This is a genomic window from Abyssisolibacter sp. ZYX002, assembly GCF_056892235.1.
Window position 1 is genome coordinate 1 of record NZ_JARMXH010000004.1, and the last position, 230,686, is coordinate 230,686.

The 230,686-nt window shown below is 30.5% G+C and carries 215 protein-coding genes, 1 tRNA gene, 1 pseudogene and 4 other annotated features (1 of these 221 cut by a window edge); of the genes and pseudogenes, 176 read left to right on the plus strand and 41 right to left on the minus strand.

The genetic code is table 11. From position 1 onward, the window contains the following. Positions 1–572 precede the first annotated feature (572 nt). Positions 573–1,106, plus strand: coding sequence for a GNAT family N-acetyltransferase (locus tag P3X86_RS12520; RefSeq protein ID WP_483293040.1), 534 nt, complete (start codon positions 573–575; stop codon positions 1,104–1,106). A gap of 60 nt (positions 1,107–1,166) precedes the next feature. Here the strand turns inward: P3X86_RS12520 and P3X86_RS12525 are convergent, their stop codons facing one another. Further along, positions 1,167–2,543 (minus strand): HAMP domain-containing sensor histidine kinase, encoded by a 1,377-nt coding sequence (locus tag P3X86_RS12525; protein ID WP_483293041.1) that lies wholly within the window; start codon positions 2,541–2,543, stop codon positions 1,167–1,169. Beyond that, positions 2,540–3,232 (minus strand): response regulator transcription factor, encoded by a 693-nt coding sequence (locus P3X86_RS12530; RefSeq protein WP_483293042.1) that lies wholly within the window; start codon positions 3,230–3,232, stop codon positions 2,540–2,542. Before P3X86_RS12530 ends, P3X86_RS12525 begins: the two co-directional genes overlap by 4 nt. Positions 3,233–3,382: 150 nt before the next feature. Here P3X86_RS12530 and P3X86_RS12535 point away from each other — a divergent pair, with 150 nt between their 5' ends. The 17 genes from P3X86_RS12535 to P3X86_RS12615 all read left to right on the plus strand — a co-directional run bounded on the left by P3X86_RS12535 (position 3,383) and on the right by P3X86_RS12615 (position 22,915). Beyond that, positions 3,383–3,547 (plus strand): CD1871A family CXXC motif-containing protein, encoded by a 165-nt coding sequence (locus P3X86_RS12535; protein WP_483293043.1) that lies wholly within the window; start codon positions 3,383–3,385, stop codon positions 3,545–3,547. After that, positions 3,531–4,415, plus strand: coding sequence for a 4Fe-4S binding protein (locus tag P3X86_RS12540; RefSeq protein ID WP_483293044.1), 885 nt, complete (start codon positions 3,531–3,533; stop codon positions 4,413–4,415). The genes P3X86_RS12535 and P3X86_RS12540 overlap by 17 nt, the downstream gene beginning before the upstream one ends. A gap of 3 nt (positions 4,416–4,418) precedes the next feature. After that, positions 4,419–5,303, plus strand: a complete 885-nt coding sequence (locus tag P3X86_RS12545; protein WP_483293045.1) for a CPBP family intramembrane glutamic endopeptidase — start codon at positions 4,419–4,421, stop codon at positions 5,301–5,303. Between the two features lie 21 nt (positions 5,304–5,324). Beyond that, positions 5,325–5,927, plus strand: a complete 603-nt coding sequence (locus P3X86_RS12550) for a TlpA family protein disulfide reductase (RefSeq protein ID WP_483293046.1) — start codon at positions 5,325–5,327, stop codon at positions 5,925–5,927. Between the two features lie 52 nt (positions 5,928–5,979). Next, the gene (locus tag P3X86_RS12555; RefSeq protein WP_483293047.1) at positions 5,980–7,380 is read left to right on the plus strand and encodes a hypothetical protein; all 1,401 of its coding nucleotides are present in this window, start codon (positions 5,980–5,982) and stop codon (positions 7,378–7,380) included. A gap of 344 nt (positions 7,381–7,724) precedes the next feature. Further along, positions 7,725–9,032 (plus strand): aerolysin family beta-barrel pore-forming toxin, encoded by a 1,308-nt coding sequence (locus P3X86_RS12560; RefSeq protein ID WP_483293048.1) that lies wholly within the window; start codon positions 7,725–7,727, stop codon positions 9,030–9,032. A gap of 527 nt (positions 9,033–9,559) precedes the next feature. Next, positions 9,560–10,918 carry an aerolysin family beta-barrel pore-forming toxin gene (locus tag P3X86_RS12565; RefSeq protein ID WP_483293049.1) on the plus strand — a complete coding sequence of 453 codons (1,359 nt, stop codon included), beginning with the start codon at positions 9,560–9,562 and terminating at the stop codon, positions 10,916–10,918. 134 nt (positions 10,919–11,052) lie between these two features. After that, complete coding sequence (locus P3X86_RS12570) at positions 11,053–12,567, plus strand: thiol-activated cytolysin family protein (protein ID WP_483293050.1); 1,515 nt, start codon at positions 11,053–11,055, stop codon at positions 12,565–12,567. A gap of 269 nt (positions 12,568–12,836) precedes the next feature. Beyond that, positions 12,837–13,655, plus strand: coding sequence for a hypothetical protein (locus P3X86_RS12575; protein WP_483293051.1), 819 nt, complete (start codon positions 12,837–12,839; stop codon positions 13,653–13,655). Between the two features lie 64 nt (positions 13,656–13,719). After that, positions 13,720–14,523 carry a hypothetical protein gene (locus P3X86_RS12580; protein ID WP_483293052.1) on the plus strand — a complete coding sequence of 268 codons (804 nt, stop codon included), beginning with the start codon at positions 13,720–13,722 and terminating at the stop codon, positions 14,521–14,523. A gap of 196 nt (positions 14,524–14,719) precedes the next feature. Continuing rightward, positions 14,720–15,643 (plus strand): glycosylasparaginase, encoded by a 924-nt coding sequence (locus P3X86_RS12585; protein WP_483293053.1) that lies wholly within the window; start codon positions 14,720–14,722, stop codon positions 15,641–15,643. Positions 15,644–15,899: 256 nt separating this feature from the next. Further along, a complete protein-coding gene (locus P3X86_RS12590) occupies positions 15,900–16,574 on the plus strand; it encodes a copper homeostasis protein CutC (protein WP_483293054.1) in 675 nt (224 codons plus the stop codon). Between the two features lie 165 nt (positions 16,575–16,739). After that, positions 16,740–17,255 (plus strand): thioredoxin family protein, encoded by a 516-nt coding sequence (locus P3X86_RS12595; RefSeq protein WP_483293055.1) that lies wholly within the window; start codon positions 16,740–16,742, stop codon positions 17,253–17,255. Positions 17,256–17,277: 22 nt separating this feature from the next. Beyond that, a complete protein-coding gene (locus P3X86_RS12600; RefSeq protein ID WP_483293056.1) occupies positions 17,278–18,468 on the plus strand; it encodes a putative glycoside hydrolase in 1,191 nt (396 codons plus the stop codon). Positions 18,469–18,700: 232 nt separating this feature from the next. Beyond that, positions 18,701–21,052 (plus strand): ribonucleoside-triphosphate reductase, adenosylcobalamin-dependent, encoded by a 2,352-nt coding sequence (nrdJ, locus tag P3X86_RS12605; protein WP_483293057.1) that lies wholly within the window; start codon positions 18,701–18,703, stop codon positions 21,050–21,052. 19 nt (positions 21,053–21,071) lie between these two features. Next, positions 21,072–21,530 (plus strand): dUTP diphosphatase, encoded by a 459-nt coding sequence (dut, locus tag P3X86_RS12610; RefSeq protein ID WP_483293058.1) that lies wholly within the window; start codon positions 21,072–21,074, stop codon positions 21,528–21,530. 288 nt (positions 21,531–21,818) lie between these two features. Beyond that, positions 21,819–22,033 (plus strand) — a binding site (T-box leader). Positions 22,034–22,120: 87 nt separating this feature from the next. Then, complete coding sequence (locus P3X86_RS12615) at positions 22,121–22,915, plus strand: transporter substrate-binding domain-containing protein (protein WP_483293059.1); 795 nt, start codon at positions 22,121–22,123, stop codon at positions 22,913–22,915. A 75-nt stretch (positions 22,916–22,990) separates the two neighbouring features. Here the strand turns inward: P3X86_RS12615 and hisC are convergent, their stop codons facing one another. After that, positions 22,991–24,094: a histidinol-phosphate transaminase gene (hisC, locus tag P3X86_RS12620; RefSeq protein ID WP_483293060.1), complete on the minus strand. Its 1,104-nt coding sequence runs from the start codon at positions 24,092–24,094 to the stop codon at positions 22,991–22,993. A gap of 571 nt (positions 24,095–24,665) precedes the next feature. Here hisC and fusA (P3X86_RS12625) point away from each other — a divergent pair. The 70 genes from fusA (P3X86_RS12625) (at position 24,666) to truA (ending at position 85,431) form a co-directional block, all read left to right on the plus strand. Next, positions 24,666–26,735, plus strand: a complete 2,070-nt coding sequence (gene fusA / locus P3X86_RS12625) for an elongation factor G (protein WP_483293061.1) — start codon at positions 24,666–24,668, stop codon at positions 26,733–26,735. 188 nt (positions 26,736–26,923) lie between these two features. Continuing rightward, positions 26,924–27,439, plus strand: coding sequence for a UvrB/UvrC motif-containing protein (locus P3X86_RS12630; protein WP_483293062.1), 516 nt, complete (start codon positions 26,924–26,926; stop codon positions 27,437–27,439). A gap of 15 nt (positions 27,440–27,454) precedes the next feature. Beyond that, positions 27,455–28,480: a protein arginine kinase gene (locus P3X86_RS12635; protein WP_483293063.1), complete on the plus strand. Its 1,026-nt coding sequence runs from the start codon at positions 27,455–27,457 to the stop codon at positions 28,478–28,480. A gap of 33 nt (positions 28,481–28,513) precedes the next feature. Next, entirely contained in the window at positions 28,514–30,940 is a 2,427-nt protein-coding gene (locus tag P3X86_RS12640; protein WP_483293421.1) for an ATP-dependent Clp protease ATP-binding subunit, read from the plus strand. A 25-nt stretch (positions 30,941–30,965) separates the two neighbouring features. Beyond that, positions 30,966–32,333, plus strand: a complete 1,368-nt coding sequence (gene radA, locus P3X86_RS12645; RefSeq protein WP_483293064.1) for a DNA repair protein RadA — start codon at positions 30,966–30,968, stop codon at positions 32,331–32,333. A 4-nt stretch (positions 32,334–32,337) separates the two neighbouring features. Continuing rightward, complete coding sequence (gene disA, locus P3X86_RS12650) at positions 32,338–33,414, plus strand: DNA integrity scanning diadenylate cyclase DisA (RefSeq protein ID WP_483293065.1); 1,077 nt, start codon at positions 32,338–32,340, stop codon at positions 33,412–33,414. 192 nt (positions 33,415–33,606) lie between these two features. After that, the gene (locus tag P3X86_RS12655; protein ID WP_483293066.1) at positions 33,607–34,083 is read left to right on the plus strand and encodes a CarD family transcriptional regulator; all 477 of its coding nucleotides are present in this window, start codon (positions 33,607–33,609) and stop codon (positions 34,081–34,083) included. Positions 34,084–34,329: 246 nt separating this feature from the next. Beyond that, the gene (locus P3X86_RS12660) at positions 34,330–35,418 is read left to right on the plus strand and encodes a PIN/TRAM domain-containing protein (protein WP_483293067.1); all 1,089 of its coding nucleotides are present in this window, start codon (positions 34,330–34,332) and stop codon (positions 35,416–35,418) included. 525 nt (positions 35,419–35,943) lie between these two features. Further along, on the plus strand, positions 35,944–37,371 hold the full coding sequence (murC, locus tag P3X86_RS12665; protein ID WP_483293422.1) for a UDP-N-acetylmuramate--L-alanine ligase: 1,428 nt from the start codon (positions 35,944–35,946) through the stop codon (positions 37,369–37,371). Positions 37,372–37,805: 434 nt separating this feature from the next. Then, positions 37,806–39,008 carry a 2-C-methyl-D-erythritol 4-phosphate cytidylyltransferase gene (gene ispD / locus P3X86_RS12670; RefSeq protein ID WP_483293068.1) on the plus strand — a complete coding sequence of 401 codons (1,203 nt, stop codon included), beginning with the start codon at positions 37,806–37,808 and terminating at the stop codon, positions 39,006–39,008. Positions 39,009–39,113: 105 nt separating this feature from the next. After that, a complete protein-coding gene (locus tag P3X86_RS12675) occupies positions 39,114–40,442 on the plus strand; it encodes an MATE family efflux transporter (RefSeq protein WP_483293069.1) in 1,329 nt (442 codons plus the stop codon). Positions 40,443–40,506: 64 nt separating this feature from the next. Then, positions 40,507–40,705 (plus strand) — a binding site (T-box leader). Positions 40,706–40,787: 82 nt separating this feature from the next. Continuing rightward, complete coding sequence (locus tag P3X86_RS12680) at positions 40,788–42,497, plus strand: proline--tRNA ligase (RefSeq protein WP_483293070.1); 1,710 nt, start codon at positions 40,788–40,790, stop codon at positions 42,495–42,497. A gap of 79 nt (positions 42,498–42,576) precedes the next feature. Beyond that, a complete protein-coding gene (gltX, locus tag P3X86_RS12685) occupies positions 42,577–44,058 on the plus strand; it encodes a glutamate--tRNA ligase (protein WP_483293071.1) in 1,482 nt (493 codons plus the stop codon). Between the two features lie 44 nt (positions 44,059–44,102). Then, positions 44,103–44,318 (plus strand) — a binding site (T-box leader). Positions 44,319–44,369: 51 nt separating this feature from the next. Then, positions 44,370–45,767 carry a cysteine--tRNA ligase gene (cysS, locus tag P3X86_RS12690; RefSeq protein ID WP_483293423.1) on the plus strand — a complete coding sequence of 466 codons (1,398 nt, stop codon included), beginning with the start codon at positions 44,370–44,372 and terminating at the stop codon, positions 45,765–45,767. Continuing rightward, the gene (locus P3X86_RS12695) at positions 45,752–46,201 is read left to right on the plus strand and encodes a Mini-ribonuclease 3 (RefSeq protein ID WP_483293072.1); all 450 of its coding nucleotides are present in this window, start codon (positions 45,752–45,754) and stop codon (positions 46,199–46,201) included. Before cysS ends, P3X86_RS12695 begins: the two co-directional genes overlap by 16 nt. A 25-nt stretch (positions 46,202–46,226) precedes the next feature. Continuing rightward, positions 46,227–46,997, plus strand: coding sequence for an FAD-dependent thymidylate synthase (gene thyX, locus P3X86_RS12700; RefSeq protein ID WP_483293073.1), 771 nt, complete (start codon positions 46,227–46,229; stop codon positions 46,995–46,997). 97 nt (positions 46,998–47,094) lie between these two features. After that, positions 47,095–47,841, plus strand: coding sequence for a 23S rRNA (guanosine(2251)-2'-O)-methyltransferase RlmB (gene rlmB / locus P3X86_RS12705; RefSeq protein WP_483293074.1), 747 nt, complete (start codon positions 47,095–47,097; stop codon positions 47,839–47,841). Positions 47,842–47,846: 5 nt separating this feature from the next. Then, positions 47,847–48,395: an NYN domain-containing protein gene (locus tag P3X86_RS12710; protein WP_483293075.1), complete on the plus strand. Its 549-nt coding sequence runs from the start codon at positions 47,847–47,849 to the stop codon at positions 48,393–48,395. Between the two features lie 106 nt (positions 48,396–48,501). Beyond that, a complete protein-coding gene (sigH, locus tag P3X86_RS12715) occupies positions 48,502–49,149 on the plus strand; it encodes an RNA polymerase sporulation sigma factor SigH (RefSeq protein WP_483293424.1) in 648 nt (215 codons plus the stop codon). Positions 49,150–49,158: 9 nt separating this feature from the next. Then, positions 49,159–49,234 (plus strand) — tRNA-Thr (locus tag P3X86_RS12720). Positions 49,235–49,274: 40 nt separating this feature from the next. Beyond that, positions 49,275–50,468: an elongation factor Tu gene (gene tuf, locus P3X86_RS12725; protein WP_483293076.1), complete on the plus strand. Its 1,194-nt coding sequence runs from the start codon at positions 49,275–49,277 to the stop codon at positions 50,466–50,468. A 361-nt stretch (positions 50,469–50,829) separates the two neighbouring features. Beyond that, a complete protein-coding gene (gene rpmG, locus P3X86_RS12730; RefSeq protein ID WP_483293077.1) occupies positions 50,830–50,979 on the plus strand; it encodes a 50S ribosomal protein L33 in 150 nt (49 codons plus the stop codon). Between the two features lie 32 nt (positions 50,980–51,011). Further along, positions 51,012–51,209, plus strand: a complete 198-nt coding sequence (gene secE / locus P3X86_RS12735; RefSeq protein ID WP_483293078.1) for a preprotein translocase subunit SecE — start codon at positions 51,012–51,014, stop codon at positions 51,207–51,209. 50 nt (positions 51,210–51,259) lie between these two features. Beyond that, complete coding sequence (gene nusG, locus P3X86_RS12740; RefSeq protein WP_483293079.1) at positions 51,260–51,784, plus strand: transcription termination/antitermination protein NusG; 525 nt, start codon at positions 51,260–51,262, stop codon at positions 51,782–51,784. Positions 51,785–51,818: 34 nt separating this feature from the next. Continuing rightward, positions 51,819–52,244 carry a 50S ribosomal protein L11 gene (rplK, locus tag P3X86_RS12745; protein ID WP_483293080.1) on the plus strand — a complete coding sequence of 142 codons (426 nt, stop codon included), beginning with the start codon at positions 51,819–51,821 and terminating at the stop codon, positions 52,242–52,244. Between the two features lie 56 nt (positions 52,245–52,300). Beyond that, complete coding sequence (gene rplA, locus P3X86_RS12750; RefSeq protein WP_483293081.1) at positions 52,301–52,999, plus strand: 50S ribosomal protein L1; 699 nt, start codon at positions 52,301–52,303, stop codon at positions 52,997–52,999. Positions 53,000–53,058: 59 nt separating this feature from the next. Then, positions 53,059–53,191: a sequence feature (ribosomal protein L10 leader region), on the plus strand. Positions 53,192–53,281: 90 nt separating this feature from the next. After that, positions 53,282–53,809 carry a 50S ribosomal protein L10 gene (gene rplJ / locus P3X86_RS12755; RefSeq protein ID WP_483293082.1) on the plus strand — a complete coding sequence of 176 codons (528 nt, stop codon included), beginning with the start codon at positions 53,282–53,284 and terminating at the stop codon, positions 53,807–53,809. A 39-nt stretch (positions 53,810–53,848) separates the two neighbouring features. Further along, positions 53,849–54,232, plus strand: coding sequence for a 50S ribosomal protein L7/L12 (rplL, locus tag P3X86_RS12760; RefSeq protein ID WP_483293083.1), 384 nt, complete (start codon positions 53,849–53,851; stop codon positions 54,230–54,232). 291 nt (positions 54,233–54,523) lie between these two features. Continuing rightward, a complete protein-coding gene (rpoB, locus tag P3X86_RS12765; RefSeq protein WP_483293084.1) occupies positions 54,524–58,225 on the plus strand; it encodes a DNA-directed RNA polymerase subunit beta in 3,702 nt (1,233 codons plus the stop codon). 50 nt (positions 58,226–58,275) lie between these two features. After that, entirely contained in the window at positions 58,276–61,767 is a 3,492-nt protein-coding gene (rpoC, locus tag P3X86_RS12770; RefSeq protein ID WP_483293085.1) for a DNA-directed RNA polymerase subunit beta', read from the plus strand. A gap of 123 nt (positions 61,768–61,890) precedes the next feature. Then, on the plus strand, positions 61,891–62,133 hold the full coding sequence (locus P3X86_RS12775; RefSeq protein ID WP_483293086.1) for a ribosomal L7Ae/L30e/S12e/Gadd45 family protein: 243 nt from the start codon (positions 61,891–61,893) through the stop codon (positions 62,131–62,133). A gap of 32 nt (positions 62,134–62,165) precedes the next feature. Next, positions 62,166–62,582, plus strand: a complete 417-nt coding sequence (gene rpsL / locus P3X86_RS12780; protein WP_483293087.1) for a 30S ribosomal protein S12 — start codon at positions 62,166–62,168, stop codon at positions 62,580–62,582. A 163-nt stretch (positions 62,583–62,745) separates the two neighbouring features. Continuing rightward, the gene (rpsG, locus tag P3X86_RS12785; RefSeq protein ID WP_483293088.1) at positions 62,746–63,216 is read left to right on the plus strand and encodes a 30S ribosomal protein S7; all 471 of its coding nucleotides are present in this window, start codon (positions 62,746–62,748) and stop codon (positions 63,214–63,216) included. Positions 63,217–63,313: 97 nt separating this feature from the next. Next, positions 63,314–65,380 (plus strand): elongation factor G, encoded by a 2,067-nt coding sequence (fusA, locus tag P3X86_RS12790; RefSeq protein WP_483293089.1) that lies wholly within the window; start codon positions 63,314–63,316, stop codon positions 65,378–65,380. A gap of 97 nt (positions 65,381–65,477) precedes the next feature. Continuing rightward, positions 65,478–66,671 (plus strand): elongation factor Tu, encoded by a 1,194-nt coding sequence (gene tuf, locus P3X86_RS12795; protein ID WP_483293076.1) that lies wholly within the window; start codon positions 65,478–65,480, stop codon positions 66,669–66,671. A gap of 314 nt (positions 66,672–66,985) precedes the next feature. Next, positions 66,986–67,309 carry a 30S ribosomal protein S10 gene (rpsJ, locus tag P3X86_RS12800; RefSeq protein WP_483293090.1) on the plus strand — a complete coding sequence of 108 codons (324 nt, stop codon included), beginning with the start codon at positions 66,986–66,988 and terminating at the stop codon, positions 67,307–67,309. A gap of 72 nt (positions 67,310–67,381) precedes the next feature. Beyond that, positions 67,382–68,014: a 50S ribosomal protein L3 gene (gene rplC, locus P3X86_RS12805; RefSeq protein ID WP_483293091.1), complete on the plus strand. Its 633-nt coding sequence runs from the start codon at positions 67,382–67,384 to the stop codon at positions 68,012–68,014. 24 nt (positions 68,015–68,038) lie between these two features. Further along, positions 68,039–68,662 (plus strand): 50S ribosomal protein L4, encoded by a 624-nt coding sequence (gene rplD, locus P3X86_RS12810; RefSeq protein ID WP_483293092.1) that lies wholly within the window; start codon positions 68,039–68,041, stop codon positions 68,660–68,662. Then, positions 68,662–68,952, plus strand: a complete 291-nt coding sequence (gene rplW / locus P3X86_RS12815; protein WP_483293093.1) for a 50S ribosomal protein L23 — start codon at positions 68,662–68,664, stop codon at positions 68,950–68,952. Before rplD ends, rplW begins: the two co-directional genes overlap by 1 nt. 39 nt (positions 68,953–68,991) lie before the next feature. Then, positions 68,992–69,825 (plus strand): 50S ribosomal protein L2, encoded by an 834-nt coding sequence (gene rplB, locus P3X86_RS12820; RefSeq protein WP_483293094.1) that lies wholly within the window; start codon positions 68,992–68,994, stop codon positions 69,823–69,825. A 51-nt stretch (positions 69,826–69,876) separates the two neighbouring features. Beyond that, on the plus strand, positions 69,877–70,161 hold the full coding sequence (gene rpsS / locus P3X86_RS12825) for a 30S ribosomal protein S19 (protein WP_483293095.1): 285 nt from the start codon (positions 69,877–69,879) through the stop codon (positions 70,159–70,161). A gap of 36 nt (positions 70,162–70,197) precedes the next feature. Continuing rightward, positions 70,198–70,533 carry a 50S ribosomal protein L22 gene (gene rplV, locus P3X86_RS12830; protein ID WP_483293096.1) on the plus strand — a complete coding sequence of 112 codons (336 nt, stop codon included), beginning with the start codon at positions 70,198–70,200 and terminating at the stop codon, positions 70,531–70,533. A 17-nt stretch (positions 70,534–70,550) separates the two neighbouring features. Then, on the plus strand, positions 70,551–71,219 hold the full coding sequence (rpsC, locus tag P3X86_RS12835; RefSeq protein WP_483293097.1) for a 30S ribosomal protein S3: 669 nt from the start codon (positions 70,551–70,553) through the stop codon (positions 71,217–71,219). 26 nt (positions 71,220–71,245) lie between these two features. Next, on the plus strand, positions 71,246–71,689 hold the full coding sequence (rplP, locus tag P3X86_RS12840) for a 50S ribosomal protein L16 (RefSeq protein ID WP_483293098.1): 444 nt from the start codon (positions 71,246–71,248) through the stop codon (positions 71,687–71,689). Further along, a complete protein-coding gene (gene rpmC / locus P3X86_RS12845; RefSeq protein WP_483293099.1) occupies positions 71,679–71,882 on the plus strand; it encodes a 50S ribosomal protein L29 in 204 nt (67 codons plus the stop codon). The genes rplP and rpmC overlap by 11 nt, the downstream gene beginning before the upstream one ends. Before the next feature lie 35 nt (positions 71,883–71,917). Further along, positions 71,918–72,175, plus strand: coding sequence for a 30S ribosomal protein S17 (rpsQ, locus tag P3X86_RS12850; protein WP_483293100.1), 258 nt, complete (start codon positions 71,918–71,920; stop codon positions 72,173–72,175). A gap of 31 nt (positions 72,176–72,206) precedes the next feature. Further along, the gene (gene rplN, locus P3X86_RS12855) at positions 72,207–72,575 is read left to right on the plus strand and encodes a 50S ribosomal protein L14 (protein ID WP_483293101.1); all 369 of its coding nucleotides are present in this window, start codon (positions 72,207–72,209) and stop codon (positions 72,573–72,575) included. 14 nt (positions 72,576–72,589) lie between these two features. After that, positions 72,590–72,901, plus strand: a complete 312-nt coding sequence (gene rplX / locus P3X86_RS12860; RefSeq protein ID WP_483293102.1) for a 50S ribosomal protein L24 — start codon at positions 72,590–72,592, stop codon at positions 72,899–72,901. A gap of 28 nt (positions 72,902–72,929) precedes the next feature. Further along, positions 72,930–73,472, plus strand: coding sequence for a 50S ribosomal protein L5 (gene rplE, locus P3X86_RS12865; protein ID WP_483293103.1), 543 nt, complete (start codon positions 72,930–72,932; stop codon positions 73,470–73,472). Between the two features lie 14 nt (positions 73,473–73,486). Continuing rightward, positions 73,487–73,672, plus strand: a complete 186-nt coding sequence (locus tag P3X86_RS12870; RefSeq protein ID WP_483293104.1) for a type Z 30S ribosomal protein S14 — start codon at positions 73,487–73,489, stop codon at positions 73,670–73,672. A gap of 30 nt (positions 73,673–73,702) precedes the next feature. Next, on the plus strand, positions 73,703–74,101 hold the full coding sequence (gene rpsH / locus P3X86_RS12875; protein WP_483293105.1) for a 30S ribosomal protein S8: 399 nt from the start codon (positions 73,703–73,705) through the stop codon (positions 74,099–74,101). Between the two features lie 37 nt (positions 74,102–74,138). Next, positions 74,139–74,678, plus strand: a complete 540-nt coding sequence (gene rplF, locus P3X86_RS12880; RefSeq protein ID WP_483293106.1) for a 50S ribosomal protein L6 — start codon at positions 74,139–74,141, stop codon at positions 74,676–74,678. A gap of 16 nt (positions 74,679–74,694) precedes the next feature. Continuing rightward, on the plus strand, positions 74,695–75,057 hold the full coding sequence (rplR, locus tag P3X86_RS12885) for a 50S ribosomal protein L18 (protein ID WP_483293107.1): 363 nt from the start codon (positions 74,695–74,697) through the stop codon (positions 75,055–75,057). Positions 75,058–75,072: 15 nt separating this feature from the next. Then, positions 75,073–75,579: a 30S ribosomal protein S5 gene (gene rpsE, locus P3X86_RS12890; protein ID WP_483293108.1), complete on the plus strand. Its 507-nt coding sequence runs from the start codon at positions 75,073–75,075 to the stop codon at positions 75,577–75,579. Between the two features lie 12 nt (positions 75,580–75,591). Continuing rightward, positions 75,592–75,768, plus strand: coding sequence for a 50S ribosomal protein L30 (gene rpmD / locus P3X86_RS12895; protein WP_483293109.1), 177 nt, complete (start codon positions 75,592–75,594; stop codon positions 75,766–75,768). Between the two features lie 31 nt (positions 75,769–75,799). Then, positions 75,800–76,240, plus strand: coding sequence for a 50S ribosomal protein L15 (rplO, locus tag P3X86_RS12900; RefSeq protein ID WP_483293110.1), 441 nt, complete (start codon positions 75,800–75,802; stop codon positions 76,238–76,240). Between the two features lie 3 nt (positions 76,241–76,243). Then, positions 76,244–77,521: a preprotein translocase subunit SecY gene (gene secY, locus P3X86_RS12905; RefSeq protein ID WP_483293111.1), complete on the plus strand. Its 1,278-nt coding sequence runs from the start codon at positions 76,244–76,246 to the stop codon at positions 77,519–77,521. 32 nt (positions 77,522–77,553) lie between these two features. Next, positions 77,554–78,201, plus strand: coding sequence for an adenylate kinase (locus tag P3X86_RS12910; protein ID WP_483293112.1), 648 nt, complete (start codon positions 77,554–77,556; stop codon positions 78,199–78,201). Positions 78,202–78,203: 2 nt separating this feature from the next. Beyond that, positions 78,204–78,974 (plus strand): type I methionyl aminopeptidase, encoded by a 771-nt coding sequence (map, locus tag P3X86_RS12915; RefSeq protein WP_483293113.1) that lies wholly within the window; start codon positions 78,204–78,206, stop codon positions 78,972–78,974. Beyond that, on the plus strand, positions 78,961–79,242 hold the full coding sequence (locus P3X86_RS12920) for an RNA-binding protein (protein WP_483293114.1): 282 nt from the start codon (positions 78,961–78,963) through the stop codon (positions 79,240–79,242). The genes map and P3X86_RS12920 overlap by 14 nt, the downstream gene beginning before the upstream one ends. 25 nt (positions 79,243–79,267) lie before the next feature. Further along, a complete protein-coding gene (gene infA, locus P3X86_RS12925; protein ID WP_483293115.1) occupies positions 79,268–79,486 on the plus strand; it encodes a translation initiation factor IF-1 in 219 nt (72 codons plus the stop codon). Positions 79,487–79,501: 15 nt separating this feature from the next. Next, positions 79,502–79,615, plus strand: a complete 114-nt coding sequence (gene rpmJ / locus P3X86_RS12930) for a 50S ribosomal protein L36 (RefSeq protein ID WP_066502387.1) — start codon at positions 79,502–79,504, stop codon at positions 79,613–79,615. A 48-nt stretch (positions 79,616–79,663) separates the two neighbouring features. Beyond that, a complete protein-coding gene (rpsM, locus tag P3X86_RS12935) occupies positions 79,664–80,032 on the plus strand; it encodes a 30S ribosomal protein S13 (RefSeq protein WP_483293116.1) in 369 nt (122 codons plus the stop codon). 24 nt (positions 80,033–80,056) lie between these two features. After that, positions 80,057–80,455: a 30S ribosomal protein S11 gene (rpsK, locus tag P3X86_RS12940; protein WP_483293117.1), complete on the plus strand. Its 399-nt coding sequence runs from the start codon at positions 80,057–80,059 to the stop codon at positions 80,453–80,455. Between the two features lie 71 nt (positions 80,456–80,526). Next, positions 80,527–81,474, plus strand: a complete 948-nt coding sequence (locus P3X86_RS12945) for a DNA-directed RNA polymerase subunit alpha (protein WP_483293118.1) — start codon at positions 80,527–80,529, stop codon at positions 81,472–81,474. A 52-nt stretch (positions 81,475–81,526) separates the two neighbouring features. After that, the gene (gene rplQ / locus P3X86_RS12950; RefSeq protein WP_483293119.1) at positions 81,527–81,868 is read left to right on the plus strand and encodes a 50S ribosomal protein L17; all 342 of its coding nucleotides are present in this window, start codon (positions 81,527–81,529) and stop codon (positions 81,866–81,868) included. Between the two features lie 311 nt (positions 81,869–82,179). Next, complete coding sequence (locus P3X86_RS12955; RefSeq protein WP_483293120.1) at positions 82,180–83,016, plus strand: energy-coupling factor transporter ATPase; 837 nt, start codon at positions 82,180–82,182, stop codon at positions 83,014–83,016. Then, positions 83,010–83,876, plus strand: coding sequence for an energy-coupling factor transporter ATPase (locus tag P3X86_RS12960; RefSeq protein ID WP_483293121.1), 867 nt, complete (start codon positions 83,010–83,012; stop codon positions 83,874–83,876). The genes P3X86_RS12955 and P3X86_RS12960 overlap by 7 nt, the downstream gene beginning before the upstream one ends. After that, positions 83,869–84,669 (plus strand): energy-coupling factor transporter transmembrane component T family protein, encoded by an 801-nt coding sequence (locus P3X86_RS12965; protein WP_483293122.1) that lies wholly within the window; start codon positions 83,869–83,871, stop codon positions 84,667–84,669. Before P3X86_RS12960 ends, P3X86_RS12965 begins: the two co-directional genes overlap by 8 nt. A 15-nt stretch (positions 84,670–84,684) precedes the next feature. After that, positions 84,685–85,431: a tRNA pseudouridine(38-40) synthase TruA gene (gene truA, locus P3X86_RS12970; protein ID WP_483293123.1), complete on the plus strand. Its 747-nt coding sequence runs from the start codon at positions 84,685–84,687 to the stop codon at positions 85,429–85,431. A gap of 178 nt (positions 85,432–85,609) precedes the next feature. On the opposite strand, the gene P3X86_RS12975 is transcribed toward truA, so the two are convergent. After that, on the minus strand, positions 85,610–85,744 hold the full coding sequence (locus P3X86_RS12975) for a hypothetical protein (protein ID WP_483293124.1): 135 nt from the start codon (positions 85,742–85,744) through the stop codon (positions 85,610–85,612). 435 nt (positions 85,745–86,179) lie between these two features. On the opposite strand from P3X86_RS12975, the gene P3X86_RS12980 reads away from it, so the two are divergent. The 8 genes from P3X86_RS12980 (at position 86,180) to P3X86_RS13015 (ending at position 95,912) form a co-directional block, all read left to right on the plus strand. Then, a complete protein-coding gene (locus P3X86_RS12980) occupies positions 86,180–88,114 on the plus strand; it encodes a BglG family transcription antiterminator (protein ID WP_483293125.1) in 1,935 nt (644 codons plus the stop codon). Positions 88,115–88,181: 67 nt separating this feature from the next. Then, entirely contained in the window at positions 88,182–88,628 is a 447-nt protein-coding gene (locus tag P3X86_RS12985) for a PTS sugar transporter subunit IIA (protein ID WP_483293126.1), read from the plus strand. Between the two features lie 24 nt (positions 88,629–88,652). Then, positions 88,653–88,958: a PTS fructose transporter subunit IIB gene (locus tag P3X86_RS12990; protein ID WP_483293127.1), complete on the plus strand. Its 306-nt coding sequence runs from the start codon at positions 88,653–88,655 to the stop codon at positions 88,956–88,958. 11 nt (positions 88,959–88,969) lie between these two features. Continuing rightward, positions 88,970–90,043, plus strand: a complete 1,074-nt coding sequence (locus P3X86_RS12995) for a PTS fructose transporter subunit IIC (protein ID WP_483293128.1) — start codon at positions 88,970–88,972, stop codon at positions 90,041–90,043. A gap of 14 nt (positions 90,044–90,057) precedes the next feature. After that, positions 90,058–92,727 (plus strand): glycoside hydrolase family 38 N-terminal domain-containing protein, encoded by a 2,670-nt coding sequence (locus P3X86_RS13000; RefSeq protein WP_483293129.1) that lies wholly within the window; start codon positions 90,058–90,060, stop codon positions 92,725–92,727. A gap of 5 nt (positions 92,728–92,732) precedes the next feature. Beyond that, entirely contained in the window at positions 92,733–93,707 is a 975-nt protein-coding gene (locus P3X86_RS13005; RefSeq protein ID WP_483293130.1) for a type I phosphomannose isomerase catalytic subunit, read from the plus strand. A 295-nt stretch (positions 93,708–94,002) separates the two neighbouring features. Then, the gene (locus P3X86_RS13010; protein ID WP_483293131.1) at positions 94,003–95,154 is read left to right on the plus strand and encodes a double-cubane-cluster-containing anaerobic reductase; all 1,152 of its coding nucleotides are present in this window, start codon (positions 94,003–94,005) and stop codon (positions 95,152–95,154) included. Further along, entirely contained in the window at positions 95,154–95,912 is a 759-nt protein-coding gene (locus tag P3X86_RS13015; RefSeq protein WP_483293425.1) for an acyl-CoA dehydratase activase, read from the plus strand. The genes P3X86_RS13010 and P3X86_RS13015 overlap by 1 nt, the downstream gene beginning before the upstream one ends. A 120-nt stretch (positions 95,913–96,032) precedes the next feature. Here the strand turns inward: P3X86_RS13015 and P3X86_RS13020 are convergent, their stop codons facing one another. Both P3X86_RS13020 and P3X86_RS13025 read right to left on the minus strand, forming a co-directional pair. Next, the gene (locus P3X86_RS13020; RefSeq protein ID WP_483293132.1) at positions 96,033–96,446 is read right to left on the minus strand and encodes a hypothetical protein; all 414 of its coding nucleotides are present in this window, start codon (positions 96,444–96,446) and stop codon (positions 96,033–96,035) included. Between the two features lie 160 nt (positions 96,447–96,606). Continuing rightward, positions 96,607–97,095, minus strand: coding sequence for a hypothetical protein (locus tag P3X86_RS13025; protein WP_483293133.1), 489 nt, complete (start codon positions 97,093–97,095; stop codon positions 96,607–96,609). A gap of 251 nt (positions 97,096–97,346) precedes the next feature. Between P3X86_RS13025 and P3X86_RS13030 the strand changes: the two genes are divergently transcribed. The 13 genes and pseudogenes from P3X86_RS13030 to P3X86_RS13090 all read left to right on the plus strand — a co-directional run bounded on the left by P3X86_RS13030 (position 97,347) and on the right by P3X86_RS13090 (position 109,418). Next, positions 97,347–98,222 carry a LysR family transcriptional regulator gene (locus tag P3X86_RS13030; RefSeq protein WP_483293134.1) on the plus strand — a complete coding sequence of 292 codons (876 nt, stop codon included), beginning with the start codon at positions 97,347–97,349 and terminating at the stop codon, positions 98,220–98,222. 127 nt (positions 98,223–98,349) lie between these two features. Then, on the plus strand, positions 98,350–99,336 hold the full coding sequence (locus P3X86_RS13035) for a YeiH family protein (protein ID WP_483293135.1): 987 nt from the start codon (positions 98,350–98,352) through the stop codon (positions 99,334–99,336). Between the two features lie 164 nt (positions 99,337–99,500). Next, positions 99,501–99,929 (plus strand): 50S ribosomal protein L13, encoded by a 429-nt coding sequence (gene rplM, locus P3X86_RS13040; RefSeq protein WP_483293136.1) that lies wholly within the window; start codon positions 99,501–99,503, stop codon positions 99,927–99,929. A 20-nt stretch (positions 99,930–99,949) separates the two neighbouring features. Then, complete coding sequence (gene rpsI, locus P3X86_RS13045) at positions 99,950–100,342, plus strand: 30S ribosomal protein S9 (RefSeq protein ID WP_483293137.1); 393 nt, start codon at positions 99,950–99,952, stop codon at positions 100,340–100,342. A 656-nt stretch (positions 100,343–100,998) separates the two neighbouring features. Then, positions 100,999–101,607 carry a hypothetical protein gene (locus P3X86_RS13050; protein ID WP_483293138.1) on the plus strand — a complete coding sequence of 203 codons (609 nt, stop codon included), beginning with the start codon at positions 100,999–101,001 and terminating at the stop codon, positions 101,605–101,607. A gap of 168 nt (positions 101,608–101,775) precedes the next feature. Continuing rightward, positions 101,776–102,879, plus strand: a complete 1,104-nt coding sequence (locus P3X86_RS13055; protein WP_483293139.1) for a hypothetical protein — start codon at positions 101,776–101,778, stop codon at positions 102,877–102,879. A gap of 55 nt (positions 102,880–102,934) precedes the next feature. Next, positions 102,935–103,408, plus strand: coding sequence for a hypothetical protein (locus P3X86_RS13060; RefSeq protein ID WP_483293140.1), 474 nt, complete (start codon positions 102,935–102,937; stop codon positions 103,406–103,408). A 49-nt stretch (positions 103,409–103,457) separates the two neighbouring features. Next, positions 103,458–103,811 carry a hypothetical protein gene (locus P3X86_RS13065; RefSeq protein ID WP_483293141.1) on the plus strand — a complete coding sequence of 118 codons (354 nt, stop codon included), beginning with the start codon at positions 103,458–103,460 and terminating at the stop codon, positions 103,809–103,811. A 221-nt stretch (positions 103,812–104,032) separates the two neighbouring features. Continuing rightward, complete coding sequence (locus tag P3X86_RS13070; protein WP_483293142.1) at positions 104,033–105,202, plus strand: protein kinase family protein; 1,170 nt, start codon at positions 104,033–104,035, stop codon at positions 105,200–105,202. 933 nt (positions 105,203–106,135) lie between these two features. Next, positions 106,136–107,077, plus strand: coding sequence for a hypothetical protein (locus P3X86_RS13075; protein ID WP_483293143.1), 942 nt, complete (start codon positions 106,136–106,138; stop codon positions 107,075–107,077). 65 nt (positions 107,078–107,142) lie between these two features. Then, complete coding sequence (locus P3X86_RS13080) at positions 107,143–107,757, plus strand: hypothetical protein (RefSeq protein WP_483293144.1); 615 nt, start codon at positions 107,143–107,145, stop codon at positions 107,755–107,757. Positions 107,758–107,862: 105 nt separating this feature from the next. Next, positions 107,863–108,765, plus strand: coding sequence for a hypothetical protein (locus tag P3X86_RS13085; protein ID WP_483293145.1), 903 nt, complete (start codon positions 107,863–107,865; stop codon positions 108,763–108,765). Between the two features lie 299 nt (positions 108,766–109,064). Then, positions 109,065–109,418, plus strand: a pseudogene (locus P3X86_RS13090) (DUF8195 domain-containing protein). A 1,024-nt stretch (positions 109,419–110,442) separates the two neighbouring features. Here P3X86_RS13090 and P3X86_RS13095 read toward each other — a convergent pair. Continuing rightward, positions 110,443–113,205 (minus strand): M56 family metallopeptidase, encoded by a 2,763-nt coding sequence (locus P3X86_RS13095; protein ID WP_483293146.1) that lies wholly within the window; start codon positions 113,203–113,205, stop codon positions 110,443–110,445. Between the two features lie 13 nt (positions 113,206–113,218). Further along, positions 113,219–113,599, minus strand: coding sequence for a BlaI/MecI/CopY family transcriptional regulator (locus P3X86_RS13100; RefSeq protein WP_483293147.1), 381 nt, complete (start codon positions 113,597–113,599; stop codon positions 113,219–113,221). Positions 113,600–114,720: 1,121 nt separating this feature from the next. Between P3X86_RS13100 and P3X86_RS13105 the strand changes: the two genes are divergently transcribed. From P3X86_RS13105 to P3X86_RS13125, 5 genes are all read left to right on the plus strand, one after another. Continuing rightward, complete coding sequence (locus P3X86_RS13105; RefSeq protein WP_483293148.1) at positions 114,721–115,527, plus strand: DUF4253 domain-containing protein; 807 nt, start codon at positions 114,721–114,723, stop codon at positions 115,525–115,527. Between the two features lie 261 nt (positions 115,528–115,788). Then, the gene (locus P3X86_RS13110) at positions 115,789–117,375 is read left to right on the plus strand and encodes an ATP-binding cassette domain-containing protein (RefSeq protein WP_483293149.1); all 1,587 of its coding nucleotides are present in this window, start codon (positions 115,789–115,791) and stop codon (positions 117,373–117,375) included. A gap of 49 nt (positions 117,376–117,424) precedes the next feature. Further along, positions 117,425–119,092 (plus strand): ATP-binding cassette domain-containing protein, encoded by a 1,668-nt coding sequence (locus tag P3X86_RS13115; RefSeq protein WP_483293150.1) that lies wholly within the window; start codon positions 117,425–117,427, stop codon positions 119,090–119,092. A gap of 196 nt (positions 119,093–119,288) precedes the next feature. Beyond that, positions 119,289–120,458, plus strand: coding sequence for a hypothetical protein (locus P3X86_RS13120; protein WP_483293151.1), 1,170 nt, complete (start codon positions 119,289–119,291; stop codon positions 120,456–120,458). A 262-nt stretch (positions 120,459–120,720) separates the two neighbouring features. Continuing rightward, the gene (locus tag P3X86_RS13125) at positions 120,721–121,212 is read left to right on the plus strand and encodes a putative signal transducing protein (RefSeq protein ID WP_483293152.1); all 492 of its coding nucleotides are present in this window, start codon (positions 120,721–120,723) and stop codon (positions 121,210–121,212) included. 136 nt (positions 121,213–121,348) lie between these two features. Here P3X86_RS13125 and P3X86_RS13130 read toward each other — a convergent pair whose 3' ends face one another. Continuing rightward, positions 121,349–121,540, minus strand: a complete 192-nt coding sequence (locus P3X86_RS13130; RefSeq protein ID WP_483293153.1) for a hypothetical protein — start codon at positions 121,538–121,540, stop codon at positions 121,349–121,351. 181 nt (positions 121,541–121,721) lie between these two features. On the opposite strand from P3X86_RS13130, the gene P3X86_RS13135 reads away from it, so the two are divergent. Continuing rightward, positions 121,722–122,201 carry a GNAT family N-acetyltransferase gene (locus P3X86_RS13135; protein WP_483293154.1) on the plus strand — a complete coding sequence of 160 codons (480 nt, stop codon included), beginning with the start codon at positions 121,722–121,724 and terminating at the stop codon, positions 122,199–122,201. Between the two features lie 104 nt (positions 122,202–122,305). On the opposite strand, the gene P3X86_RS13140 is transcribed toward P3X86_RS13135, so the two are convergent. Next, the gene (locus P3X86_RS13140) at positions 122,306–123,376 is read right to left on the minus strand and encodes a hypothetical protein (RefSeq protein ID WP_483293155.1); all 1,071 of its coding nucleotides are present in this window, start codon (positions 123,374–123,376) and stop codon (positions 122,306–122,308) included. Between the two features lie 301 nt (positions 123,377–123,677). Here P3X86_RS13140 and P3X86_RS13145 point away from each other — a divergent pair, with 301 nt between their 5' ends. The 15 genes from P3X86_RS13145 to P3X86_RS13215 all read left to right on the plus strand — a co-directional run bounded on the left by P3X86_RS13145 (position 123,678) and on the right by P3X86_RS13215 (position 144,007). Continuing rightward, entirely contained in the window at positions 123,678–124,661 is a 984-nt protein-coding gene (locus tag P3X86_RS13145) for an alpha/beta hydrolase family protein (RefSeq protein WP_483293156.1), read from the plus strand. A gap of 174 nt (positions 124,662–124,835) precedes the next feature. Then, a complete protein-coding gene (locus tag P3X86_RS13150; protein ID WP_483293157.1) occupies positions 124,836–125,423 on the plus strand; it encodes a DUF1062 domain-containing protein in 588 nt (195 codons plus the stop codon). A 76-nt stretch (positions 125,424–125,499) separates the two neighbouring features. Next, on the plus strand, positions 125,500–125,916 hold the full coding sequence (locus tag P3X86_RS13155) for an NUDIX domain-containing protein (RefSeq protein ID WP_483293158.1): 417 nt from the start codon (positions 125,500–125,502) through the stop codon (positions 125,914–125,916). 647 nt (positions 125,917–126,563) lie between these two features. Beyond that, positions 126,564–126,701 carry a hypothetical protein gene (locus P3X86_RS13160; RefSeq protein WP_483293159.1) on the plus strand — a complete coding sequence of 46 codons (138 nt, stop codon included), beginning with the start codon at positions 126,564–126,566 and terminating at the stop codon, positions 126,699–126,701. Positions 126,702–127,110: 409 nt separating this feature from the next. Then, positions 127,111–127,440: a hypothetical protein gene (locus P3X86_RS13165; RefSeq protein ID WP_483293160.1), complete on the plus strand. Its 330-nt coding sequence runs from the start codon at positions 127,111–127,113 to the stop codon at positions 127,438–127,440. Positions 127,441–128,013: 573 nt separating this feature from the next. Beyond that, the gene (gene treP, locus P3X86_RS13170; RefSeq protein ID WP_483293161.1) at positions 128,014–129,432 is read left to right on the plus strand and encodes a PTS system trehalose-specific EIIBC component; all 1,419 of its coding nucleotides are present in this window, start codon (positions 128,014–128,016) and stop codon (positions 129,430–129,432) included. Positions 129,433–129,550: 118 nt separating this feature from the next. Then, on the plus strand, positions 129,551–131,215 hold the full coding sequence (gene treC, locus P3X86_RS13175) for an alpha,alpha-phosphotrehalase (protein WP_483293162.1): 1,665 nt from the start codon (positions 129,551–129,553) through the stop codon (positions 131,213–131,215). A 30-nt stretch (positions 131,216–131,245) separates the two neighbouring features. After that, positions 131,246–131,968 carry a trehalose operon repressor gene (gene treR, locus P3X86_RS13180; RefSeq protein WP_483293163.1) on the plus strand — a complete coding sequence of 241 codons (723 nt, stop codon included), beginning with the start codon at positions 131,246–131,248 and terminating at the stop codon, positions 131,966–131,968. Positions 131,969–132,328: 360 nt separating this feature from the next. Then, positions 132,329–134,269 carry a WG repeat-containing protein gene (locus P3X86_RS13185; RefSeq protein WP_483293164.1) on the plus strand — a complete coding sequence of 647 codons (1,941 nt, stop codon included), beginning with the start codon at positions 132,329–132,331 and terminating at the stop codon, positions 134,267–134,269. A gap of 67 nt (positions 134,270–134,336) precedes the next feature. Beyond that, positions 134,337–135,029 (plus strand): RluA family pseudouridine synthase, encoded by a 693-nt coding sequence (locus tag P3X86_RS13190; RefSeq protein ID WP_483293165.1) that lies wholly within the window; start codon positions 134,337–134,339, stop codon positions 135,027–135,029. A gap of 121 nt (positions 135,030–135,150) precedes the next feature. Then, positions 135,151–137,232: a WG repeat-containing protein gene (locus P3X86_RS13195; protein WP_483293166.1), complete on the plus strand. Its 2,082-nt coding sequence runs from the start codon at positions 135,151–135,153 to the stop codon at positions 137,230–137,232. Positions 137,233–137,335: 103 nt separating this feature from the next. Continuing rightward, positions 137,336–138,511, plus strand: a complete 1,176-nt coding sequence (locus P3X86_RS13200; protein ID WP_483293167.1) for a MalY/PatB family protein — start codon at positions 137,336–137,338, stop codon at positions 138,509–138,511. A gap of 307 nt (positions 138,512–138,818) precedes the next feature. Beyond that, positions 138,819–140,873, plus strand: coding sequence for a 5'-nucleotidase C-terminal domain-containing protein (locus P3X86_RS13205; protein WP_483293168.1), 2,055 nt, complete (start codon positions 138,819–138,821; stop codon positions 140,871–140,873). 413 nt (positions 140,874–141,286) lie between these two features. Beyond that, positions 141,287–142,024, plus strand: a complete 738-nt coding sequence (locus tag P3X86_RS13210) for an ABC transporter ATP-binding protein (protein WP_483293169.1) — start codon at positions 141,287–141,289, stop codon at positions 142,022–142,024. Positions 142,025–142,096: 72 nt separating this feature from the next. Beyond that, positions 142,097–144,007 (plus strand): FtsX-like permease family protein, encoded by a 1,911-nt coding sequence (locus P3X86_RS13215; RefSeq protein ID WP_483293170.1) that lies wholly within the window; start codon positions 142,097–142,099, stop codon positions 144,005–144,007. Positions 144,008–144,038: 31 nt separating this feature from the next. On the opposite strand, the gene P3X86_RS13220 is transcribed toward P3X86_RS13215, so the two are convergent. Together P3X86_RS13220 and P3X86_RS13225 are read right to left on the minus strand one after the other, a co-directional pair. Then, positions 144,039–145,166, minus strand: coding sequence for a YibE/F family protein (locus P3X86_RS13220; RefSeq protein ID WP_483293171.1), 1,128 nt, complete (start codon positions 145,164–145,166; stop codon positions 144,039–144,041). A 1,025-nt stretch (positions 145,167–146,191) separates the two neighbouring features. Further along, positions 146,192–146,542, minus strand: coding sequence for a RidA family protein (locus tag P3X86_RS13225; protein WP_483293172.1), 351 nt, complete (start codon positions 146,540–146,542; stop codon positions 146,192–146,194). Between the two features lie 303 nt (positions 146,543–146,845). Here P3X86_RS13225 and cwlD point away from each other — a divergent pair, with 303 nt between their 5' ends. Further along, positions 146,846–147,574 (plus strand): N-acetylmuramoyl-L-alanine amidase CwlD, encoded by a 729-nt coding sequence (gene cwlD, locus P3X86_RS13230; protein WP_483293173.1) that lies wholly within the window; start codon positions 146,846–146,848, stop codon positions 147,572–147,574. A 22-nt stretch (positions 147,575–147,596) separates the two neighbouring features. Next, positions 147,597–148,679 (plus strand): amidase domain-containing protein, encoded by a 1,083-nt coding sequence (locus tag P3X86_RS13235; RefSeq protein WP_483293174.1) that lies wholly within the window; start codon positions 147,597–147,599, stop codon positions 148,677–148,679. Between the two features lie 124 nt (positions 148,680–148,803). Here P3X86_RS13235 and P3X86_RS13240 read toward each other — a convergent pair whose 3' ends face one another. Next, positions 148,804–150,183 carry an alanine/glycine:cation symporter family protein gene (locus P3X86_RS13240; protein WP_483293175.1) on the minus strand — a complete coding sequence of 460 codons (1,380 nt, stop codon included), beginning with the start codon at positions 150,181–150,183 and terminating at the stop codon, positions 148,804–148,806. 317 nt (positions 150,184–150,500) lie between these two features. Between P3X86_RS13240 and P3X86_RS13245 the strand changes: the two genes are divergently transcribed. Next, complete coding sequence (locus tag P3X86_RS13245) at positions 150,501–151,409, plus strand: hypothetical protein (RefSeq protein WP_483293176.1); 909 nt, start codon at positions 150,501–150,503, stop codon at positions 151,407–151,409. Between the two features lie 123 nt (positions 151,410–151,532). Then, complete coding sequence (locus P3X86_RS13250) at positions 151,533–153,080, plus strand: FGGY-family carbohydrate kinase (RefSeq protein ID WP_483293177.1); 1,548 nt, start codon at positions 151,533–151,535, stop codon at positions 153,078–153,080. A 209-nt stretch (positions 153,081–153,289) separates the two neighbouring features. Here the strand turns inward: P3X86_RS13250 and P3X86_RS13255 are convergent, their stop codons facing one another. After that, positions 153,290–153,619 carry an AzlD domain-containing protein gene (locus P3X86_RS13255; protein WP_483293178.1) on the minus strand — a complete coding sequence of 110 codons (330 nt, stop codon included), beginning with the start codon at positions 153,617–153,619 and terminating at the stop codon, positions 153,290–153,292. After that, entirely contained in the window at positions 153,609–154,358 is a 750-nt protein-coding gene (locus tag P3X86_RS13260; RefSeq protein ID WP_483293179.1) for an AzlC family ABC transporter permease, read from the minus strand. Before P3X86_RS13260 ends, P3X86_RS13255 begins: the two co-directional genes overlap by 11 nt. A gap of 62 nt (positions 154,359–154,420) precedes the next feature. On the opposite strand from P3X86_RS13260, the gene pdxR reads away from it, so the two are divergent. The 7 genes from pdxR to P3X86_RS13295 all read left to right on the plus strand — a co-directional run bounded on the left by pdxR (position 154,421) and on the right by P3X86_RS13295 (position 161,321). Continuing rightward, the gene (gene pdxR, locus P3X86_RS13265) at positions 154,421–155,929 is read left to right on the plus strand and encodes a MocR-like pyridoxine biosynthesis transcription factor PdxR (RefSeq protein WP_483293180.1); all 1,509 of its coding nucleotides are present in this window, start codon (positions 154,421–154,423) and stop codon (positions 155,927–155,929) included. Positions 155,930–156,026: 97 nt separating this feature from the next. Then, the gene (locus P3X86_RS13270) at positions 156,027–156,860 is read left to right on the plus strand and encodes an aminotransferase class IV (RefSeq protein ID WP_483293181.1); all 834 of its coding nucleotides are present in this window, start codon (positions 156,027–156,029) and stop codon (positions 156,858–156,860) included. Between the two features lie 53 nt (positions 156,861–156,913). Then, positions 156,914–157,552, plus strand: a complete 639-nt coding sequence (locus P3X86_RS13275; RefSeq protein ID WP_483293182.1) for a site-2 protease family protein — start codon at positions 156,914–156,916, stop codon at positions 157,550–157,552. A 79-nt stretch (positions 157,553–157,631) separates the two neighbouring features. Next, positions 157,632–158,663, plus strand: a complete 1,032-nt coding sequence (locus P3X86_RS13280) for an ArsR/SmtB family transcription factor (RefSeq protein ID WP_483293183.1) — start codon at positions 157,632–157,634, stop codon at positions 158,661–158,663. Positions 158,664–158,785: 122 nt separating this feature from the next. Beyond that, a complete protein-coding gene (locus P3X86_RS13285; RefSeq protein WP_483293184.1) occupies positions 158,786–159,760 on the plus strand; it encodes an ABC transporter ATP-binding protein in 975 nt (324 codons plus the stop codon). Further along, positions 159,757–160,542 (plus strand): ABC transporter permease, encoded by a 786-nt coding sequence (locus tag P3X86_RS13290; protein ID WP_483293185.1) that lies wholly within the window; start codon positions 159,757–159,759, stop codon positions 160,540–160,542. Before P3X86_RS13285 ends, P3X86_RS13290 begins: the two co-directional genes overlap by 4 nt. After that, positions 160,542–161,321, plus strand: coding sequence for an ABC transporter permease (locus tag P3X86_RS13295; protein ID WP_483293186.1), 780 nt, complete (start codon positions 160,542–160,544; stop codon positions 161,319–161,321). Before P3X86_RS13290 ends, P3X86_RS13295 begins: the two co-directional genes overlap by 1 nt. A gap of 113 nt (positions 161,322–161,434) precedes the next feature. Here P3X86_RS13295 and P3X86_RS13300 read toward each other — a convergent pair whose 3' ends face one another. Further along, positions 161,435–163,213, minus strand: a complete 1,779-nt coding sequence (locus tag P3X86_RS13300; protein ID WP_483293187.1) for a M3 family oligoendopeptidase — start codon at positions 163,211–163,213, stop codon at positions 161,435–161,437. A gap of 215 nt (positions 163,214–163,428) precedes the next feature. Beyond that, positions 163,429–163,557 carry a hypothetical protein gene (locus tag P3X86_RS13305; RefSeq protein ID WP_483293188.1) on the minus strand — a complete coding sequence of 43 codons (129 nt, stop codon included), beginning with the start codon at positions 163,555–163,557 and terminating at the stop codon, positions 163,429–163,431. Positions 163,558–163,672: 115 nt separating this feature from the next. Between P3X86_RS13305 and P3X86_RS13310 the strand changes: the two genes are divergently transcribed. Then, positions 163,673–163,873, plus strand: coding sequence for a hypothetical protein (locus P3X86_RS13310; RefSeq protein WP_483293189.1), 201 nt, complete (start codon positions 163,673–163,675; stop codon positions 163,871–163,873). 218 nt (positions 163,874–164,091) lie between these two features. On the opposite strand, the gene P3X86_RS13315 is transcribed toward P3X86_RS13310, so the two are convergent. Then, positions 164,092–165,873, minus strand: coding sequence for a M3 family oligoendopeptidase (locus P3X86_RS13315; protein ID WP_483293190.1), 1,782 nt, complete (start codon positions 165,871–165,873; stop codon positions 164,092–164,094). Between the two features lie 301 nt (positions 165,874–166,174). On the opposite strand from P3X86_RS13315, the gene P3X86_RS13320 reads away from it, so the two are divergent. Beyond that, positions 166,175–167,806, plus strand: coding sequence for a M20/M25/M40 family metallo-hydrolase (locus tag P3X86_RS13320; RefSeq protein ID WP_483293191.1), 1,632 nt, complete (start codon positions 166,175–166,177; stop codon positions 167,804–167,806). Positions 167,807–168,001: 195 nt separating this feature from the next. On the opposite strand, the gene pepT is transcribed toward P3X86_RS13320, so the two are convergent. Beyond that, complete coding sequence (gene pepT / locus P3X86_RS13325; protein ID WP_483293192.1) at positions 168,002–169,228, minus strand: peptidase T; 1,227 nt, start codon at positions 169,226–169,228, stop codon at positions 168,002–168,004. Between the two features lie 305 nt (positions 169,229–169,533). On the opposite strand from pepT, the gene P3X86_RS13330 reads away from it, so the two are divergent. The 5 genes from P3X86_RS13330 to P3X86_RS13350 all read left to right on the plus strand — a co-directional run bounded on the left by P3X86_RS13330 (position 169,534) and on the right by P3X86_RS13350 (position 174,435). Then, positions 169,534–169,800 carry a TIGR03905 family TSCPD domain-containing protein gene (locus P3X86_RS13330; protein ID WP_483293193.1) on the plus strand — a complete coding sequence of 89 codons (267 nt, stop codon included), beginning with the start codon at positions 169,534–169,536 and terminating at the stop codon, positions 169,798–169,800. A gap of 155 nt (positions 169,801–169,955) precedes the next feature. Continuing rightward, positions 169,956–171,212: a DNA polymerase Y family protein gene (locus P3X86_RS13335; RefSeq protein WP_483293194.1), complete on the plus strand. Its 1,257-nt coding sequence runs from the start codon at positions 169,956–169,958 to the stop codon at positions 171,210–171,212. A 178-nt stretch (positions 171,213–171,390) separates the two neighbouring features. Then, positions 171,391–171,633 (plus strand): hypothetical protein, encoded by a 243-nt coding sequence (locus P3X86_RS13340; RefSeq protein WP_483293195.1) that lies wholly within the window; start codon positions 171,391–171,393, stop codon positions 171,631–171,633. A gap of 419 nt (positions 171,634–172,052) precedes the next feature. Next, positions 172,053–172,418 carry a VOC family protein gene (locus tag P3X86_RS13345; RefSeq protein ID WP_483293196.1) on the plus strand — a complete coding sequence of 122 codons (366 nt, stop codon included), beginning with the start codon at positions 172,053–172,055 and terminating at the stop codon, positions 172,416–172,418. Between the two features lie 22 nt (positions 172,419–172,440). After that, positions 172,441–174,435, plus strand: coding sequence for a glycosyl hydrolase family 18 protein (locus P3X86_RS13350; protein ID WP_483293197.1), 1,995 nt, complete (start codon positions 172,441–172,443; stop codon positions 174,433–174,435). A gap of 230 nt (positions 174,436–174,665) precedes the next feature. Here P3X86_RS13350 and P3X86_RS13355 read toward each other — a convergent pair whose 3' ends face one another. The 3 genes from P3X86_RS13355 to P3X86_RS13365 all read right to left on the minus strand — a co-directional run bounded on the left by P3X86_RS13355 (position 174,666) and on the right by P3X86_RS13365 (position 177,928). After that, entirely contained in the window at positions 174,666–176,360 is a 1,695-nt protein-coding gene (locus tag P3X86_RS13355) for an ATP-binding cassette domain-containing protein (protein WP_483293198.1), read from the minus strand. A gap of 35 nt (positions 176,361–176,395) precedes the next feature. Next, positions 176,396–177,703: a radical SAM protein gene (locus P3X86_RS13360; RefSeq protein WP_483293199.1), complete on the minus strand. Its 1,308-nt coding sequence runs from the start codon at positions 177,701–177,703 to the stop codon at positions 176,396–176,398. Between the two features lie 102 nt (positions 177,704–177,805). Further along, entirely contained in the window at positions 177,806–177,928 is a 123-nt protein-coding gene (locus P3X86_RS13365) for a hypothetical protein (protein WP_483293200.1), read from the minus strand. 628 nt (positions 177,929–178,556) lie between these two features. Here P3X86_RS13365 and P3X86_RS13370 point away from each other — a divergent pair. Then, complete coding sequence (locus tag P3X86_RS13370) at positions 178,557–179,333, plus strand: class I SAM-dependent DNA methyltransferase (protein ID WP_483293201.1); 777 nt, start codon at positions 178,557–178,559, stop codon at positions 179,331–179,333. Between the two features lie 186 nt (positions 179,334–179,519). On the opposite strand, the gene P3X86_RS13375 is transcribed toward P3X86_RS13370, so the two are convergent. After that, a complete protein-coding gene (locus P3X86_RS13375) occupies positions 179,520–180,176 on the minus strand; it encodes a hypothetical protein (RefSeq protein ID WP_483293202.1) in 657 nt (218 codons plus the stop codon). Between the two features lie 364 nt (positions 180,177–180,540). On the opposite strand from P3X86_RS13375, the gene pyrB reads away from it, so the two are divergent. The 8 genes from pyrB to speD all read left to right on the plus strand — a co-directional run bounded on the left by pyrB (position 180,541) and on the right by speD (position 192,029). After that, complete coding sequence (gene pyrB / locus P3X86_RS13380) at positions 180,541–181,485, plus strand: aspartate carbamoyltransferase (protein ID WP_483293203.1); 945 nt, start codon at positions 180,541–180,543, stop codon at positions 181,483–181,485. Further along, positions 181,469–181,897: an aspartate carbamoyltransferase regulatory subunit gene (locus tag P3X86_RS13385; protein WP_483293426.1), complete on the plus strand. Its 429-nt coding sequence runs from the start codon at positions 181,469–181,471 to the stop codon at positions 181,895–181,897. The genes pyrB and P3X86_RS13385 overlap by 17 nt, the downstream gene beginning before the upstream one ends. 573 nt (positions 181,898–182,470) lie before the next feature. Continuing rightward, entirely contained in the window at positions 182,471–182,764 is a 294-nt protein-coding gene (locus P3X86_RS13390) for a hypothetical protein (protein WP_483293204.1), read from the plus strand. Positions 182,765–183,040: 276 nt separating this feature from the next. Next, on the plus strand, positions 183,041–183,400 hold the full coding sequence (locus P3X86_RS13395; RefSeq protein ID WP_483293205.1) for a hypothetical protein: 360 nt from the start codon (positions 183,041–183,043) through the stop codon (positions 183,398–183,400). 202 nt (positions 183,401–183,602) lie between these two features. Beyond that, entirely contained in the window at positions 183,603–187,856 is a 4,254-nt protein-coding gene (locus P3X86_RS13400) for an acyl-CoA dehydratase activase-related protein (protein WP_483293206.1), read from the plus strand. A 164-nt stretch (positions 187,857–188,020) separates the two neighbouring features. Further along, on the plus strand, positions 188,021–189,715 hold the full coding sequence (locus P3X86_RS13405) for a M3 family oligoendopeptidase (RefSeq protein WP_483293427.1): 1,695 nt from the start codon (positions 188,021–188,023) through the stop codon (positions 189,713–189,715). A 572-nt stretch (positions 189,716–190,287) separates the two neighbouring features. Continuing rightward, positions 190,288–191,250: a bis-aminopropyl spermidine synthase family protein gene (locus P3X86_RS13410; protein ID WP_483293207.1), complete on the plus strand. Its 963-nt coding sequence runs from the start codon at positions 190,288–190,290 to the stop codon at positions 191,248–191,250. After that, positions 191,247–192,029 (plus strand): adenosylmethionine decarboxylase, encoded by a 783-nt coding sequence (speD, locus tag P3X86_RS13415; protein WP_483293208.1) that lies wholly within the window; start codon positions 191,247–191,249, stop codon positions 192,027–192,029. Before P3X86_RS13410 ends, speD begins: the two co-directional genes overlap by 4 nt. Positions 192,030–192,340: 311 nt before the next feature. Here speD and P3X86_RS13420 read toward each other — a convergent pair whose 3' ends face one another. Beyond that, the gene (locus P3X86_RS13420) at positions 192,341–193,204 is read right to left on the minus strand and encodes a DegV family protein (RefSeq protein ID WP_483293209.1); all 864 of its coding nucleotides are present in this window, start codon (positions 193,202–193,204) and stop codon (positions 192,341–192,343) included. Positions 193,205–193,407: 203 nt separating this feature from the next. On the opposite strand from P3X86_RS13420, the gene P3X86_RS13425 reads away from it, so the two are divergent. The 3 genes from P3X86_RS13425 (at position 193,408) to murI (ending at position 197,185) form a co-directional block, all read left to right on the plus strand. After that, positions 193,408–195,102, plus strand: coding sequence for a [Fe-Fe] hydrogenase large subunit C-terminal domain-containing protein (locus P3X86_RS13425; protein ID WP_483293210.1), 1,695 nt, complete (start codon positions 193,408–193,410; stop codon positions 195,100–195,102). A 26-nt stretch (positions 195,103–195,128) separates the two neighbouring features. Next, positions 195,129–196,295, plus strand: a complete 1,167-nt coding sequence (locus P3X86_RS13430) for a SpoIIE family protein phosphatase (RefSeq protein WP_483293211.1) — start codon at positions 195,129–195,131, stop codon at positions 196,293–196,295. 116 nt (positions 196,296–196,411) lie between these two features. After that, on the plus strand, positions 196,412–197,185 hold the full coding sequence (gene murI, locus P3X86_RS13435; protein ID WP_483293212.1) for a glutamate racemase: 774 nt from the start codon (positions 196,412–196,414) through the stop codon (positions 197,183–197,185). 50 nt (positions 197,186–197,235) lie between these two features. Here the strand turns inward: murI and P3X86_RS13440 are convergent, their stop codons facing one another. Then, positions 197,236–197,667, minus strand: a complete 432-nt coding sequence (locus P3X86_RS13440) for an Lrp/AsnC family transcriptional regulator (protein ID WP_483293213.1) — start codon at positions 197,665–197,667, stop codon at positions 197,236–197,238. A gap of 220 nt (positions 197,668–197,887) precedes the next feature. Between P3X86_RS13440 and P3X86_RS13445 the strand changes: the two genes are divergently transcribed. From P3X86_RS13445 to P3X86_RS13465, 5 genes are all read left to right on the plus strand, one after another. Continuing rightward, positions 197,888–199,285, plus strand: coding sequence for an oxaloacetate decarboxylase subunit alpha (locus P3X86_RS13445; protein ID WP_483293214.1), 1,398 nt, complete (start codon positions 197,888–197,890; stop codon positions 199,283–199,285). A gap of 121 nt (positions 199,286–199,406) precedes the next feature. After that, positions 199,407–199,799, plus strand: coding sequence for a hypothetical protein (locus P3X86_RS13450; RefSeq protein ID WP_483293215.1), 393 nt, complete (start codon positions 199,407–199,409; stop codon positions 199,797–199,799). Between the two features lie 90 nt (positions 199,800–199,889). After that, positions 199,890–200,243 (plus strand): hypothetical protein, encoded by a 354-nt coding sequence (locus tag P3X86_RS13455; RefSeq protein ID WP_483293216.1) that lies wholly within the window; start codon positions 199,890–199,892, stop codon positions 200,241–200,243. A gap of 198 nt (positions 200,244–200,441) precedes the next feature. After that, positions 200,442–201,311 carry a metal ABC transporter solute-binding protein, Zn/Mn family gene (locus P3X86_RS13460; RefSeq protein WP_483293217.1) on the plus strand — a complete coding sequence of 290 codons (870 nt, stop codon included), beginning with the start codon at positions 200,442–200,444 and terminating at the stop codon, positions 201,309–201,311. Positions 201,312–201,409: 98 nt separating this feature from the next. Beyond that, a complete protein-coding gene (locus P3X86_RS13465; RefSeq protein ID WP_483293218.1) occupies positions 201,410–201,781 on the plus strand; it encodes a hypothetical protein in 372 nt (123 codons plus the stop codon). A 990-nt stretch (positions 201,782–202,771) separates the two neighbouring features. On the opposite strand, the gene P3X86_RS13470 is transcribed toward P3X86_RS13465, so the two are convergent. Further along, the gene (locus P3X86_RS13470; RefSeq protein WP_483293219.1) at positions 202,772–203,950 is read right to left on the minus strand and encodes a cation:proton antiporter; all 1,179 of its coding nucleotides are present in this window, start codon (positions 203,948–203,950) and stop codon (positions 202,772–202,774) included. Positions 203,951–204,191: 241 nt separating this feature from the next. Between P3X86_RS13470 and P3X86_RS13475 the strand changes: the two genes are divergently transcribed. The 8 genes from P3X86_RS13475 (at position 204,192) to P3X86_RS13510 (ending at position 213,556) form a co-directional block, all read left to right on the plus strand. Continuing rightward, positions 204,192–204,635 carry an Hsp20/alpha crystallin family protein gene (locus P3X86_RS13475; protein WP_483293220.1) on the plus strand — a complete coding sequence of 148 codons (444 nt, stop codon included), beginning with the start codon at positions 204,192–204,194 and terminating at the stop codon, positions 204,633–204,635. A 250-nt stretch (positions 204,636–204,885) separates the two neighbouring features. Then, positions 204,886–206,883: a fructose-1,6-bisphosphatase gene (locus P3X86_RS13480; RefSeq protein WP_483293221.1), complete on the plus strand. Its 1,998-nt coding sequence runs from the start codon at positions 204,886–204,888 to the stop codon at positions 206,881–206,883. Between the two features lie 65 nt (positions 206,884–206,948). Continuing rightward, positions 206,949–207,332, plus strand: a complete 384-nt coding sequence (locus P3X86_RS13485) for a hypothetical protein (RefSeq protein WP_483293222.1) — start codon at positions 206,949–206,951, stop codon at positions 207,330–207,332. Positions 207,333–207,604: 272 nt separating this feature from the next. After that, positions 207,605–207,730 (plus strand): hypothetical protein, encoded by a 126-nt coding sequence (locus tag P3X86_RS13490; RefSeq protein WP_483293223.1) that lies wholly within the window; start codon positions 207,605–207,607, stop codon positions 207,728–207,730. A gap of 301 nt (positions 207,731–208,031) precedes the next feature. Further along, entirely contained in the window at positions 208,032–209,828 is a 1,797-nt protein-coding gene (locus P3X86_RS13495; protein ID WP_483293224.1) for an ABC transporter ATP-binding protein, read from the plus strand. Between the two features lie 14 nt (positions 209,829–209,842). Continuing rightward, the gene (locus tag P3X86_RS13500) at positions 209,843–211,669 is read left to right on the plus strand and encodes an ABC transporter ATP-binding protein (protein ID WP_483293225.1); all 1,827 of its coding nucleotides are present in this window, start codon (positions 209,843–209,845) and stop codon (positions 211,667–211,669) included. 251 nt (positions 211,670–211,920) lie between these two features. Then, complete coding sequence (locus tag P3X86_RS13505; protein ID WP_483293226.1) at positions 211,921–212,781, plus strand: helix-turn-helix domain-containing protein; 861 nt, start codon at positions 211,921–211,923, stop codon at positions 212,779–212,781. Positions 212,782–212,839: 58 nt separating this feature from the next. After that, complete coding sequence (locus tag P3X86_RS13510) at positions 212,840–213,556, plus strand: flavodoxin family protein (protein ID WP_483293227.1); 717 nt, start codon at positions 212,840–212,842, stop codon at positions 213,554–213,556. Positions 213,557–213,813: 257 nt separating this feature from the next. Here P3X86_RS13510 and P3X86_RS13515 read toward each other — a convergent pair whose 3' ends face one another. The 6 genes from P3X86_RS13515 to P3X86_RS13540 all read right to left on the minus strand — a co-directional run bounded on the left by P3X86_RS13515 (position 213,814) and on the right by P3X86_RS13540 (position 217,949). Continuing rightward, on the minus strand, positions 213,814–214,335 hold the full coding sequence (locus P3X86_RS13515) for a peptidylprolyl isomerase (protein WP_483293228.1): 522 nt from the start codon (positions 214,333–214,335) through the stop codon (positions 213,814–213,816). 25 nt (positions 214,336–214,360) lie between these two features. After that, positions 214,361–215,737 carry an RsmF rRNA methyltransferase first C-terminal domain-containing protein gene (locus tag P3X86_RS13520; RefSeq protein WP_483293229.1) on the minus strand — a complete coding sequence of 459 codons (1,377 nt, stop codon included), beginning with the start codon at positions 215,735–215,737 and terminating at the stop codon, positions 214,361–214,363. Positions 215,738–215,852: 115 nt separating this feature from the next. After that, positions 215,853–216,941 (minus strand): NAD(P)/FAD-dependent oxidoreductase, encoded by a 1,089-nt coding sequence (locus tag P3X86_RS13525; RefSeq protein ID WP_483293230.1) that lies wholly within the window; start codon positions 216,939–216,941, stop codon positions 215,853–215,855. A 100-nt stretch (positions 216,942–217,041) separates the two neighbouring features. Next, entirely contained in the window at positions 217,042–217,503 is a 462-nt protein-coding gene (locus P3X86_RS13530; protein ID WP_483293231.1) for a hypothetical protein, read from the minus strand. Positions 217,504–217,519: 16 nt separating this feature from the next. Beyond that, the gene (locus tag P3X86_RS13535; RefSeq protein WP_483293232.1) at positions 217,520–217,738 is read right to left on the minus strand and encodes a hypothetical protein; all 219 of its coding nucleotides are present in this window, start codon (positions 217,736–217,738) and stop codon (positions 217,520–217,522) included. A gap of 10 nt (positions 217,739–217,748) precedes the next feature. Next, positions 217,749–217,949: a hypothetical protein gene (locus P3X86_RS13540; protein WP_483293233.1), complete on the minus strand. Its 201-nt coding sequence runs from the start codon at positions 217,947–217,949 to the stop codon at positions 217,749–217,751. A 151-nt stretch (positions 217,950–218,100) separates the two neighbouring features. On the opposite strand from P3X86_RS13540, the gene P3X86_RS13545 reads away from it, so the two are divergent. After that, on the plus strand, positions 218,101–219,024 hold the full coding sequence (locus tag P3X86_RS13545; RefSeq protein WP_483293234.1) for an NAD(P)-binding protein: 924 nt from the start codon (positions 218,101–218,103) through the stop codon (positions 219,022–219,024). Here P3X86_RS13545 and P3X86_RS13550 read toward each other — a convergent pair. The 9 genes from P3X86_RS13550 to P3X86_RS13590 all read right to left on the minus strand — a co-directional run bounded on the left by P3X86_RS13550 (position 219,014) and on the right by P3X86_RS13590 (position 229,494). After that, the gene (locus P3X86_RS13550; protein ID WP_483293235.1) at positions 219,014–220,108 is read right to left on the minus strand and encodes a GerAB/ArcD/ProY family transporter; all 1,095 of its coding nucleotides are present in this window, start codon (positions 220,106–220,108) and stop codon (positions 219,014–219,016) included. The genes P3X86_RS13545 and P3X86_RS13550 overlap by 11 nt on opposite strands. 192 nt (positions 220,109–220,300) lie before the next feature. Next, positions 220,301–221,395 carry a GerAB/ArcD/ProY family transporter gene (locus P3X86_RS13555; protein WP_483293236.1) on the minus strand — a complete coding sequence of 365 codons (1,095 nt, stop codon included), beginning with the start codon at positions 221,393–221,395 and terminating at the stop codon, positions 220,301–220,303. A gap of 11 nt (positions 221,396–221,406) precedes the next feature. Then, the gene (locus P3X86_RS13560) at positions 221,407–222,507 is read right to left on the minus strand and encodes a GerAB/ArcD/ProY family transporter (RefSeq protein WP_483293237.1); all 1,101 of its coding nucleotides are present in this window, start codon (positions 222,505–222,507) and stop codon (positions 221,407–221,409) included. A gap of 11 nt (positions 222,508–222,518) precedes the next feature. Beyond that, positions 222,519–223,619, minus strand: a complete 1,101-nt coding sequence (locus P3X86_RS13565) for a GerAB/ArcD/ProY family transporter (RefSeq protein ID WP_483293238.1) — start codon at positions 223,617–223,619, stop codon at positions 222,519–222,521. Positions 223,620–223,891: 272 nt separating this feature from the next. Further along, the gene (locus tag P3X86_RS13570; protein ID WP_483293239.1) at positions 223,892–224,992 is read right to left on the minus strand and encodes a GerAB/ArcD/ProY family transporter; all 1,101 of its coding nucleotides are present in this window, start codon (positions 224,990–224,992) and stop codon (positions 223,892–223,894) included. Between the two features lie 376 nt (positions 224,993–225,368). Beyond that, positions 225,369–226,526: a Ger(x)C family spore germination protein gene (locus P3X86_RS13575; RefSeq protein WP_483293240.1), complete on the minus strand. Its 1,158-nt coding sequence runs from the start codon at positions 226,524–226,526 to the stop codon at positions 225,369–225,371. Between the two features lie 49 nt (positions 226,527–226,575). Then, positions 226,576–226,788 carry a hypothetical protein gene (locus tag P3X86_RS13580; RefSeq protein ID WP_483293241.1) on the minus strand — a complete coding sequence of 71 codons (213 nt, stop codon included), beginning with the start codon at positions 226,786–226,788 and terminating at the stop codon, positions 226,576–226,578. After that, the gene (locus P3X86_RS13585) at positions 226,788–227,942 is read right to left on the minus strand and encodes a Ger(x)C family spore germination protein (RefSeq protein ID WP_483293242.1); all 1,155 of its coding nucleotides are present in this window, start codon (positions 227,940–227,942) and stop codon (positions 226,788–226,790) included. The genes P3X86_RS13580 and P3X86_RS13585 overlap by 1 nt, the downstream gene beginning before the upstream one ends. A 4-nt stretch (positions 227,943–227,946) precedes the next feature. Further along, positions 227,947–229,494 (minus strand): spore germination protein, encoded by a 1,548-nt coding sequence (locus P3X86_RS13590; RefSeq protein ID WP_483293243.1) that lies wholly within the window; start codon positions 229,492–229,494, stop codon positions 227,947–227,949. Between the two features lie 233 nt (positions 229,495–229,727). Here P3X86_RS13590 and P3X86_RS13595 point away from each other — a divergent pair, with 233 nt between their 5' ends. Continuing rightward, a complete protein-coding gene (locus P3X86_RS13595; protein ID WP_483293244.1) occupies positions 229,728–230,318 on the plus strand; it encodes a FeoB small GTPase domain-containing protein in 591 nt (196 codons plus the stop codon). Next, on the plus strand, positions 230,308–230,686 hold the start of the coding sequence (locus P3X86_RS13600) for a nucleoside recognition domain-containing protein (protein WP_483293245.1). Its footprint extends 1,073 nt past the window's final position; only the first 379 of its 1,452 coding nucleotides appear in the window; the start codon lies at positions 230,308–230,310; the stop codon falls past the right edge of the window. Before P3X86_RS13595 ends, P3X86_RS13600 begins: the two co-directional genes overlap by 11 nt.

Genomic DNA, 230,686 nt, shown 5'->3' on the forward strand with positions numbered 1-230,686 from the left:
CGTCGTATGATGGCAAATTGCGGCGTCATATAAAAATTTCAGTTCAATCACGTATCTTAAAATACGCTCATTCACTGAAATTTTTTTATTCCTTGCACTTTACTCATCATCCAACATCTAGATAATTTTTGGTTTCTTATTTTTTGTAAATCAAAATTTTTAAGCCATACATCCTAAGTATGCTCATTCCTTTTATAAACCCTTGATACTTTTCGGTAGTAATTAGTTCACTTACGTACTCTAGTACGCTCATTCACTAGAATTTTTATGTTCCTTGCACTTCACTCGACATACAACGCCTATTAGTTTTTTGGTTACTAATTTTTACTTATTTTTTGTAAATCAAAGATTAAAGTTATTCACGTACTAAAAGTAACGTTCTTTCACTAAAACATTTTGATGCCTTGTATTTCACTCGTTTTCCAGCGTCTAGCAATTTTAAAGCTAATAATATCAAGCAAAGCTAAAAATAGTGTTCACAGTATCATTAAAGCTGTGGATTAAAATAATAAAACATCATAAATTATCCACAGTTTTAATGATATAATGAACATATTAGAGGAGATGGTTATATGAACGTTATAGTAAAAGAGCTTAAAATAGATGAAATACATCAAGAATTGCTCAAGAATTTCAATAGATACCAAGAAGTAAAAAAAGTATGGCGAGTTGAAAACGGTGAGAAAATTATAAAAGATACAGATTTCACAGAGTATTGGGATAATGATAAAAAACAAGCTATTATTGAAGAATTAAAACAAACATTAAGAGATGGTGGGGCTGTTTTTTGTGTGGTAATAGAAGATAAAGTAGTGGGTTTCGCGTCATTAGGTGGCACGGGAATAGGTCAGAATAAAGAGTACCTACAGCTTATAGAGTTACAAGTTTCTAGTGATTTAAGAAGAAAAGGCATAGGCAAACTGCTGTTTAAAAATTGTGTTGATAAAGCAAGGATATTGCGTGCTAATAAACTATACATATCAGGCCATTCGTCAGTTGAAACACAATCATTTTATAAACAGATGGGATGTGTTGAGGCTAAATGGTTATCTAAGAAGCAGGTTGAATTAGAGCCTTATGATTGTCAATTAGAATATGTTTTTTAATATTAAATATATAAATATGATAAAGCTCCCTTATATAGTATCTAAGGGAGCTTTCGTTGATTATTTAGATAGATGCAATGGTAATAATATAGTGATTTTACACCCGTTGTTTAAATTAGTATCTAAAGCTATAGAACCTCCATGCATTTCAACTAATTTTTTAGAAATAGTAAGACCTATTCCACTACCTTCTATGTTTGAATTTCTAGATTTATCACCTCTAATAAAAGGCTCGAAAGCATTATTAGCAAGTGTTTTGCTCATACCTTTGCCTGTATCTTTTATGACAATAATAACATGTGATTCATTAGTATTCATTTTTATAAACAAAGTGGTGTTTATTCCGCTGTATTTTATGCTATTATTTATAATATTACTTAAAGCTCTATAGATCTTTTGTTTATCTACATTACAGTATATAGGATTATCAGGTATATTTACATCATAAGACATAGAGATGCTTTCTATTATCGGAATAAACTCTATAACTAGTTCCCTAAGCATTTCTGAAATATCAATAATATCCATAGTAAGAGCATCTCCATTTGAGTATGAAACCTCATGTAGATTTTTAATTAGTGTATTGATTCTATCGCTATTTGCTATTATTACATCTAGATATTTTTTGTGAGTAACATAATCTAATTCTTCATTTTTAAGAATTTCACAATAACCAGTTATATTAGTAAGTGGTGTTTTTATATCATGAGTAATATCTAATATTAGTTGTTTTTTATTGTTTTCAGCTTTTTTTCGCATAAGTAATTCGTTATGCAGATTTGCAGACATATTGTTTAAGGAGTCTTTCAGATCATCTAGTTCATTATTATATTTATAATCTATGATATATCCATAATTATGGTTTTGAAATTGATTAAGTCCGTATAAAAGTTTATTTATTGGGTTAATAAACTTTCGGGCGTTTAATTTTGAAAGAACAATAAATGTCAAAAATAAACATAATAAAAAAGTAATCAAAATAACAGCGTTATGAACCTTGGTTATTTTTAATAATATATTTTCCCAATCAGATGTTATTATATAATATCCACTATTGATTTTATTTCCAGATAGATCAGTATCAGTATAAGATACTACACTTGTATTAGTTTTTGGTGCTAATAATTTTATTGGTTTATACTTATATCCAATATTATGGGTACTATTAATACTATCCAATACTTGAAAATTATCATCTAAAAGCTCAACAATAACATTTGGGGGTAAATATATATTGTGAAGAGAGTAAAATCTATTTTCGTATATTTTATCTAATATAACATCAGGATTTTGTAAATTAGAGTTTTTATATTGATCTACAAAGTAGTTACCTAAAAATAATATAAGTACTATAATTATTGCTTCTAAAACAAAAATTATTACATAATTTAAGAAAAGTTGTTTTTGTATTTTATTTTTACTTCCTTTCTCTATCATAAATTCACCATCCTGTAGCCTATACCTTTTATAGTTTGAATATATTTTGGTTTTTTAGGATTGTCTTCTATTTTATCTCTAAGCATACTAATGTGAACCATTATAGTATTATCATCACCAAAATAGTTATCATTCCATACTTTTTCATATAATTGTTTTTTTGTAAAAACTCTATTTAGATTCTTAATAAATACCTCTAGTAATTTAAGCTCCTTTGGATTAAGGGAAAGCACAGTACCTTTTTTAGTAACAATGTATTGAGTTGTATCAAGGATTAGTTCTCCATTTTTATAAAGTTCATTTATATTGTTATTGTATTTAAAATGCCGTCTTAGTTGAACATTTATTCTAGATATAACTTCACGATAACTAAATGGTTTACATATGTAGTCATCAGAACCTAGACTTAATCCTAAAATTTTATTGTCTTCTTCGATTCTAGCAGTAATGATTATTATAGGTAAGTAATTAGATTCATTTCGCAATTTTTTAACCACATCAAAGCCATTACACTTAGGCATCATTATATCTAATAATAACAAATGAATTTTTTGATTTTTAATAATATCAAGTGCACTAGTTCCATTATCAGTTTCTATTACATTGTAACCTGCATTCTCAATGTGTATTTTAAGTAATTCTCTTATATCATTATCATCTTCAGCTATTAGTATATTAATCTCATACATTTATTTCACCCTCTCTATTCATAAATATATCATATTTTACTTATCTAGATAATAAACAATTATATTTTTAAGATTTATTTAAGATTGGTTTAAGTATAGTTTAAATGACTATGAATATAATTAACTCATACTAGATGGGAGGGCGAGTTTTTGAAAATTTATAGTAAGGACAAGAAGTCTTTGATACTTTCAATTAAAATTGGTTTATTAATTTTATCGTTAGTACTTGTGACAATTGGCATGTATAAAGAAGAGACACACTTAGTGCTAAATAAAGGAATAAGAATATGTTTGGAGTGTGTTGGAATTGGATAAATTTAAGTCATTAATAAATAGAAGGATTATTCAGATACTTACTTTAATAGGAACGAATTCTTATTTTAGAGGATTTATAGATAAAACAATATGTAAAAGTAATACAAAAATGGTCTGTGTTCCTTTTATGAATTGTTATTCGTGTCCAGGAGCTAGGTTTTCATGTCCTATAGGGTCATTACAAGCAGTATTGGGTAAGAGAAAAAAGTACTTTTCATTTTATATCTTCGGTACATTAATAATGCTTGGAATACTTTTTGGAAGATTGATATGTGGTTTCTTGTGTCCATTTGGATTTTTACAAGATATGATATATAAAATACCTAGCAAAAAATATAAATTACATAAAATATTTAAGTATGTAAAGTATCCTATACTGTTAGTTACAGTTATAATTTTGCCAATGTTTTTTACTAATGATGTTGGGACAGGAGCGCCTTATTTTTGTAAGTATATTTGCCCAGTAGGGACTTTAGAAGGAGGAATATTTTTAGTATTAATAAATAAATCGCTACAGAGTATAATAGGTTTTTTATATTTTTATAAGTTGTCTATATTAATTGTCATATTAGTTTTATCTGTATTCATATATAGGCCATTTTGTAAAATCTTTTGCCCATTAGCAGTAATCTATGGCATTTTTAACAAAGTTTCGTTTTATCAAATAACTATTGATAATGATAAATGTATCTCTTGTAATGAATGTAGCAGAGTTTGTAAAATGGATATTAATCCAAAAGAAAATCAAAATAGTGCTGAATGCATAAGGTGCGGCGAATGTATAACTTACTGCCCTACAGATGCATTGAAAAGTAGCTTTAGTTTAAAGAACAATAAAGATAAATTAATAAAAAAGGAGGTAAATTAAATAATGTATTATGAGAGATTTAAAAGCAATATGTTTTATTTAATAATAGCAATTTTACTGCCACTAGGTAATATGGTTATAACTAAGTTAGGTGTAAGTCAGAATTTTATAGAAGTATCTTATATGTATTTATTCATATTAGTTCCATCAGTTATATACATTCTTGTTAGTAATAAAAGTTTTAAAAAAGTTTTAAGGTTAAATAGCGTCAATATAAAACAATTAGCTATATCAGCATTTATACTTTTAGCATTACAGCCTATAACAGCAGTAGCTGCTAATATTATGAGCACCTTAATAGGAAATGGATATAATTCCATGGCAACTATGAGTGGAGGAGGCAATGAAGTTTCACTATTTATGTCAATATTCATGATAGCTATAACTCCTGCGATTTGCGAGGAAGTAGTGATGAGAGGGATAGTATTAAATGGTTATAGGGGTATACCGTTATGGAAAGTAGCAATAATGAATGGAGTATTATTTGGGTTATTTCATAATGACTTTATTCAGTTATCATATACCATGGTTGTAGGTATAGTTTTAACGTATGTCGTTGTAATAACGGATTCAATATTACCGGCTATGCTTATGCACTTTATGATGAATGGACTTAGTGTCTTTATAGAAAGATATCCAAGTAATATAATCTCTAAATTTATTTATTGGTATGAATCCAATGCTTTGATATTGGTGATATTAGCAGCAATTTCTATAGTAGTAATCATTTTGTTAATAAAATGGCTTAAAATCATATCTATAAATAACTCTACACAGGCTATTGATGATAAGTTAGTAGAGCAAGATAACAAACATGATGTGACATTTGTAGAATGGCCACTTATGATGGCTTGTATTATATCAATTGTTTATTCCGTTTACAAATAAAAAAAAGAGAGGAAGAATATTATGAATAAAAAATTAATGGTTTCGTTTTCGGTAGTAGTTGTTGTACTTGGTATTTTTACATGTTTAATTGTTTTTAACCCTGGACTATTTGGAGGTAATGAAATGGCTAGCCAACAAGCACATGAAGCAACTAATAGTAATAGCGATTCATTTGAGTCTACATCGGAGGCTAATCCAATAGCAGGTAAAATTTTAAAATTTAGCACAAAAGATACTAAAGGAAATAGCATAAACAGCGAAATATTTAAGGAACATGATATAACATTGATAAATTTGTGGTCAGTTGGTTGTAATCCATGTATAGAGGAGATGCCCGAGTTAGAAAAAATATCAAAAAAATTTGAAGGTAAGGTTAGAGTGCTTGGGTTGGTTAGTGAGCAAGAAAAAGATGAAGCAAAAGACATTTTAAAGCAAAAGAATATTAGTTACACTAACCTGTTAGAAAATAAAGAACTTACCACCCAGATAACTAAATACTTTGACTATATTCCAGTTACATTAGTTGTAAACAAAGAGGGTAAGATATTAGATGAATTTGTTCCAGGTGGTGCTGATTATGAGCATTTCAAAAAGATAATAACAAAAGCATTAAAAAATAAATAAGGTAGTTCTATAACGGAACAAAACAATACTAACTATTGAAGGAGGACATAAAATGAATAGAAAAGGACGATTAGCGATAGCAGTTGCTTTAACAATAGCCATGATTGCAACTGGTTGTACACAAGGAAAGAAAGTATCAAGCCAAGAATCAAATGCTAAACAAAAGCTTATAAGTAAAGGTGAAAATGGAAAGAAGAAAAGTGCAGATGTACCTAAGGATTATGTAAATATAATTAGAATGCTTGATAATATTAGGGATTTTAGATTACCATATTGGGGTGGTTATGATATAAAAGATAAGCAAGTAGTATTTTTTTCAGATAAAAACGAAAAAGCTGTAATATGGAATATTGATGGTAATGGTAAAAAAGAAATTGTTAATAAAACAGAATTACCAAATGATAAAATATTGTCTTATTATTCAAAAGGAAAAATCAAAGGAAAAGACACAATATTTGTGAAGTATGAAGGTGATGACAATCTGGCTTTTAACTTTGCTGTGCATGAAGGCTATCATTTCTATGGACAAAAATGGATAGATAAAATTGGAGTAGAGAAAAGCTTACCTAGAGGTACAATATACCCTGAGAATGTTATGGCACGCTACTATATGAATGAAGCAGATACTAGATTAAGAGAAAAAATAGACGGCAAGAATGAAAAAGGCGATAGCGAAGCTCTTTATTATTTCAATAAACTAAAGAAAGAGTATAATGGTGATTTAGAAGGAAATTTAAATATTTCAATAAGCGAGGGGACTGCTACATTTTTAGAAAACATGTATTTAGCAGTCGCGCTAAAACCAGAGTTAAAAGGAAACTTAGAATCTATAGCAAAGTATGCTTATGAGCTAAACAAAAAAAGTATAAAAGGAACAATAAGAAACAAGACTGAAGAATTTTACCATACAGCATCTTTGCCACTATTTTATTTAGCGATGAAAGGGAAGCATGATTTAATAGATACTATAGCTAAAGGAAAACATCCTTTAGAGTTATTAACTAATATAACTAAAGAAACAAAAGCAATAGATAATAAGAAACTTAAACAAGAAATAGATAAATATTATGAGGAAACTCAAAAAGAGGCATCAAAGAAGATAGAAAAACTTTATAAAATTATGAAATTAAGTGATTATACAAAAGTAGTAATTAATCAGAATATATTTCCAGGTTCTATGGAATACGGTGAATTCATTAATTTTAAAGTGAGTAATGAATATAAGACATTAAATACCAATACTACTGGTACAGCAAATCGTGGAGATAAAAGTAAAATTGAACTTAGGGGGCAAGACACTATAAATTCTGACGATGGAATGTATTATATAATATATATTAAAAAAAGTAATATAAAAGAAAATGGTGGAAAATTGAACATTAAAACAGAGCATTTAACAATACAAGATGTGGATTATACTAAAAAAGACAGTTCTTATGTCATAGAAAAATAGTTTATAGAGAATTTGTATAATACCTTATAGTGAATATTATTGAATTTACTAAATTCTATGTTAAAAATTGTATATAAGTAAAATATCAGCCCCTTGGAGGTGTCTTTTTAAGACACTTCTTTTTCTCATGTATAACATAATAAATCAACACATATGTAAACTAATCATTATTTATTGGACATTCTTCAATATATTATACAAATAGTCAATGAAACTGTTGATTTTGGGCGTGAAACAACATTGATACAATAGATTTTCGTGGTATAATAATAGTATAAACATCGTTTACATAATCAGGAAATATTAATATTATGTAAACAATATTGATGTAGGAGGTTATATTTATGAAAATCAAAAGTAAATTTATTAAAACAGTTTTATATTTATTTGTAGCAGCGTGTTTGACCTTGAATTTAGTACCTAGTAATGTTGCATATGCAGCTGATACTTCGATTACTAAATATCCTCCAAAACTTTTTCCATTTATAAATGAAGAAGATCTGAAGGCTAAAATAATAAGTTCACCAGAATTTATTAAAAATCATGCAAATCTAGCACATTATATGGGTTTTGGCTGGTGTGGTGGTACAGCCAGTCAATATGTTGGAGATGATTTTGAATTTAGAAAAGATGGAGATGGATACATTTTACAAGCAAGATATAACCCTAACGATCCACATGCAAGTGGCTTTTGGGCAGACAAGAGGCTTAAAATGAGAGTATCAAATGTTAGGTTTTATATAGATACAGAATCAATTGTAAAAGGTAAAGAAAAAGTTACGAGCTTAGATCCAGTAGTAGCGCAAACATTTGATGCAGTTAATAATACTAACAGTGAAGATACTGCGAATGCTAGTTTCACTTATACAAAAGGGAAAACAGTAACTCATTCAACAAACTATTCTTTCGAAGAAACTATAGGAGTAAAACATACAGCTTCTATAAGCGTGTTGTTTTTAAGTGGATCAATGACATATGGATGGGAATTTAAAGCTGGACAATCATGGTCTGATTCAACTGCAAATGCAGAAAGTAGTACAGTTACATCAAACTATCAAACTACAGTTCCTGCAAAAAGCAAGAAGATTATCAAACTGATGAGTTATAAAACAAAATCAGAAGTGCCATATACAGCTAACATATATATGGACTACGATATAACATTCTCTGGCTTTTTAAGATGGGGTGGAAATGCAAGAACAGATCATCCAAAAGATAGACCATTTGTAAGTGTAACATTTGGTAAAGGAGATCTAACAGCACAAGAAGAAATTCAAAGAATGTATGATAATAAGAATATACCAGGATACTCTCAATGGGATTGGGGTTGGATGGAACAACAATTTGGAGCAAATGCAGTAAAATATTATGTATCACAAATTTGTAAACCTATGGGAGCAAATATAGATGGTAAGTTTACCTGCATAGATGGAACACATGTACAAGTTGAATGTGATGATCCAGTTCCATTGACTGGTAACGAAGCATCAAACAGTATGACATCTAAAAGTTTACCAAATACTTTTAAAGCAGCGTTAACAAAAACTAATGGTATTAAGATAGACAATGTCAAATTTAATGATACACCTGAAGTACGAGTAGTTAAAAGCAGTGTTGATACAGGTGCTGGAGCATTAAATTTACGTAGCTAGCTATTTGTAAAAAATATTCTAAATAAGGATATCTGAAGAAGTAATTTTTCAGATATCCTTATTTCATTTTAAATCATAAAACGACAGAATTATTGTTTTACTGACAACATAAACACCCTTAAAATATAAATTATAAATTATAATATGGAAAAAAATGAATAGTAAAATAAAAAAATATGCCAAATTAAAAAAAAATATAGAAAAATGGAAAAAAATATTGCGCACTGGAAATAAATATGATATAGTTGACTAAATTAAACTTTATAATGATAAAGTTTAACACAATACAGAGATATAATATTAAACTAGAAAATAAAAAATGAATATTTATTTTCTAGTCATTGGTGCGCACCTAGATTATATCAAGTATTAGCTAGTATTTTTAGTTATATTTATAACAACTAATAAAGCTTAAATAAAGGAATGATTTAGACATAAAAACATAAAAATATATGATTTCATATTTAAATTTAATTTCATAAATATAGAGTTTAATTAATAAAAGAAAAGAGAGGAGTTACTACTATATGAATTTAAAAAATAATTTTGTGAAATTATGTCTATCGTTATTTATTGTAATTTGCTTATTATTAAATGTACTGCCTAATATCAATATTGCTTATGCAACTAATAACTCACTTTATGCGTTTCCTCCAAAAATCTTTTCATTTATAAACGAGGAAGATCTTAAAGCGAAAATTATAAATTCTCCAGATTTTATCAAACAACATGCATATTTAGCACACTATATGGGCTTAGGATGGTGTGGTGGCACAAGAAGTAGATATGTTGGAGAAGATTTTAACTTTAGAAAAGAAGGAAACAAGTATGTTTTACAGGCAAGATATAATCCTAATGACCCACATTCGGGGGGATTTTGGGCAGATAAAAGACTAAAAATGACTGTGTCTAATGTTAGATTCTATATAGATACTAATACAATCGTAAAAGGCACAGAAAAAGTTACAAACTTAGACCCAATAGTAGCTCAAATCTATGAAGCTGTTAATAGAGGTAATACTGAAGATACAGCAGTTGCAAGCTTTATATATACAAAGAGTAAAACTGTATCTAAATCTACTAATATTTCATTTGAAGAAAGTTTTGCAGTTAAATCAACAGGAAGTGTAAGTGTTTTATTTGCTAGCGCTTCGTTTGAGCATGGCTGGAGTTTCAAAGCAGGACAATCTTGGACTGACACAACCTCAGATGTAGATAGTGTTACAGTATCAACAGATTATCAAACAACTGTACCTGCGAAGAGTAAAAAGACTATAAAATTAATAAGCTATAAGAAAAAATCAGAAATACCATACACAGTTAATATATACATGGACTATGATATTACTTTTTCAGGTTTTTTAAGATGGGGAGGTAATGCTAGAGTTGACCATCCGAAACATAGACCATTTGTAAATGTTACATTTGGACAAGGAGACTTAACAGCACAAGAAGAAATAAAAAGGATGTATCAGAACCGCCACATACCAGGATACTCTGAATGGGATTGGTACTGGATGGAAAATCAGTTTACACCTAATGGTGTTAAATACTGGGTATCTAGAATATGCAGACCTATGGGTGCAAAAATAGATGGAAAATTTGCTTGTGTAGCTGGAACGCATGTTCAAGTAGAAGCAAGTAAAGCTATACCACTGACTCAAGAAGAACTAGGAGATAGTGCTGGTAATAATACTAATCTAAACACTTTAAAAGGGTCCTTAGTAGATGAAAGTAGTAAGAGTATGAATATAGACAGCTTAAGGCAAAACTTACCTAAAGCTAGTGGCATTACAATAAAGAATGTAAGGTTTAATGATACACGTGAAGTTCGTGTTATTAGGAGTACAGTTACAACAGGCACAGGGACTGTAATACTACGATAGCTATAATTGGCATAATGCCTAGTAAAATTATAGTAAATATTATAATATCCAATAAATCGCAATAATTATCATATAAGAATTAATACAATTGAATCATCAAACCATTCGTAAAAAACAAAGGGGAGGAAACAAAATTGAATTCAAAATTTTCAAAATATTTAAAAAAAATTATCGTTCTAGGTATTTCGGTAAGTATGATGGCACAGCCTGTTTCCAGTTTTGCAGCAGAATCAAACACACAACCTAATGGAGACAGCATCAATACAGGTATATTAGGACTAAACTATAATAAATATGAGGTACTAGCAAATCAAGGAGATGTTGTTGAAAATCTTGTACCAAGAGAAGGAATTCATAAGAATGGAAAGTTTATTGTGTTACAGCATAAAAAAAGATCACTAGGCACGTCACCAGTTGATATATGCGTTATTGACTCAATAAAAGATCGTACGTATCCGGGGTCATTACTATTGGCTAATAGAGATTTTGTAAATAATAGACCAACAGCTTTAGTTGCAGATAGGGCACCTATCAATATCAGTATTGATTTACCTGGATTAGGTACAAATAATACAATAAAAGTACAAAATCCAAGCTACGGGACTGTTACAGGCGCTATAGATGAGCTTGTTAATAGATGGAGTGCACAGAATTCAGGTACACATACATTGCCAGCAAGAACTCAATATAAAGAAGAGATGGTTTACAGTAAAAACCAACTCAAAATGGGATTAAATGTTGATGTTGAAGTAGCAGACCAAATGTTTGGAATAGATTTTGAAGCAATAAGTAATGGAGAACAAAAATATATGGTTGCTTCGTATAAACAAATATTTTATACTGTAAGCGCTCAGTTACCAAGTAGACCTTCAGACTTGTTTGATTCGAGTGTAAAGTTTGGTGATCTTACAAACAGAGGAGTTAGCAATGCTTCACCTCCGCTTATGGTTTCAAATGTTGCATATGGAAGAACTATATACGTTATACTAAAGACAGAATCTAAAAGCAATAAAGTAAAAGCTGCATTTAAAGCACTAATCAAAGGACAAAAAATTGGAGCAAATACAGAATTTGAAAACATAATTAAGAATAGTAGCTTTACAGCAGTAGTTATAGGTGGAGATTCTCAACAGCATAACAAAATAATAACAACAGACTTTGAAGAAATTAGAAAAGTTATTAAAGATAATGCTACATTCAGTTTAACTAATCCGGGATATCCAATTGCTTACACTAGTACTTTTGTTAAAGACAATTCATTAGCAGCTGTTCACAATTCAACAGATTATGTAGAAACAACAGCAACTGAGTATAGTAGTGGGCGACTAATACTTGATCACAGTGGAGCGTATATTGCACAGTTTCATGTAGAATGGGATGAAGTTTCATATGATGATAAAGGGAATGAAGTTTTAACTCATAAAACATGGAATAGAAATGATAGAGACCTTACAGCACATTTTGCAACAACTATATATTTACCACCTAATACCAGAAATCTAAGAGTTTTAGCAAGAGAATGTACAGGCCTTTTCTGGGAATGGTGGAGAACGGTTGTTGACGAGCATAATATGCCATTGGCAGGACAAATCAAAGTTGCAATATGGGGGACTACACTCCACCCAAGATATATTATAGAATATAGATAATATATAAGTTAGTAATAATTAATAATACAGCAATAAAAATGACCCTAATTCGAAAGAGTTAGGGTCATTTTTGTGATAGTGCTATTTAGGATTGGCAGTAATTTTTAACTATACAGTTATTACTGAAGGCTCATTATGAGTAGCAAGATTACAAAGTTGTACATACAATGTATTGACAACATACTGTAATTAATTTATTGTTAAATATTTTATGCTTATAAGGCCATTGCATAATATATACAAAAATACAATAAAGGAGAGTTTATACAATGTATATTCATAATAGAGGTGTGTGTTATCAACATTTTATGATAGACAATTCTATTGATCCATTTCCACCAATAAATCCAGACTGGTTTGCAGGAGGGCTCCCAGACAGTATACAAGCTGAAAGTAGTGGTTTAAGTGGAGATACTATAGATTTTGTTCCTATTGATATTATAGCTAAAGTGTCGAAAGATAATGTATCTTATGGTGTTTTAATACCTGAGGCATACAAATACGATGGATATGTAGACGTAAATAATGTGTATCATGATGTTGCATCAGGTGAAATATTTAAAGGGAGTATTTATCCAGGACTCCGCATAGCTACAATTTTTGTTAAAAAAGGAATGGACCCTCTTATAGATGGGTGTAAAGTTCATGGTAGAGGAAAATGGGTTTTATTAAGTGATTTTGGAGGTATAGATCCAGGATCTACTGCTAGCAAAACTATTTCGTATACTCATGGAGTAAATCAAACCGACACTCAGTCACTTGCTTTTACTGTTGGGGCAAAAGTAGGAGGTTCGTATTCAGGTATGACAGGTGAATTATCAGCTTCTTTGACCGCTACGTTTGGCACAAGTATTAGTATATCTGAAGAATTTACAGTATCAGATACTGTTAATTTCCAAGCGCAAGATAAAGAACAGCGAATAGGGGCATATCAATTCTACAGAAATTTCTATGTAGAACCAGGGCCAGCGTTAAGAGATAAAATAGCAAAAGACCAAACTAGCTCTTTTGCATTTGCTTATGCTGTAAATAAAACTTTTGATTATAAAACAAATCACTTCCAAAAAGTATTTGTTTTAGAACCATAAAGAAATTTATTATGATGAGCATGAATGATTCAATAAGTAATAGTGTTTGGTAAAGGAGGTTAACATGAATTATTATTTTAATGCGAGTAGTGTCCTTTCGATGGACCCGTTTCCTAAAATCAACAAAGGTTGGTATAAGAGTGGATTTCCAGTAAGTATCGATTCACAAAAAAGTTTAATGGGAGAAATAATAAATTTTATACCTGTTGATATAATAGCAAAGGGTAAAATAAAAAATAGCACTTTCAAAATAAAATCAGATGAAATAGGCAATTATGCTGGTTATATTGATAGTAATGGAAAATATCACAATAAGGTAAGCAATAGCATAGCTTTAACTAATATTGAATCAGGAGCTAGAGCTCTAACCTTGTTTTTTAAAAAAGGAAGCTATGCTTATTTGAAAGATTGCAAAATTCATTCAAGAGGAAACTGGAAATTGATAAAAGACTTTGACAAATTAAATGCAGGTAATTCTGCAAATAGAAATATTTCATATAAACAAGGTGTAAATAAAACAGACGCCAAGAAACTATCATATACGGTAGGAGCAAAAGTAAATGTATATGGAACTGTAGATTCAATAGTTTATCAACTATCAAATTCTTTGAGTAGAGCTTTTAATACAACTATTAAGATAATAAAAAAAGCAGATATTAAAGATACAGTTAGCTTTGGGGCTCAAAAGAGTAACCAACGTATAGCAGTATATCAATTTTGCAGGTATTATTTTATAAAACCAGGAAAAGCTTTTTTAGATGCTAGTAATGAACAACGAAATAATTCTAGACAACTATTTTACGATGAAATCAATATGAGATTTAATTATAAGACTAATTATATTCAAAAAGTATTTGTATTGGCTTAATATTATGATAAATAGTTGTGCCAGTGTATATGTAAGCTTCTAAGGGGTGTTTTAAAATATCCCTAATTTTTTGTTTTTATTCATAATTGATTTACTAACTAGTTAGTGGTAATATGATGATTATGATGGATAAAATTAAAATATGAAAAATTAGGAGGAGATTAAAATAAACTGGGGGATTATAGCAACTTGGAGAATGGCATTAGAAGGAGTTCAGTTAGGGAGTGAATTACTAGCTAGGGGAGATAGTGCATCAGAGGCCATAGTAGATATTATAAAAGCTGTAGAAAATTATCCTTACTATAAATCAGTAGGATATGGAGGATTGCCAAACGAACATGGGGAAGTAGAACTTGATGCTGGATATATGGACGGTGATACATTTGATATAGGAGCAGTAGCTAGCATAAAAGGCATAAAAAATCCTATTGCTATAGCTAAAGAATTGAGCAAAGAAAAATTCAACAATATTCTTGTAGGGAAAGGTGCACAGGAGTATGCTTTAGAGCATGGATTTACTAAAAAAAACCTGCTTACAAATCAAGCTAAAGAATTCTGGATGGATAAATTGGAAGAAATTAAAGCAACAAATAATCTAGTAGCGTATGACGGGCACGATACAGTTGGAGTAGTTACATTAGATATGAATAGTAAAATTTGTGTAGGAACATCAACTAGTGGCTTATTTATGAAAAAGAGAGGAAGGGTAGGTGATTCACCGTTAGTTGGATCAGGGTTTTATGCTGATAGTGATATAGGAGGAGCAACGTCTACAGGTTTAGGTGAAGATATAATGAAATGCTGTATGTCATATCAAGTAGTATCATTAATGGAACTAGGAATGTCACCACAAGAAGCTGTAGATAAAGTAATACATGATTATGATAGAAAAATGATAAAAAAGAGAGGACAAGCTAGAGCAGCTTCTATTGTTTGTATGAATAAGAATGGAGAATGGGGAGTAGGAACTAACGTAGAGTTTTCGTTTGTAGCTGCAACTAGAGATCAAAAGCCTTCAGTTTATGTAGCAAACAATGTAGATGGTAAAACAATCTATAAAAAAGCAACAAAAGAATGGCTAGAGGACTATGCAAGACGTGTAAAAACAGAGATATTATAATGCTTTTAAAATAGAGTAGGGAAGTGTTTAAACCAAATATAGTAAATATACAGTTTATGTGAGTGCAATAAATATGTATAAAAGCTGACTATAATTAAAAGTCAGCTTTTATGTATGATAAAATAAAGTAAAAAACATATTTTTATTTATGCATTACTTTATAGAATATTGGGAACTTTAAAATTATTTAAAGTTATGGTATTAAAACTATGAAAGTGCAATTAATAAAGATAAATTTAATAAATGGAGTGATATTATGATAGAAGTGATAGCTCTAACAGTAGAAGATGCAAAGATTATAGAGGAATATGGTGGAGATCGTATAGAGCTTGTGAGCGCATTAAGTGAAGGAGGATTAACACCGAGTTATGGTTTAATAGAAGCTGTAGTTAAAGCTGTTGATATTCCTGTTAATGTGATGATAAGACCACACAGCAATAGCTTTAATTATACATTTAAAGAAATAACCTTAATGAAGAGAGATATAGAAATAGCAAGAGAGCTTGGAGCTAATGGAGTTGTATTAGGTGTTCTCAATGATTTAAATATGATAAATACAGATTATTTGGAGAAACTATTAAGCAATTGTGATGGTTTAGATGTAACATTTCATAAAGCAATAGAACATACTAAAGATATAATAAAATCTGCGAAACTATTAAATAAATTTCCTCAAATAACGACTATATTAACTTCAGGTGGAATAAAAAAAGTGCATGAAAATTTAAAAACAATAAATAAAATAATAAAAGAAGCAGAAAATATAGATATATTAGTAGGTGGTGGACTAAATTTTGAAAATATTGAGCAAATAAAATATAATGTAAATACATCAAGTTTCCATTTTGGTACAGCTCTTAGGTATGACAAATCAATGAATAAAGCTGTCAGTCCAAAGCTAATGAAGAAAATAGTGCAATCTTTACATTAATTGTATACATAGGAGAGTTTAACTAGTCTAAAACAAGTTAAATACAGGTTGTATCTTGATATTATATATATTATAATTTAATTATCAACAATTTATTATAATATAACTATTATAATAAAATAAATAGCAATTAGCATAATTTTGAATTATAAATGGGGGTATATTATGGATATATATAACTTGTATAATAGTGGTATGTCATTTGACGATTTTGTTAACCAAGATACATATGTATATAAAGATAAAACATTGCAAATATTTGATAATATAAGTTTTGAACAGCATTTAGTGGAACAAATCAAAAATTTGAATTCAAAGATAAAAATACTAATATGCGCTGAAATTTGGTGTCTAGATTGTATGATTAATGTCCCTGTTATAGAAAAAATGAGAGAGATTAACCCGAATGTTCAGTTATCTATAGTTGGAAGAGAAGGCAATGAAGAATTTTTTATTGGCGACAGTATAAAAGTAAGAATACCAACGTTTATCGTATACGATGAAGATTTTAATGAATTAGGAAGGTTGATAGAGCATCCTAAAGTTATAGACGATGTTATTATGAGTGGAAATCAACCAAATATAATTGTTACAAAAAGAAAGTATAGAAAAGGAGAATACACTCAGGATACACTTGTGGATATCTTGGATATAATAACTACAAAATCACTTACAAAATAACATGACAAGAGGTGGCAAATTGATGAGAAAAAAAACAACGGCTTTAGCAAGATTCATAATACTGTTTAGTTTAATAATTTGTAGTTTATGTGTTAATAGCTATGCGAAGCAAAATGATAACTATAATGATAAAATTATAGGAGATATAAAGTGTGATTACTTAGTTCAACCCCAAGTTAATTGGGAATCTTATAAACAAAAAATTAAAGTAAAAGGTATTTATGCTACAGCAAATAGTATTGCTAATATAAAGAGTTTTAATAGATTGCTTGGAATAGTTAAGAGTACTGAGATAAACACATTAGTAATAGATATAAAAGACGATTATGGATTATTATCATATAGACCAGATGTACAAATTGTTAGAGATAATGGTCTAGATAAGAGAATAAAAATAAAAGATTTCTATGACCGAATAGAAACTTTAAAACAAAATAATGTTTATTTGATTGCTAGGATAGTTACATTTAAGGATACAAATATGGGGAGCAAAAGACCTGATCTAGCTATAAAATCTAAAAGCGGGAGAGTATGGAAAGATAATAAAGGAAATATATGGCTTAATCCATTTAATAAAGAATCATGGGATTATCCGATAAGCATTGCTAAAGATGCTGCATTAAACGGCTTTGACGAAATTCAGTTTGATTATGTTAGATTCCCGACTGGAAGTGGTAAAGCTAATATAAACTATGGAGAAGCTGAAAAAACAACAACTAAAGCTGATGCTATATCAGGATTTTTGACTAAGGCAAAAGCAGAAATAGAATCACTAGGAGCATATGTTTCTGCAGATATATTTGGAGATATAATCAATAATAATAGAGATTCTGGAATAGGTCAAAATCTAGAAAGATTATCAGCGTCAACACATATTCTTTGCCCTATGATATATCCATCTCATTATGCTAAAGGATCATATGGAGTTAAATATCCAGATACAAATCCATATCCTATAATTTATAATGCAATGACAAGAGCAAAGGGCAGAATTAATAAATTAAATATATCAGATAGGGCTATATTAAGACCTTGGCTTCAAGACTTTTCTGCAACTTGGTTAAAAAGAGACTATGGTGCTAACTGGATACCATATAAAAAACCACAGATAATAGCTCAAATAAAAGCTACTAAAGATGCAGGAATAGATGAATGGATTTTTTGGAACCCAAGTAATAAATATACTATAGATGCATTTCAACCTGTGCAGTAAAACAAAAAATATAATGTTGATAAAGCAGAGTAGGGTCATGCTTATTCTGCTTTATTTATGCTTAAAATAAAATTGCACTTTGACATTGTAGTGATATGATGGTACAATATATTGAGTATCATTAAGTCATACATACTATATATAGTGAATATAAATACTATATATAGTGTTTATGCAATAGAGAGTATTTAAGTGCAATTATAATTAGATGTTATGATATGGAGGGTTAAGAATGGTAAAAGTTGTAAAAAGAAATGGTGACTTAGTTGATTTTTATGATTTTAAAATAGTTAATGCAATAGAAAAAGCTATGACAGAGACAAAGCAGGGAATTGATAATGAGTTAAGCAACAATATAACTAATACTATAAAAAAGAAAATAAATAGAAAAGATGTTATAAGCGTTGAAGAAATACAAGACATAGTAGAGGAATTACTAATGGAAAGCGCAAGAAAAGATGTAGCTAAAAGATACATAATTTATAGAGAAGAACAGAATAAACTCAGAAACAATGTCAAAAAGCAAGAAGATAGGCTTTTGACAGACGAATTTATTAGTAAATATAAGCATAGCCCTTCACCTATGAAGCAATTAGGAAGTTTTGTATACTATAGAACATATTCTAGATGGTTACCAGACAAAAAAAGAAGAGAATATTGGTGGGAAACAGTAAGAAGAGCAGTAGAATATAATTGTAGCTTAGTTCCTACTACTAAAAAAGAGGCAGAGAAATTATACGATAACATATATAATATGAGGCAATTTTTATCAGGTAGGACTTTTTGGGTTGGAAATACAAAAGTTGCTAAGAATTACCCTATGGCAAATTATAATTGTGCTTTTCAAGTAATAGAAGAGTTTGAATCTTTTAGAGATTTATTTTATTTATTAATGGTAGGCGCAGGCGTAGGAGTAAGAGTGCTAAACAGCGACATAGAAAAATTGCCAAAGGTTAGAAATGATTATGAGTTAATTCATATGGATTACTCTCCTATAAATAAGAATGCAAGGGAGGATAGCACAAGCTTGCAGTTCTATTTTAATAATTCAGTAAAGATTACAATAGGAGATAGTAAAGAAGGATGGGTACAGTCGTTAGACTTCTTCTTTAAGATGCTTTATAGCAACGAGTATAGAAACATAAAAACAGTTATCATTAACTACAATCATGTAAGACCAAAGGGAGAGAGATTAAAAACTTTTGGAGGTACAGCAAGTGGACACTCTAGCTTAAAAAATATGTTCACAAAGATAGATAAAGTAATAAAGAAAAGAGGCTTAATTAGCGACGGTGTTAGAGTCAAATTAAAGCCAATAGATTGTTTAGATATAGCAAATATAATAGGAGAAAATGTTGTAGTTGGTGGAGTAAGAAGAACTGCAGAAATAGCTCTAATAGATGCAGAAGATAAAGAATGTATTGATGCAAAATCTAACCTTTACAAACAAATAGACGGTCAGTGGTCTATAGATCATGAGATAGCCCATAGGCAGATGAGCAATAACTCAATATACTATAAAGAAAAACCAACTAGAGAAAAGCTACATTGGATGCTTGAAAAGATGAGATATTCAGGAGAACCAGGTTTTGTAAATGAAGTAGCAGGATCTAAAAGAAGAGAAAATATGAATGGAGTTAATCCTTGCGGAGAGATATTACTTGATTCTAAAGGTGTTTGTAATTTAACCACAATTAATGTATTTTCATTTGTAAAAGAAGATAATACACTAGATTTAGACGGATTATTAGAAGCACAAAAGCTTTCGGTAAGAGCTGGTTATAGGATGACATGTGTAGAATTAGAAATCCCAAAATGGAATAGCGTGCAGCAAAGAGATAAGTTATTAGGGTGTTCATTAACTGGATGGCAAGATATGGTGAATGCTACTAATATGACTATAGAGAAACAAGCAGAAGTATTAAAGCTATTAAGAGATATTGCTAATGGGCAAGCAAAACTATACGCTGATGAGATTGGAGGCAATGAACCACTATTAGTCACTACAGTAAAGCCAGAGGGAACATTAAGTCAACTTCCAACAGTATCAAGTGGTGTTCATTATTCACATGCACCTTATTATATAAGAAGAGTAAGAATTAATAGCTCAGATCCTTTAGTTAAAGTGTGCGAGGAGTTAAATTGGCCAGTTCATCCTGAGGTTGGTCAGACACTAGAAAATTGCACAACAAAGGTAGTAGAGTTTCCTGTAAAAGCACCAATTGGAAAGACCAAGTACGATGTTTCAGCTATACAACAATTAGAAAACTACAAGTTGTTTATGAATAACTATGTTGATCATAACTGTTCGATAACTATTCATGTAAGAGATAATGAGTGGGATGGAGTAGAAGAATGGTTATGGCAAAATTGGGACGACGTAGTAGCGGTGTCATTCCTACCTCTAGATGATAGCTTTTACAAATTATTACCGTATGAATCAATAACAGAAAAAGAATACCAAAAAAGAGTTAGTGAAATGAAACAGTTTATACCATCATTGATTAGAAAGTATGAAAAATATGAGATGGAATTCGATATAGGAAACGATGGTTGTGAAAGTGGAATATGTCCTATAAGATAAAAGTAAAAGGAGATTAACTATGAGAAATAGAGGTTTTGAAATAGTAGAAAAAGAACACAGAAAACATATAAATAAAGAAGTTGCTTTACCTAAAAGAGGTAGTAAAACTTCGGCTGGATATGACTTTTATAGTACAGAGACTTTTACATTAAAGCCAAATGAAAAAAAAGTAGTATGGACTGATATAAAAGCATATATGAAAGAAGGCGAAGTATTAAAAATATATGTGCGAAGTTCAATTGGAATAAAAAAAGGGTTAGTATTAGCTAATGGAACAGGCATCATAGATCAAGATTACTATAGCAATATAGGTAACGACGGTAATATAGGTATATGTCTGATAAACATATCTAATAATGAAGTTACAATAGAAGAAGATGAAAGAATAGCACAAGGAATATTTATTCAGTTTTTGCCAGCTGACAATGGTAACTCAGACGAAGAAAGAAAAGGCGGCATGGGTAGTACGGGAGAGTAATTCTTATGTGAATGAGTTGTTATAAATATTCATATACGTTTGTAAAAAATACAAAAATAAAGCGATTATATTGACTACTAGAGAATAGATTATTATAATAAATAATAATCTTAGGTAGATGACGAAGTCATCTATCTGCAGACTGTAGTAAAAGCACAAATTCAAGGCGTGCTAAAATTGAGTGGCTGAGCTTATTTAGAGATAAGTGAGCAACGGAAATTTGAGCAATAACGAAGAAGTTGGGTTTTGTCTGCTGTCTGAAATTATTATTATAATAATTTAATATTCAAAAATCTAGTGATTAGAAGAGTAGTTATATTGATTGTTGTAGCGAGCTAGAGCATGGTGTAAGTCTAGTATCATAATTATAGCGAAGAGAGTCTATGAAGATATTTCCTCAAAGCTCAGGTGAGTAGGGAAATACGGTTGATATCGTTAAAAAAATGAGTGAAAGTCAGTATGACTTTAACAAGAGTGGTAACGCGTGTAAAAGCGTCTCTTATGATAGAGGCGCTTTTTTTATACAACAAAACTGAAAGGAGGTAAAATTAATAATCTGTAAAATAGAAAACAAATAGGAGTGAATACTTATGAAAAAGTTAACAATTTTACTTATAATAATAATGATTGCAATTGGTGCTATTGGATGTAATAAAAAAGAAATATCGAAAATTGATGAAATAAAAGAAAAAGGGAAGCTAGTATTAGGAACAAGTGCTTCGTTTCCACCTTATGAATTCCATAAAGAAATAAATGGTAAAGATGAGATAATAGGATTTGATATTGAGATAGCTAAAGCAATAGCAGATGAATTAGGAGTCAAACTTGAAATAAAGGATATGGATTTCGGAGGGTTACTAGGAGCTATGAAAGCAGATAAAATAGATATCATAGTTGCTGGAATGACGCCAACAGATGAGAGAAAGAAAAATGTAGATTTTTCTAAAATATACTATACGTCTAAACAATGTTTGATAATAAATAATAAAGATATAGATAATATTAAGACAATAGAAGATGTAAAAAACAGAACTATATGCGTTCAGAAAGGAAGCATTCAAGAAGAAATAGCATTTAAAATTACAGATAAGGAAAATATAAAATCTTTAGGGAAGCTATCTAATGTAGTTATGGAATTATTAAATGGTAAAGTAGATGCAGTAATAGTTGGAGAACCGGTAGCAAAATCATATGTAAAAAAGAATCCTAATTTATGTATAGCAGAGGTTGAAGTAAAAACAGATAATAATGGGTCGGCCATAGCTATAAATAAAGGGAATAAAGAGTTATTAAAAGTGATAAACGATACATTAGAGAAGCTAAAAGAGGATGATAAGATAAATGAATTTGTAGTGAAGTATACTAAAATAGCTGATGAAAAGTAAATAATTTCATATAAAAAACAACCTATAATATTATTGCAACGAAATAGGTTGTTTTTTAATCAAATATATATAATCCTATTTATTTTCACAACCGCCTAAGGGAGCTAAAACTTCTTTCAGCTTCTCAATAAACGTCTCATTTTGTGGCATAGTTCCAATAGAAACTCTTATCCATGTAGACATCATAGGTCTGATTATAACACCACGCTTTTGTAGCTCTAGGAAAACTTCGCCAGAGTTTTTTTCTACATTAGCCATGATATGATTAGTCTCAGATGGTATGTATTCATAGCCTAGCTTTTCGAATTCGCTATATAAATACTCCTTACCACGCTTATTAAGATCATAACATTTCTTAACAAAATCTTGATCTTCTAAAGCAGCAATAGCAGCAGCTTGTGCAAATCTATTTACATCAAATGGGCATCTTACCTTATTTATATTAGATATAATTTCTTCGCTAGCTATAGTATATCCCACCCTTAAAGATGCAAGACCATACATTTTTGAAAAAGTCTTAAGTATAAGTACATTAGGATAGTCTTTTAATAATTGAACACTATCTTTAGGGTAATCATCCCTAGTAACAAATTCATTGTATGCTTCGTCATATATTACTAAAATATTCTCAGGAACTTGCTTTAAAAAATCTAATAAAGCTTTCTCACTAAACATAGTACCAGTAGGGTTGTTAGGATTGCAAAGCCAAATTATCTTTGTCTTATCAGTTATTTTAGCTAACATACCTTCAAGGTCATATGTCCAGTTTTTTAAAGGAACGAGTACAGGAGTACCACCCATTATTCTAGCAGTATCCATGTATCTTGGGAAAGTTATATCTGCCATTATTATTTCATCACCATGATTAATAAAAGTTTTAGCTATCATATCAACCATTTCATCTGACCCTGCACTAGGTAAAACTTCGGAAGGCTTAACATTATATTTTTTACTAATAGCTTCTTTTAGTTCAGTACAGTTACCATCAGGATATAAAGAAAATTCCTCCATTACTTTTAACATAGCTTCCTTTACTTTAGGAGAAGCACCTAGAGGGTTTTCGTTAGAAGCTAATTTGATTACATCAGATAATCCATACTCTCTTTTTACATCCTCTATAGGTTTTCCTGGTTTATAAGCAACCAAATCTTTTATTTCTTTTCTGAAAGATACAGGCATTTTAAGAACCTCCTTTAATATATTAAATGTAACAAACCATATAAAATAAAACTCAACTACTAATATTGTAACATAAAATCATTAGATTGATAGTAAAAATTAACATGAAGAAAATTTAATAATTAGCAAAATATAAAGTTTTCAGTTCCCCAAAAAATAACATAGAAATTTGTGGCTTTTTATTAAAAATAAACAAAAAATAGATAATATGGAATATAAAAAGAATAAAAAGAGACGAATAAAAAAAGGAATTTGCTTATTATTATAGAATTATATTAGTAATCAAATAAAAAAATCAACATATTTTAGTTTAGGAAATTAAGCTTATAATTTGGGGATAAGTTTTAATTTCCATATCTAAATTCAATATTAATTTTTGTTCTAAAGCGTTAAAACATGAAAAGGATGTACCAACTTATAATCCCGGATTATTCATAGAAACAAGATACTATAGAGTGTTTTTGGATTAGGAAAATATACAAATTACAAAAAGTTTCTGATTGACAATTATACAATATATTATTGGAGATATGGATTATCGGGGATAATGCATATTGAGGGGGAATTATTAATGAAGAATTATGGTGCTGACAAAATAAGAAATGTTGCTTTATTAGGACACGGAGGAAGCGGAAAAACAACACTAACAGAAGCATTGTTATTTTCCATAGGTAAGCTTAAGCGAATGGGAAAAGTAGAGGAAGGAACCACTATTTCTGATTATACTAAACAAGAAAAAAATAGACAGGTTTCAATTAGTACATCCTTGATACCTATAGAATGGGAAGACCACAAATTCAATGTTTTGGATACACCAGGATATTTTGATTTTGTGGGAGAAGTTTATAGTGCCTTAAAAGTAGTGATGGGTGCTGTTATAGTAGTTGATGCTTCAGCAGGTATTGAAGTAGGTACAGAAAAATCATGGAAATACACAAGAGATAGAAACTTACCAACTATACTATTCATCAATAAGATGGATAAGGACAACGTAAACATTGACAAACTTATCAATGAGCTAAGAGATAAATTCGGCAAATCAGTAGTACCATTCCAAATGCCAGTGGGCTCAGCAAATGACTTCAAAGGATTAGTTAATATAGCAGATATGAAAGCAAAAATATTTAATGGCAAAACATCAACTTTAGAAGATGTGCCTGAGAATATGATGGATCAAATAGGCCCTTTTAGAGAGATGCTAATAGAATCAGTGGCTGAAAGCAATGATGAGCTTCTAGAGAAATATTTTGAAGGAGAGGAATTCACATTAGAGGAGATACATAAAGGCCTCAGAGAAGGAGTTCTAGGTGGAAAGCTAGTTCCGATATTATGTGGATCATGTGATAAAGGAATAGGTATGAATGAGCTTTTAAATCTTATATTTGAATATATGCCATCACCGCTTGACGAAGGAAAATGTATTGGAGTTAATCCTGATACAGAAGAAGAGGAAGAAAGAAATATAGATCCAAAACAACCTTTTTCAGCATTTGTATTTAAAACAATAGCAGACCCATATGTAGGTCAAATTTCATTGTTTAAAGTTAAATCAGGAGAAGTTAAAAAAGACGATGAAGTATTAAATTCAAATAAAGATGAAAAAGAAAAAATGGGAACCGTATTTGCAATGAGAGGTAAAGAACAGCTAGAGATGGCAAAAATATCAGCTGGGGACATAGGAGCTGTAGCAAAACTTAACAACACAAGTACAGGAGATACACTTTGCGCGAAAGATGCACCTATAAGATATGATAGTATAAAATTCCCTAAGCCTACACTCTTTATGGCTGCTTATCCTGTAAGCAAGGTAGATGAGGATAAGATGGGACCTGCACTTCATAAGTTACAAGATGAAGATTCGACATTTACAGCAAACAGAGATAAAGAGACTAAAGAATTATTATTGGGCGGTCAAGGGAACAAGCATATAGATGTAATAAAAGCTAAATTAAAAGATATCTTTGGAGTATCAATTACACTACAAGATCCTAAGATTGCATATAGAGAAACAATCAAGGGTAAGTCAGATGTTCAAGGTAAACATAAAAAACAATCTGGTGGTGCTGGACAATATGGTGATGTTTACATAAAATTCGAACCATCAAAAGAGGAATTTGAGTTTGTAGAAAAAATATTTGGGGGCTCAGTTCCAAAGAACTATATTCCTGCAGTAGAAAAGGGACTGAAAGATTGTATTAAAAAAGGTGCATTAGCTGGATATCCAGTAGTGAATATAAAAGCTACTTTATACGATGGTTCTTATCATCCAGTAGACTCTAACGAAATGGCATTTAGAATGGCAGCTAGTATAGCGTTCAAAAAAGGTATGGAAAAAGCAAAGCCTATACTACTAGAACCAATAATGAAGGTGAGTATAACCATTCCAGATGACTATATGGGCGACATAATGGGTGATATGAATAAGAGAAGAGGTAGAATACTAGGAATGGAACAATTAAGTAATGGTAGACAGTTAGTATCAGCTGAAGCTCCAATGTCAGAGATGTTTAAATATACAATTGATTTAAAATCTATGACACAAGCAAGAGGAAGCTTTACAATGGAGTTTGAAAGATATGATGAAGTTCCAGCGATGTTAAGTGACAAGATAATTGAAGAAGCTAAAGCTGAAAAAGAATAAACAACAAAGGGGTAACTCGAAGATAAGAGTGCCCCTTTTTAATTGGAGAAAGTATAAGGCTTCTCCTTTGTTATTTATATAATTAAAATTACATAAGAGTGGGTATAATATATAAGATATTGAAATCTGAAATATTTTGTTGATTTGCTATAAATAATTAAGGCTAATAATAGAGAGTGGGTGTAAAAATGTTGTGTAACGAGTGTAAAGAAAAAGTAGCGACTATACATCTTACCAATATTATAAATGGGCGAAAAATAGAGCTACATCTGTGTGAAGAATGTGCAAAGAAAAATAAATACTTAGAAGCACATTTTAGTGACGATCCATTTATGTTTAATCAGTTTTTGACGAATTTAGTAGACAATACAATAGAAGATAAGTTAAAAAAAAATAATGCTATATTATTGTGTAATAATTGTGGAACGAGTTATGAACAATTTAGAGAAATTGGTAGATTTGGGTGTCCAGATTGCTATAATGTTTTTAGTGAAAAACTACATTCACTATACAAAAGATTACATGGACACGATAAACATATAGGGAAATTACCCACTAAATCTAGTGATAAAATAAAGATAGAGAAAAAAATTAAGAAATTAAAAGAAGAACTTCAAGAGGCAATTGAAAAAGAAGCCTTTGAAGAAGCAGTTATACTTAGAGACAGAATAAAAGAATTAGCTAATAAGCTACAAGAGAAATAAGAAAGAGGTGTTTCAATGAGTAAATGGCTAAAAGGGAGTGGTAGTGACAAAGATGTAGTAATAAGTAGTAGGATTAGGCTTGCTAGAAATCTAAAAGATTACAATTTTCCGCATAGGCTTAAAGGTGATACTTCAACTGAAATAATAAACAAAATAAAGGATATCATAGGTGGAGAAAAAGGATTACTAAATGGATATGGTTTTCACGTGCTCAAGAGTATGTCAGACATACAAAAAAATGCATATGTAGAAGAGCACTTGATTAGTAAAGGATTAGTTGATAATAGTGCTAGGAGTGCATTTGCAATATCAAGAGATGAAAAGAAAGTGGTTATGATAAACGAAGAGGATCACATTAGATTACAGGTTATATTACCGGGGTTTAATCTTTTAGAGGCATGGAAAATATGTAATGAAATAGATGACATATTTGAAAGAAAGCTTGATTATGCATACGATGAAAATTTGGGATATTTAACATCATGTCCAACAAATGTAGGAACAGGAATTAGAGTGTCAGCAATGGTGCATTTGCCGTGTTTAGTGCTGACAAAACAAATAAACAAGATATTACAGGCTGTTTCTCAAATAGGAGTGACAATAAGAGGGTTATATGGAGAAGGTACAGATATATTAGGAAATATATTTCAAATATCAAACCAAATTACATTAGGAGAGACAGAAGAAGAAATCATTAGAATGATTAAAAACACTGTATTGCAAATATTGTCAAAGGAAAGAATATCTAGAGAAATGATACTAAGTAAAGGAAGGATAGCAGTAGAAGATAAGGTATTTAGAGCACTAGGAATATTAAAAAATGCAAGGATAGTAGGAATTAATGACGCAATGAAGTTGCTCTCAGATATAAGGATGGGATGTGCTATGGGTTTAATAAAAGACCTAGATTATTATACAATAAACAAGCTTATGATATGGGTTCAACCATCCATGATACAAAAAAACAATTACTCAAATTTAAACCAGCATGAAATAAGCATAAAAAGAGCAGAGTTGCTGAGAAGAGAGCTTAATACATAAATATGTTTTAGAATAGGAGGAAAGAACGTGGGATTGTTTGGTAGATTTACAGAAAGAGCTCAAAAAGCTATAATTTTATCTCAGGATGAAGCAAAAGAAATGAGACATAATTATGTGGGTACAGAACATTTACTATTAGGATTACTTAGAGAAAATGAAGGATTAGCGGCAAAAGTTCTGGATAATCTAGGAGTTGACATAGAAAAAATAAGACAAGAAGTAAAAGAGAGGATTGGTTTTGGAGAAGCACCTAGTGACATTTTGGGATTTACTCCTAGAGTAAAAAAAGTTTTTGAAATGAGCTTTATAGAGGCTAAAACACTAGGCCATAATTATGTTGGCACAGAGCATTTACTACTAGGACTGATAAGAGAAGGAGAAGGAGTAGCGGGTGCATTATTAAAATCACTTGAAATAGATCTAAATAAAGTTAGACAAGAAATAATGCAAATGCTAAATAATCCTTATAGTAATATAAATAAAAATTCTAACCCAAAACAGAAAACACCAACCCTAGATAAATACGGTAGCGACTTAAATGAATTGGCAAAAGATGGAAAACTTGACCCTGTTATAGGAAGAGCAAAAGAAATTGAGAGAATAATACAAGTTTTAAGTAGAAGGACTAAGAACAACCCTTGCTTAATAGGAGAACCAGGAGTAGGAAAAACAGCAATAGCAGAAGGGTTGGCACAAGAGATAGTAGACGGAATAGTTCCAGAAATACTATTAAACAAAAGAGTAATTACATTAGACTTACCTTCAATTATTGCCGGAACTAAATACAGAGGAGAGTTTGAAGAAAGACTAAAAAAAGCTATGCAGGAAATCAAAGAAGCTAAGGATGTGATATTGTTTATAGACGAAATACATATGATTATAGGAGCAGGAGGAGGAGAAGGCTCAATAGATGCTTCAAACATATTAAAGCCTGCATTAGCAAGAGGAGAGCTTCAGGCAATAGGGGCTACCACGTTAGATGAATATAGAAAGTATATAGAAAAGGATTCGGCGTTAGAAAGAAGACTACAGCCTATAATGGTCAATGAACCAAGCGTTGAAGACACAATAAAGATATTAGAAGGTCTACGGGATAAATATGAGGCACATCATACAGTGAAAATAAGTGATGAAGCGATAAAAGCAGCTGCTGAGTTATCGCATAGATATATAGCAGATAGATTTTTACCAGATAAGGCAATAGACCTAATAGATGAAGCTGCATCAAGAATAAAAATAAAATCAATAACAACACCGCCAAAATTAAAAGAATTAGAAGAGAAACTTAATGAATTGCTCTCAGAAAAAGAAGCAGCAGTTAGGTGCCAAAACTTTGAAAAAGCAGCGGAGCTAAGAGATAAAGAAAAAAGTATGAAAGGTGAAATTGATTTACAGAAATCTAAATGGAAGAGTAATAAACAGTCAAAAGCATTAATAGTTGAATATGATGATATAGCACATGTAGTGTCTAGCTGGACTGGTATACCAGTTGTCAAATTGACTGAGGAAGAATCAGAGAGATTATTAAACCTAGAAGAGACATTACATCTAAGGGTTATAGGTCAAAGTCAAGCTGTTGAAGAAGTAGCTAGGGCAGTAAGAAGAGCAAGAGTTGGTTTAAAAGATCCAACAAAACCAATAGGGTCATTTATATTTTTAGGACCTACAGGTGTTGGAAAAACAGAGCTAACAAAAGCACTAGCAGAGAGCTTGTTTGGTGATGATGATGCAATGATAAGAATAGATATGTCAGAGTATATGGAAAAGCATTCGGTTTCTAAATTAGTAGGCTCGCCACCAGGTTATGTTGGTTATGATGAAGCAGGGCAATTGACTGAAAAAGTTAGAAGAAAACCGTATAGTGTTATACTATTTGATGAAATAGAGAAAGCTCATCCAGACGTATTTAATATTTTATTGCAGATATTGGATGATGGTAGATTAACAGATTCAAAAGGAAGAATAGTAGATTTTAAAAATACAGTTATAATAATGACTTCAAACGTTGGAGCTAGTACTATCAAAAAACAAAAAACACTTGGATTCATAGGAGATGATGAAAAGGAAGCGCAGAAGAACGAATACGAAAAAATGAAGGAAAATGTAATGGAAGAATTGCGTAGAACATTTAGGCCTGAGTTTATAAACCGTTTAGATGAAGTCATAGTGTTTCATTCATTGAACGAAGATCATATAAGTGAAATAGTCGAATTAATGATAAAAGATTTGCAAAAAAGACTTCATGATCTAGGTCTAAAAATTGAGGTAACTCCTTCAGCAATGAAACATATAGCTAAAGAAGGATTTAATCCGATATACGGGGCAAGACCATTAAAAAGATCAGTCAGAAAGCTAATAGAAGATGAATTATCAGAAAAAATATTAAGGGGAGATATTGAAAAGAATGATGATATAATGATAGACTATGAAGGTGGAAAGTTAAAATTTATAGCCAAATAACATAAAAAATCTAGGAGAGATTAAAGTGGGGAAAATAAAAAGGAAATTTGTATGTCAAGAATGTGGCTATGTAACAGCAAAGTGGATGGGACGATGTCCTTCCTGTAATGAATGGAATACAATAGTAGAAGAACTAGTAGAAAAAAATAGAGGATACGAAACAGGAGTAAAAGATGGAAATAGAAAGCCACAGCAATTGGTTGACATTGATACAAAAGATGAAGATAGACTCTCAAGCAATATTGATGAATTAGATAGAGTGTTAGGCGGAGGAATAGTATCAGGGTCACTAATCTTAGTTGGTGGTGATCCTGGTATTGGAAAATCAACATTGTTATTACAAATGGCAAATAATATAGCCTCAAATAATAAGAGTGTTTTATACGTAACAGGAGAAGAATCCGATAAACAAATTAAAATAAGAGCTGATAGATTAAATATTAATACCCAGAACCTATATATTCTTGCCGAAAATAATATTACAATAGTAGATAACATAATAAATAAATTAAAACCCAATATAATAATAATAGATTCAATCCAAACAGTATATAGTCCAGATATATCATCTGCTCCTGGAAGTGTAAGTCAAGTTAGAGAAGTTACAGCCCAGTTAATGAAAATATCAAAACATGGAGATATAGCAACTTTTATTGTTGGACATGTTACAAAGTCAGGTGCAATAGCAGGTCCACGTGTATTAGAACATATGGTTGATACGGTACTTTATTTTGAAGGAGATAGACATAATACATATAGAATGTTAAGAGCGGTCAAAAATAGATTTGGCTCAACAAATGAACTAGGAATGTTTGAAATGGTAGGTACGGGCTTATCAGAGATAAAAAATCCTTCAGAGATATTACTTCAAGGTAGAGCAGTAGATGCAGCAGGTACAATAGTAGTGCCTTGTATAGAAGGTACAAGGCCTGTATTACTTGAATTACAGGCGTTAGTTAGTCAGACGGTATTTGGTATGCCTAGAAGAGTTGCTACTGGCATAGACTATAATAGAGTGGTCTTGCTAATGGCTGTATTAGAAAAAAAAGTAGGAATGCAGATGCAAAATATGGATATATATGTTAATATAACAGGTGGGATACAAATAAAAGAAACGGCGACAGATTTAGGCGTAATATGTGCTGTTATATCTAGCTTTAGAGATAAACCTATTAAGACAGATACAGTGGTAATAGGTGAAGTAGGTTTAACAGGAGAAATAAGAGCGGTAAGTATGATAGAAAAAAGATTGTCGGAAGCAAGTAAGCTAGGATTCAAAAGAGCCGTTGTTCCGGGAGCAAATACCAAAGGATTAGAATCTATAAAAGATATTGAGGTAATAGGAGTATCAACTATTAGACAGGCAGTTGAAATAGTTTTTGGAGGGTATTAGATATATGACTTTTAACGAAGAAAAATACGGTGAAATATATGATTGTATAAAAATGCTATCACCGGGAACTATGCTCAGAGAAGGATTAGAGAATATTTTAAAAGCAAAAACAGGAGCATTAATTGTAGTAAGTGATAAGAAAGAGATAATAGAAGTAGTGAAGGGTGGGTTTAATATTAATTGTGAAATGACACCCGCACAGCTTTACGAGCTAGCAAAGATGGATGGAGCAATAGTTTTAAGTAGTGATGCAAAGAAAATCATATATGCCAATGCGCAGTTAACACCACTTCCTGAAATAAGTTCAGTCGAAACAGGAATAAGACACAGGATTGCAGAAAAAGTTGCAAAGCAAACAGGGGAACTAGTTATATCTATATCCCAGAGAAGGAGTATAATCACACTATACAAAGATAATTCAAAGTTTGTGCTTAATGATGTTAGTAAGGTGTTAATAAAAGCAAACCAAGCAATACAAACACTAGAGAAGTATAAAGCGACACTAAACCAGTCTATGAACAATCTAAGTGCATTGGAGTTTGAAGATCTAGTTACAGTTTATGATGTTACAAAAGTTCTTCAAAGAACAGAAATGGTAATGAGAATAGTTTTTGAGATAGAAAAATACATTTTCGAGTTAGGCAATGAAGGTAGACTATTGAATATGCAGATGGAAGAACTTACAAATGGAGTTTTGGAAGATGGTATGAATGTAATTAAAGACTATTACAAAGAGGAGGACATAAGTGCTAATAATATAAAAGATAAAATTAGAAAGTTGACATCGGAAGAATTACTAGATTTATCAAATATAGCCAAAATATTAGGATACACAGATGGACTCAGATCATTAGATGAAACTACATCACCAAAAGGGTATAGAATATTAAGCAAAATACCAAGATTGCCAAGTAGTGTATTGACAAATGTAATAAACGAATTCAAATCATTGCAAAAAATATTGACATCATCAATATCAGAATTAGATGAAGTTGATGGAATAGGAGAAGTAAGAGCTAAGATGATAAAGGATGGCTTGAGAAGATTTCAGGAGCAGTCAATATTTGATCGTCATATGTAGAATAGTAAAATTAGCTAGTGACAATGGAATAATACAAAAAGTCAAAGGAGCAAAATAAAAATAAAATCCAATGAAACAAAAAAACAATTTGACAAATAAATGCGATATATGGTAAAATACTAATTTGACAATTTAATTACCATGCTGTATAATATATGAAATGAGTGTTTTCATTTGAATGGAGGTTATGCCATGTTTAATATTGGTGATAAGATAGTTTACCCTATGCATGGGGCTGGAATTATTGTAGGCATAGAAGAAAAGGAAATACTAGGCAAAAAGAGGAAATATTACATTATGAAAATGCCTATGGGAGATATGAAAGTAATGGTACCCATAGATAGTGTTGAAGATATTGGAATAAGAGAGATAATTAATAATGAGGAAGTAGAACAAGTATTAGCAGTTTTATCAGATAATGAATCAAAGATGACACAAAATTGGAACAGAAGATATAGAGCAAACATGGATAAGATCAAAAGTGGAGACATTTATGAAATAGCAAGTGTTGTCAGAAATCTAATTATAAGAGATAGAGAAAAAGGGTTATCAACTGGAGAAAGAAAGATGCTTAATAATGCAAAGCAAATGTTAATAAGCGAAATTGTTTTAGCAAAAAACATAGATGAATTTGAAACAGAAGAAATGATTGAAAAAATGATACAATAGCGTCTATAAGGCGCTAATTTTGTAGTGTTTTTTATATTATTCATAATCTTTATGTAGAGGTGAAATAATTAGCTAAGAACTTTGTGGATAGCATCAAAACTTTCTATAATTCCCAAAAAATATTAAGATTTGATTACAAGAAAATTGAAATAGTTGACAATTAGTTAAAAAAAGTAGATTATATGTTATAAGATTATAATACTTTGGGAATAAATAAAATATAAAATATAGGAGGTGATTGAAGTAATGGTCAATAAAGTAATAAGAACAGTATTGACGTTACTAGGTGTAACATTAGGGTTAGCAGTTGTAACACTACTAAAGAGTGTATTTGAAATTAATTTTATGCAGAATAATAATTATCTTATATATATTGGAGCAGGATTATTAGGAGGACTTATATTATTTTTATCATCATCAATAATTATGAAATTGTTTAATAATATTGTTAATAAAGCTGAAGGTGAACTGCAAAAAGTACCAGCTTCAGATATAATATTGGGATCAATAGGATTAATAGTCGGACTAGTAATAGCATATTTACTAAGCACACCAGTAATAAATATACCTTATGTAGGAGAAGCATTGTCAATAATACTATATATCTTACTTGGATATTTAGGCATGAGTGTACCAACTAAAAAAAGAGATGATTTTAAAAATTTAGCAAATTATTTCAAGAGAAGTCAGGGTAAAACTAAGAATAATACTGAAAGTATAGTAGTTAAGCCTAAGGTTTTAGATACAAGCGTAATAATAGATGGTAGAATTTCTGATATATGTGAAACAGGTTTTATAGAAGGACCGCTAGTTATTCCAGAGTTTGTGCTAGAAGAACTAAGACATATAGCAGATTCCTCAGATTCATTGAAAAGAATAAGGGGAAGAAGAGGGTTAGATATACTAAACAAAATACAAAAAGAAATAGATATAGAGGTTATAATAGATTCTAAGGACTTTGAAGATATAGCAGAAGTAGATAGTAAACTATTAAAACTAGCACAAGTACTAAATGGTAAAGTAGTAACAAATGATTTTAATCTAAACAAAGTTGCAGAATTCCATGGAGTAGATGTTTTAAATATAAATGAACTCGCAAATGCAGTTAAACCAGTAGTATTACCAGGAGAAGAGATGGTGGTAATGGTTGTCAAAGACGGAAAAGAATCAGGACAAGGAGTTGCTTATCTTGATGATGGAACAATGATAGTCGTTGACAGTGGAAGAAAGCATATTGGAGAGACAATAGGCGTTATGGTAACAAGTGTGCTTCAAACAGCAGCAGGAAGAATGATATTTGCTAAGCCCAAATACATGGTAGACAAAGCTGTTTGATTGTCCCAAAATGGCAAATAACTACGTCATTAAATAAAACCAAGACTAGTCACGTACGTTAGTACGCTCCTATCCTTGGTTTTTTTTAATTCCTTGTTATCTACTCATTTTGAAACAATCAAAATAAAAGTACCAAAATGGCGAAACACCGCGTTATTAAAATTTTCACGACTAGTCATGAGTAGAGAACAGAAATCTATGATTTCTTGTGAATCACTTACTCATGGGAACGAAAGTGAGCAGGAGCGATTTAAAGAAACAGCTCTTATCCTCAAGATTTTTTATTCCTTGGAAATTACTCATTTTATAACAATTTGAGGTTGTGCTTAAAATAGCAAATAACTACGTTACTAAAATTTTCACGACTAGTCATGAAATATTAAGGAGATAATTTAAATAGACACTATTTCAATTTTTACTTTCGAGACAATTGTAGTATGATATATATGTGTTACACATTTATAGATTTAAAGAAAATAAAGAGCAGATTTGATTAATAAGATAATAATTTTTTATAAAATAGGAGTGGAAATATTGAAAAAAACCAAAGTGCATTTTATGGGCATATGCGGTAGCGGGGCTGCACCAGTAGCAATTATAGCAAAGAATATGGGTTTTGATGTATCAGGATGTGACTTTAAAGTATCAGGTTATTATAGTGATATGCTTATAGAAAACAATATAGAGGTTTTAGAAGATCACGACGCAAATCATATAGACGATGTTGAAATTTTAGCTGTATCACCTGCTGTTTTAGAAGTTTCGCCCAATCATCCAGAGATAATAAAAGCAAAAGAAAAAGAAATTTTAATGACATGGCAAGAGTTTTTAGCTACATATATCCAAGATGGAAGATTCGTTATCTCTATTGCTGGTACACATGGAAAATCAACGACTACAATTTTGATGGGTCTAGTATTAGAAAATGCAGGGTTAGATCCAATTGTTGAAGCGGGAACAACTTTTAAGAAATGGGGAGGAGGATATAGAATAGGCAGGTCAGATTATTTTGTTTGTGAAGCAGATGAATACAATAACAACTTTCTAAATTATACTTCTTCTATAGCAATAATCAACAATGTTGAAATGGATCACCCAGAGTTTTTTAAAGACCTTAATGAAATTAAGGATTCCTTTAAAAAATTCATAAAAAAACTTAGAGGGCCTAAAATACTAATAGTCAATGAAGAAAGTATTGCTCTTAAAGAAATATTATTTGAACTAGAAGATTGGATAAAAGATAGAGGGGTAAAAGTAATAGGATATTATATAAATAATAAAGTTGAGTTTCCTTTTGCTAACGAATATAAAGTCGTATTAGGCCTAGCTAATCCTGAAAGTACAACTTATAAAATAATAAATAAAGATAAGGAGTACGAAATAGAGTTAGGATTAATAGGCAAGCATAATATCGAAAACTCTTTAGGAGTATTTATTGCTTCTCTAGAGCTTGGTGTTAATATAGATGTGATAAAGGAATCATTTAAAGATTTTAAAGGAATAGGCAGAAGATTAGACTTAATAGATAGTATTAATGATATTAAAGTTTACGATGATTTTGCCCATCATCCTACAGCTGTTGCATTAACAATAGATACAATGAAAAATAGTTATCCAGGCAAAAAAGTTTTTGCAATATTTGAGCCTCATCAAATTTCAAGAATCAAGTTGTTTTTTGACGAGTTTATAGCAGCACTATCAAAAGCAGATAGAGTCATTATTTCTAAACCTTTTTTAGGAAGAGAAGTGAATAAAAGTTTTGATCCTATTAATTTAGAACAGATGGCAGACCAAATCAATACAGAGAGAGCAGAATATATACAAGATTATGACGAAATATGCAATAAAATAGTCAAAGAAGTTAAAAATGGAGATATAATTATTGTTTTTGGTGCTGGCGAATCATATAAAATATCTCGTAAAATCGTTAATAAGTTAAAAAAAAGAATATAATAATGGATAAAACTAGATTGCTATATAGAGGCAAGTATAATAGGTACCATAGCACTATATGGGTTACATTGTACTATTTAACTTGTTTTTGTATTATTATTATAGTTAAGAAATATGTTGTCAAGAATAAACATTAAAATAATAATAAAAATAATGTATAATATAAGTATGGCCATAGTAAGCGATAAACAAAAGATAAATATTTACTTGAATTTTCTTTTTAAAAACTCCTTATGTAAAATATAAAAGCTACCGCTTTCTATGGTCTATTAGTTAGATGTTATTATATTGTATTATTTATTTTTCAGAGTTATACATAATCATGAAACTGTCATCGGGAGTATCTTATGGATACTCCCTTTATTCTAATTAGTTTAAATGTATTTAATAGAATAAAATCTAGAATTGAATTTTAATGAGAAAGAGGTGATTTTGTGTCATATGAAAATAAAAGTATATCAACAATAATTGTTGCAGCTGGTAGTGGTAAACGAATGAAAAGCAATACGAGTAAACAATTCATGATGGTTGAGAAAAAACCTATGCTTGCGTATACAATAGAAAAGTTCCAAAAATGCAAGTATATAGACGAGATAATATTAGTGCTAAAGCAAGAAGATATAGAAGTAACAAAAGAAAATATAATAAAAAAATATAATCTACAAAAAGTAAAAAAAATAGTAATTGGTGGTAAAGAAAGATATAATTCTGTACATGAAGGCTTGAAAAATGTCAATAAAAATTGTGATATAGTGTTAATACATGATGGAGCTAGACCAAATGTGTCCCAGGAAATAATTTTAAGAGGCATTATGGGAGTAATTAAATATAAAGCGTGTGTTATAGGAGTTCCTGTAATAGACACTATAAAAACAGTTGATGAAAACGACAAAATACTTCAAACTCCACCAAGAAAACAATTATGGAAAGCGCAAACGCCACAGTGCTTCGACTATAATCTAATAATGAATGCTTATAATAAGGCGTTAAAAGAAGATATAGAATTCACAGACGATAGTCTTTTGCTTGAAAAATTAGGGTATAAAGTAAAGATGGTTATAGGTGATTATAATAATATAAAAGTCACAGTACCAAGAGATTTAAATATATTGAAGGTGCTAAATAATGAAGATGATTATGAGAAAAAGGAAGAATGCCAGATGAGAGTAGGAATGGGTTATGATGTGCATAAGTTAGTAGAAGGTAGAAAGCTTATACTTGGTGGAGTCGAAATAGAACATACTAAAGGACTTTTAGGTCACTCGGATGCAGATGTATTAGTTCATGCATTGATGGATAGTATACTTGGTGCATTAGCTCTTGGAGACATAGGTAAGCATTTCCCAGATACAGAGGGGGAATATAAAGACATATCAAGTATGAAACTCTTAAGTAGAGTATATGATTTGATGACAGGGTCAGTCTATGAAGTAGTAAATATAGATTGCACTATATCAGCCCAAAAACCAAAGCTAGCAGGGTACATAGATGCGATGAGAGAGAATATAGCAAAAGTATTAAACATAAATATTGATAAAATAAATATTAAGGCTACAACAACAGAAAAACTAGGATTTGAAGGTAGAGAAGAAGGAATTTCTGTTCAATCAATTTGTATGTTAAGAAAAGTATTGTAAAAAAGTTATATACAAATATATATTTAGTCAAAGGAGTTGATCCGGTATGCATCTGGATGGTAAAACCCTTCTTTTTTAGATAGTTGAAGAAGAGGGGAGACATAGATGAAAGTTAACATTATAAAAGATAAAGAATACAACAAAATAAACAGGATTGCTATTCCGTTGTTATTGAATAATATTGCTGCAATATTGATAGGCATTATTGATCAAGCAATGATAGGAAGAACGTCAATAGAAGCATTTGGCGCTGTTGGCATGGTCGGGACAACAATAAATAGTATTACAGGTGTAGTAGGAATGACAGCTGTTGCAGTTAATATACTAGGAGCGAGAAGTAAGGGAGAAAGAGACGTTGATGGTATTAATAACTATGTTATCACCAATATTTTACTTAGTGCTCTTGTTGGAATAGTTGCAGTTGTAATTTCCAATATTTACGGTAGAGAAATTTTAGAGGGCTTATATGGGCTAAAAGGAAAAGTGTTAAAACAAGGTCTAATTTATATGAAAATTTTTTCATTTACGATAGGACTAAATATGATTTTATTTTCCTTTTCAGCTTATTTTAAGATTATAAATAAAACTAGTATCTTGTTTTACGGAAATATTACAGCATCAATATTAAATGTGGTTCTTAATTATATTTTAATCTTTGGTAAATTTGGAGGTCCACAGCTAGGAGTTAAAGGAGCAGCTATAAGTAGTGTAGTATCTTTAACGGTAAATTTGTTTATTTATTACAAAGCTTTTATAAAAACTAGTAGTAAAATAAATATAAAGTTCAAATGGCTAAAGAATATAAAGAAAATAGTTAAGATATCAATGCCATTAATAGGACAAGAACTTTTAGAAGATACAATATTGGTTATAGTTATAAATGGGATACTCTATAGAATTGGATTGCTAGATGTAGCTATATATAATCTTGTTTTTTCGATTATATCGTTAGCACTAATGCCGATGTATTCATACTCACAAGTAGCATTAACACTTATTAGTGAAAAAGTAGGGCAAAAGAAGATTGATAAAATTAATAGTATATCAATAAAATCTACCATAATGATTTTTATATTTTATTTTATAATATCTACATTAATCATTATATTTAAAGAAGTAGCACCTAAATTGATAACAAATGAAGAAGAGTTGATAAAAGCTTCTGTCAAATATCTACCTCTGGCTTTATCAATCAATTTGTTCAATATTCTACAAAATGTATATAAGCAAAGCTTGCAAGGTTTTGGCGAAGCTAGATGGGTATTTAGAGTGTCTGTTTTAATTAATTTTATAGGAATCACAGGACTTTATATATTTAGTATAATATTAATCGGTGATCTTAAAGGTGTATATATTGGAAAGTTGATTAATTATATAATGCTATTTATGTGTTTTTATGTCCGATTCAAAGCTAAGATACCGAAAAAAGAATAATCTAGTCGGTCAAAAATTATTTGACAAATGTTATTTTTTCTTGTAATATTGATATAAATTATATCTAAAAACTATGATAAGGAATAGTAAGTATTTAAGGATTGTAGAGAGAAAGTTCTAGGCTGTGAGACTTTTATCCCTCTAAATACAGAACCTGCCTTAGAGTTTTCAAGCTAAGCTTGGACGGATCGTTCCGTTATAAAATGAGAGGACTTGATGTTAGTCAAGTAGGGTGGTACCGCGGATATAACTCCGTCCCTATAGGGATGGAGTTTTTTTGTGTCTAAAAATAGCTAAGAATGATTAGCTTTATTAAAGGAATAATAAATGAATGGAGGAATAATTATGAGAATGTCAAAGCTGTATATGCCAACTTTAAGAGAAGTTCCATCGGAGGCTGAATTACCAAGTCATAAGCTCTTGCTAAGAGCTGGTATGATTAGAAAACTAGTTTCAGGAGTATATTCATATTTACCATTAGGTTATAGAGTTATTAGAAAAATAGAGCAAATAGTAAGAGAAGAAATGGACGCTATAGATTCACAAGAGATGTTACTCTCAGCAATACAACCATCTGAGCTATGGAAAGAAACAGGTAGATGGGACGATTTTGGACCAGAGATGTTTAGATTGTATGATAGAAACAACAGAGAGTTTTGTCTGGGACCAACTCATGAGGAAATCTTTACAGACATAATTAGAAATGAGGTTAAATCATATAAACAATTACCACTTAGCCTGTATCAGATACAAACAAAATACAGAGATGAAAAAAGACCAAGATTTGGGCTCATGAGATGCAGAGAGTTTATAATGAAAGATGCTTACTCATTTGATAAAGATGTAGAAGGTATGGAGAAAGCATATTACATCATGTGGAAAGCATATGAAAAAGTATTTGATAGATGTGAGTTAAAATACAAAGTTGTAGAAGGAGATTCGGGAGCAATGGGAGGTAGTGACTCTCACGAATTCATAGCCTTCTCAGAAATGGGCGAGAGTGACATATGCTACTGTGATGCTTGTGATTATGCTGCGACATTTGAAAAAGCTGACTGTAAATATGAAGTTAAAAACTCCCAGGGGGATGTATTAAATAAAGAAAAAGTTCATACTCCTGATGTAAAGACGATAGAGCATTTAGTAGAGTTCTTTAATACAAAGGCACATAGCTTTGTTAAAACACTACTATACAAAGCAAAAGATGAAGTAATTGCAGTTATGATTCCGGGAGATAGAGAGTTAAATGAAACTAAGCTTTGTCATGCAGGTGGTGTTAACGAACATGAGCTAGAAATGGCAACTGAAGATATAGTAAAAGAAGTAACAGGTGCAAATGTAGGATTTGCAGGGCCGATAGGATTAAAGAAAGATATTAAAATATTTGTTGATTCAAGGATTGAAAAAATGAAAAATATCATAGTAGGTGCAAATGAAACAGACTATCACTACAAAAATGTAAACTATGGAGTTGATTTTAGTGGGGAGATAGTAGATGATTTACTAATGGTAAGAAAGGGAGATAAGTGTCCTAAATGTGATAGTAAGTTAAACCAAGAAAGAGGAAATGAAGTAGGTAATATATTTCAACTTGGTACTAAATATAGTGATGGATTGAATGCTACTTTTTTAGACGAAAACGGAAAAGAAAGAAAAATCTACATGGGTTCTCACGGTATAGGTGTATCGAGAACTTTAGCGGCTATAATAGAGCAATATCATGATGAAAATGGAATAATTTGGCCACTATCAGTAGCTCCATACCATGTATTAGTTACAGTGGTTAATACTAAAAATGAAAAGCAAGTTGAGCTAGGAGAGAAGTTATATAAAGAGCTACTTGATAAAGGGATAGAAGTTATGATAGATGATAGAATGGAAAGAGCAGGAGTTAAATTCAAAGATGCTGAATTAATTGGTATACCATACAGAATAACAGTTGGTAAAAAGGCAGATGATAATATAGTAGAATTTGTAGAGAGAAAGACTTTAGAGAAAAAAGAAATTAATGCTGATGATGTACTAAAGACTTTAAGTAACGTGTTAATTAAATAAAAAATTGACTTATACACTACTATAAACTATAATTAATTAAGATTAAAATGGAAATAATAAGATACGGAGGGAATTTGGTATGTCAGATGTTAGAGTAAGGTTTGCACCTTCGCCTACAGGATACGTTCACATAGGAAGTTTAAGGACTGCATTATATGATTATGTTTTTGCAAAGCAAAAAGGTGGAAAATATATCTTAAGAATTGAAGACACAGATAGAACAAGATATGTGGATGATGCAATAGAGAACTTAGTCAATGCGTTATTGTGGGCTGGGATAGAGCATGATGAAGGTGTCTTCCTAGAAGATGGAAAGATAGTAGAAAAGGGTGAGTATGGACCATATATACAATCAGAGAGATTAGATATATATCAAGAATACATTAAGATTTTACTAGATAAAGGACTTGCGTATTATTGTTTTTGTTCAAAGGAAAGACTAGATGAGATAAGAGAAAAGCAAAGAGCTGAAGGCATCATGAAAGGTTACGATGGTCACTGTAGAGAGTTATCAAAAGACGAGATAAAAGCAAGATTAAAAAAAGGTGAAAGTTATACAATAAGATTAAAAATGCCTAGTGATAAAGAGATAACTTTTGATGATTTAGTAAGAGGCAAAATAACTATTAATAGCAACGAAGTAGATGATCAAGTATTGATAAAATCAGACGGGTTTCCAACGTATCATTTTGCAGTAGTAGTTGATGATTACTTAATGAAGATAACACATGTAATAAGAGGTGAAGAGTGGATCACATCTACACCAAAGCATGTTTACATGTTTGAGGCTTTTGGATGGGAAGCACCAAAATACGTACATTTACCTACAGTGCTTAACAGTGAAAAGAAAAAGCTCAGCAAAAGACATGGAGATGTTTCGGTGTCAGATTTCAAAGATAAAGGGTATTTACCTGAAGCTTTGGTGAATTATTTAGCATTAGTTGGATGGTCACCAGAGAGCAACAAGGAATTCTTTACAATGGATGAATTGATAGAAGAGTTTTCATTTGATAGAGTATCAAAAACAGGTGGAGTATTTGATAGAGATAAATTAAAATGGGTTAATGCTAATTATATTAGAAATACTGATGTAGAGAGAATAACAGAGTTAGCATTACCACATCTGATAGAAGCGGGTTTCATCAAAAAAGAAGAGGTTAGTGAAAAGTACGATTGGATAGTAGCGTTAGTAGCGTCAATAAAAGATAGATTGTCGTATGTAGGAGAAATAGGTGAGAAGGTTAAATTCCTATTTGATAATGAGATAAAACCAGAAAATGATGAGACATTAGAGATGTTAAAAGGTGAGCAAGTACCAGCGCTTTTAGATGCTATGATAGAGGAAGTTGAATCAGTAGATGAAATTGATGCTGATTTTGCAAAAGGGATGATGAAATCAATAGGAAAGAAAACTAAAATCAAAGGAAAGCAATTGTTCATGCCTGCTAGAGCAGCGCTTAGTGGTCAGTTGCATGGACCAGATTTTGATAAGATTATATTCGTGCTAGGTAAACAAAACATATTAGAGCGCATAAAATATGTAAAAGACAATTATTTATAGGTTGATAAAATAGCAAAAATTTAGTAGAATATAAAAAACAATATTTAAAAGTTATGACGAGGGAAAGTATATATATTAAACAAACAGAGAAGAATCTTTAATAGCTGAGAGAGATTTAGATGTCAATGATATATAGAAAATGCACCTTTGAACTGCTAGCTTGAAAATAAGTAGGGCTATTCGTTAGCTGCGTTAAGGCTTAAAGTGGGATATATTATATATCCAATTAGAGTGGAACCACGGTTTTTATCGTCTCTGAATTTATTTCAGAGACGTTTTTGTATTTAAGAGGAAGGAGTAATGATATGAAATTGAAACTATATAACACGTTAACAAGAACTAAAGAAGAATTTAAACCAATAAATAAAGATAAGGTGACGATGTATGTATGTGGACCAACTGTTTACAACTTTATTCATGTGGGAAATGCTAGACCGGTAGTAGTGTTTGATGTGCTGAGAAGATATCTGCAATATAACGGATTAAAAGTTGATTACTTAGTTAACTTTACAGACATAGATGATAAGTTAATTATCAAATCAAACGAAGAAAATAGGCCAGTAAAGGAGATTGCAGAGGAGTTTATAAATGAATATTTGACAGATACTAAGAATCTAAACGTAAAAGAGGAAGAAACTATTCATCCAAAAGCAACAGAAAATATAGCAGAAATAATAGATTTTATTAGTAAACTAGAGGAGAAAGATATAGCGTATAGTGTAAATGGAAATGTTTATTTTGATGTATCTAAAGCTAAAGACTATGGTAAACTATCTAATAAAAAATTAGATGAATTAATGGTTGGTGCAAGGATAAAAGAGAACACAGAAAAAAGAAATCCTATGGATTTTGCTTTATGGAAGAGTGCAAAATCGGGAGAACCTTCGTGGGATTGCCCTTGGGGGAAAGGTAGACCGGGATGGCATATAGAATGTTCTGTAATGGCAAAGAAATTTTTAGGTGATACTATAGATATACACGCTGGTGGGCAAGACTTAGAGTTTCCACATCATGAAAATGAGATTGCACAGACAGAGAGTTTAACAGGCAAGACATTCTCGAATTATTGGATGCATAATGCTATGATAAACGTAGACAATCAGAAAATGTCAAAATCTCTTGATAACTTCTTTACAGTAAGAGTGGTTAGCAAAGAATTTGATTTAGAAGTTCTTAGATATTTTATACTGTCAAGTCATTATAGAAGCCAAATAAACTTCAGCAAAGAAATCATGGTACAATCTAAAACTGCACTAGATAGATTGTATAATGGCAAGGAAAATTTAGAGTATTTAATGGATATAACAGAGCAAGAAAAAATGTTAGATGAAGAATCTAGAGTAAAAGAAGATATTAATAACTTTAAACAAAAATTCATAAACAGTATGGATGATGACTTGAATACAGCAGATGCTATATCAGTGTTGTTTGAGATAATAAGATATACAAATACAAATCTATCAGCTAAATCTAGCAAGGAAATAGTTAAGGTTTCATATGATGTACTCATGGAGTTAGCCGGTATACTAGGATTGCTTTATAGAAAAGATGAAATATTAGAAGATGAAATTTTAAAACTTATAGAGGATAGAAATGAAGCTAGAAGAAATAAAGACTATGGATTGGCAGATAAAATAAGAGATGAATTAAAAGAAAGAGGAATTACACTAAAAGACACACCAGAGGGAGTAAAATGGAAGAGAATATAACAAATCAAGATTCTAAATTAAAGAAAAAAATATATAGCCATATTGAAATAAATATGGCTTCTCCTTTACAATTAGCGTATATTGGAGATGCAGTATATGAAGTTTTAGTTAGGTCATATATATTAGAGACAGTCAAAAAGTCAGTTAATGATCTTCATAACATTGCAATAAAATTTGTTAAAGCTAAATCGCAAGCAGATATTGTTCATTTTTTAAAGGATGACTTAACAGAAGATGAACATAGAATAATAAAAAGAGGAAGAAATACAAAGTCAGCAACTATTCCTAAAAATGCAAATATAACAGATTATAGATACGCAACAGGGTTTGAAGCTTTGATTGGATATTTATATTTAACTGATAATATAAAGCGTATAAACGAAATATTTGATATAATAATAAGAAAATATAAAGAACAGAACATTATTGAGTAAACAATAGGCAAAAGGGAGTGGTTATATGAAAGCAAACTTAAAAGTTTCATTAATTAGGCATACACCAGATGTAGAAAAGTTGATAGCTTCAGCAGCAAAACTTTGTTATTCGCAAGTAGGAATTGATAGTATAGAGGAAGGATTAACTAATGAATCTACAGATAAATTTTTGGACAAGCTAATGAGCATGGGACATGAATCACCTATAGAACACGCAACATTTACATTTGCTGTAGAAGGGGTGAGCAGAGTATTAACACACCAATTAGTAAGGCATAGAATAGCATCTTATTCCCAGCAGTCACAAAGATATGTTAAACTTGAGCAATTTGAGTATATCATACCTCCAGCGATTGAAGAAGATGAAGAAGCAAAGAAGGTATTTATAAATGCTATGGAGCAAGATCAAAAAAGCTACAACAAAATAATAGATATATTACTAGAAAAGAAACAAAGAAAATATTTAGAAAAGGGATATACAGAGAAACAAACTAAAATGATGGCAGAAAAGACAGTCATAGAAGATGCAAGATACGTATTTCCTAATGCATGTGAAACTAAAATAGTAGTTTCAATGAATGCTAGAACATTATTTAACTTTTTTAAGCACAGATGCTGTAATAGAGCACAGTGGGAGATTAGAGAATTAGCAACAGAGATGCTAAGGCAAGCCAAAAAAGTGGCGCCAACTCTTTTTAAATATTGTGGACCTAATTGTTTGAATGAGCCATGTCCAGAAGGAAAGATGACATGTGGACAGATAAAAGAAGTAAGAGAAGAATTCAAAAATTTATAATCATAGAACTCTGAAATATATGCTAATAAACGAGTTAATACTGAAAATATAAGCATAATAATAATGAGTTTTATTTATCGCCATAGTATTTAAAGGAGTGAAAAAATTGAAACAACAAGCATTTATAGCTGGTAGAAATCCAGTATTAGAAGCAATAAAATCAAAAAGAGCAATAGACAAGATAGTAATATTAAAAGGTATACATAATAGTACTATTGATGATATAAAAGAACACGCAAACCAAAGAGGTTTAGTTGTGCAATATGTTCCTAAAAATAAACTAGATTCAATTGCACAAAATTGTAACCATCAGGGAGTAATAGCCTTCGTAGCTATGCATAACTATTATAGTGTAGACGATATACTTGATTATGCTAAAGCAAAAGAAGAAGATCCATTTATAGTGGTATTAGATGAAATAGCAGACCCACATAACCTAGGAGCTATAATGAGAACTGCTGAATGTGTGGGTGCACATGGAATCATAATCCCTAAAAGAAGATCAGTAGGACTTACAGCTACAGTTGCTAAAACAGCAAGTGGCGCTATGGAATATGTAAAAGTATCTAAAGTCACAAATATAGCTGATACAATAAAATATTTAAAAGAAAAAGGGATTTGGGTTTATGGAGCGGATATGGACGGAGAAGATTACTATTACAATACTAATATGAAAGGTCCGATAGCTTTAGTTATAGGTAGCGAAGGAAAAGGAATGAAGAGATTAGTTAAAGAAAGCTGTGACTTAATAGTGAAGATACCTATGAAGGGAAAAGTGACTTCTTTAAATGCTTCCGTAGCAGCAGGAATATTGTTGTATGAAATAAGAAAGCAACGTGGATAAATATCATGTCAAAAAAGAATAAAAAGCGAAAAAAGCATAAAGAATTTATTTTTATTGATGGTTACAATATTATAAATGCTTGGATGGAGCTAAAAGAATTAAGTAAATTAGGATTAGGAGTAGCAAGAAATAAGCTTATAGAGTTAATGGCAGAGTACCAATCGTTTACTGGAATTAAAGTAATTATAGTATTTGATGCACATTTAGTAAAAGGAAATACAGGTAAAAAAGATAGTCAGCTAAATGTGGATATTGTTTATACAAAAGAAGATGAAACTGCAGATAGTTATATAGAAAGATCAATATCCAAATTAGTAAAAAACCAAAAACTAGTTAGGGTGGCTACATCAGACTGGGCAGAACAACAGATTATATTAGGTAGAGGAGCAACAAGAATTTCAGCTAGAGAGCTTGAAATAGAGCTAAGTAGAGTAAAAAATAAAATAACAAAAAAGAAAGAAACTCTAGAGGTGAATAATACAAGAGAGACAATAGAAGACATAATTGACATGGATGTTGTAAAAAAACTCCAAAATCTTAGCAGAGATATGTAAATCATTTGACTTACACAGTTTGCTACTATATAATAAATTTATGAACCTTGTGAACATTGGTTAAAACTTGGGGGCGATGTTAGTGCAGCTTACTGTAACAAATGAAATTACTAATCTAGATAAATCTTCTGAAATCTATATTAACAATTATAGTGAAATGACCGACGAAGAAATTGTAGAATATGCTAAAGACGATATAAGAGCACAAGAATTCTTAATTAAGAAATACAAGAATTTTGTAAAGTCTAAGGCTAGGTCATATTTTTTAATTGGTGCGGATAAAGAAGATATAATACAAGAAGGCATGATAGGACTTTATAAGGCAATAAGAGACTTTAAGCAGGATAAGCTTTCGTCATTTAAGGCCTTTGCGGAGCTATGCATTACTAGACAAATAATAACAGCAATAAAAACAGCAACAAGACAAAAACATATACCGCTTAATTCCTACGTATCGCTTAATAAGCCAATTTATGATGAAGAATCTGATAGGACTTTAATGGATGTTATTTCAGGAGTAAAGATAACAGATCCAGAAGAGCTTATTATCAGCAGAGAAGAATTAAATAATATTGAGAGTAAAATAGGTGAAATACTTAGCGGATTAGAATGGGAAGTATTAACTTCGTATTTACAAGGAAAATCATATCAAGAGATTGCAGTAGAATTGGACAGGCATGTAAAATCTATTGACAATGCATTGCAAAGAGTAAAGCGGAAGCTAGAAAGATATCTAGAAATAAAAGATATATAAAGATGAAATGCCCATGTAGCTCAGTAGGTAGAGCACTTGCATGGTAAGCAAGAGGTGATCGGTTCAATCCCGGTCATGGGCTCCATATTATAGTAATTTAAAGTGAAATTAAGGAGGAGAAAACAATGGCAAAAGCAAAATTTGAAAGAAATAAGCCACACGTAAACATAGGAACAATAGGACACGTAGACCACGGTAAAACAACATTAACAGCAGCAATCACAAAAGTGTTACATGAGAGATTAGGAACTGGAGAAGCAGTAGCATTTGATAATATAGATAAAGCTCCAGAAGAAAGAGAAAGAGGAATCACAATATCAACAGCACACGTTGAGTATGAGACAGAAGCAAGACACTACGCGCACGTAGACTGCCCAGGACATGCTGACTACGTAAAGAACATGATAACAGGAGCAGCACAAATGGATGGAGCGATTCTAGTATGTTCAGCAGCAGATGGTCCAATGCCACAAACTAGAGAGCATATACTATTATCAGGCCAAGTAGGAGTACCACAAATCGTAGTATTCTTAAACAAAGCAGATATGGTAGATGATGAAGAGTTAATCGAGTTAGTAGAAATGGAAATCAGAGAATTACTAAGCGAATATGAGTTTGATGGAGATAATGCAGAAGTAGTAGTAGGATCAGCATTAAAAGCATTAGAAGATCCACAAAGTGAGTGGGGAACAAAGATATTAGAGCTTATGGAAGCAGTAGATAGAGCAGTACCAGAGCCAGCAAGAGATACAGACCAACCATTCCTAATGCCAGTAGAGGACGTATTCTCAATCACAGGTAGAGGAACAGTTGCAACAGGAAGAATAGAAAGAGGAGTACTAAAAGTACAAGATACAATAGAGATCGTAGGATTAACAGAAGAGAAGAGATCAGTAGTATGTACAGGAGTAGAGATGTTCAGAAAGCTTCTAGATGAAGGAAGAGCAGGAGATAACATCGGAGCATTACTAAGAGGAGTACAAAGAACAGATATTGAAAGAGGTCAAGTATTAGCAAAGCCTGGTTCAATAACACCACATACGAAGTTCAAAGCAGAGGTATATGTATTAACAGAAAAAGAGGGTGGAAGACATAAGCCATTCTTTAGTGGATACAGACCACAATTATACTTTAGAACAACAGACGTAACAGGAGCAATAGAATTAGCAGAAGGCGTAGAAATGTGTATGCCTGGAGATAACGCAGCGTTATCAGTAGAATTAATTACACCAATAGCAATGGAAAAAGGACTTAAGTTCGCTATCCGTGAGGGTGGAAGAACAGTTGGTGCTGGTGTTGTTAGTGAGATTATAGAATAATCTAAAAGATAATAAAGACATAAAGAGCCCAAAGTGGATGCATAAAATATTATCTGCTTTGGGCTATAATCAACGTATCGCGAAACTCATAAAGTATTAAAAGAAGAATCATGGATATAATATTATTGGATACATTTACTAATATATGCAAATTAGATTATAGGTACTATAAAATCAAGTTAACTGCATAAAGGAAGCAAAAAAGTATATTAGGCTTAATATAGACTTTAATATTAATTCTTGACATAATTTTTGATTTATGATAGTTTATATAAAGTAGTGTAGTTATTAATGGATATCTATGTCTAAAAATAGAGATATACATGTACTCACCTATGTTTTTCGTCTAGGAGGTGTTTTAATGAGAGATAAAATTATTTTAGCATGTACTGTATGTAAGCAAAGAAATTATAACACAACAAAAAATAAGAGACTACATCCAGATAGAGTGGAAGTTAAAAAATACTGCAAGTTCTGCAAAAGCCATACAGTTCATAAAGAAACAAAGTAATTCCATTATAATAGAGTGAGGATGTGAGTAATATGGTTGCTCAAAATAAAAATGGTAAAAAGAGCTTTTTTAAGGGAATTAAAGCTGAAATGAAAAAAATCAGTTGGCCTACAAAAAAAGAACTTATAAATCACACAACTGTGGTTTTGGTTGCTTGTGCCATAATGAGTGGTATTTTCTTTGTATTTGACAAAGGTTGTGAAAGTTTAATTCAACTCATTATCAAGTAAATAACCTATAAAGGAGGTAAGGGCTAAAGATTTTATAGCCCCTGAGTAATATGACTGATGTGTCACAGGCTAAATGGTATGTAGCACATACTTATTCTGGCCATGAAAATAAAGTTAAGGCGAATATCGAAAAGTTGGTTGAAAATAGAGGCATGCAAGATGTAATATTTGAAGTTACTGTACCTACAGAAGAACATGTCGAAATTAAAAATGGCAAAAAGAAAATAAAAGAAAGAAAAAAATTCCCGGGGTATGTTATGGTCAAGATGTTAATGACAGATGAATCGTGGTATCTTGTGCGAAATACACGTGGAGTTACAGGTTTTGTAGGTCCTGGCTCAAAACCAGTCCCATTAACCGATGAAGAAGTAAGGAATATGGGAGTACAAGAGATATTGCCTTCAATAGACATTAATTCAGGAGATACTGTTAAAGTAATATCTGGACCTTTTGAAAACTTTATGGGTACTGTTAAAAACATCAACAATGAAAGAAGAAAACTAAAAGTATTTATATCTATGTTTGGGAGAGAAACACTCGTAGAACTAGATTTTGAACAAGTAGAGAGATTATAAGCTTTTTACTAACGATTTTAAGGAGGTGTAAGACATGGCAAAAAAAGTAACAGCTGTAGTTAAGTTGCAAATACCAGCTGGTAAAGCGACTCCAGCACCACCAGTAGGTACAGCATTAGGACCACATGGTGTTAACATTATGGGATTTTGTAAAGAGTTTAATGCTAAAACTATGAACCAGCCAGGAATGATTATTCCAGTAGTTTTAACAGTATATCAAGATAGATCCTTTACATTTATAACAAAGACTCCACCAGTAGCAGTCTTAATTAAAAAAGCTATAGGAATTGAGTCAGGTTCAGGAGAGCCAAACAAAAAGAAAGTTGCAACAATCTCGAGAGATAAAGTAAAAGAGATAGCAGAAACAAAAATGCCGGACTTAAACGCAAATGATATAGAAGCTGCTATGAGAATGGTATCAGGAACTGCAAGAAGTATGGGAGTAGTTGTAGAAGACTAGTTTTTAAATAAGTGGGAGGTAAAAAAACCGCTAATACCACAGAGGAGGTAATGTCAATGCCAAAAAGAGGCAAGAACTATAATGATAGTTTAAAACTTTACGATAAGCAAAAATTATATGATGTAAAAGAAGCGATTGAGTTAGTTGAAAAGACTAGCAAAGCTAAATTTGATGAAACAATAGAAGTATCAGCAAAGCTTGGAGTAGATTCAAGACATGCAGATCAACAAGTAAGAGGTACAGTAGTACTTCCACATGGAACAGGTAAAACAAAAAGAGTATTAGTTATAGCAAAAGCAGATAAGCAAAAAGAAGCTCAAGAAGCGGGAGCAGATTTCGTAGGAGCAGAAGAATATATAACTAAAATTCAAAGTGAAAACTGGTTTGACTTTGATGTTATAATTGCTACACCTGATATGATGGGTCTAGTAGGTAGATTAGGTAGAGTATTAGGACCAAAAGGTTTAATGCCAAACCCTAAATCTGGAACAGTTACATTTGATGTAGCTAAAGCAGTTAACGAAATTAAAGCCGGTAAGGTTGAATATAGAGTTGACAAAACTAATATAGTACATGTTGCTATAGGAAAGAAATCCTTTGGAACTGAAAAACTTATGGATAACTTTAATACACTTATGGAAGCTGTAATAAAGGCTAAACCATCAGCAGCTAAAGGTAAATATCTTAAGAGCGTAGTTATTTCTAGTACAATGGGACCAGGAATAAAATTAAACGCAGACAAGATTATGGAATAAAAATAGTAACTTTAAGCTTGACAACAAACATTGATTAATGTTAATATAGATATTGTTTGAAAATTGAATAATACTAACCGTAGACAGTAGGTACCGCAGGGTTTAAATTCCCTACCGAGGTTGTGAATGAATATAATTGTGATTTCACAAAGGGTCTTGTCTATGTAGAGAAGACCCTTTTATTTTATATACTGAGAAGGTTTGGTATTTGACTAGCAATCTGTCAAACTTAAAGAAATAATAAATATTGGGATGATTCCTGTTACAAGGAGGTGGAACCAAATGAGCAAGGCAATAATAGAACAAAAGAAAATATTAGTTTCTGAGATTCAGGAAAAAATAGAAAAAGCTCAAGCTATGGTACTTGTAGATTACAGAGGTTTAAACGTTGAAGAGGTTACAAACCTAAGAAAGAAGTTTAGTGAAGCTGATGTTGAATACAAAGTATACAAAAACTCTATGATGAGATTTGCTTTCAAAAATGCAGGATTAGAGGATTTCAATCAATTCTTAACAGGTCCAAATGCAGTAGCTTTTTGTGAAACAGATGCTGTAGCTCCAGCTAAGATAGCAGAGGAATTTGCTAAAGATCATAAGAACTTAGAGATAAAAGCTGGTGTTGTAGATGGAAAAATTATAGACATCAATGGAGTTAAAGACTTAGCTGCATTACCTCCAAGAGAGGTATTAATTGCACAAGTACTTGGTGGATTAAACGGTCCTATATCAGGATTTGCAAATGTATTACAAGGTACAATGAGAAATCTTGTATATGCATTAGATCAAATTAAGGAACAAAAAGAAGCGTAAAAAAATTATTATAATAGAAAGTATGGAGGGATTTACAAAATGGCAAGTGAAAAAGTTATGAATTTAATTGAAGAGGTTAAAGGTCTTACTGTTTTAGAATTATCAGAGTTAGTTAAAGCATTAGAAGAAGAATTCGGTGTTAGTGCACAAGCACCTGTAGCTATGGCTGCTATGCCTGTAGCTGGTGGAGCTGCTCCAGCAGCAGAAGAAAAAACTGAGTTTGACGTAGTATTAACAAGTGCTGGAAGCTCAAAGATTAAAGTAATCAAAGTAGTTAGAGAGTTAACAGGATTAGGATTAAAAGATGCTAAAGAATTAGTTGATGGAGCTCCTGGAACACTTAAAGAAGCTATCGCTAAAGAAGCAGCAGAAGAAATGAAGGCTAAATTAGAAGAAGTTGGAGCTACAGTAGAAGTTAAGTAGTAACAACAATCAACTAAACAGTCAAAGAAGGCACTCAGGGAGAACTTGAGTGCCTTAATTTTGCGTTTTAGTATATTTACAAAAATAAACAAGCAAAAATACAAAAAAATTATAAAATAGCTTGACAACTGGATTATGGTGTGATACCATTATAAAATGCCAAATAGTGAATAATTGGCATAGTTTTTGAATAAAAATTCCTGAAATGGGCATAATGTAATATATTTGTTTGTTATTTCATGGTAATTAAAACAATAAATTTTAGGATTGCTAAATGAGAGGTGAATATTGATGGTGCATCCAGTTTCACTTGGTAAAAGAGTTAGAATGACATATTCTAATATCGAAGAAGTTTTGGAAATACCTGATTTAATTGAGGTACAAAAGGATTCGTACAATTGGTTTGTAAAAGAAGGATTAAAAGAAGTATTTGAAGACATATCACCTATAGAAGATTACACAGGTAATCTTATATTAGAGTTTGTTGATTATTATATATCAGGAGACCCTAAATATGATGTAGGTGAAAGTAAAGAAAGAGACGCTAACTATGCGGCACCTTTAAAAGTAAAGGTTAGGCTAATTAACAAAGAGACAGGCGAAGTAAAAGAACAGGAAGTTTTTATGGGTGAATTCCCACTTATGACAGAAAAAGGTACATTTATAATCAATGGAGCAGAGAGAGTTATAGTTAGTCAATTAGTTAGATCACCAGGTGTTTATTATGTTCAAAACATTGATAAGTCAGGTAAAAAGCTAATTTCATCAACAGTAATACCAAACAGAGGAGCTTGGCTTGAATACGAAAGTGATTCAAATGACATTGTATATGTAAGAGTAGATAGAACGAGAAAATTACCTGCAACGGTGTTACTTAGAGCGCTTGGATACAGTTCGAACACAGAAATATTACAGTTACTTGGAGAAAACGAGTATATACTAAACACTCTAGAAAAAGATAATACTAGAAACGTAGACGAGGGACTATTAGAGATATATAAAAGGTTAAGACCAGGAGAACCGCCAACAGTTGATAGCGCAAAGTCGTTAATTAACACGTTATTTTTTGATCCTAAAAGATATGATTTAGCTAAAGTAGGAAGATATAAATTCAACAAAAAATTAGCTTTACATAATAGGATTATTGGAAAAATTTCAGCTGATGAGATTATTGACCCTAATACTGGTGAAATAATAATAGGCAAAGATGAAGAAATTACCAATGAGATAGCATTTAAGATTGAAGCTATGGGAATAAACACTATAGATGTAGTAAATGAAGAAGGAAAAATAGTTAGAATAGTAGGTAATCACTTTGTAGACGCGGGCACATTTGACTTACCTTTCTCTTTAAAAGAATTAGGACTTAAAGAGAGGGTTTATTATCCTGTAATGAAAGAGATAATAGATGAGTGTAAAGATGATTACGAACTAATGAAAGAAAAAATAGAAGAAAGAATAAGAGAATTATCACCTAAGCATATAACTATATCTGATATAGTTGCTTCAATGAGCTATGAATTTAATCTATTTCACAATATAGGAAAAGTAGATGATATTGATCATTTAGGAAATAGAAGAGTACGTTCAGTAGGTGAATTATTACAAAATCAATTCAGAATTGGTTTATCAAGAATGGAAAGAGTAGTTAGAGAAAGAATGACTATTCAAGATATAGATATAGCAACACCACAAGCCCTAATAAATATTAGACCAGTAGCTGCTGCGATAAAAGAGTTCTTTGGAAGCAGTCAGTTGTCACAGTTTATGGATCAGACCAATCCATTAGCAGAGTTAACACATAAGAGGAGAATGTCAGCATTAGGTCCAGGAGGACTTAGTAGAGATAGAGCTGGATTTGAGGTTAGAGACGTACATCATTCACATTACGGTAGAATGTGTCCTATAGAAACACCAGAGGGACCAAATATAGGTCTTATAAACTCACTAGCAACTTATGCGAGAATTAATGAATATGGATTTGTAGAAGCACCGTTTAGAAAAGCAGATAAAGAAAAAGGAATAATAACAGAAGACATACAATATTTAACAGCCGACGTAGAAGACTTTTTTGTAGTAGCCCAAGCTAACGAACCACTTGATAGCGAAGGTCGATTCGTAAATAAAAGAGTTGTTGCTAGAGCTAAAAATGGAGTAACTGAATTTGTACCTAGAAAAGAAGTAGATTTCATGGATGTTTCTCCAAAACAGATAGTATCAGTTGCAACAGCAATGATACCTTTCCTTGAAAATGATGATGCCAATAGAGCACTGATGGGTGCGAACATGCAGAGACAGGCAGTGCCTTTGTTAAAAACACAGGCACCTATAGTTGGAACAGGTATGGAATATAAGGCTGCAAAAGATTCAGGTATAACAATAATATCTAAATCAGATGGTATTGTTCACAAAGTATCTTCGGATGAAATTGCAGTAAAAAAAGATGAAGACGGTAAAATAGAAAGATATAAAACACTCAAATTCCAAAGATCAAATCAAGGAACATGTATTAATCAAAGACCAATAGTAAAAAAGAATGAAAAGATTACAAAAGGTCAAGTAATGGCAGATGGTCCTTCTACTGAGCAAGGTGAGATAGCTCTTGGAAAGAACTTACTGATAGGATTTATGACATGGGAAGGATATAACTACGAGGATGCTATACTGTTAAACGAGAATTTAGTTAAAAACGACGTATTAACGTCACTTCACATAGAAGAATACGAATCAGATGCAAGAGATACAAAGCTTGGACCTGAGGAGATAACAAGAGATATCCCTAATGTTGGTGAAGATGCACTTAAGGATTTAGACGAAAGAGGTATCATAAGAATAGGTGCAGAGGTTAAAACTGGTGATATCCTAGTTGGTAAAGTAACTCCTAAAGGAGAGACAGAGCTTACAGCAGAAGAAAGGCTTCTAAGAGCTATATTTGGTGAAAAGGCTAGAGAAGTTAGAGATACATCGTTAAGAGTACCTCACGGAGAAGAAGGTATAATACTAGATGTAAAAGTGTTTAAAAGAGAAAATGGCGATGAACTGCCAGCAGGTGTTAACGAATTAGTGAGAGTGTATATTATCACAAAACGTAAAATAAACGTTGGAGATAAGATGTGTGGTAGACATGGTAATAAGGGTGTTATTTCCAGAATATTACCAGAAGAAGACATGCCTTACTTACCAGATGGTACGCCTCTACAAGTCGTTTTAAACCCTCTAGGGGTTCCTTCTCGTATGAACCTTGGTCAGGTATTAGAAGTGCACTTAGGAATGGCAGCAAAGGCGTTAGGATGGCATATAGCTACGCCAGTATTTGATGGCGCAAACGAAAAAGATATAGAAGAGGCTCTAGAAAAAGCAGGGTTACCAAACACAGGCAAGATAGCTATAAGAGATGGTAGAACAGGTGAAGAGTTTGACAACCCAGTAACAGTTGGATATATGTACATGCTTAAACTGCATCACCTTGTAGATGATAAGATACATGCAAGATCTACAGGACCTTACTCATTAGTAACACAACAGCCACTAGGTGGAAAGGCACAGTTTGGTGGTCAAAGATTTGGTGAGATGGAGGTTTGGGCACTAGAGGCATATGGTGCAGCTCACACACTTCAAGAGATTCTTACAGTTAAATCTGACGATGTTGTTGGAAGAGTTAAAACATATGAATCAATAGTAAAAGGAGAGAATATACCTGAACCAGGTATACCAGAATCTTTCAAAGTATTAATAAAAGAACTTCAAAGCTTGTCGCTAGATATTAAAGTGCTAAATAGCTATGAAGATGAAATAGATATAAAAGAAATAGAAGATGATAGTGAAAGTAATTTAACTATTAACTATTTAGAACAAGAGAATGAAGAAGTACAACCTGAAGAGACAGTAGTAGAAGATGAACAAGAGAATGAAGAAGAGTTAAATGAGGTTGAACTTGATTTCATAGATTTTGAGAGCTTAGATGATGATTTTAATGATGATTATGAAGACTAGTACATTAGTCAGTATAGAAAAATAATCAAGAGGAAGGGAGAGAGTGCTCCTTGTTTGAACTTAACAATTTTGATTCAATAAAAATTGGTTTAGCTTCACCAGAAAAAATCAGGCAATGGTCAAGAGGAGAAGTAAAAAAACCCGAAACTATAAACTATAGAACATTGAAACCAGAAAAAGAAGGACTATTTTGTGAGAAGATATTCGGACCAACAAAAGACTGGGAATGTCATTGTGGTAAATACAAAAGAGTTCGTTACAAGGGAGTAGTTTGTGACAGATGTGGAGTGGAAGTAACAAAAGCTAAAGTAAGAAGAGAGAGAATGGGTCATATAGAGTTAGCGGCACCAGTATCCCATATTTGGTATTTCAAAGGAATACCAAGTAGGATGGGATTGTTACTGGATATGTCTCCAAGATCACTAGAAAAAATACTCTACTTTGCTTCATATGTTGTAATTGACCCAGGCGATACTTCTCTATCAAAAAAACAGCTTCTTAGCGAGAAGGAATACAGAGAAGCATTAGATAAATTTGGTAGAAAATTCAAGGCAGGTATGGGTGCAGAATCAGTTAAGAAATTACTTGCAGATATAGATTTAGAGAAAGAGTCCAAAGAGCTGAAAATCCAATTAAAAGAAAGCTCAGGACAAAAGAAAATTAGAATAATAAGAAGATTAGAAGTAGTAGAAGCATTTAGAAGGTCAGACAATGATCCTCAATGGATGATCCTAGATGTAGTTCCAGTAATACCACCTGATTTAAGACCGATGGTGCAATTAGATGGAGGAAGATTTGCTACGTCTGACTTAAATGACTTGTATAGAAGAGTTATAAACAGAAATAATAGATTAAAAAGATTATTAGACCTTGGAGCACCAGATATAATCGTAAGAAACGAGAAAAGAATGCTTCAAGAAGCAGTAGATGCATTGATAGATAATGGTAGAAGAGGTAGACCAGTTACAGGTCCAGGAAATAGACCACTTAAGTCATTATCAGATATGCTAAAAGGTAAACAAGGTAGATTTAGACAAAACCTACTAGGTAAGAGGGTTGACTATTCAGGACGTTCAGTTATCGTAGTAGGACCAGAGCTTAAATTCTATCAATGTGGACTACCTAAGAAAATGGCATTAGAGCTATTTAAACCATTTGTAATGAGAAGACTAGTAGAAGAAGGTCATGCACACAATATAAAAAGTGCCAAGAGAATGACAGAGAAAGTAAAAGCTGTTGTTTGGGATGTTTTAGAATCAGTTATTAAAGAGCACACTGTATTGTTAAACCGTGCCCCTACTCTTCATAGACTAGGTATTCAAGCATTTGAACCAATACTAGTAGAAGGAAAGGCTATAAAGCTTCATCCACTAGTTTGTACAGCATATAATGCTGACTTTGATGGTGACCAAATGGCTGTACACGTACCATTATCAGTGGAAGCTCAAGCAGAGGCTAGATTCTTGATGTTATCAATAAACAACATACTAGCACCTCAAGCAGGTAGACCTATATCTACTCCTACTCAGGATATGGTATTAGGAAGTTACTATCTAACAATAGACTGTGAGGGTGAGCCAGGAGAAGGAATGATTTTCAAAGACTTTAACGAGATGTTACTTGCTTACGATACTAAAAAAGTAGGGCTACATGCAAAAGTTAAAGTAAGAGTGAGATTAAATGAAGATGATAAAGGTCAGCTTGTAGAGAGTACAGTAGGTAGATTTATATTCAATGAGCATATACCACAAGATTTAGGTTTTGTTGATAGAACAAAAGATAAATATGCATTAGAGATAGATACGTTAGTAGACAAGAAAATGCTAGGTAAGATAATAGAAGCATGCTTTAGAACACATGGTAATACAATAACAGCAGTTGTATTAGATCATATAAAAGAGACAGGATTCCATTTCTCAACTATTGGAGCTGTAACAGTTAGTATAGGTGATATCATAATACCTGGAGAGAAAGAAAAACTTGTTTCAAAAGCAGAAGAAAGTGTAGACAAATATGAGAAAGCATATAGAAGAGGTCTGATATCTGATGAAGAGAGATATGAGAGAGTAATAGATATATGGACTAAGACTACTGAAAGTGTAACGGAAGCTTTGATGGGCAATCTTGATAGATTAAATAATATATTTATCATGGCTCATTCTGGAGCAAGAGGTAGTAGGAATCAGATTAGACAGCTTGCAGGTATGCGTGGTCTTATGGCCAATGCTACTGGTAAAACAGTAGAGATACCAGTTAAATCAAACTTTAGAGAAGGATTATCAGTACTTGAATTCTTTATATCTACACATGGTGCCAGAAAAGGACTTGCAGATACAGCTATCAGAACAGCCGACTCTGGATATCTTACAAGAAGACTAGTTGATGTTAGTCAAGATGTTATAGTAAGAGATTTAGACTGTGGCACGTCACAAGGAATAGAAGTAAAAGCCTTTAAAGATGGTAAAGAAGTAATAGAGGAATTACACGAAAGAATAAGTGGAAGAGTCTGTGTAGAAGACATAATCCATCCAAAAACTGGAGAAATAATAGTAAAAGAAGGCGACTATATAACAGAAGATCAATCAAAAGAAATTGAAGATTCAGGTATAGAAAAAATAAAAGTAAGATCAGTTCTTACATGTAATACTAAGCATGGAGTATGTGCTAAGTGTTATGGTAAAAACCTTGCAACAGGCGGAGATGTTAATATTGGAGAGGCAGTTGGTATAATAGCTGCTCAATCAATAGGTGAGCCGGGTACACAGCTTACGATGAGAACATTCCATACAGGAGGAGTTGCGGGTGGAGATATTACACAAGGTCTTCCAAGGGTTGAGGAGTTATTTGAGGCTAGAAAACCAAAAGGTCTTGCTGTAATAACAGAGATTGCTGGTGTAGTTGATGTAAAATCAGATAGAAAGAAAAAAGAAGTAATAGTGACATCTACAGACGGAGAAGCAAAGACATATGCTATACCTTACGGAGCAAGATTAAAAGTAAGAGATGGAGATATAATAGAAGCTGGAGATGTAGTAACTGAAGGTTCAGTAAATCCTCATGACATATTGAAGATAAAAGGAGTTTCAGGAGTTTATCAGTATATAGTAAAAGAGGTACAAAGAGTTTACAAGATGCAGGGTGTTGACATCAATGATAGACATATAGAGGTTATAGTTAAGCAGATGTTAAACAAAGTTAAGGTAGAAGATTCTGGAGATACAGATTTATTACCTGGAAGCCTTGTAAATATATTTGAGTTTGAATCAGAAAACAGAAAGATAGAAGAAGGCGGGGGAACTCCAGCAGTAGGTAGAAGAGTTCTACTTGGAATAACAAAATCATCACTAGCTACAGATTCGTTCTTATCAGCAGCATCTTTCCAAGAAACAACAAGAGTATTAACAGAAGCTGCTATTAAGGGTAAAGAAGATAAGCTGATAGGTCTAAAAGAAAATGTAATAATTGGTAAGCTTATTCCTGCAGGAACAGGTATGCATAGATACAGGAATGTAGCTATAAATGCACAGGAAACTCAAAGCTAAATAATATATTGACAGTTAGAACAAGTGATGTTAAAATATATAAGTGTGTAAATCAAGGTGATAAGAAGATTATATGGCGTAAGCTGTATAATCTTCTAGGTATGCATAAAGGAGGGTACTAACATGTTATCTCTGCTAAAAGAAGAGAAAAAGGTTGTTGGTACAAAACAGGCTGAAAGAGCATTGTTATCTGATCAAGTTAAATTAGTCTATATAGCTAGAGATGCAGATAGTCATGTAGTAAACAAACTAGTGGACATATGTAAGAGTAAGAATATAGAAGTTATATACGTCAACACTATGGAAGAACTTGGTAAAGCCTGTGAAATCGACGTTAATGCAGCATCAGTTGCATTATTAAAATAAATCAAACTAAAAGCTAAAAAGGAGGTGCCTAGATGCCAACTATCAACCAATTAGTAAGAAAGAGTAGAAAGAGCCTAAAAGGAAAATCAACTTCCCGTCACTTAAATGAGAGCTATAACTCATTAAGAAAGAAAATGGTTAAATCTTATTCTCCACAAAAAAGAGGAGTATGTACATCAGTAAAAACAACTACTCCTAAAAAGCCGAACTCAGCTTTAAGAAAAATAGCAAGGGTTAGACTTACAAATGGTCATGAGGTTACAGCTTATATCCCAGGTATAGGTCATAACTTACAAGAGCATAGTGTTGTTTTAATAAGAGGTGGAAGAGTAAAAGACTTACCAGGAGTTAGATATCACATTGTAAGAGGTACTCTTGATACATCTGGAGTTGAGAACAGGATGCAAGCTAGGTCAAAATATGGTACAAAGAGACCTAAGAAAAAATAATATCTAATTGTGCAAGATGTAACATTTCTTAACTCCTTAGATTATAAGGAGTTTAGTATGTGTTTATATATACATTAAGCGCACATCGGTGGTATTTTAAATGGGTTAATCGTACTATCGAGTACCTGTGAATTAATCAATGTTTATTAAGGAGGGAAGAACAGTGCCAAGAAAAGGTCATATTCAAAAAAGAGTAGTAATGGAAGATCCTATCTACAAAGATAAGGTAGTTACTAAATTAATCAATTCTATCATGCTAGATGGAAAAAAAGGAGTAGCTCAAAAGATAGTTTATGGTGCATTTGATATCATAAATGAAAAAACTGGAGAAGATCCATGCGAAGTATTTAACAAAGCTATGGAAAACATCATGCCTGTGCTAGAAGTTAAGGCAAGACGTGTTGGTGGAGCTACCTACCAAGTACCAATTGAAGTTAGAGCTGAAAGAAGACAAACTCTTGGATTGAGATGGTTAACAACTTACTCAAGAAAAAGAGGAGAAAAGACAATGAGAGAAAAACTAGCGAAAGAGTTAATGGATGCAGCTAACAATACTGGAGCTAGTGTTAAAAAGAGAGAAGATACGCACAAAATGGCAGAAGCCAATAAGGCATTTGCACATTTTAGATGGTAATAAATATTCTACTATAAATAGAAAAAGATAGAATATAGAATTTTCAATAAGGTTATAATAAACTTATTATAACTTAGCAGCAGGAAGGAGGAGTATTGTGCCAAGAGAGTTTTCGTTAAAAAATACTAGAAATATTGGCATTATGGCTCACATAGATGCAGGTAAAACTACAGCGACTGAAAGAATATTATACTATACTGGTAGGATTTACAAGATAGGTGAAACACATGAAGGTGCTTCACAAATGGACTGGATGGAGCAAGAGCAGGAGAGAGGTATAACAATTACATCTGCTGCCACTACAACTCAGTGGAAAGGTCATAGAATTAATATCATAGATACACCAGGGCATGTGGATTTTACTGTTGAAGTTGAGAGATCTCTTCGTGTATTAGATGGAGCAGTTGCGATATTTGATGCAAAGAACGGAGTAGAGCCTCAATCTGAGACTGTTTGGCGTCAAGCAGATAAATATAACGTTCCAAGAATCTGTTTTGTAAACAAGATGGATAAAATGGGTGCAGACTTTATACTTTCATTGCAGTCAATGAAAGATAGATTAAAAGCTAATGCAATAGCAATGCAATTACCAATTGGGGCAGAAAATGAATTCAGAGGAATAATCGACTTAGTAACTATGAAAGCCGTAATGTATAAAAATGATTTAGGAACAGATATGGAGACAGTTGAAATCCCAGAAGATTTAATGGATTTAGTTAATGAACACAGAGAAATATTAGTAGAAGCAGCAGCTGAGCAAGATGAAGAGTTAATGATGAAATACTTGGAAGGTGAAGAACTTACTGAGGAAGAAATCATGTTAGCTATCAGAAAAGGAACACTTGCTGTTGAAATAACTCCAGTATACTGTGGTTCAGCATACAAGAATAAAGGAGTACAGTTGTTACTAGATGCTATAGTAGCGCTTTTACCATCTCCATTAGATGTTCCAGCTATTACAGGATTACATCCTGATACAGACGAAGAGATTGAGAGAGCCTCTTCAGATGAAGCGCCATTTTCAGCATTAGCATTCAAGATAATGGCAGACCCATATGTAGGTAAACTATCTTTTTTCAGAGTTTACTCAGGACAGATGGCGAAAGGTTCTTACGTATTTAATTCAACAAAAGGTAAAAAAGAGAGGATTGGACGTATCTTACAGATGCATGCCAATACTAGAGAAGATATAGAGCAAGTATATGCTGGAGATATCGCAGCAGCAGTAGGATTAAAAATAACTACTACTGGAGATACACTATGTGATGAGAAAAATCCAATAGTACTTGAGTCTATGGAATTCCCAGAGCCAGTTATAGAAGTAGCGATAGAGCCTAAAACTAAAGCTGGTCAAGAAAAAATGGGTATAGCATTAGTAAAATTAGCTGAAGAAGATCCAACTTTCAGAACATATACTAATGAAGAAACAGGTCAAACAATAATAGCAGGTATGGGAGAACTACACCTAGATATCATTGTTGACAGACTTCTAAGAGAGTTTAAAGTAGAAGCAAATGTTGGTAATCCACAAGTTGCTTATAGAGAGACAATCACTATTAAAGCTGATGTTGATAGCAAATATGCTAAACAATCTGGTGGTAAGGGACAATATGGTCATTGTAAAATTATCATGGAGCCACTTGAGCCAGGTTCAGGTTATCAGTTTGTTGATCAAATCAAAGGTGGAGCTATACCAAAAGAATATATACCGCACGTTGATGCAGGTATAAGAGAAGCATCACAAAACGGTATCTTAGCTGGATACCCAGTAGTTGACTTTAAAGTAACATGTTATGATGGATCTTACCATGATGTTGACTCAAGTGAGATGGCATTTAAGATAGCTGGATCTATGGCATTTAAAGATGCTATGAAGAAAGCTAAACCAGTAATACTTGAGCCATACATGAAAGTAGAAGTACTAGTACCAGAAGAGTATTTAGGAGATGTAATGGGCGATGTTAGCTCAAGAAGAGGTAGAATAGAAAGCTTTACAGATAGAAATGGAATAAAAGTAGTTAATGCATTTGTTCCATTATCAGAGATGTTTGGTTACGCTACAGATTTACGTTCTAAAACTCAAGGTAGAGGAAACTACTCAATGGAATTAGATCACTTTGAAGCTGTACCTAAGAATATAGCTGAGAAGATAATGGAAAGATAAGGGACTGTCTATAAAGATACCCTATAAAATAATAGACAAATATTGAATTTGTCTGACATATTAAACTTTTTAAAGTGAAATTAAGGAGGAGAAAACAATGGCAAAAGCAAAATTTGAAAGAAATAAGCCACACGTAAACATAGGAACAATAGGACACGTAGACCACGGTAAAACAACATTAACAGCAGCAATCACAAAAGTGTTACATGAGAGATTAGGAACTGGAGAAGCAGTAGCATTTGATAATATAGATAAAGCTCCAGAAGAAAGAGAAAGAGGAATCACAATATCAACAGCACACGTTGAGTATGAGACAGAAGCAAGACACTACGCGCACGTAGACTGCCCAGGACATGCTGACTACGTAAAGAACATGATAACAGGAGCAGCACAAATGGATGGAGCGATTCTAGTATGTTCAGCAGCAGATGGTCCAATGCCACAAACTAGAGAGCATATACTATTATCAGGCCAAGTAGGAGTACCACAAATCGTAGTATTCTTAAACAAAGCAGATATGGTAGATGATGAAGAGTTAATCGAGTTAGTAGAAATGGAAATCAGAGAATTACTAAGCGAATATGAGTTTGATGGAGATAATGCAGAAGTAGTAGTAGGATCAGCATTAAAAGCATTAGAAGATCCACAAAGTGAGTGGGGAACAAAGATATTAGAGCTTATGGAAGCAGTAGATAGAGCAGTACCAGAGCCAGCAAGAGATACAGACCAACCATTCCTAATGCCAGTAGAGGACGTATTCTCAATCACAGGTAGAGGAACAGTTGCAACAGGAAGAATAGAAAGAGGAGTACTAAAAGTACAAGATACAATAGAGATCGTAGGATTAACAGAAGAGAAGAGATCAGTAGTATGTACAGGAGTAGAGATGTTCAGAAAGCTTCTAGATGAAGGAAGAGCAGGAGATAACATCGGAGCATTACTAAGAGGAGTACAAAGAACAGATATTGAAAGAGGTCAAGTATTAGCAAAGCCTGGTTCAATAACACCACATACGAAGTTCAAAGCAGAGGTATATGTATTAACAGAAAAAGAGGGTGGAAGACATAAGCCATTCTTTAGTGGATACAGACCACAATTATACTTTAGAACAACAGACGTAACAGGAGCAATAGAATTAGCAGAAGGCGTAGAAATGTGTATGCCTGGAGATAACGCAGCGTTATCAGTAGAATTAATTACACCAATAGCAATGGAAAAAGGACTTAAGTTCGCTATCCGTGAGGGTGGAAGAACAGTTGGTGCTGGTGTTGTTAGTGAGATTATAGAATAATCTAAAAGATAATAAATAAGAAGGGGTTAGTAGCCTCTTCTTTTTTTGAAGAAATAAATAAAAAAAAATAAAAAAAACCCTTGTATTTTGTGGTGTTATATTGTAAAATAATAAGGTGTGCTACAGACATGCGATGAGGCAAAAGGTTGCTGCTTGTGTAAAAACAGGGAATTTTTGCTGAGAAGGTCCGATTATAAATCGGGCGGTTGGATTAGCTGATTTAATTATCAATATACAAAACACACGGAAGAGTGTATCGGCAATCCCATGTCGTATGGTAGAACTAAACATGCGATAGAAGGAGGGAATTACTAATGGCAAATGGAGTTAATGTGAAGCAGAAAATAAGAATTAGACTTAAGGCATACGACCACAAGATTCTTGATCTTTCAGCACAAAAGATTGTAGAAACTGCAAAGAGAACAGGAGCAAAGGTGTCAGGACCTGTGCCGTTACCAACTGAAAAACAAGTTATAACAATTCTAAGAGCAGTTCACAAGTACAAAGATTCAAGAGAGCAGTTCGAACAAAGAACTCATAAAAGATTGATTGACATATTAAGTCCAACTTCAAAAACTGTTGAATCATTAATGAGATTAAACTTACCTGCTGGAGTTGATATTGAAATCAAGCTATAAGCTAAGCTTTTGCACTTTGCTTAGTATGATTGCAAATATGCAATCCGCTGTAAGATAATAGGAGGTGTAAAGATGAAAGGAATAATAGGTAAAAAGGTAGGGATGACTCAAATATTTGGAGAGCATGGAGTTGTTATTCCAGTGACAGTAGTTGAGGCAGGACCTATGACTGTGTATCAAAAGAAAACAGAGGAAGTAGATGGATATACAGCTATACAAGTTGGATTTGCTGACATCAAAGAGAAAAAGGTTAACAAACCATTAAAAGGACACTTTGATAAAGTAAGCAAAGAGTATAAAAAATATTTAAGAGAATTCAGAGTAAATAACATAGATGACTACGAAGTTGGTCAAGTTTTAAAAGCTGATATATTTGCTGCTGGAGACAAAATCGATGTTGTTGGAACTTCAAAAGGTAAAGGAACTCAAGGTCCAATAAAGAGACATAATCAATCAAGAGGACCAGAAACTCACGGTTCTAAATACCATAGAGCGCCAGGTTCACTAGGAGCATCTGCGCATCCAGCTAGAGTATTTAAAGGAATGAAAAATGCAGGCCGCATGGGTCATGAGAGAGTTACAGTTCAGAACCTAGAAGTTGTTAAAGTAGATGTAGAAAACAATCTATTAATGATTAAAGGAGCTGTACCAGGACCTAAAGGTGGATTAGTAGTAGTGAAAGAAACTGTTAAAGGTACAAAATAAGCTTCGTAGAAAGGAGGATTTAGAATGCCAAAAGTAGCTTTATATAATATTTCAGGCCAACAAATTGGTGATATTGAATTAAGTGATAACGTGTTTGGTATCGAAGTAAACCAACATGTTCTATATGAAGCTGTCAAAAACCAGCTTGCGAACAAGAGACAAGGAACACAGTCAGCTAAGACTAGAGCCGAAGTGCGTGGTGGAGGAAGAAAGCCATGGAGACAAAAAGGAACTGGTAGAGCTCGTGCTGGTAGTATAAGACAGCCTAACTGGGTAGGAGGAGGAGTAGTATTTGCTCCAAAGCCAAGAGACTATTCTTATAGCATACCAAAAAAGGTTAAGAGATTGGCAATGAAGTCTGCTTTAAGTTCGAAAGTTCTAGATAATGAAATAGTAGTATTAGAAGAATTGAAGATGGAGCAGCCAAAGACAAAAGATATGGTAAATATCTTAAAGAATTTTGATGTAAAGAAAAAAGCACTTATAGTAATGGATGAGAAAGATGAAAATGTAATCAAATCAGTAAACAATATTCCTGGTGTTGAATCTACACTAGTTAATACATTAAATGTTTATGACATATTAAAGTATGATATGTTTATTATTACTAAAGATGCTGCAAAAAAAGTTGAGGAGGTGTATGCATAATGAGAAGCCCTTATGACATTATAAGAAAGCCTATAATATCTGAACAAAGTATGGATGCAATGGCAGATAGAAAGTACACCTTTGCTGTAGACAAGAATGCAAATAAATCAGAAATAAAAAAAGCAATAGAGAGAATTTTTGACGTTAAAGTTGAAAAAGTAAATACTATGAATATGAAAGGTAAACTTAAGAGAATGGGTAGAAATATCGGAAAAAGACCTGATTGGAAAAAGGCCATTGTTAAGTTAACTGATGATAGTAAAACTATTGAGTTCTTTGAAGGAATGTAGTAATTATATTCACTCAAGTTAAGAGAAGGAGGGAAAACTGTGGGTATTAAAAAGTTCAAGCCTACTTCGCCAGCTATTAGACATATGACTGTTTCTACTTTTGAAGAAATAACTAAAACAGAGCCAGAAAAGTCATTGCTTACCACACTAAAGAAACACGCTGGAAGAAATGCACGTGGTAAGATTACAGTTCGTCATAAAGGCGGCGGAGCTAAGAGAAAATATAGAATCATAGACTTTAAGAGAAATAAAGATGATATCCCTGGTAAAGTTGCTGCGATTGAGTATGATCCAAATAGATCAGCAAATATAGCACTTATAAATTATGCAGATGGTGAGAAGAGATATATATTAGCACCTAACGGATTAAAAGTTGGTACTGTTATAATGTCTGGGCCAAATGCAGATATAAAAGTAGGTAATGCATTACCACTTAAGAACATACCAGTAGGTATCATGATCCACAATATAGAAATGAAAGCTGGTAAAGGTGGTCAGTTAGTAAGATCAGCTGGTAACCAAGCACAGCTTATGGCTAAAGAAGGTGATTACGCTCAAGTAAGACTTCCATCTGGAGAAGTTAGATTAGTAAGAATAGAGTGTAGAGCAACAATAGGTCAAGTAGGAAATACAGATCATGAAAATATCACAATAGGTAAAGCTGGAAGAAAGAGACACATGGGAATTAGACCTACTGTAAGAGGTAGTGTTATGAACCCTAACGACCATCCACATGGTGGAGGAGAAGGTAGATCACCAATAGGTAGACCAAGTCCTGTAACTCCGTGGGGTAAACCAGCATTAGGATACAAAACTCGTAAGAAGAACAAAAAATCTAATAAATTTATTGTTAAGAGTAGAAAGAAAAAATAACTTTTCGTAATCTAATTAATAGCAAATAAGGTTCGAAAGGAGGAGCTTTGAATGGGTAGATCAGTAAAGAAAGGTCCATTTTGTGACGATCATTTACTAAAAAAGGTAGAGAAACTTAACGAGGCAAATGAAAAGAAAGTTATCAAGACATGGTCACGTAGATCAACAATTTTTCCACAAATGATAGGCCACACATTAGCTGTTCATGATGGAAGAAAACACGTACCTGTTTATGTAACAGAAGACATGGTAGGTCATAAGTTAGGTGAATTTGCACCAACTAGAACTTATAGAGGCCATGCAGGAAAAAATGAAAAATCAAGTTCTGTAAGATAGATATTTTATAAGAATAGTCAATAAGGAGGGATATGAGTGGAAGCTAAAGCTATTGCAAAACATGTCCGTATTTCACCTAGAAAAGTGCAATTAGCTGCTGATTTAGTAAGAGGCAAAAGCGTTATGGAAGCTGTTGCTATACTAAAGTACATGCCAACTAAAGGCGCCGAGGTACTAGGTAAAGTAGTCAAATCAGCACTTGCAAATGCAGAGAACAACTTTGATTTAGATAGAGATAATCTTTATGTTGCACAGGCATATGCAAACCAAGGACCAACCCTAAAAAGATATAGACCAAGAGCACAAGGTAGAGCTTTTCATATCAGAAAGAGAACTAGTCACGTTGGTGTTGTGCTTAAAGAACGAGAGTAGGAAAAGGAGGGGAAAAGATGGGTCAAAAAGTTAACCCGCATGGTTTAAGAGTCGGAGTTATTAAAGACTGGGATTCAAGATGGTACGCAAAGAAAAAAGACTTTGCTGACTTCTTAGTAGAAGACCATAAAATAAGAACTTATGTTAAAAAGAAATTGTTCTTATCGGGAATATCAAAAACTGAAATAGAAAGATCTGCAAAGAGAATTAAGTTAAACATATATACAGCTAAACCAGGAATGGTTATAGGTAAAGGCGGATCAGGAGTAGAACAATTAAGAAAAGATATAGAAAAAATGACTGGCAAAAAAGTTTCTTTAAATGTTGAAGAAATCAAAAGACCAGAGACAGATGCTCAATTAGTAGCTGAGAATATAGCTTCTCAATTAGAGAGAAGAGTATCTTTTAGAAGAGCTATGAAGCAATCAATCCAAAGATCAATGAGAGCTGGAGCAAAAGGTATTAAGACAGCAGTATCAGGAAGACTTGGTGGAGCAGATATGGCTAGAACTGAAGGATACAGCGAAGGAAATATACCTTTACAAACATTAAGAGCAGATATAGGATATGGATTTGCTGAAGCAGATACAACTTATGGAAAACTTGGTGTAAAAGTATGGATATATAAAGGTGAAGTTTTACCTACAAAAGGTAACGCACAACCTAGAAAAAATGATAAAAAGTAACGAACCTGCAGGAAGGAGGAATATCTATGTTAATGCCTAAAAGAACAAAACATCGTAAAGTTCATAGAGGAAGAATGACAGGTAAGGCAACTCGTGGTAACAAAGTTACTTATGGAGAGTATGGTATACAGGCATTAGAGCCTGCTTGGATAACATCTAATCAAATAGAGGCTGCCAGAAGAGCTATGACAAGGCATGTAAAAAGAGGAGGAAAGATATGGATTAAAGTCTTTCCAGATAAGCCAGTAACTAGAAAACCTGCCGAGACTCGTATGGGTAAAGGTAAGGGTTCACCAGAATATTGGGTAGCAGTAGTAAAGCCAGGAAGAGTATTATTTGAAATTGCTGGTATAGAAGAAGGTTTAGCTAGAGAAGCAATGAGGCTTGCTATAAATAAGTTACCAATAAAATGTAAGGTAATTGCAAGAGAAGACCTAACTGAAAAGGGTGGTGAAGCTAATGAGAGCTAGTGAATTAAGAGAGATGACTACTCAAGAGTTAGATTTAAAATTAAACGAATTCAAGACAGAACTTTTTAATTTAAGATTTCAACTAGCTACAGGACAGCTTGATAATCCAATGAGAATAAAAGCTGTAAGAAAAGATATAGCGAGATTAAAAACAGTTGTTAGAGAGCGCGAATTGAATTTAAGTAACAAATAGGATGTTATAGCTTCAGAAAGGAGGGCTATCTGAGAATGGAAGATAGAGGTAATAGAAAAGTAAGAATAGGCCGTGTAGTAAGCGACAAGATGGATAAGACTGTAGTTGTTGCTGTAGAAACTTTTGTTGCTCACCCTTTATATGGAAAACAAGTTAAGAGGACTACAAAATTCAAAGCTCATGATGAAAATAATGTTTGTGGAATAGGCGATAAAGTTAAAATAATGGAAACAAGACCATTGAGTAAGCAAAAGAGATGGCGTTTGGTTGAAATTGTTGAGAAAGCAAAATAATTAACACAGTTATTCGAAGGGAGGGTAACACATGATTCAAGCAGAAACTCGTCTTAAGGTAGCTGATAATTCAGGCGCTAAAGAGTTATTATGTATAAAAGTACTTGGTGGCTCAAGAAGAAAGTATGCTACCGTTGGTGATATAATTGTTTGTAGCGTTAAAAATGCAACGCCAGGAGGTGTTGTTAAAAAGGGAGAAGTAGTTAAGGCAGTTATAGTGAGAACTGTAAATCCTATCAAAAGAAATGACGGAAGTTATATTAATTTTGATGAAAATGCTGCAGTAATCATAAAAGAAGACAAAACACCAGTTGGAACGCGTATATTTGGTCCTGTATGTAGAGAACTAAGACAACGCAGTTTCATGAAAATAATATCATTGGCACCTGAAGTGTTATAGAAGGAGGTGTAATAATGCACATTAAGAAAGGCGATACAGTTGTAAAGATAACAGGTAAAGATGCTGGAAAAGTTGGTAAAGTACTAGAAGCTATGCCAAAACAAAACAGAGTTATTGTTGAAGGAGTAAATATGCTAACGAAGCATAAAAAAGCTTCCCAAAAGGTACAACAAGGTGGAATAATTCATCAAGAAGGACCAGTAGATGCATCAAATGTTATGTATTATTGCAATAAAGATAAAAAAGGCGTAAGAATTAAGCATAAGATACTGGAAAATGGTCAAAAAGTTAGAATTTGTGCTAAATGTGGTGAAGTTCTAGACTAGGCTACTGTCGGAAAGGAGGTAAGTGCAAGTGGCATCAAGACTTAAAGATAGATATAAAAGTGAATTAGTTCCAGCAATGATGGACAAATTCAAATATGAAAATGTAATGCAAGTACCAAAGGTTGAGAAGATAATCGTAAATATGGGACTTGGAGAGGCGAAAGATAATCCTAAGATATTAGAAGCAGCAGTTGGCGAAATGAGTACTATAACTGGACAAAAGCCTGTTATAACAAAGGCTAAGAAATCTGTTTCTAACTTTAAAATAAGAACTGGTATGCCAATAGGTTGTAAGACAACTCTAAGAGGAGAAAAAATGTATGACTTCTTAGATAAATTAATATCAATTGCATTACCGAGGGTTAGAGACTTCAGAGGTATTTCTTCAACAGCGTTCGATGGAAGAGGAAACTATGCCTTAGGAGTAAAAGAGCAACTAATATTCCCAGAAATTGAGTACGATAAAATAGACAAGATTAAGGGAATGGATATAATCATAGTAACTACGGCTAATACAGACGAAGAAGCTAGAGAATTATTGAAACTTATGGGAATGCCCTTTAAAAAGTAGAAGGAGGTATACTTGTGGCTAAAAAATCAATGAAGGTTAAGCAACAAAGAAAACCTAAATTTAGTACAAGAAGCTATTCAAGATGTAGAATATGCGGAAGACCACATGCTTATCTGAGAAAATTTGGCATTTGCCGTATTTGCTTTAGGGAACTAGCATATAAGGGTGAGATACCAGGAGTAAGAAAAGCAAGTTGGTAATATTTAGGTAAATGGAAGGAGGTAGCTCTGATGGTTATGACTGATCCAATTGCTGATATGTTAACTAGAATAAGAAATGCTAATAGTGCTAGACATCAAAATGTTGATGTTCCTGCTTCTAACATTAAGAAAAGTATTGTTAACATATTACTAGAAGAAGGATATATAAAAGGCTGTGACTTCATAGAAGATGACAAGCAAGGAATAATTAGAATAAAGCTAAAGTACACTAGCGAGAAAGAAAAAGTAATATCTGGAATTAAGAGAATATCAAAGCCTGGTTTAAGGGTATATGCTAAGAGAAACGAAATACCTAAGGTATTAGGCGGACTTGGGATAGCAATATTGTCTACATCAAAAGGAATTATGACAGATAAAAACGCTAGAAAGAACAATGCTGGTGGAGAAGTAATCTGCTACGTATGGTAATAGATTTATGTTATACTAGGAAACAGGAGGTGCAATCATGTCAAGAATAGGCTTAAAGCCAATAGATATACCTGCTGGAGTTGAAATAAAATTAGATGAAAAAAACTATATGATAGTTAAAGGACCAAAAGGACAATTAGAACAAAAACTTGATAGAGACATGAAAATAGAAATAGAAGACAATGTTATAAATGTTGTTAGACCAAGCGAAAATAAAAAGCACAAGTCTCTACATGGATTAACTAGAACTCTTATTGCTAACATGGTAGAAGGAGTTACAAAAGGCTATGAAAAGACTCTTGAAATCGTAGGTGTTGGATACAGAGCGTCTAAGCAAGGTAAGAAATTGGTTCTTAACTTAGGTTTTTCACATCCAGTTGAAATGGAAGATCCACAAGGTATTGAAGTTGAAGTGCCATCTAACACTAAAATAGTTGTTAAAGGTATAGATAAGCAGAGAGTAGGAAACTATGCTGCTGTTATAAGAGATTGGAGAAAACCTGAGCCTTATAAAGGAAAAGGAATTAGATACGAAGGTGAATATGTAAGACGTAAGGAAGGAAAGACTGCTAAGTAGAAAGGAGTGAAAGAGGATGCTTAAGAAGGTTAATAAAAACGAGAGAAGAAAAAAAAGGCATTTAAGAAGCAATGTATCAGGAACTCCTGAGAGACCTAGACTTAACGTATTTAGAAGCTTAAAAAATATCTATGCACAAGTTATAGATGACGTTAACGGCAAGACTATAGTTTCCGCTTCTACTTTGGACAAAGAAGTTGCAGAGGCTGTAAAGGCTACAGGAAATAAAGAAGCTGCAAAACTTGTTGGTAAATTAGTTGGAGAAAGAGCAAAGAAAAATGGAATAGAAGCTGTAGTATTTGACAGAGGCGGATATTTATATCATGGAAGAGTTAAGGAACTTGCAGAAGGTGCAAGAGAAGCAGGACTTCGATTCTAAAAAGGAGGGAAACAAATGCGCCGTGAATTAATAGATGCAAGCCAATTAGACTTGAAAGAGCAGGTTGTTAATATAAATCGTGTTACTAAAGTTGTAAAAGGTGGTAGAAACTTTAGATTTAGTGCATTGGTAGTTGTTGGCGATAAAGAAGGGCATATAGGAGTTGGAATGGCGAAAGCTATAGAGATTCCAGATGCTATCAGAAAAGCTATCCAAGATGCTAAAAAACACGTTATAAAGGTACCTATTGTAGGAACTACAATTCCACATCAAATAATTGGAAACTTTGGTTCAGGTAGTGTATTATTAAAACCAGCTCCAGAAGGTACAGGAGTTATTGCTGGAGGTCCAGTACGTGCTATACTTGAGCTTGCAGGAGTTAAAGATATCAGAACAAAATCATTAGGATCTAACAATCCTAGAAACATGTTAAATGCTGTTATGAATGGTTTATCAGAACTTAAGACAGTAGAAGAAGTTGCAAAAATTAGAGGAAAATCTGTAGAAGAGATTTTGAGTTAGGGGGGAAATACCTTGGCTACTATTAAAATAAAATTAGTAAGAAGCAAGATAGGAAGAATAGAAAAGCAAAAGAGAACTATCGAAGCATTGGGACTAAAGAAAATAGGTCAGATAGTTGAGCATCAAGACAATGCACAAATAAGAGGAATGATCAACAAAGTAAGTCACATGGTTGAAATAGTTAAGTAAAATCGATAAAGATAAAGGAGGTGCAGCTGATATGAAACTACATCAACTTAAACCTAATCCAGGAACTACAAAAAATCGTAAAAGATTAGGTAGAGGTACCGCAACTGGTCAAGGTAAAACAGCTGGTAGAGGGCAAGATGGTCAAAAATCAAGATCAGGTGGCGGAGTTAGACCTGGATTTGAAGGTGGTCAAATGCCTTTAGCAAGAAGACTTCCGAAAAAAGGATTTAAAAACATTTTTGCTAAAAAATATGTTATTGTTAACGTAGAAGATTTAAATAGATACGAAGATAATACAGAAGTAACTCCAGAGTTATTACTTGAAAGCGGTGTGCTAAGAAAACTTGAAGATGGAGTAAAAATATTAGGAAATGGCGAGTTAAATAAAAAATTAACAGTAAAAGCCCAAAAGTTTAGTAAGAGTGCACTAGAAAAAATAGAAGCTACTGGGGGAAAGGTAGAGGTGATCTAATATATGCTATCGACTCTAAGAAATGCGTGGAAAATACCAGATTTAAGAAAAAGAATGCTATTTACACTAGCGATGCTATTTATCTTTAGATTAGGGGCTAATATCCCTGCTCCATTCATTGATAAAGAATTTATCAAAAACCTGTTTAATTCCGGAGACGGCGGAGTGTTAGAGTTATTTAACTTAATGTCAGGTGGAGCATTCAAAAAGTTTACGATATTTGCATTAGGAGTTTATCCATATATTACATCATCAATTATTTTCCAACTTCTAACAATAGCTATTCCTAGTTTAGAGAGATTGGCTAAAGAAGGAGAAGCAGGAAGAAAGAAGATTGCACAGTATACTAGATATGGAACAATTGTATTTGCAGTAATCCAAGCACTTGGTTATACACTAGGATTATTTAGAGGTGCACTTACAAACAACACATTCCTAGGTAAATTTACTGTAATATTAGCATTAACAGCAGGAACTGCATTCTTAATGTGGTTAGGTGAACAAATAACAGATAAAGGTATAGGTAACGGTATATCTCTAATAATCTTTGCAGGTATAGTTACTAAAATACCATCAGATATATATACAGTAGGTAGTCTTTACCTTGGAGGAACAATCAGCTTAATAGCAGCTATATTATTCGTAATATTAATGGTTGCAATCATTACAGGAGTTGTTGCTATCCAAGAAGGACAACGAAGGATACCAGTACAGTATGCAAAAAGAGTAGTTGGAAGAAAAATGTATGGTGGACAGAGTACTCATATACCACTAAAGGTATTAATGGCAGGAGTTATTCCTGTAATATTCTCTAGTTCAATATTACAGTTCTTACCAACATTAACAATGTTCTGGCCAAATTCAGGATTCGCGAATGTCGTTAAAGAATACTTTACGATACAAGGTAGCGTTGGAGTTTGGGTATATTGTACATTGAATTTCTTATTAATTCTTGGGTTTACTTATTTCTACACTATGATACAGTTTAACCCGATAGAATATTCAAATAACCTTAAACAGTATGGAGGATTTATTCCAGGGATAAGACCAGGAAAGCCAACATCAGAGTTTTTAAGTAAAGTGTTAAACAGAATAACATTTATAGGTGCTATTGCACTTGCTTTAATAGCAACTATACCACTACTAATAAACACTAAGTCAGGTATAACTATCAGCTTTAGTGGTACATCACTACTAATCGTAGTAGGTGTTGCACTAGAAACTGTTAAGCAAATTGAAGCACAGATGCAAATGAGACACTATAAAGGATTTTTAAAATAGAAGTTTGAAAACTCCATAGGGAGATGATAGTTTTGAGGTTAATATTACTTGGACCGCCTGGAGCTGGGAAAGGAACCCAAGCTTCAGGGATTGTAAAAAAATATAATATTCCACATATCTCAACCGGAGATATATTCAGAAAGAATATAAAAGAAGGTACAGAGCTTGGAACAAAAGCTAAAGAGTTCATAGATAAAGGACTATTAGTACCAGATGAGATAGTGGTAGCAATCGTTAAAGATAGATTAACAGAGGACGATTGCAAAAAAGGATTTCTACTTGATGGATTTCCAAGGACTGTTGCTCAAGCAGATGCATTAGACATCGAACTAAAGAAATTGAGTTACAATCTTGATAAAGTTATAAATATCGAAGTTTCTAAGGATGAATTAGTAAAAAGAGCAGTTGGAAGACGCATATGTAAAGAGTGCGGAGCAACTTATCACGTTTTATTCAATCCGCCTAAAAAAGAAGGTATTTGTGACATATGCGGTGGTGAGTTATATCAAAGAGCAGATGATAACGAGCAAACTGTATCTAAGAGAATAGAGGAATATCAAAACAAGACACAACCATTGATAAACTACTATGAAAAACAAGATAAGATTGTAAATATTGATGGTAAACAAGATATAGACAAAGTATATAGTGATATAGTAAATGCCCTAGGGGGCGAATAAATATGATAATTTTAAAGAGCGATAGAGAAATAGATAAGCTTAGAAAAGCAGCAGCCATAGTAGCAGAGACTCATGAACATCTCAAAAGCTTTATAAAACCTGGAGTTACAACGAAAAAATTAGATGAAGTTGCAGAGAAGTTTATTAGAAAGTTTGGAGCTAAGCCGGCGTTTAAAGGTTACAACGGTTTTCCAGCAACAATATGCGCTTCAGTAAATAATGAAGTAGTTCATGGAATACCAGGGTTAAGAAAGCTAAAAGATGGCGATATTATAAGTATAGACATTGGTTCATTAATAGATGGATACTATGGAGATGCAGCAAGAACTCATGTAGTAGGCAATGCTAGCGATGAGGCAGTAAAGCTTATAGAGGTCACAAAGAGAAGTTTTTTTGAGGGAATAAAATATGCTAAAGTCGGTTATAGGTTATCTGATATATCTCACGCAATACAAGAATACGTTGAAGCGAATGGTTTTTCAGTCGTTAGAGATTACGTAGGACATGGAATAGGTCAAGAGTTGCATGAAGATCCTCAGATACCACACTATGGTCCACCAGGAAGAGGACCTAGGTTAAAAAAGGGCATGGTTTTAGCTATAGAGCCTATGGTCAATGCTGGTAGTTTCCATGTGAAAGTACTAGAAGATAACTGGACAGTAATTACAGTAGATGGAAAATTATCTGCTCATTACGAAAATACTATAGTGATAACTGATGGTGAGCCAGAATTACTAACACTATCGCGAGGTGAAATTAGTGGAAACAACTGATGATATATCTATTGGTCAAGTCGTGATATCCAAAAGAGGAAGAGACAGTGGAAGAAACTTTATAGTTCTAAATAAGCTGGATAGTGAATATGTCCTAATTTGTGATGGTGACTTGAGAAAACTTGATAAACCGAAAAAGAAAAAAATTAAGCATCTAAGAGTAACTAACACGGTATTAGAAGAACTTAAGAATAAGATAATTAAGAGTGAAAAAATTAATAATTCGTATATAAGAAAACAATTGGCTACGGTAACTAATATCATATAGCCAGGAACGGAGGTTAGATAACCTAATGTCCAAAAAAGATGTTATTGAGGTTGAAGGTACAGTTGTAGAAGTTTTACCTAATGCTATGTTTAAAGTTAAACTAGAAAACGGACATATAGTATTAGCTCATATATCAGGAAAGCTGAGAATGAATTTTATTAGAATTCTTGCTGGAGATAAAGTTATGTTGGAACTTTCTCCATATGACTTGTCAAGAGGAAGAATAACTTGGCGTAATAAGTAGCAAGGAGGGTTTACAATGAAAGTAAGACCATCTGTTAAAAAAATATGTGAAAAATGCAAAATTATAAGAAGAAAAGGCAGAGTAATGGTTATATGTCAAAATCCTAGACATAAACAAAAACAAGGATAAAAGTAAAAAGATACAATTGACATGCACAGTTTAGGAGGTGTAAAGTTAATGGCCAGAATAGCTGGGATAGACTTGCCAAGAGAAAAAAGAGTCGAGATTGGTTTGACGTATATTTATGGTATTGGAAAGTCAAGATCGCAAGAAATAATCAGTAAGGTTGGTATTAATCCAGATACACGTATAAAGGATTTAACAGAAGAAGAAGTTTCTAAATTAAGAAGCGAAATCGATGAGTACGTTGTTGAGGGAGATCTAAGAAGAGAAATAGCAATGGATATAAAGAGACTTAGAGAGATTGGATGCTACAGAGGATTAAGACATAAAAGAGGTCTACCTGTAAGAGGACAATCAACTAAGAACAACGCTAGAACAAGAAAGGGTCCTAAAAAACTTTCTAGCAAAAAGAAAAAGAAATAGGAATTGAAAAGGAGGGACTTCTAAGTGGCAGCTAAGAAAAGAAGGAATACCCGTGTAAGAAGAAGAGAGCGTAAGAACATTGAAAAAGGTCAAGCGCATATACAATCTACATTTAACAACACACTTATTACCTTAACAGACTTAAGAGGTAATACTATATCATGGGCTAGTGCAGGACAGCTTGGATTCAAAGGTTCCAAGAAATCAACTCCGTTTGCTGCACAAGTAGCTGCTGAGTCAGCTGCTAAAAAAGCAATGGAGCATGGATTAAAAGCTGTTGAAGTATACGTAAAAGGTCCGGGATCTGGTAGAGAAGCAGCAATAAGATCATTACAAGCAACAGGTCTTGAGGTTAGCTTGATTAAAGATGTAACGCCTATTCCTCATAACGGTTGTAGACCGCCAAAACGCAGAAGAGTATAATTAATTATTTCTAGGTGATACTAGAATCAGTCGCCCTCAAGTATAATATAGAAAAAAAGGGAGGGTTATAAATGATAGAAATAGAAAAGCCCAAAATTCAAATGGTTGAAATAAACGAAGATAATACGTATGGAAAAATTATTGTAGAACCTTTAGAGAGAGGTTATGGTACTACACTTGGAAATAGTTTAAGAAGAGTACTATTATCGTCATTACCAGGAGCTGCGGTATCATTAATAAGAATTCAAGGAGTATTACATGAATTCTCGACAGTTCCAGGTGTTGCCGAAGATGTGACTGAATTAATATTAAACATAAAATCTATAGCAGCTAAAATGCACACAGAAGAGAGAACTACTTTAGTAATAGATGAAGTAGGACCATGTGAGGTAAGAGCTGGAGACATTAAAACAGGTCCAGACGTAGAAATAGTTAATAAAGATCTATACATTGCGACTATAGAAGAAGGCGGAAAATTATATATGGAGTTGGAAATGGTCAAAGGAAGAGGCTATATTCCATCAGTTAACAACAAAAAAGAGAACCATACGATAGGAGATATACCAGTTGATTCAATATTTACTCCTGTAAAAAGAGTAAATTTCAAGGTAGAAGATACTAGAGTTGGTCAAGAAGCTAACTTTGATAAGCTTATATTAGAAATCTGGACAGATGGAACAACAAAACCAGACGAAGCTGCTTCATTAGGAGCTAAAATAATAAATGAGCACTTAAATCTATTTATAGATTTAACAAGTCATGTTAGTGACGTCGAAATCATGGTTGAAAAAGAAGAAGATAAGAAAGAAAAAGTTCTAGAAATGACCATAGAAGAACTTGACTTATCAGTAAGATCATATAACTGTTTGAAACGTGCTGGTATAAATACAGTAGAAGAACTTACTCAAAAGACTGAAGAAGATATGATGAAAGTAAGAAACTTGGGTAAGAAATCCTTAGTAGAAGTTCAAAGAAAACTATCAGAACTAAACTTAGGTTTAGCAAAAAAAGAAGATTAGAGCTTTGATATGAGATATATACTCATATAAGACTGAAGGGAGTGATACGAGAATGGCTAAGTTAAGAAAACTTGGGCGCCCTACTGACCATAGAAATGCGATGTTAAGAAACTTAACAACAAGTTTATTGCATCATGGAAAAATAGAGACAACAGTAACTAGAGCAAAAGAAACAAAAAGAATGGCTGAAAAGATGATTACTCTTGGTAAGAGAGGCGATCTTCATGCAAGACGTCAAGCTTTATCATACTTATATGATAAAGACGTTGTTAAGGCTCTTTTTGAAGAAATTGCACCAAAGTATGCTGAAAGAAATGGTGGTTATACTAGAATATTAAAGCTGGGTCCACGTAGAGGAGACGGCTCGGAAATGGTAATTTTAGAATTATTGTAAGCTTACAATAGGGCTATTTCAGAGTGATATTTACTGTTTTTTGAACATACTTATTTATTGAAATGACCCAAAGGGATGTTTACGAGTGGGTACATTTAACTCATTCTAAAACATCCCTAGGGGGTGTCTTATAAGACACCCCTTTTGATATATTGAGAATATTTTTGAAGTGATTCAGCAATATTCTCAATATATTAAAAAAATGAACATAAAATAATATTAATAAGCTTGAATAGAATACTTAAATTTGCTAAAATTAGAAACGGAATAGTATATAAATATATATCACACTTTGACGAGGTGAAACTAAGATGGAAAAAGACATAATGATTAAAATAGATAGTGTTTCATATCAATATAAAAATAATGAGGATGAAGAGGTTTATGCATTGGATAAAGTAAGCCTTCAAGTAGAAAGAGGAGAATTCCTTGCAATACTTGGACATAATGGTTCAGGCAAATCAACGCTTGCAAAGCATATGAATGCAATACTCGAGCCATCAAAAGGTAAAGTTTATGTAAAAAATTTAGATACGAGCAACTACGAAAATGTTTGGAATATAAGGCAAACAGCAGGAATGGTATTTCAAAATCCAGACAATCAAATAGTAGCAACAATAGTTGAAGAGGATGTAGCATTTGGGCCAGAGAACCAAGGTATACAGCCAAAAGAAATAAGAAGAAGAGTAGATGAAGCTTTAGATATAGTAGAGATGTCAGAATACAAAAAGCACGCACCACATATGCTGTCGGGAGGGCAAAAGCAGAGAATAGCAATAGCAGGAGTGCTTGCAATGAATCCAGAGTGTATAATATTTGATGAACCAACAGCTATGCTTGATCCTTCAGGAAGAAAAGAAGTAATGAGTACAATAAACAAACTTAACCAAGAGCAGAAAAAGACAATAGTACTTATCACGCATTATATGGATGAAGCAGTACAAGCGGATAGAGTAATAGTAATGGAAAATGGTAAAACAGTATTAGAAGGAACACCAAGAGAAGTTTTTAGTCAAGTAGAAAAGATAAAAAAACTGGGATTAGATGTGCCACAAGTAACAGAGCTTGCATATAAGCTTAGAAAACAGGGTATCAAGGTTCCAGAAAATGTGTTGACAGTAAAAGAGATGGTGGATAGCATATGTTAAGTATAAAAATAGAAAAATTAACTCATATATATAATCCAGGAAGTCCTTTTGAAAGAAAAGCACTTGATAATGTAAACCTAGAGATAGAAGAAGGAAGGTTCATAGGGCTAATAGGACATACAGGTTCAGGGAAATCTACACTAATACAACACTTAAATGGTTTGCTAAAGCCGAGTGAAGGAAAGATAATAGTAGATGGTGTAGATATAACAGACTCCAAAGTTAAGCTTAAAGAAATAAGAAAAAAAGTAGGCTTAGTGTTTCAATATCCAGAACATCAGCTGTTTGAAGAAACAGTATATAAGGATGTAGCATTTGGACCTAAGAATATGGAGCTATCAGAAGAAGAAATAGATAAAAGAGTAAAAGAAGCTATAGAGCTAGTAGGTTTAGATTATGAAACGGTAAAGGAAAGATCACCATTTGAGCTAAGTGGTGGGCAAAGACGTAGAGTGGCAATAGCAGGAGTTCTAGCTATGAAGCCAAAGGTCTTAATACTTGATGAACCTACAGCAGGACTAGATCCCAAAGGAAGAGATGAAATCTTATCACAAGTGAAAACACTTCATCAGAAACAAGGTATAACTATAATATTAGTATCTCATAGCATGGAAGATGTAGCGATGTTAGCTGATAGATTAATAGTTATGCATAAGGGTAAAATAGCCATGTCAGGAGAACCTAAAGAAGTATTTAAAAACGATGTAGAGCTAGAGAACATCGGACTAGGAGTACCACAGATAACATATTTTATGAGAAAATTAAAAGAGAAAATTAAAGATATAAATGATGATGTGTTAACAGTCGATGAAGCCAAAGAAGAAATTATCAAATATCTAAGGAGTAAAGAAGATGCTTAAAGATATAACAATTGGACAATACTTTCCGGGAGAAACAGTAATACATAAATTAGATCCAAGAGTAAAGATAGCAATTACATTTATATTTTTAATAGCTATCTTTCTAATCAATAAATTTATACCGTATATATTTGTAGTAGCGTTCTTAGGTAGTGCTATAGCACTGTCAAAAGTACCTCCTAAGTTTATATTTAAAGGATTAAAACCATTATTTGTAATTATAATAATCACCTTTTTACTAAATGTATTTATGACAAAAGGAGAAGTTATATTTAAAATATGGTTTTTGAGTGTAACAAAGGAAGGTTTGATACAAGCAACCTTTATGGCACTTAGGTTGATATTCCTTGTAGTAGGAACGTCACTGCTTACGCTCACTACATCTCCTATATCACTTACAGATGGTATAGAAAAGCTACTAAATCCATTAAAAAAAATAGGAGTGCCAGCACATGAATTAGCTATGATGATGACAATAGCACTTAGATTTATACCAACACTATTAGAAGAAACAGATAAAATAATGAAGGCGCAAATGGCAAGAGGGGCAGACTTTGAGAGTGGAAATTTCCTATCGAGGGCAAAGAGCTTAGTACCATTATTAGTACCACTGTTTATAAGCGCATTTAGAAGAGCAGATGAGTTAGCAATGGCAATGGAAGCAAGATGTTATAGAGGTGGAGAGAACAGAACGCGAATGAAACAATTGAGTATGCACACAAGAGACTTTGGTGCACTAGCTCTTACATTTTGTTTAGTTGCAATTATAGTAACAAGCAGATATGTGCTATAATGAAAGGAATTCACTATGAGAAATATAAAACTCACAATAGAATATGATGGTACTAGGTATAATGGTTGGCAGAAGCAACCTGATCACAAGACAGTAGAAGGGGAAGTCATGAAGGCCATATACAAAATAACAAGAGAGAATGTCAAGATATATGGTTCAGGAAGGACAGACAAAGGAGTACATGCATATGGTCAAGTATGTAACTTTTATACAAACAGCAATATACCTACCTATAAGATGAGAATAGCATTTAATAGCCAGTTACCTATGGACATATCTATAAGAGAGGTAGAAGAAAAAGATAGTGAGTTTCATTCAAGATATCATTCAATAGGTAAACAGTATAGATATAGGTTTTACTCAGATAAAGTCAGAAGACCATTATTAGAAAACAGAGCATTTCATGTGTATAAAGATATAGACTATGATAGAATGAAACAGGCTATGAAATACTTTATAGGTACGCATGATTTTACATCATTCAAATCTACAGGAAGCTCAGCAAAAACAACAATAAGGACAGTTCATTCACTGGAAATGGTAGATAGAGAAGAGTTTATGGAAGTTCATATCAGTGGTAATGGTTTTTTATATAACATGGTCAGAATAGTGGTAGGCACGCTTATAGACGTTGCAGCAGGCAAGATAGATCCAGAGCATATACCAGATATAATAAAAGCTAAAGATAGAACAAAAGCGGGCAAGCTCGCTCCTGCATGTGGGCTTTATTTGTATAAGGTGTATTATGATAGTAAAAATTAAGTTACTAAATATTATAGTTTAATGCTTTATGTTATATTGCACGAAGTTATAAATAATAAGCACCTGTAAAGAAGACAGGTGAGGTAAAGTTCAAAAAATAACCACTTATTTAAACAAATAAATGGTTATTTTATTATATTACGAGTAAATTATTTAAGCAACATACACAAATTTCAAATTACCATTCAATCCAAAGCAAAGTACTTACATCGTTTTCTTTGAAATCTTTGTTTGCTGTTATACAACGGCATGGGCAAAATGGAGCACATAATTGTATTGAATTCACGTTTAATATTTTGCTCAATTTTTTCACTTTATTCCCTCCTTTATATTAAAAATCACCAATATATTAACAACTTATATAAATATTAAACATCACCTTTTTTATTATATAATTTTACAATAAATTCAAATTGTATTATTACAATTTTAAACATATATAAATATACTTACTATTTAAATCATGCCTGAACTTTAACTTTGCAGTCATAGAAAAAAATGTAATAAATTCAAAAAACTTTTTTTGAAAAGAGCAATAAAACCGCGCTTTATTTCTTAAACTATTTCTATATATTGATATAATATAAACTAAGATAACGAAAAAAGTAAAATATTGTCGGAAATTATCAAAGCTAAAAAACAGCTTATAACTGGATTATAACGATTTCAGCATATACATGGAAAAATAATAAATTTTGTTTTTGTAGTTTGTATTTTATAATGAAGATAGTAAATGAGGTGAATAGATTTGAGTTACGATGCGCGCAAAGGACAAATAATAACTGAGTTTATTAAATCTAATGGAATAGTTACAGCACAATATTTATCAAAGATAATAGGTGTATCTTCGAGGACTATACGTAATGATATAAAGCTTTTAAACAAAGAGCTAGAATCAAAAGAAATTTGTATAAAATCAAAGCCCAAAATAGGATATATTATTGAGCCTTTTAATGCTTCTACTAGCAAATTTTTAGAAAGACATATAACAGAGGCTAAAAGCATAATGGCAATATTACCAAAAGATAGAGTTCACTATATCCTAAAAAAACTATTAGATAATAACCAAAAATTCATCACATTAGAATCTTTAGCTAATGAACTATTTGTTAGCAAATCGACTATAGATAATGATACAGAAAAAGTAGAAGAGTTATTAAATAATTATAATTTAGAGTTACTGAAAAAAACAAACTATGGAATAAAAGTAATAGGCGATGAATTGCAGATTAGATATATGATATCTAACTATATAAAAGATATAAATAACAATATAGATAGCGTATACATTAAAAATTTAGAAGATATATTCGGGATAGATACTGACAGCATAAAGCAAATAATATTGGATGTTTATAGTAAAGACTCAATGAAATTTTCAGATATAGCATTACAAAACCTTATTATTCATATTGCTGTTGCACTAAAAAGAATTGAAACTAATAGAGAAATAGAAATGGATGAATCAGAATTTATAAATTTAAAAAATAGGAATGAATATGAGATAGCTAAAAAGATTACTAATGAGTTAGAAAAGAGATTTATAGTGAAAATACCAGAAAGTGAAAATGCATATATAACATTACATTTGCTTGGTATAAAATCAATAAAATACGAAGAATTTAGTATGGATAATTATAAAGATGATAAATCAAATGAATTGTCTAAGCTCATTCAAAGTATGATACATGAAATAAATAATGTTTATAAAATTGATTTTACAAAAGATAGAGAATTAGCATATGGGTTGATGCTACATTTAAAACCAACAATTAATAGACTTAAAAATAATATGAGTATTAGAAATCCATTACTAGATGAAATAAAAGAAAAATACCCTTATGCATTTGAAATGGCAATTAGTGCAAGCAAAGTATTACAAGCATACAGCAATAACAGCATAGATGAAAATGAAATAGGATATTTAGCGATGCACCTAGGAGCTGCATTGGAGAGAAAAGCATACAGAGGTGATATAAAGAAAATATCAATAATCTGCGCAACAGGTATGGGTACAGCACAGTTATTAGCTTCTAAGATTAGAAATAGATTTAAGGATGTAATAATATTAGGAATATTTCCTTCCTATAAGAAAAGAGAAGCTGTATTACAAAAGCCTGATTTGGTTATAGCAACTGTACCCGTAGATATTAATGAGATACCAGTAATACAGGTGAGTGCTTTATTTGGCAAAGAAGATATAAGTGTTATAGCAAATGTTTTAGACAATTTTGAACAATACAATGAAAAATGTAGATTGTACGAATTGTTTGACCCTCAGTTATATATAAAAAGTATACAAAGTGATAATAAGTATGATGTTATAACGATGCTTAGTAATATTCTATACAATAAAAAGTACGTTAGTGAGAAATTCACACAATCAACAATAGATAGGGAAAACGTATCATCTACATCTACAGGAAATTTACTAGCAATACCACATGCATTTTCAGGTAATGTCATAACTTCAAAGATAGCAGTTGGAATACTGGATAGGCCAATACAATGGGGCGAAAACATGGTTCAGATAGTAATGTTATTGGCTTTAGAGAAAATGTCGAGCGAGGAATATGAAATTATATTTAATAACTTATATTCTATAGTTGGCGATAAAAAAAGAGTATTAGAACTTATTAATAGCCAGTCGTACCAGGAATTCATAAGACTTTTAAAATGGTAGTTATAACACATCAAATTTGTAATCTATCATATACATTAATACTCAATCAAATAGGAGATGAATTAGAATGAACATAGCAAATTTAACAAATGAGAGATTAATAAAACTAGATATTAAAGCTAAAAATCAAATAGATGCAATTGAGCAAATAGCAAAGTTGCTTAAACAAGAAGATAAAATTGAATGTCATAGTGAATTTGTCAAAAACATTATGATTAGAGAAAAAGAGTCGACAACAGGTTTTGGTAATGGAATAGCAATACCACATTGCAAGATTGATAGTGTAAAACAAGCAAGTATTGCTATAGGTAAACTAAAAAAATCTGTTGAATGGGAAGCTTTAGATGAAAAGCCAGTTGATTTTGTGGTTATGTTAGCTATCCCTAACAATGAAGCTAGCACAACGCATTTGAAAGTATTGTCAACACTTGCTACAAAATTAATGGAGCAGGAATTTGTAGATAATCTATTAAATGCTAGTAGTGAAAAAGAAATAATAGAAGTATTAAAATAACAGATCAAAAAAAGGAGGATAATTATGAGAATAGTAGGTGTAACAGCATGTCCTACAGGAGTAGCACATACTTTCATGGCAAAGAAAGCACTAGAAAATGCAGCAGAAAAATTGGGACATAGCATAAAAATAGAAACACAAGGAGCAACAGGTGTAGAAAATAAGTTAACAAAAGAAGATATAGAATCTGCAGATGTTGTTATATTAGCAATAGGTATAGATATACCAAATAAAGATAGATTTAAGGGAGCAAGAGTTGTTGAGATACCAGTAGCAACAGCAATGAAAAGCCCAGAGACATTAATTAAAAAAATTGAAGAAAAACTATAGGAGGGGTATTAATGAAAAAAATACAAAAACCTTTAATGACCGGAGTTTCATATATGTTACCACTTATTGTTTTTGCAGGTATAACAATAGCAGTTACAAATATGATAGGTCAAAGTGTTTCAAAGGATATAGCATGGGTAAACTTAATGAATGGATTTGCTTGGAAGATGATGGGTTTAATACCTGCTATAATGGCAGCATTTATAGCATACGCTATATCGGATAAATTAGCGATAGCACCTGGATTTTTGGGAGGTTATCTTGCTTCTATGCCAGTTGTAGAAGGTACAAAGGCAAGTGGTTTCTTGGGTGCAGCAGTAGCAGGTTTTTTAGCAGGTTACTTGGTATTTTACTTGAAAAAAATGAAATTTCCATCTGTACTAGATGCAATAAAAGCAACATTAGTTATACCAGTAGTAGCAGGCGCAGTGACATATTTCGTGATGGCATATCCAGTAGCATACACAGTAGGTTGGCTTAACAATGCAATTATTTCAAATTTAATACTTTTATCAAAAATGCCACAGTATGCCTTTTTACTAGGAGCAATATTGAGTGCTATGTGTGCGTTTGATATGGGTGGACCTTTGAACAAAATTGCAATAACGTTCGTATTTGCGGTATGGAATGATCCAAGTGGTATCGGATTTGTAGTAAATGCAGCATTATTTCCAGGGATAATGGTTCCAGCATTAGCAGTTGGAATATCTGCATTAATAGCTAAGAAAAAGTTTATCAAAATGGAAAAAGATATGGCTATAAGTACTATACTTTCTGGCTTAGTTGGTATTACAGAAGCAACATTGCCATATGCATTTAGAGATCCAAGAGTAATACCATTCAATGTAATAGGATCAGCTGTAGGTGGTGCTATAATGATGGGAGCAGGCGTTGCTACAGCAGGGGTGTCTGGAGTGTTTGGATTACCTATGGCAAATAACCATATGATATTTATATTAGCTGTATTAGCAGGAGTAGGAGTATCTGTAGCATTGCAAGTGTTATTTAAAAAAGATGTTGACGAAAATGCGTTAGCACAAGGAACAGATGAAGAAGACATAGATATTGATATAGCAACTTGGTAATCGGAGGTATAAAAGTGAATAAAAAAGTATATGTTGTCAATCATACGCATTGGGATAGAGAGTGGCAGAAAACATTTCATGAATATAGATGTAGATTAATTGGATTTATGGATAAAGTAATAGAAGTACTTAATAGTAGAGAAGAGTTCACATCATTTATGCTAGATGGGCAAACATCACTGTTAATTGATTATTTAGAGATAAAACCAGATATGTATTTAGAGCTCAGAGAGCTTGTTACAAGTGGTAAACTGATAATCGGACCTTGGTATGTGCAACCAGATGAATTTATACCCAGTGGTGAATCATTGCTTAGAAATCTATTGTTAGGTGAAATAATCAGTAAAAAATTTGGGCAGAAGATGAACATTGGATATTTACCTGATTCATTCGGACAATCTAAAAATATGCCTCAAATACTAAATGCATTTGGTATAGAGAGTGCTGTAGCTATGAGAGGTTTCTATAACAAAGAGATTAACGCTAACGAATTCAGATGGAAAGGTACAGCAAAGAGCGAAGTTTTAATGAGCGCTCTCTGGGCTGGGTACAATAATGGGTCTCAACTCAGCGAAGAGTTAGAAGAGGCTAAAAGGTTTATAGATCTAAATTTTGAGTATCTAGATAAAGGTGCAACAGATAATAGATATTTATTTTTAGCAGGTTCTGATCAAGCAAATATCAAAGTTAATATGCCAGAAGCAATAGACAACTTAAATGCAGAGTACAAAGATGTAGAGTTTAAAATCTCTAAACTAGAAGAATATATTGACGAAGTTAGCAAACACAAAGATACATTGCCAGTATATCAAGGAGATTTAAGAAAAGGTCAAATGCAAAGAGTACACATATCTATTGCAGGGACAAGAACAGATATAAAACAAAAAAACTATGATATACAAACTAAGATAGAAAAAAGATTAGAACCAATGAGTGTAATGGGATATACACTAGGAGATAGGTATGAAAAAGAACTAATCCAAAAGATGTGGAGATTGTATATACAAAATCATGCTCATGATTCAATATGTTGCGTATGTACAGATGAAGCACACAAAGATATGATTAATAGAATATTTGAAGCAGATGAGATGTACAAGGCATTAATGAAATCAAGGATAAATAATTTTGCAGAGAAGATACAGTTTAAAAAAGATAAAAGTAGACCAATAGTAGTGTTCAATTACAACAGTTTCAAGACAAAACAAGTTGTAACATCAGTAGTAGATGTATATGATGATTTTGGTTTATATACTAGTGATGGAGAAAAGATACCTTACGAAATAATTGAAGAAGAAAAAATAAATCTAAAAGAATATCGTCTATGGCTTAAAGAAAACCCAGATGATTTCGTTACTAGAAAGAAAATATCTTTTATAGCAGAAGTTGAAGGTGTTGGATTTAAAACTTACTATATAAAAGAAGGGGAAACACAGCAACTTTTAGATAACACATTCGTAGTAAAAGAAGATTCTATAAGCAATGGATTAGTAACAGTAAAAGTAGAGTCAGATTCAAGTATAACTATACATGATCAAGTGAGCAATAAGTGCATGCAGAGGACATTTAACATTGTTGAATCTGGTAATACTGGTGATGAATATGACTATTCTCCACCAATCAATGATATAGAATATAATTCAAAAACTTTTGAAAAGAAAGTCAACATAAAAGTAATAAATAACTACGAAGCGTTTATAGAAGTAACTAATGAGATGTTAGTAAATAAAGATACTAATAGTAATGGAAGAAGCGATGAATTGGTAACCAATAAAGTTACAAGAGTGTTTAAACTTACTAGAGACAGTAGATTGGTAGAGTTAGATGTGAAAGTCGATAATGTTTCGCATAATCATAGGGTTTCACTTGAAGTAGCAGATTTTTCAAACCAATATCATATAGCAGAATCTAGCTTCGGAGATGACAAAAGACTAAATAGATATGAAAATGTACCAGAAGATACTCAGGCTAAATGGAAAGAGTACTATTATCCAATTTATTCTACCCAAAGATATGTATACGGAGAAAATATAGCAGTGTTTAACAGAGGAATACCTAGTTATGAAATAAAAAAAGGTAAAGATTTATATATTCATATGCTAACTACAATGGATTATATGGGAAAAGAGAATCTTCTATATAGAGGAGGAAGACGTTCAGGAGCTAAAATCAAAACTAAGGATTCTTTGATGATAGGACAAAACAATTTTGAATTTGCAATACTTTTAACAGAAGATAAGGATGTTGTAAGTAAATATGCAGATGAATTCCAAAATAGTCTTACTACTCATTATATTCACAAACCAAATTCATTAGGTCTTGTTAGTGATGATCAGGTATTCTTTAAAATTGAAGATGATAGAATTGCTACAAGCGCTTTACTATCAAACCAATTAGAAAATACAGAGGGCATTATATGGAGAGTTAAAAATATGTCTGATGAACCGGTTAAGAGTATCGAGTTAATATACAATCCTAACTTCTATAGATTTGTGCAAGAGATAAATATGTTAGAGAAACCAGTTTCTATAAAAAGAGTATCAAAGTCTAAAAAAGCAGATTATATAGGTGAAGAATATGAGGGTTCAGGCACTTGTTTCGATACAGGATTATTGACTATACGAGATATAAAACCTAATGAAATAATTAATTTGCAGTTTAAAAAGACTTATAATTTGAGGTGAAAACTATGTATCCACTAAAATTTAAACCTATATATTTTGAAAAAATATGGGGTTCTAGACGATTGACAACACTCAGAGATGATTTGCCTCAAGGAGATATAGGAGAGAGCTGGGATGTTGCATGTCATAAACATGGTATGAGCGTAGTACAAAATGGAAAATACAAAGACATGACCATAGAGGAGCTTATCAAACTAAAGGGAGATGAATTGCTGGGTCAAAAAGTACCACTAAACAAATTTCCATTACTAGTAAAGTTGATAAGTACAGATCAGAAACTATCTGTTCAAGTTCACCCAGATGACAAATATGCATATGAGGTAGAAAGTGAATCAGGTAAGACAGAAGCATGGTATATAGTAGAGGCATCTGAAAATTCTAGCATTATAGTTGGGTTTGATAACTGCACAAAAGATATGCTAAAAGAAGCTATACAAAAAGGTGAATTTGAAACGTTAGCTAACGAAATAAAGGTCAAAGCTGGAGAAGTATACTTCATAAAAAGTGGACTTGTTCACGCTATCGGAGAAGGACTGATAATAGCAGAAATACAGCAAAATAGTGATATAACTTATCGTGTACATGACTATAATAGAGGTAGAGAGCTTCACATAGATAAAGCATTAGATGTTATAAATATGGATATTACAGGAGAAAAAAGCAAAGGCTTGAGAGTGGAAATGTGTGGATATAGTAAGACATATTATTGTCTGAACGAGCATTTTGCATTAGATGTTTATGAGGTAGATAGCTCCTGTAAACTTTGTAGTGATATCCAAAGATTTAATGTTATTACATGTGTAGAAGGAGAAGGTAAAATTAAGTATGGTCAAGAAACGATGAACATATGTAAAGGCGATAGTATATTGATTCCTGCTAGTCTAGGAAAATATGAAGTATTAGGAAAAGTGAGATTCATAAATAGTTATATCCCAGATGTAAAGAGTGTTAGAAAAGAAATTATGTCAATAATTGAGTGATAACGAGTATAAATAAAAACTTCTGATAGAAAATCTATTCAGAAGTTTTTATTACTTATATCTTTTATTAATTTTTTATGTGTTTTACACAATTGTATTAATTAGCTTAAATACACTATTCTATTTTTGGCATCTTAATATTTCAATGCTGTTTAGTTAGGTATAAAAGATATTTGGATTAAAAAAAATAATACATCAAAGATAGTTATTGCAATATCTTATAATAATAGGGCGCGAACTTGTTCTATGGTATAATTGCAGTAGATTTTAAGACTAACTTTACATGGAGGGAAATATGGAAGTAAGAAAAGAATTACCTAAAATATTTGAAGGATTTTCCGAAGCTAGAAGAGAAGGATTTATAAAAATAAAGGCCTATAAAGATACCGATAAACCTGTTATAGGGACATTTTGCACATTTTTACCTCAAGAATTACCATTAGCTATGGGAGCCGCAACAGTGTCTTTATGTGCAACATCTGATGAAACGATAGGAGAAGCAGAAAAGGAACTCCCAAGAAATCTATGTCCACTAATTAAATCAAGTTATGGATTTGGTAAAACGGATAAATGTCCGTATTTTTACTTTAGTGATATGATCATAGGTGAGACAACATGTGATGGGAAAAGAAAAATGTTTGAACTCATGGGAGAATTTAAACCAGTACATGTGATGAAGCTTCCAAATGATCCTTCATCCAAAAGGTCTTTAAAGATGTGGAAGGATGAAATTGTTAAATTGAAAGAAGTTTTAGAAGAACAGTTTAACTTAGAAATAAAAGAGAAAGATATTAAGAACGCTATACATTTGAAAAATAAAGAACGTAAAGCATTAAAAGAGTTTTATAGTCTTGGCAAATTAGACCCACCTGCAATAACAGGAAAAGAAATGCTTAAAGTATTGTACGGGAGCACATTTAAAATTGACAAAGAACAAAACATTGAAGATATAGAAAAATTAACAGATAAAATAAAAAAACAGTATCAAAGTGGTAATAAACTAAAGCAGAAACCACGTATATTAGTAACAGGATGTCCAATAGGTGGAGTTACAGAAAAAGTAGTAGAAGCTATAGAGCAAAATGATGGGATAGTAGTATATTACGAAAATTGTATGGGGGCTAAAGCAATAGAAGGTCTAGTAGATGAAAATAATCCAGATATATACGAAGCTCTTGCTGATAAGTATATAAAGATAGGATGTTCATGTATGTCTCCAAATCATTATAGACTAGAGATGTTAAATAAAGCTATAGAGGAATATAAAGTGGATGCAGTAGTAGATGTGGTATTACAAGCCTGTCATACTTATGCCATTGAAACCACATCAATAAAGAAATTTGTAAAATCAATGAATATCCCATATATAAGTGTAGAGACAGACTATTCAACAGCAGATATAGAACAGTTAAATACTAGAATAACTGCATTTATAGAGATGATATGATGTATAGCATAGGTATAGATTCAGGGTCTTCAACAACAAAAGGAATATTATTCGATGGCAAAGATATAATAAAGAAATCAATAATACCAACAGGGCCCAACCCAAGAAAAGCAATAAATGAAATATATAAGGAATTAAACTCTAATACAGAAGTATATACAGTAACAACAGGATATGGTAGAAAGTTATTAGAACAAGCAGATAAAAAAGTGACAGAAATCACCTGTCATAGCAAGGGTGCTAATTTTTTAAAAGAAGATATTAGTGCAGTTATAGACATAGGCGGACAGGACAGCAAAGTTATATTACTAGATGAAGATAGAAATGTAAGTGATTTTTTAATGAATGATAAATGTGCAGCTGGTACAGGAAGATTTGTTGAGATAATTATGAGGATATTGCAACAAGATTTAGAGCACATAGATGAATTTGTGGCAAATGTTACTCCAACAAAAATAAGTAGTATGTGTACAGTATTTGCAGAAAGCGAAGTAATAAGTTTATTAGCACAAGATGTAGATGCTAGATCAATAGCGTTAGGAGTATTAGAATCAATATGTAATAGAACAGTTAATTTTGCAAATCGATTACCAATACAGGGAAAAGTATTTTTTAGTGGAGGGTTAGCACAATACTCATGTATAAAAAACCTTCTACAAGAAAAATTAGGACTTAAAGTTTATACACATAAGCTGTCCCAATATTGTGGAGCAATAGGAGCTGCATTGATTGGATATAACGAAATAAAAAATAAATGACGCGTTATTTTGTGTTATTTAAAGGTTATTTGCAGGATGTTTCTAAGCTATAAATACAACACAAAAAGGGTTGTGCGATAACAAAAATTTTTAGATTTGTATACCATAGCTCTTTTGTGTTTATTTATAGTCTCTATCAACTTCTCGATGTATTTTATCTATATCAAATTTTATTTTCTTAGTTTTAGAGCGTTCATAAAAATAAGCATCAGAGTAATCATGGCTAGATATTAGCCAAATATTATTAGATTTAACAAGCTTAAAAGTATTTTCACCTAAACAAATAAAAAGTGGATATGCACATACACCCTTTTCGGGGGATAAAATAACATCAACAATTGCTTCATCATTATTTATATTTATTGATTTATAATCATAGAATACTTTGTGTCTTTCACGCTTTCCTTTATAATAACCTTTCTTGATAGAGTACGTCCACCTTTCGATAGCTTCCTGAAGAGCGATAGTTTTGTTATAAGACTGAATCGAATCTAAATCTAAATAATTAGATAAATCAGTATAGTCTAGATTCATCCACATATCATATGATTTAGCATAATAGTTTTTTATAGTTTCCTTAATGTTTTCCTTATCAGTTTTTTTATCCGTACTACACCCATATAGACAAAACATAAAAGTAATAATAAAAAATATAAAAAGTTTTTTAATAATATTCACCTCCATATTTATATGGTTAATTAATTTGCTTCATGTTTTTTTGTAGCTTAGTTACTATTTCACAACTATTCTCAAGCATATATTCAGCAATATAATCAGGAAACAGCCGTCTTATAGACTCAACGTAGGTATCTCCAGATTCAGGTTCTTTGAGTTTTACAACTTTATAAGTACCAGCAGAAAGTTTCTTTAAAACAACAACTAATGGATTGCTTCCACCAGAAGTATGATATTCATTATATTTGATTTCATAGTCATAATACATATATACATAGTACCTACCTAGTTTTTTTCTAACTTCAAAAACTTCATGAGCTTCATTGAATTGATAGATTCTGTCGTATTCGTCAGGAGAAAGCATATCTTCTCTTTGATATTTAATAAAAGCTTCATCCATAGATTGCTCGTATGAGACTATTTCAGTAGGCTTTTTAAAACATACTAAGTAAATTAACAATGAAATAGCTATTAAAGAAACTATAAAAAACACTTTTTTCTTTTTCATAATATAATCACTCACTTTACCTATTATTATTAGAGATACATATTAGTACAATTACCGTACTCTAAAAAGGTATTTTAGATTAAATACATATATACGGTATCATATATAACAAAGATAGTAAATAAAAATGGAAAATATTACACATATTTAACAAGTACCACTTACGGTGATATTGAATAAATATTAATATAAACATCATGATTATGTGGTATTATAATAGCAATGATAAACTTTTACTTGGAGGAAACTATATGGTGGATTTAAGGTTTCAAACATTTATAACTGTAGCAAGTACAAACAATTTAACCAAAGCTGCAAAAGATTTAAATATAACTCAACCAGCTGTTTCACAGCATATAAAAGCATTAGAAACATACTATGAAACTAAGCTTTTGTATAAGGAAGGAAAACATATGAAGTTAACCAATGAAGGTGAATTGTTGTTAGAGTATGCTATGAAAATTAGTAGATTAAATAATGAATTAAAGCGACAGATTCAAAATAAATCAAAGCAAATAAAAAAGTATTATGTTGGAGCTACTTTGACAGTTGGCGGATATGTATTACCCCAAATAATAAGTCAATATAAAAGAAAATATCCAAATGTAGAGATATTATTATATGTAGAAAATACACAAGCAATATTGAAGAAACTATTTAAAGGGCAGATAGATATAGGGATAATAGAAGGACCTTTTGACAATAGTAAAGTTCAGTATAAAAAATATAAAGATGATGAATTGATACTAGTAGTTTCACCATATCATCCTTTAGCAAAAAGAAGTTCAGTGACTATAGAAGAGGTACTTAAGCAAAGGCTTATACTTAGAGAAAAAGGATCAGGTACTAGAAAAGTTTTTGAAAACGCAATAATAGCTTCGCATCATGAATTAAGCGAAATGAATGTATATATGGAAGTGGGTAGTTTAGTAGCAATAATATCATTGATACAGTCAAATCTAGGTTGCACTATAATATCAAAAGAAGCTGTTAGAGGACAACTAGAAGAGGGTAAATTAATAGAAGTACCAATAAGTAATTTGAAGATTTTAAGAGAGTTTAATTTTGTATATTTAGAAGATATTAATCATGAATTTATAAATAATTTAGCTAACATAAAGCAATAAATTAACAGGAAAATATAACAGTTACAGCTATATATAAGTTAAATTTATTAAACTATAAAAATACATAATTTCATATTATGATAAGGCAGTGATATAATTACCAATATAATAATTGAGGTGATTAATCATGAAGAGTATCAATAGATATATACCTGGTATCTTATTAGTATTTACAATAGCATATATATCAAAAATATTCAGCAAGTATTTAAACAGTTATATTAGTATAGAAGCACTTACAATAGCAATCATAATTGGTATCGTATATAATAACTGTATTAAAGTAAAAAGTGGGTATAAAGCTGGTATCAAATTTTCATTAAGCGTATTACTAAAAATAGGGATAGTATTACTTGGATTTAGGTTAAACATACAGGATTTATTTAAACTTGGTCCTAAAATTATTATTTTAGTTATCGTGTACGCTTTACTAGCACTTGGTATTTCTGTCCTTTTAGGGAAAATATTTAAAGTCCAAAATAAACTTGCTACATTAATAGGTGTTGGTTCATGTATATGTGGGGCATCAGCTATAGTAGCACTTAAGCCTTGTATCCATGCAGATGATGAAGATTCGGTTATAGCTGTATCTATTGTCAGCTTTTTAGGAACAATAGGTGTATTAGTGTACTCAGCAATTGCTAAAAGTAATATAGATATTAGTGATTTACAATATGGGGCTTGGTCAGGGCTTACTTTACACGGAGTATCTCATGCCATAGCAGCTTCATTTGCACTAGGTAAAACTGCAGGAGATATCGGAACATTTGTTAAAATGACAAGAGTTTTAATGATTATGCCTGTTTCAATTGTGCTAAGTTATATTTATAATAAACAAGAAACTGTGGGAGTACAAAGAGTAAAGATTCCAATGTATGTAGTTTATTTTATTTTTATAGTAATATTGAACTCAACAGGTATAATACCACCTTTGATGACGGATATATTTTTGAGGCTTAGTTCAATATGTATACTTATGGCGATGACAGCAATGGGACTTTCAGTTGATTTCAATAGTATAATTAATAAAGGAGTAAAAGCACTTGGAATTGGCACTATAACCTTTTTTGCTTTATCTCTTGCAAGCTTCTTTGCCATAGCAAAACTTTTATAGGGTAAAAATTGAAGTTGTCTAAAATTTATATCATAATAATACGAAAACAACCTTGACACACATGGTTGATTGTATTAAAATAAAAAGAGTATGGATAATAAAAAACCACTAGCCCCGGTTTTTTAAAATAAATACGTTGAACGTTGCAACAAGGAGGGAAAATGATGAAGAGTTTTATTGCTAAACCACATGAAGTAGAAAGAAAATGGTACGTAGTAGACGCTGAAGGTAAGACGCTTGGTAGATTAGCAAGTGAAGTTGCAAAGATATTAAGAGGTAAGAACAAGCCAGTTTATACTCCACATGTTGATACTGGGGATTTCGTTATAATCATAAATGCAGAAAAGATTGAATTGACAGGTAAAAAGTTGGATCAAAAATTATATAGATATCACACAGGACATCCAGGTGGATTAAAAGAAATACCTTACAAGAACTTAATGAAAAACAAGCCAGAGTTTGTTATAGAACATGCTGTAAAAGGTATGCTTCCAAAGAACAGCTTAGGTAGAAAAATGATAAAGAAGCTAAAGGTTTATAGAGGAGCAGAGCATAACCATGCAGCTCAAAAACCTGAAGTTTTAGAAATATAGTTCAGGAAGGAGGACTGTAAGTGGCTAAAGTACAATTTTATGGAACAGGTAGAAGAAAAAAATCTATAGCAAGAGTTAGATTAATTCCTGGATCAGGAGTTATAACTATAAATAAAAGAGATATCGAAGACTTCTTTAACTATGAGACTCTAAGAGTTAAGGTTAGAGAACCTTTAGCTATAACTGATACATTAGGAAGATATGACGTTATAGTTACAGTAGAAGGTGGTGGCTATACAGGTCAAGCTGGAGCTATCAGACATGGTATATCAAGAGCTTTACTTAAAGTTGATGAGGAATTAAGAGGAACTTTAAAGAAAGCAGGAATGTTAACAAGAGATGCAAGAATGAAAGAGAGAAAGAAGTACGGTTTAAAGAAAGCAAGACGTGCTCCTCAATTCTCAAAAAGATAGGAAAAATATGGAAATTACCCCTCGAACGGTTATGTTTGAGGGGTTTTTGTTTTGTGGCTTTTTTCAAAAACTCAGGGTTATATAAACAGCAAGCGTAAGATTGAGTTAGAGATACAAAAGAATAAGAGCCTGACCCCTGTAAACATCTAGAAAATCTCCTTTTAATTTTGTGTAAAAACTTAGTTATATCAGAGATGTTGATAGGTGTTTATTTTTTTTATATTCATTTATAAAATTATTCAAGTATTTTTGCAACTTTATAGTTTTATTAATAAATGTAGAGATTATTGGATGTATAGGATATCAAAGAAGATAAATAAGTTGGCAGTTAGCTATGATAAAAGGTTAAAATATTTGAATCGGTGTACGAAAATATTGAGTTTAGAGATTGCTATATTTTTCTGTATTCTAGACAAAGAAACATAAAAGGTAACATTCGTATATGGTAGCATTGAAGGAATAATAGAATAGGTGTATAATTAATTATGGGTTTATAGAAAATATTTTACAATTAAAGGATTATTTAGACTATAGATTAGTGATATTTGTGACATTAGATAGGTGAAGAGTATTTATTTTAGGTGTTCTTGGAAAAAAAGTTCGGTAATTGGGGAGTTAGGCGAAAGCATATAAATAAGTCTAGGAGGAAGTCCGATATGTCAAAACGGTTAAGAGACAAAAATATATATGTCGCACCTGGAATTACAGGAGTAATAAAAGAAAATGGAAAGATATCAATAGTTAACGAGAATGCTTTATCTCATCGTGTATTAGATCAAATAGATTTAGAGTGTAAAGTTGAAATTTATGAAAAACAAGTTAATGGTTGGTTTTTAGATATTGCAAAATGTCTTACTAGTAATAGTAACGCGGGTTTTGTTATATTAATGGTTACACTTTCTTATATTGAAGGAGTAGAGCAATACATGCAAGGAAGAGACAGTATAAACAGGAGTAAGAGGATGTTTAGAGAAGGAATGAAGCGGATTTTTCCAAGGATGGAATTTACAAATAATCAACTTAATGAAATCTATAAACATACTAGGTGTGGATTATTTCATAATGGTATGACTGGTGGACCAGTTTTAATATCTGATAGTTATAACTATGCTATAAATGTTGAAGATGATGGGACAATACTTATTAATACTGTCGAGTTTTTGGACGCTATTATTAAAGATTTCAATAATTATATTATTGAACTGAAGAAAAATGGAAAATCTGACTTAAAAGAAAACTTTAATAGAATGTTTAATTTAGATTAAGTTTGAACATAGCCATCGCCTAACACAGCAGTTCCTAACATAAACTTTTGTCTTTACATTTAAGGAGTAGGTGCTTTGTAGACAAAATCAACGCAAACCCTACAGGACGTTTACATTGGGAACTGTGGGAATATTATCTGAAAGATTTAAAACTTAGGAGATATTTAGATGAATAATAGAGTTAATTTAAATGATTTAGTTGATTTATTATTAAGTGTTGAAGGAAAAGTAGAAGATAAAAATATATCATCGTATGCTACTGCTATAGATGTATATGCTGCAGGAGATATTATAGATTTTTTTAATAAAAATAAAGATGTATCTTGGAGAGCGCATTTAATAATTATACGTTATTTTGCTACAATCATATATGAAATGGGTAAATGGAGCGGTTGTGATGTTTGCAAAGAATTTAATTTTTTAAAAGTAAAAGAATTGAGATTGAAGATTCATCAGTTTAAAGTCAATAGCTTTAATAAGTACTATAATGAAATCGAAGAAAATATGGGTAGATCAAAAGACATAAAAACACCTGCGCTGGATTTATGTTTAGAATATGAAACTGGAAGCGGTAAAAATGAATTAATTGGTACGAATGTTTGGAAATACTATTTTGATTCAGAGGAGCTTCAAAATGATGTTAATACAATGCAACAGATAATTAGATCCATTCAACTAAATTGTGCTTTTGATAATGTAAGATGCAATATTCGTAAATCCACAAAAAAAGTTAACTATAAATTAATTTCATATTGTTATACTGATATTTTAAAAAGTTCTGGAATTAAAAAGCCTAAATTAATAGATCGAGTTATTTTGGCGGTAGATGAATTATCTAGTTTGCTTGTATTTCTTGAAAATACAATACAAATAGATGTATATTTAAGCAATTCATCGTATGTTTTAATGTTTTTGTGCAAGTTCTCAGCCTTGATTTTTGATGAAACTGTTGATAACTTAACTAATTATATAAAACATTCTGATGATGAAGATTCACAACGTATAGCATATATTTTAAAACCAATAAAAAAGGAGCTAATTAATTCTACGAGAACCATTAGAAATAATATTCATTATACTACTTTCCAATGGGATCATATAAAAACATATGAAGAAATGTATGGCTATATAGAGAATGTTATTAAGGAAAGTAAAAAGCTCAGAAGAAATTTACTCGAATTGCTTGGTATAAATCCTAGTAAGGGTAGGTTGACTTGGTATAAGTTTTTAGCAAATGTACAGTCAGATAGGGTCAATAAATCCATCAGATAACACAGCAGTTCCCAACATAAACTTTTGTCATTGCATTTATGGGGGTAAGTACTTTGTGGGCAAAATCAACGCCAAACCTTTAAGGAACGTTTGCATCGGGAACTGTGGGAATGTTAAACAAAACAAATTAATAATGAAAGGACATGGTATTAAAGTGAAAAAAATGACATGTAAGTATTGTGAATTTTGCTTTTCTGATAAAGTAGAAGGCTATGTATGTGTCGGAGATAGATATGGTGAAAAAATAAGTAACACGCTAGATGAAGTTAAAGATTGTTTTTCAGAAGGATTTGAAGCATATTTAGAGAGATTAGATGAAGAAGCAATCATTTGTAATAATAAGCCTTTTAGTGAATTAAAGATTGATGGAAGAAGAATGATAGAGCTTAAAGATTTAAACAAAAGAACAATAAGAATAAAAGGTTCTATTATTAAAGAATATTTTAATAATATTCCTGTTCTAAGAATTTATGAGGGTGATATTTATGAGATTAATGCGGTATTTCCTAAGGAGATATTTGATAGGTAACGAGTGTTTATTCTATCAAACTAGTTTAATTAAATAGGGGGGATAATTTGTGAAAATCACAACGAATATGAGTAAAGGTGCTTATGAAATTGCCAAGAAAGTATACTTTAATAAACTTTCAAGAACTGAAGGAAAGTATGAAATAAATAAATTAACAGGGATGAGTGTAGGGTCAGCTAATGCTTTTATTACTATTTTTTTGGCAATGATGGCTGGGGAGGTATATAAGAGAGCGTTCAATAATGCAACAAATGAGTATTTATTCAGACAAATAGAAAAGGACTTTGGTGAAGAGTATTTAATAAATGCTTTATGTGCGGCACAAAAACATGTAGAATACTATTCAACATTAGGTAAAGGTAATCTCACAGGATTGCAGTGTATTATTAACTCCATGAAATAATATCGTATGTTGAAATTATAGTGCTATGATTATTTTGATTTCTATCAAGAGCTTAATGATGCTTCATCTAACACAGCAGTTCCAAACATAAACTTTTGTCATTGATTTTGGATTTAAGGGGTAAGAGCTTTGTAGGCAAAAACAACGCCAAACCCTGAAGAGATGTTTACGTCGAGAACTGTGGGAATGTTATAAGAAAGGTTTCCTAAGGAGAGATAAATATGGTTAAGATACAATATTTAATAGAAAAACTAAAAAAATGGGAAGGTAGTGATGAATTAGAGTCCTATAACCTTTATGAGTTGAGTTATACGAATATTGATGATAAAGGTGTAAAGCATTTTTTTACAGTTTTTAATGCGTTATTCTTTTGGCATTTTGCACATATAAATAGTAATCTAAATAATAGATATTATTGGGCAGCTGATAGTAGGCGTTTAATAGAAATAATTGATGAGTATTTTAGAATTAAGTCAAGTTTAGTCAATACAAATTATGATTTTGAGATAAATGAGTATTACCAGAATGTAATACAAGAATGTCGTGGTTTCTTACAGCAGTCTGGAGGAAGCCCAATTCCAGATGATTTCGATAAGATTGAAATTCATGACGATAAGCCTATATTTGAAATAATTAATTCTATAAAGGTTAAGCAAAATGTCCTTTCTTTTAAATTAGTAGCAATAGGTGGAGGGTCGTATGCTTCTGTACATAAGTATAGAGATCCTTTTTATAATAAGTATTTTGCTGTAAAAAAAGCAAAAAAGACACTTGATGATAAAGAGAAAATCAGATTTAAGCAAGAATTCGATGAAATGAGTAAACTTAATTCACCGTACATCCTTGAAGTTTATAATTTTAATATGAAAAAGTTTGAGTATACTATGGAATATGCAGACTATACTTTACATGATTATATTGTGAAGAATAATGTCAACTTATCAAAAGAGTCTAGAGTAGGATTGGTAAGACAAGTTTTTAAGGGATTAGAATATATTCATAGTACAGGATTACTTCATAGAGATATAAGTTTAACCAATATTTTAATAAAACAATATGATGGACTACATGTTATAAAAATATCTGATTTTGGATTGGTGAAGCTTAAAAATGGCAATTTGACCAGTATGAATACAGAATTTAAGGGATCACTTAATGATCCAAAGTTAGATGTATTTGGTGGATTTAAGAATTATAAAATAGAGCATGAGACTTATGCTTTAACAAGATTGGTTTATTTTACTATGACTGGCAAGCGAAGAATAGATTTAAAAAGTAAAAGTGCTATAAATGAGTTCGTTAAAAAGGGGCTTTCAGATGATCATTGTGAACGGTTTAAAAGTATTGGAGAGATGAGAATTGCATTTGAGGCAGTTATTAATGCATTATAGACTGAAAACCATCTTATAACACAGCAGTTCCCAACACACCCTTTTGACACCGATATTGCTGGCTAAGGGGAAGGTTGATTTAAACAAGGGGCTCTTAGTCCATAAAGCTTTATACTTGTAACTAACACACAACTAACAAATCACCTCCAAACCATTGAAAAATGGACCATGCAAATTCTCAAAGAGATAGGAAAAATATGGAAATTACCCCTTGGACGGTTATGTTTGAGGGGTTTTTGTTATATGTAAGAACTAATAACAAATGTGGATTTTGTACATAACTAACACGTAACTAACAAAATCGAAGATATAAACTAATGGTTTCTGCTTATGATGATAGAGATAAAAAAGTTGAGAGTTTATTTTCAACCAGATGGAAAATGTTATGCATACAAAGAACTAGAACTTAAATCAAGATAAACCAAACTTTTAAAGATTTATTATAAAAGCAGTTATAACAGAAGCATGTATGAGTTTTTGATTTTATGTTCTAAAGTAAATATACACAAATATTAAAAAAATATGATATAATGCAATTAAACCCATTTTATGGATTGTTTACTTAGCGATTTGGTTGTTTATTTTAATGTTTATCATACATATTTAGTCCTAACGTAAAATAAAAATGAACAGGTTAGTCGTTTTTAGAATTAAAAAAAGACAGTATAATTTGTGAAATACAAAAAACAAGGCATTCTTGATTCTTATGAGGAGTGCAATATAATAAAAACTCTTAGCAAAATCTATAGGGATGTGAAGATGGAGATATAGTGATGTCTAGGAAATTTTTGAGTCATCAGTTGACACTATACTTTTTTAAAGAATGCAATTACCATTAAGAAGATATTCTTTTAGTGGTCTATTTATTAACATAGTAAATATGATTCATTATATGGAATTGAATTAGGATAATTAAAAAGGGGCGAAGGATATATGGATGATAAAAAATTTGAGTCAAATGAAAATATTTCTATATTTAATGAAGCTTTGATTCCGAGACAGAAGTTAGATGAGCTACAGGAAAGTATTAATACACTTATGATTCCAGTTCTTAAATTACAGGAAAGTATTAATACACTTATGATTCCAGTTCTTAAATTACAGGAAAGTATTAATACACTTATGATTCCAAGTCAGAAATTACTGAAAACTATTAATGAAGCTTTTCAGCCTTCAAGAGAGATATTTGTTAAAGTACATGAAGTAGTTGAAAAAGTGACTAATTCTATTGATTGGAATAGCTTAAAAGAATCATTTCGTGATAAATTCAAAAGCTATGAAGAGTTTATGAGTCAATTTGAAAAAGAATGTTGGGTAGTTGATGCTGATATGCTAGATGCTTTTGAACATAATGAATATAGGGTCAATGATATTGATAGATATGTGGAGGAGCATATTGATGAATATGTAATTTTTTTTCAGACGAATTCTTTATATAGCGAGTATAATTCTATAATAACTGAGGCTTATGAGTTATATAAGTTAGGTTATTATATACATTGTACTTTTTCATTATTTGCTGTTTTTGAAAGCATATTAACTAAAGCATTTGAGAATTATGATGTAAATAGTTCGCTAAGAATCAAAAACAAAAAAGCTAAGCTCTATGACAAAACAAAAGATTATTTTAAAACTACAGAAGATGAGCTAGCGCTGTCTATAATATTTTTTCGACGAGTATATAATGTTTATGAAATATTGTACAAACCATATTGGAATAACCATCCAGAACAAATAAACAGAAACTGGATTATGCACGGCTCGTACGACTATAGCAAAATAAATAAGATTGATATTTTGAAGTTATTTCAATTATTAAAGGCTGCTAGTATATTAAATTATATTACTTTTGAAAATAAGATGGAGCATAAATGATGTTAATATATGAAAATACTAATTATTTATATTATTGATAAGAAGTTAAAAGGAAGTGATTAGGAATGATCTATAAATACTTATATAAATTAATTATAGATCATATAGATGCGATAAATATATCTATTATGATTGGACTATTAACAGGGTGGTTTGTAGTTATGCTAGATACAGAATTTAAAAATGTAAAAAGTAACCGCTTAGGGTTTAAAGAAGATAAATATAGAAGATTTCAAAATATTAGAAAATTAATACTTTCGTTATCCCGTGTAAAAGAAATATATAGTCTAACTGATAAAATTGATGATGATGACCCAAAGAAGGATATCTTAAGAATTTCAGCATTAGCTGATTTAAAAAAATATATAGATACAGAAATACAAATTGTGAAGCCATATAAGCATTTTGAAGATAAATATATAACTGATAGAATGTATGATATAATTAAAAAAGAAAAGGAATGCATATCAAGAATTAATGTAGTATTAAATATAAATGATATTAATAGTATTGATATATGTACACTAATGGAAGAAAAAAATAATTTATGGGAAATAGCTTATGATATGAGAAATGAGCGGAGAAAAGTAGTAAAGTATGAGGTTTTCTTACAATTAGTAAAAAACAAGTGTATTTTTTTTATTTTTTCTATATTAATTGCATGTTTCATAGTTGGGTAGATTTAATAGAGAATTATAGTATATAACAAGCTTAGAATCTCAAGATATAAAAAACTCTACTAATGATTAAATTGACATATTATTTGGAATAGGATGGTTAGAATAATGAAAAATACACTATTAAGTAGTATTGAACATATTCTTAATAACAGTTGCTTTGGACAATTTATCTATAAAAACAGGAATAAATTGATATACATTGCAAGTGATTATTGTTTTGATTTTAAAAACAAAAATAATAAAGCTATTGCTATTAGTTTTATTGCAATAAATGAGGGTGACTTAAATGGTTTTGTAGACTATATTAGAAAAATAGCTCCAAAGGATATTAAAAACCATAGAAATATTAATTGTAAATTTATAGACGTTTTGAAAGGAGATAATATTTTCAATATCTGTTTTTCAATACCGAATAGATTGAAACATTTCCCTTTTTCGAATAGTAATGATGCTAAGAATTCATTAAATTTAATATTTGAAGAAATTATTAAATTTTACGAATTGAACAAAGTAGACAAATGTTTAGTTGAAGCTTTAAAATTAGGAAATAATGAAGTGAAAAAAGGTAAAAAATTAAACATATACACAAAAGCTTATTTAATTGCTGCTGTGACTGGTTTACTAGCAGGAAAAGCAACTTGTTATGGAAGTAAATGTATTGGATGGATATCAGATAGAGATAGAGTTCATGATTTGCCTAATGATTTTACGAATAAATTATATGGATTTTTTTTCAAAAACTATTGTATGTCAGAATCATTTACAGTTACTATACCAAGATCATCAAGAGATGAAAAACTATTTAAAGAACTTGTAAGGATTCCGGATCATATAGCAGGTATGATAGCAGAGTTAGATTATGCGAATCCTATACTAAAAAAAACCAAGTATTCGACAATTGTTGATTATTTTATACAATCAAAAAACATAGTAATAATAAAACTTGAAGGGAATAGTGAACGTTATTTAATTAGTGATATCGAAATACTAGATAGAAAGCAAATTTAAAATAAACGTTACTATGGATATATAATAGCTCAACAGATTTGTTTATATAATTCAAAATTATAAGACTAACAAAATAAGGTGTTTTTAGTCCCTAAAGCTTTGTACTTGCAACTAACACACAACTAACAAATCACCTTCAAACCATTGAAAAATGAACCCTGCAAATTCTCAAAGGATAGGAATATTATTGATATTAAGACCCCTCGGACGGTTATGTTTGAGGGGTTTTTTGTTATATGTAAGAACTTATAACAAATGTGGATTTATTTCCGTACATAGCTAACACGTAACTAACAAAAGTGTATTTTGAGAATAAAGTACCCAAGGAACATGTAACAAAAGCACAAACTGTAATAACATATTTTCCAGAGTTTTATTACAAAGACTATTTTAAAATACTAGAGAAGAAAGAGCCTAATGTGTTTTGGCTGAAGAAGAATAAGTATGCTCATTATGATTTTAGGGACATGAATAATAGGGTGCATTTTACTCTACTTTGATTTTCGAACGGAGTATATAAACTACATGGTACAGTTCAAGATATATGGACACCAGATGGACAATTATACTTTAAAGTTAGGGATAACAATTCATTGAGCATAAAAGGTAGCATGTATCAAGATTATTATATTAGGGAAATTAAGGTTAAGTAGAATTAAAGATAAATATAGAAGTTGTAGATAATGAAATGACAAAATTTATTTTACACTACCTTGGGTTCAATAATTTTTTGTGATAGAATAACATCGTAAATATAAAATATATTTCCATTATTTAAAAATAACAACAATAGATTGAGATTCGTTAAGAATAGGAGTATAGGAGTTGGTTATGGAGAATTTTCTATTATGTACGAAGGTCGTATCGGGTAAATTGAGTTAAAAAGAACATGTCGTCGTAAAGGCTTAAACCATGAGTCTCTACTTAACATGTTCTATTTTAAAAATTATTCTTAAGTTGTTCAAGAGAAGTGATTTTATTATTTCTTAGTATCTTATTACTATTCATATAAGGTTATAAATTACCTATTTACAGAATGATTGACACACTCTCGATTAACTATTTTTTTCCCCTTATTAAATTCCCAGAAAATCAAATGTATCTACTATTAAATTATGATAATATAGAAAAGCACTATATAGCAAGCCAAGAGGTTGAAGAACTGTTAAATATATTATACAAAGATATTTATAGAATTAATAATTCTAAAGAAAGAGAAGGTATGTTTGAATATCTAAAAAGTCGTAAGTATATGATTAGTAAATGAAGGAGGTATTCTAACAAGCTGATCTGTTTTTTAACTAAGCAAATTAGTGTTCCTCCACCAATAAAAATAACATCCATATGGTAAGACTTTAAAATACAATTTCAAATAGATAAATATTTATATATTTTCCGCTATTTTATAATGTGACAGTTCTTCTCCAGCAGGCTGTCCAACTGTCACTCAATACACAACAAAAGCATCAAGAATTTTTAAGTTCTTGATGCTTTAATATTTTAATCTGCACAGTAAAAATTAATTCTAGATTTTTTATAAGGTAGGTCTTATAATCGCTGTAAACCTTAAAAAATTACTCTAAGCCATCTAATTCATCATCTTTTGATACTAGCGATGTATAGTAACCACAACAAAGGCATTTCCATTTCACAAGTTAAACTCTTTCCTGCCACGTATTAATCTAAATTTAAATTATCTACTGGGCTGTAATCTAGTATTGGATTTCCCTCTAATTCTAAATAAGTTAAATTAGTAAGGTTTTCTAGAGGGCTTATATCTTTTATTTGATTCTTTTGTAATTTTAAATGAGTTAAATTAGTATGATTTACTAGAGGACTTATATCTTTTATCATATTCTCTTTTAATCCTAAATAAGTTAAATTAGTAAGGTTTTCTAGAGGACTTATATCTTTTATCATATTCTCTTTTAATCCTAAATAAGTTAAATTAGTAAGGTTTTCTAGAGGGCTTATATCTTTTATTTGATTCTCTTCTAATCTTAAATCAATTAAATTAGTAAGATTCTCTAGAGACCTTATATTTTTTATTTGATTCCCTTGTAGTCCTAAATAAGTCAAATTAGTAAGATTCTTCAGAGGACTTATGTCTATTATTTTATTATACCCTAATTGCAAACTAATTAGTTTAGGAAAACTTGAGATTAGGCTTAAATCTGTTATATCAGAACTACTTATACTTAAATTAGTTAGCTTACTAAGCTTCTTTAGAGAACTTAAATCTTCATCATTTATATTATATGAAAGACCTAGGTTTAAATTAGTTAAATTAGTAAGATATTCTAAAGAGCTTATATCATCTATTTTATTATTACTTAAATTTAAACTAGTTAAATTAGTTAAGTTCTTTAAAACGGTTATATCCTTTAATTCACCTACTTTATAGGATGATAAGTCTAATTTTTCTAATTTTGTTAAACCTTCTAGAACACTTATATCACTTACTTTCATACAACGCAATTTCAAATTAGTCAAGTTAGTAAACTGCTTTAAAACATCTATGTTAGCTATAATATCACTCTCTATTCCTAATTCAGTTAAATTAGGAAGATGCCTTATAGCGCTTATATCACTTAAATTATAAGCATTTATATCTAATTTAGTTAATTTAGTTAAGGTCTGTAGAAAGTTAACATCCTTTATACTACTATTAGAAATTTTTAAATTAGTTAGATTAGTTAGATCCTTAATAAAACTAATATCTTCTACTGCTTTTTTCATGGTATTTGTTTCTGGATACCATACATCATGAGAGTCTACGGTTAAATCAGTTAAATTAGGAAGATCCATTAAAACGTTTATATCTTTTATATTATCATTATCAAGGATTATGTATACCTTAGTTAAGTTAGTTAAATTCTCTAAAATAGTAATATCCTCTATCTTACCAATTTCGAATCTATTTAAGTTAGTCAATGTATTAAGATAACTTATATCAGCATCCTCACTTAATCCTTCAAGTCGACCTAAATACAGTTCCTTTAACCTTACCACCTTGCATAAAGGGGTAAAATCATTTATTTTATTTAATGCACTTAGTTCTAGCTTAGTTAAATTGGTTAAATACTGTATTCCTTCTAAACTAGATATTTTTTCAAATGCTTCACTTTGTCCATAATCCGTAGGTGTTCGATGTTCATCATCCATAAAACCTGTTATCTGTGTAATTTCTTCAACATCTTTCTGTGTAATATTTCCAGTAGGTTTCTTTATAATTTGTCTTATAACTTTTTCTAAATTATGATCAGGAAAGGTTACAATATTACTATCACTAGCTTTAGCCTCTTGTTGACTTTCCCCTATAGCTTGTACTGGTTGTATTGAACTTGTTAATCCTACAACCCCAAGAGCTGCAAATACTACTATACCTGTTATTGCCCACTTCCATGAGTTTTTGTTAAATATACTTATCATCTCAATTCTCCTTTTTATGTTAGATTTATTCCCTACAATGCCTAGAGTCCCAGGAGTGTAGTTGGATCGTGAAAATATTTCTATTAGTTTTATTATTGTAAAGCCATATTGTTTGTGATCTTTTGTTTCTATATAATTCAGAGCTTTGGCATCACAGGCCACCTCACAGTCTTGATCCATTCTATAGAATGAATACCAAACAATAGGATTGAACCAATGGATAATTTGTATTACTGTCATTATCCACTTTGTTACAATATCCATTCTTTTTAGATGAGATAATTCGTGGAGTATAATATGCTTCACTTCATTGTCAGTAAGCTTATTAATCACTGGTCCTGACAATAATAGTTTTGGTTTGAACAGACCAAATATTGCAGCAGACTTTACCTCATTTATAACTATTAACTTTACCATTTTGTTTATAGTCATCTTTTTTTTAGATTTAACAAGAATTTCATTTAATTTCTCATCAGTTGTTATGCGACTCATATTAATCTTAAGATAAAGTTTTATATTTGCATATATTGTATAGGCAGTTAAGATAATCACTCCTATTATCCATAGAATATATGCTATTTTAAAAATACTATACTTATTGTTTATTCCCATTGTTAAATTATTAGATATTGTTTTAATCTTGCTTTGTTCAGTATTTACGGTAGAACCTATATCTCTCTCAATATTTTCACTTTTATTAAACCTCCTTTCTGGTGGAATTTCAACTTCATCATATGTTCTATGATATAAAAAATCATTTGTTCTATGATTATATGCATCTGCCAAGCTTATCTCAGTACGTATTTCCACTGGTATTGAATTAAAAATACTTAATGAACTTTCAACAAAATTAGGAGGAATAATTAATCGAATCAATAATAAAAACCATATGTAATAGTTCCATGTAACTCCTAGTTTGTCTTTAAACAATGATTTTACAAGAAAAATAATTATAGCCATAATACTAGATATCTCTGAAGCTATAAGTATCCATTTAAAAAATTCCAATATCCACCCTCACCTACTTCTGCTTTTCTTTGTTGTCGAGTATACTTCTTAGTTCGTCAATTTCTTTTTTAGAAAACTTTTCATCTTTTATAAAGTTTTTAATTAGGAGGTTTAATGAACCGTCATACACTTTACTAAGAAGTGACCTAGTTTCTTTTTTCATACATTCCTCTTCATTAACAATAGGATAATAATAATAAGCTTTACCTTTCACATTATACGAAACAGCTTCTTTTTTTACTAACCTATTAATTAGTGTCCTTATGGTTTGGTGATTCCAATCAACACTAGTTTCAAGTTTCTCTATAACTTCGTTTGCAGTCATTGGAGATTGTTCCCACAATATTTTTATCACTTGCCATTCTGCATCCGAAATTTTAGGTGTATTTTTCATATATATATCAGCTCCTCTTACATATGTAATATTTAAGTATGTAACTATTATTACATATGTAAGAGGAACTGTCAATATGAAAAAGACTCAATTTTAATATTTCTTTAATATTGGAATAGTATGTACTGATAATAAGATAGAGGACAAAAGTTTTCTTGCATTTTTGAATAGATTAATCTCACATATAAAGTGGTATTTACAAAATAAAAAAGGAAGTATATTTAAATTTCCAGCACTTTTTCATTTTTAAAGGACAAAGGTGCGGCTAAAATAAGATGAGTATATTGAATAGCATGATAATGATAGCATTTATACTTATGGTGGCAGGAGTATTAATACTCTTTCAGATGTCGCCACTTGAATTAATAGTTCGTCTGATGAGAACATGTTTATAGATAAACTTATTGAATTAGGTGTTAACAAAGAATATATACGAACTTTAAATTCAAGCAAGTTTTTCAATATTTGAAAAAGCACCTCACAATCACGTAACACAGCAGTTCCCAACACACCCTTTTGACACCGATATTGCTGGCTAAGGGGAAGGTTGATTTAAACAAGGTGCTCTTAGTCCTTAAAGCTTTACACTTGTAACTAATACACAACTAACAAATCGCCTTCAAACCATTGAAAAATGAGCTGTGCAAATTCTCAAAGAGATAAAAAAATATGGAAACCCCCTCAGACGGTTATGTTTGAGGGGGTTTTGTATATTACACTATATTGCGACATACTATTTCACTATTTATCCTATACCTTTTGACTAAATATCCTACACCAATAGCAATTAGCTAAATAACTAATTGTTTAATATTACTTCTATTTCATCGTTAGGCAATATGAGGAGCACAGTTGTGGCTATCATAACAAGTATAAAATAGATATTAATATAACATTATAGCAAGATAAAGACAAATTTACCTAAAATTCATCAATGTTTAGGTTAAAGTATGATATACTCTAAATGTAGTTTAAATATAAAGAGTATTAAAAATAATAGAACGTAGATTACCAAGGATTATTTGGTAGAAGGATGGAGTGGAGAGTATATATTACTTTTATAATAATTATAAGGGGGCAGGATATTAGAAGTTATTAACTTATTAAGGAGGAAATAAATAATGTTACAAAAGATGGTTATAATTTTGATTCTCATTTCATTTTTATTATTATGTACTGCATGTAAGGAAGATTCTACATTGGAAATTAAGAACTCAGTAGAATCAGATAATGAGACTTCAGTTGATATTAAAAAAGAAATTAAATTACCGTTTGACTATATTGTAGTTTCTGGTGAAGATGCATTAGAAACTTGTTTGAAGATTAGGGAAGAGAAAGAAGATATTACACCAGTAATACTTGGTACATATGATGATGTTATGAGCCACGAAGAGATTATTTCATACAACAAAGATTTACCAGATGATATTATAAAAGAATCATTAGATAAAAGTGTTAAAAATATATTTAAAGAACGATTAGGAAAAGTCACTAAAATATATGATTGCGTAGAACTTGGGAAATGGCCATCTGTATTATCTCCTATGACTAGCATTACCTCAAATATTAATATATTGACTGGAGAATATCATGACGAAATATATATTGGATTGATACCTACACAGAATTCTTATGAAGTTCCAGCATATATAAAATTCGGAGGATGGAACTGTTGTCCTAGCCCTGAGAGTCAAATAGCTTTATTAAAATATTGGTATGATAAATATGGTGCTGAAGTTATATCAATTACTAGGAGTACTCTTGAATGTACAGTAGCTATTCCACCAAAAACAAAAAAAGAATCTATAAAGTTAGCAGAAGAACAATTCATATATTGTAATGATATAGTATATCAAGGAACAGAAACTATTTCAAACTTAGCAGGAGGTTTATACAAATCAAATTATTGGTTTTTTTGGTGGGATTAAATTACATGGAAGATATACTATATAGATCTTATGTAATGAATGGAATGAGGAACATATACGTCTAAGTATTTATATGGTTAAAAATATATAGATGTTTGGGAGAAACTACATAAATAAATCAAATGGAATTGATGAGAGGTAATTAAGTGTTCAATGATTGTTGGTTTAGTTATGTGGAAGATGATAGCATCTTTATTAAAGATATTTGAATACATATTAAAAAAAGGATTATACAAGAATTGATTAGGAGTTAAGGTACTTATGAAAAAATATTTAATGAATATAAAAAAATGGATTGCACTAGAAGTAATTTCAAATTTATTTTTAACAATGGCTAGTGCTATGTTTATTTTAAGTCAAAAAAAATTATTTGATTATATGCAAAAAGGTGGTACAACAGGTATTTGGAAATACATAACACTATTAATATTATGTGTGATGGCGATTTTGCTTTTTTCGTATACAAATATGTTGTTTACATGGAAAAGTACTGTAAAATTTGAAAAAGGACTAAGAGAAGATTTTTTTAAGAAAATCACAAGCTATAATAAAGAGAAGTTTTATTCAAGAGAAATTGGAGAATACATATCCATCCAAGGAAATGATATAAGGATTATGAGCGTAAATTATTTATCTTCAGTAATCAATGGGATTAAATCAGTTAGTATGTTTCTTGCTTATGGGATAATAATGTTTATTAATGTGCATTGGAAGGTGTCTTCATTAATAATTTTATTATCATTTATTTCTGTAGCAATACTTCCTAAATTAACTGAAAAAAAATTATCAGACCGAAATAAACGATATACAGATAGTATTGGTAAATTAACCGCAAAAACTATAGATTTGTTGAATGGCTTTAAATTAATAAATAAGATTACTAGAAGAAGCTTTAATAATATTTTTGCTAAATACATTGAAAGTAATGCAAAAATTAAATTTTTATATGACAAGATGTTTGCTATAGCAAGTATAGTTAATGATTTATCTATATACATAATTAACGGTATTGCATTTATGATAACAATATATTTAGTTTCAATAGGAGAAATCACCATTGGAACAGCAGTGGCTGTTGGTGGATTTGTTGTAGAATTTACTGATACGATTGACTTGTTTATATATAGTAGTACTAATTACAAATCAACTAAAAAGATAAAAGAAAAGGTAGAAGAAATTCTTAAGTTTAAATCTCCAATACTTAAAGAGAAAAATACGTTTGATAAAAATATAGAACTTAAAAATGTAAATATAAAATATGATGACTTTGAGATAAAAAATATGTCTTATACATTTGAAAAAGGCAAGAAGTATGCAATAATCGGTGAAAGTGGTTCAGGCAAAAGTAGTTTGATGAAAGCCTTGATTAAAGAAAAAGAGATATATGGTGGAACAATATTCTTTGATGGAATAAATATAAATGAAATAGATGTCAGCCCTATAATAAGTTTTATTAGCCAAGAAGAACATATATTTGCAGATGATTTTCATAATAATATTACATGTTATGATTCATATTCTACTATTGGATTTGGAAAAATAAAAGACTTATTTAAAAAAGAAGTTTTAGAATCTATAAAAAAGAATAGCAATTCTGCATCATTAAGTGGTGGGCAAAAAGGAATGATAAAATTTATTAGAAGTTATTTAGAAGATAAAGAAGTATGTATATTTGATGAGATATTTGCAGGAATAGATATCGAGACAACGAACGTATTAAAAGATTATATATTAAAATCAAATAAGACTGTTATAATGATAACTCATAAACTATCAGAAGATTTGGAGGGTTTTGATCAAGTTATATGTCTTAAAGAAGGAGTATTAGCAAATAGTCATCTAGCGTAAATGTTAGGATGAAATCTATAAACATTTGGAGAAAGGAGATTTTGTTCTTATGAAAAATAATATAAAGAAAATTAAAAAGTACATTATTGGACAAGTTGGATTAGATGCAGTAGTAGTAATGTTAATTTCTTATTTGCCGGTTCTTCAAAAGAAAATGTTTGATATAATTGAACAAAATAGGAAACTTAATATAGGAGATTTCATATTAATATATTTGTTGTGTCTGAGTGCGATAATAGGATTATCATATATAAACATGCTTATTACAAGTAGAGGGAACATTAGATTTAGAAGTTTATTAAAAAAGGATTTATTTAAGGCGATTACAAACTATAGAAATTATAGATTTACATTAAAATCAGTCCCAGAATACATATCAATATTTAATAACGATATAGCAGCTATACAGGAAGATTATCTTAAAGGATTAATAAGCATAGTTAAGTCAATAAATATGATTATAATTTATGGAGCAACTATATTTATTTTCATTGATTGGAGAATAGCCATATTAATTTCTGTTATATCAATTTTTAATATAGTTATTTTCCCTAAGTTTACATCTAAAAAATTAGCTAAGTCAAGAAGTAAATACCTAAATAAAACAGAGGATTATGTTGCTAAGTTCAGTGATTTACTTCAAGGCATAAGATTATTTAATACCAAAACTCGTAAACAGTTTGAATATGAGCATAGCAAAAAAATGGAGGAACTATCAAATAAGCAATTTAGATATGGGCTTACAAAAAGCAAGTCGCTTGTTCTAAATGGAGCTTCAATTTATTTGCTGTACGTGGTGTCGATAGCTATGGTTGCATATTTGTATATAACAAAACAAATTTCAATAGGTGCAGCTTTAGTATCTGTAGGGTATGTTGAAGTTTTTATACATCCTATACAAACATTAATGGGAGCTATTAACGGATTAAATTCTTCAAAAGATGTGAGAGAAAAATACAAATCACTTATAAAGAATGAAGAACATACAGGCTATGATAGCGAGTTTGAATGTCTTAAAAAAGATATAGAAATAAAGGGTATGAACATAAAATTTGATACATTTGAAATCAATAATTTCTCATATAGATTTGAAAAAGGAAAAAAATATGCTCTTATCGGAAGAAGTGGCTCAGGAAAGTCAACTATACTGAAATCTTTAGTAGGAGTAAACAAAATTGATTCGGGTGATATTCTTATAAATGGAATAGATTCAGAACAATTTGATAAAAGTAGAATTTTCTCGTATATGGATCAGGATGAATATATATTTGAGGAAGATTTTAAGAATAACGTAACTGTATTTAACACCTATCCTATAAGAGGAATAAACAGGATTAAAGATAAAATAGAAAATAATATGTATGAAATTATTACTAAAAGTGAAAATTGTAAACTTTTAAGTGGAGGAGAAAAGAAGGTTGTCTCTATAATGAGGAAGCTAGCACAGGATGCACCAATACTTGTACTTGATGAGCCGTTTGCTGGTGTTGATAAAAAATTGTATAGGACATTGCTAGGTGAACTTTTAAATCTTAAAGATAAAACTGTTATAATGACTACTCATAACATCAAAGAAGGACTTGAAAAATTTGATGAGGTGATATTTATGAACAATGGAAAGGTAATTAAAAAAGGTGACTTTAATACTATATGTGATACAGATGATTTTATTACCTTAGCCAAATTAGAAGCCTCTGTAGTATGTAAATCAAGCTAAAGCTATAAAAATGTAACGCACGACTGGCAAGTCATTAAAAAATAAGTATTGTAAACTTTGAGTAGATAATATTAAAAATAACAAGACTTTCTCAGGCTATTATGTCTGAGTATTTGTTGTATAAGTATTGTTTTTGCACAAAGTATAATTTATAATATAGGTTGTGACTTAATTAAAGACTAGGAGTGAGAAATAAATGTTTAAAAAGAAAATCAGTGTAGTATTATTATGTTTTTGCTTATTGTCAATAACAACAGCTTGTAGTATGAAGCAAATAATGACAATCAGCAAAGGTCCTAACTCAAATATCTTGTATAAAACAGATGAAAGTAAAGGGATAAAGTATACAATTAGTACAAATAAAATGATAGACACATATATTATTGCTAGTGCGTTATATATGGATTTCAATAGTAACATATTAATGCCAAATGTCGAAAATCATCCAATATATAAAGAAGCCAAAGAATTCTTTAGTCCATATAAAAATCATGATTTTCTTAAGAACTTTAACAAATATGTTTACAATGGTGATATCAATGGAGATGCTATTGGAGTCTTATTGAGTTATAGTGGGACTCCATCACTTGAAAAAATATGTGAAGTGGATAAAAAGTATAGGAAATATATATTCAAAGATGATAAAGAGATAGAATTATTTATTAAAGGATTGAGAAGTTTTTATAATGATACTAAAGCTAATGAGTTTTTTAAGAATAAAGCCTTTTCAAATAATGTTAAAAAGTACATTGAAGAAAATATCAAAGAGAGTAAATTGATTGAACTTATCAAAAGCATGGAAGAATATTTGAATACTAAAGATAAATATTTTGGAGATTTACCTATAGAATATGAAACAGTTTTAACAATATACAGACCTTCAATGGCTAGCTTCTATTCATATAAAACAAAGAATACAAATAAAATAGTATCTTTTCAATCTCCAAATGATATTTCACGAAATCCATATAAGCTAGATATTAGAAACATGGTTGAAAATGTAATTCATGAGTATATTCATTCTTACATAAATGAACCAATATATAATATAACAATTAGCAAATGTAAAGATATAAGCAAATATTATACAAAGATAATTAATGACAATATGTACAGCAACATGCCACTATACAGGCAGTTAGATGAATATATAGTTAGAGCAATTGAAGGCAGAATATATGCTCATAAATTTGGTGAAGAATATACATTTGATAAATTACTTAACAAAGAAATCAAATTTGGTGGATTTAATAGATTAGGTGAAATTTATGAACTACTAAAAATTTATGAAAAAGAGAATGAGAATAAGACTATAGATGATTTCTTACCACAATTAGTAGAGAAGCTAGCTAGAAGAGTGGATTAAAGTAGTAAGTTATATAAAAACAATATTAGCTATTTAAAACTCCTCAAATAGTTGTGTTTGAGGAGTTTATGTTTGTACATGGATAACTTTATGGAGTAAATAGACTATTTTATTATCTATCTTTTGATTAAATAATCTTTGTATTGATTAATGTGAGTGTTTATGAAGCTTAATATTATAGGTATGTATACTTAAAGAGTAATTTTGTAAATATAAAGATATGAATGTTATTTTTGTATATTATAATGCTAGGAGGGACAATATGGCTTGGTGTCCAAAATGTAAAATAGAATTTAGAGATGATTCTGATATATGTAGTTATTGTAAAGCAAAATTAGTTTCAGAATTGAAATCAGATACAGATAAACGTAATCTAAATAAAGGTAATTCAGATGAAAAAAATACTTTTTTAATGAATGTTTTAGATGATATAGAAGCTGGCGCAATAGAATCACTATTAAACTCTTATGGTATCCCAACTCTAAGAAAGTACAAAAGTACAGGAGAATATACAAACATATATATGGGTAGAAGTGTAAGTGGAGTAGACTTATATGTACCACTAAAATTATATGAAGAGGCAAAAATAATCATAACGAAGGAAAAAGAAGATATTTCAGATTTAGATGATGATGACTGTGAGTACTACAAACAGCAAAAGAGAAAAAGAAGTATAATGAGATTATGTTTTATATCATTATTATTAATACCTACCATTATAATATTGGTTACTATAGTTAAGCAGTTATTGTAAAGTATCATGATGTTGATAGATATATAGAAAAATACATGTCTTAAATGGGTGTTTTTAGTAAACTTCTTTTAAATTAAATTCTCCCTATTACTAGATCATAAGGAGAATTTATATGTATAAAGTGTTATTATTTAAACTACGAATTATTCTTACTATTCTTGTATATTTCGCGTAAATTTCGTCCTCCAATTCCTATCATTGCTCCTGCTATTAGAGCTAGAATCATTCCTACTGTAGCATTTTTAGGGAGTATAAATCCAGCGTTTATTATTCCTAGTAATATTCCACCGAACCACATATAAAAATGACACGATTTTTTATTATTCATATTCAAGTCTCCTTCCTTATCATTTAAGCTTAGTTTGTGATATGAATTATACAATAAAATGAAATATATAGCAAATAATTTGTTAAAGTAGTACAAATATGGTATGCTTTATAAAATGAATATATAATATTAAATTAGTTTGATTTATTAGTTATGTAAAACAAAAGGAGATAAAGGGCTTATGGTAGATTTAAGAATAATTGATGAAAATAATTTTATAGAATGTATATCACTTAAGTTAACAGATGAACAAAAAGAGTTTATAGCTTCAAATAGTTTTAGTTTGGCTGAAGCTTATGCACATCGCAATAATCCTGTAAAATACTATCCATTTGGAATATATAATAACAACAAAATGATTGGATTTATAATGTTTGAATACAATCCATTTATAGAAAATGACGCGGATTTTGATGAGCCTATTTTTTATATTTCTAGAATGATGATAGACATAAATCATCAAGGTAAAGGATATGGAAAAGAAGCACTAGAAAAAGCTCTAAGATTTATGAAGTCATATAAACAAGGTGATGTTGAAGCAATTGTACTTTCATGCGATAAAACAAATGAAAAAGCTTATAAGTTATATGAGAGTTATGGTTTTAAATTTACTGGAGAGATCGATGAAGATGGTGATAATTATTTAAGATTAAGTTTATAAAATGGTTTTAACTAGTAATATCGTAATAATTATGAACTTAGTAGCTATAAACTAAATGGTGTACTGACTATGAGTACACCATTTATTATATCTAGATTTAAATTTTATTGCTCTACGTATCCTTTGCTTGTATCAATTCCTACAGTTTTAGTTTCATTATCCCATGTTACACCAATATTAAATACTTTAGCAATATCTCTTAGTTTAAAATAGTTATTTCCACCTATAGTGTAAGCTGTTAATTCGATTTTTTCGCCATCTTTATATATTGGAGATGTGTTAGTTGTAGAAGTTTTTTCTTGTCCATCACCTTTAGCCATCTCGCCACCCACAACAGTGTAGGCTTTCTTAGAAACTAAGTTAATAACTTTTTTATCAGCATCCCAAGTTACATCAAATTGCTTTTCTGACCCGCTTACAACATTTGCAAGATCACGAATTTTGAAGTAGTTGTTACCTTTAATATTATAAGCATCAAAAGCAGTTTCTTTACTATTTACTAAAACTTTAGAAGCAGTAGGAGTAGCAGTTAAAGTTTCAACTACTGGTTTCTCTTCAGTAGTTTCTTTCTCTTCTTTTTTTTCTGTATCACTAGCTTTTACAGTGATAACTGCTTCTGCAGCACCTGCAATAGCTTCGTATCTGAAACGTACGTAATAATCTCCAGGCTCAGTTATCTCTATAGTACATCCTGATTGATAACTTGGAAAATCAATTTCATAGTTTCCTAACTCTGATACCTCAACAGTTTTTTTGTTTGATTTACCAGTTTTAGAATCATATATATAGATATCAGCTTTACCTGATGTTGGTAGAGGCTTTTCTGAGTCATATTCAAATTTATCTTTATCAGTTAATTTGTAAGCCTCAAAGATTGCGGCACTGTCTAATGATGTAATAGTAGTACTACCATCTACAACAAAACCATGGTTAAGAGTTGTAGTAATCTTTTCTGATTTAAATGTGTCTATAACATTTGTAATTGAAAAGTTGGATTTAACTTTATCCAAGCCATCAGCAGGAACATCTTCAGTATATCCTTTTACTTCAACAGTTTTACTTTTTACTTCAGCAGTTTTACTTTCTGTTTCTGTAGCAAATGCACCTACAGTCATAAGTAATGCTAACGTCATTGCTAACACTATTTTTATAGTGTTTTTCATTTTAGTTTTCATTTAATTCTCCCCTTAATATAAAATTGTATGTAGTAATCACTATACTGCTAAATAAAGTAGCTAAAAAGCTTTTGAATTAGCAATAAATAAATTATACAAAATACATTTTACCACATATTTATCGAATTACCAACAACTTTGTACATATAATGAGAATTTATTATTAGACTTGGTTTAAAAAGATGATTGAGTATGATACTTTTAAACCTCAATCTCATTTAATAAAAGAACATGAGGAATATTGATTGGTTTCAATGTTATATAATTATTACTATAAGTACTAAAATTGAGGTGATATAGTATGGCAATCAGATATTTATTAGATGGGATAAATAGCATAGATGATTGGGAAGAAAAAAAAGAACAAATAAAAAAGAATTTTTATAGTATCATAGGAAATCCACCTATGAATAGAAATACTCGTAAAATGAAAATAATAGATAAAGAAATATTGGAAAATTACACTAGATTAAAAATAGAGTATTTAGTTTGCCATGATGATAAAGTATTTGCATATCTACTTATACCTAATACCAATATGGAAAAATACCCTGCAGTAGTTGTAATGCATCAATTTCAGGATACTAATATAGGAAAAAAAGAGCCTGCAGGTATAGAGGGAAATAAGAATTTGTTTATTGGACATGAATTAGTGCTAAGAGGATATGTAGTTCTTATTCCAGATTATTTAACGGCTGGTGAAAGAGTTATAGACAATCAGCTATTTAATAGTAAATATTTTTATGAGAAGCATCCTCAATGGTCTATAATAGGTAAAAACCTCGAGGATTCATTTTCAGCTATTGATATACTAGTTTCTCTTGATTATGTAGATGAAAATAAAATTGGTGTGATAGGTCATTCACTAGGTGGGCATAATTCTCTGTTATCATTTGCATTTGATGAGAGAGTTAAAGTAGGGGTTAGCAATTGTGGATTTTCTGTGCTAAGCGAAGAAGAAATGGTTATGGAATGGGTTGATGATACATACAATTTTATGCCAGCTATGAAGCAGTATCTTTCAAGAGGAAATAAGTTGCCTTTCGATTTCCACGAAATTGCAGGGCTGATATGTCCAAGACCGTGGTTGAATGTTTCAGCATACTATGATGATGCATATGGCAATCAAGAATTTTTATCACAAGTAGGAAATATGCTTTATAGACTATATGATTTATATGATGAATCGTCTAATTTTGCATATCTTATGCATGGGAGCAACCATACGTTTCCACTACATGTTAGAGAGCTTTCATATTCATGGTTGGACAACTATTTAAAATAAAGGTATTAAAGTATAGAAAAATAAGAGTACATTCAAATCTAGACAAAAGGGGGAGTACTATTTTGAGAACGCCTAGTTACTGTGCTTAGCAAAGGCTAGCACATAGAATATAATAATATGATGTGATAGCTTTTGTGAATCCCAAAGTAATGCAATCAAATGGGAGGAGCGCTAATGAGCTATTATAAAGATATGACTTGGGAAATTATACCTAAGAATATGCCAATTGTTAAACGAAATTGTCCTAAATGTGGGAATAATTCATTATATATAAGCACAAACAAATTTAGAATAAACGGCAATAAAAAATTGTTAGATATATGGCTAATTTATCAATGTAAAAAATGCAAATCAACTTGGAAGATGGCAATATACGAAAGAGTTTACTATAAAGATTTAGATAAGGTTATGTTTAGTAAATTTGAACAAAATAACATAGATTTAGCTAGATATTATGCTTTTAATAAAGAGGTGCATAACAAAAATAAATCTATTTTGATTACAGAGGGTATAAGGTACGAGATACAAGGTGATATGATAGAAACGAACAAGGAAGTAGATTGCAAAAAAGTAATCAGAATACAAATAAAATGTGAATATGAATTAGGACTCAGAGTAGATAAACTTCTTAGTGATAAACTGGGTATATCGCGATCGCAGATTAAAAAATTATGCAAAGAGGGCTTGATTTATTGTGATGAAGATATAAAGATAACAAAGCAAAAAGTAAAAAATGGTATGATATTATACTTAGTTATTTAGTTTGAGAAGAGATTATAATTATGTTAGTATGAATGTAATACTTAGCATAATTATATCAAATCCAAGGAGGATTATAATGAATCATCGCAATAATGTACAAGTTTACTTGATAGATAAAAGTGAAATGCAGGTTTTATTACTAAAGAGAGTTTCTTCTAAATCAGGGTATTGGCAACCAGTTTGTGGAGGAGTAGAAAAAAGTGAATCCAAAGAGGATGCTGCATTAAGAGAGCTTAGAGAAGAAACAGGAGTTAGTGATAAATACAAATTAATTAAGCTACCATTAGAGTTTGATTATATAGAAACTAAAAATAATGAGATGATGAGTATGACAGACAACTGTTTTGTAGTTATTTTAGAGAGAAAAGTAGATATCAAACTTTCATTAGAACATGAGACTTTTATATGGTGTGGTATTAAAGAAGTAAGTAATTACACTGATTGGCATCCAATATTGAAGTCAGTTGAATATATAAAAAATAATTATTTATAAATCTATGATTTGTGTTTGGTTCAAAAGTAGTTAATCATAATGTTAAGATGATTATTTCATAAAGTAAACTGATTTTTATATATTGCTTACAAAATATAACAAATACCTCATATTATCTATGATATATTGTGTGTGAAGATATTAGATAAGAGGAGGTGATTATAAATGACATTAGAAAAATTTGAAAAATATACAGACTTACCTATCATCGAGAGATGTAGTCCAACTTACTATGTTTGCCCACCTAAGCAATCTGGCATAACTCCGTACTAAAATAGAAACTTCTAATGTCAGCGACATAAAAATTTGAATATAATAGCAAAATAAGTATTAATAACATATAAGTTAAATGACAACCCTATCTATAATCTTTGTAACGAAAAGAAGGCAGGGGTTAGTAATAGTAACTTATAATATACTAAAGGTTGCCGTCTTGGCAGCCTTTTAGTAATGAAGGATAAAATTTAATTAATTCTAAATATTGACAAAATAGTATATTTATACTACAATGTTATCAAGAGTGTTATAATTTATACAAAATAATATGAACACAAGAACGGATATGATAGGTAATTACAATAATGAAATATTATTAGTAATTTTGATCGCATTTTTATTTAAATTTATTTGAAAGTGAGGTGAATTAGATGACATTGAAGAGATTTAAAGAATATACAAAAATTAAAGGCAAATATTGTGAACCGTATTGGAATATTAATTATCCTAACTGTTATCCAGAATTTAACTGGGCATACTGCGCGCCAAATAAAATAGGAGCTGTATAGTAATAAGAAAAGTGATGAGGTGTCTCATGAGAGACACCTCATTCTATATAAAGCTTGGATAATTGAGTATAAAATGAGAATCAAGATATAATAAAAGTCTCTAGCATTATTATAGTTTTTTTAGTTTATATAATTAAACTTATAAAGCAGTTCAGATTTGATGGGAGTGTTTTTAGAAAGGTATTAATTCAATATGTTGACAAAAAAGATATTAAACTATAATATCTAAGAAACATAATTATTAAAAATACTAATTTTAAGTATGATAATATGAGAAAAAGAAGGAGTTTAATAATATATTCGCATATATTTTAAGTAGTATTGATTATTTCTGAAGGTAGCGCAGCCAAAAAAGGGAGTATTTCTGACGACATATTAATTGCATAAAGATAGGGAGGGGTAACATAAATTGAGAAGGAGATTGCAACGATATTTGTGTATAGTATTTATAATAGCTTTGATTTTTAGTATAAATACAATTTGTTTAGCAAAAGAAGCTAATATTAAAGTAGATATTAGTAACAAGAATACTTTAGATAAAGAAAAAATAGAGGAAATGAGGCAAAAATATAACTTAGATAAACCAAAAACGAAATTAAGAAAAAATGCTTTTAAAGGCGATTTTGGAAGTAGTATAAATACTCTACATATAAAAGAGAGTATAATGAGAGTTCTTATATATATGAGTTCAAAAATTGAACGGCTAATAATTACATTATTAATAGTTTATATAATGTAAAATATAAAAGAGCTAAACATGGCATTAAAAAGGCTTGGAAGATATATAAGAAAAAACACTACCTATTGGAATTGTATGCATTGTCAGCCAAATAAGCTTGGTGAAGGGTATTACAAGAGTATAATTAACTGTAAATATAAGACTCTAAAAATTGAAGGTTTCAGATTGTATACAAAATCCAATTTCTGTGTTGTTGTCCAAATTTCCGTTGCTAACTCACTTACCTCTAGGTAAGCTGTGCCACTCAATTTTAACACGCCTTACTCTAGAACTTTTACTGCAGTCTGCTATCTTGATGACTTTGTCATCAATCTAAAACCTCCAAAAACAGGAGGTTTTTTACAATTTCATTATCTTAAGTAAAGCACTAGAAATTCACTTTTTAAGACAAAATAGTTATGAAATATATGGAAACATAAAACAATTGACATACATGTACGTACAAGTTATAATAATATCATAGACTAACTTGTACGTACATGTATGTCGAAGAGGAAAGGGTTTTCAGTATAGTATGTATATTAATACATAATGTACTAAAAATAATTAAAACAATACGATTGGGAGGCTAAAATGAGTAAATTTTCAAAAGACGCACAACAATTATTGGAACACATTGGTGGAAAAGAGAATATTTCTGCAGTTTCACACTGTGCAACAAGGCTTCGTTTTGTACTAAATGATAATAAAAAAGCAGATGTAGAGAAAATAAAGAGTATCAAATCAGTAAAAGGCACCTTTGTGCAAGCTGGTCAATTTCAAGTGATTATTGGAAATGAAGTTTCTGTTTTTTACAATGACTTTGTTAAAATATCAGGTGTAGATGGAGTTAGTAAAGATGCTACTAAAAAAGCAGGAAGACAAAACATGAACTTGCTACAAAGGTTGATTTCTCATTTAGGAGAAATATTTGCGCCTTTAATACCAGCTATTGTTGCTGGAGGTTTGATTTTAGGATTTCGTAACGTTATAGGAGATATAAAGTTTTTGGAAGAAGGTACTAAAACCTTAACTGAGGTATCACAGTTCTGGGCAGGAGTGCATCATTTTCTATGGTTGATAGGTGAAGCGATATTTTTCTTTTTACCAGTAGGAATAACGTGGTCTATATCTAAGAAGATGGGGACTACACAAATATTAGGTATTATATTAGGTATTACTTTAGTTTCACCACAGCTTATGAATGCTTATGAGGCTGCTTCAGGGGGTCAAGCACCAGTTTGGAATTTTGGTTTTACGCAAATAGAGATGATAGGATATCAAGCTCAGGTTATTCCAGCAATTTTAGCAGGTTTCGTTTTAGCTCATTTAGAGATTCAAATCCGTAAGATATCACCTAGCTATATTTCAATGATTATAGTACCATTTTTCTCATTAGTACCAACAGTGTTATTAGCACACGTGGTATTAGGACCGATAGGTTGGAAATTGGGATCAGCTATATCTAATGTAGTATATTCTGGATTAACATCAGCATTTGGATGGCTATTTGCTGCTGTATTTGGATTTGCTTATGCACCACTCGTAATAACGGGGTTACACCATATGACAAATGCAATAGATTTACAACTAATGAGTGCATTGGATGGAACAAATTTATGGCCGATGATTGCTTTATCAAATATTGCTCAAGGGTCAGCTGTTTTAGCAATGATATATATAAACAGAAAAAATGAAGAAGAAAAGCAAGTTTCAATACCAGCTGCTATATCATGTTACCTAGGAGTAACAGAACCAGCCATGTTTGGTATTAATCTAAAATATGTATATCCGTTTTTAGCAGCAATGATAGGTTCAGCTATTGCAGCGGTAGTGTCAGTAGGTTCAGGAGTTATGGCTGGGTCAATAGGAGTTGGTGGATTACCGGGAATACTATCTATTAAGCCAGAGTATTGGGTTAAATTTTTATTTGCTATGTTAATAGCTATAATTGTACCGATTGTTTTAACAATAATTTTTTCAAAAAGGAAGAAAAAAGGTGCATTAAATTAAAATAAGCATCAATATGGGGGGAAAATCCCCCTTTTTAGTATTAAAAGTGACTGTATTAGATATTTTTCTATAATTAATTTATAACAATAGATATTGGATATTAAGGAGCAGAGTTTGTATGAAAGATTTTAGAAAAAGCGTTATATATCAAATTTATCCAAAATCATTTAAAGATACAAATAATGATGGATTTGGAGATTTGAATGGTGTAACTGAAAAACTAGATTATTTAAAGATGTTAGGCGTAGATTATATCTGGCTAACACCGTTTTATATATCACCTCAAAAAGATAATGGTTATGATGTTGCTGATTATTATAATATCGATAAACGATTTGGAACTATGAAAGATTTTGAACTATTAGTATCAGAAGCAGAAAAACACGACATTGGTATAATGCTAGATATGGTATTTAACCATACGTCAACAGAGCATCAATGGTTCCAAAAAGCTATCACTGGTGATCAAAAATACAAAGATTATTATATATTCAAAGAAGTCATTGATGGGAGAAGTCCAACAAATTGGGTATCAAAATTTGGTGGATCGGCTTGGGAATACGTCGAGGATTTAGATGAATGTTATTTACATTTATTTGATAAAACACAAGCAGATTTGAACTGGGAGAACGAAGAAGTAAAAAAGGAACTATATAGTGTAGTGAATTTCTGGTTAGAAAAGGGAGTAAAAGGATTTAGATTTGATGTTATAAATTTAATCTCAAAACCATATAAATACGAGGATGATTTTAGAGGTGACGGTCGTAGATTCTATACAGACGGACCTAAAATCCATGAGTATATAAAAGAATTAAATGAGAACACATTTGGAGATGATAAGGATATTGTCACAGTAGGGGAAATGTCTTCTACTACAATAGATAATTGTATAAAATATTCTAATCCTAATGAGAAAGAAATATCAATGGTATTTAACTTTCATCATCTTAAAGTAGACTACAAAGATGGTGACAAATGGACATTGATAGAATTTGATTTTTTAAAACTAAAAGAAATATTTGAAGAATGGCAAATAGGTATGCAAAAAGGTAATGGATGGAGTGCGGTGTTTTGGTGTAATCACGATCAACCACGAATAGTATCACGTTTTGGAAATGATACAAAATACCGTAAAGAGTCTGCTAAAATGTTAGCAACAACAATACACATGTCCAGAGGTACACCGTATATCTACCAAGGTGAAGAAATAGGCATGACAAATGCGAATTTTGAAAGTATTGATTTATATAAAGATATAGAATCTATTAATTATCATAATATATTAAAAAATGAAGGTAAATACGAAGAAGATATAAAGAAGATATTACAGTCAAAATCTCGAGATAATTCACGTACTCCTATGCAATGGAACAATGAAAAAGAGGCTGGATTTACAAATGGAACTCCTTGGATATCAGTTAACAACAACTATAAAGAGATTAATGTTAACGCCTCACTCAAAGATACAAATTCTATATTTTATCATTATCAAAAACTAATCAAACTTAGAAAAGAATATGATATAATAGCTTATGGAGAGTTTAAAGTGATATTAAAAAAACATAGAGATATATTTGCATACATTAGAGAATATAAGAATGAAAAATTATTAGTTGTGAATAATTTCTATGCAAGAGAAACGATTTTTAAACTTCCAGACGTATTAAATGTTGGTGAGTATAAAGTGAAGATATTACTGTCTAATTATGAAGATTCACCAAATAATATAAATAACATAAAGCTAAGACCGTATGAGTCAATCGTGTATCATATTCAATACTAAAAAACTTAGCTGTACTGGGGTGATTGAGGTATGGATAAAAATAAAAAATACTTGAACATATATAGTGAGCTAATTAATGGCATAGAAAACAATAAAATTAAAGCAAATACAAAACTACCATCAGAAAATGAATTAATGAAAAAGTATAATGTGTCAAGAGCTACTATTAGAAATGCATTAGAACTATTGGAAAGAAATGGTTACATTCAAAAAATAAAGGGAAAAGGATCATTTGTACTAGATATAAACAAGTTAAAGCTTCCCGTTTCAGGACTTACTAGTTTTAAAGAACTAAATAGTTGTATGAATGCCAAAGTAAAAACAATTGTTAAAGAATTAGATGTAGTTCAGGCTGATGACTATTTAGCAAATCGCCTTGAGATACCTTACAATCAAGATGTATGGAAGGTTATAAGAGTAAGAGAAATTAATGATAAAAGAATAATACTAGATAAAGATTATTTTAATAGGAAATATGTAGACTTGTTAACCAAAGAGATATGTGAGAATTCTATATATGAGTATTTAGAAAATCAATTAGGACTAAAGATTAGCTTTGCAAAGAAAGAGATAACAGTTAAGAAAGCAACACAAGAAGATAAAGAATATCTTGAGTTGGAAGACTATGAAATGGTCGTAGTTGTAAGAAGTTACGTTTATTTAGAAGATATTAGTCTATTTCAGTACGGTGAATCTAGGCATAGACCAGATAAATTTAAATTCGTTGATTTTGCTAGAAGAAATAAAATGTAATTGCTTTGCATAAAACTGAATTAATATTAAAATTGTTAAGAAACTGTCTTAGATATACTAAGACAGTTTCAGACCGTAGACAAAAGCCCAATTTCTGCGTTGTTGTTAAAATTTCCGTTGCTCACTTACCTCTAAGTAAGCTCTGCTACTCAATTTTAACACGCCTTGAAATTGAACTTTTACTAAAGTCTGCTATCTTGATGACTTTGTCATCAATCTAAAACTGTCTTAGATATACTAAGACAGTTTTTCGTCATATATGTCTTTTAATGTTGTAGTAATTTTGAAATATGCTATACTTATTATAGCAAATTCATTGCAATATAAGAGAGATTAAAGATTTAATAGGGGGGTATATTTGTGAAAAAGTTACTTTTGATTATAACAGCAACAGTACTTATATGTTCGGGATGCACAAAAAAAATTGATAATGTAAACAAGGATATTGACAATAAAACAAAACTACAGGAAGACAAAAAAAATGAAAAAAATGAAGTAACAAAAGGTCAGGAAAATGAATCAAACACGCAGAAACAGGAAAAAGACAAAAGAGAAAACGAGATTAATTTATATGCTAATTATGATGATATAAAATGTAAGTATGGTTATTGTGACCAATATGGAAATATCGTAATACAAGCAGAGTTTGATCATGCAGATGATTTTTATGAAGATTATGCTGTTGTCATGAGAGATGGAAAATGTGGATATATAAACAAAAAAGGTGAGGTAGTTGTAGATTTTGAATTTGATGGTGCTGAAAGATTTGCAGAAGGATATGCAGTAGTAAATAAAGATCATAAATGGGGATATATAGACAAAAACGGCGATGTTGTAATAGAATTGCAATATCAATGGGCTAGAGACTTTCAAGGAAATTATGCTATAGTTCGAAAAGATGAAAAATATGGGTATATTAATAAAGATAACAAAAGCTTAACTGGATTTATATATGATAGTGCTAATGAATTTCAACAAGGCTTAGGTTATGTTTGCAAGGATGGTAAATGGGGTCTAATCAATAAAGAAGGAAAAAATATAACGGAGCTAGAATATGATGAAATTGGTGATTTTTCAGATGGTTATGCATTAGTTGGAAAAGATAATAAGTACGGATACATAAATAAAAAAGGAGAGAGAGTGATAGATTGTACGTTTGACTTGGGTCAGAAATTTCAGCAAAGCTATGCATCTGTGAAAATAGGGGATAAATGGGCAATTATAAATAAAGAAGGTCAGAATATACCAAACTATGAATATGATATGCCTAGTGAGTTTTCAGAGGGTTTAGCACCAGTTGAAAAGAACAAAAAGTTTGGATATATTAATGAAAATGGTGAAGTAGTGATAGATTTTAAGTATGATAGAGCTTGTAGCTTTAAAGATGGGATTGCAGTAGTTAGTAGAGATGACAAATTCGGGTTAATAAATAGAGAAGGAAAGAACATAACAGAGTTTAAATATGATAGTATTGGTGAGTTTTCTGATGGTTTAGTAGTTGTTGGAGAAATGGGAGAATGGGGATATATAGATAGTAAAGGAAACGTAATTTTTGAGCCACAATTTGATACTAGTGCTAGCTTTAAAGATGGAAAAGCTATAGTGAGAATAGGCGGTAAAATTGGCTTATTAGATAAGTCAGGAGAAATCGAATGGAAAAGAGTAGAGACATATGAAAAAACTACACTTACGCCTATAGATGACTCAGAGAAGCATGATGATTTTAAAAGCTTTAAAAAACAACTTTTAGAGGCTATAGATAAAAAAGATGTAGATTTTATAAAAGCACATTTACATAAAGATGTTATCGATGATATGTATGGTCCTTGTGAAAACTCAGCACAATTTTTAGAAAACCACTTATATAACGAAAATACACTTTTTTGGAGCAATTTAAAACATATTGTTAAAATAGGTGGAGTGATAAATAACAAGAAAAATGAATTTATATTTCCATATGTTTATGATAGATTTATAGAACCAGATGGTTTAAAACCGCTTCAAACAGATTTTTATGATAGGACATCTTATGTAGTATGTATTAATGATAATGTAAGTGTATATGATAAACCTAATAAAGATTCAAAAATTATCTCAAAGGAAAATTACAGTGTTTTAAGAGTTGGAGAGATGAGTTGGTGTTTCATTGAAAAAGATGAGGGAAAGTGGATTAAGATACAATTACCTACAGGAGAAAGAGGGTATGTAATAAAAGAGAATGTACAAGGCACATATGATGATAATATTATGTTTGTAAAAGAAAAAGGTGTCTGGAAATTAAAAGTATATATTGTTGAATGAGCTGGATTCAGACGATAAAGGCTAGTAAACGTTGATAAAATAGAAAAATTGATAAAGAGGATTAAATATGAAACTAAATATTCTATACGAAGATAAATACATTATAGTAGTCGAAAAACCACCAAAAGTACCATCACAATCAGATAAAACTAAGGATATAGACATGTTATCGCTTATAAAAGAGTGTCTGATAGGAAAGAGCAAAAGCTTAAAAGAACCTTACATTGCTATAGTACATCGACTAGATAGACCAGTTGGAGGAATAATGGTATTTGCCAAGACTAAATCAGCATGTAGTCACCTAAACAAGCAAATACAAAACAAACAAATAAAAAAGACATATTATTGCACAGTATGTGGAGAAATAGAGCAAAAAGAAGGAACATTAAAAGATTATCTTAAAAGGTTAAAGACCATAAATATGTCCAAAGCAGTAGATGAAAGTACAAAAGGAGCTAAAGAAGCTATACTCCAGTATAGAGTGTTAAATAGTATAAATGATGAAGAACATGGAAAGTTGAGCTTAGTTAAAGTTAACTTAGTAACTGGAAGGCATCATCAAATAAGAGTACAACTATCACATCACGGTTATCCACTTTGGGGAGATACAAAATATAATAAAAAATTTACGAAAAAGAAAACATGGTCACAGATTGCATTATTTGCAGGAGAGCTTTCTTTTAAGCATCCTAAAACAAATAAAATAGTGCAGTTTCAGCTAAATAGACCACAAACAATGCCGTTTATATTATTTGATTAATAGAGCTGTTGTATTTTATATTAGAGTATGTATTATATAATACAATTTATTTATAATCTAAAATTAACATAATTTTGGAAGAGAGTTTGTTATAATATATATTGGAGAAAGGGGTTCTAATATGAAAAAAATATTTGCTATATTAACAACTATAATATTATTAACAAATATTAACTACAGCGTTAAAGCTAATTCAAAAACTGAAAAAAATGCTATTAAGCAGAAGTATACAATAGAATTAGATACTTTCTACGATGAATCAAACAATCTTTATGGATATAAAGATCAATTTGGTAATGTCATTATAAAACCTAAATTTAGCCATTGTGAAAACTTTAATGAAGGATTAGCACTTGTTAAAAGTAATGACAAATGTGGATATATCAACACAAAAGGTAAATTAGTCATAGGATATAAATTTGATGATGCACGTAATTTTTATAATGGTATTGCACTAGTAAAAAAGAATAACAAATGGGCATTTATAAATAAAGAAGGCAAAAATATTACAAGATTTGAATTTGATGATGCAAAAGATTTTAATAAATATTGTGCAATAGTACAAAAAGACAATAAGTGGGCATTGATAAATAAAAAAGGAAAGAACTTAACAGGATATAAGTTTGATTATATTCGCCAAAGTTCAGATAATCGTATGTATGTGGGTGCTAATAGTAAGGTAGGTTTGATAGATGAAAAAGGAAATATAATATTACAATGTAAGTACGATGATATAGAAGATTCTAAGGATAACTGTATAGCTTTTAAAAAAGAAGATAAGTGGGGGTATGTTAACAAGCAAGGGATACGTATAACATCACAAATATACGATGATGTTAATCCTTTTAGGGGAGGATTAGCAAGGGTAAGAGAGAACGATAAATATGGATACATTGACGAATTTGGAAAACAAGTGATAGATTGTCAGTTTGACTATAGTGAGAATTTTACAAATGACTATGCTATAGCAATGATGAACAGTAAATATGGATACATAGATAAAAAAGGTAAAAAAATAACTGAGTTCATATTCGATGGAGCAAGTGAATTTAATTCAGACTATGCTATAGTAAGGAAAAACGGTAAATATGGATACATAGATAAAAAAGGAAAAAACATAACTGGATTCGTTTTCGACGAAGCAAGTGTTTTTAATTCAAACTATGCTATAGTAAAAATTAATGATAAATATTCATTATTAAATGCAAAAGGAGAAAACATAACTACATTGGATGCAGATAGTGTATATAATGTTCGACATCATGATGAATTTGATGGATATTCGATTGCAGAGAAAAATAGTAAACATGCATTAATAAATCCTCAAGGTAAAAACATAACTGGCTATAAATATGATGATATAGAATATGCTTTAGAAGATGTTTTTGCAGTAAAAGTATTAGGAGAATGGGGATTTGTAGATAAAACAGGTAAGATGATTATTGAGCCTGAGTATGATGAGTATACTCCTTTTAAGGATGGTAAAGCTATTGTGAAAATAGGGGGTAAAAAAGGTATTTTATACAAAAATGGCAAGGTAGATTGGAAGGATACAGAGACATATGAAAAAGTTGTTATCAATCCAGTTGATGAATCTGATAAATCAGAATCATTTAAGAAGTTTAAAGAACAATTATTCAAGGCAATAAGTCAGAAAGATAAAGAGTTTATAACTAATCATATAGACGATAGTATTGTTGTGAGGTTGTATGGGTCAGGGCGTTATTTTATTGATGAGAAAGATGATTGCGTAGAACATTTTCTTGATTCTGATACAAAAAACTTCAGATGGTACGAATGGGAAGCAATAATGAATAATATAAAACTTGGTGGAGTAGAAGATAAGGAGAGCAAAGGGTTTAATTTTCCTTTTTTATATGATAAAGAGCAAGAGGGCAAAGTTCTTATAAAAGAAAAAGTAGACATATATCAAAAGCCAGATATAAACGCGGAGGTTATAAATCAACTAAGTAATGAAAGTGTAAAATGCTTATATTTTATAGTATATAACCAAGATAAGAAATGGATAAAAGTACAGTTGCCATCTGGAGATAGAGGGTATGTTACATCAGATAATATACTTTGCTTTGATGATTATGAGATAAAATTTAAATTAATAAATGGAGTTTGGAAAATAACTAGGATAAATGAACCACTACACTGGGGGAACAGAATTAAACATGAGGTGGAATGTCCATATTAAAAATAATCTAAGTCAGTATGATGCAGTTTAACTGCTTTAACAAATAGTAATAAATTGCAAAGATTTAGACAAAGAGTAAATTTAACTAAAAGGAGAAGTATATATGAAGTATAATTTAAATGAAATAATAGAAAGAAATAATACATATTCAGTAAAATGGGATACTACATTTTTGAAAGAACAATTCGGTAGAAGTGATTTACTTCCGCTATGGGTTGCAGACATGGATTTTAAATGTCCACAGCCTGTAATTGATGCTATCATCAACAGAGCTAAACATGGTATTTTTGGTTATGCATTTATAGAAGATAACTTTCATAATGCAGTTATAAATTGGAATAAAAGAAGGCATAACTGGGATGTAAAAAAAGAATGGATAGTGTTTACTCCAGGGATAGTAACAGCGGTAAACCAATGTGTGCAAGCATTTTGTAAGCCGGGTGATAAAATAATAATCCAAAATCCAGTTTACTATCCATTTGGAGAAGCAATATTGAACAATGGATGCCAAATCGAACATAATCAGTTAATTCAAAAAGATGATAAGTACATCATAGATTTTGATGATTTAAAAGAAAAGGCTAAAAATCCATATGTCAAAATGATGATTTTATGTAATCCACATAATCCAGTAGGTAGAGTATGGTCTAGAGAAGAGCTTATAAAATTAGGAGAAATATGTATAGAGAATGATGTAATTATAATATCAGATGAAATCCACAGGGATTTAATATATAAAGGACATAAACATATACCTTTTGCAAGTATTTCAGATGAATTTGCACAAAACAGTATTACATGTACAGCTCCTAGTAAAACATTTAATATAGCAGGGCTAAAAACATCAAATGTTATAATACCAAATGAAAAAATACGTAATAACTATATACACCAATTGGTGCGTAATTCACTAGAATCAGCAAATACATTTGGGATAGAAGCAATAATAGCTGCATATAACTATGGCGAAGAATGGCTTGAAAATGTAACCCAATATTTAGAGGATAATGTCAGATTTATCGATAGATTTATTAAAGAAAAGATGCCGAAAGTTAAATTTACAAAGCCAGAGGGAACTTATCTAGGATGGTTGGATTTCAGAAGTATCACAGAAAACACAGAGTTATTAGATGATATACTCATAAATAAAGCGAAAGTTGGATTAGACAGTGGACATTGGTTTGGAAAAGGTGGCGAAGGTTTTGCAAGAATAAACTTTGCATGTCCAAGAGAAATATTAGAAGATGCTTTGATTAGGATACAGAATGTAATAGGTTAGTAATTTAGCGATAAATTAGGGTCATGCTTTAGAGTATGACTCTTTGTTTTTTGTATGGAAACAATAAAAAAACATTATTCTAACTCGGAGAATCATCCGTTATTCCAATTGTAATAATGATAAAAAAGCTATTTTAATGTCGTGTAGGATTTATTGATTATCTTTCTTTAGATAAAGTTTTGAATTTGAAGCCTCAGATTATTTTTATGATGACTTTTAAAGCTGTAATTTATGGGGTTTTTATTGTATAAAAAAATCTTTTATAATATAATATAGAGGAAACTAATTAAAGAAGGAGTGTTAAAACATGGGTAAAAAGCAATTAAAAGCCATGATGTTTATATTAGCTATAACATTACTTATCATGGCTCCAATGAACAGTGTTTTTGCGACTGAGTCAGAGGGAAAAACTGTTACAATTTTACAAACAGCTGACTTGCATGGGCGTATATATGCTTATAACTATGCAACAGATTCAGTTGATAGCGATGCGGGTCTTGCAAAGATAAAGACTTTAGTAAAGCAAGAACGTGAAAAAGATCCAAACGCACTTTTAATAGACTGTGGAGATACAATACAAGATAATAGTGCATCATTATTTCACGATCTTCCAGTACATCCTATGATAGAAGTTATGAACGATATGAAATACGATGTATGGGCAATAGGGAATCATGAGTTTAATTTTGGATTAGATATAGTAGAAAAGAATATCAAAGGATTTAAAGGAGCTGTACTATCAGCTAACATTTATAAAGAAGGTACTAATAAAAGGTACATAGATGCATATAAGATTTTTGAAGTTGATGGTGTTAGAGTTGCTGTTATAGGTATGGTACCACCATATGTGCCAGTTTGGGAAGCAAGCACTCCGTCACATTTTAAAGGATTAGAATTTAAACCAGTTTTAGAAGAAACTAAAAAAGTTATAAAAGAATTAGAAGGTAAATATGATGTATTAGTAGGTGCTTATCATATCGGTCCAGACGGCGAGCATGGATATGAAGGTGTTAGAGAAGTAGCACAGGCCTGTCCTGAGTTTGATGCTATATTAGCTGGACATGCTCACTCGGCTGTTAACGAAGAAGTAAATGGTGTTAGAATAGTAGAGCCTAAGAAATATGGATGGGCATTAGCGAAAGTACAAGTTAAATTAAACAAAGAAAATGACAAATGGGTAGTAAAAGAAGTAACTGGTGAAAATTTAGAGACATACAAAATAAAAGAAGATGAAACAATATTAAAAGATTATAAAAATGTACATGATAAATCTATAGAGGATGCTAATAAAGTTGTAGGAAAAATAGAAGCTGACTTTATACAATCGCCAGACTATATTACAGGTGATGATAAAATAACAACTATGCCTACTGCACAAATACAAGACACAGCAGTAATAGATTTAATAAATGAAGTTCAAATGCATTATGCAAAATCTGATGTTAGTTCAGCGGCATTGTTTAACTTTGGGTCAAACCTAAAAGCAGGAGATTTCAAAAAGAAAGACGTGGCATATATATATAAATACGATAATACGCTTATGGGTGTTAACATAACAGGTGAAAATCTTCTAAAATATATGGAGTGGTCAGCTAGTTATTATAACACAATAAAAGAAGGCGATATTACAATTAGCTTTAACCCAGAGGTAAGAGGCTATAATTATGATATGTTCTCAGGACTTAACTATGATATAGATTTAAGCCAGCCAAAAGATAGCAGAATCAAGAATGTAAAAATAAAAGGAAAAGACTTAGACCCTAAGAAAGTTTACAAGCTTGCAGTTAATAACTATCGTTTTGGTACATTAAAGAGCTTAAAACTTATAAAAAGTGAAGATAAATACTATGATGCTTATGAAGAGTACCAAGATGGTGGAAGAATTCGTGAGTTAATCATCCGTTACACAAAAGAAGTTAAAAAAGGAGCTTTAGTTCCTACCGTGGATAACAACTGGAAAATAGTTGGTGTTAACTTAGAAAGTCCATATAAAGAAGAAGTATTTAAGTTAGTGAAGGAAGGAAAGATAAAAATACCTACTTCAGAAGATGGAAGAACAAAAAATATCAAATCACTTAATGTTAACGAGTTAATAAAAGAAGGAAAAATTGTAGATAAAAATGCTCCAAAAAATAAACCACCAAAAGAACAAGAGATAATTAAAGTGCCTATCAAGGAACAAAAAATAGTTGAACCTGCAGTTAAAATAAATCCTAACTCATATACAGTAGAGAAGGGAGATAGACTTTGGAAAATAGCTAAGAAATTCGGACTTAAATGGGAAGAATTAGCTAAGTACAATGAGCTCAAAAATGCAAATATGATAGTAGTTGGACAGAAATTATTGATACCAATTAAATAAAAGAAAAAAAAGGATTACCTAGTTTAATTAGGTAATCCTTTTAGATTGATGACAAAGTCATCAAGATAGGAGACTTTAGTAAAAGTTCAATTTCAAGGCGTGTTAAAATTGATTAGCATAGCTTACTTAGAAGTAAGTGAGCAACGGAAATTTTAACAACAACGCAGAAATTGGGCTTTTGTCTACGGTCTGAAAGGATTACACAGTTTAATTAGGTAATCCTTTTTTTATTTGAAAAATTTATATAATAAAATATTATACCTAAGTACAGAGTTAAAATCGTTGCATAATATGTATAATTTGTAGATTATATTCCATGGAGTAAACTTTTAGAAGTGACCTGTGATATAATGGTATAACAAGAACCCCTTACTTTTGAGAATTTCAATTACTAAAGCAAAGGATTTGATAGTGTGGATGTTTTAGAAATAAAAAACGTATCAAAAAAATATCGTACAAATAATAGAATTAATCAGGTAGCATTAAAAGATATAAATTTGACGCTAAAAAATAATGAGTTTGTTGGTGTTATGGGCACATCAGGAAGTGGAAAAACAACTTTGTTAAATGTGGCTTCTGGAATTGACAAGTGTGATGAAGGAGAAATAAACATATGGGGCAACAATATATGTAAGATGAAAAGGAATGAATTATCTTTATTTAGAAGAAATAATATTGGAATGGTGTTTCAGGACTTCAATTTACTTAATAGCTTAACTGTAAAAGAAAATATTATTATACCATTAATTTTAGATAAGAAATATGAAATTAATCAGGACAATGTGGTTGTTGATTTTGCTAATATGCTAGGGATAGGAGAAATAATGGAAAGATATCCGTATGAAATATCTGGAGGACAACAGCAAAGAGTAGCAATATGTCGTGCTATTGTAAATAATCCTAAGATAATATTTGCTGATGAACCGACAGGAAATCTAGATTCAAGGTCTTCTAAAAAAGTTTTATCATACTTTGAGTTATTACATGAAGAGTGTAATGCAAGTATACTTATGGTAACACATGATCCCTTTTCTGCAAGTTATTGCGATAGGATAGTTTTTTTACAAGATGGTTTAATTGTTAGAGAGATACATAAAAAAGGTGATAAAACTAAATTTTTTGATGATATTATAAATAATGCAAAATTTTAATATGTAAAAAGGTTTTGATTGTAAGATTATTAGAAAGGAATGTATAATAATAAGTGTTATACAAGATTAATTATGACTATTTCTAAAATTTTAATAAAGATATTTAAAGCAGATGTAAAAAAATATAAATTATTTATTTTATGTAATTTATCTACAATAGCTATTTTATATAGCTTTATATCAATATTAGAAAATAACGAATTTATGGATGCATCTATTGTCGATCCAATGATATCTAGCAATATTTACGCTCCGACTTATTTGATATTAATATTTGCGGGTATGTTTATTCCTTATTCACAAAGGATTTTTATTAAATCAAGACAAAAAGATTATGGGATTTTATTATCTCTTGGGATGACAGAAAGAGAGGTAAGAAATAATGTTTTATTGGAAAATTTGATATTATGTGTAGTTTCATTAATAATTGGGCTAGTGATAGGAACATTTTTATCATTGTTTTTTCTACTATTTATAAGTGATGTAATAGGGATTGAAAATATCAAAATTACGATATCTATATCAGCATACAGATTAACAACAATATATGTTATAGTTATATTTTTGATATCATTAATTATTAATGTATATGCTATGATTAAAAGGTCAATATACGAGAAAATAAGATATACTGAAAAAGCTGAAAGTGGAATGCATCATAACATAGGGTTTGTTTTTGCAGGAATTACTTTTGTAATTGTTGGTTTTATTATAATGATTGTCTTTTATCACATAAATAGCAACATATGGTTTATAAGTTTATTAGCTAATATTATAGGGTCTTTTCTAATATTTTTTAATGGAGAAGCATTAATTGAATACTTGAAAGGCAAATCTTATAAAAGCTATGTAAGGAACATTTTTGTATTTTCAGATATCAGGTACTATTATGGTAAAAATAAAAAAATATTCTTTATGACTACTTGGATATTTTTTGCAGTTTTGTTTATGATATCATTTGGATTAATTACTTACCCGAATTTTACAAATAACGCTATTACGTACCATCCGTTTCACATGGTTTATACTGAAATAAATGATTACGTTAGACCTTTATCTAATAACGAGATTGAAGCTATTATAAAGAAAAACAATAATAGCATAACTATAAAAAATACTGTTAGATTTGTAAGAGATAATACTTATACAATATTTTGTATTGAAGATGTAAATAAACTAATAAATAAAAATTATAGCATAAAAAGCAATTCATTTATATATGTACATCCATATGATATGAATGATGGATATGAACATAATGTTGATTACAATATCTCAAATATAAACATTGAGTATGATGAAGCTACAATGAAATTTGTTTTACAAGATAGTATCATTGATCCTTTATTTGGGAGAATAAATTGCATATCAAACTATATACTTTTAGTTAACAAAGAGGATTTTGAATGGATTATATCAAATGATACTAATTTTTATATAAAAGGTAAATTACATATGTATAATTTTAATGACTGGAAGAATTCAGAGACGATAGTTAATGAGATATATGACAAGCAATTAAAAAAGAATAACATTGAAAAGGAAGACCATTTTTATAGAATAAGTTCAAGAATTGATGAGTACAAGAAAGCTTTAAAAAGTTCTAATTTTTTAATTTTTAATATTATTTATACGAGTTTCCTTTTGTATCTGGCAGCAATAATAATGATTCATTTTAAATTAAAAATGGAGTATAATAGTGAAAAAATAAAATATATTAGTTTATACAGGATAGGAATAAGAGAAATAGAAGTAAAAAAAATGATATATCATAAAATAAAGATAATATATAATATATCATTTTTATATGCAATAATAATAAATATTTTTTATGCATATTACACTAATTACACGTATGGATATGGAAAGATAGGTGTTTTTTATGCTATTATTACATCAGTCTTATTATTTATAATACATTCAATAGTATATAAACTATACTTTAAAATGTACTATAAAAGAATTATAAAAGAGTTTAAATAAAATTAGCGTCTTATAAATTAACCTGAATCATTTACTTTTCAGAAACAAACCTAGTCATAATAAAAGCAGTAAGTGGAACAGTTAGTACTATACCTATACTTCCAGAGAAACCTTGAATCATTTCAATAGCTACTTCCTGTAAGTTTAAGAACTGTATAGTTTGTAATTGATAACCGTACATTAGCATCATTGTTGTAAGAGATCCACCTGCAAATGCTAGTATCAAAGTATTTGACATGGTTCCCATGATATCTTTTCCTACATTCATACCAGATTTAAAAAGTGATTTCCTACTTAAGCTAGGGTTGTGTAGATGTATTTCTGAGATAGAAGAAGAGATACTCATAGCTACATCCATTACAGCCCCGATTGAAGAAATCAATATCGCGGAGAACATAAGACCAGAGATATCAATCCCATAGCCTGATACCATATAAGCAAGCTGTTCACCTTCTCTCATGTTAATACCAGATAAATGAGTCATACGACCAGCGATATATGAGATTAATCCAGCTATGATTATACCTCCTATAGTACCTAGTATAGAAGCTAAGGTTTTTTTATTCCAGTCACTAATTAAAACAAATGATATTATAACAGATATTGACATTAATATAATAGTTGTTAGAATAGCGCTTCTGCCGCTAAATAACTGCGGTATTAATATAAAGATAATAATAGTTCCAGTAAATAATAATGAGATAGCAGATTTTAACCCTTTCATACCACCAAGTATAATTAGCAATATTAGAAATATACCGATAATAAAGTAAACAGTTAGTTCACGTCTATAGTTATATACCCATATCTGAGGACCTTTCTCAGTTTCACGTATTCCCACTACAATTTTAGTACCTTCTTTAGCAAGGACATTATGACTACGAGATAAAAGATTAGTTGATTCATATGTATTGCCCTTATATGTACCACTCAAGATTTTGACCTTAAGGACTTGTTTGCCATTCATTCTATTTGAAAGAGCTTCATCAGGTTCTAAGCTCTCTTCAAGAACAGAAACGACAACACCTTTTTCAAAGACTTGATTAAAATATTTAGGAATATTCTTTTTATTGCCTGTTACGGGTGAAAAAAATATAATTATTGGTATTAAACATAAAACTATAATAGCTAAGATATTATTTTTTATCCAAGACTTCACTTGCATTCCTCCATTAATATTAAAGTTAAGTACTAAAATAATTATATAGTGTTTTATGATTATTGTCTAATAATGCAAATGAAATAATTTATAAATAATACAAAAAACTACAAAAACAATAAATAATATGATATAATGTATATAAATAGAAATAATTATCGTAATTTAATGTTTAACAGGAGCATAAAAACGATGTGCCTGCTAAGGATTATCCTCTTTGTCCCAAGTATGTACTATACTTGTGTTTACCATAGCAGGTTAGTTTTTTATAATACCATGAAAAAATTTTAAATATAAGGGGGTGAACTTAATGACATTAAAGAAATTTGCTAATTACTCTAGCCTTTCTAGTCGAGGATGTAGTAAATTAAAGATGATTTTTATATGTGAACCAGGACATAATGGTTGGGGACCATATTAGGTTTAACAAAAAATTAAAGGGATAAAAAGTCCTAATAAAAAGAGAGTATAAATAATTAAATTTTGCTCTCTTTTTGTATATTGTTGTAAAATATATAGTAGTCTAGATATCCAATGATTATTTTTTATTAGAGATTTACTATAATTTAAATAGTTATTTCTAAAACAGTTATAAGATTTTACTTAGATTGTCCATATATATGCAACATGCAAATTAAAACATTAACAAAAATTACAAAAAAATACAAGCGTGTGATATAATAAATACAGATAGATTATGGATGAGGAGGTATGAATTATGTGTTTATCTAAGTTTAGAAATTATGCATATAACAAAAACCATCCACTTTGTCCAAAGTACGTTCTTTATTTGTGTTTACCAGAACAGGTTAGTTTTTTGTAGTCGGAAAATTAAATAAAATAAGGAGGTGTATTAATGACTTTAAAGAGATTTATCAAGTATCCAATTCATGACCCATATCCAAGATGTAAGATGGATGAAGTATGGGCTATATGTGATCCAGGTCGTCCTGGGTTAATACCTTGCTAAATTAATAAAAATAAAAGCTTAACTCTTTTTTAGTTAAGCTTTTTATAATTACAAGTTATTTAACAGCAGCTACAACTGACATTTCAACCAATATAGTATCTCTAGCCATTTTAGCTTCTACACAAGCTCTAGCTGGCTCATGTCCATCAACTACCCATGCATCCCATACCTCATTCATTTGGCTAAACAATGATATATCTTTTAAATAGATTGTTGTAGATAGAATATTATATTTATCTGAACCATATTTACTCAATAAATCTTCTACTTTTTTAAGAACTGCTGTAGTTTGTGCTTTTATATCTTTATCAGCATCACCACATGTTTGACCACATAAATATACAGTGTTATTATGAACAACAGCACGACTCATCCTGCCTGTACCTTCGTATCTTTTGATTTCCATTATTAGCACTCCTTTAATTGTTATTGTACCTGAATTATTCAAAGAAAATTAATAACTATATTGCATCCTTCTAATTACAATACTTCCATCACTTTTTCATCGTACTACCAAGTACGCTTTTAAAAATGCTGAAACATTGTAATTTGAAACTACAACATTTGCATCAAAGTTCCACGGATATTTCAGGTATATTCTTAACTATTATAATAAAAAGTATTTATTTTATCAAATGTTATTTAAGTTGTAAGCATAATATCATAGTGTAGGGTAATATCATAGTAATATGAAGTATAGGAGGAAAATATGAGGATTATAGTTATTAAGAAAAAAAGCATGGGACTGATTATACTATTAGTATGCCTTATAGTCACAGGGTTTATAAGTTTTAACAAAGAGGAAGATACTATCACTGCATTTTCGCCAATAATAGGAAAAGTGATAGCTATAGATCCTGGACATGGAGGGTTTGACCCTGGAGCATCAGGTAGAACAGGAATAACAGAAGATAAAATCAACCTTCAGATATGTCTTAGAATAAGAAGACTTGTAGAACAAGCAGGTGGAAGAGTTGTCATGACTAGAGAAACAGATAAAGGATTAGATACAGATAAATCAAAAACAATAAGACAAAGAAAAAATGAAGATATGAGAAAGAGAAGAATATTAATAAACAATAGTAACCCAGATGCGTTTGTGAGTATTCATCTAAATAGCTTTTCTCAATCCAGTTCTCATGGGGCACAAGTATTTTATAAAAGCAGATGTGAAAATAGTAAAGTATTAGCGAATATAGTCCAGAAAGAACTAAAAAGAGTATTAGATAACAATAATAAAAGACTACCTCAACCTAGAAGTTCTATATATTTACTCAAGCAAGTAAAAGCACCATCTGTATTAGTAGAATGTGGATTCTTATCAAACCCTAGAGAAGAAAAATTATTGCAGGCAGAAAGTTATCAAGAAAAAATTGCATGGTCTATTTATATAGGGTTAATCAATTATTTTGATGAAATAATTGATAAAGAGATTTAGTTTAAACAAAAAGGGGATGGATATGACAAATATATTAAGGATAAAGCTATTTAGGCTTGGAGTAGTATTTCTATGTGTGTGTTTAGTGTGTATTACTCTATATAAATACGATAAATGTACCAAAAACACAGTTGGTCAAGCTGAATTGTATCAAATACTTGAATATATTGTAATAAATAAAAATGATGCACTAGTTTATTATGATAAGAGTTTAATAAGAGATATATACAATGTACATATAAGTGATGGAAAATATGCATATGACAATGAAGTGAGAAAAATTAACTATTGGCATGAATGGGCTGAAAAGCAAGGGATAAATTACAATGATATTAAATCAGAAATATTATTACATAACATAAAGTATAAAGATAAAAAATTAATCATAGATTTTTCAATGTGCACGAAATATTATTATAGCTATAAAGATACACCTAATGATGTAGACTGTATGAGAATAGGAACTTCTAATATTCTAGAATTAGAAAAGAGCAATGATAACTATAAGATAACAAAAGAAAAAAGTAATGCTCAATATGACCTAAAGGAAGTCTTTAAAGATAAGAAGATTACAACGATTATTAATGAACAAAAAATGAGAAGTTTTACAAACCTAAATGACAAGAATATAGCAGTAGTAGGATATGTGAATAGATATTGTGGTTCTGCTTATAAAGTAACTAATCAGTACAATAATAAATATGTCAGGTTAAAAGAAGATTGCGCGAATTTTTTATCCCAAGCGTTATACGAAAAAGGAGGTTTTCAAAAGGATGAGGTTTGGAACTATGATATTAAAGCAAGTAATGCATGGGGAGATAAAGACGCGTTTATTAAATATTTAGTTTATAATGGAAAAGCTTTGCAAATAAAAGAAGGTAAGTACCAAGAAATATATAAATCAGTATATAAATTAGACCCAGCAGATATAATAGTCTATATTATAGATAATAAAATTGAACATATTGCAATGGTGGTAGGAGCTGATGCAAAAGGTTATCCTTTAATAAGTAGTCATGGGATTGATATGTATAGAGTTCCTTGGGATTTAGGATGGGATAGCAATAAAACTATTTTTAAGTTATTGAAGGTGAACTACTTGTAGGCAATAAAAAAAGATTGAATCAAAATATGATGTATTACAACAAGTCAACTCATCAATTTTGAAACAATCCAAAGGGGCCTATTTTAAAATCGTTACTCTAAAGTGGGTGCGATTTTAAATTATGTTATAAGTTTTTTGATTCGTAAGATTTAGTCATTTTAAAAACAAAACCACTTAATAAAACTAAACCGATTAAGTTGGGAATAGCCATTAATCCGTTAAAAGTGTCGGATAAACTCCATACTATATCTATAGAACCTAAAGAGCCAATGTAACACAATACAATAAATACGATTTTATATATACTAACAGCTTTTAAGCCAGCTATGTATTCCAAGCATTTTGATCCATAGTAATACCACCCAAGTATAGTAGAAAAAGCAAAGAACATCAAACCTAAAGACACTATATATCCACCAACGTTAGGTAAAGTTTCACTAAAGGCTGTGGTAGTAAGTGCTGAAGAAGTAAGATTGTCTGTTATAGTCATTGATCCAGAAGCATCTATGTTAACTAAGCCCGACACTAATATAACTAGGGCAGTCATTGTACAAATTATAAGAGTATCTATGAATGAGCCAAGAGAACCTATGATTCCTTGAGAAACAGGATCATCATTACTTGAGGCTGCGTGTGCAATAGCTGCACTACCTAGTCCAGCCTCATTAGAAAATACACCTCGAGCAACTCCATATCGTATAACGGTGCCTATAAGACCACCAGTTACAGCTTTACTAGAAAAAGCATTAGTAAAAATCATTGAAAATGCAGTTATTATTTTGTCAGCATGAAGTATTAATACGGCGCTAGCACCTAAAATATAAGAGATAGCCATTATAGGAACTATTTTATCAGTAACATTTCCTATGCTTTTAATACCACCTATAATTACTAAGCCAGTAGCAACTGCAATGCCCAATCCAGCTATTTTTGGGCTAATACCAAAGGTTACATTTAAAGAAGTTGCTACAGAGTTTGCTTGAGCCATATTTCCAATACCAAATGATGCAAATAAACCAAAGAGAGCAAAGCACCATCCTATTATTGAACCAAATTTACCTGCTCTTTCGCCATAGTTATCTGCTAAACCATATTTCAGATAGTACATAGGACCACCTGATTTTTCATTTTTTTCGTTTGTAATTCTGTATTTGAGAGCTAATAAGGCTTCGGAATATTTTGTAGCGCCTCCAAAAGCAGCGGTAAACCACATCCAAAATACTGCACCAGGTCCACCAGCAGCAATAGCAGAAGCCACACCTGCAATATTACCAGTACCTATAGTAGCAGCTAGAGACGTCATAAGAGATTGGAAAGGGGTTATGTCTCCGTCTCCATTTATATCTTTAGAAAAAAGCAATTTAAATGCATAACCTAGTTTCCTAAATTGAATAAATCTAGTTCCAAAACTTAGTAGGATACCGGTTCCAACTAAGAGGACAATCATAAATGGTCCCCATGCAAAATCACTTATTACTTTTACTATTGCTTCGAATTTTGCCATTTCTTACCTCCAATATGTTTATTTATTAGTTATAGTATTATAAAAAACTAGTTAAATAATTCTATAACCGATAAATTTTTATAAACAATTAGAGATATTTGTATTTAGATTAAATATCAGGTAGAATGTATTGCAATGAAGTGATTTATAGTATTGCCAAGAAAAGTTATTTACATTAGTCGAGCTTTTTTGATATTTATTGACTTTATTATAACAAACCACACAATAAATTTCAAATTATTTATTATAAATATTACACTTTATATTTGCATATTAAAAAAACAAGTTTGGGAATAATAAAGTTGAGGTGAAATATCATGAAAAAAATTTGTATTATATTAATGATAGTGTTAACTATAGTTTTTTTACCAAGTTGTAAAAAAGAAAGTGATAAAGAAGAAAAAGATAAGTTGCCAGAGCATCTGAAGACAATAGCTGAAGGTAATAATAAGATAATAGAGGATGTAGAGAAGATTTATGACCTAATGATTAACCCTGAAAAAACAGATATTAGCCAAGATGAACTAAGTGGAGATAAACCAGAGAGTAGCGATAATAATAATGATAGTAATAAAGAAAGTAAAGATAAAGATACTAAGAATGAGGACAGTGATACAGAAGAAGAAGATCAAAATATAGTAGGAGACAATCAGGATAGCGAGGCTAAAACTGATATAGCTCAGATTATTTCAAAAATGTGGCAAGAGGTATCTAATACATGCAAAGAGATACATGGAAACTGGAATGACTATGAATTAGATACAATAAGAGATGGAGCAGACAAAGAAGATATAGGTAAATTTGAGATTGCTGTAAATGGATTAACAATAGCAGTAGATAACAAAGATATTCTAGATATATTATATAAGACAAATGATGTAAATATGAGTTTAGCAGCGTTTTACGATTTGTATAAGGGGCATATAGAGGGAGAAAAAAATAGAATAAATTATTGTATAAGAGGTGCATATTTAAGTGCATTAGAAAATGATTGGGAAAACAGTGCAAAAATATTACGTAAAACTCCAGTTTACATAGATGAGTTAAAAGACAAATTGATAATAGATGATAAAAATGCTAAGAATTTAAAAAAATTAGAAATATCAATAAAAGATATGCAAAATGCAGTAATTAGTAAGAATAAAGAATTGTTATTAATAAAAAGAGATATAGTAGTAGATAACTTATATGGAATAGTACAAGGTGAAAAAAAGAAAGAGAAGTAGCTAAGAATTAGATAAGAAGAGCTGTTAGATAAAGATTATAGACTTTTATGATTAAAAGATATAAAATTTTACTAATGGTTCTTTTTTGATATAATAGTAATGATTAAAAGTTAGGGGGGAAATATGGAGCAATATGTATTAGCAATAGATTGCGGGACTCAAAGTATAAGAGGGTTGATATTTGATGAAAGAGGACAATTGTTAGCAAAGAGGAAGAGAGAATTTAAGCCATATTTTTCGGTGAATTCAGGATGGGCAGAACAAGAAGCAACATTTTATTGGAAGACGGTCTGTAATGTGTGCAATGAACTAAAAAATGACTATTCAGATTTGTGGGAAAATTTAATAGCGGTATCAGTAACAACTCAACGTGATACATGCGTAGTAGTAGATAAAAATGGAGAGCCACTAAGACCTGCAATATTATGGCTAGACCAAAGGATGGCTAAATGCGAAAAACCAATGCCTATGCCATATAGAGTAGCAGTTAAAGCTATTAATATGTCATATGAGATAGAAAGTTATAGAAAGAAATTTAAAGCTAACTGGATTAAAGAAAACGAACCAGAAATATGGGAAAGGACACACAAATACTTGCTGCTATCTGGATATATAAACTATAAGCTTACTGGAGAATTTGTAGATTCAATAGCATCTCAGATAGGGCATATCCCATTTGAACACAAGAAAAAAACATGGGCAGGTAAGCTGGATATTAAGAATTATGTTTTTGAATTAGATAGAGATAAGTGTCCGAAACTAGTTAAATCAGGTACTATAATGGGGAAGATATCTGATGCTGCAATAAAAGAAACAGGTATTAAAGAAGGATTATATGTGATAGCATCAGGATCTGATAAAGGATGCGATACAATAGGAACAGGGTGTATTGACGAGACGAAAGGAAGTATTAGCTTAGGATCAACAGTTACAATACAAACTACAACTGAGAGATATTATGAAGTGTCAAAATATAATCCCCCTTATCCAGCAGTAGATCCTAGATGCTATAACCCTGAGGTTCAGATATATAGAGGATATTGGATGATCTCATGGTTTAAAAGAGAGTTTGCCATGAAAGAACAACAACAGGCAAAAAAGCTAGGAGTATCACCTGAGTCATTATTAGATAAACGTCTAAAAGAAATACCTCCAGGTTCTCACGGATTAATATTACAGCCTTATTGGGGAGCTGGAATAAAAAAACCAGAAGCAAAAGGAGCAATAATAGGTTTTGGAGATGTTCATACCAGAGTTCATATATACCGAGCGATTATTGAAGGTATAAGTTATGCATTACTAGAAGGAATAGAAAATATACAAAGAAAATCTGGCAAGTACATGAAAGAAATAGTTCTAACAGGTGGAGGATCCGTAAGTGATGAGATATGCCAGATAACAGCAGATGCTCTTAACAGAAATGTCTATAGAGTCCAAACTCATGAGACATCAGGACTAGGAGCCGCTATAGTTTGTTACGTAGCATTAGGTATATATGATAGTTTTGATGAAGCAGTAAAGAGTATGGTTCAATATAAGGATGAGTTTATACCAGATAAGAAGAATATAGAGATATATTCAAAGCTTTATAACAAAGTATATAAAAAAATGTATCCTAGAATGAAGAAATTATATAAAAGTATAATGGAAATAACAAATTATCCGGAATAATATTATTTTAATAAATTACAAAGTTGGCTAGAAATTGTTTTGTAAAAACTAGATTGGTGACATAGTCATCAATCTAACAGACTTTAGTAAGAGTTTAATTTCAAGGCGTGTTAAAATTGAGTAGCAGAGCTTACTTAGAGGTAAGTGAGCAACGGAAATTTTAATAACAACGCAGAAATTGGGCTTTTGTCTATAGTCTAAAGTGTTTTTTATAAAACACCTTCTAGCCAATTTAATGCCAATATAACAGTCATACTACTAGATATGACCAATATGATATTGTCTTTTTTTATTGCAATAATAATAGCTACAATTCCAGCAATAAGATAATGATTATTTAAAGTCAAATCTATGTATCCCTTAGGAAGAAGTAAAGAAGGAACAATCAGTGATGTTAAAATAGCAGTTGGTATATATTTCATTATTTTTTCTAACCATGTAGGAATACCCGTAAAACGAAGTATAATAAGACTACCAATTCTAGTAAGGTATGTTAAGATAGCCATTATAACGATTATAAATACAAGATTATTTTGCATTTACACTCCTCCTTTCACAAACAAAACCAGTAATACTTCCCATCAGACAAGCTATAATAATATACCATTTTCCAGGTAAAAATAGCGAACCTATAATCGATGTAATTCCAGATACAAGGCAAACTAATAGGCTAGCTTTGTTAATTAATCTAGGTATAAGCAGCACTAGAAAAGTAGCAGGTATGATGAAATCTATTTCCCATTTTAGAGGATTAGATATATGGTTTGCAAGAACAGCTCCTAAGGCAGTGGAAAGAGTCCACACAATATAAAGAATAGTGTGGAGTCCTAAATGATAGTGGTAGTTATACCCGTTTTTTTCTATTCTATTTACTGTGAGAACATAGCTTTCATCAGTCAATCCAAAGGCAATAAGAGCCTGTAGATAGTTTTTTTGCTTAAGTATATACGGAGCTAAAGATGCTCCCAATATAAGATGACGTAGATTTACTAAAAGTGTTGTTAATCCAATTACGGCTATATTAGTTACACCCGATCCAATCATAGATATTGCTACAAATTGAGAAGCACCAGCAAAAACTAGCATAGACATTAATATTATTTCAAATGCAGAAAATCCAGATGATACTCCCATTATTCCACAGGTAAAGCCAAAAGGTATTACTCCAAGCAGAATAGGCAGAGTATCAAAAAATACTTCTTTAATTATTTCAATTTTTATATTTTTTATATGAATCACTCCTGTCTTGTAATAAATTTTAATAAATACGAAAAACATTGTAAATAACCAATTATCTAAAAATGTGTTATAATTGGATATTAGAGAGGTGTTTCATTAAAATGGATATATCCAAAATGATAATTAATAAAAAATTAAATAAGAAATCTCCACTTTATATGCAAATTGCTAAGATTATAATAGACAAAATTGATGATAGCTTTTTAAAGGAAGGTGATAAACTGCCTTCAGAAAGAGAGCTAGCTACTCTTTTTAAAGTTAGTAGGACTACAACAATCAACGCATATCGTTACTTAGAGAAAAATGGGTATGTAAATACTAAAACAGGTAGCGGAACTTATGTTATAAAGGAGAATAATCAAAAGAATAAATTAAAACACAAAATACAATGGGATGAGTTTTTTAGACCTTATGGGCAGTTATCAATGTCATCTTTAATGACTGAAATTATAAATAGCTCAATGATGTTGGATAGGATTTCACTAGATGCAGGTATGCCAGATCCTGAGCTTTATCCTTTAGATAAATTCAAGCAATTGTTTTGTGAAAACATGAAGTATTTTAAAGGACAAGACTTTGGATATATGTCAATAGAAGGATTGAGTGGGTTAAGGCAAAATATAGCACAGATGCTTGTAGAAAAACAAATCAAAGCTAAATATGATAATATAATGATAACATCAGGCTCTCAACAAGGAATATATTTAATTTCAAAAGTGCTCATTGAACCAGGGGATTATGTAGTAGTAGAAGCTCCAACGTATATTGGAGTAATGCCTGTATTAAAAGCGGCAGGAGCTAGAATTTTGAGTCTACCTATCAAAAACGAGTCAAGGTTAGATATTTTAAAAGATTATATCGTCAGATATAGACCCAAATTTATATATACTATTCCAACATATCAAAATCCTAGTGGAAATGTAATGTCAAAAAAGCAGCGGAAAGAGCTTATAGAATTAGCTATTAACAATAGATTATTAATAATTGAAGATGACCCATATAGTGATTTTTATTATGATGAAAAACCACCAGTATCATTAAAAGCCACTAGTAATTATGAAGGTATTATATATATTAGTACTTTTTCAAAAATAATAATGCCGGGATTAAGATTGGGATACATAGTAGCTCATCCAACATTAATAAGTCGTGTAGCTATGGAAAAACAGTACACAGATTTGCACAGTAACAATCTATCTCAATTATTATTAAATCTATATTTGAAAGAAGGAGAATTGACAAAGCATCTAGAGGTATTGAGGAAAATTTATAAAAAACGAAGAGATATAATGGCTAGACATATCACTAAATCATTAAATGAGTATTTAGATTTTTCATTACCAAAAGGAGGTTTTTATATTTGGGGTAAAATACTTGCTCCTATTAATTCTCGTAAATTACTACATGAAGCATTAAATGTAGGAGTATCATTTATTCCTGGAGATGCATTTTACGATATTCCAACTCAAGGTAAGGAATTGCGTTTGTGTTTTGTAAGCAATAGTGAAGATAAAATAAAAGAATCAGTAGTTAGATTAAGTAGGGCATTTTCTAGTATTATAAAAAAAGACAGAATAATAAACAAAGACAATAATAGACCTTTGATATAATAATATTAAAATAGTATATGAGTAAATACTTGAATAAACAGAGCTTAGTAGTTTATAATAACAAACATAGATAAGGAATATATTATTGGAGGTTAGTATGAAAAACGAATCTTATAAAGAGTTGTATATATATAATGATATAGAATATAAACAGAACAATGATGAGGGTTTTATTAGGTTAGGAGATAAATGCATCTATGAAGTTATAAGGCTTATAGATAAAAAACCTCTGTTTTTAGAAGAACACATAGAGAGATTAAACAAATCAGTACAGCTACTGGGACATAAGCTTAATTATAAGTTACAGTATTTTAAGGATTTAATAGAAAGATTAGTGAAAATAAATAAATGTGAGAATATAAACGTCAAGATTTTTGTGAGTGGATTTGATAATAACAAAGAAAACATACTGATATGCTGTATAAAAAGTTATTATCCAGAGCAAGAAGTATACCAAAAAGGTATAAAGACAATACTTGTTGATGTGGAAAGAGAAAATCCAAATATAAAAAGTATGAATACAGAATTTAAAAAGGGCATAAATGAAAAACTGCAATTAAATAATGCGTTTGAAGCATTAATAGTTAACCATAATGGATATATTACAGAAGGAAGTAGATCAAATATATTTTTCGTTAAAAATAATAGCATATATACTTCTATATCAAAAGACGTATTATTAGGAGTAACAAGAAACCATATTATAGGTATATGTAAAAAACTAAGAATACCTATAGTAGAAGAAAACGTATATAAAGATGATTTGGCAGATATTGATGGAGTATTTATGACAGGTACATCGGTAGGAGTATTGCCTATAGCGCATATAGATGGGTATGATTTTAAATCTCCAAAGCTAGATATCATAAATAAAATATCATTGCAGTATAAAAAAGAAATTAAGGACTATTTGCAAACAATGTACTTTTAATATATACTGGATAAGTATATAGAACATGTAAGCAGTAAGGAGGAAAAATAAAAGTGAATATACTAAATTTTGATATAAGGCATATGCTTATGATCTTACCTGGGATACTAGTTGCTTTTTCATTCCATGAATATGCACATGCACAAGTAGCAGTATTACTAGGAGATGATACCCCAAAATATCAAGGTAGATTGACACTTAGTCCATTAGCACATATAGATCCACTTGGATTTATAACGCTATTACTTATGGGGTTTGGATGGGCTAAACCAGTTATAATCAATCCTAGTAATTTTAAAAAGCCTAGAAGAGACGATATACTAGTTTCGTTGGCTGGACCAGCTATGAACTTCTTGATGGCAATAGTTTTTTTATTGCTCATAAAATTGAGTTTTAAATTACCATATTCTATAAAGAGCCAAGAAGTATTTGATATAGTTATAGACGTGTTAAAATATGCTTCGCAAATTAATATAGTACTTATGGTGTTTAATTTGATTCCTATACCACCGTTAGATGGTTCTCATGTATTTTTTAGTCTGTTTAATCTAAAAAATACAGAGGTATACTATCACTTGCAAACAAAAGGAACTATTATATTAATAGTATTGATAATATTTGATGTAATAGAAAAGATTATAAGTCCACCAATTAATTTTATATTCGGAGAATTAGTTAAAATTATATTTTAACTTATATAAATGAAATATAAATAGGATGTCTTGTGACATCCTATTTATAAAAATAAAGTTTAATAACGAGGTGAAATACATGCCACTAGATATAAATAGCAATACAAAAGATACTATTGTTAATGTTGGCAGATCCAAAATAGTAGAAACTATTTCAGCTATCCACGTTTTAGCAGATAGCAAGCATCACAATTACGCAAAAAAATGGTTAGAACATATGCATAAAAAAATAGTGGATAAAGATTATCTTGATATATTGGTGTTAATATCAAAATTAAAGCTTAAAGGAATAGAATTTATTGAATTTATGTTAGATATAAACAGCCTAAATGATATAGAAAGTTTTTTTGAAGAAATAGAAAATAAAGATGATATAGAGTTTTTGTATAAGCTCTTTTCAGAAGCATTTACAAAACAAGAAATAAAAAATGCTAGAGAAAATACTGATGTAATACAAAATATCATACAGGAAAAAGAGTATCAACATTATTATAATTCATTTGATATAAAAGATATATTAGATAGTACTGAGTTTTTACAAAACAATATCGTTAAACTAATGAGAATTGTCTATGATGAACTAGATGTATATATAAACGGCAATATAGAAATATATGATAAAGCAATAAAAGATGTAAATTATATGTTGATAAAAGATCCACCTTTGGAAGTAGCTCAAAGTATCATGGGAAAGAAATTTTACAGGGTATCACAGTATAAGGAGTATTATTTTATAGCATCATATTTTATAAGTCCACATAATATAAGGATATTTAATGATGATAAAATAGTAACCATTTTTGATGCTAGAAGGTTTAGTTTAGATACAAAAGAGAAGGTTAAAGACATAGCAAAAACTATGAAGGTATTATCAGATCAAACTAGACTCGAAATACTAAGACATCTTATAAGTAATCCGACATACGGAAAAGTTCTTGCGAGTAGATTAAATTTGACTACAGCTACGATTTCACATCATTTAGAACTACTAAAAAAAGAAGGCCTAATAGTAGAAGATAAGGTTAAATCAACAAAATATTTTAGAGCGGATGTTAAAAAAATTGAAGAATCGTTTGGAAAAGCAACTGGTTATTTGTTTAATGAAAATTAAACAAAAACAGTTGTTTTTTTATGGTTAAAAAACTTGACTGATATTAAAAAGTTAAATATAATATAAATATCTTATAAGAAAAACATCTAATTAGACTACTATCTAAATACAAGGAGGTTTATATGACGTTTGCGGTTGAGGTGAAAAATTTAACTAGAGAATATCAGATAACAAAAGGCATAATTAACAAGAAAAAATCAAAAGTAAGAGCTCTAAAAGGTATAGAATTTTCCATAAATAAAGGAGAGATATTTGGCTTGCTTGGACCAAATGGTGCAGGGAAAACAACAACTATAAAAATATTGTCTACGCTACTTGCTCCTACATCAGGAGAAGCTAAGGTACTAGGGCATAATACATTCAAAGAGGCAAAAAAACTTCGCTCAAAGATTAATTTTATATTTGGAGGAGAAAGAAATCTTTACTGGAGACTAAGTGCTAAAGATAATCTAATATATTTTTCTGATTTATATAAAATAGATAGAAGTATACAGAAAAAAAGAATACCTGAGTTAATAGAGATGGTAGGGTTAAAAGGCAGAGAAGGCGAGAAGGTGGAGACATTTTCTAAAGGAATGAAACAGAGACTTCAGATAGCAAGAGGTTTAATAAATAATCCTCAGATTATATTTTTAGATGAACCTACAATAGGATTAGACCCAATAGGAGCTAGAGATTTGAGAGGTATTATAAATAAGCTCAAAGACAGAGGGAAAACTCTATTGCTCACAACACACTATATGCATGAAGCAGAGGAGTTATGTGACAGAGTTGCAATAATAAATGGGGGAAAGATAAAGGCGCTTGATACACCAAGTGGACTAAAAAAATTAACAGTAGGCAAATCTATTCTCGAGATAAAGGCGTTAAATGTCAACCAAGATATTATAAAAAAAGTTACTGTCCTAAATAATGTTGAAGCAGTCAATATAAAAGATATTGATCAGTTTCAAGTCGTGCAAATACAATACTCTGGAGATAATGATATTACAGAAGATGCAATAAAAATAATGAATGGATGTAAAATTAAAAACATTAATCATAGAGTTGCTTCACTAGAAGATGCATATATCAAGCTAGTAGGTGAAGAGATATGAAAAAGACATTAAATATCATACTAGAAAGTTGTAAATTACAAATGAAGCAGTCGTTTGCAAGGGCCACATTCAAATTCTGTGTATTAGTACAGCCTATTATATACGGATTGATTATGTACTTAATGTATAGAGATTCAGGGCATGATAATTTTGTATCGTTTGTAATACTAGGTACTGGTTTCATGAGTTTATGGAGCTCTATTTGTTTTTCGTCAGCAGGAGATATAGAAAGAGAGCGTTATATGGGGACATTAGAGATTATCACATCTACGCCAGCAGACTTTAGAATAATAATGCTAGGAAAAATAATAGGAAATATAATATTAGGTGTTATGTCTATGCTAATAACTTATGTATTTATAGCTATAGTATTTTCGGAAAATATGACTATAGCAAATCCATACCTGTTCATGTTTGTATTTATCCTTACAATTATATCGTTTATAGGAATATCAATGCTACTAGCATCATGTTTTACATTATCAAGAAATGCTAGAGCGCTGATGAATTGCCTTGAATATCCTATATTTATACTATGTGGAGTCATATTTCCAATTAGTATTTTACCAACATGGACTAGATGGATATCTTATACTTTATCACCAACTTGGTCAATAAAAATGCTCAGAATGTGTGTTGCGGGTGTTCAGGATATGGTCGAATTTAGGACATGTCTAATATCGCTTATAACTCTCACAGTTATATATACAGCTTTAGCAATAATACTGTATGCTCAGATAGACAAAAAAACTAGAATAAAAGCAACTTTGGGGGTGTATTAATGATAGCAAGATTTTTTAGACAGTCGATGATGTCATTTAAGGCATTATTTGGATGGTTAGATCCCAAAATATATATATTAGTTAAAATCGTAAATCCTATATTTCAGTTAGTATTCTATTGTTTGTTAGCTGGATATGCTTTTAAGGCAAAAGACATAAAGCCGTGGGTTATAGGTAACTCAATTATACTATGTACATATAACTGTATATTTGGGGTAGGAACGGTCTTATCAAACGACCGCAGAGCAGGTACATTAAAACTTGTAACAGCATCACCAGCAAACAACATATATATATTTGTAAGCAAAGCATTTATGCATGTAATAGATTCCTTCTTTACTGTTGCTATCGGTTTTATAGCTGGCAGTATAATTTTTAATATAAGCTTTGCAGGTGTTAATTTCGTGTTGTTAGCTTTAGCTATTTTTATAGCAATGATATCAGCGACATGCTTTGGTCTTATAATATCAAGCTTAGGGTTAGTTACAAGAGATATGAATTTGATAATGAACAGTGTAGTAATGATATTGAAGCTTTTGAGCGGAGCTATTATTCCAATAGCTAAGCTCCCGAGCGGATTACAAAAGATAACGTATTACATGCCACTATCTAGAAGTATAAAGGCAGCAAAGTTAATAGGAAACGGTGTAGGCGAAGGAGTTTATAGTTTAATAGGACAAGAGATAGTAGTAGCTTTAATATATGCTCTAATCGGAATCATAATGTTTGTGATAACAGAGAAGATTGCAATAGATAGGGGGACATTAGAGGCGTATTAATAATCTAAAGAATAAGTATGAATAATTAGTGAATTATAAAAAGAAGCATATCCGTTTCCGAAGAAACCAAGATATGCTTCTTTAATATTTGGTAATAATCAATGAATGAATTATTACATTTTCTCACTTAACTCAATAAACTTATTGATGTCTTCCTCTATCACATCAAGAGAACTCTTCCAGAACTCTTTATCATGTACGTCTATATTAACCATGTTAGTGATAGTAGCTATATCGTTTTTCCCAGTTTCAGATAATAGTTTATCGTAAGTATCAATAAACTTATCCCCTTGTTTTAAATATTCGGCATATAATCCCTTAGCAAATAAATCACCAAATGCATAAGGGAAGTTATAGAAATTAGCATCTGCATAATAGTAGTGAACCTTGCATGCCCACATATATGGATGGAGGATTTCATGGTCAAGACCATCCCCATAAGCTTCTTTTTGGGCTTCTAGCATAATATTGTTTAGCTCATCAACAGATAAAGCGTGGTCTCTTCTTATCTCGAAAAGCTTAGTCTCAAATAAATAACGACTGTAGATATCAACAATTACTTGTGTAGAATCAGATATAGACATCTCTAAAATCGTGAAAGCTTCTTCATCAGTAGCTGTTTTAAGAGCAGCTTTACCAACTATAGTTTCACAAAAGATAGAAGCAGTTTCAGCGATAGGCATAGGATAATTGCAGTTAAATGTAGATTCATCCTTTAAACAATACCCATGATAACCATGACCTAACTCATGTGCTAAAGTAGTCATATTGCTATAAGTGTTGCTAAAGTTAGATAGTATTCTACTTTCGCCAATAGAATGGATTCCATAGCAGAATGCACCACCCCTTTTACCTTCCTTAGGCTCAGCGTCTATCCACCTTTTCTCAAATGCATTATCAGCAAAATCAGCAAGCTTATCACTGAATGTTCTGAAATTATTAACAATATATTTTCTTGCCTCTGGATAAGTATACTTAATTTCTTTGTCCCCCATAGGAGCAAACAAATCATAGAATGGAAGTCCGCTTTTATGACCTAGTAATTTTGCTTTAGTTCTTAAATATTTGTGAAAAACAGGAAGTTTTTCTTTAATAGCTTCAAGCATAGCATCAAGAGTTTCTTTATCCATCCTAGAATCTATAAGAGTTTTTTCAAGAGGAGATGTATATCCTCTCATATCCGATATAGTAATAACTTCTCCTTTTACACCGTTGATGCAAGCTGCAGAGGATGCATCAATCTTTTTATAAGCTTTCAACTCAGCAGAGTAAGCCTTCTGTCTTACGATTGGATCTTTATCATAAGCTAAATTTCTAACAACAGAAAGAGGAAGCTGTTTATGCTTACCGTCAAGCTCGATATCAACCATTAAGTTTGAAGATACCATACCTTGAAGAGTAGAAAAGGCACTAGAACCAGTGTTTTTCATTTTAGAGATTAAGACTTCTTCATTATCACTTAATAAGAATTTTGATTTATTGGCAAGTTCTTTTAAATAGAAGCTATGTTCTCTAAGAAAATTATCTGAGTTAATAACTTCATCTAGATTATCCAATTTACCTAAATATTTCTTAAATTGAACATTTGGTGTTGTAAAGTTAGAAGCCATCATTTGCAATTTATCGCAATATTTTGTAGCGTTTTCATCCTTAGTATTAACACTCAAAGACAGCGAAGAAAATGCATATAATTTTTCAAAAAAATCACCTAATTTTTTACTCAAATCTAGATATTTCTTGATAGTGCCAGTTGGACTAGTAACGACACTAAGGTTTGACTTGCTCCAATCACAAAACTCCCCCAATAATTCATTACATTTTTCAAAATCATTAATAAATTCCGTACATTCAAATGAAGAATATAGTTCGTTTAAACTCCATTTCATTTCCATATAATATACCTCCTAATAAATGGTCTATAGGATTGTGCTATTAAAATAAGAATATTATTCCCAGCAAAATCCCTTTAAATATAATCATATAATATTATACAACAAAATATAGCGTTATTAATTAAATGTAACATTTTTTAAGGTAAAAAGTTTATACATATTAAAAAAAGGTTGGTGCATTGAATATACAGAAATGCAACAACCTTTTTTAAATTTTAATGTAATGCTTTATATAATGACTTGTAATTACCTGCTTTAGCGTGATCAGTCCAACAATGGCATAGGCATTTAATATCTGCATTGCAAGTTAAACCTAAATCAACTTTTTTCCTTAGATTTTTCATAGTGTTACTCCTTTCTATAATTTATTTTATGATTATAAAACCATTATAGTAGAATAAATGCAGGAAAAATGTCAAAATATAGAAAAGAAATATTTAAATTTTCTTAACATAGAATATGAGAAAAGAATTCTACAAAGTATTTAAAGAATTAGTAGCGATTAAAAGTGACACAGGAACTGTATTAGAAGGAATGTCGAGGATAATAGATTATTTTAGTCAAAATCTAGAGTGTTGTGGGAAATACAAGCTATCAAAAGAATATTGCTTTGACAGAAGTGTTGTATGGGTACTAGTAATGACACTATCATACTTATAAATCATCATAGTGTAGTTGACTCTCTAGAAGAGTGGATATTTGGGAGAAAGACATGTTTCAGTTACTCAGAGCAAGAAAAACAATCCAAAAACTGAACTAATAAATTTATTAGTTACCACATGACCAACAAAGATAACTAATTAAGTCACAAAGAAGCATATCAGTTTTCAAAGAAATCAAGATATGCTTCTTTACATTAATAATAATTCACAATAAACCTATAACATTTTCTCACTTAACTCAATAAATTTATTGATATCTTTTTCTATTACATCAAGAGAACTTTTCCAGAACTCTTTATCATGTACGTCTATATTAACCATGTTAGTAATAGTAGCTATATCGTTTTTACCAGTTTCAACTAGCAATTTATCATAAAGATCAATAAACTTATCACCTTGTTTTAGATATTCAGCATATAGTCCTTTAGCAAATAACTCTCCAAAAGCATAAGGGAAGTTGTAGAAGTTTGTATCTGCATAATAATAATGAACTTTACATGCCCACGTGTATGGATGTAAGAATTCATGATTAAGAGCATCACCATAAACTTCTTTTTGAGCTTCTGACATTGTATTGTTTAGTTCATCAACAGATAAAGCATGATCTTTTCTTATCTCAAAAAGTTTAGTTTCAAATAGATAACGACTGTATATGTCAACTATTGCTTGAGTTGTATTTGAAATAGACATTTCTAAAATAGTAAGAGCTTCATCAGCAGTAGCAGTTTTAAGAGCAGCTTCTCTAACTATAGTTTCACAAAGAATAGAAGCAGTTTCAGCAGTAGGCATAGTAAATTCGCAGTTGAAAAAAGATTCATCTTTTAAACAATACGCATGATAACCATGACCTAACTCATGAGCAAGAGTAGCCATGCTGCTATAATTATTGTTGAAATTGGATAAAATCCTACTTTCACCAATACAACGAATTTCATCGGAGAATGCACCACCTACTTTACCTTCTCGAGGTTCAGCATCAATCCACCTTTTTTCAAATGCATTATCAGCAAAATCAGCAAGTCTATCACTAAAAGTTCTAAAATTATCAACTATATATTTTCTTGCCTGAGGATAAGAAAAAGTAATTTCTTTATCTCCAATAGGGGCAAACAAATCATAGAATGGTAGGCCGTTTTTATGACCTAATAGTTTTGCTTTAGTTTTTAAATATTTATGAAAAACAGGTAGTCTGTCTTTTATAGTAGATAGCATAGTGTCTAAAGTTTCTTTATCCATTCTAGAATCTATAAGAGTTTTTTCAAGAGGAGAATTATAACCTCGTCTATCTGATAAAGTAATAACTTCACCTTTTATTCCATTAATACAGGCAGCAGATGTTTCATCAATTTTTTTATAAGATTTGAGTTCTGCCAAGTAAGCTTTTTGTCTTACTATAGAGTCCTTGTCATAAGCTAAGTTTCTAACAACAGAAAGAGGAAGTTGTTGTTTCTTTCCGTCAAGCTCAATATCGACCATTAAGTTTGAAGATACAACATCCTGAAGTGTAGAAAAAGCGTTTGAACCAGTATTTTTCATTTTAGAAATCAACATTTCTTCATTATCGCTTAGCAAATATTTTGATTTATTAGCAAGCTCGTTTAAATAAAAATCATGTTCCTTAAGTAAATTGTCCGAATTAATTATTTCTTGCAGATTATCTAAACGTTTTAGATATTTCATAAATAAAACGTTAGGAATAGTTAAATCAGACTCTATCATTTGTAGTTTGTCGCAATATTTTGCAGCAGTTTCATCTTTAGTATTAACGCATGAAGACAGCGATGAAAATTCATCTAATTTTTCAAGACAATTATTTATTTGATCGCTTAACTCTAAGTATTTTTTAATCGTATTGACAGGATTGGTGAAATCGTTAAGATTTGATTTACTCCAATTGCAAAAGTCGCTTGATAAATTACGACATTTATTAAAGTCATTTGTAAATTCTGTACATTCAAACGAAGAATACAATTCATTTAAACTCCATTTCATTTCCATATAATATACCTCCTAATAAATGGTGTGTAGGATTGTGCATTAAATAAGAATATTATTCCCAGCAAAAATCCTTTTAAATATAATCATATTATACAATAAAATACAGTGGGATTAAAAAAATATGAATTTAATGTAACATTTTCATAAGGAAAAAAATTTAATAGTAAATTAAATACAGAAAAAATAAAAAAATGTAAAAAAATAGAAAGTACATATTGATTATTCTTAATTATATTCTAATAAAAAATAGTCATTATATGATAAAATCGTAATTAATAACATCTGCGCGGGGGGAAAATATATGAGAAAAGATATCTACAAAGTATTTAAAGAATTAGTAGCGATTAAAAGCGACACAGGAACTGTATTAGAAAGGAATGTCGAGGATTATATTTATGAGCATATAAAAAACATAGATTATTTTAGCCAAAATCCTGAGTATTATGGGAAATACAAGTTATCAAAAGAAGATTGCTTTGACAGAAGTGTTGTGTGGGGACTAGTGAAGGGAACTAGTAATGACACTATCATACTTATAAATCATCATGATGTAGTTGACTCTCTAGACTACGGTGTATTATCAGAATATGCTTATAATGTAGATAAAATAAAACAAAAGCTAAAAGAGATTAATGTATCGCAAGAAGTTAGAGTAGATTTAGAAAATGATAAGTGGATATTTGGAAGAGGAACCTGTGATATGAAGGCAGGTATAGCTTTGCAGCTTTATATATTGGAGCAATATTCTAAGATAAAAGAATTTAAAGGGAATATACTCTTTTTATCTGTGCCAGATGAAGAAAATCTATCACTAGGGATGAGAGATGGAGTTAGGTTACTGAATAAGTTAAAAGATAAATATGGATTAGAATATAAGCTATTGATAAACTCTGAGCCACACCAAAGGCAGATTGAAAATCAAGGTGTGCTTTACGAAGGTTCAGTAGGAAAGATAATGTGCCAAATATATATAAGAGGTAAAAAAACTCATATAGGTGATATATATCAAGGGCTTAATCCATCACTGATACTATCAGAAATTATAAGAAGAATAGAAGTAAATAATGATTTTTCAGATGTAGAAGGCGAAGAAATATCTCCACCACCTTCATGGATATACTTTAGAGATAAAAAAGAGAGATATGATGTTTCAGTACCAGAATTTGCAGGAGGTTACTTTAGTGTCCTTACTCTTAACACTACACCAAAAGAAATTATAGAAAAACTTAAAACTATTTGTAACGAATCTTTTGAAGAGGCGATAGAGCATCTTTTAAAAAGCTATGATAGATACAGTCTTGTTAATAGCATGAAAGAAAAACTGAATTACAAAGTAAATGTAAAGACATTTGAGGAAATTTATAAAGAAGCAAAAACAAATGGAAAAGATGTATTTATAGATGCATATAACAATGAAATGAGAGAGCTTGAAAAAGAGCTAAAGGCTGGTGATATTAATCTGGCTGAATGTGGATTTTCGCTAACTAAAAAGACTCTAGAATACGCATATGATAAATCTCCTGTTGTAGTAATATCATTTGTGCCACCATATTATCCACATATATCAAATATAAAATTAGAAAATATATCAGATAAAATAAAGAATATAAGTAATATAATAAATGAATTTACAACAAAAGAATTCGGTGAAAACTATGTAAGTAAAAATTATTTTATGGGCATATCAGACATGAGTTACACAGGGCTTTTAAATAGCGAAGAAACAATCCCATATATATCAACAAATATGCCACTTTATTCAACGCTATATACAGTACCATTGAAGGAACTAAAAGAGCTTCAAATACCAGTAATAAATATAGGGCCATGGGGAAAAGACTTACACAAGTTTACAGAGAGAGTATATCAGCCAGATTTATTAGAAAAAACACCTAGTATTATAAAGCATGTGATTGATTATATGTTAGATTAATTTGGATTGAACATTTTGACAAAGTATAAGCTATAACATAGGGATGTCTAGTTAGACATCCCTTAGACTGTAGAAAAAAGCCCAATTTCTGCGTTGTCTTCAAATTTCCGTTACTTACTTACCTCTAAATAAGCTCTGCTACTCAATTTTAACACGCCTTGAACTTGAACTTAAAGTCTGCTATATGTTATAAAACTATTTTTCACTATACAATTGAACTATTTTAACAATGACTTCAACAGCCTTAACCATTGATTCGATACATATATACTCGTATTTACCGTGGAAGTTATGCCCACCTGTGAACATGTTAGGGCAAGGTAATCCCATAAAAGATAATCTAGCGCCATCAGTACCACCTCTTATAGGGCATATTAAAGGTTCGACATTACACGCCTCCATAGCTTGCCTAGCTGTATCAACTATATGCATAACAGGTAGTATTTTTTCCTTCATATTGAAATATTGGTCTTTAAGCTCAAAGTTCACAGTGTTTTTACCGTATTTTTTATTTAAAAAGTCAGCTATGTCTTTAATCAGATTTTTCTTATTTTCAAACTTCTCTTTGTCGTGATCCCTTATTATGTATCTAAGTGATGAGTTTTCAACAGTACCTTTCATATCGATTAGATGATAAAAACCTTCATATCCATCAGTGTATTCAGGTTTATCAAATACTGGTAACATTGAGTTGAACTCTATAGCAATTAGTGAAGAATTTATCATTTTGTTCTTTGCAGATCCTGGGTGAACATTTCTACCGTTAACGTTTATCGTAACACCAGCAGCATTGAAGTTTTCGTATTCAAGCTCACCAATAGGCCCGCCATCTACAGTATATGCAAAATCAGCATTAAATTTTTTTACATCAAATAAATCAGCACCCCTACCTATTTCCTCATCTGGAGTAAATGCTATTTTTATATCACCATGTTTGATATCTGGATTGTTAACTAAGAACTCCACAGCACTCATAATTTCAGCTATACCTGCTTTATCATCAGCACCTAACAGAGTAGTTCCATCCGTTGTAATTAAAGTTTTTCCCACATAATCTTTAAGTGAAGGGAAGTCATTTGGGGAAAGGATTATATTATTATCATCATTAAGAACAATATCATTTCCGTCATAATTCTCTACTATTTGTGGATTAACATTTGCACCAGACATGTCAGGGCTAGTATCCATATGAGCTATAAAACCTATAGAAGGAAGGTTTTTATCACTATTAGAAGGAAGTGTAGCCATAACATAACCGTTTTCATCTACGCTTACATCAGTTAGATTTAATTCATTTAATTCTTTTACTAATTCATTTGCAAGGTTAAGTTGTTTCTTAGAACTCGGACAAGTCTCAGAAAATTCGTCAGATTCAGTATCAAACTTCACGTATTTTAAAAATCTTTCTACTACATTTTTCATTTAATCACTCCTTGTATATTCCAAATATTATTTGGATATTGATATGTTTATTATAACATAATAGGATGTCTATTTTTTTGTATTAAAAGATATTTTTGGTTGTTTAAAGCAGAAGTATAGTTAACTACTACATCTAAGATACAAAAAGTAGAAATTTAATTATTTTTAAGAAACATTTAAGAAACAACTATATGATTAATAACATAAACTAATAGTAGATAAGGTTGATATATGTTATAATATAAAAATATGTGAAGAAAACTGTTAAATTATTAAATTACTTACGAAAGGAGTTTGACTTAAATATGGTGTATAATTATAAGACGAATGGAGTATGCTCAAAGCAAATAACATTTGAAGTAGAACAAGGCATAGTAAAAAATGTTTTATTTACAGGAGGCTGTCCTGGCAATCTTCAAGCAGTTGCTAAATTGGTAGAAGGTATGAAAATAGAAGAAGTAATAAGTAGATTGAAAGATATAAAATGTGGTCCAAAATCTACTTCATGTCCAGATCAACTTGCAGCAGCGCTACAAGTAGTGCTAGAGAGAGAAAAAGTAAAAGTAATATAAAAAGAATAAAAGACTAAAACTAGCTCAATAAAAAAATGAGCTAGTTTTTATTTTTACAAAAATATACATTAGTGGAATATAAAAATAGTTCTAAAATATTTGACAGAGTGATATAATAATACAAACGCGAACTTACGTTCGGGAAGGATGGTTTTATGTCACCAAGATTAATAATGCATATTGATGTTAACTCAGCTTTTCTTTCATGGCAAGCAGCATATAACAAGCAAATAGGGATAGAAGAAGATATAAGAAATATACCAGCAATAGTAGGAGGAGATATATCATCAAGAAGAGGTATAGTGCTAGCAAAATCAATTCCAGCTAAAAAACTGGGGATAAAAACAGGTGAGAGTTTATTTGAAGCGAGGTTAAAGTGCAAAAAACTAAAAGTAGTTCCTCCTAATTATGACTTATACGTAAAGAGTAGTAAAGCGTTTAGGAAAATTTTAAGTGAATATTCACCCAAAATAGAAGTGTTCAGTATAGATGAATGTTTTATGGATTATACAGGATTAGATAGTTATTTTGGAGGGCCTATAAAGGTAGCATATGATATAAAAGATAGAATAAACAGAGAGTTAGGATTTACAGTAAATATAGGAATATCCTCAAACAAACTACTTGCAAAAATGGCAGGAGAGTTGAAAAAGCCAAATATAGTAGATACGATATTTCTAGGAGAAGTACCTAAGAAGTTATGGCCACTTCCAGTTTCAAAGCTGTTTATGGTTGGAAGACAAACTAAAAAAAAGTTAGAGAAAATAGGAATACAGACAATAGGAGATTTAGCAAATAGTGATTACGAATTTATATCAAAAACACTTAAATCACATGGAAGGCTTATATACCAATATGCATGGGGTAAAGATAGTTCAGATGTAAAAAAGAACGAAGAAATACCAATTAAAAGTATAGGAAATGGAAGCACTATAAAATTTGATGTGTGTGATAAACAGACAGCATATTTAATAATATTAAGTCTAGTAGAAACAGCAGCAAATAGACTAAGGCAAGCAAATATGCAAACAGGGTTGATATATATAGGTATTAAAAACGGTGATTTTTCATACAAAAGCCACCAAAGAAAGATATACACACCTACAGATTCAACTTTTGAAATATACCAAATAGCAAAAGAGGTATTTGATGAGATATGGGATGGCACACCATTAAGGCAATTTACAATAAGGCTTTGTGATATAAGCAGTTCGCAATTTTCACAACTCAGCATATTCACCAAAAAAAATCACCAAAAAAACGTGGCCTTAGACAGAGTAGTTGATAGATTAAGAGAAAGATATGGAAAAGATTTAATCAAGAGAGGAGTATTCGTTAACAGTGATCTAAACCATATGATAGGAGGAGTGGGGAGTAATGATGAATATACTATGATGTCTAGTTTACTTTAAAATTGCAAAACTTCCCGTTATCAAAATGCTCATGACTACGTTTAAAACTGTGAGTTAGTTCTATTATTGTTTAAACATAAAGTTTACCCTGAAATATTATTGAATTTTGATAAATATGCTGTAGTCGTATAGTTATTGATTTTCTGGTGGATATTCAGGTTTAAGAGAGGATTAGATTATGAAGATAGTAAATAAACCAATAGATACAGTTGTAGTTTTTGAATCTAACAAAAATAAAATAATACCATACAAGTTCAAATATGATGATAAAACAGTCAAAATTGACGTGATAGATAAGGTGTATGAGGAGAAACTTGCAGGCAATAGAAGGATAGTTTTTGTTTGCACTAATAAAGGACATATAAGATATGAGTTGAAGTATGAGATAGATACTTGTCTTTGGTATTTATTTAAGATATAAGATGATAAAAGTCTAACAACATAAAAAAACAGAAGATTTTCCTTCGTTTAAGTACATTGTTACAATTCATTGAAGCATATTCGTTTTTCTGGAGAGCAAATTTAAGTAGTTTGTTTCTAATACGATTTTATAAAATTCTAGAAACAAGCTCTTATCGGGGACCTTAAGAAATAGGATATGTTTTTTTGTTATTAGGAAATCTTAATAACCAAAAGCTATAAGATTTGCCCTTTATTTTTAGGAAAAACTTATTCCATTCAAGAGAAGTATGAGTCATTGGTACTATTTTATATTAACTTTAAACAAAAAAACAGAGGTTTATTTTACAAGAGTTTTACAAATCAAAAAAAGTAGTGAAAAAACAGTTTATATGTGGTTAAATAGAATATAAGGACAGTATTATAGAAGGGAGGTAGAAGATGTACGAATTAGCTCATACGTGTATTGTCGTAAAAGATATTTATAAATCCAAAGAATTCTATATGAAAGTATTAAATCTAGCATTACATAGCGAACTTGAAACAGATAGGCTAAAAATGGTGCTGTTAGATACGGGAAGTAGTAAAGTGGAGTTAATCCAGTATAAAAATATGGATTATACATATAGAGAAAGAGGCCCAATTGATCATATTGCATTTTATGTAGATGATTTAGATAAAGAGATAGTAAGTATAAAAAGTAGGGCTAATATAGAATTTTTAACAGAACCTAAAATGTTGAATGGAAAGAAGCTAGTATTTTTCAAAGGCTTAAGTGGAGAACGGATAGAAATTATAGAAAAGTAATAATCATAAAAGTGGGGATGGTATGAATAAAAAAATAAAATTAATAATAGGGTTTGTTTTTATAATAGCAGGATTAGCAGTAGGAATAAGAGCTTTATTTATGGAGCTGACAAATGATGCGTATGCAGCATCGTATGAAGAAACAAGAATAAGTATAGATGGTAAACTAATAGATGATGTTGGACGTGCTATTGTTGAAGAGGACAACATATATATTCCTGTTGATATATTCGTTAAGTACTTACATCAGGATTCTATAGTTAACGAGGAGAGCAAAACTTTAATAGTAAATTTCCCAAATCCAAAGTTTACATTGCCAAGCAAATTATCAAATAAGAGGATAGAAAATGGAGTATCTATAAACTTTTTATTATCAAATAAAGAAGAAATTAACTACATAGATATTTTAGATATGGGCAAGTTACTCAGAATAAAAATGCAATATAACCAATCGCGTAATGTCTTAAACATAGACACAAATATTCAGTTTACACAGACAGATAAAGTAGATCAACCAAATCAAGCAAATCAAGTAGGTATAATAAACAGAAACACATCTTTGAGATTAACACAATCTTCTTTTTCAGAAAAAATAGATACATTGTCTAAGGGAGATAAAGTAACTATATTTGAAGAAGGAGAGAAATGGAGTAAAATAAAGACTCAAAATGGAAAAGTAGGTTTTGTAATAAAATCAAAAATAGACAGGATAGGTCAAGATAGTCAAACAGGTTTAGATAACGAAGACACAACTGATTTAAACGCATTAAATCAGAAAGATAATGGTGGTCAACTAAATCAAGTAGGTATAATAAACAGAAACACATCTATGAGATTAAAACAATCTTCTTTTTCAGAAAGAATAGATAGATTGTCTAAGGGAGACAAAGTAATTATATTTGAAGAAGGAGAGAAATGGAGTAAAGTAAAAAATCAAAATGGGAAAATAGGTTTTGTAATAAATTCAAAAATAGATAAAACAGGTGAAAGTGGTCAAACAGGTATTGATAACACTGACAATACAACTAATTTAAATGTATTAAAGCAGCCTTACAAACCTGATGGGAAGATAGGCTTAGCATGGGTTCAAGTTAGTTTGAATTCACCAAACTTAAAAGAAGAAGAAAAAATTGATGGGTTAGATGTAGTATCGCCTACATGGTTTGCTATAACAGATAAGACTGGATATGTTAAGAACAAGGCTTCGTTTGACTATGTGAAAGAAGCTCACAAAAAAGGATATAAAGTGTGGGGACTTGTAAGCAACAGCTTTAACAAGGACTTAACTCATGAAATATTGATAAATAAAAAAGCGCAAGAAAACGTAATAAAACAACTTTTAGTCTATGCAAGTTTATATGATTTGGATGGAATAAATATTGACTTTGAAAATGTATATTATGAAGATAAAGCACTTTTTACAGCCTTTATAAAAGATATGACTACCGCATTTAAAGAAAGTAATCTAGTTGTATCTATAGACATGACTGTGCCAGAAGGAAGCTTAACATGGTCTAAATTTTTAGATAGAAAAAAAATAGGACAAATAGTTGATTATTGCATGATTATGACATATGATGAACATTGGGCATCTAGCCCTAAAAGTGGCTCAGTAGCATCTATAGGATGGGTTAAAAAAGGTATGCAGCAAACAATGGAGTTAGTACCAAAAGAAAAGCTACTAGTAGGGATACCTTTCTATACCAGAGTGTGGGAAGAGACAACATTGAAAAATGGGAAAGTAAAAGTTAAAGCAAAATCATTATCTATGCAATCAGTAAACGATAAAATTATGCAATATAGCCTTACACCAAAGTGGCTAGATGATGTTGGTCAGTACTATGTTGAGTATCGCGAAAATGGAAAGAGATATAGAATATGGATAGAAGATTCTAAATCAATACAGCTTAAAGCAGCCTTAGTAGATGAATACGGTTTAGCAGGAGTAGCTTGCTGGAGAAAAGGCTTTGAAACACCTGAAGTATGGGGAATTATAAAAAAAGAATTAAAAAAGTAATTTATAATACGTGAAGCTGTCATAAAAATTAAATTTTAATCATAGTAAAAATGGCCATATAGCTAAATCCAATAGCTGATGGTCATTTTTGATGATTCCAATATGTAGATAACTGATTTAAACATTATTATTATTTTATTTTATGATGTTATGTTTAAACATATTATAACTTACTCATTGTTAAATTAAATAGTAGCGATATAATCTTATTTAGTAAATTTTTGCGGTCATTAGGCATTTGCTGTATCTTTCTTGTTAAAATGTTCTTTAAACGATGTCGATGTTTTAAGAAGTTCTTCATAGCTACCGTTATCTAATATTTTACCATTTTCAATCATAAAAATATTATCACATTGAGTTATTACATTGATTCTATGAGTTACTATAATAACAATTTTATCGTTTAAATATTCTTCTATTTCTTCAAAAACTTCATTTTCAGAACAATAATCTAAAGACGAAGTCGATTCATCAAAAACGATAACATCTGGATTGTACATTATCATTCTAGCGATAGCAATCCTTTGTTTTTCACCACCGGAAAGATTAGAACCATTCTCTTTTATAACTGTATCTATTCCATGTTCAAAAACACCAAAATATTTTAAAAAATTCTTATCTAATATAGTTTTAAGTAATTTTTCATCATACGTTTCTAAACCGTACGTAATATTTTCCCTAATAGTGCCAGGAAATAATGCAACTCTTTGAGATATCATATAAAATTTATTTCTTAAAGATTTTAAATTATAGTCTTTAATATTTACATTGTTAATATTTATAGAATTCACATCGAAGAATCTCATCAATAATTTGACCAAAGTAGATTTTCCACACCCTGATTTACCAACTATACCTATTCTTTCGCCTTTTCTTATTTTAAAGGTGATATCATTTAAAATAGTTTTACTGTTATATGCAAATTTATCAATATTGAATTCTATAATATCAATATTTGTAAGTGCTTTATTACCTAAATTGGTCTCCTCTTTATCTAATATTTCTGTTTTTATAAAATTAAGAGCTACTTTTACATCTCTCAATCCCAAATTTAAACTTGTGAATTCAGACAAATAAGAAGAGAATATATTCATAATTAATTCTATAAATAAAATATCACTAAATCTAATTTTATTTTTATAATACATATACACAACTACCAATAAAATTGCATTTCTCATAATGTTTAATAAAAAAGTTATAGACAAACTTCCAAGATGAGCAATCACATTTAACCTATTGTTGCAATGTTCGGATTCATTTATATAGTTGCCCACAATATTTGAAAAAACGTTGTATTTGTAGCATTGCTTTATATGTTCTATATTTTGTACTACACTAACCATGTTTTTGTAGTTTTCAGCGCATATTTTTTGTGCTTTTTCACTTTTGCTCATTAAAGAGTTGTTAAGTAATTTATATCCATAATAGTTAAGAGGTATTATAATGAATAACAGTATAGACAAAATAATATCTATCTTAAACATAAAATATAAGCTTAAAATCATTACTATTATAGCTATTGTTGCTCTAGAAATATTGTGACCTATAATGTTAAATATTACATTTACACTGCTTTTAATCCTACTAACATAATATGTAGGATCGTTTTGAGTAAAATATCTATATTCTACCTTGAACAATTTTAAAAATAGATGTTCACTTTCTTTTGTCTTAAAATATAGAGAAAATTTCAAACGTAATATATCAAATACACCCTTTAAAACATACAGTAAGATGTATATTAAGAAATATTTTAATAAAAAGTTTGTAATGTTAAGGGTGTGCTTTAATTCTATTTTAGAGAAAATTTCTCGTATAAGCAAAGGGAGCAAAAATTCTAAAACAGATATGCTAGCCACTAGAATAATAAATGTTAGTATATATTTTAAATATGCACTAATATATCTTTTAAAAAAACACACAATATCACGCCTTTCATATAAAACTAATCAATTTTCTAGAAATGCTGATGATTAAAATCTTCCCATTTAAAATTTGAGCTAGTTAGTATGTTTCTAACTCTTTTCTTTTGGAATTCACACAAAAATTTTACCGCTTCACTCATATTGCCATATATATTATGTGCCAATGCTCTGCAGCCACCACCACAAAAATATCGTATTTCACAATCTTTACAATACTCAATATCGTCTACAGTTAAATTCTTAAATAATTTTGTAATACGTGAATCACTAACTTGCTGTTTCCAATTATCATTTAAAATATTGCCTATAGTATTTTCTTTTGAAATAAGACATTGGCAGGGGTATATATTTCCTTCTGGACCTATAGCGATTAGATTAGTACAAGCACCGCAAGGCTTAATTCTAATTCCTATATTTGATCCATTACAAGTACTATCATCGTAATGAACATACTTATTAATTTCATCAAACTTATTTGGCAAGTACCCAACGCTAGTTGTTCTAAGGCCATATTTGTCTTTTATAATTTTATGAAATTGCTCTATTTCAGCAACATTATTTTTAGTTATTACAGATCTTACTGATACTTTGTCTTTAGAATCTTTAGAAGCCCTTTCTAGTAAAGTTAGTATGCTTTTAAATCCGAATTGACCTCTATTTAAAGTGTTTGTCATTTCATTTAAACTGTCTAAACTTAAAGTTACATAATCTAAATAAGGCATAACTTCTTCAAACTTATTATATAATAAAGTTCCATTTGTTAACAAGCCAGTTTTAGTATTTGAAGTTTTAGCAATTTTCAAGATATCAACTATATCATCACGTATCAAAGGTTCTCCGCCAGTAAAAATGAAATGATCGATTCCTTCGTTTTGAAGTGTTTTTATGATATCAATCCATGTTTTAGTATCTAATTCATGTTGACCATTATTAATGTTTTCCTTATTATAGCAATAACTACAATTCAAATTACACCTTAAAGACATATGAATATATGCTTCCTTTGGATTATTATCTATATTTTTATAGTTTTCTTTTATTGAATTGTTTTTATTTAAGATTAAATCTTCATGTTTTTGAAAGAATATATGAGTATCTATTAATTTATTAATTTGAACAGAGATTTCTTGTGGTGTAGCTTTTTTGCTAAATTTATGTAGGATTTTATCTGACAATTCATCTAGTTCAATTTGCCCATCATTCTCCATAATACTAGTGATTAAGAATTTTAATTCTTCATTGACTTTTATGTATGAAAAATTTTCAGGTGAAACAATAACGTGGTCTTTATTTCTTTTTAAAAAAAGCATTTTGTCATCATAATAAACTTTTTTTAACATAAGCTATCTCTCTCCTTCTAGAAATAATAAAATAGTTGATTATGCTTATAGGCATTGAAGTTGCAAGCATTATAATACTTGCAACCTCAAGGATCAAAAGTTTTAACGGCTAATTTCTATTTTACCAGAACCTTGACCTCTACCAGAGCCATCGCCACAACCACAACTTCCAGTACAACTACAATCAGTATCTACTGACATACTAGCTACTTGTAATTCAAACATATTCAAACCCCCTTTCATTTTTTAGCCAGAAACTAATTTTGTGGTACTAAAATCACTGGCATATTTTTATAAAACAGCTATGATAATAACCAAAAGATATATCATAATCTGAATTTATACAATTAATCAATTAACGTAATGATGTTATCAATAACTAAAGTCTTCGAAATTAAAATGTCTAGCATAATACAAATACATGAATTAGTTTTGTACTTTATAGATAATGAACGTTCCTAAAAAGTTCCATATTTTATAAAAAATATATTTTGTTACAAATTATATTATTAATGTTATAAAAATACTTAAAATAAATTAGTTAACATTTTATAGATAAAGAGCACATATAAAATGTTCCATATTTTATATAAAAATTATATTATATTACAAATTTTATCAAATTTTCAACTAATCTAATATGTCTTTTGTATATTGATAACACAGAACAAAAATGTTTTATATTTTAGATAAATACATTGTTTATAAATAAATGATATAATAGAAGTGAAATAAATCTCGGAGGTGGTTATTATGGATAACAAGAAAATTAACATAAATAAAGGAGAAAATAAAATACCATAATAGCTCATTAACAAGTCTTCCTAATGAGTTATTATATAGGAGGATATGTATGAATAATATGTACAATTTAGGAACATATGTAGCACAGATATATGATCAAATGGAAACGGGGATAGATGATGTTGAATTAATAAGAAAGCTTATTAAAAACGAAACTATAAATAATATATTAGAGCCTTTCTGTGGCACTGGAAGAATATCAATACCATTAGCAAGAGATGGCTATACAATAATGGGGATAGATATAGCAGATGGAATGCTCCAATTATTTAAAGATAAAGTAGATGACCAGTTAAAAGACAAAATAAAACTAGTAAAGCAAGATGTGCTGGCTAGCAAATGGCAGGAAGGATTCGATTTAGTTATATTGGGAGGCAATTGTTTTTATGAACTAGCTACAAAAGAAGAACAAGAAGCATGTATTATAAAAGCATACCACAGCTTAAAAGAGGGTGGTTTTGTTTTCATTGACAATAACCATATGGAAGGTAAGCTAGATAAAAGCTGGCAAGATAAAGGTGTAGAGAGGAAATCATTATGTGGTATAACTAATGATGGAGCAAAAGTTGAATCAACATTTCATACTATATGGTATGATGTAGAAAAAAGATTAGCAAGATTTAAAAGAAATGTAAAAGTTACAAAACAAAATGGAGAGATAATAAAGAACTCATTTATTCAACAAAAACACCCCGTTAGTACCTATGAAGTCAAGAATTGGTTAAATAAAAATGGCTTTCGGATAATACACCTATATGGAAATAGAAATGGAGATAAATATACAGATGATTCTCCTAGGGCTATATTTTGGGCATGTAAAAGATAAAGAAGATATTGTCATCAATATATAGCAGACTGTAGAAAAAGTATAAGTTCAAGGCGTGTTAAAATTGAGTAGCAGAGATTACTTAGAGGTAAGTGAGCAACGGAAATTTTAACTACAACGCAGAAATTGGGCTTTTGTTTACAGTCTGAGGGATGCTTTTAAGCATCCCTCTTTAAGTTATGTATATTACTTAGCTTTCTTTTCTTGGTTAATAGAAAAAGAGCTATTAGTTAGATTTATACTAATTTGAGCATGTCCATTTCCAGTGACGTGCTCGTAAGTAGAGTCTACTGATTTATAATCAGAAAACGGAACGGTTAAAGCAGAAGTTGTTTTGTCCAGTTTTAGACTATAATTATCTGCATTTTTACAAATAGATAAAGAACCAGAGCCTTTATTACTAGTGTAGTTAATACTATGAGATAAATCTTTTGGTAAATAAAAACTTACAGCACCATTATTATTGATGATATCTAAGGGAGCATATATTTTACATAAAGAAATGCCTGCATTAGATCCTTCGATATTAACTTTACTTACATTTTTGGGTATATAAACTTTAACTTTGTCTATAAAGGAAGTCTTAGCATCTTTCTTTAGGTTTACTGTGACAATAGTATCATTTGAATTATCATTCTTTTTTGTAGTTACATCAAATAGGTTGTTGTTATAATCGTATTTAAGGGTATCAGATTCAGTTACTATAATGTTGCAATCACTAGCTTTGATAGTAATTGAATGCTTAACATCAATTACATCACAACTTGCCCATGTACTACAAAATGTTAAAACCATAAGTACAGATATACAAACAATACCAAATAATTTAATATAATGCTTCATTATGTTGTCAGTCCTTTCTTTATTTTTGTGTATACATTATAAGGGACTAGTTATAAGAAGTCAAGAAATAGGGGCTACATACATCACAATAATAGAAAGCAATTGAGTAAAAATACGAATAAAAACAAATAAAATTAAACAAAATAAACATATTGACAAAACTAATAGTGTATGTTAATCTCATATATAAAGAACCTTTAAAGTAGTCCCGTGAGGCTATTAAGGTATATAGGATAACTATACCTTTTTGTCAATGGGCGAGAAGGTTTTTTTATGCAAAATAATAAGCAGTACCTTTAAATTAGTCCTGTGAGGCTAATAAGGGAGAATATTCTCCCAACCAAAAACGATAAGGGGGATTTTTATGAACTTAGTAGGAAGACACTTGATAGACCCATCTAATTTTTCTCTTGAAGAAATTGACCACATATTAACAATTGCACGAGATATGGAAAAAAACACTCGAAAGTATTCAGAGGTATGTAAGGGTAAAATTCTTGCAACGTGTTTTTATGAACCAAGTACACGTACGAGATTAAGCTTTGAATCAGCTATGCTTAGACTAGGAGGTAGCGTCCTTGGCTTTTCAGATGCAGCTAATAGTTCAGCATCAAAAGGAGAAAGTGTTTCAGATACAGTTAGAGTAATGGATGCCTATTCAGATATTGTAGTTATGAGACATAATAGAGAAGGAGCACCAAAACTAGCATCACAGTATAGTAGTGTACCTATAATCAACGGAGGAGATGGAGGTCATCAGCATCCAACACAAACGTTAACGGATTTACTTACAATCAAAAACTTAAAAGGTGAGATAAAAGACTTAAAAGTTGCGTTATGTGGAGACTTGAAATATGGAAGAACAGTACATTCATTACTAAAAACATTAGCAAGATATGAGAATATGTCGTTTTACTTAGTATCACCAGAAGCTTTAAAGATACCAAGTTACATCAAAGAATATGTTGTATCTAACTACAATGTAGAAATAATTGAGACAGATAATCTGGACGAAGCAATATCAAAGGTTGATGTATTGTACATGACTAGAATACAAAGAGAGAGATTCTTCAATGAAGAAGACTACGTTAAACTAAAAGATAGTTATATCTTAACAAAGAACAAAATACAACCAGCAAAAGAAGATATGCTGATAATGCATCCATTACCAAGAGTAAACGAGATATATTGTGATGTAGATGATGATAAAAGAGCAGTATATTTTTATCAAGCTAAGTGTGGCGTATATGTTAGAATGTCATTAATGGCAAATCTTTTGGGGGTGTTAGATGATGTTGACTGTAAATAGTATTAAGAATGGTATAGTAATAGACCACATAAAATCAGGCAATGGATTGAAAATATTTGAAAAATTGAAACTCATAGAAGTAGATTATCCAGTAGTGCTTTTAATGAACGTTGAGAGTAGCAAATTAGGAAGAAAAGATATAATAAAAATACAAGATAGAACAGATGTAAACTTAGATATACTAGGATTGATAGATCCTGATATAACTGTTAATATAATAAAAGACGGCAAAATGATAGGCAAAAGAAAGGTTGGAGTACCACAAAACGTTAAAGGATTATTTAAATGTTCAAATCCTAGATGCATAAGCAACAATGATTTGTATATACAACCATCATTTAAACTAGTAGATGATAAAAATGTAAAATATCAATGTGAGTATTGTGATGATTTTACTAAGTATAAGATTTAGATAGTGTGTAGAAAGGAGATATTTTTTTAAATATCTCCTTTTCAGACTGTAGAAAAAGCCCAATTTCTGCGCTGTAGTTAAAATTTCCGTTGCTCACTTACCTCTAAGTAAGCTCTGCTACTCAATTTTAACTACAGTCTGTCATCAATCTAGAATGGAGATATTAAATATATCCATTTTTTACATATATACGAAATGTAAATTTATACATTGACTATTTTAGTTAAAAGTAGTAGTATAAGTATTACTAAATGTGTTTCATTTTGAATAAGAAAGGATAGTACTATGGGAGCGGTATCATTAGAAGAGATAACAATAAAATACGGAAAAATGGTGACTGCTATATGTAATAGAATGATTCAAGATACAAAAGATTAAAGATATGTAAAGGGCATTAAATCTTGAAGAAGAATATGCCAAAATCCGTAACTTGACAAGTGAAGCTAATTTCTTATTGAACTCTGAAAGAATACTAACAAAAAAGAATTTTTTGGAAAAATTTTTATAAACGGTCACAAATATAAAATCACTTACACTAATATTAATGTAAATAATAAAGTAGAGGTGATTTTTATGAATTTAGAAACTAGGGTAAAATATTTAGAAAAAATGTACATTGGAGTATTGATTGACTCGATTAATAATTATTCAAAACAAGGAGTGTTAGATAAAGTTATTAATCACAAGAAAAAGCTTCAAATATCTATGGGAAAGATACAAGCACAGCAATCCGGGATGACTAAGCCTGAAGATGTGTTTAATATACTAGCTGAAATATTTAATTGTGCAGAGTGGAAAATAGAAAGACTTGAAAATGGGTTTAGAGCAGAGACAGAGGTTTGTAAACTTTGTGCTTATGCTAGCTAAAGTAGAAAGCCCTTGTCACACGTATTGCTTAAGTCCAATGGAAAGTATGGTTAAAGGAATAGATTCTAAACTAAATTTAAGATAAACCAAACATTATAGAAAGGTGATAAATTTCAAATTATAGGTGATAAATAATTATAGGCAAAAAACATAGACTTTTAAACCATATGCAGGAAAAATAATGCTAAATATAGAATTATAAGAATAATTGAACTAACAGTAATTGTATCAAAATCTAAGTTTCATTGTACCAAGAACAAATAAGGAGGGAGAAAGATGATGCATGCATTGTTCTTAGTTTTAAATGATACACATATGCTAGATGAGATACATGAAATATTTTTCGATTTAGGAGTAGGAGCTACGACTATAGATAGTATGGGTATGGGGAAAGTCTTATTAGAGCACGATGTAAACAGAGCTTTATTTTCGAATATGAGGATGATTTTAGAAGGAAATAAACCTTACAACAAAACAATAATAAGTGTTATTAGAGAAGAAGAAAAGTTAAACAAAGTTGTTGAGAAACTAAAAGACAAGCTCGGAGATATGAATAATAAACCAGGATTAGGTTTTATATTTGTAATACCAGTTTTGATGTGTGATGGATTTAAACTTGAAGATGCACAGGGATAGTATTATAATAAAATCAACAAACCCAAATACTTACTGAAATAAATCTACAATACATCAGAAGATTATAGCATATTTTTAGATAAATATGAATATATTTTAATTAGATTAAAAGGGGTTGTCTCAAGAATATAACTTGAGTTGCCCCTTTGGATTTTGAGAAAAATATGTTGAGTATAATGAGAACAAAAGAGGTGAAAATATTATGAAAAAACTATTGAATATAGGATTAGATGTAGGTTCCACTACAGTAAAGATGATAGTAGTTGATAAAAAGTTAAATGTTTTATACAAAAAATACAAAAGACATTTTTCTGATATAAAAAAGACAGTGGTAGACATGTTCGAAGACTGTAAAAACTTATTGCTTAAAAATTCAGTTACTATAATGATTACAGGATCGGGCGGATTAGACATATCAAATAAACTTGAAATTCCATTTATTCAAGAAGTAATAGCGTGTACAAATACAGTAGAAAAAATAGCCCCAGACACAGATGTAGCAATAGAGCTTGGAGGAGAAGATGCAAAAATCACATATTTAGGAGAATCAGTAGAGCAAAGAATGAATGGAACGTGTGCAGGGGGAACGGGAGCATTTATAGATCAGATGGCTGCACTGCTTCAAACAAATGCAAACGGATTAAATGAGCTTGCCAAAAAATATAAGACCATATATCCAGTAGCATCTAGATGTGGAGTTTTTGCAAAGACAGATATACAGCCGCTATTAAATGAAGGTGTAGCGAAAGAAGATATAGCAGTATCGGTATTACAGGCGGTAGTAAATCAAACAATAAGTGGATTAGCTCAAGGAAAGCCCATAAAAGGGAAGGTTGCTTTTTTAGGAGGGCCTTTACATTTTATGTCAGAACTCAGAAAGAGATTTGTTGAAACGTTAAAACTGGAAGAAGAAGACATCATAGTACCAGATGATTCTCAATATTTTGTTGCATTAGGCGCAGCACTATTATCTAAGAAAGAACATGAAATGCCTTTTGAATGTATCTATGATAGGATACCAAATATACACATGAAAACTGTCGTAGATAATGAAATGAAACCATTATTTAAAGACCAAAAAGATTATGATGAATTTAAAAATAGACATTCACAGCACAAAGCAAAAAGAGCAGATATAAAAACATATAAAGGAAATGCTTTTTTAGGAATAGATGCAGGTTCAACAACAACTAAAGTTGCTTTAGTAAGTGAAGAAGGGGAAATCCTATATGAATACTATGGTAGTAATATGGGAAGTCCGTTACAATCAACATTAAATGCGGTAAAGGATTTATACAAGAGATTAAGCCAAGATATAAAGATAGTTAATTCAACAGTTACAGGTTATGGAGAATATCTAATAAAATCAGCATTAAAGGTTGATATAGGAGAAATAGAGACAGTAGCACATTATAAAGCAGCAGAGTTTTTCTTGCCAGGGGTAGAGTTTGTATTAGATATAGGTGGGCAAGACATGAAAAGCCTTAAAATAAAAGATGGAGTAATAGAATCTATCATGTTAAATGAAGCATGTTCTTCAGGGTGTGGTTCGTTTATAGAGACATTTGCTAAATCACTAAATATGCAAGTAGAGGAGTTTGCAAAGAGTGCGATTACTTCAAAGGCACCAGTAGATTTGGGTACAAGATGTACAGTATTTATGAACTCAAGAGTAAAGCAAGCACAAAAAGAAGGAGCAGAGATAGGTGATATATCAGCAGGTATATCAATATCAGTAATAAAGAATGCATTGTTTAAAGTTATAAGAATAAAGAGAACTGAAGATCTTGGCAAAAAAATAGTAGTCCAAGGTGGTACATTTTATAATGAAGCAGTGCTTAGAGCGATAGAGCAAATAATACAAACTGAAGTGATAAGACCTGACATAGCGGGGATTATGGGTGCATTTGGAGCCGCATTAATAGCTAGAGAAAGATACAAGAAAGGTTACGAAACTAGCTTATTAAAAGAAGATGAAATAAATGACTTCAAAGTTAATACAACAATAAAGCGTTGTGGACTATGTGGAAACAATTGTATACTGACTATAAACAAATTTTCAGATGGTAGAATGCACACATCTGGCAATAGATGTGAAAGAGGTGCAGGAATTGAAACAAAAAAGAATGAACTACCGAATTTATACGATTATAAATACAAAAGAGTATTTGATTATAAGTCATTAAAATTAGAAGATGCAAAAAGAGGGCAGATAGGAATACCACGAGTAATGAATATGTATGAAGATTATCCTTTTTGGCATACATTATTTACAGAGCTTGGATATAGAGTAGTGTTATCACCAAGATCAAACAAAAAAATATTTGAAGAAGGAATGGATACAATACCTTCAGAGTCAGTTTGCTATCCTGCAAAATTAGTACATGGTCATATAATGAGCCTTTTAAATAAAGGTATTAAGAAGATATTTTACCCATGTATACCATATAATCTAAAAGAGGACAGTGAGGCTGATAATAACTATAATTGTCCAGTTGTAACATCATATCCAGAAACTATAAATATGAATGTTGATGCACTAGATGATAAACAGATAACATATTATCACCCGTTTTTACCAATTGATAGTCCTAAGAAAATGGTTAAGAGATTTTTAAATGAATTAAAAGGCGAGAAACTTGACGAAGTAGAAGTAAAAAGAGCACTAGAATTAGCATATAAAGAATTAGATAGATTCAAGAAAGATGTAATGAAAAAAGGAGAAGAAGCTATAGCCTTATCAAACCAACAAGGTATTAAAGCTATTGTTTTAGCAGGTAGACCATATCACATAGATCCTGAAATAAATCATGGAATACCAGAGCTCATACAATCATTTGGATTCATAGTACTATCAGAAGATGCTATATGCCATTTAGATAAAGTAGAGAGACCTCTTAGAATTGTTGACCAGTGGGTTTATCATACTAGGTTATACTCAGCAGCACAATATGTTGCCAAAAATGAAAACATAGAACTAATCCAGCTCAATTCGTTTGGATGTGGATTAGATGCGGTTACTACTGATCAAGTTCAAGATATACTAGATAGATACGGGAAGATTTATACAGTTTTAAAAATAGATGAAATTAGCAATTTAGGAGCAGTGAGAATAAGGATTAGATCTTTAATAGCAGCCATAAATGAGAGGGATAAAGCAGGAATAGTACCAAAAGAGTTATATAAAAATCCTAGCAAAGTTATATTTACCAAGGCTATGAGAAAGACACATACAATATTAGCACCCCAAATGTCTCCAATACATTTTCAATTTTTTGAAACAGCATTTGAAAAAGCAGGGTATAAAACAGAGATATTACCATCAGTAGATAAAAAATGCATAGACGAAGGGTTAAAGTACGTTAATAACGATGCGTGTTATCCTTCAATAATAGTAATAGGTCAAATAATGGAGGCTCTAGGATCTGGCAAATATGATTTGCAGAATACATCGGTTCTCATATCACAAACAGGTGGAGGTTGTAGAGCAACTAACTATATAGGATTTATAAGAAAGGCACTAAAAGATGCTGGGCTTGAACATGTACCAGTAATATCGTTAAATGCAGTAGGTATGGAAAAAAATCCAGGATTTAAGATAACACTTCCAATATTAAAGGATATGATGATGGGATTAATATATGGAGATATCCTGATGCGAGTATTATATAAAGTCAGACCATATGAAAAAGTTAAAGGGTCAGCAAATGAGCTATATGAATATTGGGTAAATGAATGCAAAAAACATATTCAAAATAGTAGTTTTAGAGATTTTAAAAAGAATATAACAAATATGATAAGAGATTTTGATAACCTTGAGATAGACGAAAATATAATAAAACCTAAGGTAGGAGTAGTTGGAGAAATACTAGTAAAATATCATCCAACCGCGAATAATAACTTAGTAGAGTTATTAGAAAAAGAAGGTGCAGAAGCAGTAGTGCCAGATTTAACAGATTTCTTGCTGTATTGTGCATATGATAACAAAATAAAATATGATATACTTTCAGGAAGCTATAAGGAAAATGTCTTAGGAAATATAGCAATAAAGGTAATAGAGTATTTTAGAAAAGACATGAAAAAAGTTTTGAGTGACAGTAAAAGGTTCCATCCTCCAGTAAGTATACAGGAGCTAGGTGAAAAAGCATCCAAATTCCTATCATTAGGGAATCAAACAGGTGAAGGATGGTTTTTAACAGCAGAGATGATAGAGCTGATAGATTCAGGGGTCAGCAATATACTATGTTTGCAACCTTTCGCATGTTTGCCAAACCACATAACTGGAAAAGGAATGATAAAAGGGCTTAACAAAGCATTTCCATTGGCTAATATTGCACCTGTAGATTACGATCCAGGGGCTAGCGAAGTTAACCAATTAAATAGAATAAAACTTATGCTTTCGGTTGCATTTAAGAATTTGAATAAACCAAAGTTAAGCTATGATACGACAAAGTAAGTGTCAAATATATATTGACAGCTAAACCATCAAAGTCACTATGTAAAAATGGCGGTTAGGTATTGAAAAAATATACTAATGTGTTAGTATATTAGTAAGACGTAAGGCCAAAGAATAATCAAGAGCCTATCAGCTATACTGATGATAAAGGGGGAAGTTTTATGATGAAATTTAACGATTATAAGTATCAAAGACCTGATATAGAAGGTTATAAACAAACAGTTCAAGAATTATTGACGTCTTTTGAAAATGCGGATTCAGCCCAGCAACAAATTGAGATTATGAACGAACTCATTCAAAAGGAAAAGGATGTTGATACAATGGTTGAGTTGTGTTATATCCGTAATTCCATTGATACGACAGACAAATTTTATGATGAAGAAATGGCATTCATGGATAATATGATGCCAGAGGTTAAAGGTGTAAAAACAAGCTATTATAAAGCCATTTTGAATTCAAAATTTAAAGATGAACTAAAAGAAACATTTGGTGAGCTCTTGTTTAAAAAAGCTGAGAATCAAATTCAAACATTTGATGATGCTATTTTAGATGATTTAAAGCAAGAAAATAAATTATCAACAGAATATAGAAAGTTGATTGCTTCTGCTGAAATAAAGTTCGATGGCAAAACATTGAATATGTCTCAGATGGCACCTTATCGCGAATCTAAAGATCAAGAAGTACGAAAAAATGCGAATAAAGCTTATTTTGAATTCTTAGAAAGTCAACGAGATGATTTGGATAGAATTTATGATGAGCTGGTTAAGATCAGAACCACAATGGCGAAAAAGTTAGGTTTTGAATCTTTTATTGAACTAGGCTATAAGCGAATGGAACGTTTGGATTATAACCAAGAGATGGTAAAAGTGTTTAGAGATCAAGTAAGAGATCATATTGTACCAATTTGTAATGAGCTTAGAAAGCGTCAAACCAAACGTTTGAAGTTAGAGTCTTTGAAATATTATGATGAAAACTTTAGATTTTTATCAGGTAATCCGGTACCTAAAGGTGAGCCAGATTGGATCATATCAAAAGCAGATAAGATGTATGAAGAATTGGCTCCAGAAACTCATGAGTTTTTCAAGTTCATGCGTGAACGTGACTTGTTAGATTTGGTGACCAAGAAAGGTAAAGCTGGTGGAGGCTATTGTACTTTCATTCCAAACTATGAATCGCCATTTATCTTTTCTAATTTCAATGGAACTTTGGGAGATGTTACTGTATTGACTCATGAAGTAGGACATGCATTCCAAGTTTATAGCAGTAGGGATGCCATTGTACCTGAGTACAATTGGCCAACTTCAGAGGCTGCAGAAATTCATTCGATGGCAATGGAGTTTATTACATGGCCTTGGATGGACGAGTTTTTCTTAGAAGATGGTGATAAGTTTAGATACGTACATCTAGAAGAAGGGCTTCAATTTATTCCTTATGGAGTATCAGTCGATGAGTTCCAACATTTTGTTTATGCAAATCCACAGGCAACGCCTGAAGAGAGACGTCGTCAGTGGCGAGAAATTGAAAAGGTGTATTTGCCACACTTGGATTACGATGGCATAGATTATTTAGAAACAGGTGGTTTCTGGCAAAAACAAGCACATATTTATGAAATGCCTTTCTATTATATTGATTATACTTTGGCACAAATATGCGCATTCCAGTACTTAGTGAAATCTTTGAATAGTAGAGAAGAAGCTTGGACATCTTATTTGAAATTATGTCGTGCTGGTGGAAAAGATTCATTTTTAGGGTTATTAAAATTGGCTGATTTGACATCGCCGTTTGAACCTGATACGGTAGAAAAAATTACAAAAGTTATTAAAGCTTGGTTAGATGGTGTAGATGATTCTAAGTTTTAATGTGTAAAAAACTGCTTTAATAAATAGAATAAAACTTATGCTTTCGGTTATATTTAAGAATTTGAATAAACCAAGCTTAAGCTATGATACGACAAAGTAAGTATCAAATATATTATTGACAGCTAAACCACTAAATGTTACTATGTAATAGTGATACAATATATATTTTATAGGAGTATGTTTTATGAGTGAAGTTGCTTAACCATTATGTTAGTTTAATCTTGTAGCAGAAAATTCCAAATTACATTGGTTTATTTGTTGTGCTTACGAGATGGCAAGGTTGAGGACACGGGTGTTTAGCTTATAAAACTCTTATTAATAGGTTACGTATATATTTAGAGTATACCTATGCTATTAATACCGTGCTAATGCACGGTTTTTTTGTACTAAAAATAAAAAAGGAGGAATGTAGTATGTTAAATGTAATGAGTTTAGATAAAAAGATATTTTGTAAGGTGATAGCAATAGAATGATAAAAGGAGTGAAACATAATAAAGGACTATATACAAGAAATAGATAAGAAAGTTCAATTAGAAGAAGGTATTACAGTAATAGAGCAGTTTTTAATTAATTTGTACTTTGAAAGCCCAATATCAAGTAAAGAGTTAGCTAGAAAATTATATTTACCTGTACCGCTTATAACAGCAATGAAAAAAGAATTTATAAAGGTAGGTATAGTAGAGCAATATAAAGGCATATCAATAACACCTAAGGGTGAACAATATGTTGAAGATCAATTAGGCTATAAAGGGTTAAATAAAGGGTTATACCAAAAATTAACCAAGGCATGTAGAATGAAGGATGTCTTTAATGATGAGATTAAAACTATTAAAAACATATTTGATGCTAGACCTTCAGTTGATTTTACAGTCGATCAGGCACACTGTGATTATATTACAAGCATGAGGAGGGCTATGTTATCACTTAAATACAAGACACTCATAAATAAGAAGATACTTTGTATAGGTGATGATGATCTTGTAAGTGTATCATTAGGTTTATTAATAAATAAGTTATACGATAATAGCCAGGATAATAAAACAGAGATTCATGTTGTAGATATAGACAGTAGATACTTAGAGTATATAGATAAAATAGCTAGAGATTTTAACTTGCCTATAATATGTCATAACAGAGATTTAAGGCAAAAATTGCACGATGAGCTTATTGAAGAATTTGATTGTTTTTATACAGATCCACCGTATACAATGAATGGCATGAGATTATTTTTGTCTAGAGGAGTTGATGCATTAAAAAGAAGAAAAGGATTACCAATATTTTTATCTTTTGCACACAGATCATACGATGCATCTTATAAAATCTTAACAAAAATTAATCAAATGGGACTAAGTGTTGATAGAATAGTACCTAAATTTAATTCATATGAAGGTGCAAGTATTTTGGGAAACATAGGTCAGTTGATGGTATTAAATACTACTTCTTATACTAAATCAGATATAAAAGGAGATAATTATACAGAGTATTTATATACAAAGCAGTGCAAGAAAAATAGGAAAGAGAAGGTGAGATGTTGAAGCATAATTATAAATTGCAGGGTTTTAACAATCTCACCAAGACATTAAATATAAACTTTTATAAGCTGTATTATGTTAGAGAAGAAGACGAGCGAATATTTAAAAACTTTGTATACAAACACTATGGAGCAGATAAATTAACATATATATTGGAAATGCTAACACAAAAGATAAATGCAAATATACTAAATATATCAAAGCAAAACTATCAACCACAAGGATCAAGCGTAAATATCATGATATCAGAGGAATTATCATTAGATATGAAAATAGATGATTCATGTAATGGAGGAAACATTGGATGTGTGCAGTATGCGTTGGGGCATTTAGATAAAAGTCATATAACTGCGCATACTTATCCAGAGATTGTGCCTCTTAAAAATATATGTATTGTAAGAACAGATATAGAAGTTAGCACTTGTGGAGATATACCATCAATAACTACTTTAAATTACCTTATAGACAAATTTAAAGCAGATATTATATCGGCAGATTATAAAGTAAGAGGATTTACGAGAGATATCGATGGGAAGAAGTGTTATGCAGATCATAAAATAAAAAGTATACAGGATTTTATTTCAAAAGACCACAAAAAGTGCTACACAATGGAAGATCTAAATTTGCCTAATAAAAACATATTCTATACAAAAATGATGCTAAAACATTATAATATAGATGCTTTTTTATTTAAAAAAGAGATTCCGTTAACAGAAAAAGAACAAGAACTGTTGATAACAGATATGGAAATGGAGATAAAAGAAATAATAGAAAATGTATAAAAATACTAAGTAATTAGGGATGGGTAAAGCTTTTGCTTTACTACATCCCTAATAAAAACTAAAACATAAAAAATAAAATTATAACAATAGCAACAAACAAAACGACACTCAATATTGTATATACAGTTCTTTTTCTCATGAAATATATTTTGGACACATGACCACCTCTATCTAAAAATATAATAAGCTTATATTATAAATTATTATAGTTTGCAAATATTTATTACATAAAAAAACTAAGAGAGTGCCAATATCATCGAATCGATAAGACACTCTCTTTATTAATAAAATTAAATATAATACCAGAAATACTAGTATGGTGATTTTTCATTTAAGAAAGATACCGTAAGTCCTCCTGGGCCTGTATGGGAACCAATAGTACAACCTATGTATGTTATAATAAAGGATTTGCAGTTATACTTTTCTTTCAAGATATCTCTGATTTTTAGTGCCGCCTCTTCATCATCTCCGTGAGAAATAGATACTAACTGATTATCTAAGCACTTACCACGTTCTCCGATAAGTTCAATCATTCTTTTTATTAGTTTCTTTTTACCACGAACTTTTTCAATAGGTACCAGTTTTCCGTCATCGACGGTAAGTATAGGCTTTATATTCAGCATACCTCCAATAACAGCAGAAGCTCTACTTACTCTACCGCCTCTATACAAGTATTCTAAATCATCAACAGTAAAAATATGATCCATATGCTCACAGTAAAAATCTATGGCTTCTAAAATTTCATCCTTACTTTTACCATCTTTGACAAGTTGAACAGCTTTGTAGACTATTAAACCAAAACCTGTAGATGCACACTTAGTGTCTACAATTGTCAAATCAAATTCGGGATATTCTTCTAGAATTTCTTCTTTTACCATAAGTGAAGTTTGATATGTACCAGATAAACCAGAAGAAAAAGCAATATAAATGCAACTTTGATTACTTTTAGCATATTTTAAAAATACTTCTCTAAGACTAGCCATAGAAAGTTGAGCTGTTTTAGTGCTAGAACCCTCTCGCATTTTGTCATATAGAAACTTAGGCTGGATATCAATAGTATCTCTATGCTCTACATCATCAAGATATACAAGTATAGGCATTAATTCTATGTCGAATTCTTCAATGATATTTTTAGGCAAATCGCATGCACTGTCTGTAATAATCTTTATACACATACCTTACATCCTTTCAAATTAAACTAACTATATTATATTACATTAACAAACTTATGTAAAATATGAATATTATTATATGGATGAAATTATATAAGTACCTAAAATCTATTAGTAGCAAAATGAACAGCAACTTGTTATAATATATTTGTTATATAAATAACACTATGCATTGTATACAAAATGCATATAGAGAGGAGATTACTATGAGTCTAATACATTTTTCAAAAGATAAGTGTAACCATTGTTATAGATGCCTAAGAGCATGTGAAACAAAAGCTATAAAGATATTAGATGAAGTAGCTAAAATAGAAGATGAATTATGCATAGCTTGTGGACTTTGTTATACTGTTTGTCCTCAACAGGCAATAAGCATAAATAACTACGTGCAAGAAGTGAAAGAAGCAATAGAGGATAACAAAAAAGTTATAGTAAGTATAGCACCGTCATTTCCAGGGGCCTTTGATATGGAAGAAATAGGACAAATAGTAACAGGGTTAAAAAGGCTAGGTATTGAGATAGTAGAGGAGACGTCTATAGGGGCAGAAATAATTATAGATTATTATAAAAAATATATTGAGGAAGGAAAGCAAAAAAATCTTATATCTACAAGCTGTCCAGCGGGTAATTATTTAATAGAAAAATATTATCCTTCATTGATAGAATATATGATACCAGTTGTGTCACCAATGATTGCACACGGTAAAATGCTTAAAAGTAAATATGGTATGGATGCATACGTAGTATTTATAGGGCCATGTATAGCAAAGAGATATGAGAGCCAAGACTTTGAACATGAAGGAGCAATAGACTCAGTTCTTACATTTGATGAGTTAGCTAAGTGGTTTCAGACGGAAAATATAGTTTTAAAGGAATTAGAGCCTCAAAAGTTTGATAAAAAGTCTAGTAAAAGGGGTAATTTATTTCCTATAAGTGGGAATATCTTTCCTTATAATAAAGATACAAAAAATAGCAAATATGATTTTATCACAGTTAACGATATAAAAGATTGCAAAGAGGTCCTTAGTTATTTAGAATCTGGTAGTATAGATAGCTTATGTGTAGAGCTCAATATCTGTAATGGAAGCTGTATAGGTGGACCTGGTATGCCTAAAGATGGTAGTAATTACTATAGTAGATATAAAAGAGTCAAAGAATATGTAAGCAATACAGAAGCTATTAATAGACACGAAGAAGAATATAAGGATTTAAATTATCATAAAACTTTCTTTGATAAAAAAGTAGATAGAAAAATGCCTAATGAAGAAGAAATCAAAAAAATACTAGGTAAGATAGGTAAATATACAGAAAGTGATGAGCTTAATTGTAATGCTTGTGGATATCAAACTTGTAGAGAAAAAGCAGAGTCAGTTTATGAAGGTATGACAGAGTTAAATATGTGTTTGCCTTATATGAAGGCGCAGGCAGATAGTCTGAAAAATGTCATATTTAAGTATAGTCCGAATGCCATATTTTTATTAGATAACAACTTATTTGTCAAAGAATTTAATCCCACAGCTGAAAGGTTATTTAATATAGACTCTAGAAATATAGTAGGTAAACCCATATCTTTTATACTGAACGATGAGGATTTTGTTAAAGTGATGGATACAAAAGAAAGTCTTATTAAGGAAAAGAGATATTATTCACAGTATGGAGTAACTATGTTTGCAAATATTCTATATCTAGAAGAAGAACATGTAATATTAGCAATAATGACTGATATAACTAAAAACGAAAAAGATAAAAAAGAGTTAGCTAGAGTAAAGGCAAATACACTAAATGCTGCTCAAGAAGTAATAAATAAACAGATGAGAGTAGCACAAGAAATTGCTAGTTTACTAGGAGAAACAACAGCTGAGACAAAGATGATACTGACGAAACTAAAAGATATGCTTTAATTTAATTTAAAATATGAGGTGTGCGTATGGATTTGTTTATAGATATTGCATATGATAGTATCAACAAAAATACAGAAGAGCTTTGTGGAGATAAAGTAGAAATAATAAAAACACAGGATAAAGTTATAATAGTAGTTGCAGATGGACTAGGAAGTGGTGTAAAGGCTAACATACTTGCAACATTGACCACAAAAATTGCAGCATCAATGCTAAGTCAAGGAGCTAGTATTAAAGAAACAGTTGATACAATTACAAATACTCTTCCGGTTTGTAATGTAAGAAATTTAGCTTACTCAACGTTAGGTATAGTTCAAATATCTAAGGATGGCAAAGCTTATATAGTTGAGTATGACAATCCACCAGTTATAATTGTAAGAGATAATAAAATAATGCATATACCAAAGAAGGAAAGGTATATAAATGATAAATTGGTTAAAGAGAGCAACATACAGCTACAGATAGGAGATATATTAGTATTGGTTAGTGATGGAGTCATACATGCAGGTGCAGGAGGAGTTCTAAATCAAGGTTGGCAATGGGAGAATGTAGCAGAGTATATTAAGAAGCAATCATATAAAGATAAAAGTGCAAAGAGAATATCCAAAAATCTAATAAAAACGTGTAATGAGCTTTATATGGACAAACCGGGAGATGATACTAGTGTGCTTGTAGTAAAAATCAGAAAACCAGAAGTTATTAATATGTTTACAGGGCCACCAAAGGATAAAAATTTGGATAACAAGCTAGTTAGGGATTTTTTAATAGCAAAAGGAAAGAGAGTTGTTTGTGGAGGAACAGCTGCGAATATAGTAGCAAGAGAGATGAGAGAGAAAGTAGATATTAAAATTGAGGATTTAAAATCAGATATTCCGCCCATATCATATATTAAAGGGATAGATCTTGTTACGGAAGGTGTACTAACATTAAGCAAAACAGTAGAATACCTTAAAGCATATACTTCACAAGGAGTGTATAATTTTGTTTATCCACATGAAGAAGATGGGGCTAGTTTATTAATGGATGTACTAGTAAATGACTGTACTCATCTAAACTTATGGATAGGAGGGGCAGCAAATCCAGCCCATCAAAACCTAACAATACCAATTGATTTAAAAATGAAGGTAAATGTTGTTAATGAAATGTGTAATCTTCTGAGAAGTATGGGGAAAATTATAAATATTAAATACTATTGATGTATCATCATTTGGCACTATCTATGTATAATAGCTAATAGTATTTGACATAATCTAATAAATGGGTTATTCTAAGTTCAATAATTATATATTCTTATGAAGGTGAGGAATTATTTTTGAAAATAGTAAAACATACCTCTGCTATAGGTTTGTTTGATTCAGGTATGGGGGGTATAAGTGTTTTAAGAGATGCAGTTAAATTTATGCCTAACGAAAAATATATATATTACGGGGATTCTATGAATGCACCTTACGGAGTAAAGAGTAGAGAAGATATAGAAAAGCTATCAATTAGCGCGTGTGATTTTTTAGTTCAAAAAGGTGTTAAGGCAATAATAGTCGCTTGTAATACTGCAACAAGTGCAGCTATAAAAATTTTAAGAAATAGATATACCATACCTATAATCGGAATGGAGCCAGCTGTAAAACCAGCTTTAAAAATAGCGGACGAAAAAAAGACAATAGTATTAGCAACACCTATAACATTAGCAGAAGAAAAGTTTAGATTATTAATAAAGAAGTTAAAGGCTAAAGAAAAAGTTATAAAAATACCAGCACCTAAACTAGTAGAGCTAGTAGAATCAGGTGATACTGATTACATAAATGCAAAAAGTGTAGTTGAAAGTTATTTTAAACACATTTCAATGGACGACATAGGAGCTATAGTGCTTGGATGTACACATTTTATTTTCCTAAAAGACTGTATTAAGCAAGTAATAAAGAAAGATATACCGATAATAGATGGCAATAAAGGTACAGTAATGCATCTTAATAACGTATTGAAATTGAGTGATATGCTTAATAAAGAGCAAGAAGGAAACGTAAAGATTTATAACTCGAGTGAGGATAAGTCTATGATTGAGTTATCAAAGAGGCTTTTTAGCATATAGGGACAAAAAAGATAAACAGGGCTAAACTAATGCCCTGTTTTTTAGTTATGTTAAGGTAAGATTATTTTATTGTTAATTGGACTAGATAATATTATATTTGTTTGTGTGTTTCCAGATAGTTTTATTTCATCAATTAGTTTTTCCAATTCATGAATGCCACTTACTAAAACTTTAAGAGTTAAACAATCTCCTCCTGTTATATGATGACATTCAATGATACTATTTTTCTTCTTTGCGTATTCAATAAAATTTTTATACATTCCTTCTTTCATATCCAATGAAATAAGAGCAGTTATGTTTTTGCCTAGTCTAGCAGGATTGATGACAGCTCTATATCCTTCTATAATGCCTGTATCTTCCAATTTTTTCACTCTCTCAGCAACTGCTGGTGGACTTAAAGAAACCATTTTGCCCAAATCTTTCATAGATATTCTACCATCTGTTTGTAATATTTTTATAATTTTATAGTCTGTGATATCCATAATATCCTCCACCTAATTAATTTAATAGAAATTTGAAAATAAATTATTATCTAAAGTAGTTTTATTATAACACCTTTGTTTGTATATGTACATAATTAATAATCGGTGATAGAATAAAGTTGAAAAAAGCAGGTAGAAATAGGGATATTTTTCACATAATATAAAATGAATAATAAGACAAAATATATGTACTAGGTTTGTAATGACAGGAGGTTTTAAAATGAGTAAAGTGGGTATTACAGAAACTGTTTTAAGAGATGGACACCAGTCTTTAATAGCAACAAGAATGACAACTGATGAGATGTGTCCAATACTAGAGAAAATGGATCAAGTAGGATATCATTCACTAGAGATGTGGGGAGGAGCAACATTTGATGCATCACTAAGATTCTTAAACGAGGACCCATGGGAGAGATTAAGAAAAATAAGAAAAAGAGTTAAAAATACTAAGCTACAAATGCTTTTAAGAGGACAAAACCTATTAGGTTATAAACACTATGCAGACGATGTGGTTGAAGAATTTGTGAAAAAAGCTATATATAACGGAATCGATATAATTAGAATATTTGATGCACTTAATGACGTGCGTAATATAGAAAAAGCACTAGTTACAGCTAAAAAAGAAGGCGGTCATGCACAAGCAGCAATATCCTATACAATAAGTCCAGTGCATGATACAAAATACTATTTAAACCTTGCAAAATCTATGGAAGAATTAGGAGCAGATTCAATATGTATTAAAGATATGGCAGGGATACTAACACCGTATTATGCATATGAATTGATATCAAAGTTAAAAGAATTTATATTAGTACCAATACAACTACACACTCATTGTACTAGTGGAATGGCATCAATGACGTATTTAAAAGCAGTAGAAGCAGGAGTAGATGTAATAGACACAGCAATATCACCATTTTCATTAGGAACATCACAGCCACCAACAGAATCATTAGTTGCTACATTTAAAGGCACTAAATATGATACAGGGCTTGATTTAAAAACCCTTAATGAAATAGCGGATCATTTCAAACCTATAAGAGAAAAATATATAAAGAATGGACAATTAAATCCTAAACTATTAGGAGTTGATGTAAACACATTAATATATCAAGTGCCAGGAGGTATGCTATCTAACCTTATTTCACAGTTGATACAGCAAGGTGCGATGGATAAATTTGAAGATGTATTAAAAGAAGTTCCAAGAGTTAGAGAAGATTTAGGTTATCCACCATTAGTTACACCAATGAGCCAAATGGTAGGAACACAAGCTGTATTCAATGTAATATTAGGTGAAAGGTATAAAATGATACCAAAAGAAATAAAAGCATATGTTAGAGGAGAATACGGAAGAGCAACAACAAAGATAAAAGATGATATAAGAAAGAAAATAATAGGTGAAGAAGAAGTAATAAACTGTAGGCCAGCAGATTTAATAAAGCCACAGCTTCCTACAATAAGAAATAGAGTAAAAGAATATCTAGAGCAAGAAGAAGATGTATTATCAGATGCATTGTTCCCACAGGTATCAGAAGAATATTTTAAATACCGACAAGCACAAAAGTATAATCTAGATAGCGAATGTGTAGATATAGACCAAAAGACTTATCCAGTATAGGTAAAGTAAAAAGACATTAATGTAAAACGACCATTTAATACGAAAAATTTATTAGTGGTCGTTTTTTTGTGTTATAATATCAAAAAATAGAACAGATTTTAAATATTGGAGGTGAAAATTTATGAGAAACAAAAAAATAAAAATTCTTATTGTGACAATAATAGTATTAATCTTGTTAGTAGCAGGTTTGTTTTTTGTAGGAAGAAAATTTGAAATTACAGGAGACTATAGTCGTATTGATATTCAAAGTGGCAACACTGGAGAAATTGTCACGATTGAAGATCAAAAACGAATAAAAGATATTATTGAAAATCTAAATCATATGAAGTTTAAAAAACATAGTTTTTTTATAATTCCTACAATGGGATATACATATAATGTTAAATTTTACAATGGCGAAACTGAAAAAATGCAAATTATCATAAAGAATAAGAATGAATTCACAAGAAGGTTTTTTATTTATAAATCAGATGATAATATTATAAAATATTTAGATAGTGTTTTTGGAGATTAATTACTGAGAAGTGGATTGCTATTTCATTTATTAAAGAAAGTAAGTGTTTTATAAAACTAGTTTCAATAGAAAAAATAAATTGGAGGGCATATGAGTAAATTTGATTTTTTTATAATACCAGAAATTATTTTTAGCACAGGTATAATTATAGCTATACTTTTATCTATTAAATCATCTAAACTAGAAAAAATGAAAGTAGATGTTGAATTAGGCTCTATAAAAAAGAAAGATATAGTTAATATGGAATTAGGACAAAAAAGAAATCTAAGAAATAGTCTTTTAAAGATGACTTTTATTGGCATACTATTGACGGTTGCAGTTGGAATAATATCGGCGAGTATTGATATGGAAATAAAAACATTAATTATTTGTACTGTTATTCAAATAATAGTAGTTCTCACACTATTTATACCTTTCTTTAAAAGAGAATCAATTAAAAACTAAAGAAAAAATTAAAATGATTTAGCAATCACAAGAACCACAAAGATAAACTAAATCATCAACAAAAATAACTATTAAGTCTCAAAGCATGACACAAAAGAGAGCTATCAAAAACAAATTAAAGCTTTCAATACTCATCAAGGTATCAAATAACACTAAATTGGCAATAATCAAACTACGAAACTATTGTAGGAGGAAAGTATGAAAAGAGGATTATTGCTAATTTGTATGATAATATCATTAACTGTAGTAGGTTGTGACAAGCTTGCAACTAAACTGTATGATGAGGATAAATTAATTGTTGGAGCTACAATATTGCCACAAGAAACGTTCATAAAAGAGGTAGCAGGAGATAAAGTAGAAGTAGTAACAATTGTGCCTCATGGACATAGCCCAGCAAATTATGAAATCACACCAAAAGCTATAGAAAAACTAAGCTCAGCTAGTGTATACTTTAGTATAGGAGTGCCGACAGAGAACAGTATATTACCCAAACTACAGAGTATAAATAAAAGCTTATCGATTGTAAATCTTGTAGATATTGTAAAACAAAAACATGAACTGTTGTATTTTTCGGAAGATAGCATTGACCCTCATATATGGATGTCACCTAGAAGAGTTATAACAATGATAGATGAGATAGCGTTGCAACTTGGGAAAATAGATGAGAACAATAGAGCGTATTATAGAAAAAATGCAGAGCAGTACAAGGAGAGACTTAAGGGATTAGATTATAAATTAGAAAAAGAATTTTCATATATGAGGAATAAAGATTTCATTATGTACCATCCATCGCTTGGATATTTCGCAGATGATTATGGATTAAATATGATAGTAGTAGAATCTGATGGTAAAGAGGCAAGCGTAAAACAGTTACAAAGTATTATAGATACTGCTAAGATAAAAAACATTAAAGCAATATTTTATCAATCTCAAATGGATAGTATGATTATAGAAACATTAGCAAAAGAGATAAATGGGACAATATATCAAATTAATCCATTGAGTAAAAATTACATTAAAAACATGCTTAATCTATCCTCATTTTTCCAAAAAATTAATATAGATTAGTATAAAAATTTCAAAATATACTCCCTAAATACTGTAAGGCATGATATGATATAAGTAAAGATATATCAATTCACAGATGAGAGGAGAGAAGTTTATATATGTATGCACTTTTTCTAATACTAAATGACGTATATTTGCTAGATGATATACACGAAGTATTGTATGAGTGTGGTGTAGGAGCAACAACAATGGATAGTATGGGAATGGGCAAAGTACTATTAGAGCATAATGTACATATGACATTATTTAAAAGCATACGAATGATATTAGAAGGTAAAAAACCTTACAATAAAACAATTATTAGCGTTATTAGAAGTGAAGAAAAACTAAATAGCGTTATAACTAGTCTAAAAGAAAAAATTGGAGATATCACACAAAGAGGAGTAGGATTTATGTTTGTAGTTCCAGTTACAAGATGTGAAGGATACAATGCAGAAGATGCTCAATCGGATTTATTACTATCGTATTGATATAAAAAATTTTAAAAACCCGTCAAGTTAGTGGCGGGTTTTTAGTATAGTGAATCAATAAGGTGGATTGTAGATAGAGATGTTAGAATTTATTGTTTTGATAGTGATTATAATAGTTCTTATCTAATAAAAAATATAAAGTAAATCAAATAAATACTTTTAGCAATATAATTAATTATAGCTGTACTTTTCTTGTTCTTAATATAAAAATAATAACTAAAGAAGGAGGCTTAGAGTTAGTTACATGTTGTTTTTATAATATTTGCTATTGCTTTGTTAAAAAGCTTATTTAGTATGGCAAAATAATTTATATATTAATTAGTTTGACTTCGCAAAATACATGAATTATAATATATACATGATTCATAATATATACATATTTGTTATAGAGGTGGTAATTATACTAGTATTTATAGAAAATTATATTATAGCTGAACTTATTCTTTTAAGGCTATCATTTTCATATATTAGGCAAATGATTAACAGTAGAGGAGAATTATTAAAAGTAATTGAAAATTTTTTGTTTGTGGCACTAATTTTAGTGTATTTGTATAGTTCAAATTTTATAATTAGACCTAGGATGAAATGGGACATAGTCTTATGTGTTTTTATTGTACTTGGACAATCAGTATAGCAACATTAATAAAATCCTTAAAAATATACGTAGCAAAATTAGATAGACTTTAATTGGAGGTGATAAAGGTAGGTAATATATTAAATTTTATAGCTAAACATGCAGTTCCTCTTATGATTGCTATTACTGCTTTATTTTTTTGTCTAAAAAAATATTTGCTAATAAAAAAGCTCTTATAGAATTATCTGAGAGTATATTGGTTATTACATTAATTTTTATTTTGGATATTGCAATAATAGAAAATTTATTTTTATTTTGTTCTATTTGAGTATATTAGTTTTTATGATTGATAAGTATAAAACGATATTAAATGAAAATGGTGATTAAGTATATGCCTTAATCACCATTTTTTAATATCAAGTATTCATACTTACAGCTTTTCTTTTCTTTTTCGTTTTTTTATCAATACCTACCTCGTTAGCTTTATATAAAATCATTTTAGTTAAAATCGGGCCAAAGATTTCGTATATAAAAACTGCTCCCATAACTACATTTGAGAGTTTCTTACCTATAGCTGGAAATTCTAAAAGTACAATCATTGCAAGTCCTATAGCAACACCTGCTTGTGGTAAGAGTCCAAGACCGATATATTTTCTAACTACATCAGGTGATCTAGTCACTACGCTACCTAAGTAAGACCCTACAATTTTCCCTACAGTTCTAGATAAAACGTATGCTAAACCTAAAACTCCTAGTCCAGATAGAACCTTTATATCTAGTCCGATACCAGCAAAGGTAAAGAACAAAATATATATAGGAGGAGTGATAAACTCTATTTGTCTGTAAAGCTTTTTCTTTTCCTTATATAAATTAGATATGAATGCACCAAATGACATACAAGTAAGTAGTGGAGACAAATGTAGTACTTTAACTATTCCACAACTAAGTAGTATTGCACCTATAAATATAATCAAAGAATCATTATTATGTTTGATTTTCTTTAAAAGGTTAAGTACAATAAACCCTATAAAAATACCTAACAGTATTGAAAAAACAATTTCCATTACAGGTATTAAAAAGGCTTCTTTTATATTAAAATTATGTGCTGTTATTACTTTTGCTATTGCCGTTGATATACTGAAGATGAAAAGGCAAACCATATCGTCTAGTGCAACTACTGCGAGTAGCGTATCTGTTAACGAACCTTTTGCTTTAAATTCTTTTATGACTAGTAATGTTGCTGCAGGTGCTGTAGCTGATGATATTGCACCAATAAGTATACTGAAAGATAAATCATTTGTTAAGAAGTTCATAACAATAAATACTATGACAGCAGTACCTATTGCTTGTATTAATGTTAATACGACAATGCTTTTACCAAGCTTTTTTATATAACCTAGCTCAAAGCTACCTCCTATATGAAAGGCGATAATGCCAAGAGCAAATTCACTTATATACTCAATATTCGTACAGATTTCTGCTGGTATTACATTGAAAATAGATGGACCAAGAAGTAATCCTGCTATTAAATATCCCGTCACTGAGGGAAGTTTGAGCTTATTTAAGATCTTTGCTGTTATTAAACCACATAACAAAGAAATACTCAAAACTAGCAAAGTATTCATATTATTGTTGTTAATGAAAACTATAATAGTTTCAATAACTCCTCCCTTCTTATATATGATTGTTAGGTACGATAGACAAAGATTAACAAATGCCTATATCCATTATATACCCATAAAAAAAAATAGTCCATACAAAAACACATAAATATGGTAATAAGCATAGTATTTAGTATAAACAAATCCTAAAAATCTATGAGGAGGGTTGGTATGAATGAATAAGATAAGGCCATATGATAGGAAAAGTAATATGACGCTTGGGCAGTTAATAAATGATTTTTTTGAGAGGCCAGAAGTACTAATAAACAAGATTATAAAAAACTTCAATGTCTTGAGCGGTGATTTGTTTAAAAGTTTAAACATAGATACAAATATATTGCAAAATAACATAAACGAAACAGCAGATGCTTATATAATTAATTTAGATTTAAAAGGTTTTAACAAGGAACAAATAGATATTCAGACAAATAGAGATTATCTAACAGTCAAAGCATTCAAAAAAGATGAAATGAAAAAAGAAAAAGATGGTATGATGACATATAGTAGTAAAATGGGACATTTTGAAAAATCTTATAGTCTTGAAAATGTAAATAAAAGAAAAATAAGTGCTGTATTTAAAAATGGCATGTTAGAGATAGTGATGCCTAAGGTTAGGTGATAGGTTTTCTATAGGGGGATACTCCCTTTATACTGTAGGAAAAAGTTCAGTTATGCGTTATCATAAAATTTTGTTGCTTATCTTTAAGTAAGCTCTGCTACTCAATTCTAATACACCTTAACTTGAACCTTTAATACAGTAGATAACTTTGTCATCATTTTAAGAGGGGGAAATGAACCCCCTCATTAATAAAGTAACCAAAATATTGTAAAATAATATATTGATAAAGAAACAATGTAGTGTTAATATAATGAGAAGAAGGGGGCATGATTCTGTGAAAGAGATAGCTACATATAACATAGAAGAAAACATTGATTATCTAAAGCTACTATCCAAACAGTACCCATCGATTAGAGATGTCAGTGCAGAGATTATAAATTTGCAAGCAATTTTAAATCTGCCAAAGGGAACAGAGCATTTTCTAACGGATTTACATGGAGAGTATGAAGCGTTTACTCATGTGCTCAGGAATGCATCAGGAGTACTTAAACTAAAAATTGATGATATATTCCAAAAGTTAACAATAGAGCAAAAAAGATCGTTAGCAATATTGCTTTATTATCCAGAACAAAAGCTAGAGATAGAGAAAAAAACAAACACAGATATAAAGAATTGGTATAGCGAAACTTTATATAGACTTATACAAATATGTAGAGTAGTATCTTCAAAATATTCTCGATCAAAAGTAAGAAAAGCACTACCAAAACAATTTGCCTATATAATAGAAGAGCTACTACATGAAGATAGAGATATGTTAAATAAACACAATTATTTTAATGAAATAATAAATACTATAATAGATATAGATAGTGCGGATGAGTTTATAATAGCAATATGTAAGCTTATTCAAAGACTAGCGATTGATAGATTGCACATTTTAGGAGATATATATGATAGAGGACCGGGTGCACATTTCATATTAGACGAGCTTTGTAGTCATCATAGCGTTGATATACAATGGGGAAACCATGATATATTATGGATGGGAGCTGCAAGTGGTTCAAAAGCATGTATAGCTAATGTTATAAGGATATCAACAAGATATGCAAATCTGGCTACAATAGAAGAAGGCTACGGGATAAACCTCTTACCTCTTGCAACTTTTGCTATGCATTTTTATAAGAATGACCCATGTAATAAATTCAAAACCAAGTTTCCAATACAAATGCATTATGGAGAAAGAGACCTTAAAATGATTGCTGCAATGCATAAAGCAATATCAATAATTCAATTTAAATTAGAAGGGCAGATAATAAAAAGAAGCCCGCAATATAATATGGAGCATAGGTTACTGTTAGATAAAATAGATTATAAAGAAACTACAATTGTTTTAGAAGGAAAACAGTATAAGTTAAATGATGACAACTTCCCTACAATAGACCCACAAGATCCATACAGATTATCAAGAGAAGAAGAAGATCTTATGGATAGATTGGAGCTATATTTCCGTAACAGTGAAAAACTACAAAAGCATATAAGGTTTTTATATTCTCATGGAAGTATGTATTTAAAGATGAATTCAAATTTACTATATCATGGATGTATACCTTTAGATGATAGTGGAGAATTTAAAAAAGTTAAAGTAGGAAAGCTACACTATAGTGGAAAAAAGTTACTGGATATATGGGATAAACTAATAAGAAAAGCATACTTTGATAAAGCAAATATTGACGAAGAGCAGTATGGAGCAGATATAATGTGGTATTTATGGTGTGGAGATAGTTCACCACTTTTCGGAAAAGATAAAATGACTACATTTGAAAGATATTTTATAGATGACAAAAAAACGCATATAGAGGTTAAGAATCCATATTTTCATTTAAGAGATGACGAAGAGGTATGTAAAAAAATATTAAGAGAATTTGATTTAGATACAAAAGATTCACATATAATAAATGGGCATGTACCAGTAAAAACAAAGCAAGGAGAAAGCCCAATAAAGGCAGGAGGGAAATTGTTAGTCATAGATGGTGGATTTTCTAGAGCGTATCAACCTATGACAGGAATAGCTGGATATACATTGATATATAATTCATACGGTCTTAGGTTAGCATCTCATGAACCTTTTGAGTCAACAGATAAAGCTGTAAATGAAGAGAAGGATATTGTTTCTACACTAAAAGTTTTAGAGAAAATAAATAGGAAATATATAGCCAATACAGACGAGGGTAAAGAAATTATGTCAAAGATTGAGAGATTAAAAATGTTATTAGTGGCATATAGAAATGGTATTTTAAAAGAGAGATAATTCACAGGTTGTATTATTTTTGAATATTATATTATGAAAAAAGCTAAATACGGGAGGCAGATGATATGCCCAGAAAGTATAATAATAATATGAATTTAGTTTTGAGTAGTGCCATATTAACAGATAAAGACATGGAAGAATATAAAAAATTCATGAAAAAATACGAGAAAAGATCTGATAGATATTTGATAAGAGAGATCAGAAAAATTCAAAGAAAAGTATCTACAGAAAACAAAAAACTTCATGCGAAGAATTTGGATAAACTAGCGCAAATGGATGGCTTTGTAGATGATTTTTCTAAAAGAAAGATAAACTATGTTAAAAATTTGATTAATATAAACAGTTCAAATGCTGAAGCGGAAGTAGAAGGTCAATTTTTTGATGGAGCTAGTTTGCTTCTTTGGTTCTTATTGTTAGTAATTATATTTAGACAGGATGTTCGTTATTAATTATGTGGAGACTGCCAAATGGCAGTCTCCTTACTTATGTGTGCCTAACATGAATATCATTTAAATGGTGAAAGTCGCCAACAAGATAATGAATAGTTATACTACGAATCCGTTGAGTATGGTGGTGAAAGGGGGTGAATAAAATAAATATTTATATCCTACAAAAAACTAGAACATATTTTCGTAATAATTCATAAAATATGTTGAATATAATATTAAAATAGTGTATACTAATATAGTGTTAAAAAATTAGAAAGAAGGAGGTCGTGGAAATGAGAACTGGCAATGTAATATTAAGCTTTGATAAAAATAGCAGTATAGGGCAAGTTAACATGGTGATGTTAGCCTTTAATAATAATGCAAAAATAAAATATAAAGTCACGACCAATGTCTATTAGGTAAACATTTGTACATAGTTGATAGTATAAAATAGTCATAGGTTGTACCTATGATTTTTTAATTTATATAGACTTAATCATAGGTTATAATAACCTATTTTTTTTTACCATTAAAAGCTAATTTAGTGCAAAATATTCATGTTGTGGTATAATCTCATGGTCTGTTATGAGTTTATATATAAAAATTAAGGAGGAATAAAAATGGCAAGAAAGAGAATTTTGAGATTATGGAGAGAGTTCACTACATTAGATACTTGACAAGAAAGTTATACAAAATGGAAACAAAAGGGGGCAGATAATAATGAATAGACTAAAATCATTGGCAGTAACATTAAAAGGCAATATATTAAAGTACACATTTGCTATATTGAGTATAGGTATAGAAACTTTATTAGCATTGTTAATACCTTTAATTATAAAGATTACAATTGACGGAATATTGGGAACAGAACCTATAGAAGCTTCAAATTTTATTTTAAAAAGCATTGATTTAGTAGGTGGAAGAGAAGGACTTAGAGAAAAACTGTGGATTTGTAGTATATTAATAGTTTCAATAACAGTAATAAGAGGAATATTCTTATTTTTAAAAGGTAAGTTGTCGGCAGAGGCATCAGAATCTATAGCAAAAGATATGAGAGAAAGATTATACAATCATCTTCAGAACTTACCTTATGATTACCATGTAAAAGCAGAAACGGGTGATCTAATCCAAAGGTGTACATCAGATGTAGAAACCATTAGAAGGTTTTTTGCAGTACAATTCGTCGAGATAGGCAGAGGACTTTTTATGGTATTAATATGTGGATGGATTATGTTTAGTATAAATACAAAGCTAGCATTAATAGCGGTATCATTGGTGCCAGTAATATTTATATTTTCATTTGTATTCTTTGGTAAAATAAAGAGCAGATTTAAGTTGTGTGATGAGGCAGATGGTAGATTATCAACAACTCTACAAGAGAATCTTACAGGAGTTAGAGTTGTAAGAGCTTTTGGAAGGCAAAATCATGAGATTGAAAAATTTGAAGCAAAAAATGAAGAGTATAGAAGGCTTGTAGAAAGGCTTATACAACTGATGGCAAGTTTTTGGTCGTTATCAGATTTATTCTGTATGATACAAGTTGGTTTAGTTCTTATAATGGGATGTGTATTTGCAGTTAAAGGAGAAGTAACACTAGGAACAGTTGTTGCATTTACAACATATGAGAATAGATTGTTATGGCCAGTAAGACAAATGGGACGTATATTAACTGATATGGGTAAATCCTTTGTAGCTATAGATAGAATAAATGAGATACTAGATGTATCAGCTGAAGAAACAAATGAAGGATTAAAGCCACAAATAGAAGGAAATATTGAATTTGAGAACGTACATTTCGCATATAATAGTGAAAATCCAATATTAAATGGAGTAACATTTGATGCTAAAAAAGGAGAAACAGTTGCAATACTAGGACCTACAGGTTCAGGAAAGTCATCATTAATCCATTTGCTAATTAGACTTTATGATTATGATAAAGGCTCAATAAAAATTGATGGGATAGATATAAAGGATTTTAATAAAAAATGGTTGAGAAGAAACGTAGGAATAGTATTACAAGAACCATTCTTGTTCTCTAAGACAATAAAAGATAATATAGGAATTGCTAGAGGAGACGTAGAAGATCAAGAGATATATAATGCAGCTTCGATAGCGTCAATACATGATGTAATAAAAGATTTTGACAATGGTTATGACACGGCTGTTGGAGAACAAGGGGTAACATTATCTGGAGGACAAAAACAGCGTGTGGCGATAGCTAGAACTATTATAAATGATTGTCCAGTATTGATATTTGACGATTCACTTAGTGCAGTTGACACAGAGACAGATGCAGCTATAAGAGCATCTCTGAGAAATAGAAGCAAAGATGTAACAACATTTATAATATCTCATAGAATTACTACTGTTTCTCAAGCAGATAAGATTATAGTATTAGAAAAAGGTAAAATAACGCAAATGGGGACTCATAAGCAGTTATTAGAGCAACAAGGATTATACAAAAGAATATGGAATATACAAAACTCAATAGAAGAAGATATAAACAAAATAGTATAAGGCAGGTGATTTAGATGGGTGCTTTTAAAGAACAGGATTATAATAGTAAGCTCAATTTGAAGTCATGGAAGAAATTATCAAAATTCGTAAAGCCATATAAAAAGTACGTCGTAATACTTATTATTATGATGCTATTAGTAGCGGCGATTGATGCAGCACTTCCATTGATGACCAAATATGTAATAGATAATTTCATAAAAGAGAGAACACTTGATGGTATAGGTAAATTTGCAATCATATATGCAGTAGTAATATTATTGCAAGTTCTAAATGTATACGTGTTCATATTTTCAGCAGGTAAAATAGAGACAGGAGTAGCTTATAGGATTAGAAAGAGTGGCTTTGAAAAGCTACAAAAACTATCATTTTCATACTATGACAAGACTGCCGTTGGATGGATAATGGCAAGGATGACATCAGACATACAAAAGTTAAGTGATGTAATTGCTTGGAGTATAGTAGATATGGTATGGGGATTAAGCATGATGACCCTGATAATATTTGTAATGATTTATGTAAACTTAAAGCTTGCATTAATAGCATTATCAGTATTACCAATACTGCTTATAGTAAGCGTGTATTTTCAAGACAAGATACTTAAGAGCTATCGAAATGTAAGAAAAATAAATTCAAGAATAACAGGTGCGGTTAACGAAGGTATAATGGGAGCAAAGACCACGAAGACACTAGTAACAGAGGAAAGAAACTTTAACGAATATAGAGAAATAACAGCAAAGATGAAAAAGTCATCAGTAAGAGCAGCTATATTCTCATCATTATACATGCCTACAGCGATTATTTTAGGAAATATAGGAACAGCACTAGTACTTTGGTTTGGTGGAGAAAGTATAATGTCCGGAGCAATTGAATATGGAACAATAGTAGCATTTATATCATATACAGTATTATTCTTTGAACCAGTTAGAAACTTAGCAAATGTATTTGCAGAAATGCAATCAGCACAGGCTTCAGTAGAACGTATACTCTCAATGCTTGATACACAGATAGATATAGAGGACAGTGAAGAGATAATCAAGAAATACGGAGAAATGTTTGATTCAAATAAAAACCAATGGCCAGAAATAAAGGGTAATATAAAATTTGAAAATGTAACATTTGCATACAAAGGTGGAGAAAAGGTATTAGAAGACTTTAATCTAGAGATAAAAGCAGGAGAGACAATAGCACTTGTAGGAGAAACAGGTTCAGGTAAGAGTACAATAGTGAATCTAGCATGTAGATTCTATGAGCCTACAAAAGGTAGGATATTAATAGATGAAGTAGACTACACAAAAAGACCTCTTTTGTGGTTACAAAGTAACTTAGGATATGTTCTTCAAACGCCACACTTATTCAGTGGAAGTATAATGGACAATATCAGATATGCTAAGCTAGATGCAAGCGAGATAGAGATAATAAAAGCAGCAAAACTAGTAAATGCACATGAATTCATCATGAAGATGGAAAAAGGCTACGACTCAGAAGTAGGAGAGAGTGGAAGTAGATTATCAACAGGAGAAAAACAGCTGATATCATTTGCAAGAGCAGTATTAGCTAATCCAAGCATATTTGTACTAGATGAAGCAACATCTTCAATAGACACTGAAAAAGAAAAAATAATTCAAGATGCAGTTGATAAAGTCTTAGAAGGAAGAACAAGTTTTATAATAGCACATAGACTTTCGACAATAAGGTCGGCAGACAGAATATTAGTAATCAGAAATGGAAAAGTAACAGAAGAAGGCAATCATAGCCAGTTGATTAAAAGGAAAGGTTATTACTATAGACTTTATACTAATCAATTTAAAGATGAAGAAGGAATAAAGATGCTTAGTAAATAAGGTTATACTAAAGAGGCTGTTGCACTAACAATTTAGTGCACGGCTCTTTTTTTACAAGAAAACCTTGAACTAAAATTTTAGTATAAAATTTAATTATGTCAACTAAAAATCGTATCATATCGTTTAAAAAAGCATAACTAAAAAGTAAAGAAATAGATAATAATAGAAAATAAAAATTATTAGATTCATCAAGCCGCAAAGAAGAGATATAGAATTTTAGAATATTAAGTGATGAAAGAGGTATATATTTAATGGATTATATAGATTTAATTAATAAAACGGTAGAATATATAGAGAACAATCTAGAAGAAGAGATAAATCTCAATAAACTATCAAAAAGATTTTATATGTCAAAATACTATTTTCATAGGATATTTACAGCTGTAATAGGATGTTCATTAAGCAAATATATTAAACAACGCAGACTAAATAGAGCGCTTGAGTATATTTTAGAAACAAATGATAAAATTGTTGATATTACTTATAAATTATTATTTACATCACAAGCATCATTTGCTAGAGCTTTTAAAACGCAATATGGATTAGCTCCGATAGAAGTAAGAAAAACAAAGAATCAGTTAAGTGTAATTCCTGTACCAAATATATTGGTGAGAACTATGAAAAACTTCAATAGTGATATAGTTATCGATTTTACTTTTATAGAAAAAGAAATTTCATTGACAGGGTTTTATATTGATGTTGATTTAACGGATAAAGATATTCAGCAGAAAGTTAATGAGAGAGCCCAAAAATTTACTAGCGGTTTAAAAGAGCAAAAATTCGATGCTTTTGCTATTTATTTCAAAGGTGGAAAAGGTAGTAACAAATTTATACACACATTTTTGGGTGTTGATTTGATGTTTGATACAGAAAAAACAAAATGGGAAACATATAAAATACCAAAAAAACTATATGCAAAATTCAAATATTCAGGAGATTTACTACATATAGGAGATATTGTAGTGAAAGATTTGTATAGATGGTTAAATATATCCAAAATAGAAATAGAAGAATCTGATATAGCATTTATTCAAATATATGATGAATTCTATAAAGAAAATAAAATATCTAATATTTATTTACCTATAAAAGATATACCGCAAAATATGTAAAGAAAGATTTTAAGTCATGGCGTATACTTTAAAGAGATAATTAAAGGAGGTTATGACTATGAAAATTGTTGCATACAATGGAAGTCCTAAAGGTAAAAAGAGTACTACTCACATAATGCTTAATGAAGTTTTAAAAGGAGCTATGGAGCAAGGTGCAGAGGTTGTAAACTATACCTTATCAGAAAAGAACATTAATCACTGTAAAGGATGTTTACACTGTTGGTATGTAAATAAAAATGAATGTATAATTAATGATGATATGAATGAAGCTATTTCATACTTTCAAGACATGGATATTCTCATACTAGCAACTCCTCTTTACTTTGATAATGTATCTGGTATGTTAAAAGTTTTTCTAGATAGGTGTATAGCATATGGATCATATTTTATTGAGAGAGATGAAAACAATGAAAGTAAACATCTTGATTCATTTAAAGAAAGACATGGAGGAAAACAAGCCCCGAGAATTGTAGTTATATGTAATGGAGGGTTTGCCGAACAGAGCCAATTTCAAGCATTAGAGTTTATGATGGACAGAATGGCTAGAAATATGAGCACTGAGGTTGTAGCTAAGATATTTAGAGGGCAAGGGCCACTATTAGCAATGGGAAGCAATGAGCAGTTAAAGCCAATAATTGAAAATTATAAAAGATTGTTAAGGCAAGCTGGAAGAGATATAGCAAGTAAAGGTATCATAACTGATGCTATTCAAAAAGAATTAGATAAAGAATTAATACCAATAGATGTGTATAATAGCAATATCAACAATAGATAAGTAAGATAATGAGGGCTACTTACTAAAAATTAGTGTATAGCCCTTTCTTACATAAAATCACAAAGATTATACAATTAACTGCAACTATTATCAACTATAATTACTATTAGAAGTTGAAGTAATAATGCTATGAATCAGTTTGGTTGCTTGAAGCTGAGGTTGAATTGTAGCATTAAAATACACCATTCAAACATAGAAATATTGTTAGCTTAAAAGCTGTGTATGAATGATGTTTTTTATAGTTTTATTTTAATTATCTAAACCAAAGTAGGCTCTACAGCCTCGTAGTCAAAAAGTTCTACTTCCATTTTCTTTATTTTCTTATCTTCTAAAGGTTTATCAGAATAATCAGTCTCAGATTCTGCAATAGCATCAATAACATCTAAACCTTCAATAACTCTACCAAAAGAAGCATAGCTTTTATCAAGATGTGGAGAATTTTTATGCATTATAAAGAATTGAGAGCCAGCTGAATTAGGGTCGTTTGTTCTAGCCATTGATAATACACCTTTTTCGTGCTTTAGATTGTTAGTAAATCCGTTGTTTGTGAATTCTCCTTTTATACCATATCCTGGGCCACCCATACCAGTGCCATCTGGGCAACCACCTTGAATCATAAAGTTCTTTATAACTCTGTGAAATATAATACCGTCATAGAAATTATGATTGATTAGTGATATAAAGTTATTCACAGTATTTGGTGCTATGTGTGGATATAATTCTGCTTTTATTATATCACCATTTTCCATTGTTATAGTTACTATAGGGTTTTTACTCATTTAATACACTCCTTTTATTATATTTTTACTGCATTCTCCAAGATTTATTGTAGCAATTTTTTAGTATTGAGCCAGAGGCTTTTACCCATCCTGCAGGATGGCTGTCAATAAATATTCCAGTCCATTTATTATAGTTATAATCTTTAGGGGATATAAGAGTTTCTCCTTTAAGATATTTTATAGCATTGATATCATTTGAATCTAAATTTATATATTGCTTTAAATCTGTGGTGGTGAGATTCAATATTAATTCGTTACTAGGAATAAAATTATTATTTTTATATTCACCTAGCAAGAGTCCCATGTATTCTACTTTTAGATTACTTAGAACAGGAGTTTCTTTTGGTAATAAATATAACTTTGATTGCTTAGATACAAATTTACCATTTAGCTTTTTATTAAGAAAATTCTCTTGAAATTTCAAAAATCCTTCAACAATATTACTATCTGCATTAGAGGGTTGTTCCTTGTAATGCATTATTGAGTTTGATGTTTGTTTCTTTAATAATACTACAAAATGTCCATCTCCTTCAATTTTATGGGGTAAAGCCCTTTTTGCATATTTTAGTGAATCATCTGCATTTATCCACTCAGGTTGTCCACTATCTAGCATATTCATGTTGTTTATTTTATCTACATAAAATTCAGGAAATTCTTTTAAGAACCAATCAATAGTTCCTTCGTTTTCTTCAGGAGAAAAGGTACAGGTAGAGTATACAATACTTCCTCCTTCTTTAAGCATTTTAGGCACATATTTTAGTATGGATTTTTGCATATCACTATATTCGTAGCATGAATTTTCACTCCATTTTTTTATAGAGACAGCGTCTCTTTTAAACATACCTTCTCCAGAACAAGGAGCATCTACAAGTATCTTATCAAAATATCCTACAAAGTTATTGCTTAGATTTTCAGGTTTTTCATTAAGAACTATACAGTTTGTAAAGCCCATTATCTTAATATTTTTTGCTAATGATTTAACTCTCTTAGGACTGATGTCATTAGTTACTAATAGACCAGTGCCGTTAAGTTTGTTGGCTATTTGAGTTGATTTACCTCCTGGGGCAGCACAAATATCAAGTATTTTATCATTACTAGATACAGACAATACCTCTACAGGTATCATAGCGCTAGGCTCTTGTATGTAATATAACCCACAGTGATGATAAGGGTGTTTACCCAATTTAGCACCTTTTTCACAATCAACGTAGTATCCGTCTTCACACCAAGGGATTTGTCTTAGTGTGTAATTATAAGCTTTGATGAAAGACTCATGAGTTATCTTAGATGTATTGACACGAACTCCTTTATATGATTTTGCATTAAAGGACTCAATAAAATCATCATATTCATCTTTTAGTAATGATTTCATTTTATATTCAAATTGTTTTGGTAAATTCATATATTTTCTCCTAAGTTAAATATATAGTGTGCATATATAATGATATATATAAAGTGTTATAATTTCAAGGTTTTTAATAAAGAAAATGGATATCTTATTGATATCCATAAGGTTTTTATTTAAATTTCATATGCTGAAATAGATTTCTTTTAAAGCGGAGTAATTTCCCGCTGTATTTAACAAAATCAAAGCTGCTATTATATAGTAAATGTTTTATGCCAGGAGTAGTTATAATATTTATAAGCTCATTATAGTTGTTGTTATATGCTTTATTAAATAAATACCTATATTCAAATAGGTTAATATTCAGATTAATTTGACTTCTGATCAAATTTTCATAATTTTTATGAAGCGCTATTGCTTTAGCAGCTTTCGCTCCAGTTATAAAGGAGTTTAATTGACCAAATCCAAGAAAAGGATCAATACCACCTGCTGCACTCCCAACGAAATATATATTATTTAGAGCATGAGGGTATACATAACCAGTTCTATGTTCTAAGATAAAAGCTTCATCTAGAACATGGTTTATATCTTCCATCTCTAAAAAAGTTTTAAGATACTGATTAGCTTCATGTTTTTTTACATTTGTTATAACTAAGCCAACAAAAGCCTTATTTTTATTAAATGGAGTCAGATATGCATATCCTTCATTGGTATATTTTCTATTAAACCATACCATTAGAGTATTTTCATCGAAATTACCATATACTGTTACACCAATGAGTACAGGGCTTATCCATTCTTGATAGCAACCAAGCTCTTTAGTAAAATTAATATCTCCATCAGCAATTATTACATAGTCATACTTTTCTTTAAGAGTCACATAATCACCAAAGGTATTGAATTTTATATTACTTCTTTTTAAGTGATTTAATAATTGATTTTTTAATGAGGTTTCTACTCGACCCCTTAAAAAAAAGTATCCAAGTTTGCCAGTTACTATTTTTTGATTATTTGGTGAATGGTGCACTACTTTTTTCATTTCATGCAAAGGTTTTATTTTAAGATTTAAATGTTCTTTTAAGTACTCAATTAAGTCACCATATGGTCTATGGAAAATATTCATTACTGCAGTTACGTGATTATATTGATCTCCAATGTATGAATTCTTTTCATATATATCTATTTCAATACCTTTATACTGTTCTAATTGATATGCGCAGGTCAAACCTGAAATTCCAGCACCAATTATTGCAATTTTCAATTTTATCACCCCTAGTTATTGTCTAGAAAGATTACGATTTTAAACCATGAGATAACTAATACACCTATAATTAATAATAATATTATGTAAGTAAATAAATTCATGACTTGCTCCTCTCGTTTTTTAAGGGATCTAAAACTAGCATATTAAACCAACTGATAATTATTACTGCGCTATAATTAATTTTTAAGCTATCGTAAAAACTCCAATCTACGTATACTAAAGAGCCTTTTTTAAGAAGAACATATTCACAAAATGAATACAACGTAGCGATAACAAACACGTGTAATATTATCAGATTCTTATTTCTAGGATGATTTTGCGCAACTAGTGTACTAATAACAAAAACAGGCCCAAACAAGAAAAAGAAAGAAGAGCCAAGCACTTTTATAACTGGATTGTGTAAATAATATAGGTTTTTTAAAACTATGTTTGGGTAGTCAACCAAAATTACCATTATAATAGCAAAAAAACCAGCTAGCATATTTATCTTAAGTTTTTTATAATCTATCAATATAAAAAAAACTATCCAATTAAAAATAAATAATAATACATACTCCATAATTTTCACTATCCTTTTATATATTTTTAAACAATCTTATCAATATGTTAGATTGAGATGCAAGTCTTTCTTTGGTAGTCTGGATAGCAATAATGTCATTAGAACAATTATCTCTTAGCAAGCATAACAAACATTTTAACTTAGGATTGATTGCATTTATTGCTTGATAGTTATAGAATGATTGCAACTGTTGCTTATTCAATAACAAATCATGTACAATACTTATATCGTCCAATATTTTCACCTCATATCCTAATTAATTTTTTAGATAGTTCATCTATTAGATGTATATTTTGATTAGATTTCTGTAACAGCTTTTTAATCAACAGCCTTACTTCAGGTTTATCTGTAGTCTTGTAATAGAGAACTAATTTTTTCTTTAGGAGTTGTTCTCTTTTTATAGATTTGGTTAAAACAGAATTGAGTAAAATAGTTTCTTTTTCCATATACAATCCTCCTAGTGTTTTTCTTTACCATATTTTTTGTTAAAAAAGATTTTTTATTCTAATAAATAAAATATCTTTATTAAGTAAATATTATTTTTATATAAATAAACCTAAATTATTCATATAAAGAACACATATAAGGAGAGGTATCATGAAAATATGTATAGTAGGAACAAATATAGCAGGTTTATCTTGTGCATTAGAATGTGAAAGACTTGGATTCGAACCAGTAATTTACGAAAAAAAATTTGTAGTAGGCGGAAATATGGAGTCTCCGTTATTTTGTACACGTAAAGAAGTGAACTATATAAAAGATAAATATGATATTGAGCTTGCTCCTCTAAATAAATTGAACTCAATAACAACATTGGGTTGTGATAAAGAAAAAACATCAAAAGGTAGATATGGGTATATATATAAACAAGGTATAGGAACTAACTCTATAGAAAATCAGATATTCAAAAAGTTAAAATGCAAAATAAACTATGGAAAGCACTTGGATGTTAGTCAAAGTAAAAAGGATTTTGACTACGTTGTTAATGCTGGGGATACGAATATATTTCCATTAGAAAACAACATTTACGAGCCATTTGCAAATACTAGCATAAGAATAAGTGATGTAGTGGGAAAGTTCAATAAAAACTCATTGATTATTTGGTATGATAAAGCTGTTTTTAGTAACTGTTATGGATACTTAATACCATATTCAAATAAACATGCAACAATCTTCTTAATCGTTAACAGTAAATCAAAATTAGAGTTTGAATTCATATGGCAGAGATTTATAAGAAAAATAAATAATAATTTTCAAATCATCTTATCAAGTGATGTATTTTTAAGGCTAGGAAAAGTTAGCTCTCCAAGGATAGACAATGTGTTATTAGTAGGTAAAACTGTAGGATTATACGAATCATTTGTAGGAAATGGATTAAAAAGAACTGTAGAAAGTGGCATATTAGCAGCAAGAGCTATGATAGAAAATAAAAACTACAATACGCTAATGAGAAATATAATAAAATGTAGTGGTATTATACCAATGCCAAAGGTAGTAGGGAATCATGATTTTAGATATTAGTTTTTTTAAGTATCTTTGTTTTAAACAATAATATTATAAAAGAGGCAAATGGTATTACTAGGCAGATAAAGTAAATATAATATTTCCAATAATTAACATACATATCTACTAAATCAATAAGGTTATCATACAGAAAATAAGAAACGTTTATCATTAATAAACAACAGGGCATAACTATTACTTCATGTCCATTAAGTTTAAATAAATCACATATACCAACAGTTGCACCTAAGAGGCCTATACATATTTGTACATAACCAGCAGTTGACGTAGCTATTAGCATAGTAATCTCTACCCTTTCTATGAATGCACCAATAGATATTTTACTGGCTAGAGCGTGAGTTGGAAAGAATGATATATCATATAACTTAAACCCCATAACCAATATTTGTAGCAAAGTTACACCAGCTAAAGTCAATCCACTAACAAGTATAGATTTTGTGAAAATCTTATAATAGGATTTATTTGATTGTAACTGGAAGGTAATTGTGAAAAACATCAGAATTTCAGCAAAAGGTAATGCTAGAGAATATAACGAGCCTTTGATTACTGGAGTTATACCGTTGTACATTATTGGAAGAATATTGTCAATATTAATAAACGGTATAATAAATATGAATACAATAGTAGGTAAAGGAGCATTAATAAAGAAAAAGAAATTACCCCATTTACTTAAAGCAACTATTCCTGATTTTGCTCCCCAAGCTGCGAGCAATGCCATAATAATTAAAGGTACAATTATTGGAGTTTGAGGCATAGAGATAGTTATTAGATATTCCCCATAAGATCTATTAATAGCAGCGCTCAAAAACAGACCTGAAATAATAAAAAAAATATTAAAGAAAGTTCCTAAATATTTACCAAAAGTATATCTGTTAATATCATAAATATGCCTAGCATTAATTTTAATTTTCATAAAGCTATACATATAAAACAATGGTAGAGCTAAAAATGTAGCAATTACAATGGATAACCAGTTATCTTGACCAGCAGATAAAGCATTATTATAAGCTAATGAACTTCCTAAGAAGAATAAAATTAACATACGTGTAGTGTGACTGTCTGATAAATAGTTTTTACCCATACTACTCAACTCACTTAACTATAGTTTTTTAAAAAGGATTTTAAAAGTTCTAGTTTTTCTAAAAACAATCCTATCTTTATTTTCTTTGTTATCGTTTCTACCAGTAGTTTTAAAACTATATCTTACTATCCAAGTACACAGCATGCCTATGAAAATTATCAGATATACTGTTTTCGTTCATAATACACCTTGCTACTCAATAGACCTTTTTTTTAGTATTGTTGTTTTAAATAATATTATGATAAAAGAGGTAAATGGTATTACTAAGCAAAGTAAGAATATATAGTATACCCAGTAGGCATACATATCAATTAAACTCAACATATGACCATATATGAAAAAAGATAAATTTATCATTAATAGACAACAAGGTGTAACTATTGATTTGTAGTCTTTAAGGTTGAATAATTTGCTAATGCCAATAGATGCCCCTAAGAGCCCTATGCAAATTTGTATATAGCCAGCAGTAGACGTAGCTATTAGCATTAAAATTTCTACCCTTTCTATGGCTGTACCAACAGATATTTTGCTAGCTACAGAGTAAGATGGAAAATGAGATAATTCATATAACTTAAATCCCATGACTAAAATTTGCAAGAAAGTTACACCTGCTAGAGTTAATCCACTAATTAAAATAGAACGTGTAAAAATTTTATAATAGGATTTATTTGATTGTAATTCAAAAGTTATTGTAAAAAATATTAGAACTTCAGCAAAAGGTATTGCTAGAGAATATAACGAACCTTTGATTACTGGAGTTATACCGTTGTACATTACTGGAAGAATATTGTCGATATTGAGTAAAGGTATAATTAATATGAATACAATAATTGGTAACGGAGCATTAACAAAGAAAAAGAAATTACCCCATTTACTTAAAGTGACTATTCCCGATTTTGCACCCCAAGCTGCAAGAAATCCCATAATAATTAAGGGTACAATTATTGGTGTTTGACGCATAGATGTAGTTACTAGATATTCAATATAAGATCTATTAATAGTAGCACTCAATTGCAGACTTGAATAAATAAAAAATATATTTAATAAAGTTCCTAAATATTTACCAAAAGCATATCTGTTAATATCATAAATGTGCCTAGCATTAGTTTTAGTTTTCATAAAACTATACATATAAAATAATGGTAGGGCTAAAAATGTAGCAATCACAATGGACAACCAGTTATCTTGACCAGCAGATAAAGCATTATTATAAGCTAAGGAACTTCCTAAGAAGAATAAAATTAACATACGCGTAGTGTGACTGTTTGATAAATAGTTTTTGCCCATGTCCTACCTCACTAAGCCATAGTTTTCTTTTTGAGGATATATACCTTAAAAAGTAATATTATAAGAGTTATAGAAGGTATAACCAAACAAAAAAATGCAGAATAATATGATTTATAATTTAAATACATATCCATTAAATCTAGTATATTATCATGTAGAATATAGCTTAACGCTATCATTAAAAACCCACAAGGAAAAGCTAACAATTTGGTATTTTTTATATTAAAAATATAAGAGATACCATACACAGTAGCAAATAAACAAAGACTCACTTTTACAAATGCGGCTGTTGTAGTAGATATAAGAACCAAGAGTTCTAACCTTTCTATAAATGTTCCTATACTTATTTTTTTTGCTACTGTTTGAGCAGGGAATAATGATAGATCATACATATCGTATCCAAGTATTAATATTTCTATCAAACAAACACCTGCTAAAGTCAGACCACTAATAATAATTGAATTTCTAAACACTTTCTTGTGAGAACTTTTTGATGATAAAGTAATACTGGTTAACAAAAATACGATTCCTTCTCCAAAAGGTACAGATGTTGAATAAAATGTCCCTTTAAGGATAGGTTTTATTCCGTTATAAAGTACAGGTAGTATATTTTCAATGTTTAACAGAGGAATAGTAAGAATAAATAGTATTGTTGGGAGAGGAGCATCAATAAAAAAGAATAGGTTACTCCATCTGCCTAGAGTTTTAAGGCCACACTTAACTATCCAAATACATAGTATGCCCATGAAAATTAGTGGTACTACTAAAGGGGTTCTAAGTAAAGATACAGTTCGAGAGTATTCTCCATATTCTCTAATTATAGTAGCTCCCAGATATAAAGGAAAACTCATATAAAGTATGTTTATAATAATACCTATATACTTTCCATAAACAAATGTATGTAAATCATAAAAATTAGTAGCATCTTTAATAAGATTAAGCATATATGAATAAATGTAGAATAAAAAAATAGAGAAAATCATTGCTATAAAAACTGCTATCCAATTATTTCTACCCGCATCAGTTGCATTGTGTAATGCTAGAGAGCTACCTAATAAGAATAAGATAAGCATACGAGTAGCATGGATATCAGATATACTATTTTCGTTCATAATACACCTCCCTATATAATAGGTTTTTTCTTAAGTATTTTTATCTTAAATAGCAAAATCAAAAATGTTGTAGTAGGAATAAATATGCAAATAACTAAAATATAGTATTTCCAGTAAAGAAAGTACATATCCATTAAATCGATTATACTAGAATTTATAAAATAAGATAAATTTATGACCAATAAGCTACAAGGAATAACTATTAGTTTGTGGTTTTCAATTTTTAACATATTTGCTATGCCATTTGTTGCAGAGAATAAACCTATGCATACCTTTACAAAACCTGCAGTAGTAGTTGCAATTAACATTATTATTTCGAGTCTTTCTACAAATTTACCCAAAGAAATATTACTTACCACATCGTGAGAAGGAAAGTATGATAGCATGTATAAATCAAAACCTAATACCATGATTTGAATTAGAGTTACCCCTGCAAGTGTGATGCCACTAATAAGTATAGATTTAGTAAAAACTTTATAATATGATTTTTTAGAAGGTAGAGTAAAAATAATAGTAAATATCATTATTGCTTCACTAAAAGGGAGTTCCAGTCCGACAATTGAACCTTCAATAACAGGACGTACACCGTTATACATAATGGGTAGTATATTTTCAACATTAATTAAAGGTATTGTCAATAAGAAAATAATAGTTGGTAAAGGAGCATTAATAAAAAAGAATAAATTGCACCATCTACCTAAAATGGTTATGCCTTCTTTAACAATCCAAGCGCCTAGCAAGATCATTATTATAAGTGGTATTATCAACGGAGTTTGGGGCATAGATGTTGTTATTAAATATTCACCATATTCTCTAGTAATAGTGGCACCTAAGAAGAAACCAGATACTACGTATGAAATATTTATTAAACTACCGAGATAACGCCCATATACATATTTATGTACATCAAAATATGTTTTAGCATTAGTAATACTAGTTAACGTATAACTAAACATATATAATAATGGTAGAGCTAGAAAAGTAGCAATTAATATCGCCAACCAATTATCCTGCTTTGCAGGTGAAGCATTATGTAATGCTAATGAACTCCCTAAAAAGAAAAGTATTAACATTCTTGTAGCTTGGCTTTCAGATAGACTATTTTCGTTCATAAGTTTCTCCTTATCAATAATACAACAATTAATCTATGTGGATAATCACACATAATAACTTACATTGCAACAAAGTAACACTAGCCAAGCAAAAAAGCTCTTGTATAATAGAATGTTGTATGACTATTATATATTTTCTAATAATATAGTAGGAAGGAAAATCTACAAAAGAACTCTTCCTAAAGTTACGATACTTTTCCACTAAGCGGTTTAAAATTCATTAGTTAATAGCAGTTGCTTGTAGGATACTGCTTTCATCCATAATACACCTTCTATATAATAGTTTTTTTCTTAAGTATTTTCATCTTAAATAGCATAATTAAAAAGGTTGTAATAGGTAAAATTATACAAAAGAAAAAAGTGTAGTAACCCCAGTAAACAAAGTACATATTCATTAAATCCATAATACTAGAATTTAAAAAATAAGATAAATTTATTACCAATAAGCTACAAGGAATAACTAATAGTTTACGATTTTGAACATTAAATACATGTGCTATACCATTTGTTGCAGAGAATAATCCTATACTTACTTTTACAAAGCCTGCAGTAGCAGTAGCAATTAGCATTATTATTTCAAGTCTCTCTAGAAATTTACCTATTGAAATATTACTTGCCACAGCATGGGAAGGGAAGTATGATAGCATGTATATATCAAATCCCATTACCATGATTTGAATTAAAGTTACGCCTGTAAGTGTAACACCACTTATAAGTATAGATTTAGTGAAAATTTTATAATATGATTTTTTAGAAGGTAGAGTAAAGATAATAGTAAATATCATTATTGCTTCGCCAAAAGGGATTCCAAGTGCATAAATAGAACCTTCAATAACAGGACGTACACCGTTATACATAATAGGCAGTATATTTTCAATATTAATTAAAGGTATTATCAATAACAAGATAATAGTTGGTAAAGGTGCATTTATGAAAAAGAATAAATTGCACCATCTACCTAAAGTTTGTATACCTTCCTTGACAATCCAAGCCCCTAGTAAGCTCATTATTATAAGAGGGACTATCAATGGAGTTTGTTGCATAGATATTGTAATTAGATATTCACCATATTCTCTAGTAATAGTAGCACCTAAGAAGAAAGAAGATATTACATATGTAAAATTTATTAAAGTACCTAAATAGCGTCCATAAACATAATGATGCACATCAAAAAACGTTTTAGCATTAGTAATACTAGTTAACATATAACTATACATGTAAAATAATGGTATGGCTAGAAAAGTAGCAATTAATATAGCTAGCCAGTTGTCCTGCTTTGCCTGTACAGCATTATGTAATGCTAATGAGCTTCCTAAAAAGAAAAGTATTAATATCCTAGTAGCTTGGTTTTCAGATAGGCTATTATCATTCATAAGTTTTCTCCTTATCAATAATGTAAAAATAAATCCTATGTAGATACTTTCTATATTCTTAAATTACATACTGTAATTAATACCTGTAACAAGAGATGTAATTAAGCATAGAGGTAATTATAATAATAAGAATATTTTACACTTGTGTAGATTTAAGCTGAAGATAATAATAGTAGGAAGGGGAGAATCCACAAATGAACAGATTGCACCATCTTCCTAAAATTTCGATACCTTCCTTATCAAATTCAAATACCAAACAACTTTGTTATATGAGAGGTACATCGGGTGGTATTTGATAGTGATTAGATATTTATCGTTATTTTTTAGTTGTACTCCTATAGATAAGGAGGGCTCACCATTAATCAAGCATGTAATTTTAGCGAGGAGTTATAGTTTTATTAGTCAATGCGCTACTTATTAATTTAAGATCAATATTAACCTCTATAGGTAGATTATTAAATGTGCAATCCCATTCTTGGGACACTTTTCTCCAAGCTTCAGGCATATATGATTTTACCTTAGTGGCAAATAAAAATACATCTGCGTGATAGTTTTTTTGTACTTTACTAATGGTACTTAGAATATTAAATTTTATTTGCTTAATTGCTTCTTCTTTTACTATAGGTCTCATTTCTTTTGTAAGGACATTTGTAGTAGAGCTTATTTCCCCGAAGTTTGCTTTGATAGAAACATCTATTTTCATAGTTAATTTACCATTTTTGTAAATTGGTCTTATTTTAGAATTAGCTCCTAAAATTTCTAAAGATATTTTAGATGTCATATGTTTTGCATTAACATCAATTAGCATGATTCCACCTTTAAGCTTATCTGTTATCAATAAGTGATACATAGCATCTTTTTGATTGAGTTCTCCAATGTATTTATCCTCCTTAAAAATAGCCATACCTGACAATTCTGGAGTATAGACATTGTTAAGATTTATTGTTTTGATTATAGGAAGATAAGAACTAGAACTTTCTTCAAGCAAGTTTTTAATAAATTGCCATATTGTTATTTTGCTGTATTTAGATACACCTTCTTGGCTACGTATACAATCAAGTATAGTAAAAGAAGTTATATCTTTTTCTGAATCTGCTTTATGATTGAGTTTGCTTTGCTCAAATATCTTCGCAGCAGTAACTTCATCTGAAACTAATAGATACAAATCAGAAGGATATTCAGCATCTCTTAAAAGATAATCTACTACTGTAAGTATTCTTTTTTTAGCGACATCTTTGCTAATTACCACAATTTTAACATGAGCAACTAATAGCTTTCTGCCATTTATATTAGTACATTTTCGTATAGCTTCAAATATACTCTTACCGGTGCTTTTAAATAACTCTCCTGTTTGTTTATCTGTAGACAGATTTATTATTTCAGAAGTTACTATATATTCATTATTCACAGAATCGTAATCAATAGCTAACCCTGCTACAAGTCTACTCTTATTTAAATCCTTGTAATTCCAACAACCGGTCATTGATGTTATACATAATATGATGATAAAGAGTATGAATTTTTTATTTATCATATGTCATCCTCCGATTTAACTACAAAAGAATAATCCCTAATCTAATTAATTATTGTTTACCTATGATTAGTTCAACAATGTACCTTATACCGTTAGCAGGGCTTGGGAGGTCAACTCCAAAGCTTAACAACATACTAATAGTAAAAGCAATACCAAGTAGACTACAATATACAATTAACTCTTTTTTATCACCCTTTTTATAAAGAGGTATTATTTCCAAAAAACCAATTATTAAATAAGCTATAATAACTATCAAAAACATTATTTCACCACCTTTAGAGGTTTAGATTTTAAAGAACTACCTTTAATTTTAAATTCTAGATTGAAAGTGATGTCTGCATTAGTAAACTCAAAATTCCAATTTCCTTCACGTGCTCTCCATACTTCTGGCATATTAAGTTTTACAGTTCTACCAAATCCAAAAATGTCACTTTTAAATTCTCGCTGAACTTTTTTAATTAAGCTATTAACATCCTTAGTAATTTTAGACTCACATTGATTCTCAATGAGTTTTAATCCTTCAGGGTCAAATAAATTACTTTGGCTACTATATTCAATGACATTAGTGTTTATTATAGAGGTTACATCAAAGCTTAAATGGCCATTACTTATTTTTGGCTTAACCTTAGTTTTAGTGGTAAGTATTTCAAAGGCAACTGGAAATTTTTCATTTTCATAAGCAATGTCTATAGTATATGATCCTCCTTTAAGTTCATTGATAAGTAATAAATAATCTTTAGTCTCATGACCGTTTAGCCAACCCACTATATCAGTTTTTCTGAACACAGATGTTCCACGTATTTGGCTTATGACTTTATCCATATATACACCTTTTTTTAAAGTTGGTAAAGTCGCAGATATATAATCAGACTCTAAAGCATTAATAAATCTCCATATTTCAACAGCATGATATTCAGATATATCCTTTTCATTTTCGAGCATATCACTAAGATAAAATGAGGTTATCCTAGATACTTTGACTTTTGTTTCCCAAATTTCTTTGGCCATCTTGTCTCTAGATATTAAGATATAAGCATCATCTCTTACCTCTGCATCACGCCTGATGAAATCAAGAGCGCTTGTAAACATATCAATATTTTTAATCATATTCTCACTGAATATAAATACCTTGCAATGACTCCAAAATGCTCTTTTACCACTAGATTGAATAGTATTTCTAACAGCATCAAAGAAGCTCTTGCCTCTATTTTCTATTACCTCAGATTCGTTAATATAACTTCCTTTTTGAACAACAGGTTTAACTACCTCTAAATTTACTATTATTTCACTATTTATTTCGTCATAATCCATAGAAACTCCAACGACAATATGTTCATCTTCTATTTCTTTATAATTCCAGCAACTGGTACATAATAAACATGTTATTATTGTAAGTAAAATGATTTTTTTATTCATATGATTACCTCTTAATAATATCTTTGTTTTTTTCTTTTCTTATAAGATTGCCTTCACCGATAATTTTAGGTCTTAGGTACATTAACCACCAAGGAGCTCTGATTTGAGTATCTTTGATATCTTGAAAATTTAAAGAAGCTATATCAAGCATGTATGGAACACCAAAGGATTTCATAGACATCAAGTGTATAAATAGACCAATAACTCCAAATATGTAACCATACAACCCTAAAAACGCTGAAAGAAGTACGAAAATCAATCGAACAATTATTAAAGCACCAATCATGTGAGGAGATAAGAAGTTACAGATACCAGTTAATGCAGTGATGATTACGATAGGAGAACTAACAAATCTAGCTGCAACAGTAGCTTCACCTAATATCAAAGCACCAACGAAACTAATAGCTGAACCAATAGGTGCAGGTAGTCTTACACCACTTTCTCTTAGTATCTCAAATTCAAGTAGCATTAATAGAATTTCTGCAATAGTAGGAAGAGGAACCCCTTCCCTAGCAGATGAAATACTCAGTAAAAGAGGTGTTGGTATCATCTCCTTATGAAAAGTGGTTAATGCTACGTATATAGCTGGTAAGCTTGTAGATATAAAGAAAGCTATATACCTCAAAATCCTATTTATAGAAGCATAGATGTATCCATTATAATAATCCTCATCAGATTGAAAATATTCAATAAATAAAAATGGTACAGTAAGAGCATGAGGAGTACCATCTATGACTATAGCTACTCTCCCTTCAAGCAAGTTAGCTGCAACCTTGTCAGGTCTTTCAGTATTTCCTACTGTAGAAAAAGGAGAGAATGGAGAATCTTTTATCAATTCTTCGATGTAACCAGATTCTAATATACCATCTAGCTTGATTTCATCCAATCTCTTGTAGACTTCATTTAATATGTTCTTGTTTACGATTCCATCTAAATAGCAAACACATATTTTGGTTTTAGTTCTTTCTCCAAGAGTCTTAAACTTAAATTTCAAATCTGGATTAGTAATTTTTTTTCTAATCAAACCAAGATTAGTCATCAAAGTTTCATTAAATCCTTCTTTAGGTCCTCGTACAACTGCCTCAGAGGTTGGTTCAGATACAGTTCTTTGTTTCCAACCTTTAGTATCAAGTACAAGAGCTTCTTTGTATCCGTCGATTAAAAGAAGCGTAGAACCATAAAGGATAGAACTAACCATGTCTTCGACAGATGTTACTTTTTTTAAATCACTTTTAATCAAGATGTTTTTATATATGTAGTCTATATTTAATTGCTCCATATCTGACTCTACTATTGGTTTTATAATAGCTCGATCAATTTGTTCTGCATCTGACATACCTTCGCAAAAAATAGCCATAAAGCGTATCTTCTTGTTATGATGGTTTCCGAAAAATCTGTACTTTATCATATCATCGTTAACAAATATATTTTTAAATAAGTCAACATTATCATCTAGGGATTTAGTAGTAATCCATTGGGTATCAGTATTTGGAGCGTTATTGCTTTTTTTAGTATACTTTTTTAATAACCTATCTTTTATAATTTTAAACATATGTACCCCCAATTCAATAGAATAAAAGTATTATCTGTACTTTTTCAAATATTATTCCATTTTGGAAATTAATATATACACAAGGCAAATAAAACCTAAACAATAAATTATTTACTAGCATCCTAAATTAAACAAAGCATAAAAGAATGTTGAATTTAAAATGAACATAATGTATAATTAATACCGATAAATATTATCATTTTTAATACCTTGTTATAAAGAAGGAGAAAACAATGAGTAAAGGTAAATATAAAATATTAAAAAAGATTGGATCAATACTATTTGGGATAAATACAAGTGGTTCGGATGTATTACAAGATACTAGAGGCCTAGAAAAGATTGTTTTAGTAGGTAACCCCAATGTAGGGAAAAGTGTTTTATTTAATAGATTAACAGGAGCTTATGTAACAGTTTCAAACTATCCAGGTACTACTGTAGAGGTTTCAAGAGGAAAGGGTAGGATAGGAGAAAAACAATATGAGGTTATAGATACTCCGGGAATGTATTCTTTACTATGTATCACAGAAGAAGAAAAAGTTACAAGAGATTTGTTATTAAGAGAAAATCCGAAAGCAGTTATTCATGTTATAGATGCGAAAAACATACAAAGAATGTTGCCGTTAACAGTACAGTTATTAGAAGCTGGATTACCTGTAATATTGGTACTAAATATTATGGATGAAGCAAAAAAATTAGGGCTTGAGATTGACATTGATAAATTAGAAAGAGAATTAAACATACCTGTTATATCGACAATAGCCGCTTTAAATGAGGGATTAGACACATTGAAAGAAAGGGTTGAGAAGTTTGTCAATGTCGCATAATACAAGCAGCATAACCTATGATAGCACTATAGAAAGTGCTATAAGAGAGATAATTAAGAATCTGAGCAAAGATTACGTTATATCCTACAGATCAGTAGCATTGTTACTTATTCAAGAGGATAAAGATATACTGAAATTAGTAGCAGAAAAAGAAGGTGATGTTAATAATATTAGGAATATTATTAATAAAACAAAAAATAGTTATGATAAGCCGTTAAATTATGTAATAGGCACAATGAGGCAAAGATATGTAGAAGAAGTAAATGACAGTGTAGTAATTAAGAAAAATAACAAGAGTGAAATAGGAAATAGCAAACTAGATGCCATTACAATGCACCCTATATCAGGATTTATCATTCTAGTTTTGG

Bases quoted from the DNA above. Each gene is read 5' to 3' on its own strand.
- P3X86_RS13190 (WP_483293165.1), top strand. From the start codon at position 134,337: ATGAAACTAAATATTCTATACGAAGATAAATACATTATAGTAGTCGAA.
- P3X86_RS13330 (WP_483293193.1), top strand. From the start codon at position 169,534: ATGGTGTATAATTATAAGACGAATGGAGTATGCTCAAAGCAAATAACA.
- P3X86_RS13390 (WP_483293204.1), top strand. From the start codon at position 182,471: ATGAATTTAGAAACTAGGGTAAAATATTTAGAAAAAATGTACATTGGA.
- P3X86_RS13160 (WP_483293159.1), top strand. From the start codon at position 126,564: ATGACATTGAAGAGATTTAAAGAATATACAAAAATTAAAGGCAAATAT.
- P3X86_RS13530 (WP_483293231.1), bottom strand. From the start codon at position 217,503: ATGGAGTATGTATTATTATTTATTTTTAATTGGATAGTTTTTTTTATA.
- truA (WP_483293123.1), top strand. From the start codon at position 84,685: ATGAGAAATATAAAACTCACAATAGAATATGATGGTACTAGGTATAAT.
- P3X86_RS13485 (WP_483293222.1), top strand. From the start codon at position 206,949: ATGCCCAGAAAGTATAATAATAATATGAATTTAGTTTTGAGTAGTGCC.
- P3X86_RS12955 (WP_483293120.1), top strand. From the start codon at position 82,180: ATGGAAAAAGACATAATGATTAAAATAGATAGTGTTTCATATCAATAT.
- P3X86_RS13035 (WP_483293135.1), top strand. From the start codon at position 98,350: ATGAAGAGTATCAATAGATATATACCTGGTATCTTATTAGTATTTACA.
- P3X86_RS13025 (WP_483293133.1), bottom strand. From the start codon at position 97,095: ATGAAAAAGAAAAAAGTGTTTTTTATAGTTTCTTTAATAGCTATTTCA.
- P3X86_RS13270 (WP_483293181.1), top strand. From the start codon at position 156,027: ATGAAAAACGAATCTTATAAAGAGTTGTATATATATAATGATATAGAA.
- P3X86_RS13420 (WP_483293209.1), bottom strand. From the start codon at position 193,204: ATGTGTATAAAGATTATTACAGACAGTGCATGCGATTTGCCTAAAAAT.
- P3X86_RS13565 (WP_483293238.1), bottom strand. From the start codon at position 223,619: ATGAACGAAAATAGTCTATCTGAAAGCCAAGCTACAAGAATGTTAATA.
- P3X86_RS13105 (WP_483293148.1), top strand. From the start codon at position 114,721: ATGTTACAAAAGATGGTTATAATTTTGATTCTCATTTCATTTTTATTA.
- rpoB (WP_483293084.1), top strand. From the start codon at position 54,524: ATGGTGCATCCAGTTTCACTTGGTAAAAGAGTTAGAATGACATATTCT.
- secE (WP_483293078.1), top strand. From the start codon at position 51,012: ATGGTTGCTCAAAATAAAAATGGTAAAAAGAGCTTTTTTAAGGGAATT.
- P3X86_RS13225 (WP_483293172.1), bottom strand. From the start codon at position 146,542: ATGGAAATCAAAAGATACGAAGGTACAGGCAGGATGAGTCGTGCTGTT.
- P3X86_RS13030 (WP_483293134.1), top strand. From the start codon at position 97,347: ATGGTGGATTTAAGGTTTCAAACATTTATAACTGTAGCAAGTACAAAC.
- P3X86_RS13145 (WP_483293156.1), top strand. From the start codon at position 123,678: ATGGCAATCAGATATTTATTAGATGGGATAAATAGCATAGATGATTGG.
- rplR (WP_483293107.1), top strand. From the start codon at position 74,695: ATGCTTAAGAAGGTTAATAAAAACGAGAGAAGAAAAAAAAGGCATTTA.
- P3X86_RS12575 (WP_483293051.1), top strand. From the start codon at position 12,837: ATGTATATTCATAATAGAGGTGTGTGTTATCAACATTTTATGATAGAC.
- P3X86_RS12990 (WP_483293127.1), top strand. From the start codon at position 88,653: ATGAGAATAGTAGGTGTAACAGCATGTCCTACAGGAGTAGCACATACT.
- treR (WP_483293163.1), top strand. From the start codon at position 131,246: ATGGATAAAAATAAAAAATACTTGAACATATATAGTGAGCTAATTAAT.
- P3X86_RS13300 (WP_483293187.1), bottom strand. From the start codon at position 163,213: ATGGAAATGAAATGGAGTTTAAACGAACTATATTCTTCATTTGAATGT.
- rpsH (WP_483293105.1), top strand. From the start codon at position 73,703: ATGGTTATGACTGATCCAATTGCTGATATGTTAACTAGAATAAGAAAT.
- rpsJ (WP_483293090.1), top strand. From the start codon at position 66,986: ATGGCAAATGGAGTTAATGTGAAGCAGAAAATAAGAATTAGACTTAAG.
- rpmG (WP_483293077.1), top strand. From the start codon at position 50,830: ATGAGAGATAAAATTATTTTAGCATGTACTGTATGTAAGCAAAGAAAT.
- P3X86_RS12525 (WP_483293041.1), bottom strand. From the start codon at position 2,543: ATGATAGAGAAAGGAAGTAAAAATAAAATACAAAAACAACTTTTCTTA.
- P3X86_RS13590 (WP_483293243.1), bottom strand. From the start codon at position 229,494: ATGTTTAAAATTATAAAAGATAGGTTATTAAAAAAGTATACTAAAAAA.
- P3X86_RS12635 (WP_483293063.1), top strand. From the start codon at position 27,455: ATGAGTAAATGGCTAAAAGGGAGTGGTAGTGACAAAGATGTAGTAATA.
- rpmC (WP_483293099.1), top strand. From the start codon at position 71,679: ATGAGAGCTAGTGAATTAAGAGAGATGACTACTCAAGAGTTAGATTTA.
- rplP (WP_483293098.1), top strand. From the start codon at position 71,246: ATGTTAATGCCTAAAAGAACAAAACATCGTAAAGTTCATAGAGGAAGA.
- P3X86_RS13540 (WP_483293233.1), bottom strand. From the start codon at position 217,949: ATGGAAAAAGAAACTATTTTACTCAATTCTGTTTTAACCAAATCTATA.
- P3X86_RS12520 (WP_483293040.1), top strand. From the start codon at position 573: ATGAACGTTATAGTAAAAGAGCTTAAAATAGATGAAATACATCAAGAA.
- P3X86_RS12590 (WP_483293054.1), top strand. From the start codon at position 15,900: ATGATAGAAGTGATAGCTCTAACAGTAGAAGATGCAAAGATTATAGAG.
- P3X86_RS13125 (WP_483293152.1), top strand. From the start codon at position 120,721: ATGGCTTGGTGTCCAAAATGTAAAATAGAATTTAGAGATGATTCTGAT.
- P3X86_RS13350 (WP_483293197.1), top strand. From the start codon at position 172,441: ATGAATAAAAAAATAAAATTAATAATAGGGTTTGTTTTTATAATAGCA.
- P3X86_RS12775 (WP_483293086.1), top strand. From the start codon at position 61,891: ATGTTATCTCTGCTAAAAGAAGAGAAAAAGGTTGTTGGTACAAAACAG.
- P3X86_RS13555 (WP_483293236.1), bottom strand. From the start codon at position 221,395: ATGGGCAAAAACTATTTATCAAACAGTCACACTACGCGTATGTTAATT.
- P3X86_RS13290 (WP_483293185.1), top strand. From the start codon at position 159,757: ATGAAAAAGACATTAAATATCATACTAGAAAGTTGTAAATTACAAATG.
- P3X86_RS13085 (WP_483293145.1), top strand. From the start codon at position 107,863: ATGAAAAATACACTATTAAGTAGTATTGAACATATTCTTAATAACAGT.
- P3X86_RS13310 (WP_483293189.1), top strand. From the start codon at position 163,673: ATGAGAAAAGAATTCTACAAAGTATTTAAAGAATTAGTAGCGATTAAA.
- rpsQ (WP_483293100.1), top strand. From the start codon at position 71,918: ATGGAAGATAGAGGTAATAGAAAAGTAAGAATAGGCCGTGTAGTAAGC.
- P3X86_RS13460 (WP_483293217.1), top strand. From the start codon at position 200,442: ATGAAAAGAGGATTATTGCTAATTTGTATGATAATATCATTAACTGTA.
- P3X86_RS13515 (WP_483293228.1), bottom strand. From the start codon at position 214,335: ATGAGTAAAAACCCTATAGTAACTATAACAATGGAAAATGGTGATATA.
- P3X86_RS13155 (WP_483293158.1), top strand. From the start codon at position 125,500: ATGAATCATCGCAATAATGTACAAGTTTACTTGATAGATAAAAGTGAA.
- P3X86_RS13150 (WP_483293157.1), top strand. From the start codon at position 124,836: ATGAGCTATTATAAAGATATGACTTGGGAAATTATACCTAAGAATATG.
- P3X86_RS13450 (WP_483293215.1), top strand. From the start codon at position 199,407: ATGAGAAACAAAAAAATAAAAATTCTTATTGTGACAATAATAGTATTA.
- P3X86_RS13385 (WP_483293426.1), top strand. From the start codon at position 181,469: ATGTTGACTGTAAATAGTATTAAGAATGGTATAGTAATAGACCACATA.
- rpsE (WP_483293108.1), top strand. From the start codon at position 75,073: ATGCGCCGTGAATTAATAGATGCAAGCCAATTAGACTTGAAAGAGCAG.
- rplX (WP_483293102.1), top strand. From the start codon at position 72,590: ATGCACATTAAGAAAGGCGATACAGTTGTAAAGATAACAGGTAAAGAT.
- gltX (WP_483293071.1), top strand. From the start codon at position 42,577: ATGTCAGATGTTAGAGTAAGGTTTGCACCTTCGCCTACAGGATACGTT.
- P3X86_RS13550 (WP_483293235.1), bottom strand. From the start codon at position 220,108: ATGGGTAAAAACTATTTATCAGACAGTCACACTACACGTATGTTAATT.
- P3X86_RS13195 (WP_483293166.1), top strand. From the start codon at position 135,151: ATGAAAAAAATATTTGCTATATTAACAACTATAATATTATTAACAAAT.
- P3X86_RS13005 (WP_483293130.1), top strand. From the start codon at position 92,733: ATGTATCCACTAAAATTTAAACCTATATATTTTGAAAAAATATGGGGT.
- P3X86_RS12985 (WP_483293126.1), top strand. From the start codon at position 88,182: ATGAACATAGCAAATTTAACAAATGAGAGATTAATAAAACTAGATATT.
- thyX (WP_483293073.1), top strand. From the start codon at position 46,227: ATGAAAGCAAACTTAAAAGTTTCATTAATTAGGCATACACCAGATGTA.
- P3X86_RS13595 (WP_483293244.1), top strand. From the start codon at position 229,728: ATGAGTAAAGGTAAATATAAAATATTAAAAAAGATTGGATCAATACTA.
- cwlD (WP_483293173.1), top strand. From the start codon at position 146,846: ATGAGGATTATAGTTATTAAGAAAAAAAGCATGGGACTGATTATACTA.
- P3X86_RS12965 (WP_483293122.1), top strand. From the start codon at position 83,869: ATGCTTAAAGATATAACAATTGGACAATACTTTCCGGGAGAAACAGTA.
- P3X86_RS13285 (WP_483293184.1), top strand. From the start codon at position 158,786: ATGACGTTTGCGGTTGAGGTGAAAAATTTAACTAGAGAATATCAGATA.
- P3X86_RS13440 (WP_483293213.1), bottom strand. From the start codon at position 197,667: ATGGATATCACAGACTATAAAATTATAAAAATATTACAAACAGATGGT.
- P3X86_RS12580 (WP_483293052.1), top strand. From the start codon at position 13,720: ATGAATTATTATTTTAATGCGAGTAGTGTCCTTTCGATGGACCCGTTT.
- P3X86_RS13120 (WP_483293151.1), top strand. From the start codon at position 119,289: ATGTTTAAAAAGAAAATCAGTGTAGTATTATTATGTTTTTGCTTATTG.
- P3X86_RS13050 (WP_483293138.1), top strand. From the start codon at position 100,999: ATGTCAAAACGGTTAAGAGACAAAAATATATATGTCGCACCTGGAATT.
- P3X86_RS13465 (WP_483293218.1), top strand. From the start codon at position 201,410: ATGTATGCACTTTTTCTAATACTAAATGACGTATATTTGCTAGATGAT.
- P3X86_RS12655 (WP_483293066.1), top strand. From the start codon at position 33,607: ATGTTTAATATTGGTGATAAGATAGTTTACCCTATGCATGGGGCTGGA.
- P3X86_RS13360 (WP_483293199.1), bottom strand. From the start codon at position 177,703: ATGTTAAAAAAAGTTTATTATGATGACAAAATGCTTTTTTTAAAAAGA.
- P3X86_RS13070 (WP_483293142.1), top strand. From the start codon at position 104,033: ATGGTTAAGATACAATATTTAATAGAAAAACTAAAAAAATGGGAAGGT.
- P3X86_RS13110 (WP_483293149.1), top strand. From the start codon at position 115,789: ATGAAAAAATATTTAATGAATATAAAAAAATGGATTGCACTAGAAGTA.
- P3X86_RS12960 (WP_483293121.1), top strand. From the start codon at position 83,010: ATGTTAAGTATAAAAATAGAAAAATTAACTCATATATATAATCCAGGA.
- P3X86_RS12545 (WP_483293045.1), top strand. From the start codon at position 4,419: ATGTATTATGAGAGATTTAAAAGCAATATGTTTTATTTAATAATAGCA.
- P3X86_RS13510 (WP_483293227.1), top strand. From the start codon at position 212,840: ATGAAAATTGTTGCATACAATGGAAGTCCTAAAGGTAAAAAGAGTACT.
- P3X86_RS13345 (WP_483293196.1), top strand. From the start codon at position 172,053: ATGTACGAATTAGCTCATACGTGTATTGTCGTAAAAGATATTTATAAA.
- P3X86_RS13505 (WP_483293226.1), top strand. From the start codon at position 211,921: ATGGATTATATAGATTTAATTAATAAAACGGTAGAATATATAGAGAAC.
- P3X86_RS13200 (WP_483293167.1), top strand. From the start codon at position 137,336: ATGAAGTATAATTTAAATGAAATAATAGAAAGAAATAATACATATTCA.
- rpsL (WP_483293087.1), top strand. From the start codon at position 62,166: ATGCCAACTATCAACCAATTAGTAAGAAAGAGTAGAAAGAGCCTAAAA.
- P3X86_RS13305 (WP_483293188.1), bottom strand. From the start codon at position 163,557: ATGAAAAATCTAAGGAAAAAAGTTGATTTAGGTTTAACTTGCAATGCA.
- rplL (WP_483293083.1), top strand. From the start codon at position 53,849: ATGGCAAGTGAAAAAGTTATGAATTTAATTGAAGAGGTTAAAGGTCTT.
- P3X86_RS13020 (WP_483293132.1), bottom strand. From the start codon at position 96,446: ATGAATCTAGACTATACTGATTTATCTAATTATTTAGATTTAGATTCG.
- P3X86_RS13115 (WP_483293150.1), top strand. From the start codon at position 117,425: ATGAAAAATAATATAAAGAAAATTAAAAAGTACATTATTGGACAAGTT.
- P3X86_RS13280 (WP_483293183.1), top strand. From the start codon at position 157,632: ATGCCACTAGATATAAATAGCAATACAAAAGATACTATTGTTAATGTT.
- rplA (WP_483293081.1), top strand. From the start codon at position 52,301: ATGCCAAAAAGAGGCAAGAACTATAATGATAGTTTAAAACTTTACGAT.
- P3X86_RS12630 (WP_483293062.1), top strand. From the start codon at position 26,924: ATGTTGTGTAACGAGTGTAAAGAAAAAGTAGCGACTATACATCTTACC.
- nrdJ (WP_483293057.1), top strand. From the start codon at position 18,701: ATGGTAAAAGTTGTAAAAAGAAATGGTGACTTAGTTGATTTTTATGAT.
- rpsM (WP_483293116.1), top strand. From the start codon at position 79,664: ATGGCCAGAATAGCTGGGATAGACTTGCCAAGAGAAAAAAGAGTCGAG.
- P3X86_RS13080 (WP_483293144.1), top strand. From the start codon at position 107,143: ATGATCTATAAATACTTATATAAATTAATTATAGATCATATAGATGCG.
- P3X86_RS13100 (WP_483293147.1), bottom strand. From the start codon at position 113,599: ATGAAAAATACACCTAAAATTTCGGATGCAGAATGGCAAGTGATAAAA.
- P3X86_RS13340 (WP_483293195.1), top strand. From the start codon at position 171,391: ATGAAGATAGTAAATAAACCAATAGATACAGTTGTAGTTTTTGAATCT.
- nusG (WP_483293079.1), top strand. From the start codon at position 51,260: ATGACTGATGTGTCACAGGCTAAATGGTATGTAGCACATACTTATTCT.
- P3X86_RS13560 (WP_483293237.1), bottom strand. From the start codon at position 222,507: ATGAACGAAAATAGTATATCTGATATCCATGCTACTCGTATGCTTATC.
- P3X86_RS13500 (WP_483293225.1), top strand. From the start codon at position 209,843: ATGGGTGCTTTTAAAGAACAGGATTATAATAGTAAGCTCAATTTGAAG.
- P3X86_RS13255 (WP_483293178.1), bottom strand. From the start codon at position 153,619: ATGCAAAATAATCTTGTATTTATAATCGTTATAATGGCTATCTTAACA.
- P3X86_RS13445 (WP_483293214.1), top strand. From the start codon at position 197,888: ATGAGTAAAGTGGGTATTACAGAAACTGTTTTAAGAGATGGACACCAG.
- P3X86_RS13320 (WP_483293191.1), top strand. From the start codon at position 166,175: ATGAGAAAAGATATCTACAAAGTATTTAAAGAATTAGTAGCGATTAAA.
- P3X86_RS13545 (WP_483293234.1), top strand. From the start codon at position 218,101: ATGAAAATATGTATAGTAGGAACAAATATAGCAGGTTTATCTTGTGCA.
- P3X86_RS12530 (WP_483293042.1), bottom strand. From the start codon at position 3,232: ATGTATGAGATTAATATACTAATAGCTGAAGATGATAATGATATAAGA.
- P3X86_RS12945 (WP_483293118.1), top strand. From the start codon at position 80,527: ATGATAGAAATAGAAAAGCCCAAAATTCAAATGGTTGAAATAAACGAA.
- pepT (WP_483293192.1), bottom strand. From the start codon at position 169,228: ATGAAAAATGTAGTAGAAAGATTTTTAAAATACGTGAAGTTTGATACT.
- P3X86_RS13400 (WP_483293206.1), top strand. From the start codon at position 183,603: ATGAAAAAACTATTGAATATAGGATTAGATGTAGGTTCCACTACAGTA.
- P3X86_RS13295 (WP_483293186.1), top strand. From the start codon at position 160,542: ATGATAGCAAGATTTTTTAGACAGTCGATGATGTCATTTAAGGCATTA.
- P3X86_RS12555 (WP_483293047.1), top strand. From the start codon at position 5,980: ATGAATAGAAAAGGACGATTAGCGATAGCAGTTGCTTTAACAATAGCC.
- rplF (WP_483293106.1), top strand. From the start codon at position 74,139: ATGTCAAGAATAGGCTTAAAGCCAATAGATATACCTGCTGGAGTTGAA.
- P3X86_RS13250 (WP_483293177.1), top strand. From the start codon at position 151,533: ATGGAGCAATATGTATTAGCAATAGATTGCGGGACTCAAAGTATAAGA.
- rplC (WP_483293091.1), top strand. From the start codon at position 67,382: ATGAAAGGAATAATAGGTAAAAAGGTAGGGATGACTCAAATATTTGGA.
- treC (WP_483293162.1), top strand. From the start codon at position 129,551: ATGAAAGATTTTAGAAAAAGCGTTATATATCAAATTTATCCAAAATCA.
- P3X86_RS12695 (WP_483293072.1), top strand. From the start codon at position 45,752: ATGGAAGAGAATATAACAAATCAAGATTCTAAATTAAAGAAAAAAATA.
- P3X86_RS13260 (WP_483293179.1), bottom strand. From the start codon at position 154,358: ATGTTTTTCGTATTTATTAAAATTTATTACAAGACAGGAGTGATTCAT.
- P3X86_RS12680 (WP_483293070.1), top strand. From the start codon at position 40,788: ATGAGAATGTCAAAGCTGTATATGCCAACTTTAAGAGAAGTTCCATCG.
- rplM (WP_483293136.1), top strand. From the start codon at position 99,501: ATGAAGAGTTTTATTGCTAAACCACATGAAGTAGAAAGAAAATGGTAC.
- hisC (WP_483293060.1), bottom strand. From the start codon at position 24,094: ATGCCTGTATCTTTCAGAAAAGAAATAAAAGATTTGGTTGCTTATAAA.
- P3X86_RS13365 (WP_483293200.1), bottom strand. From the start codon at position 177,928: ATGTTTGAATTACAAGTAGCTAGTATGTCAGTAGATACTGATTGTAGT.
- pyrB (WP_483293203.1), top strand. From the start codon at position 180,541: ATGAACTTAGTAGGAAGACACTTGATAGACCCATCTAATTTTTCTCTT.
- P3X86_RS13010 (WP_483293131.1), top strand. From the start codon at position 94,003: ATGGAAGTAAGAAAAGAATTACCTAAAATATTTGAAGGATTTTCCGAA.
- P3X86_RS13370 (WP_483293201.1), top strand. From the start codon at position 178,557: ATGAATAATATGTACAATTTAGGAACATATGTAGCACAGATATATGAT.
- P3X86_RS13580 (WP_483293241.1), bottom strand. From the start codon at position 226,788: ATGTTTTTGATAGTTATTATAGCTTATTTAATAATTGGTTTTTTGGAA.
- P3X86_RS12560 (WP_483293048.1), top strand. From the start codon at position 7,725: ATGAAAATCAAAAGTAAATTTATTAAAACAGTTTTATATTTATTTGTA.
- P3X86_RS13430 (WP_483293211.1), top strand. From the start codon at position 195,129: ATGGATTTGTTTATAGATATTGCATATGATAGTATCAACAAAAATACA.
- P3X86_RS13520 (WP_483293229.1), bottom strand. From the start codon at position 215,737: ATGAATTTACCAAAACAATTTGAATATAAAATGAAATCATTACTAAAA.
- P3X86_RS13135 (WP_483293154.1), top strand. From the start codon at position 121,722: ATGGTAGATTTAAGAATAATTGATGAAAATAATTTTATAGAATGTATA.
- P3X86_RS12615 (WP_483293059.1), top strand. From the start codon at position 22,121: ATGAAAAAGTTAACAATTTTACTTATAATAATAATGATTGCAATTGGT.
- P3X86_RS13055 (WP_483293139.1), top strand. From the start codon at position 101,776: ATGAATAATAGAGTTAATTTAAATGATTTAGTTGATTTATTATTAAGT.
- rpsS (WP_483293095.1), top strand. From the start codon at position 69,877: ATGGGTAGATCAGTAAAGAAAGGTCCATTTTGTGACGATCATTTACTA.
- infA (WP_483293115.1), top strand. From the start codon at position 79,268: ATGTCCAAAAAAGATGTTATTGAGGTTGAAGGTACAGTTGTAGAAGTT.
- dut (WP_483293058.1), top strand. From the start codon at position 21,072: ATGAGAAATAGAGGTTTTGAAATAGTAGAAAAAGAACACAGAAAACAT.
- P3X86_RS12550 (WP_483293046.1), top strand. From the start codon at position 5,325: ATGAATAAAAAATTAATGGTTTCGTTTTCGGTAGTAGTTGTTGTACTT.
- P3X86_RS13075 (WP_483293143.1), top strand. From the start codon at position 106,136: ATGGATGATAAAAAATTTGAGTCAAATGAAAATATTTCTATATTTAAT.
- P3X86_RS12585 (WP_483293053.1), top strand. From the start codon at position 14,720: ATGGCATTAGAAGGAGTTCAGTTAGGGAGTGAATTACTAGCTAGGGGA.
- P3X86_RS13245 (WP_483293176.1), top strand. From the start codon at position 150,501: ATGAAAAAAATTTGTATTATATTAATGATAGTGTTAACTATAGTTTTT.
- tuf (WP_483293076.1), top strand. From the start codon at position 65,478: ATGGCAAAAGCAAAATTTGAAAGAAATAAGCCACACGTAAACATAGGA.
- P3X86_RS13480 (WP_483293221.1), top strand. From the start codon at position 204,886: ATGAGAAGAAGGGGGCATGATTCTGTGAAAGAGATAGCTACATATAAC.
- P3X86_RS13570 (WP_483293239.1), bottom strand. From the start codon at position 224,992: ATGAATGATAATAGCCTATCTGAAAACCAAGCTACTAGGATATTAATA.
- rplK (WP_483293080.1), top strand. From the start codon at position 51,819: ATGGCAAAAAAAGTAACAGCTGTAGTTAAGTTGCAAATACCAGCTGGT.
- P3X86_RS13585 (WP_483293242.1), bottom strand. From the start codon at position 227,942: ATGAATAAAAAAATCATTTTACTTACAATAATAACATGTTTATTATGT.
- P3X86_RS13140 (WP_483293155.1), bottom strand. From the start codon at position 123,376: ATGAAAACTAAAATGAAAAACACTATAAAAATAGTGTTAGCAATGACG.
- P3X86_RS12595 (WP_483293055.1), top strand. From the start codon at position 16,740: ATGGATATATATAACTTGTATAATAGTGGTATGTCATTTGACGATTTT.
- P3X86_RS13015 (WP_483293425.1), top strand. From the start codon at position 95,154: ATGTATAGCATAGGTATAGATTCAGGGTCTTCAACAACAAAAGGAATA.
- treP (WP_483293161.1), top strand. From the start codon at position 128,014: ATGAGTAAATTTTCAAAAGACGCACAACAATTATTGGAACACATTGGT.
- P3X86_RS13405 (WP_483293427.1), top strand. From the start codon at position 188,021: ATGAAATTTAACGATTATAAGTATCAAAGACCTGATATAGAAGGTTAT.
- P3X86_RS13425 (WP_483293210.1), top strand. From the start codon at position 193,408: ATGAGTCTAATACATTTTTCAAAAGATAAGTGTAACCATTGTTATAGA.
- P3X86_RS13315 (WP_483293190.1), bottom strand. From the start codon at position 165,873: ATGGAAATGAAATGGAGTTTAAATGAATTGTATTCTTCGTTTGAATGT.
- P3X86_RS12675 (WP_483293069.1), top strand. From the start codon at position 39,114: ATGAAAGTTAACATTATAAAAGATAAAGAATACAACAAAATAAACAGG.
- P3X86_RS13240 (WP_483293175.1), bottom strand. From the start codon at position 150,183: ATGGCAAAATTCGAAGCAATAGTAAAAGTAATAAGTGATTTTGCATGG.
- P3X86_RS12995 (WP_483293128.1), top strand. From the start codon at position 88,970: ATGAAAAAAATACAAAAACCTTTAATGACCGGAGTTTCATATATGTTA.
- P3X86_RS13575 (WP_483293240.1), bottom strand. From the start codon at position 226,526: ATGATAAATAAAAAATTCATACTCTTTATCATCATATTATGTATAACA.
- P3X86_RS13215 (WP_483293170.1), top strand. From the start codon at position 142,097: ATGACTATTTCTAAAATTTTAATAAAGATATTTAAAGCAGATGTAAAA.
- rplQ (WP_483293119.1), top strand. From the start codon at position 81,527: ATGGCTAAGTTAAGAAAACTTGGGCGCCCTACTGACCATAGAAATGCG.
- tuf (WP_483293076.1), top strand. From the start codon at position 49,275: ATGGCAAAAGCAAAATTTGAAAGAAATAAGCCACACGTAAACATAGGA.
- P3X86_RS13235 (WP_483293174.1), top strand. From the start codon at position 147,597: ATGACAAATATATTAAGGATAAAGCTATTTAGGCTTGGAGTAGTATTT.
- P3X86_RS12660 (WP_483293067.1), top strand. From the start codon at position 34,330: ATGGTCAATAAAGTAATAAGAACAGTATTGACGTTACTAGGTGTAACA.
- rplD (WP_483293092.1), top strand. From the start codon at position 68,039: ATGCCAAAAGTAGCTTTATATAATATTTCAGGCCAACAAATTGGTGAT.
- rplW (WP_483293093.1), top strand. From the start codon at position 68,662: ATGAGAAGCCCTTATGACATTATAAGAAAGCCTATAATATCTGAACAA.
- P3X86_RS13490 (WP_483293223.1), top strand. From the start codon at position 207,605: ATGAGAACTGGCAATGTAATATTAAGCTTTGATAAAAATAGCAGTATA.
- rplN (WP_483293101.1), top strand. From the start codon at position 72,207: ATGATTCAAGCAGAAACTCGTCTTAAGGTAGCTGATAATTCAGGCGCT.
- disA (WP_483293065.1), top strand. From the start codon at position 32,338: ATGACTTTTAACGAAGAAAAATACGGTGAAATATATGATTGTATAAAA.
- P3X86_RS13335 (WP_483293194.1), top strand. From the start codon at position 169,956: ATGTCACCAAGATTAATAATGCATATTGATGTTAACTCAGCTTTTCTT.
- P3X86_RS13130 (WP_483293153.1), bottom strand. From the start codon at position 121,540: ATGAATAATAAAAAATCGTGTCATTTTTATATGTGGTTCGGTGGAATA.
- pdxR (WP_483293180.1), top strand. From the start codon at position 154,421: ATGGATATATCCAAAATGATAATTAATAAAAAATTAAATAAGAAATCT.
- fusA (WP_483293061.1), top strand. From the start codon at position 24,666: ATGAAGAATTATGGTGCTGACAAAATAAGAAATGTTGCTTTATTAGGA.
- P3X86_RS12600 (WP_483293056.1), top strand. From the start codon at position 17,278: ATGAGAAAAAAAACAACGGCTTTAGCAAGATTCATAATACTGTTTAGT.
- P3X86_RS12710 (WP_483293075.1), top strand. From the start codon at position 47,847: ATGTCAAAAAAGAATAAAAAGCGAAAAAAGCATAAAGAATTTATTTTT.
- P3X86_RS13455 (WP_483293216.1), top strand. From the start codon at position 199,890: ATGAGTAAATTTGATTTTTTTATAATACCAGAAATTATTTTTAGCACA.
- P3X86_RS13205 (WP_483293168.1), top strand. From the start codon at position 138,819: ATGGGTAAAAAGCAATTAAAAGCCATGATGTTTATATTAGCTATAACA.
- rplO (WP_483293110.1), top strand. From the start codon at position 75,800: ATGAAACTACATCAACTTAAACCTAATCCAGGAACTACAAAAAATCGT.
- secY (WP_483293111.1), top strand. From the start codon at position 76,244: ATGCTATCGACTCTAAGAAATGCGTGGAAAATACCAGATTTAAGAAAA.
- P3X86_RS13495 (WP_483293224.1), top strand. From the start codon at position 208,032: ATGAATAGACTAAAATCATTGGCAGTAACATTAAAAGGCAATATATTA.
- map (WP_483293113.1), top strand. From the start codon at position 78,204: ATGATAATTTTAAAGAGCGATAGAGAAATAGATAAGCTTAGAAAAGCA.
- rpsC (WP_483293097.1), top strand. From the start codon at position 70,551: ATGGGTCAAAAAGTTAACCCGCATGGTTTAAGAGTCGGAGTTATTAAA.
- P3X86_RS13375 (WP_483293202.1), bottom strand. From the start codon at position 180,176: ATGAAGCATTATATTAAATTATTTGGTATTGTTTGTATATCTGTACTT.
- rplJ (WP_483293082.1), top strand. From the start codon at position 53,282: ATGAGCAAGGCAATAATAGAACAAAAGAAAATATTAGTTTCTGAGATT.
- P3X86_RS13475 (WP_483293220.1), top strand. From the start codon at position 204,192: ATGAATAAGATAAGGCCATATGATAGGAAAAGTAATATGACGCTTGGG.
- rpmJ (WP_066502387.1), top strand. From the start codon at position 79,502: ATGAAAGTAAGACCATCTGTTAAAAAAATATGTGAAAAATGCAAAATT.
- P3X86_RS13395 (WP_483293205.1), top strand. From the start codon at position 183,041: ATGATGCATGCATTGTTCTTAGTTTTAAATGATACACATATGCTAGAT.
- P3X86_RS12565 (WP_483293049.1), top strand. From the start codon at position 9,560: ATGAATTTAAAAAATAATTTTGTGAAATTATGTCTATCGTTATTTATT.